151 protein-coding genes, 3 tRNA genes and 1 pseudogene (1 of these 155 only partly in view) are annotated in these 177542 nt (G+C 72.0%); 69 read left to right on the top strand and 86 right to left on the bottom strand.

Features of this window, described 5'->3' with window-relative positions; all coding sequences use genetic code 11:
* Positions 1 to 8: 8 nt before the first annotated feature.
* The 9 genes from era to ACFW48_RS01565 form a co-directional block, all read right to left on the bottom strand.
* Positions 9 to 962, bottom strand: coding sequence for a GTPase Era (gene era / locus ACFW48_RS01605; RefSeq protein ID WP_193776243.1), 954 nt, complete (start codon positions 960 to 962; stop codon positions 9 to 11).
* A gap of 70 nt (positions 963 to 1032) precedes the next feature.
* Positions 1033 to 1386: a cytidine deaminase gene (locus ACFW48_RS01600; protein WP_386309377.1), complete on the bottom strand. Its 354-nt coding sequence runs from the start codon at positions 1384 to 1386 to the stop codon at positions 1033 to 1035.
* 88 nt (positions 1387 to 1474) lie between these two features.
* Complete coding sequence (locus tag ACFW48_RS01595; protein WP_386309376.1) at positions 1475 to 1834, bottom strand: MmcQ/YjbR family DNA-binding protein; 360 nt, start codon at positions 1832 to 1834, stop codon at positions 1475 to 1477.
* Complete coding sequence (locus ACFW48_RS01590; RefSeq protein WP_386309373.1) at positions 1831 to 3135, bottom strand: hemolysin family protein; 1305 nt, start codon at positions 3133 to 3135, stop codon at positions 1831 to 1833. The genes ACFW48_RS01595 and ACFW48_RS01590 overlap by 4 nt, the downstream gene beginning before the upstream one ends.
* Positions 3132 to 3629, bottom strand: coding sequence for an rRNA maturation RNase YbeY (ybeY, locus tag ACFW48_RS01585; RefSeq protein WP_386309370.1), 498 nt, complete (start codon positions 3627 to 3629; stop codon positions 3132 to 3134). The genes ACFW48_RS01590 and ybeY overlap by 4 nt, the downstream gene beginning before the upstream one ends.
* 12 nt (positions 3630 to 3641) lie before the next feature.
* Positions 3642 to 4721, bottom strand: a complete 1080-nt coding sequence (locus ACFW48_RS01580) for a PhoH family protein (RefSeq protein WP_386309368.1) — start codon at positions 4719 to 4721, stop codon at positions 3642 to 3644.
* A 154-nt stretch (positions 4722 to 4875) separates the two neighbouring features.
* Positions 4876 to 6213, bottom strand: a complete 1338-nt coding sequence (locus ACFW48_RS01575; protein WP_386309366.1) for a GH1 family beta-glucosidase — start codon at positions 6211 to 6213, stop codon at positions 4876 to 4878.
* A gap of 57 nt (positions 6214 to 6270) precedes the next feature.
* Entirely contained in the window at positions 6271 to 6537 is a 267-nt protein-coding gene (locus ACFW48_RS01570) for a protealysin inhibitor emfourin (protein ID WP_310873461.1), read from the bottom strand.
* Between the two features lie 21 nt (positions 6538 to 6558).
* Positions 6559 to 7629 (bottom strand): M4 family metallopeptidase, encoded by a 1071-nt coding sequence (locus tag ACFW48_RS01565; protein ID WP_386309363.1) that lies wholly within the window; start codon positions 7627 to 7629, stop codon positions 6559 to 6561.
* A 351-nt stretch (positions 7630 to 7980) separates the two neighbouring features.
* Between ACFW48_RS01565 and leuA the strand changes: the two genes are divergently transcribed.
* Positions 7981 to 9702: a 2-isopropylmalate synthase gene (gene leuA, locus ACFW48_RS01560; RefSeq protein WP_386309361.1), complete on the top strand. Its 1722-nt coding sequence runs from the start codon at positions 7981 to 7983 to the stop codon at positions 9700 to 9702.
* Positions 9703 to 9886: 184 nt separating this feature from the next.
* Entirely contained in the window at positions 9887 to 10582 is a 696-nt protein-coding gene (locus tag ACFW48_RS01555; RefSeq protein ID WP_386309360.1) for a TerB family tellurite resistance protein, read from the top strand.
* Here ACFW48_RS01555 and ACFW48_RS01550 read toward each other — a convergent pair.
* On the bottom strand, positions 10579 to 11133 hold the full coding sequence (locus ACFW48_RS01550; RefSeq protein WP_386309358.1) for a GNAT family N-acetyltransferase: 555 nt from the start codon (positions 11131 to 11133) through the stop codon (positions 10579 to 10581). The two genes, ACFW48_RS01555 and ACFW48_RS01550, sit on opposite strands and share 4 nt — an antisense overlap.
* A gap of 255 nt (positions 11134 to 11388) precedes the next feature.
* On the opposite strand from ACFW48_RS01550, the gene ACFW48_RS01545 reads away from it, so the two are divergent.
* The 10 genes from ACFW48_RS01545 (at position 11389) to ACFW48_RS01500 (ending at position 23528) form a co-directional block, all read left to right on the top strand.
* On the top strand, positions 11389 to 12162 hold the full coding sequence (locus ACFW48_RS01545) for an SCO2525 family SAM-dependent methyltransferase (RefSeq protein WP_386309356.1): 774 nt from the start codon (positions 11389 to 11391) through the stop codon (positions 12160 to 12162).
* 54 nt (positions 12163 to 12216) lie between these two features.
* Positions 12217 to 14061 (top strand): SCO2524 family protein, encoded by a 1845-nt coding sequence (locus tag ACFW48_RS01540; RefSeq protein WP_386309354.1) that lies wholly within the window; start codon positions 12217 to 12219, stop codon positions 14059 to 14061.
* Between the two features lie 2 nt (positions 14062 to 14063).
* A complete protein-coding gene (locus ACFW48_RS01535; protein WP_386310229.1) occupies positions 14064 to 14981 on the top strand; it encodes an SCO2523 family variant P-loop protein in 918 nt (305 codons plus the stop codon).
* Positions 14978 to 15943: an SCO2522 family protein gene (locus tag ACFW48_RS01530; protein ID WP_386309353.1), complete on the top strand. Its 966-nt coding sequence runs from the start codon at positions 14978 to 14980 to the stop codon at positions 15941 to 15943. Before ACFW48_RS01535 ends, ACFW48_RS01530 begins: the two co-directional genes overlap by 4 nt.
* A gap of 1 nt (position 15944) precedes the next feature.
* Complete coding sequence (locus ACFW48_RS01525) at positions 15945 to 16925, top strand: SCO2521 family protein (RefSeq protein WP_386309351.1); 981 nt, start codon at positions 15945 to 15947, stop codon at positions 16923 to 16925.
* 73 nt (positions 16926 to 16998) lie between these two features.
* On the top strand, positions 16999 to 18117 hold the full coding sequence (locus tag ACFW48_RS01520) for a hypothetical protein (RefSeq protein ID WP_386309349.1): 1119 nt from the start codon (positions 16999 to 17001) through the stop codon (positions 18115 to 18117).
* A 153-nt stretch (positions 18118 to 18270) separates the two neighbouring features.
* Positions 18271 to 20349, top strand: coding sequence for an MMPL family transporter (locus ACFW48_RS01515; protein ID WP_386309347.1), 2079 nt, complete (start codon positions 18271 to 18273; stop codon positions 20347 to 20349).
* A gap of 118 nt (positions 20350 to 20467) precedes the next feature.
* Complete coding sequence (locus ACFW48_RS01510) at positions 20468 to 21697, top strand: sensor histidine kinase (RefSeq protein ID WP_386310227.1); 1230 nt, start codon at positions 20468 to 20470, stop codon at positions 21695 to 21697.
* A 3-nt stretch (positions 21698 to 21700) separates the two neighbouring features.
* Positions 21701 to 22369: a response regulator gene (locus ACFW48_RS01505; protein WP_386309346.1), complete on the top strand. Its 669-nt coding sequence runs from the start codon at positions 21701 to 21703 to the stop codon at positions 22367 to 22369.
* A 199-nt stretch (positions 22370 to 22568) separates the two neighbouring features.
* Positions 22569 to 23528: an SDR family oxidoreductase gene (locus ACFW48_RS01500; RefSeq protein WP_386309345.1), complete on the top strand. Its 960-nt coding sequence runs from the start codon at positions 22569 to 22571 to the stop codon at positions 23526 to 23528.
* A gap of 15 nt (positions 23529 to 23543) precedes the next feature.
* On the opposite strand, the gene ACFW48_RS01495 is transcribed toward ACFW48_RS01500, so the two are convergent.
* From ACFW48_RS01495 to ACFW48_RS01480, 4 genes are all read right to left on the bottom strand, one after another.
* The gene (locus tag ACFW48_RS01495) at positions 23544 to 25034 is read right to left on the bottom strand and encodes an alpha/beta hydrolase (RefSeq protein WP_386309343.1); all 1491 of its coding nucleotides are present in this window, start codon (positions 25032 to 25034) and stop codon (positions 23544 to 23546) included.
* Between the two features lie 102 nt (positions 25035 to 25136).
* Complete coding sequence (locus tag ACFW48_RS01490) at positions 25137 to 25616, bottom strand: cupin domain-containing protein (RefSeq protein WP_386309342.1); 480 nt, start codon at positions 25614 to 25616, stop codon at positions 25137 to 25139.
* Positions 25617 to 26375: 759 nt separating this feature from the next.
* Positions 26376 to 26687 carry a DUF397 domain-containing protein gene (locus ACFW48_RS01485; protein WP_386309340.1) on the bottom strand — a complete coding sequence of 104 codons (312 nt, stop codon included), beginning with the start codon at positions 26685 to 26687 and terminating at the stop codon, positions 26376 to 26378.
* Positions 26669 to 27502, bottom strand: coding sequence for a Scr1 family TA system antitoxin-like transcriptional regulator (locus ACFW48_RS01480; RefSeq protein ID WP_386309339.1), 834 nt, complete (start codon positions 27500 to 27502; stop codon positions 26669 to 26671). Before ACFW48_RS01480 ends, ACFW48_RS01485 begins: the two co-directional genes overlap by 19 nt.
* Positions 27503 to 27617: 115 nt before the next feature.
* On the opposite strand from ACFW48_RS01480, the gene ACFW48_RS01475 reads away from it, so the two are divergent.
* From ACFW48_RS01475 to ACFW48_RS01460, 4 genes are read left to right on the top strand one after another with little or no spacing between them, the layout of a single operon-like run.
* Positions 27618 to 27824 (top strand): hypothetical protein, encoded by a 207-nt coding sequence (locus ACFW48_RS01475; protein WP_307852187.1) that lies wholly within the window; start codon positions 27618 to 27620, stop codon positions 27822 to 27824.
* Positions 27821 to 28039: a hypothetical protein gene (locus tag ACFW48_RS01470; protein ID WP_386309337.1), complete on the top strand. Its 219-nt coding sequence runs from the start codon at positions 27821 to 27823 to the stop codon at positions 28037 to 28039. Before ACFW48_RS01475 ends, ACFW48_RS01470 begins: the two co-directional genes overlap by 4 nt.
* Before the next feature lie 22 nt (positions 28040 to 28061).
* Positions 28062 to 28811 (top strand): DNA repair protein RecO, encoded by a 750-nt coding sequence (gene recO, locus ACFW48_RS01465; RefSeq protein WP_386309335.1) that lies wholly within the window; start codon positions 28062 to 28064, stop codon positions 28809 to 28811.
* Positions 28812 to 28827: 16 nt separating this feature from the next.
* Positions 28828 to 29679, top strand: coding sequence for an isoprenyl transferase (locus ACFW48_RS01460; RefSeq protein WP_386309334.1), 852 nt, complete (start codon positions 28828 to 28830; stop codon positions 29677 to 29679).
* Between the two features lie 53 nt (positions 29680 to 29732).
* On the opposite strand, the gene ACFW48_RS01455 is transcribed toward ACFW48_RS01460, so the two are convergent.
* From ACFW48_RS01455 to ACFW48_RS01440, 4 genes are all read right to left on the bottom strand, one after another.
* Positions 29733 to 30152: a Fur family transcriptional regulator gene (locus tag ACFW48_RS01455; RefSeq protein ID WP_386309333.1), complete on the bottom strand. Its 420-nt coding sequence runs from the start codon at positions 30150 to 30152 to the stop codon at positions 29733 to 29735.
* A 67-nt stretch (positions 30153 to 30219) separates the two neighbouring features.
* Positions 30220 to 31122 carry a metal ABC transporter permease gene (locus ACFW48_RS01450; protein ID WP_386309331.1) on the bottom strand — a complete coding sequence of 301 codons (903 nt, stop codon included), beginning with the start codon at positions 31120 to 31122 and terminating at the stop codon, positions 30220 to 30222.
* On the bottom strand, positions 31122 to 31892 hold the full coding sequence (locus ACFW48_RS01445; protein WP_386309329.1) for a metal ABC transporter ATP-binding protein: 771 nt from the start codon (positions 31890 to 31892) through the stop codon (positions 31122 to 31124). The genes ACFW48_RS01450 and ACFW48_RS01445 overlap by 1 nt, the downstream gene beginning before the upstream one ends.
* A gap of 26 nt (positions 31893 to 31918) precedes the next feature.
* On the bottom strand, positions 31919 to 32902 hold the full coding sequence (locus tag ACFW48_RS01440; RefSeq protein ID WP_386309327.1) for a zinc ABC transporter substrate-binding protein: 984 nt from the start codon (positions 32900 to 32902) through the stop codon (positions 31919 to 31921).
* Between the two features lie 170 nt (positions 32903 to 33072).
* Here ACFW48_RS01440 and ACFW48_RS01435 point away from each other — a divergent pair, with 170 nt between their 5' ends.
* Positions 33073 to 34455: a glycine--tRNA ligase gene (locus tag ACFW48_RS01435; RefSeq protein WP_386309325.1), complete on the top strand. Its 1383-nt coding sequence runs from the start codon at positions 33073 to 33075 to the stop codon at positions 34453 to 34455.
* A gap of 187 nt (positions 34456 to 34642) precedes the next feature.
* Positions 34643 to 35257: a LysE family translocator gene (locus ACFW48_RS01430; protein ID WP_386309324.1), complete on the top strand. Its 615-nt coding sequence runs from the start codon at positions 34643 to 34645 to the stop codon at positions 35255 to 35257.
* A 7-nt stretch (positions 35258 to 35264) separates the two neighbouring features.
* On the opposite strand, the gene ACFW48_RS01425 is transcribed toward ACFW48_RS01430, so the two are convergent.
* A complete protein-coding gene (locus tag ACFW48_RS01425) occupies positions 35265 to 36320 on the bottom strand; it encodes a chitinase (protein ID WP_386309321.1) in 1056 nt (351 codons plus the stop codon).
* Positions 36321 to 36541: 221 nt separating this feature from the next.
* Here ACFW48_RS01425 and ACFW48_RS01420 point away from each other — a divergent pair, with 221 nt between their 5' ends.
* The 3 genes from ACFW48_RS01420 (at position 36542) to dusB (ending at position 42996) form a co-directional block, all read left to right on the top strand.
* On the top strand, positions 36542 to 37321 hold the full coding sequence (locus ACFW48_RS01420; protein WP_386309320.1) for a hypothetical protein: 780 nt from the start codon (positions 36542 to 36544) through the stop codon (positions 37319 to 37321).
* A 12-nt stretch (positions 37322 to 37333) separates the two neighbouring features.
* Positions 37334 to 41713, top strand: coding sequence for an HAD-IC family P-type ATPase (locus tag ACFW48_RS01415; protein ID WP_386309319.1), 4380 nt, complete (start codon positions 37334 to 37336; stop codon positions 41711 to 41713).
* A 116-nt stretch (positions 41714 to 41829) separates the two neighbouring features.
* A complete protein-coding gene (dusB, locus tag ACFW48_RS01410; RefSeq protein WP_386309316.1) occupies positions 41830 to 42996 on the top strand; it encodes a tRNA dihydrouridine synthase DusB in 1167 nt (388 codons plus the stop codon).
* Here dusB and ACFW48_RS01405 read toward each other — a convergent pair whose 3' ends face one another.
* A complete protein-coding gene (locus ACFW48_RS01405; protein ID WP_386309315.1) occupies positions 42997 to 44757 on the bottom strand; it encodes a CDP-alcohol phosphatidyltransferase in 1761 nt (586 codons plus the stop codon).
* A gap of 494 nt (positions 44758 to 45251) precedes the next feature.
* Between ACFW48_RS01405 and ppdK the strand changes: the two genes are divergently transcribed.
* On the top strand, positions 45252 to 47981 hold the full coding sequence (gene ppdK / locus ACFW48_RS01400; protein WP_386309312.1) for a pyruvate, phosphate dikinase: 2730 nt from the start codon (positions 45252 to 45254) through the stop codon (positions 47979 to 47981).
* A gap of 249 nt (positions 47982 to 48230) precedes the next feature.
* Positions 48231 to 49433 carry an acyltransferase family protein gene (locus ACFW48_RS01395; protein ID WP_386309309.1) on the top strand — a complete coding sequence of 401 codons (1203 nt, stop codon included), beginning with the start codon at positions 48231 to 48233 and terminating at the stop codon, positions 49431 to 49433.
* 31 nt (positions 49434 to 49464) lie between these two features.
* On the opposite strand, the gene ACFW48_RS01390 is transcribed toward ACFW48_RS01395, so the two are convergent.
* The gene (locus tag ACFW48_RS01390; RefSeq protein WP_386309306.1) at positions 49465 to 49929 is read right to left on the bottom strand and encodes an LAETG motif-containing sortase-dependent surface protein; all 465 of its coding nucleotides are present in this window, start codon (positions 49927 to 49929) and stop codon (positions 49465 to 49467) included.
* A gap of 182 nt (positions 49930 to 50111) precedes the next feature.
* Between ACFW48_RS01390 and ACFW48_RS01385 the strand changes: the two genes are divergently transcribed.
* Positions 50112 to 51044: an oxidoreductase gene (locus ACFW48_RS01385; protein WP_386309304.1), complete on the top strand. Its 933-nt coding sequence runs from the start codon at positions 50112 to 50114 to the stop codon at positions 51042 to 51044.
* Between the two features lie 15 nt (positions 51045 to 51059).
* Here the strand turns inward: ACFW48_RS01385 and ACFW48_RS01380 are convergent, their stop codons facing one another.
* From ACFW48_RS01380 to ACFW48_RS01350, 7 genes are all read right to left on the bottom strand, one after another.
* On the bottom strand, positions 51060 to 52214 hold the full coding sequence (locus ACFW48_RS01380; RefSeq protein WP_386309301.1) for an alkaline phosphatase PhoX: 1155 nt from the start codon (positions 52212 to 52214) through the stop codon (positions 51060 to 51062).
* Between the two features lie 125 nt (positions 52215 to 52339).
* Entirely contained in the window at positions 52340 to 53287 is a 948-nt protein-coding gene (locus ACFW48_RS01375) for an SMP-30/gluconolactonase/LRE family protein (protein ID WP_386309299.1), read from the bottom strand.
* Between the two features lie 123 nt (positions 53288 to 53410).
* Positions 53411 to 54178: an SDR family NAD(P)-dependent oxidoreductase gene (locus ACFW48_RS01370; RefSeq protein WP_386309297.1), complete on the bottom strand. Its 768-nt coding sequence runs from the start codon at positions 54176 to 54178 to the stop codon at positions 53411 to 53413.
* Between the two features lie 84 nt (positions 54179 to 54262).
* On the bottom strand, positions 54263 to 54847 hold the full coding sequence (locus tag ACFW48_RS01365) for a TetR/AcrR family transcriptional regulator (RefSeq protein WP_386309296.1): 585 nt from the start codon (positions 54845 to 54847) through the stop codon (positions 54263 to 54265).
* Positions 54848 to 54895: 48 nt separating this feature from the next.
* Positions 54896 to 55261 carry a nitrite reductase small subunit NirD gene (gene nirD / locus ACFW48_RS01360; RefSeq protein WP_386309294.1) on the bottom strand — a complete coding sequence of 122 codons (366 nt, stop codon included), beginning with the start codon at positions 55259 to 55261 and terminating at the stop codon, positions 54896 to 54898.
* Positions 55258 to 57882: a nitrite reductase large subunit NirB gene (nirB, locus tag ACFW48_RS01355; RefSeq protein ID WP_386309292.1), complete on the bottom strand. Its 2625-nt coding sequence runs from the start codon at positions 57880 to 57882 to the stop codon at positions 55258 to 55260. The genes nirD and nirB overlap by 4 nt, the downstream gene beginning before the upstream one ends.
* Positions 57882 to 59120: an NAD(P)/FAD-dependent oxidoreductase gene (locus tag ACFW48_RS01350; protein ID WP_386309290.1), complete on the bottom strand. Its 1239-nt coding sequence runs from the start codon at positions 59118 to 59120 to the stop codon at positions 57882 to 57884. The genes nirB and ACFW48_RS01350 overlap by 1 nt, the downstream gene beginning before the upstream one ends.
* Positions 59121 to 59330: 210 nt before the next feature.
* On the opposite strand from ACFW48_RS01350, the gene ACFW48_RS01345 reads away from it, so the two are divergent.
* On the top strand, positions 59331 to 60113 hold the full coding sequence (locus ACFW48_RS01345; RefSeq protein WP_386309289.1) for a sulfite exporter TauE/SafE family protein: 783 nt from the start codon (positions 59331 to 59333) through the stop codon (positions 60111 to 60113).
* On the opposite strand, the gene ACFW48_RS01340 is transcribed toward ACFW48_RS01345, so the two are convergent.
* Positions 60110 to 61945: a glycoside hydrolase family 3 protein gene (locus tag ACFW48_RS01340; protein WP_386309288.1), complete on the bottom strand. Its 1836-nt coding sequence runs from the start codon at positions 61943 to 61945 to the stop codon at positions 60110 to 60112. The genes ACFW48_RS01345 and ACFW48_RS01340 overlap by 4 nt on opposite strands.
* Before the next feature lie 118 nt (positions 61946 to 62063).
* Entirely contained in the window at positions 62064 to 62969 is a 906-nt protein-coding gene (locus ACFW48_RS01335) for an NAD(P)-dependent oxidoreductase (protein WP_386309286.1), read from the bottom strand.
* A 107-nt stretch (positions 62970 to 63076) separates the two neighbouring features.
* On the opposite strand from ACFW48_RS01335, the gene ACFW48_RS01330 reads away from it, so the two are divergent.
* Positions 63077 to 63466, top strand: coding sequence for a winged helix-turn-helix transcriptional regulator (locus ACFW48_RS01330; protein WP_386309285.1), 390 nt, complete (start codon positions 63077 to 63079; stop codon positions 63464 to 63466).
* On the opposite strand, the gene ACFW48_RS01325 is transcribed toward ACFW48_RS01330, so the two are convergent.
* Positions 63404 to 64024, bottom strand: coding sequence for a class F sortase (locus tag ACFW48_RS01325; protein ID WP_386309284.1), 621 nt, complete (start codon positions 64022 to 64024; stop codon positions 63404 to 63406). The two genes, ACFW48_RS01330 and ACFW48_RS01325, sit on opposite strands and share 63 nt — an antisense overlap.
* 120 nt (positions 64025 to 64144) lie before the next feature.
* Positions 64145 to 64678: a hypothetical protein gene (locus ACFW48_RS01320; protein ID WP_386309282.1), complete on the bottom strand. Its 534-nt coding sequence runs from the start codon at positions 64676 to 64678 to the stop codon at positions 64145 to 64147.
* A gap of 293 nt (positions 64679 to 64971) precedes the next feature.
* On the opposite strand from ACFW48_RS01320, the gene ACFW48_RS01315 reads away from it, so the two are divergent.
* Complete coding sequence (locus tag ACFW48_RS01315) at positions 64972 to 65556, top strand: NADPH-dependent FMN reductase (protein WP_386309279.1); 585 nt, start codon at positions 64972 to 64974, stop codon at positions 65554 to 65556.
* A 68-nt stretch (positions 65557 to 65624) separates the two neighbouring features.
* Here ACFW48_RS01315 and ACFW48_RS01310 read toward each other — a convergent pair whose 3' ends face one another.
* Positions 65625 to 67271: a M4 family metallopeptidase gene (locus ACFW48_RS01310; protein ID WP_386309278.1), complete on the bottom strand. Its 1647-nt coding sequence runs from the start codon at positions 67269 to 67271 to the stop codon at positions 65625 to 65627.
* Positions 67272 to 67423: 152 nt separating this feature from the next.
* On the opposite strand from ACFW48_RS01310, the gene ACFW48_RS01305 reads away from it, so the two are divergent.
* A complete protein-coding gene (locus ACFW48_RS01305) occupies positions 67424 to 67852 on the top strand; it encodes a gamma-glutamylcyclotransferase family protein (protein ID WP_386309276.1) in 429 nt (142 codons plus the stop codon).
* 3 nt (positions 67853 to 67855) lie between these two features.
* On the opposite strand, the gene ACFW48_RS01300 is transcribed toward ACFW48_RS01305, so the two are convergent.
* Positions 67856 to 69988, bottom strand: a complete 2133-nt coding sequence (locus ACFW48_RS01300; protein WP_386310226.1) for a molybdopterin oxidoreductase family protein — start codon at positions 69986 to 69988, stop codon at positions 67856 to 67858.
* Positions 69989 to 70106: 118 nt separating this feature from the next.
* Positions 70107 to 70799 carry a vancomycin high temperature exclusion protein gene (locus ACFW48_RS01295; RefSeq protein WP_386309275.1) on the bottom strand — a complete coding sequence of 231 codons (693 nt, stop codon included), beginning with the start codon at positions 70797 to 70799 and terminating at the stop codon, positions 70107 to 70109.
* A gap of 166 nt (positions 70800 to 70965) precedes the next feature.
* Here ACFW48_RS01295 and ACFW48_RS01290 point away from each other — a divergent pair, with 166 nt between their 5' ends.
* From ACFW48_RS01290 to ACFW48_RS01270, 5 genes and pseudogenes are all read left to right on the top strand, one after another.
* On the top strand, positions 70966 to 71826 hold the full coding sequence (locus tag ACFW48_RS01290; protein ID WP_386309274.1) for a sirohydrochlorin chelatase: 861 nt from the start codon (positions 70966 to 70968) through the stop codon (positions 71824 to 71826).
* Between the two features lie 39 nt (positions 71827 to 71865).
* Complete coding sequence (locus ACFW48_RS01285) at positions 71866 to 73140, top strand: deoxyguanosinetriphosphate triphosphohydrolase (RefSeq protein ID WP_386309272.1); 1275 nt, start codon at positions 71866 to 71868, stop codon at positions 73138 to 73140.
* A gap of 144 nt (positions 73141 to 73284) precedes the next feature.
* On the top strand, positions 73285 to 74550 hold the full coding sequence (locus tag ACFW48_RS01280) for an NAD(P)/FAD-dependent oxidoreductase (RefSeq protein WP_386309271.1): 1266 nt from the start codon (positions 73285 to 73287) through the stop codon (positions 74548 to 74550).
* Between the two features lie 70 nt (positions 74551 to 74620).
* Entirely contained in the window at positions 74621 to 76555 is a 1935-nt protein-coding gene (gene dnaG / locus ACFW48_RS01275) for a DNA primase (protein ID WP_386309269.1), read from the top strand.
* 295 nt (positions 76556 to 76850) lie between these two features.
* Positions 76851 to 78169: pseudogene (locus ACFW48_RS01270) on the top strand (RNA polymerase sigma factor).
* Between the two features lie 6 nt (positions 78170 to 78175).
* On the opposite strand, the gene ACFW48_RS01265 reads toward ACFW48_RS01270, so the two are convergent.
* From ACFW48_RS01265 to ACFW48_RS01250, 4 genes are all read right to left on the bottom strand, one after another.
* The gene (locus tag ACFW48_RS01265) at positions 78176 to 80104 is read right to left on the bottom strand and encodes an ABC transporter ATP-binding protein (RefSeq protein ID WP_386309267.1); all 1929 of its coding nucleotides are present in this window, start codon (positions 80102 to 80104) and stop codon (positions 78176 to 78178) included.
* Positions 80104 to 81837: an ABC transporter ATP-binding protein gene (locus ACFW48_RS01260; protein WP_386309266.1), complete on the bottom strand. Its 1734-nt coding sequence runs from the start codon at positions 81835 to 81837 to the stop codon at positions 80104 to 80106. Before ACFW48_RS01260 ends, ACFW48_RS01265 begins: the two co-directional genes overlap by 1 nt.
* Before the next feature lie 139 nt (positions 81838 to 81976).
* The gene (locus ACFW48_RS01255; protein WP_386309265.1) at positions 81977 to 83431 is read right to left on the bottom strand and encodes an FGGY-family carbohydrate kinase; all 1455 of its coding nucleotides are present in this window, start codon (positions 83429 to 83431) and stop codon (positions 81977 to 81979) included.
* Positions 83432 to 83504: 73 nt separating this feature from the next.
* Positions 83505 to 83810: a YtxH domain-containing protein gene (locus tag ACFW48_RS01250; RefSeq protein ID WP_121746894.1), complete on the bottom strand. Its 306-nt coding sequence runs from the start codon at positions 83808 to 83810 to the stop codon at positions 83505 to 83507.
* A 148-nt stretch (positions 83811 to 83958) separates the two neighbouring features.
* Between ACFW48_RS01250 and ACFW48_RS01245 the strand changes: the two genes are divergently transcribed.
* The 3 genes from ACFW48_RS01245 (at position 83959) to ACFW48_RS01235 (ending at position 84360) form a co-directional block, all read left to right on the top strand.
* Positions 83959 to 84031, top strand: a tRNA-Asn gene (locus ACFW48_RS01245).
* Positions 84032 to 84036: 5 nt separating this feature from the next.
* A tRNA-Asn gene (locus tag ACFW48_RS01240) sits at positions 84037 to 84109 on the top strand.
* 177 nt (positions 84110 to 84286) lie between these two features.
* A tRNA-Ile gene (locus tag ACFW48_RS01235) sits at positions 84287 to 84360 on the top strand.
* A gap of 96 nt (positions 84361 to 84456) precedes the next feature.
* On the opposite strand, the gene ACFW48_RS01230 is transcribed toward ACFW48_RS01235, so the two are convergent.
* Both ACFW48_RS01230 and ACFW48_RS01225 read right to left on the bottom strand, forming a co-directional pair.
* Positions 84457 to 84909 (bottom strand): hypothetical protein, encoded by a 453-nt coding sequence (locus ACFW48_RS01230; protein WP_386309264.1) that lies wholly within the window; start codon positions 84907 to 84909, stop codon positions 84457 to 84459.
* Between the two features lie 84 nt (positions 84910 to 84993).
* Positions 84994 to 85824: a hypothetical protein gene (locus ACFW48_RS01225; RefSeq protein ID WP_386309263.1), complete on the bottom strand. Its 831-nt coding sequence runs from the start codon at positions 85822 to 85824 to the stop codon at positions 84994 to 84996.
* Positions 85825 to 86097: 273 nt separating this feature from the next.
* Between ACFW48_RS01225 and ACFW48_RS01220 the strand changes: the two genes are divergently transcribed.
* Entirely contained in the window at positions 86098 to 87171 is a 1074-nt protein-coding gene (locus tag ACFW48_RS01220; protein WP_386309261.1) for a helix-turn-helix domain-containing protein, read from the top strand.
* Between the two features lie 54 nt (positions 87172 to 87225).
* Here ACFW48_RS01220 and ACFW48_RS01215 read toward each other — a convergent pair whose 3' ends face one another.
* The 8 genes from ACFW48_RS01215 to ACFW48_RS01180 all read right to left on the bottom strand — a co-directional run bounded on the left by ACFW48_RS01215 (position 87226) and on the right by ACFW48_RS01180 (position 99482).
* Complete coding sequence (locus ACFW48_RS01215) at positions 87226 to 87375, bottom strand: hypothetical protein (RefSeq protein ID WP_386309259.1); 150 nt, start codon at positions 87373 to 87375, stop codon at positions 87226 to 87228.
* A 65-nt stretch (positions 87376 to 87440) separates the two neighbouring features.
* On the bottom strand, positions 87441 to 88136 hold the full coding sequence (locus tag ACFW48_RS01210; protein WP_386309257.1) for an ANTAR domain-containing protein: 696 nt from the start codon (positions 88134 to 88136) through the stop codon (positions 87441 to 87443).
* Between the two features lie 235 nt (positions 88137 to 88371).
* On the bottom strand, positions 88372 to 89808 hold the full coding sequence (locus ACFW48_RS01205; RefSeq protein WP_386309256.1) for a GAF domain-containing sensor histidine kinase: 1437 nt from the start codon (positions 89806 to 89808) through the stop codon (positions 88372 to 88374).
* A gap of 197 nt (positions 89809 to 90005) precedes the next feature.
* Positions 90006 to 91055 carry a rod shape-determining protein gene (locus ACFW48_RS01200; RefSeq protein WP_386309254.1) on the bottom strand — a complete coding sequence of 350 codons (1050 nt, stop codon included), beginning with the start codon at positions 91053 to 91055 and terminating at the stop codon, positions 90006 to 90008.
* Between the two features lie 133 nt (positions 91056 to 91188).
* The gene (locus ACFW48_RS01195; RefSeq protein WP_386309252.1) at positions 91189 to 96213 is read right to left on the bottom strand and encodes an SAV_2336 N-terminal domain-related protein; all 5025 of its coding nucleotides are present in this window, start codon (positions 96211 to 96213) and stop codon (positions 91189 to 91191) included.
* Positions 96213 to 97238 (bottom strand): AAA family ATPase, encoded by a 1026-nt coding sequence (locus ACFW48_RS01190; protein ID WP_386309250.1) that lies wholly within the window; start codon positions 97236 to 97238, stop codon positions 96213 to 96215. Before ACFW48_RS01190 ends, ACFW48_RS01195 begins: the two co-directional genes overlap by 1 nt.
* Before the next feature lie 235 nt (positions 97239 to 97473).
* Positions 97474 to 99126 (bottom strand): trypsin-like peptidase domain-containing protein, encoded by a 1653-nt coding sequence (locus tag ACFW48_RS01185; RefSeq protein ID WP_386309248.1) that lies wholly within the window; start codon positions 99124 to 99126, stop codon positions 97474 to 97476.
* Positions 99123 to 99482 carry a CU044_2847 family protein gene (locus tag ACFW48_RS01180; protein WP_386309245.1) on the bottom strand — a complete coding sequence of 120 codons (360 nt, stop codon included), beginning with the start codon at positions 99480 to 99482 and terminating at the stop codon, positions 99123 to 99125. Before ACFW48_RS01180 ends, ACFW48_RS01185 begins: the two co-directional genes overlap by 4 nt.
* Before the next feature lie 222 nt (positions 99483 to 99704).
* Between ACFW48_RS01180 and ACFW48_RS01175 the strand changes: the two genes are divergently transcribed.
* Positions 99705 to 103364, top strand: coding sequence for a S8 family serine peptidase (locus tag ACFW48_RS01175; RefSeq protein ID WP_386309244.1), 3660 nt, complete (start codon positions 99705 to 99707; stop codon positions 103362 to 103364).
* A gap of 231 nt (positions 103365 to 103595) precedes the next feature.
* On the opposite strand, the gene ACFW48_RS01170 is transcribed toward ACFW48_RS01175, so the two are convergent.
* The 3 genes from ACFW48_RS01170 to ACFW48_RS01160 are packed head-to-tail and all read right to left on the bottom strand — an operon-like array spanning position 103596 to position 107871.
* On the bottom strand, positions 103596 to 104966 hold the full coding sequence (locus ACFW48_RS01170) for a carboxyl transferase domain-containing protein (protein ID WP_386309242.1): 1371 nt from the start codon (positions 104964 to 104966) through the stop codon (positions 103596 to 103598).
* Positions 104959 to 106452, bottom strand: coding sequence for an acyl-CoA synthetase (locus ACFW48_RS01165; RefSeq protein WP_386309239.1), 1494 nt, complete (start codon positions 106450 to 106452; stop codon positions 104959 to 104961). The genes ACFW48_RS01170 and ACFW48_RS01165 overlap by 8 nt, the downstream gene beginning before the upstream one ends.
* Before the next feature lie 51 nt (positions 106453 to 106503).
* Positions 106504 to 107871: an SLC13 family permease gene (locus ACFW48_RS01160; protein ID WP_386309237.1), complete on the bottom strand. Its 1368-nt coding sequence runs from the start codon at positions 107869 to 107871 to the stop codon at positions 106504 to 106506.
* Between the two features lie 174 nt (positions 107872 to 108045).
* Between ACFW48_RS01160 and ACFW48_RS01155 the strand changes: the two genes are divergently transcribed.
* A complete protein-coding gene (locus ACFW48_RS01155; RefSeq protein WP_376671165.1) occupies positions 108046 to 108753 on the top strand; it encodes a FadR/GntR family transcriptional regulator in 708 nt (235 codons plus the stop codon).
* Between the two features lie 21 nt (positions 108754 to 108774).
* Complete coding sequence (locus tag ACFW48_RS01150) at positions 108775 to 109644, top strand: RimK family alpha-L-glutamate ligase (RefSeq protein WP_386309235.1); 870 nt, start codon at positions 108775 to 108777, stop codon at positions 109642 to 109644.
* On the opposite strand, the gene ACFW48_RS01145 is transcribed toward ACFW48_RS01150, so the two are convergent.
* Complete coding sequence (locus tag ACFW48_RS01145) at positions 109641 to 110267, bottom strand: hypothetical protein (protein ID WP_386309233.1); 627 nt, start codon at positions 110265 to 110267, stop codon at positions 109641 to 109643. The genes ACFW48_RS01150 and ACFW48_RS01145 overlap by 4 nt on opposite strands.
* Before the next feature lie 141 nt (positions 110268 to 110408).
* On the opposite strand from ACFW48_RS01145, the gene ACFW48_RS01140 reads away from it, so the two are divergent.
* Positions 110409 to 111182 carry an IclR family transcriptional regulator gene (locus tag ACFW48_RS01140; RefSeq protein WP_386309231.1) on the top strand — a complete coding sequence of 258 codons (774 nt, stop codon included), beginning with the start codon at positions 110409 to 110411 and terminating at the stop codon, positions 111180 to 111182.
* The gene (locus ACFW48_RS01135; protein ID WP_386309229.1) at positions 111179 to 112066 is read left to right on the top strand and encodes an SMP-30/gluconolactonase/LRE family protein; all 888 of its coding nucleotides are present in this window, start codon (positions 111179 to 111181) and stop codon (positions 112064 to 112066) included. The genes ACFW48_RS01140 and ACFW48_RS01135 overlap by 4 nt, the downstream gene beginning before the upstream one ends.
* Positions 112067 to 112118: 52 nt before the next feature.
* On the opposite strand, the gene ACFW48_RS01130 is transcribed toward ACFW48_RS01135, so the two are convergent.
* The 5 genes from ACFW48_RS01130 to ACFW48_RS01110 all read right to left on the bottom strand — a co-directional run bounded on the left by ACFW48_RS01130 (position 112119) and on the right by ACFW48_RS01110 (position 117778).
* The gene (locus tag ACFW48_RS01130) at positions 112119 to 113522 is read right to left on the bottom strand and encodes an NAD(P)/FAD-dependent oxidoreductase (RefSeq protein WP_386309227.1); all 1404 of its coding nucleotides are present in this window, start codon (positions 113520 to 113522) and stop codon (positions 112119 to 112121) included.
* A complete protein-coding gene (locus ACFW48_RS01125; RefSeq protein ID WP_386309224.1) occupies positions 113512 to 114714 on the bottom strand; it encodes an MAB_1171c family putative transporter in 1203 nt (400 codons plus the stop codon). The genes ACFW48_RS01130 and ACFW48_RS01125 overlap by 11 nt, the downstream gene beginning before the upstream one ends.
* 31 nt (positions 114715 to 114745) lie before the next feature.
* Positions 114746 to 115933, bottom strand: coding sequence for an MAB_1171c family putative transporter (locus ACFW48_RS01120; protein ID WP_386309223.1), 1188 nt, complete (start codon positions 115931 to 115933; stop codon positions 114746 to 114748).
* On the bottom strand, positions 115930 to 116451 hold the full coding sequence (locus ACFW48_RS01115) for a toxin (RefSeq protein WP_386309220.1): 522 nt from the start codon (positions 116449 to 116451) through the stop codon (positions 115930 to 115932). The genes ACFW48_RS01120 and ACFW48_RS01115 overlap by 4 nt, the downstream gene beginning before the upstream one ends.
* Positions 116452 to 116542: 91 nt before the next feature.
* Positions 116543 to 117778 carry a DUF6545 domain-containing protein gene (locus tag ACFW48_RS01110; protein ID WP_386309218.1) on the bottom strand — a complete coding sequence of 412 codons (1236 nt, stop codon included), beginning with the start codon at positions 117776 to 117778 and terminating at the stop codon, positions 116543 to 116545.
* 241 nt (positions 117779 to 118019) lie between these two features.
* Here ACFW48_RS01110 and ACFW48_RS01105 point away from each other — a divergent pair, with 241 nt between their 5' ends.
* From ACFW48_RS01105 to ACFW48_RS01085, 5 genes are read left to right on the top strand one after another with little or no spacing between them, the layout of a single operon-like run.
* On the top strand, positions 118020 to 119378 hold the full coding sequence (locus tag ACFW48_RS01105) for an extracellular solute-binding protein (RefSeq protein ID WP_386309216.1): 1359 nt from the start codon (positions 118020 to 118022) through the stop codon (positions 119376 to 119378).
* The gene (locus tag ACFW48_RS01100; RefSeq protein ID WP_386309213.1) at positions 119375 to 120316 is read left to right on the top strand and encodes a carbohydrate ABC transporter permease; all 942 of its coding nucleotides are present in this window, start codon (positions 119375 to 119377) and stop codon (positions 120314 to 120316) included. The genes ACFW48_RS01105 and ACFW48_RS01100 overlap by 4 nt, the downstream gene beginning before the upstream one ends.
* Positions 120313 to 121176, top strand: a complete 864-nt coding sequence (locus ACFW48_RS01095; RefSeq protein ID WP_386309211.1) for a carbohydrate ABC transporter permease — start codon at positions 120313 to 120315, stop codon at positions 121174 to 121176. The genes ACFW48_RS01100 and ACFW48_RS01095 overlap by 4 nt, the downstream gene beginning before the upstream one ends.
* Entirely contained in the window at positions 121173 to 122144 is a 972-nt protein-coding gene (locus ACFW48_RS01090) for an arabinan endo-1,5-alpha-L-arabinosidase (RefSeq protein ID WP_386309210.1), read from the top strand. Before ACFW48_RS01095 ends, ACFW48_RS01090 begins: the two co-directional genes overlap by 4 nt.
* A gap of 56 nt (positions 122145 to 122200) precedes the next feature.
* The gene (locus ACFW48_RS01085) at positions 122201 to 123706 is read left to right on the top strand and encodes an alpha-N-arabinofuranosidase (RefSeq protein ID WP_386309208.1); all 1506 of its coding nucleotides are present in this window, start codon (positions 122201 to 122203) and stop codon (positions 123704 to 123706) included.
* Positions 123707 to 123719: 13 nt separating this feature from the next.
* Here ACFW48_RS01085 and ACFW48_RS01080 read toward each other — a convergent pair whose 3' ends face one another.
* Positions 123720 to 126497: a beta-galactosidase gene (locus tag ACFW48_RS01080; protein ID WP_386309205.1), complete on the bottom strand. Its 2778-nt coding sequence runs from the start codon at positions 126495 to 126497 to the stop codon at positions 123720 to 123722.
* A gap of 208 nt (positions 126498 to 126705) precedes the next feature.
* On the opposite strand from ACFW48_RS01080, the gene ACFW48_RS01075 reads away from it, so the two are divergent.
* Both ACFW48_RS01075 and ACFW48_RS01070 read left to right on the top strand, forming a co-directional pair.
* A complete protein-coding gene (locus ACFW48_RS01075) occupies positions 126706 to 127359 on the top strand; it encodes a DUF4360 domain-containing protein (RefSeq protein ID WP_386309203.1) in 654 nt (217 codons plus the stop codon).
* Positions 127360 to 127625: 266 nt separating this feature from the next.
* Positions 127626 to 128429 carry a hypothetical protein gene (locus tag ACFW48_RS01070; RefSeq protein ID WP_386309201.1) on the top strand — a complete coding sequence of 268 codons (804 nt, stop codon included), beginning with the start codon at positions 127626 to 127628 and terminating at the stop codon, positions 128427 to 128429.
* Here ACFW48_RS01070 and ACFW48_RS01065 read toward each other — a convergent pair.
* Positions 128356 to 129921 (bottom strand): substrate-binding domain-containing protein, encoded by a 1566-nt coding sequence (locus ACFW48_RS01065; protein WP_386309199.1) that lies wholly within the window; start codon positions 129919 to 129921, stop codon positions 128356 to 128358. The genes ACFW48_RS01070 and ACFW48_RS01065 overlap by 74 nt on opposite strands.
* A gap of 250 nt (positions 129922 to 130171) precedes the next feature.
* Between ACFW48_RS01065 and ACFW48_RS01060 the strand changes: the two genes are divergently transcribed.
* Both ACFW48_RS01060 and ACFW48_RS01055 read left to right on the top strand, forming a co-directional pair.
* Positions 130172 to 131143 (top strand): arabinan endo-1,5-alpha-L-arabinosidase, encoded by a 972-nt coding sequence (locus ACFW48_RS01060; RefSeq protein ID WP_386309197.1) that lies wholly within the window; start codon positions 130172 to 130174, stop codon positions 131141 to 131143.
* Complete coding sequence (locus ACFW48_RS01055; RefSeq protein ID WP_386309196.1) at positions 131125 to 132558, top strand: family 43 glycosylhydrolase; 1434 nt, start codon at positions 131125 to 131127, stop codon at positions 132556 to 132558. Before ACFW48_RS01060 ends, ACFW48_RS01055 begins: the two co-directional genes overlap by 19 nt.
* Before the next feature lie 16 nt (positions 132559 to 132574).
* On the opposite strand, the gene ACFW48_RS01050 is transcribed toward ACFW48_RS01055, so the two are convergent.
* From ACFW48_RS01050 to ACFW48_RS01015, 8 genes are all read right to left on the bottom strand, one after another.
* Positions 132575 to 134167 carry a pyridoxal phosphate-dependent aminotransferase gene (locus ACFW48_RS01050; protein ID WP_386309194.1) on the bottom strand — a complete coding sequence of 531 codons (1593 nt, stop codon included), beginning with the start codon at positions 134165 to 134167 and terminating at the stop codon, positions 132575 to 132577.
* 102 nt (positions 134168 to 134269) lie between these two features.
* Positions 134270 to 135418 (bottom strand): aldose epimerase family protein, encoded by a 1149-nt coding sequence (locus ACFW48_RS01045; RefSeq protein ID WP_386309192.1) that lies wholly within the window; start codon positions 135416 to 135418, stop codon positions 134270 to 134272.
* Positions 135419 to 135527: 109 nt separating this feature from the next.
* Positions 135528 to 136772, bottom strand: a complete 1245-nt coding sequence (gene mmsB / locus ACFW48_RS01040; protein WP_386309190.1) for a multiple monosaccharide ABC transporter permease — start codon at positions 136770 to 136772, stop codon at positions 135528 to 135530.
* On the bottom strand, positions 136769 to 138328 hold the full coding sequence (gene mmsA / locus ACFW48_RS01035) for a multiple monosaccharide ABC transporter ATP-binding protein (protein WP_386309188.1): 1560 nt from the start codon (positions 138326 to 138328) through the stop codon (positions 136769 to 136771). Before mmsA ends, mmsB begins: the two co-directional genes overlap by 4 nt.
* 32 nt (positions 138329 to 138360) lie before the next feature.
* Entirely contained in the window at positions 138361 to 139470 is a 1110-nt protein-coding gene (gene chvE / locus ACFW48_RS01030) for a multiple monosaccharide ABC transporter substrate-binding protein (RefSeq protein ID WP_386309186.1), read from the bottom strand.
* 139 nt (positions 139471 to 139609) lie between these two features.
* The gene (locus ACFW48_RS01025; RefSeq protein WP_386309183.1) at positions 139610 to 140581 is read right to left on the bottom strand and encodes a hypothetical protein; all 972 of its coding nucleotides are present in this window, start codon (positions 140579 to 140581) and stop codon (positions 139610 to 139612) included.
* A gap of 169 nt (positions 140582 to 140750) precedes the next feature.
* On the bottom strand, positions 140751 to 141755 hold the full coding sequence (locus tag ACFW48_RS01020) for a zinc-binding dehydrogenase (RefSeq protein WP_386309180.1): 1005 nt from the start codon (positions 141753 to 141755) through the stop codon (positions 140751 to 140753).
* The gene (locus tag ACFW48_RS01015; RefSeq protein ID WP_386309177.1) at positions 141752 to 142918 is read right to left on the bottom strand and encodes a mandelate racemase/muconate lactonizing enzyme family protein; all 1167 of its coding nucleotides are present in this window, start codon (positions 142916 to 142918) and stop codon (positions 141752 to 141754) included. The genes ACFW48_RS01020 and ACFW48_RS01015 overlap by 4 nt, the downstream gene beginning before the upstream one ends.
* Before the next feature lie 425 nt (positions 142919 to 143343).
* On the opposite strand from ACFW48_RS01015, the gene ACFW48_RS01010 reads away from it, so the two are divergent.
* The gene (locus tag ACFW48_RS01010) at positions 143344 to 143961 is read left to right on the top strand and encodes a hypothetical protein (RefSeq protein WP_386309174.1); all 618 of its coding nucleotides are present in this window, start codon (positions 143344 to 143346) and stop codon (positions 143959 to 143961) included.
* A gap of 102 nt (positions 143962 to 144063) precedes the next feature.
* Here the strand turns inward: ACFW48_RS01010 and ACFW48_RS01005 are convergent, their stop codons facing one another.
* The gene (locus ACFW48_RS01005; protein ID WP_386309171.1) at positions 144064 to 144504 is read right to left on the bottom strand and encodes a MarR family winged helix-turn-helix transcriptional regulator; all 441 of its coding nucleotides are present in this window, start codon (positions 144502 to 144504) and stop codon (positions 144064 to 144066) included.
* A gap of 100 nt (positions 144505 to 144604) precedes the next feature.
* On the opposite strand from ACFW48_RS01005, the gene ACFW48_RS01000 reads away from it, so the two are divergent.
* Both ACFW48_RS01000 and ACFW48_RS00995 read left to right on the top strand, forming a co-directional pair.
* The gene (locus tag ACFW48_RS01000) at positions 144605 to 145627 is read left to right on the top strand and encodes an NADP-dependent oxidoreductase (RefSeq protein ID WP_386309169.1); all 1023 of its coding nucleotides are present in this window, start codon (positions 144605 to 144607) and stop codon (positions 145625 to 145627) included.
* Between the two features lie 135 nt (positions 145628 to 145762).
* Positions 145763 to 146182: an organic hydroperoxide resistance protein gene (locus tag ACFW48_RS00995; RefSeq protein WP_310873565.1), complete on the top strand. Its 420-nt coding sequence runs from the start codon at positions 145763 to 145765 to the stop codon at positions 146180 to 146182.
* A 29-nt stretch (positions 146183 to 146211) separates the two neighbouring features.
* Here ACFW48_RS00995 and ACFW48_RS00990 read toward each other — a convergent pair whose 3' ends face one another.
* Positions 146212 to 146643 carry a hypothetical protein gene (locus ACFW48_RS00990; protein ID WP_386309167.1) on the bottom strand — a complete coding sequence of 144 codons (432 nt, stop codon included), beginning with the start codon at positions 146641 to 146643 and terminating at the stop codon, positions 146212 to 146214.
* 210 nt (positions 146644 to 146853) lie between these two features.
* On the opposite strand from ACFW48_RS00990, the gene ACFW48_RS00985 reads away from it, so the two are divergent.
* Positions 146854 to 147678 (top strand): EI24 domain-containing protein, encoded by an 825-nt coding sequence (locus ACFW48_RS00985; RefSeq protein ID WP_386309164.1) that lies wholly within the window; start codon positions 146854 to 146856, stop codon positions 147676 to 147678.
* Here ACFW48_RS00985 and ACFW48_RS00980 read toward each other — a convergent pair.
* The 3 genes from ACFW48_RS00980 to ACFW48_RS00970 form a co-directional block, all read right to left on the bottom strand.
* Positions 147650 to 148942 (bottom strand): pyroglutamyl peptidase, encoded by a 1293-nt coding sequence (locus tag ACFW48_RS00980; protein WP_386309162.1) that lies wholly within the window; start codon positions 148940 to 148942, stop codon positions 147650 to 147652. The two genes, ACFW48_RS00985 and ACFW48_RS00980, sit on opposite strands and share 29 nt — an antisense overlap.
* Before the next feature lie 288 nt (positions 148943 to 149230).
* Positions 149231 to 150217 carry an aldose epimerase family protein gene (locus ACFW48_RS00975; RefSeq protein WP_386309160.1) on the bottom strand — a complete coding sequence of 329 codons (987 nt, stop codon included), beginning with the start codon at positions 150215 to 150217 and terminating at the stop codon, positions 149231 to 149233.
* 35 nt (positions 150218 to 150252) lie between these two features.
* Positions 150253 to 151077: an SGNH/GDSL hydrolase family protein gene (locus tag ACFW48_RS00970; protein WP_386309157.1), complete on the bottom strand. Its 825-nt coding sequence runs from the start codon at positions 151075 to 151077 to the stop codon at positions 150253 to 150255.
* Positions 151078 to 151463: 386 nt separating this feature from the next.
* Here ACFW48_RS00970 and ACFW48_RS00965 point away from each other — a divergent pair, with 386 nt between their 5' ends.
* Entirely contained in the window at positions 151464 to 151958 is a 495-nt protein-coding gene (locus ACFW48_RS00965) for a DUF3145 domain-containing protein (protein ID WP_386309155.1), read from the top strand.
* Positions 151959 to 152051: 93 nt separating this feature from the next.
* Here the strand turns inward: ACFW48_RS00965 and ACFW48_RS00960 are convergent, their stop codons facing one another.
* From ACFW48_RS00960 to fasR, 5 genes are all read right to left on the bottom strand, one after another.
* Complete coding sequence (locus ACFW48_RS00960; RefSeq protein ID WP_386309153.1) at positions 152052 to 153332, bottom strand: beta-ketoacyl-[acyl-carrier-protein] synthase family protein; 1281 nt, start codon at positions 153330 to 153332, stop codon at positions 152052 to 152054.
* Positions 153333 to 153419: 87 nt separating this feature from the next.
* Positions 153420 to 153668, bottom strand: coding sequence for an acyl carrier protein (locus tag ACFW48_RS00955; protein WP_055416733.1), 249 nt, complete (start codon positions 153666 to 153668; stop codon positions 153420 to 153422).
* 102 nt (positions 153669 to 153770) lie between these two features.
* Positions 153771 to 154802: a ketoacyl-ACP synthase III gene (locus tag ACFW48_RS00950; protein ID WP_386309151.1), complete on the bottom strand. Its 1032-nt coding sequence runs from the start codon at positions 154800 to 154802 to the stop codon at positions 153771 to 153773.
* Positions 154803 to 154818: 16 nt separating this feature from the next.
* A complete protein-coding gene (locus ACFW48_RS00945) occupies positions 154819 to 155748 on the bottom strand; it encodes an ACP S-malonyltransferase (protein ID WP_386309148.1) in 930 nt (309 codons plus the stop codon).
* Positions 155749 to 155837: 89 nt separating this feature from the next.
* Positions 155838 to 157043 (bottom strand): fatty acid biosynthesis transcriptional regulator FasR, encoded by a 1206-nt coding sequence (gene fasR / locus ACFW48_RS00940; protein WP_386309146.1) that lies wholly within the window; start codon positions 157041 to 157043, stop codon positions 155838 to 155840.
* Positions 157044 to 157105: 62 nt separating this feature from the next.
* On the opposite strand from fasR, the gene ACFW48_RS00935 reads away from it, so the two are divergent.
* The gene (locus tag ACFW48_RS00935) at positions 157106 to 157756 is read left to right on the top strand and encodes a pirin family protein (RefSeq protein WP_386310224.1); all 651 of its coding nucleotides are present in this window, start codon (positions 157106 to 157108) and stop codon (positions 157754 to 157756) included.
* Here ACFW48_RS00935 and ACFW48_RS00930 read toward each other — a convergent pair.
* Together ACFW48_RS00930 and ACFW48_RS00925 are read right to left on the bottom strand one after the other, a co-directional pair.
* A complete protein-coding gene (locus ACFW48_RS00930) occupies positions 157753 to 158577 on the bottom strand; it encodes a serine hydrolase domain-containing protein (RefSeq protein WP_386309144.1) in 825 nt (274 codons plus the stop codon). The two genes, ACFW48_RS00935 and ACFW48_RS00930, sit on opposite strands and share 4 nt — an antisense overlap.
* Positions 158578 to 158594: 17 nt before the next feature.
* Positions 158595 to 159062 (bottom strand): GNAT family N-acetyltransferase, encoded by a 468-nt coding sequence (locus ACFW48_RS00925; protein ID WP_386309141.1) that lies wholly within the window; start codon positions 159060 to 159062, stop codon positions 158595 to 158597.
* Positions 159063 to 159188: 126 nt separating this feature from the next.
* Between ACFW48_RS00925 and ACFW48_RS00920 the strand changes: the two genes are divergently transcribed.
* The gene (locus ACFW48_RS00920) at positions 159189 to 159674 is read left to right on the top strand and encodes a MerR family transcriptional regulator (protein ID WP_386309139.1); all 486 of its coding nucleotides are present in this window, start codon (positions 159189 to 159191) and stop codon (positions 159672 to 159674) included.
* Positions 159671 to 160687: an aldo/keto reductase gene (locus tag ACFW48_RS00915; protein ID WP_386309137.1), complete on the top strand. Its 1017-nt coding sequence runs from the start codon at positions 159671 to 159673 to the stop codon at positions 160685 to 160687. The genes ACFW48_RS00920 and ACFW48_RS00915 overlap by 4 nt, the downstream gene beginning before the upstream one ends.
* Here ACFW48_RS00915 and ACFW48_RS00910 read toward each other — a convergent pair whose 3' ends face one another.
* The 3 genes from ACFW48_RS00910 to ACFW48_RS00900 form a co-directional block, all read right to left on the bottom strand.
* Positions 160688 to 161536, bottom strand: a complete 849-nt coding sequence (locus ACFW48_RS00910; RefSeq protein WP_386309136.1) for a DUF4429 domain-containing protein — start codon at positions 161534 to 161536, stop codon at positions 160688 to 160690.
* 65 nt (positions 161537 to 161601) lie between these two features.
* Positions 161602 to 162819 carry an alpha/beta hydrolase gene (locus tag ACFW48_RS00905; protein WP_386309134.1) on the bottom strand — a complete coding sequence of 406 codons (1218 nt, stop codon included), beginning with the start codon at positions 162817 to 162819 and terminating at the stop codon, positions 161602 to 161604.
* A 72-nt stretch (positions 162820 to 162891) separates the two neighbouring features.
* Positions 162892 to 163584, bottom strand: coding sequence for a TetR family transcriptional regulator (locus ACFW48_RS00900; protein ID WP_386309132.1), 693 nt, complete (start codon positions 163582 to 163584; stop codon positions 162892 to 162894).
* A 145-nt stretch (positions 163585 to 163729) separates the two neighbouring features.
* Here ACFW48_RS00900 and ACFW48_RS00895 point away from each other — a divergent pair, with 145 nt between their 5' ends.
* Both ACFW48_RS00895 and ACFW48_RS00890 read left to right on the top strand, forming a co-directional pair.
* Positions 163730 to 165352 (top strand): MFS transporter, encoded by a 1623-nt coding sequence (locus ACFW48_RS00895; protein ID WP_386309130.1) that lies wholly within the window; start codon positions 163730 to 163732, stop codon positions 165350 to 165352.
* A 274-nt stretch (positions 165353 to 165626) separates the two neighbouring features.
* A complete protein-coding gene (locus ACFW48_RS00890; RefSeq protein WP_386309128.1) occupies positions 165627 to 165932 on the top strand; it encodes a small hydrophobic protein in 306 nt (101 codons plus the stop codon).
* On the opposite strand, the gene ACFW48_RS00885 is transcribed toward ACFW48_RS00890, so the two are convergent.
* The gene (locus ACFW48_RS00885; RefSeq protein ID WP_386309126.1) at positions 165917 to 166777 is read right to left on the bottom strand and encodes a potassium channel family protein; all 861 of its coding nucleotides are present in this window, start codon (positions 166775 to 166777) and stop codon (positions 165917 to 165919) included. The genes ACFW48_RS00890 and ACFW48_RS00885 overlap by 16 nt on opposite strands.
* A gap of 84 nt (positions 166778 to 166861) precedes the next feature.
* Positions 166862 to 169618, bottom strand: coding sequence for a pyruvate dehydrogenase (acetyl-transferring), homodimeric type (gene aceE / locus ACFW48_RS00880; RefSeq protein ID WP_386309124.1), 2757 nt, complete (start codon positions 169616 to 169618; stop codon positions 166862 to 166864).
* A 386-nt stretch (positions 169619 to 170004) separates the two neighbouring features.
* Here aceE and ACFW48_RS00875 point away from each other — a divergent pair, with 386 nt between their 5' ends.
* From ACFW48_RS00875 to ACFW48_RS00850, 6 genes are all read left to right on the top strand, one after another.
* Positions 170005 to 170442, top strand: a complete 438-nt coding sequence (locus tag ACFW48_RS00875; protein ID WP_055416717.1) for a DUF3052 domain-containing protein — start codon at positions 170005 to 170007, stop codon at positions 170440 to 170442.
* Positions 170443 to 170568: 126 nt separating this feature from the next.
* On the top strand, positions 170569 to 171027 hold the full coding sequence (locus ACFW48_RS00870) for a peroxiredoxin (RefSeq protein ID WP_121746765.1): 459 nt from the start codon (positions 170569 to 170571) through the stop codon (positions 171025 to 171027).
* Between the two features lie 138 nt (positions 171028 to 171165).
* Entirely contained in the window at positions 171166 to 171741 is a 576-nt protein-coding gene (locus tag ACFW48_RS00865) for a calcium homeostasis/redox stress adaptation protein (protein WP_053130137.1), read from the top strand.
* Positions 171742 to 171850: 109 nt separating this feature from the next.
* The gene (locus ACFW48_RS00860) at positions 171851 to 172426 is read left to right on the top strand and encodes a TerD family protein (protein ID WP_386309121.1); all 576 of its coding nucleotides are present in this window, start codon (positions 171851 to 171853) and stop codon (positions 172424 to 172426) included.
* 49 nt (positions 172427 to 172475) lie between these two features.
* The gene (locus ACFW48_RS00855; protein ID WP_386309119.1) at positions 172476 to 173618 is read left to right on the top strand and encodes a DUF475 domain-containing protein; all 1143 of its coding nucleotides are present in this window, start codon (positions 172476 to 172478) and stop codon (positions 173616 to 173618) included.
* A gap of 167 nt (positions 173619 to 173785) precedes the next feature.
* Positions 173786 to 174523: a Tellurium resistance gene (locus ACFW48_RS00850; protein ID WP_386309117.1), complete on the top strand. Its 738-nt coding sequence runs from the start codon at positions 173786 to 173788 to the stop codon at positions 174521 to 174523.
* Between the two features lie 48 nt (positions 174524 to 174571).
* On the opposite strand, the gene ACFW48_RS00845 is transcribed toward ACFW48_RS00850, so the two are convergent.
* Positions 174572 to 175504: a TerD family protein gene (locus ACFW48_RS00845; protein ID WP_386309114.1), complete on the bottom strand. Its 933-nt coding sequence runs from the start codon at positions 175502 to 175504 to the stop codon at positions 174572 to 174574.
* A 208-nt stretch (positions 175505 to 175712) separates the two neighbouring features.
* Here ACFW48_RS00845 and ACFW48_RS00840 point away from each other — a divergent pair, with 208 nt between their 5' ends.
* On the top strand, positions 175713 to 176879 hold the full coding sequence (locus tag ACFW48_RS00840; protein ID WP_386309112.1) for an HpcH/HpaI aldolase/citrate lyase family protein: 1167 nt from the start codon (positions 175713 to 175715) through the stop codon (positions 176877 to 176879).
* Between the two features lie 81 nt (positions 176880 to 176960).
* On the top strand, positions 176961 to 177542 hold the 5' portion of the coding sequence (locus ACFW48_RS00835; protein WP_386310222.1) for a phosphoribosyltransferase. The gene runs 1929 nt beyond the window's last position; 582 of the gene's 2511 nt are visible here — the first part of the coding sequence; it begins with the start codon at positions 176961 to 176963; its stop codon lies off the right edge, out of view.

Genomic DNA, 177542 nt, shown 5'->3' with positions numbered 1-177542 from the left:
GAGCGCGCTCAGAACCCGAGCCGCCGCAGCTGCTTCGGGTCGCGCTGCCAGTCCTTCGCGACCTTCACGTGCAGGTCCAAGAAGACCGGCGTGCCGAGCAGTGCCTCGATCTGCTTGCGGGACTTGATGCCGACGTCCTTCAGGCGCTTGCCCTTGGGGCCGATGATGATGCCCTTCTGGCTGGGACGCTCGATGAAGACGTTGGCGTGGATGTCCAGGAGCGGCTTGTCGGCGGGGCGGTCCTCGCGCGGGAGCATCTCCTCCACGACCACCGCGATGGAGTGCGGCAGCTCGTCCCGTACGCCCTCCAGCGCGGCCTCCCGGATCAGCTCGGCGACCATGACCTGCTCGGGCTCGTCGGTCAGGTCGCCCTCGGGGTAGAGCGCGGGGCCCTCGGGCAGCAGCGGGGTCAGCAGGTCCGCGAGCAGGTCGACCTGCTGGTTCGCCGTGGCCGACACCGGGACGATCTCCGCCCAGGTGATCCCCAGCTCCTGGCCGAGCTGATCGATCGCGATCAGCTGCTCGGCCAGGGTCTTGGAGTCCACCAGGTCGGTCTTGGTGACGATCGCGACCTTCGGGGTCTTCTTGATCCCGGCCAGTTCCTTGGCGATGAAGCGGTCACCGGGGCCCAGCTTCTCGTTCGCGGGCAGGCAGAAACCGATGACGTCCACCTCGGCCCACGTCGTCCGCACGACGTCGTTGAGCCGCTCGCCCAGCAGCGTGCGCGGCTTGTGCAGCCCCGGGGTGTCCACCAGGATCAGCTGCGCCTCCGGGCGGTGCACGATGCCCCGCACGGTGTGCCGGGTCGTCTGCGGACGGTTCGAGGTGATCGCCACCTTCTGCCCGACCAGAGCGTTCGTGAGGGTGGACTTGCCCGCGTTGGGGCGGCCCACGAAGCAGGCGAAACCGGCCCTGTGGACAGCTTCGGCCGACTCTTCGGATGACTGGGTACGAACGCTCATGGCGCCCATTGTCCCTGATCCCCGGAGCCCCGCCGTACCACGGTCGTCCACCGGGCCCGCGACGGTCGGGTCAGCCCGCGCGCACCGTGTCGCGCACCGTGCCGTCCGGACCGGCGACGAGCACCGGCGTCTCGGGACCCCCCAGGTCCCGTACCGCCGCCCGGTCCTCCTCCGCCGCCGACTCCGCCTCCGTCACCACGGCCGCCGCCTCCAGCGACTTCGCGCCGGACGCCACCGCCATCGCCACCGCCGTGCGCAGGGCGCTGAGCCGCAGGGAGTCCAGGGCGACCGTGCCGGCGACGTACGTGCGGCCGGTCTCGTCGCGTACGGCCGCCCCCTCGGGCACACCGTTGCGGGCCCGCGCGGAACGGGCCAGGGTCACGATCTTGCGGTCCTCGGGATCGAGGGCGGGAGTCTCGGTCATGAGGCGAGCATACGTAGCACCGCCGGCCGCGGACCGGTCACCCCGCCACCGGGTACATCGCCCCGCGCCGGACCGCGGGGGCAGGCGCTCAGGGGCGGTCGAGGCGGAGCCTGTCCGCGCGCGGCAGGCCGGCGACCACCAGGTCGTACGAGTCCTCGACCAGCTCCCGGACGACACGGTCCGGGAGCCCGCCGTCCACGGTCACCGTGTTCCAGTGCCGCTTGTGCATGTGCCAGCCGGGGACGATCAGCCCCGGGTGGTCGGCGCGCAGCCGGATCGCGTCGTCCGGGTCGCACTTCAGGTTGACCGTGAGGGGGTGCCCGTCCAGGAAGGACAGCGCGAACATCTTGCCCAGCACCTTGAAGACCGAGATCTCGGGGCTGAAGGGGAAGTCCTCCACCGCGGCGTTGAAGGACAGACAGAAGTCGCGCAGTTCCCCGGGGGTCATTCCGACACGGCCTCCTCGGCGCGCTTCACCGCGCCCACCGGCTCCACCAGCACCGTCACGATCTTGTTCCGGCGGCCCGCCGCGGCCTCCGCCGTCAGCCGCAGCTCGCGGCCGTCGGGCAGCTCCACGATCGACGAGGCACCGGCGATCGGCACCCGGCCGAGTGCCTTCGCCAGCAGACCGCCCACCGTCTCGACGTCCTCGTCGTCGAACTCCTCCAGGCCGTACAGCTCGCCCAGGTCGCCGATGTCGAGGCGGGCGGTGACCCGGAAACGGTCCTCGCCCAGCTCCTCGACGGGAGGCAGCTCCCGGTCGTACTCGTCGGTGATCTCGCCGACGATCTCCTCCAGGATGTCCTCGATGGTGACGATGCCCGCCGTGCCGCCGTACTCGTCGATGACGACGGCGACGTGGTTGCGCTCCTTCTGCATCTCGCGCAGCAGGTCACCGGCGTTCTTGGTGTCGGGCACGAAGAACGCCGGGCGCATCGCCGTGGAGACGAGGTCGCTCTCCGCGTCCCGGCTGATGTGGGTCCTGCGGACCAGGTCCTTCAGGTAGACGATGCCGACGATGTCGTCCTCGCTGTCCCCGGTGACCGGTATCCGCGAGAAACCGGAGCGCAGGGCGAGGGTGAGCGCCTGCCGGATGGTCTTGTAGCGCTCGATGACGACGAGGTCGGTCCGCGGGACCATGACCTCCCGCACCAGCGTGTCGCCCAGCTCGAACACCGAGTGCACCATGCGGCGCTCCTCGGCCTCGATCAGGGACTCCTTCTCGGCGTAGTCGACCAGCGCGCGCAGCTCCGCCTCGGAGGCGAAGGGGCCGCGGCGGAAGCCCTTGCCGGGGGTGAGGGCGTTGCCGATGAGGATGAGCAGCGACGGGATCGGGCCCATGATCCGGGCCAGCGGCACCAGGACGTACGCCGCCGCGGTCGCCGTGTTCAGCGGGTGCTGGCGTCCGATGGTGCGCGGGGACACCCCGACGGCGACGTACGAGACGAGCACCATGACCGCGATGGCGATCACCAGCGCTTCGCCGGTTCCGTCGAACTGCTTCAGACAGGCGTACGTGACCAGTGCGGCGGCGGCCATCTCGCAGGCGACGCGGACCAGCAGCGCCACGTTGAGGTAGCGCGTCGGGTCGGCGGCGACCTTGGCGAGCTTCTCGCCGCCGCGCCGCCCGGACCGTACGGCCTCCTCGGCGCGGAAGCTGGAGACCCGCGCGAGCCCCGCCTCCGCGCACGCGGCGAGCCAGGCGATCACGACCAGGGCGACCGCGCCGGCGATTAGCGGGAGGCTCATGAGACGGTCGGGGCCGGGGACGGGCCGGTCAGGCCCTTCTCCGCACGCCAGCCGTCCACGATGGCTGCCTGCAGACCGAACATCTCGGCCTTCTCGTCCGGCTCCTCGTGGTCGTACCCGAGCAGGTGCAGCACTCCGTGGACGGTGAGCAACTGGAGCTCCTCGTCCATGGAGTGCTGCGTCGGTGCCTCGGTGCCCTGCCTGGTGGCGACCTCCGGGCAGAGCACGATGTCGCCGAGCAGCCCCTGCGGCGGCTCGTCCTCGTCCTTCGCCGGCGGACGCAGCTCGTCCATCGGGAAGGACATGACATCCGTCGGACCCGGCAGGTCCATCCACTGGATGTGGAGCTGCTCCATGGCGTCGGCGTCCACGACGATCACCGAGAGCTCGGAGAGCGGGTGGATGCGCATCCGCGCGAGGGCGTAGCGGGCGATGTCGAGGATCGCCTGCTCGTCGACCTCGGTTCCGGACTCGTTGTTGACGTCGATCGACATGGTCGTGCTGGTCTACTTCCCCTTGGCCTTGGCACCGTGCTTGGGTGCGCGACCGCCGTTGTGGCCGCCGTTCTCGGTGCCGTTCCTGCTGTCGTACTGCTCGTACGCGTCGACGATACGGCCCACCAGCTTGTGCCGGACGACGTCCTGGGACGACAGCCGGGAGAAGTGGACGTCCTCGACGCCCTCCAGGATGTCCTGCACCTGCCGCAGACCGGACTTCGTGCCGCCGGGCAGGTCGACCTGCGTCACGTCACCCGTGATCACGATCTTCGAGTCGAAGCCGAGGCGGGTCAGGAACATCTTCATCTGCTCGGGGCTCGTGTTCTGGGCCTCGTCCAGGATGATGAAGGCGTCGTTCAGCGTCCGGCCGCGCATGTACGCCAGCGGCGCGACCTCGATCGTCCCCGCCGCCATCAGCCGCGGGATCGAGTCGGGGTCGAGCATGTCGTGCAGCGCGTCGTACAGCGGGCGCAGGTACGGGTCGATCTTCTCGTAGAGCGTGCCCGGCAGGAAGCCGAGCCGCTCGCCGGCCTCGACCGCGGGGCGGGTCAGGATGATGCGGTTGACCTGCTTGGACTGCAGGGCCTGCACCGCCTTGGCCATCGCCAGGTAGGTCTTGCCGGTGCCCGCGGGGCCGATGCCGAAGACGATGGTGTGCTTGTCGATCGCGTCGACGTACCGCTTCTGGTTCAGCGTCTTGGGGCGGATCGTGCGGCCGCGAGAGGACAGGATGTTCTGCGTGAGCACCTCGGCCGGGGTCTCCTGGCCGTCGCTCTCCCCGTTCTCGCTCGCCTTGAGCATGGCGATCGAGCGTTCCACTGCGTCCTCCGTCATCGGCTGCCCCGTGCGGAGCACCAGCATCATCTCGTCGAACACGCGCTGGATGAGGGCGACGTCATGGGTGTCGCCGACCGCGCTGATCTCGTTTCCCCGGACGTGGATGTCGGCCGCCGGGAAGGCCTTCTCGATCACGCGCAGGAGGGAGTCGCCGGACCCCAGCACGGTCACCATGGGGTGCTGGGCGGGGACGGTGAACTGTGCTCTCGCCTGCCCCTGCGCGGGGGTGTGAGCTGTGGGTGTCTGAGTCATGGGCCGGCGCTCGAGGCCTGCAAGTCCTCCTCTGCGGCGTGCGCCGCGTGACTGGCGTGTCTGATGTCTCCAGCGTACGACTCCCCACCGACAGCGCCGAGGGCTTTTATCCGACCGGTGCCCGGCGTACCGCCCGCGTTCACTCCACGCCCGGTCACCCTCCGTGGCCGGGCGTCACCGAAGGCCGGTCCCGCTGCGCCCGCAGTACCTCACGGAACCAGCCGTACGACGCCTTGGGCGTGCGCTGCCGCGTGTCGAAGTCCACGTGCACCAGCCCGAACCGGCGCGCGTACCCCTCGGCCCACTCGAAGTTGTCCAGCAGCGACCACACGAAGTAGCCGCGCACGTCCACGCCCGCCTCCAGCGCCCGGTGCAGGGCGCGGACGTGCCCGTCGAGGTAGGTGATGCGGTCCTGGTCGTCGAGCCCCTCGTAGGAGCAGCCGTTCTCCGTGATGACGACGGGCGGGAGCCGGTCGCCGTAGCGGTCGCGGAAGCCGGTGAGCAGCTCGGTGAGCCCCTCGGGGACCACGGGCCAGCCGAAGTCGGTCAGCGGCCGGCCCTCGATCCCGCGCACCGAGAAGGGCAGTCCGGCGGGGAGCGTCAGGCCCCCGGACTCGCTCTCCGCGCCCTGCGGGGCGCCCACCCTCGTCGGCGCGTAGTAGTTCACGCCGTACCAGTCCAGCGGCTCGGCGATGATCTTCAGGTCCGCCCGCACGTCCCCCGGCATCAGCTCCCCGATGCCGTCCGGGTAGCGCCCGGTCAGCACGGGGTCGGCGAACAGCCGGTTCAGGAGGACGTCGTAGAACTCCGCCGCCTCCCGGTCGGCCGGGTCGTCCGACGCCGACCAGGTCGGACCGTGCGAGTTGGCGATCCCGATGTCCGTGGCGCCCGACGCGCGCAGGGCGCGTACCGCCAGGCCGTGCGCGAGCAGCTGGTGGTGGGCCACCGGGAGGGCGTCGAAGAGCAGCTCCCGGCCGGGGGCGTGCGCGCCGAGGGCGTGGCCCAGCAGGGTGTGCTCGGCGGGCTCGTTCAGGGTGATCCACTTGCCGACGCGGTCGCCGAGCCGGTCCGCGACCACCGACGCGTACTGAGCGAAACGCGACGCCGTGTCCCGTTCCAGCCAGTCCAGGCCCACCGGCAGGTCCCAGTGGAAGAGCGTCGGCACCGGCCGGACGCCCGCCGCGCACAGCTCGTCGACCAGCCGGTCGTAGAAGTCGAGTCCACCGGGGGAGTCCACCCGCGGCCAGGAGACCGAGAAGCGGTAGGCGTCCACGCCCAGGTCCGCCAGGAGGGCCACGTCCTCGCGGTAGCGGTGGTAGTGGTCGCAGGCCACCGCCGCCGTCGAGCCGTCCTTCACCCGCCCCGGCTCGGACGTGAAGACGTCCCACACCGAGGCTCCCCGCAGCTCGGCCGCGCCCTCGATCTGGTGCGCCGAGGTCGACACGCCCCACAGGAAGCCGTCCGGGAACCGGGGTACCGGGTTCGTCGCCATGCGCGGATCATCCGCAGGGCCGGTGAGGGAAGTCAACGCCCTTGCCCGGCAACGGCGTTACGCACCCTCCTTCAGTACCCGCGAGATCAGCCTCCGCTGCTCGTCCGTCAGCCGGGGATCGGCGGCGTACACCGTCTTCCCGTCCACGGTGATCTGGTAGCTGAACCCGTCCGGCACCCCGACGGGCGGCGTGCCCCGCCCGTCGGCGGCCGCCCGCTCCGCCAGGGCGTGCCACTCGGCCGCGTCGGGGCGTCCCGCGGTGTCGACCTCCGCGTGGCGTTCGATGCCCGCGAAGCCTCCTGTGCGCCTCACCTGAATCCGCATGGGTCCGTGTCTAGTACGGAACTAGAGCGTGCGCACCCCGACCTGCTCCCAGGCCTTGCGCACCGCCTCCAGCTCCTCGGCGTCGCCGTAGCGCTCCCGGGCGGCCTTCACCGTCAGTGTCGCGAAGTCCACGAACAGCGCGTCCTGCGCCAGCTCGCCGCCGGTCAGCACGTCGTACCAGACCAGTCCCGCCCGCTCCCAGGCATGCCCGCCGAGCGCGGTGGCGACCAGGTAGAAGGCGTGGTTGGGGATGCCGGAGTTGATGTGCACGCCGCCGTTGTCGCGGCCGGTGCGCACGAAGTCGTCCATCGTCGCGGGCTGCGGGTCCTTGCCGAGGACGTCGTCGTCGTACGCCGTGCCCGGTTCCTTCATGGAGCGCAGTGCCACCCCCGTCACGCGCGGGGCGAGCAGCCCGGCGCCGATCAGCCAGTCGGCCTCGGCGGCGGTCTGGCCGAGCGAGTACTGCTTGATGAGGGCGCCGAAGACGTCGGAGACCGACTCGTTGAGGGCGCCCGGCTGGCCGTAGTAGGTCAGGTTGGCGGTGTGCTGGGTGACGCCGTGGGTCAGCTCGTGGCCGATCACGTCGAGGGGGATGGTGAAGTCGAGGAAGATCTCCCCGTCCCCGTCGCCGAAGACCATCTGCTCGCCGTTCCAGAAGGCGTTGTTGTACTCGCGGTCGTAGTGCACGGTGGCGTCCAGCGGCAGCCCGCCGCCGTCGATGGAGTTGCGCCCGTACACCTTCAGGAAGTGCTCGAAAGTCGCGCCGAGGGCCGCGTAGGCGCGGTTCACGGTGGCGTCCTTGCCGGGCTCGTCGCCCTCCCCGCGCACCTTCTTGCCCGGCAGGTCGGTGCCGTGCCGGGCGTCGAAGATCGTGCGCTGCGGCCGCTCGGGCTCGGCGTCGGCGCGCGGGGCGACGGTGGGGGCGCCGATCACCGTGGTCAGCCGGCGGTGGGTGCGCTCGAAGGCGTCGCGCTGGAGGGTCCGGCGGGCGGGACCGGCGAGCACGGGGTCCTCGTGCTGGGCGAGCCTGTCGAGGACGTGGGGCGGCACGATGGTGCAGAAGACGGGCTCGAGGCCCCCGTATGTCGTCATGTCCGGCACCCTTGCACCGCGTGATGTGACTGTCACCACCCGCAACCATGATTGATGAAAAGCGGCACCAAGACGCCCCCCTGGCCGACGGTTAGTGGTATACGGCACTTTTTGTCCCGGTTCCCTCCATGGTCCCGCATACTGATACGGACCCGCGTGACCGGCGTGACTCGGCTATGGTGCTGGGCATCATGCGTTTCGGGCTGCTTCTCCTTAGCTGCCGCGGCGAGGGCCTGTAGAGGCCGACTCCCTCCCCGCGGAGCTTGGTGGTGCCGTCGGCCGTCCTTCCGGAACACGCGGACGTCGCGGACGTCGCGCACACCGCGGACATCACGAGGAGCCCACGCCATCATGGCCAACCGCCAGCAGCCCAGTTCCATGCCGACCGCCAAGTACCGCGGGTACGAGCAGGTCGACATCCCCGACCGCACCTGGCCGGACCGGCGCATCACCACCGCCCCCCGCTGGCTCTCCACCGACCTGCGCGACGGCAACCAGGCGCTGATCGACCCCATGTCGCCCGCCCGCAAGCGCGCGATGTTCGACCTGCTGGTCAAGATGGGTTACAAGGAGATCGAGGTCGGCTTCCCGGCCTCCGGCCAGACGGACTTCGACTTCGTACGGTCGATCATCGAGGACCCGGACGCCATCCCGGACGACGTGACGATCTCCGTACTGACCCAGGCCCGCGAGGACCTGATCGAGCGCACGGTGGAGTCCCTGAAGGGCGCCAGGCGGGCCACCGTCCACCTGTACAACGCCACCGCCCCCGTCTTCCGCCGCGTCGTCTTCCGCGCGTCCAGGGACGACATCAAGCAGATCGCCGTGGACGGCACCCGCCTGGTCATGGAGTACGCGGAGAAGCTGCTGGGCCCCGAGACGGAGTTCGGCTACCAGTACAGCCCCGAGATCTTCACCGACACCGAGCTGGACTTCGCCCTGGAGGTCTGCGAGGCGGTGATGGACACCTACCAGCCCGGCCCCGGCCGGGAGATCATCCTCAACCTGCCCGCCACCGTGGAGCGTTCCACCCCCTCCACCCACGCGGACCGCTTCGAGTGGATGCACCGCAACCTCTCCCGCCGCGAGCACGTGGTGCTGTCCGTCCACCCGCACAACGACCGCGGTACGGCGGTGGCCGCGGCCGAGCTGGCGGTCATGGCCGGCGCAGACCGCGTCGAGGGCTGCCTGTTCGGCCAGGGCGAGCGCACCGGCAACGTCGACCTGGTCACCCTGGGCATGAACCTGTTCTCCCAGGGCGTCGACCCGCAGATCGACTTCTCCGACATCGACGAGATCCGTCGCACGTGGGAGTACTGCAACCAGATGAAGGTCCACGCGCGCCATCCGTACGTGGGCGACCTGGTCTACACGTCCTTCTCCGGCTCCCACCAGGACGCCATCAAGAAGGGCTTCGACGCCATGGAGGCCGACGCGAAGGCCAAGGGCGTCACCGTCGACGACATCGAGTGGGCGGTCCCGTACCTGCCGATCGACCCCAAGGACGTCGGCCGCTCCTACGAGGCGGTCATCCGCGTCAACTCGCAGTCCGGCAAGGGCGGCATCGCCTACGTCCTGAAGAACGACCACAAGCTGGACCTGCCCCGCCGGATGCAGATCGAGTTCTCCAAGCTGATCCAGGCCAAGACGGACGCCGAGGGCGGCGAGATCACGCCGACGGCCATCTGGGACGTCTTCCAGGACGAGTACCTGCCCAACCCGGACAACCCCTGGGGACGCATCCAGGTCGCCAACGGCCAGACCACGACCGACGTCGACGGCATCGACACCCTCACCGTCGACGCCACGGTCGACGGCGCGGAGACCACCCTGGTCGGCACCGGCAACGGACCGATCTCGGCGTTCTTCCACGCGCTGCAGGGCGTCGGCATCGACGTACGCCTGCTGGACTACCAGGAGCACACGATGAGCGAGGGCGCCTCCGCGCAGGCCGCGTCCTACATCGAGTGCGCCATCGGCGACAAGGTGCTGTGGGGCATCGGAATCGACGCGAACACCACGCGCGCCTCGCTGAAGGCGGTCGTCTCCGCCGTCAACCGCGCAACTCGCTGACCAGCCGAATCGGCGGTTTGAGGCCCCGCTCGCCGGAAAACGGCGGGCGGGGCCCCGTCGTATACCGGCCAACTCCGTGTGCAGGTCACGGAAAGGTCTCTTCCCGGGTACTGACTCCACGTCCGTGATGTGGCTAACATCACGCCAGCGCGACGATGCTGTCGCGCGGTTACGGAGGTGCGACGTGCTGCCTGAACGGGGACGAAACGGCCGAGCTGCCCGGCTGCCGCGCATCCTGGGCACACGCACCGCGTGGACACCCGTCGGCGACGGCGAGTTCTTCTGCCCCGGCTGCGGAGGCGACCGCAACTACCAGCGGCTCACCGGCCGCCGCCGCTTCACCATGCTCGGCGTGCCCGTGCTGCCGCGCGGTGAATCGGCGCCGACCGTCGAGTGCGCGGCCTGCCGCCGCCACTACGGCACCGACGTCCTCGACCACCCGACCACCACCCGCTTCTCCGCGATGCTGCGCGACGCCGTCCACACCGTCGCCCTGGCGGTCCTGGCCGCGGGCGGCACCTGTTCCCGTACGTCGCTGGAGACGGCGGCCGTCGCGGTGCGCGCGGCCGGCTTCGAGGACTGCACCGAGGATCAGCTGAACGCGCTGGTCGAAGCGCTGGAGGCGGACACCGGCCGGGTCCACGGGGAGCCCTGCGTACCCGGCCTGGCCATAGAGCTGCACGAGGCGCTGGACCCGCTGGCCCCGCACCTCGCCGCCGTCGGCCGCGAATCGATCCTCCTCCAGGGCGCCCGCATCGCCCTGGCCGACGGCCCCTACACCCCCGCCGAACGCGACGCCCTGGCGACGGTCGGCGCGGCCCTGACCATCTGCTCCGACGACGTGACCCGCCTCCTGGAGTCGGCGGGCACGCCCTCCTAGCCCTCCTGGCCGCCCGGAAGGTCCAGGCGCAGGATCTGGCGGTCCATCCCCGGGCCGAAGTAGTCCCGGCGCAGGCCCGCGTCGGGTTCCTCCGGGTGGAAGCCCAGGGAGCGGTAGAGCAGGATGGCGGCGAGATTGGCCGGCTCCACGGTGAGGCGGACCACCTCTATGCCGTCCCGGCGCAGCCGGGTCAGGACCTCCGTCATCAGCTCCCGGCCCAGCCCGTGCCGGCGCCGGTCCTGGGTGACGCACAGGCCGAGTATCCAGCTGTCCCCGCCGAGCGCCCGGGTGGCGGCCAGTACGTAACCGCGCAACCGGCCCGTGCCGTCGTCGAGTACCAGGAAGTGTTCCTCGTACATGTCGAAGAGCTGCCGCAGGAGGAAGCCGGGATAGGCGACCTCCTGGAAGACCTCCTCGTCGAGCCGCCGCAGTTCGGGCAGGTCGGCCTCCCGCGCCGTCCGCAGGACCAGTGGCAGTGTCTCCGGGTACGGAACCGGCCTCGTGAGCTGTTCGTGGCGGCCCAAGGAGCGTTCCAGCGGTTCGGCGGTCATGCCACCCCCAGTCAGGACGTGCGGACGTCAACTCGACGACACCGGAACCGCTCACGAAGGAATGAGCCTTCATATGGCGGCCGGTGACCCCTTCTGGCTAGAGTGAGCTTCCAACTTCCCCCGTGCAAGGGCGAGTTCGGTTGTGCGACGATGCGCCGGACGTGCGCCCGGCGGAAGAGGACTGGCGTGTTCCCGGCTGTCTCGACATGTCCTGGCGGCTTACCGTGCACGACACTGGGGCTTGTCCGGAATCGAATGGAACGCGGCAGGGTGACTATGGATCGCAATGCCGACGCACCGTGGTCGAAGTTCGATCCAGAGGTGTACGTCGACAACAACTACCGGACACCACTCGAAGTCGATCTGCTGATCGTCCGGTTGATGCGTGACTATTTCAGCCGCTGCTTCTCCGGAGGCGTCCCGGATTCGGTGCGGGGTGTCGACGTGGGCGCCGGTGCGAATCTCTACCCCGCGCTCTCCATGCTGCCGTGGTGCGAGAAGGCGCTGCTGCTGGAATACGCGCGCCCGAACGTCGAATACCTGGAGAAGCAGGTCTCCCCGGACGGATACGACACCGCGTGGGACGCGTTCTGGGAGGTGCTGCGCGAGTCGCCCCCCTACGCCGCCGTCGAACCGCGAAGCCGCGTCAGCGAGATCGTCCGGGTGGAGCGCGGCAACCTGTTCGACCTGGAGCACGGACACCGGCGCTGGGACATCGGGACGATGTTCTTCGTCGCCGACTCGATGTCCGAGTGCCCCGACGAGTTCCACCGGGGAGTGCGGTGTTTCATGAACGCGCTCAGTGAAGGCGCGCCGTTCGCCGCCGCTTTCATGAAGGAGTCGGTCGGCTACCGCGTCGGCGAACACGACTACCCGGCCTACCGGGTGAACGAGAGCCGGGCCAGGGAGAGCCTGGAACCGTTCACCGGAGAGCTGGAGATCCACGATCTGCACCACATGGTGCGGCCGGGACACGAGGGAATTCTCCTCGCCCTGGGGCGGCGCAATTCGGAGGTTGCCGCCCCCTAGGAACGGGGACCATGCTGAACACAGGGCAACGAGATCTGTACGAGGGGTGCGGGGATGCAGATCAAGCCACGCCAGCACATGCTGGAGATCTGGCAGGCCATGGCCCGTCATTCGTTCGACGACGGGAAACTGCTGTGGGGCGACACCGACGGGCTGAGCAGCGTCGCGGACGCCGAACGCCTGCTGTGCCTGCTGTATCCCGCCACCGAGGTCCCCGCCTTCCGTCTCGACCAACCGGACACCACCGAACGTGACGTCCTGCGCGCACTCGACCGGATCGGCAGCCGGCTGGAGATCCCGCCCAACCTGATCACCGCGCTGACCCAGTTCATGCGCACCCACACCGGGACGGACGACAGCCCCACCTTCTCCGGCGGCCACTACTTCCGGCCCGCCGAGCCCGACGGGCAGGTCACGCACGAGCAGGGCCAGTTGGGCGTGGTCGACTCCTATTCCATGTCCGTCACGCTCTGCCTCGCCACCCTCGGATTCCTCAAGGTCTACGAGGGCACCACGACCCGCCCCGAGGTGCGCAAGTCGATCGGCGAGCTGCGCGAGGCCACGAACGCCCGGCTGACCGCCGCCATGGTCAGCCTGCTGCGCTCCTTCACCGTCAACGTCTTCGACGCCGAGTCCGAACAGGGCACGCGGCTGATCCAGGTCGTAGGGCAGGGCAGACAGTCCGACCGGGCCGTCCTCCAGCAGTTCTCCCGCAAGTTACGCCCCCTGCGCGCCACCATCATCGAGAGCCTCAGCCGCGGCATCGAGGTCGACGAGGGCATCCGCGACGAGAGCCAGCTCTTCGAGTGCGGCTGGGCCTGGGGTGTCGTCCAGGACGCCCCGGAGATCACCGACCTGAGCGTCCCGGTCCCCGGCCAGCCCGCCGGCATCGCCGACCGGCTGCCCTACGTGTACTTCACCGTCGTCGCCCTCGACGGCATCCAGGACCTGTTCTCCGACCGCACCCTCACCCTCGGCCTGCTCGACGCCGACCAGCAGAAGCTCGCCGAGGCACTGCGCCTGCGCTGGGAACTCAGCCAGCAGTACTGGTCCGCGATCGCCCGCTTCGGCACCGAGCGCTGGCCCCTGGAGGACCTGCCCTGGCAGACCACCGGCCTGCGCCTGGAGTCCGAGTACTTCTCCCTGACCGTCGCGGCCATCCTCGTCCACGACCTGGTCCGCCGGAAGGCGACCGACGACGACCTCACCCGCACCGTCGCCGTCATGGAGCGCCTCGCCGACCGGGGCCGGGTCACCAGCCGGATGACCAGGAAGGACCCCACCATCCGGTTGCACAACCCCGGCGTCACCATGCCGCTCGCCGGGTCCGAGCGCTCCGGTGGACTCCTCCTGTGGCGAATGACCGACTTCTCGGCCCAGCTCCTCAAACGCACCATCCAGCTCGCCGAGCTCTCCCGGAACATCGGCGCCCAGGACCGGCTGCTGCGCCTCGCCGAGCAGGCCTTCGAGCACCTGTGGAACCGGCGGATCGACGACGAGGACGGCGCCGGCCTCTGGGACAACGTCCGGGCCGTCTACCCCGAGGCGCACGACGTCGGCCTGCGCATGTCCTGGAGCATCACCGAGCGCGTCACCGAATGCCTCGTCGCCGCCCGCAACCTGTACGAGCAGCAGCCGATCCGCAGCCCCGAACTCGCCGAGCTGGCCCGGGAACTGCTCAGCGAGGCCACCCACCTGTTCGGCAAGGAGCAGCTGGAGGCCTCCGCGGCCGCCGACGGCAGCAGAGCCCGGGCCATGCGCAGCATCGAGAGCCGCCTCGACCACGCCCGCGGCCTCGTCGACGACCGGCCCGCCACCGCCTTCGCCCTGGCCCTGCCCGTGCTCCAGGAACTCGACACCCTGGCCCAGGCCAGGGGCGCCGCCGCGCAGGAGGTGTGAGCGTGCTCGTCTTCGCCGCCTCCGACAAAGGAGGCACGGGGCGCTCGGTGACCAGCGCCAACCTGGCGTACCAGCGCGCCCTCACCGGCGACCACGTGGCGTACGTGGACTTCGACTTCGGCTCGCCCACCGCCGCCGCCGTCTTCGACGTGCCCGGCGCGATGCGCGGCACCGAGGAACGCGGCCTCCACTCCTACCTGGAGGGCGAAGCCGCCGAGCCCGCCAGGATCGACGTGTGGCGGCAGACCGAGCACCCGCTGCTGCGCGCCCGCCCCAACCAGTCCGGCCGCCTCGTCCTGTTCCCCGGCGACGCCGGGGGCGGCGAGTTCGCCATCGGCGAGGAGTCCCTGGAGCGGTGCATCGACCTGCTGCTGCGGCTCAACGGCGAGTTCGACGTCACCGTCGTCGACCTCAGCGCCGGCCGCAGCTACGCCGTCGACATGGTCCTCGCGGCCACCGCCCACCCCCGGATGCGCAACGTCCCCTTCCGCTGGCTGGTCTTCCACCGCTGGACCCGGCAGCACGTCATCGCCGCCTCCGGGCTCGTCCACGCCGACCACGGAATCATCGGCGGCGGCGTCGAGCGCGGGCACGACGAGGAGGACCTGCGGGCCGCGATCCGCTTCGTGCGGGCCGCCGTGCCCGACCCCGAGTCGCCGCTGTGGTCCCAGGGCTCGCCCGCCCAGGCCGCCTGGATGCAGGCCTGCGACGAGGCGCTGCGCCGGCTCGCCGCCGAGCACCGCATCGGCGACAGCGTCGTCCTCGGCGTCGTACCGCTGGAACCCATACTCCAGTGGCGTGAGCAGCTCATCACCGAAGAAGACGTGCTCTCCACCCAGATCGCCAACAAGGAGACCCTGGAGGCGCTGGAGGAGATCGCCCGGCGCCTGACGGACGACTCGCACTGGGGGCGGCCATGACGGACGCGGTGTTCCGGGAGACCGCCGCCGAGCCGCGCACCCAGTCGGTGCCGCTGGCCCACCTCTCCCTGGAGCTGGGCCACCTCTACATGGAGGACTTCGAGGCCGGGCCCGAACGCCTGCGCCGGCACTTCACCGAAGTACGCCCCTGGGTGGACGCGGCCCGCACCGCCGCCACCGCCCGGGCCGGCGGCAGACGCGCCCGGATCAGCACCTGCTTCCTCATCGACGACTACTTCACCCGCTTCTCCACCCCCGCCGAAGTCGTCCCCATGCTGCTCGCGGAGGCCGAGCGGGCCGGGCTGAGCGTCGACTACCTGGCCCGCGAGTCCGGCTGCGCCACCGCCGGCAAGGTACCCGTCGCCGAGGCGGTGGCCGGCCGCATCGTCGAGTCGCCGCCGCCCGGCAGCTACGGCCTGCGCCCACCCGCCGCGCAGACCGGCTGGCTGGCCAACGGCGAACGCAGCCCCGCCGCCCGCGCCCCGCAGGCCATGAAGCGCGCCGCCGCCTGGCAGCCGCCCCGGGAGACCGCCGCCCGCCGCCACTCCGTCTTCCTCGACGTCGAGCTGTGGAGCGACGACGCCGACGGGCACCGCACCTGGTCCTGCCCCTTCCTCGCCGCCGTGTGGCAGCTCGCCCGCCTCGGACTGCTGCGCGACGAGGGCGAGGCCGTCCTCGTCCCCCAGCCGCACACCGCCACCGGGTTCCCCGACACCTGGGACGAACTGCCCCCCTTGCTCCGGCTCAACGCCCACGCGGACCCCTTCTCCGCCTACCGGACCTGCTCGGTCCTGCCCACCCGCTTCCTCCCCGTCGAGCACGCCGTCCGCGTGATCCTCGACCAGATCGAGGTGGACCCGGGCGCACTGGAGCAGGTCGCCGAACGCTCCGGACGGGAGCGCACGGCCGTCCCCGACTCGGTCGCCGACCGCGTCTCCTACGTCTACTACTCGGGGCCCTGACATGCTGCCGCGGGAGAGCACACCGCGCGCCGTACTCGCCTGCGGCGAGGTCCGCACCTGCCTGCTGCCCGCCCGGCAGGCCCTCGACATCCGGTCCGCCGCCCAGCTCCTCGCCCTGCGCGCCGACGAACGCGTCCTGCTCTCCGAGCGCCCGGGCCTCTACGCGCGTTCCCCCGACACCCTCACCGGCGTCGACTGCCCGCTGCCCAGCGCCAACGGCGCCCGGATCCGCGCGGTCGGTACCGTCGCCGCACACGCCGTGCTCACCGAGGGGCGCGTCCTGCAGACCTCCGCCCACTTCCGGCTCCCCGCCACCGGACCCGACCAGCGGCGGCCGTGGGGCGAGTACCTGGTACGCCCCGGCGTGGTCGAACCCCTCGGCAAGCTGCCCCACGAGGCGGTCGCGCAGGGCGTGCTCGGCGGCGGGCGGCACGGCGACCTCGACGTCGGGCTGATCGCCGACGGACTGCTCACCCGGCTGCTGCGCCACGCCCTGCTCGACCAGCGCCCGCCCTTCAGGTCCAGGCCCACCCGGCTGCGCTGGGTCGCCCTGCCCGCGGGCCCTAGCGACGGCCCGTCCATCGAACGGTTCACCCTCGCCGAGGACGAACTGCGCACCGTGCGCCTGCGCGTACCCGAGGGCACCACCGGCGCCGACCTCGCCGTACTCTGCGACGACCTCGCCCTGCACGACTGGCTGCTCACCACCGTGGTCCGCATGCTCGACGGCATCCGCCTCGGCGGCTCAGCCGCGCAGGACGCCACCGCCGTCGTCAGGGCGCTGCGTCCGGCTGTCGACCACCTGCTGCACCTGTGGATGCCCCGGGCCAGGGTGGCCAAGGAACTGGCCCCGCTGTGGGACCCGCTGGAGGAGCGGCCCGGCTTCAGCCGGCAGTGGCAGGCCCTGGTGCAGCGCATCCGCGACCAGCTCACCCTCCAGGCCATTCCCGCGCCCCACCGGGAGGTGGAACCGGTGCCCTGACCGGGCGCCGGCACCTCCCACGCACATCCCCGCACCCCGATCCGACGCGTATCCCAACGGGGGGAGAAGCGAGATGAGCACGGCACAGTCACCCCAGCCCGACGACACGGCCCGCGCACCGGGCCCGGCCGACCTGATGAGGGGGGACTCCCCATGGGCGCGCATGCTGCTGGTCGCCCTGGTCGTCGGTGCCCTCTTCTGGAGCGTCGTCGCGCTGCTGAGCCCCGAGGACGGCACGCTGCGGCAGTTCGCGGCCGCGGTGCTCTGCGCCGGCGCCGCGGTGCTGGTCCAGTACCTCCTCGGCCTGGCCCCGCGGCCGGGTCACATTCGTCTGGAGGAGCACACCCGCCGGGTGGAGAGCGCCCTCGCCGAGAACACCGCCGCCGTACGAGAAGGCCTGAACCGGTACGACGACGAGCTGAAGACCGGCCTGACCCGGCACACCGAGGACGTGAAGCAGCTGGTCGAGACCCACGTCACCCAGGTGGACCACCGGCCCTCCGAGCCCTACCCCCAGCTGGACCGCGCCCGCATCGACAGCGTGCCCGACCTGGCCAAGGGCTTCGCCGACGTACTGCTGCCGGAACCCTCGATCCTCCACACCTTCGTCCACCTGGAGATGGCGCGGGTGGTGGGCCACATGGCGGACCTCACCAACCAGAGCGCCGAGTGCCCCGGCGAGAACCACGACTGGATGCTCACCCTCACCCGCGCCGCCGAACACTCCATCTGCGCCACCAGCACGTCCGTCGACCGGGAGTTCTGGAACAGCGAGCCCGCCGGCCGCTACCTCGACGCCCAGCAGGCGGCGATCGACGAGCAGGGCGTGTCGGTGCGCCGGCTGTTCCTGCTGGAGAGCGCCCGCGAGCTGGACGACCGGCTGCTGCGGCTGTGCGAGGAGCAGGAACTGCGGCGCATCGACGTCCGCGCGGCGGTCCTGCCCGAACTGCCCCCGCACCTCCAGCGCGGCACCACCAACGACTTCATCCTCTACGACGAGGAGGTGTCGTTCGAGATCGAGCAGGACCTGCGCGACGTCAACGTCCGGACCCGGCTCACCGCGCGCCAGGACTACGTACGGGACCGGCTGAAGCGCTTCAGGGAACTCTGGGACGCGGGCATGGGCCTGCGGGAACTGGAGGTGCGGGTCGACGCGGAGGAGGACGGCAACTGGATGGTCGACCGAGCCTGACCGCCGGCCCCCGGGTACTCCCCTGGGAGTAACGACAGCCCCGCGCCACCCCGGGCAGTAGCCGCCAACTCGCCCTCGCGTCCGACGTATCGGCGTCCCACCACCGGAAGTCTGGAGACCTACCCAGACTTCCACCGGAGGGAGGCCCGCCAGATGGGGGCCGTAAGGACAAGTGCGGGGCGACGGCGGGCCGTGCCCTGGCTGGTGCTCGGGCTGTGGATCGCCGTACTGGCGCTCGCCTCACCGTTCGCGTCGAAACTGTCGGACGTGCAGCGCGACCGCGCCGTCGACTACCTGCCGGCGAGCGCCGACTCCACCCAGGTCGCGAAGATCCAGGACCGGCTGCCGGGCGGCGAGGCCACCGAGATGGTCGTCGTCTACCACCGCGACGCCGGACTGACCGCCGCCGACCAGGCCACCGCCACCGACCAGATCGCCGAGATCGCGGGCGCGCACCGGCTGACCGACCGCCCGGCCGGCATCCCGTCCAAGGACGGCACCACCCTCATGTACCCGGTCGCCAGCACCGAGCCCGGCCAGGACGAGGAGGCCCGCGACGAACTGGTCAACGCCGTACGGGACGTCGCGCAGGGCGGCGACGGGCTGAGCGTCGAGGTCGGCGGCGCGGGCGCGCTCGCCACCGACGCGGCCGAGGTCTACAACTCCCTGGACGGTCCCCTGCTCTACACCACCGCGGCGGTCGTAGCCCTCCTCCTGATCCTCATCTACCGCAGCCCCTTCCTGTGGCTCGTCCCGCTCGCCGTCGCCGGAATCGCCGACTACCTCTCCATGGGCGTCGCCTACGGCCTCAACCAGTGGTTCGGCACCTCGGTCTCCGGCCAGAGCACCGGCATCATGACCATCCTGGTCTTCGGCGTCGGCACCGACTACGCGCTGCTGCTGATCTCCCGCTACCGCGAGGAGCTGCGCCGTATCGAGCGCCCCCACGACGCCATGCTCGCCGCCCTGCGCGGCTGCGGCCCCGCCGTGCTCGCCTCCTCCGGCACCGTCGCCGCCGGACTGCTGTGCCTGCTCGCCGCCGACCTCAACTCCAGCCGGGGCATGGGCCCGCTCGGCACCGTCGGCGTGCTGTGCGCGCTGGCCGCCATGCTGACCCTGCTGCCCGCACTCCTGGTCCTGCTCGGCCGCCGCGTCTTCTGGCCGCTCATACCCCGCTACGGCAGCACGCCCAAGGCCCGCCGCTCGCTGTTCACCGCGATGGGCAGCTCCGCCGAGCGGCGCCCGCGAGCCGTCCTGGTCGGAGGCGCCCTCCTGCTGGGCGCGCTGGCCCTCGGCTCGTTCAATCTGCCCGGCAACCTCAAGCAGGAGGACTCCTTCACCACCAGGCCCGAGGCGATCGCCGCGATGGAGACCCTGGCCGCCGCCTACCCGGAGCGCGGCACCCAGCCCATCATCGTCATCGCCCCCACCGACCGCGCCGACGCCGCCCTCGCCGAGGCCCGCGACACCCGCGGCGTCACGAGCGCCGAGAAGGGGCGCAGCGGCGAGGGCTGGACCGAACTGACCGTACTGGCCTCCGCCCCGCCCCAGTCGGCGGCCGAGACCGCCACCATCGACACCCTGCGCGACACACTCGACGGCTCCTACGTCGGCGGCCCCAGCGCCCAGCAGATCGACCTGGAGGAAACCAGCGCCCGGGACACCGCCATCGTCGTACCGATCGTGCTGCTGTCGGTCCTGCTGATCCTCGTGGTCCTCCTGCGGTCGCTGGTCGCGCCGCTGATCCTGGTCGCCGCCGTCGTCGCCGTGTGGGGCGCGGCCCTGGGCATCGGCGGACTCGTCTTCGGGCCCCTCTTCGGCTTCGAGGGCACCGACCCGGGCCTGGGCCTGCTGTCCTTCGTCTTCCTGGTGGCACTGGGCGTCGACTACGGCATCTTCCTCATGCACCGCATGCGCGAGGAGTCCCTGCACGGCGCCGAACCCACGCAGGCCGCGCTCACCGCGCTGCGCACCACCGGCGGCGTCATCGCCTCCGCCGGCCTCGTCCTCGCGGCCACCTTCGCGGTGCTCACCAACATGCCGATGGTGCAACTCGTCGAGCTGGGCTTCGTCATCGCGGTCGGCGTCCTCCTCGACACCTTCCTCGTCCGCACCTACCTCGTCACCAGCGCGAGCGTCGCCCTGCGCCGCCGGGTGTGGTGGCCGGGCCGGCTGTCCCGGGCGCCCGAGGAGCCGGTGCCGGCCGGCGAGCGGGAGCCCGTCGGTGTCTGAGGTGCCCGACGACCGGAGTGCGCCCCTCCCCTCCCGGAGGGGCGCGTCCGTCGCGGAGGATGGGCGCGTGCAGGCAACCACTCCGACGTCGTCCTGGCCCCGCCTCGGTGAGCGGATCATGGCCGCCGTCAACCGCGATCCGCGCACCGCCCCGCACGGCACCCGCAACGACGCCGTGCTCGCCGCGGTCCTCCTCACCGGCGCGGTCTGCCTGGCGTTGTTCACCGACGAGGGCCGTCGCCCGGACGCCGTGGGCTGGACGCTGCTGGCCGCCGCGCACGTCCCGATCGTGTGGCGGCGCCGCCATCCGCTGCTGGTGCTCGCGGCGGTGGTGGCCCTCGTCGGGCCGTACCACGCGATGGACAACAACCACGCCGCCGCCGGCCCCGCCTCCTACGTGGCGCTCTACACGCTCGCCGTCACCGGGCGCCCCCTGCGCACGATCGTGACCGGCGTCGCGGTCCTCACGGTGTCCGTGAGCATCATGCTCACCGTCAACACCCACCAGGCCATCGAGCTGATCCGCATCTCCGGCTGGGTGATCGCCATCCTCTTCGCCGGCGTCGACGTCCGCTACTACCGCCAGTACGTCGCCTCCATCGTCGAACGCGCCGAGCGCGCCGAACGCACCCGTGAGGAGGAGGCCCGGCGCCGCGTCGCCGAGGAGCGCCTGCGCGTCGCCCGGGACCTGCACGACCTGCTCGCGCACAGCATCACCCTCATCGGCGTGCAGACCTCGGTCGCCGCCCACGTCCTGACCGCCGACCCCGAGCGCCTGGACCGGGCCGCCGTCGCCAAGGCCCTCGACGACATCGCCGAGACCTGCCGGAGCGCGCGCGGCGAACTGCGGACCACGCTGGAGGTACTCCGGGAACAGGACGCCTCCGACGCCCGCGGCCCCCTGCCCGGGCTGCACGGCCTGCCCGACCTGGCCGGGGCCGCCCGGCTCGCCGGAGCGCGGGTGGACCTGTCGGTACGCACCGGCGACGTGCCGCCCGCGATCGGCGCCGCCGCCTACCGCATCGTGCAGGAGGCGCTGACCAACGCCGTACGGCACGCGGGGCCGGAACCGTCCGTCCGCGTCGAGGTGCACGCCGAGCGGGGCGCCCTGCGCCTGGCCGTGACCGACGACGGCACCGGGCCCGACCCCGACGGCATCCCCGGCTTCGGACTCGTCGGCATGCGCGAGAGGGCCCGCAGCGTGGGTGGCACACTCGACGCCGGGCCGCGGGGCGGAGGCGCCGGCGGCTTCGAGGTGACGGCCGTGCTGCCGACCCCCGTGGCGCCGTCGACACCTTCGGCGCCGGCCGCGCCCCTGACGACCGCGACCCCGGAGAGAGACGGCTGACGGATGACCATACGAGTGCTGCTCGCGGACGACCAGAACCTCGTCCGTGCCGCGTTCGCCCTGCTCGTCGCGTCGGCCCCCGACATGGAGGTGGTCGGCGAGGCGGGCACCGGCCGCCAGGCCGTCGACCTGGCCCGCACGGAACGCGCCGACCTGGTCGTGATGGACATCCGCATGCCCGACCTGGACGGCATCGAGGCGACCCGGCTCATCGCGGCCGACGAGGACCTGGCCGGTGTGAAGGTGCTGGTCCTCACCACCTACGACACCGACGACAACATCGTGGAGGCACTGCGGGCGGGCGCCTCGGGCTTCCTGGTGAAGGACACCAGACCCGCCGATCTCCTCGACGCCATACGTACCGTGACGGCGGGCGACGCCCTCCTGTCGCCCGGCCCCACGGCACGGCTCATCGAACGCTTCCTGCGCAGCCCTTCGACACCGGTGGCGGACGGCGGCGGCCCCGACTGCCTCTCGGACCGCGAACGCCAGGTACTCAGCCTGGTCGCACGCGGCCTCAACAACACGGAGATCGCCGACTCCCTGGGACTGAGCCCCCTGACCGCCAAGACCCACGTCAGCCGCATCATGGGCAAGCTGGGGGCGCGGGACCGGGCGCAGCTGGTCATCGTGGGCTACGAGTCGGGGCTGGTGACGCCGGGGGTCGGCTGACCGCGACGGCCTGGCAGGGCCGGTCCGTGTCCGCCCGGCACGGCCGAAACCGAACGCCTCGGACGGCAACGCGTCCTGCTAGAATCCCGGCCTCGATCCGCAGCTGTGGCACTACGGCCGTGGGGCACGGCAGAGTCCGGCCGGTGCCCCGGGCCGGGCCTGGTGCAAGATCTCCGCTCACGCGTTGAAGGGTCTTGCCGTGGACAGGTTCGAGAAGAACGAGAAGACGCCGGTGTCCGAAGGAATCTGCCTGCTGACCGTCGTCAGCCCGCGCAGGGACGAAGGCAACAGCCCGACCGGGGTCGTCGGCCGGTTCCTGGCCCGGCAACTGCTCGCCACGGGTCGGCGGGTACGGGTGATGGCCGAGCCGGACCAGTGCGGGGGCTGGCCCGACGCGGTCGACGTCGTGGTGGGGTCCATCACCCGTCCGCTGGAGTGTGCCCGAGCCTTCGACGGTGCAGAGACCGTGTTCCTCACCGGGGCCCATCCGTCGACGGTCCAGGACGCCCTCACTCTGGCGCGAAACGCCTCCGCCCGTAAGGTCGTTCTGTTGTCGTCCCACGGCCCCGAATACGAGGAGGCCAATCCGCCGGAGACCTGGTTCTGGCTGGCGATCGAGAAGGCGGTGGAGCACTCGGGCATCGCCTGGACGCACATCCGGCCGTCGGCTGTGATGGGTTCCGTCATCGAGGGCACCTACCCGGCGACAGGGTCGGACTGGTCTGACACCATCCGCGCCGACGGGGTGATCCGGGAGGCGTTCCTCAACCGCGGCCATTACCCCTTTATCCATGAGGAGGACCTCGCCGCCGTCGTATTCGCGGCCTTGACCAGCGACGATTACAACGGGACGGTCGTCGAGGCCGTGGGCCCGCCGCTGAGCACACGTTCACGGGCGGGAAGCATCGCCACGGCTCTCGGCCGCGACATCGACACGGTCGACATGACGGCGGACGAGAGCCGGGCGAATTGGCGACGTCTTGGCTGGCCGGACGGGGCGATCGACGTGACGCTGTACGCACTCGAAGAGTACGGTGCCCGCTTCGCCGAACTCCTTCAGTGGACGTTCGACCAGCGGCCGTCAGTGCGGGACATCATCGGGCGCCCGCTGCGCACCTACGACGACTGGGTGAGCGAGAACATCGACTCGTTCCGCTGAGCCGAACCGGACATCTCAGCGGCAGTACAGGTCCGCGTCCGGCCGCTCTCCCGTCGCGAGGAAGTGGGAGACGGTGCGGTCGCCGCAGGCGTTGCCCTCGGCGAGGTAGGCGTCGTGGCCGGTGGAGTCCACGGTGACCATGACCGCGCGCCGGCCGAGTGCCTCCCGCATCTTCAGGGCGCCGCTGAGCGGGGTGTTGACATCGCGCTCGTTCTGGACGAGCAGGATGTTGGACGGCCCCCGGTCGGTGATCCGCACCGGCGCCTCGCGCGGCGGGTACGGCCAGGCGGCACACAGCATCGCGTTGCGGGGCATCCCGGCGGTGAGCGGGTACTCGGCGCGGCTCTCGGTGACGTCCTTCTGGTACCCGGCGGCCGACTTCGGCCAGGCGACGTCGTTGCACAGGACGCCGGCGCCGACCGCGGTGACGTTCTGCAGCACGGCCTCGGGCGGCCCCGCGGGCGCGGGCGGCACGGTGCCCCGCCGCGCGGCCACCATCAGCTTCGCGAGCGTGGGATAGCGGCTGGGGGAGGCGAAGCTGTCCAGCATCGTCTGGCGCAGCACGTTGCCGTTCAGTTCCTCCGGGTTGGCACCGGGCCACGGGATCGGCTCGCGGTCGAGCCGGGCGGCGAGCCGCAGGAACATCGGCCGCACGTCGGAGGCGCTGCGCGCCACGCGGTCGGGGTTGCCGGGCTCCGAGGCCCAGGCCGCGAAGTGCGGGAAGGTGTCCTCCACGCCCTGCTCGTGCCCGGCGAGCCAGGCGCGGTTGACGCGGGTGGGGTCGGGGTCGTCGAGGCTGTCCAGCACGACGCGGTCGGTGCGGTGCGGGAAGAGCCGCGAGTACACCGAGCCGACGTACGTCCCGTACGAGACGCCCCACGCGGAGATCTTCCGCTCGCCGAGCGCGGCCCGGATGCGGTCGATGTCGCGGGCCTCGTTGGCGGTGCTGAGGTGCCGCATCAGCTCGCCGCCGTTGCGGGCGCAGGCGTCGGCCGTGCGCCGGGCGGTGTCCATGTTCCCGTCCACCGAGCCGTCGGGGGCGGGCCAGGGGCGGAGCTTGGAGGTGGCGAGGTCGCCGTACTCCAGCCCACAACTGACGGAGGTGGACGGCGCGAGGCCGCGCGGCGCGAACCCGATGAGGTCGTGGGTGTCACGGACGTTCTGGGGCAGCTTCTGCCCCTTTCGCGACGGGTCGTTGAGACTGGAGCCGCCCGGTCCGCCGGCGATGAGCAGCAGGGCCCCGCGCCGGGCGTCCGGATTCTCGCTCGGGATGCGCGAGACGGCGATGTCGATGAGGGGGCCGTCCGGGTCGGCGTGGTCCATGGGGACCTGGACGGTGGCGCACTGCTGTCGGGGGTCGATGCCGGTGCCCTCGCAGGCGGTCCAGGCGAGGGGCTCGGAGGGGGCTGCCGTGGCGGAGGCGGTCACGGGTGCGGTGATGCCGAGGAGGGCCGTGGACACGCCGACGATGGCGGCGTTGCGGATGGTTCGCGTGCGCTGCGTCATGCGACGAGCCTCGCGGATGTCCAGGGCCCTCCCCATCCGGGGAACAACCCGAAATCCAGGGGGGATTACCCCAGTGCGGGCCTCGGGGTTCTCCCTGACCCGTCACACGAAGAAGCTGTCGTGCCTCACCTGGAACTCCCGCAGCTCCTCGCCGCCACGCTGCGCGAACTCGGCGACGCGCTCGAAGTACTCCTCGCGCGGGGCGCCCGGCGAGAACAGCATCAGCATCGACACCGGGTCGTCGCTGTCGTTCTTGAAGGCGTGCAGTCCGCCGACCGGCACGTACAGGAAGTCTCCCTGGCGTCCGGTGACCCAGCGCTCGCCGTTGTACAGCTCCACCTCGCCCGACAGGACGTAGAAGGACTCGGAGATGCTCCGGTGGAAGTGCGTCTTGGCGCCGGGCGCCTTGGGGCCCATGTCGACCTTGTACAGCCCGAACTCACCTCCGGTGGAGGCGTGGCTCGCGAGGTAGTGGGTGGTCGTGCCGCCGGGGGAGACGATGTCCGGCGGGGTGTCGGCCCCCCTGAACACGGCGTTGATCTCGCCCTTCTCGCCGAGGTAGCGCGGCTCCGGGTACGACATGGGGTGCCCCCTTTGGTCGTTGCGGTTCTGTGGGGCAAGTCTTGCGCATGGGGCCGTTGTCGGGACCGCGTGCTGGTGAGGTGGCCGTGGGGGCCGCCCGCTTCTTGGCCAGTGTCGTGTCTCCGCGACCCGAGTAAAGGGCGCTTCCTGCGGTCGCGTCGGCTGCGCCGATGACCCTCCGGGTCACCCTTGACTCGGCTCGCTCCAGCACGGGTGAGAAGCGTGCGGGCGGCCCGGGGAGAGTGGGTGGCCCGGGCCCGCCGGTCCCTTCCGTCGGCTGCGCAGGCGTCCGGCGTGCAGGGCGCGTCCGCGTCTCGCCAGCACGCCGCGTGGGCTCAGCGGCTTGCGGTGGTGGGTGGTGACTGGTCACTGGTGGGCGGTGAGGCGTGGATTGCGGGCGGGGTGCGGAGGGGGGTCTGGAAATGGAGGACACTTTGGGGTCAAGTGTCCTCCATTTTCAGGGGGTGGTCTGGGCCCAATTGCCTGTCCGGCGCGTTGGCCGCCGAGACGGCGTGGCGTGCCGACATCGGGGCGCCGCCGCACCACCCACCGGCCGCAAGCCGCTGAGCCGGCCCGGCGTGCTGGCGAGGCGCGAGCGCGCACCGCCGATGCCGGAGGCGTACGCAGCCGACGGTTGATCGTGAACCCGGCCCGGCCACCCGTCTTTCCGGGCCGTTCGCTCGCTTCTGACCCGTGCTGGAGCGAGCCGAGTCAAGGGTCGGCCGCAGGCCGATCGCCGAAGGCGACGCGCAGCGCCCTTTACTCGGGTCGCGGAGGCACGACACTGGCAAGGAAGCGGGCGGCCCCCACGGTACGTACGAACTCCGTCCAGGCGGCCGACCCCACGACGATCACCGGCCCGGCGGCCACCTTGCTGTCCCGGACGGGCACGACGCCGGGGACTCCGTCGGCGACCTCGACGCAGTCGCCGCCTTGGCCGTTGCTGTAGGTGCTCTTGCGCCAGCGGGCGGCGCCGGGGAAGTCGTGCGCGACTTCGACGCAGTTACCGCCTTCGCCGTTGCTGTAGCTGCTCTTCGTCCAGCGGGCGTTGCTCAGGTCGTACTCGCGCATCGTCTGAAGTCCTCCGCCGCCGACTCGACCAGGGCCAGGGACGCCTCCGGCGACAGCGCGGCGACCCTGAGCAGATCGTATGCGCGCTGCGCCCGCTTCACCACGGCTGGAACGTCGACCAGCGTTCCCGAAAACGAGGTCTCTGTATAGGCGACCGGAGGTGCGTCCTCGAAGTCCATGAGCCTGAGATCTCCGGTCATGGCCGCGTGCGCCCCCGCCTTGTACGGGAGCACCGTCACCACCGCCGTGCGCTCGCGCATCAGCCGCGCGACGTGGTCCAGTTGAGCTGTCATGGCCTGCGGGCCGCCCATGGCGATCCGCAGCACGTTCTCGTGCAAGACCACCCAATACTCGGGCCGTGTAGCGTCGTCGAGGATCAGCGACCGCTCCAGGCGGGCGCTGACGATCTCGTCGACGTAGGCGTCGGACTTGAACGGGTTGGCGGCGATGGTGACCGCGCGTGCGTACTCCTGCGTCTGGAGCAGGCCCGGAACAACCGTCGGCGCGAACTCGCAGATCCGTGTGGCCAGCCGCTCCAGCTCCACCACGTGGGCGAAGTAATCCGCATACCTCGGATCATCAATCAGCTTCCGGCACAGCCGCTCGAAAATACCGTCGGTTTGTAGTGTCTCGTCAATCCGCTGAGCCACATCCAGCTGCGGTTTCCGAATAGCTTGTTCGAACTGGCCGATGTATCCGCCGGACACGAAAACCCTTGCCCCCAGCTCGACTTGGGTGATTCCGGCGTCCTCCCGCCGGCGTTTGAGTTCCGTGCCGAAGAACTCCCACGCCGCTTGCCGTGAACCGTTGGCCATAACCAACCCCCATGCGCTGACCCGCACTTGTAGTGCAATGACTCCTGACGAGTGTAGGCACAGAGAGGCATTCTGGGGACACGAAGAGTGAAACCGTAAAGGGAAGGGGAACACGGTGGAGGCACGACACTCGGCGCTCTGCGTCGAAGAAGCGGAGGTAGCGGTGAAGGAATTGCGCGCAGCACTCGCGGAGGCAGGAATTACTCTTCCCTCCCTCGGGCTCGACCCGGTGAGTCTTGCGCGGGAGGCACCCTGTCCACTCATCGAATTGGGGCGGTGTTCCGTCGAGACCGCGCAGCGGCTCGCGGCGGCGCTGCGATGACGTACCCGCCCGTCGGCTCCTACGCCATCGACACCCGTACCGGACGCGTGGGCCTCGTCATGGGGCACGAGGGGCCGTACGTCCAGATGCGCCCGTACGGCGGGGGCCGGGAGTGGGATGCCGAACCGGGTGACGTACGTCACGCCACCCCGTCCGAGCGGCTCAGCGCGGCGACGGCTTACACCAACGCCCGAAGCCGTGGCGAGGTGCCTTGAAGCATGCGCGAGAATGGGCGCCATGAGTCTGTTCCGCGACGACGGCATCGTGCTGCGCACCCAGAAGCTGGGTGAGGCGGACCGGATCATCACCTTGCTCACGCGCGGTCACGGACGCGTACGCGCCGTGGCGCGCGGGGTGCGGCGGACGAAGTCGAAGTTCGGGGCGCGGCTGGAGCCGTTCTCGCACGTCGACGTGCAGTTCTTCTCGAAGGGGAGCGAGCTGGTCGGGCGCGGGCTGCCGCTGTGCACGCAGAGCGAGACCATCGCGCCGTACGGCGGCGGGATCGTCACCGACTACGCGCGGTACACGGCCGGGACGGCCATGCTGGAGACGGCCGAGCGGTTCACCGACCACGAGGGCGAGCCGGCGGTGCAGCAGTACCTGCTGCTGGTCGGCGCGCTGCGGACCCTCGCCCGGGGCGAGCACGCGCCGAACCTCGTGCTGGACGCGTTCCTGCTGCGCTCCCTCGCCGTGAACGGGTACGCCCCGACCTTCGGGGACTGCGCGAAGTGCGGGATGCCGGGGCCCAACCGGTTCTTCTCGGTCGGCTCGGGCGGCTCCGTCTGCGCCGACTGCCGGGTGCCCGGCAGCGTCGTACCCTCGCCGCAGGCCCTGGAACTGCTCGGGGCGCTGCTCACGGGGGACTGGGGGACCGCGGACGCGTGCGAGTCGCGGTACGTCCGGGAGGGCAGCGGGCTGGTGTCCGCGTACCTGCACTGGCACCTGGAGCGCGGCCTGCGCTCCCTGCGATACGTCGAAAAATCCTGAAGGAGACGAGAGACACATGGCCGTACGCGGGATCCTGGGGCGTCAGCGCCGGGACTACAGGACGCCGGAGCCGCACCCGTCCGGCGCGCGGCCCCCCGGGCTCGGCGAGCTGGTTCCGGAGCATGTGGCGATCGTCATGGACGGCAACGGACGCTGGGCCAAGGAGCGCGGGCTGCCGCGCACCGAGGGGCACAAGGTCGGTGCCGAGCGGGTGCTGGACGTGCTCCAGGGCGCGATCGAGATGGGCGTGAAGAACATCTCCCTGTACGCCTTCTCCACCGAGAACTGGAAGCGGTCGCCGGACGAGGTGCGCTTCCTGATGAACTTCAACCGGGACTTCATCCGCAAGACCCGCGACCAGCTCGACGAGCTGGGCATCCGCGTGCGCTGGGTGGGGCGGATGCCCAAGCTGTGGAAGTCGGTCGCCAAGGAGCTGCAGGTCGCGCAGGAGCAGACCAAGGAGAACGACCGGCTGACGCTGTACTTCTGCATGAACTACGGCGGGCGCGCCGAGATCGCCGACGCGGCGCAGGCCCTCGCCGAGGACGTGCGGGCCGGGCGGCTCGACCCGTCGAAGGTGAACGAGAAGACGCTCGCGAAGTACCTGTACTACCCGGACATGCCGGACGTGGACCTGTTCCTGCGGCCGAGCGGGGAGCAGCGGACGTCCAACTACCTGCTCTGGCAGAGCGCGTACGCCGAGATGGTCTTCCAGGACGTGCTGTGGCCCGACTTCGACCGCCGCGACCTGTGGCGGGCGTGCCTGGAGTTCGCCTCCCGGGACCGCCGCTTCGGCGGCGCGATCCCGAACGAGGAACTGCTCGCCATGGAAGGTCGGCCGGACTCTTCCAGCCCGTCCGGCGTTTGAGGACGAGGCCGCCAGGCCGAAAGGGGCCCGGGGCGAAGCCCCGGCCCCACGGCTCAGCCGCCGGAGGCACCCGCGCAGTCCGCGCACGTGCCGAAGATCTCGACCGTGTGCGCGACGTTGACGTAGCCGTGCTCGGCGGCGATGGCCTCCGCCCACTTCTCGACCGCGGGGCCCTCGACCTCGACCGCCTTGCCGCAGGAGCGGCAGACCAGGTGGTGGTGATGGTCGTCGGTGGAGCAGCGGCGGTAGACGGACTCGCCCTCGGCGGTGCGCAGGACGTCGACCTCGCCGGCGTCGGCGAGGGACTGCAGGGTGCGGTAGACCGTGGTGAGCCCGACCGAGTCGCCCTTGTGCTTGAGCATGTCGTGGAGCTCCTGTGCGCTGCGGAACTCCTCGACCTCCTGGAGGGCCGCCGACACGGCGGCCCGCTGCCGGGTGGCGCGGCCCTTCACGGGCGGTCCAGCGGTCGTCACCGGGTTCCTCCTCACGTCTGCCGTCTGCGGCTTGCCGGGCCATTGTGCCAGCCTGGCCGGCCGGCAGTCAGACGCCGACCTCGTCGGTGGCCCCCCGGCTGGCCGGAATCTTGCACTCCGCCGGATCCGCGGCGGCCTGCGCCGCGGTGACCGCCCGCGCGCGTCGCCGGGCCAGCGGCGCCGCCAGCACGGTGAGCAGGACGAACGCGCCGATGGTGAGGAGCACGATGGTCGCGCCGGGCGGCACGTCCTGGTAGTACGACGTGACCGTGCCGCCGATGGTCACGCTGACGCCGATGGCGACGGCGACCGCGAAGGTGGCGGCGAAGCTGCGGGTGAGCTGCTGGGCGGCGGCGACCGGGACCACCATCAGGGCGGACACCAGCAGCAGCCCGACGACGCGCATCGCGACGGTCACCGTCACCGCCGCCGTGACGGCCGTCAGCAGGTTCAGCGCGCGCACCGGCAGGCCGGTGACCCGGGCGAACTCCTCGTCCTGGCTGACCGCGAACAGCTGGCGGCGCAGGCCGAGGGTGACGACGACCACGAAGGCGGCCAGCAGGCAGATCGCGGTCACGTCGGAGTCGGAGACCGTCGACAGCGAGCCGAAGAGGTACGAGGTGAGGTTGGCGTTGGAGCCCGTCGGCGCGAGGTTGATGAACATCACGCCGCCGGCCATGCCGCCGTAGAAGAGCATGGCGAGGGCGATGTCGCCGCGGGTCTTGCCGTACCAGCGGATCAGCTCCATGAGGACCGCGCCGAGCACGGAGATCAGGGTGGCCATCCACACCGGGGACCAGGAGAGCAGGAAGCCGAGGCCGACGCCGGTCATCGCCACGTGGCCGATGCCGTCGCCCATGAGGGCCTGGCGGCGCTGGACCAGGTAGATGCCGACGGCGGGGGCGGTGATGCCGACCAGGACGGCCGCCAGCAGCGCCCGCTGCATGAAGGCGTAGTTCAGGATTTCCATCAGCTCAGCAGTCCCGTGCGGATCGGTTCGGCGCCCGCCGGTGCGTGCGGGTGTACGTGGTCGTGGCCGGGCAGCGCGTGCTGGCCGACCGCCTCGGGCGGCGGGCCGTCGTGCGTGACGCAGCCGTCGCGGAGTACCACCGCCCGGTCGATCAGGGGCTCCAGGGGGCCGAGTTCGTGCAGTACCAGCAGGACGGTGGTGCCGGCCGAGACCTGCTTCCTGAGCGTCTCGGCCAGCACCTCCTGGCTGGCCAGGTCGACGCCCGCCATCGGCTCGTCCATGATCAGCAGCTCCGGTTCGGCGGCGAGGGCGCGGGCGATCAGTACCCGCTGGTGCTGGCCGCCGGAGAGGGCGTTCACGGAGTCCTTGGCCCGGTCCGCCATGCCCACCAGGTCGAGGGCGCGGCGCACGGCCTCGTGGTCGGCCTTGCGCAGGACGCCGAAGCGGGCGCGGGAGAGGCGGCCGGAGGAGACGACCTCGGTCACCGTCGCGGGGACGCCGCCCGCGGCCGTGGTGCGCTGCGGGACGTAGCCCACGCGCGCCCAGTCGCGGAAGCGGCGCCGCGGGGTGCCGAACAGCTCGACCTCGCCGGCCGTCACCGGCACCTGGCCGATGACCGTGCGCACGGCCGTGGACTTGCCCGAGCCGTTGGCGCCGAGCAGGGCCACGACCTCGCCGCCGCGCACGGTGAGGTCGATGCCGCGCAGGACCGGGCGTGAGCCGAGTTCGGCGCGGACGCCGCGCAGGGATATGACGGTCTCGTCGCTCACGAGGCCCTCCGTAACGATCGGAACGCTCACTTGGCGCCGAGGGCGGCCTCGAGCGCCTTGAGGTTGGACTCCATGACCGCGAGGTAGTCGTCGCCCTTGGACTTGTCGGTGATGCCCTCCAGCGGGTCCAGGACATCGGTCTTCAGGCCCGCGTCCTTGGCGAGGGTCTTCGCGGTCTTGTCGGACACCAGTGTCTCGTAGAAGACGGTGGTCACGCCGTCGGCCTTGGCCTCTTCCTGGAGTTCCTTGATCCGGGCGGGGCTGGGCTCGCTCTCCGGGTCGAGGCCGTTGATGGCCTCCTGGGTGAGTCCGTAGCGCTCGGCGAGGTAGCCGAAGGCGGCGTGGTTGGTGAAGAAGACCTTGCTGTCGGTGTTCTTCAGGCCGTCCTCGTACGCCGTGTTCAGACCGGCCAGCTTCTTCGCCAGCGCCTCGGCGTTCTTGCGGTAGTCGGCGGCGTGGTCCGGGTCGGCCTTCTCGAAGGCCTTGGCGACGCCTTCGGCGATCTCGGCGTACTTCACCGGGTCCAGCCAGACGTGCGGGTCGAGGGCGTGCTCCTCCTCCTCGGAGTGCTCCTCCTCGGAGTGCTCCTCCGCGGCGTGCTCCCCGCCCCCGTGGTCGTGCTCGACGCTCCCGTGGTCCTCGAGCGTCGTCAGCGTGGCCGCGTCGATCTTGGTCTTCACGTCGGACTGGGTGATGGCCTCGTCCACGGCGGGCTGGAGTGACTTCAGGTAGAGCACCGCGTCCGCCTCGCCCATCTCGGCGGTCTGCTTGGCGCTCAGCTCCAGGTCGTGCGGCTCCTGGCCGGGCTCGGTGAGGGTGGTGACGTTCACGTGCTCCCCGCCGATCTGCTGGGCGAGGTACTGCATCGGGTAGAACGACGCGACGACGTCGAACTTGTCCGTGTTGCCCGCCGCCGCGCTGTCGCTGGAGCAGGCGGAGAGGGTCCCCAGGCCGAGTGCGGCGGCCGCGGTGACTGCTATGCCGGATATGTGGCGTCGTCGTACGTTCATGGCATTCATTTTCAACAAATATGGAAACCGTTGTCAACAATGCCCGGTCACGACCGGTCGCGAGGAGGGGAGCCCCCCGATTTGGCCGGGGGGCAGTCCACGCCGGTAACCTGAAGCATTCTCTGGAAGCATCTCGCTTCGTCGCCCGTCGTCGTAATGAAGAGAGCACCGTGGCCGCCGACAAGATCGACACCATCGTCAGCCTGAGCAAGCGCCGTGGCTTCGTATTCCCGTGCAGTGAGATCTACGGCGGTCAGCGCGCCGCCTGGGACTACGGTCCGCTGGGTGTCGAGCTCAAGGAGAACCTCAAGCGCCAGTGGTGGCGCTACATGGTCACCTCGCGCGAGGACGTCGTCGGTCTCGACTCGTCCGTGATCCTGGCCCCCGAGGTCTGGGTGGCCTCCGGCCACGTCGCCACCTTCACGGACCCGCTGACCGAGTGCACCTCCTGCCACAAGCGGTTCCGCGCGGACCACCTGGAAGAGGCCTACGAGGAGAAGAAGGGCCGCGCCCCGGAGAACGGGCTCGCCGACCTCAACTGCCCCAACTGCGGCAACAAGGGCACCTTCACCGAGCCCAAGCAGTTCTCGGGCCTGCTCTCCACCCACCTCGGCCCGACCCAGGACAGCGGCTCCGTCGCCTACCTGCGGCCCGAGACCGCGCAGGGCATCTTCACCAACTTCGCCCAGGTGCAGACCACGTCGCGCCGCAAGCCGCCGTTCGGTATCGCCCAGATGGGCAAGTCCTTCCGCAACGAGATCACGCCCGGCAACTTCATCTTCCGGACCCGCGAGTTCGAGCAGATGGAGATGGAGTTCTTCGTCAAGCCGGGCGAGGACGAGAAGTGGCAGGAATACTGGATGGAGCAGCGCTGGAACTGGTACACCGGCCTCGGCATGCGTGAAGAGAACATGCGCTGGTTCGAGCACCCGGCCGAGAAGCTCTCCCACTACTCCAAGCGCACCGCCGACATCGAGTACCGCTTCTCCTTCGGCGGCAGCGAGTGGGGCGAGCTGGAGGGTGTCGCCAACCGGACGGACTACGACCTCTCCTCGCACGCGAAGGCCTCCGGCCAGGATCTCTCCTACTTCGACCAGGAGGCCGGCGAGCGCTGGACGCCGTACGTCATCGAGCCGGCGGCCGGTGTCGGGCGCGCGATGCTCGCCTTCCTGCTCGACGCGTACGTCGAGGACGAGGCCCCCAACGCCAAGGGCAAGCTGGAGAAGCGGACCGTGCTGCGGCTCGACCCGCGGCTCGCACCGGTGAAGGTCGCCGTCCTGCCGCTGTCCCGCAACCCGGAGCTGTCGCCCAAGGCCAAGGGCCTCGCCCAGGCGCTGCGGCAGAACTGGAACATCGACTTCGACGACGCCGGTGCGATCGGGCGCCGCTACCGTCGCCAGGACGAGATCGGTACGCCGTACTGCGTGACGGTCGACTTCGACACGCTGGACGACAACGCGGTGACGGTGCGGGAGCGGGACACGATGAAGCAGGAGCGTGTGTCGCTGGACCAGATCGAGGGGTACCTCGCTTCTCGGCTCGTGGGCTGCTGAACGTCCGTTTGCGTTGCCGTACCAGGGGGCTCCGCCCCCTGGACCCCCGGCCTTTGCCCACCCACCACCCGACTCGGTCGGGTGAGGGGTGGGCGTTGTCGTTCAGTGGGCCGTTCGCGAGTGGTCCCCGACGCCGGTGGGGCATTGGACCTGTAGGGCTCGGTCGCCCCGCCCCAGGGTGGTGGCCATGAGTATCGCCTTTCTGCTGACCACCCTCGTGGTCGTCGCGACCCCCGGCACCGGGGTCGTCTACACCCTCGCCGCCGCCCTCTCCCGCGGGCGCCGCGCCAGCGTCGTCGCAGCCCTCGGGTGTGCGCTCGGCATCGTGCCGCACCTGCTGGCCACCGTCACCGGGGTCGCGGCGGTGCTGCACGCCAGTGCCACCGCCTTCCAGGTCCTCAAGTACGCCGGTGTCGCCTACCTGCTGTATATGGCGTTGGCCACCCTCCGGGACAAGGAGGCGCTCACGGTGGGGGCGGAGCGGGGCGGGCCCGTTCCGGCGGGGCGGGTGATCCTGCGGGGCGTGCTGATCAACATCCTGAACCCGAAGCTGACGTTGTTCTTCTTCGCCTTCCTGCCGCAGTTCGTGGACCCGGGACAGGCCGGCGCCCTGCCGCGCATGCTGGTGCTGGGCGGCGTGTTCATGCTGGTGACCTTCGTCGTGTTCGCCGGGTACGGCGTCCTGGCCGCGTCCGTGCGCAGCCACGTCATCTCCCGGCCGAGGGTGATGGCGTGGCTGCGGCGGAGCTTCGCGGGGTCGTTCGTGGCGCTGGGTGCGAAGCTGGCGTTCACGGCCCGGTGAGGGGGCGTCAGCGGCCCTGGAGGGCCTTGACGTTGTCGCCGAAGGTCCAGTTCTTCGAGCCGTCCCAGTTGATCGACCAGGTCATCAGGCCCTTGAGGGCGCCCTTGTAGTGGTTCCACGCCTGGGCGACCTGGGACGGGGGCATGTGGCCGCCGCCCGCGCCGGGCTGGGCGGGCAGGCCCGGGACCTGCTTGTCGTACGGCACCCGGATCGTCGTGCCCTGGATGACCAGGCCCTTGTCCAGGCAGTCGGTCTGGGCGGTGAAGCCCTGCACCGTGCCCGCCGGGTAGGAGTCGCCGGAGCAGCCGTACATGCTGCCGTTGTAGTACTGCATGTTGAGCCACCACAGGCGGCCGTTGTCGGCGTACTTCTTGATGACCGGCAGGTACGCGCCCCAGATGGAGCCGTAGACCACGCTGCCGCCGGTGACGTAGGCGGTCTCCGGGGCCATGGTGAGGCCGAAGCCGGACGGCATGCGGGCCAGGACGCCGTCGATGACGCGGATCAGGTTGGCCTGGGACGTGGACAGCTGGTTGATGTGGCCGCTGCCGACCAGGCCGGTCTCGATGTCTATGTCGATGCCGTCGAAGTTGTACTTCTTGAGGATCGGCACGATCGTGTCGACGAAGCGGTCGGCCACGGCGGCCGAGCTGAGGTCGATGCCGGCCGTCGCGCCGCCGATGGAGAGCAGGAGCGTCTGCCCGGACGCCTTGGCGGCGCACATCTCCGCGGGCGTCGCCACCTTCACGTCCCGGTCCATGCCGTCTTCCCAGAGGGCCGTTCCGTCGGAGCGGATGACCGGGAAGGCCGCGTTGATCACGTTGTAACCGTGGGCGGCGATGCGGGAGTCGGTGATGGGGGTCCAGCCGAACGGCGGGTGGACGCCGTTGGCGGCGCCGTCCCAGTTCTCCCAGTAACCCTGGAGCACCTTGCCGGTGGGCTTCGACTTCACGGCGCAGGTGTCGGCGGCGGCGGGAGCGGCGGACGCGGTGGCGACCGCCAGTGGGGTGAGGACGGTGGCCGCGAGCGCGGCGGCGAGCAGGCGGAGCTTGCGGCGGATCATGCCGGGCCTCCCCGTGGGGGTGCGGTGAGATGTCGTAGACATGACACTGCTGTTGGTCCAGACCTTTCGTCAAGGGGTCTGGACCAGAGTGCTGTGCCACCCGTCCGGCCGACTTCGTCGGGGTGAGCGCCCGAAGTGCGGGAACCCGGAGAAATGCGGAAGGTGATGTTCCCAGGGTTTCCACAGCTTGCACAAGCTTGCACAGGCGAGGACGAACAGTCATGGCTGAGCAGAAATCGGCGCAGACGAAATCGGCGCAGACGCTCCCGAGGCCGTTGCACGCGGCTGCGTCGGCGCTGCGGAAGGTGCCGGGCGCCGGGACGGTCGGCAGGGCCGCAGAGGGCACGCTGGACAGGATCGGGGCCGTGTCGCCGCGTGGGCGGCGCGTGCTCGTGTACACGGGGGCCGGGGTGCTGGGCATCGCCGGGTTGGTGGAGTGGCCGGTGGCGGCCACCGGGGCGGCGGTGGCGTGGCTGACGCGGCCACGGCCGCAGGAGTCGCCGGAGGCGGAGGCCGCGCGGGTGCTGCAGAACGGGGCGAAGACCTCGGGCGGCGGTGAGGACGGCGGTTCGGGGAAGGCCGGTACGGCTGGGACGAGTACGGCCGGAACGGGTACGGCCGGAACGGGTACGGCCGGGACGCGTACGGCGAAGAAGAGCCCCGGGCGGCGGAGCCCCGCCAAGAAGACCGCGACACAGGCCGCCACCAGGAAGAGCCCGGCGGCGAAGGGCACCGCGAAGACGGGCCCCGCCAAGAAGACCGCGGCGAAGAGCACAGCGGCGAAGAGCACAGCGGCGAAGAGCACCGCCGCGAAGAGCACCGCCGCGAAGAGCACCGCCGCGAAGAGCACCGCCAAGAAGAGCGCGGCCAGGAAGAGTCCCGCCAAGAAGAGCACCGCGAAGAAGAGCACCGCGAAGAAGGCCACGTCCGGTCCTTCCCGCGGTACGTCCTCCCGCAGCCGGAGCAAGAAGACGGCCGCATCCACACGAAAGGCGGGCTGAGAGACAACGATGATGGTCGGTGGACTTCTGACGCGTTCCCAGGGCGCCGTCACCGGGATCGTGCTGGCCGGACCCCGGCTGCTCGCGCGCGGCACCGCGCCCGCGGTGGGCGCCGCGGCCGGCGCGGTGGCGGGCACCGCACGGGCCGGTGTGCGCGGCGCCGACTTCGCGGCGCGCGCGGCACGGGTCGCCCGCGCCGCGCTGCCGGGCGGCACCCGGGACTGGCGGGCCGGAACCCGGGCGCACCTCGAACTCCGGCCGGCCGCGGCGGAGAAGGTGCGCCGGGCGGGCGGCACGGAACGCGTGGCGCGACGGGTGGCGGCGGCACTGGCCGAGCACCCGGACGTGGTGCTCGCCTACTGGGACACCGGTCTCGCGCGGCTGGTGGTGACCGCGACCGAGGAAGCACTCACCGACCGGGTGGTGGACCGGGCCACCGAACTGGCCGAACAGCACGGACTGGCCCGGGCTGACCAGCGAGGCCCGGGCGATCCGGTGGAGGAGCCGGGCCACCCCGGCGACCCGGCCTCGGTACGCGTCGCGGCCACGGCCCTCGGGGCCGACGTGCTGGGCATCGCCGCCGCCGTGACCGGCGCGCGCCTGCGCTTGCCGCCCTCGCCCCGCCTGGTGACGGCCGTGGCGACGCTGCTGCGCGAGAACCCGACCTTCCGCGCCTGGCTGCGCGAACGCCTCGGCGCCCACGGCATGGACGTGGCGATGGCCGCCGCCAACGCCGCCGTCCACGGCGCCGGCCAGAGCTACACCTCCTTGGTGCTCGACGGGGCGCTGCGCGTCTGCCAGCTGACGGAGGCGGTGACCCGGACGGCGACCTTCGAGGTCGTGCACGACCAGCTGTGCGCCCCGGACCGGGTCAGTCTGCCCGCCGACCCCGCCCTGCGTCCGCCGTTGCAGAGCACCCCGGCACAGGACTACGCCGCCCACGCCTCCACCGGCAGTGTGGCGGGCGCCGCGGCGACCCTGCTGGTCAAGCACGACGTGGCCGAGGCCGCCGAGGCGGTGCTGGCCGGCTCGCCCAAGGCCGCGCGCTACGGGCCCGCCGCCTTCCACGCCGTACTGAGCGCCGCGCTGTCGCGTACCGGCGTGCTCGTGCGCGACCCCGAACGGCTGCGGCAGCTGGAGATGGCGGCCACCGTCGTCCTGCATCCGAGCGCGTTGCGGGCGCCGGAGGCGGGCGCGGACCCGTGGACCGAGGACGTACTGGACGCGGCGCGGCGCGCGGGACTGCGCGTGGTGATGGTGGAGGACCCGGCGCTGGCCGACTTCACCGGTCTCGCGGACCAGGTCGTCAGCGCCGAGCGCCCGCTCAGGGACGTCGTGGACGAACTGCGCGCCGAGGGCGGCGTGATCACCGTCGTACGGCCCCGGCCCGGCGACGACGAGACGGTGCCGGCCGGGCTGCTCGGCGGGGACGTGGCCGTCGCGCTGGCCGACGCGGACGCCCCGGTGGCGTGGGGCGCGGACGTGATCGCTCCGCAAGGACTCGCCGACGTGTGGCGGCTGCTGCGTGCGGTGCCGGCGGCCCGCGCGATCGGGCGCCGGTCGCAGACGCTGGCCCGGTCCGGGGCCGCGCTGTCCGGGCTGCTGGTGGCGGTCGGCGAGGCGCGCGGCAAGGGCAAGGGCAAGAACGGTGGCAGGGGCGGCTTTCCGGCACTGTCCGGGCTGCGGCACGCGCCCGTCGACGTGAGCGCGGCGGCGGCCCTGCTGTCCGGGACGCGCGCCGCGCTCGGCGTGGCGACGGCCCGCGCCCCGCACCCCCGGGCCCGGGTGGCGTGGCACACGCTGGACCCCACGGGCGTACGGGAGCGCCTGGACCGGGAGAAGGAGCCGGAGCCGACCCTCACCGAGCAGCTGGCGGCCAGGACGCGCGCGGTGGCCGACCGGGCGGGCCGCGTCCCCGTTCTCGCCCCGGTGAAGTGGACGTGGCAACTGGGACAGGCCGTGCGGGGCGAGCTGGACGATCCGCTCACACCGGTGCTGGCGGTCGGCTCGGCGGCCGAGGCGATCCTCGGTTCCGTCATGGACGCGCTGCTGGTCGTCGGCGCGCTCGACCTGAACGCGCTGGTCGGCGGCTTCCAGCGGCTGCGGGCCGAGCGGGCGCTGTCCGGGCTGCTCGCGCAGCAGAAGCAGAAGGCGCGGGTCGCCAAGGAGGAGACGCACGACCCGACGGCCGAGCCGCTCGTCGTGGACGCCGCCAAGCTGCATCCGGGCCACATCGTCGAACTCAAGGCGGACGACGTCGTGCCCGCCGACGCCCGGCTGCTGTGGGAGGACGGCCTGGAGGTCGACGAGTCCGCGCTCACCGGCGAGTCGCTGCCGGTGGACAAGTGCGTGGACCCGGTGATGAACGCCCCCGTGGCCGAACGGCACTGCATGGTCTTCGAGGGCACGACGGTGGTGGCCGGCCGCGCCCAGGCGGTCGTCGTGGACACGGGGGAGCACACCGAGGCCGCGCGGGCGGTCTCACTGGCCGCCCGTACGCCCTCGGCGGCCGGAGTACAGGCCAGGCTCCAGGAGCTGACCCGCAAGGCGCTGCCGCTGACGCTGGCGGGCGGGGCCGCGGTGACCGGCCTCTCGCTGCTGCGCGGGACGCCGATCCGGCAGGCCGTCGCCGGCGGTGTGTCGGTGGCGGTGGCCGCCGTGCCCGAGGGGCTGCCGCTGGTGGCGACGGTGGCGCAGCTGGCGGCGGCCCGCCGGCTCAGCCGCCGCGGCGTCCTCGTGCGCACCCCGCGCACGCTGGAGGCACTGGGCCGCATGGACACCATCTGCTTCGACAAGACCGGCACGCTCACCGAGAACAAGCTGCGGCTGACGCGGGTCGCGGGCGCCGACGGCACGGTCCGCGGGGCGGGCGACCCGGTCGCCGCCGACGCCGTACGGATCGCCGCGCGCGCCTGCCCCCGCCTGAACGGCGACGGCGCCCGGCCCACCCACGCCACCGACGAGGCCGTACTCGACGCCGCGGGGCCGGACCCGGCGTGGACGCAGGAGGAGGGCCTGCCCTTCGAGACCTCGCGCGGCTACGCCGCCGCCGTCGGACGGGACGGGGACGGAGCGCCGGTGCTGGTGGTCAAGGGCGCCCCGGAGACCGTGCTGCCCGCCTGTGCCGACCTGCCGTCGCACGCCTCGGAGGTGGCGCAGACGCTGGCCCGCGACGGACTGCGCATCATCGCGGTGGCCAGCCGGCCCCTGCGCAGGGGGGAGAAGGCGGCCGACGTCCTCGAACAGGACCCGGAGAAACTGGAGTTCACGGGGATGCTCGGGCTGGCCGACGTGGCGCGCGAGACGTCCCCGGCGCTGGTGCGCGGGCTGCGCGAGGCGGGCGTACGGCCCGTGGTGCTGACCGGCGACCATCCGCAGACCGCCCACGCGATCGCCGTCGACCTGGGCTGGCCCGAGGACGCCGTCGTGGTCACCGGCGACGAACTCGCCGCCGCCGACCGCACGGCGCGCTCCCGCATGCTGCGCGACGCGGACGTCGTGGCCCGGGTGGCGCCCGAGCAGAAGCTCCAGGTCGTCGAGTCCCTGCGGGACGCCGGGCGGGTCGTCGGCATGGTCGGCGACGGCGCCAACGACGCCGCCGCCATCCGCGCCGCCGACATCGGCGTCGGCATCAGCGCCCGCGGCTCGGCCGCCGCCCGCAACGCCGCGGACCTGGTCGTCACGGGCGACGACCTGCTGGTCCTGGTGGAGGCGGTGCGGGAGGGCCGGGCGCTGTGGCACAGCGTCGCCGACGCCATCGCCATCCTGATCGGCGGCAACGCGGGCGAGGTCGGCTTCGGCATCCTCGGCACCGTCCTCGGCGGCGCCGCCCCGCTGTCCACCCGCCAGATGCTGCTGGTCAACCTGTTCACCGACCTGTTCCCCGCGATGGCGGTGGCGGTGACGGAGACGGGGGACCCCGAGCAGGAGGACGCCGACGCGGGCGCGCCGCTCGGTACGGCGGTGCTGGGCGAGCCCCTGATCCGCCAGATCCGGCACCGGGCCATGACGACGGCACTCGGCGCGACCGCGGCCTGGCTGTTCGGCCGCTTCACCCCGGGCACCGCGCGCCGCTCGACGACGATGGCGCTGTGCGCGGTGGTGGGCACACAGCTCGCCCAGACCCTGGCCGACCGCCGAGGCAGCCGCCTGGTCCAGGTCACGTCCCTCGGCTCCGCGGCCGCGCTGGTCGTCCTGGTCCAGACCCCGGGCGCCAGCCAGCTCTTCGGCTGCACCCCGCTGGGCCCGGTCGCCTGGGCGGGCGTGGCGGCGGCGATCGCCCTGGCGCTGGCGGGCCAGCGAGCGCTGCCGCAGGTGGAGGAGGCGGTCATGAAGTACTGGCCGAAGGTGGCGGAACGGATGCCGGCGGTCGCGCGCAGCGTCCTGGCGTGAGCGCGGGCCCGGGGCGGGGCGTGTGTCGGGGCCGGCGTATGGAGGTGCGGTTGCCCGCGCTCGCCTCCGGCCCCGGGGCACGGCGAGCACTGCCCCGCGTGCGTGACAATGGAGGAATGTCCACGCCCACCACACCCGCCCCCAGCACCACCGCCCGGCCGTTGCAGGTCGGCCCGCACACCGTCGCGCCGCCCGTCGTGCTGGCGCCGATGGCGGGGATCACCAATGCGCCCTTCCGCACCCTGTGCAGGGAGTTCAGCGGCGGTAAGGGCCTGTTCGTGAGCGAGATGATCACCACCCGGGCGCTGGTCGAGCGCAACGAGAAGACCATGCAGCTGATCCACTTCGACGCGACCGAGACGCCGCGCTCGATCCAGCTGTACGGCGTCGACCCCGCGACCGTCGGCAAGGCCGTCCGCATGATCGCGGAAGAGGGCCTCGCCGACCACATCGACCTGAACTTCGGCTGCCCCGTCCCCAAGGTGACCCGCAAGGGCGGCGGCTCGGCCCTCCCGTACAAGCGGCACCTGCTGCGGGCCATCGTCCGCGAGGCCGTGAGCGGCGCCGGTGACCTGCCCGTCACCATGAAGATGCGCAAGGGCATCGACGACGACCATCTCACCTATCTCGACGCCGGCCGCATCGCCGCGGAGGAGGGCGTCACCTCCATCGCCCTGCACGGCCGCACCACCGCCCAGCACTACGGCGGCACCGCCGACTGGGACGCCATCGCCCGCCTGAAGGAGCACGTCCCGGAGATCCCCGTGCTCGGCAACGGCGACATCTGGTCCGCCGAGGACGCGCTGCGGATGGTCCGCGAGACCGGCTGCGACGGCGTGGTCGTGGGGCGCGGCTGCCTGGGGCGGCCGTGGCTCTTCGCCGACCTGGTGGCCGCCTTCGAGGGGCGTACGGACGCCTACGTACGGCCCACGCTGCGCGAGGTCGCCGACGTGATGGTGCGGCACGCCACCCTGCTCGGCGAGTGGATCGGCGACGAGGCGCGCGGCGTCATCGACTTCCGCAAGCACGTCGCCTGGTACCTCAAGGGCTTCGCGGTCGGTTCCGAGATGCGCAAGCGGCTCGCGATCACCTCCTCGCTGGAGGCGCTGCGCGCCGGGCTGGACGAGCTGGACCTCGACCAGCCCTGGCCCACCGGCGCCGACGGCCCCCGCGGCCGTACCTCCGGCAACAACCGGGTGGTCCTGCCGGACGGCTGGCTGAAGGACCCGTACGACTGCGCGGGCGTCGGCGACGAGGCGGAGCTGGACACCTCCGGCGGCTGATCAGTCCTTGGTGGGGCGCGGGGTGGAGCCGTAGGCCGTCAGGAAGCGGTCGCGGAAGGAGCTCATCTTCCACACCGGGGCGTCCTGGGCGGGCTTGAGCCCCTCCGTCCAGTTCCAGTCGGCGATCGCGTCGAGCACCTTCGGGTCCTTGGCGACGATCGAGACGGGGACGTCCCGGCTCGCCCTGTCGCCGCTGACGCGGGTGATCGGCTGGTGGTCGCCGAGGAAGACCAGGACGGTGTCGTCGGTGCCGTAGCGCTCCAGCCACTGGGTGAGGCTGGTGACCGAGTACTCGACCGACTTGCCGTACTGCTCCTTGGACCGTGTGGAGTCGGCGATGACGTCCGCCGCCTTCTCGCCCGACTCCTCGATGCCGTCGAAGACCGACCCGTCGCCGATCTCCTCCCAGCCGACCATCTCCGGGATCGGCGCCCAGGGCTGGTGGCTGGAGGTCAGGATGATCTCCGCCATCAGCGGCCGGTCGCGCTCCCTGCCGTGCTCCAGGCGCTGGAAGGCCTCCAGCGCGTACTGGTCCGGCATGGTCGACCAGCTGAACTTCGGCCCCTGGTAGCCGACGTCGAACGCGTCGTAGACCTTGTCGAGCCCGTACCACTCCGCCTCCGGCCAGGCCTTCTGCACGCCCGGCATGACGCCGACCGTGTCCCAGTCGCCGGTCTTCTCGAACGCCTTGGTGAGGGTGAGGTGGTCGCCGGCGGTGACGGTGCGGTAGCGCTGCTGGTTGTCGACCCACAGGCCCGACATGAAGGTGGAGTGGCCGAGCCAGCTGCTGCCCCCGTACGTCGCCGACGTCAGCCAGCCGCTCCGCGCCCGGTAGCCCGCCTCGGCCAGCGCCTTCGTGCTGGTGTCGAGCGCCCGGCCGACACCCGGTGCCATGACCGGGTCCTCGATGGCGCTGCGGCCGTAGCTCTCGATGAACGTGAAGATCACGTCCTTGCCGCGCAGGTCCGGCACCAGTTGCGCGCCGGGCGTGGCGCCGAAGCGGTTGGCCTTCGCCTCCTTCGCGAACGCCGCCTCGTCCCGCAGCGTGTCCGCCACCCGGTGCGCCTGCGCCTCAAGTGCCCCGGAGGCGCTCCTGGTGGCGACCGGCACGCCGAAGGTCTGCACGCCCAGCGCCACACACGTCATCCACACGGTGGCCGCCAGCAGCGCGCCCCGGGCCGCCCGCTCCCGGTGTGCGGCGAGCAGCTCGCCGAGCCGGACCGCCGCCAGCGCCATGAGCACCAGCAGGAGCAGGACGCCCACGACCGCGCCCACCGCGGCCCCGGTCGCCGCCGCCCCGCCCATCGAGTCCGCCACGTACGACCGGGCGTCGTCGAGCAGGCCCCAGTCCAGGACGACGTCGAAGCCCCGCCCCAGGTACTCGGTGAAGCCCATGTCGAGCAGGTTCAGCACGGTCAGCGCGCCGAGGCCGACACCGAACAGCGCCGCCAGCACCAGGCGCGGCACCCGCGGCAGGCAGAGCAGCAGCACCGCCCCGATGACGGCCTCCGCCGGGATGCGCGCGAACCGGTTGGGCTCCAGCGCGGCCAGGGTGTTCGGCAGCAGCAGTGCCCCGAGTACGAGAGCGGCGGCGAGGACGGTCGTGGTCCGGCGGGCGGCGAGGGCGGCGCGCGGGTACCGGGTGCGCCAGGCGCGCCAGTGGGCCAGGCGGGCCTCGCGGGGCGGGCGCGCGGCGGGTTCGGGTGTGTCGGGGTCGTCGGCGGTCCGCGGTGGCCGGCAGAAATGCGTGGTGACAGGCACCCGAAGGTCCTTCCGTACGTGACCCGGTGGACGGCGGGCCCGGCGAGGGGGCCGAGCCCGCCGTCCTGTCGTACGTCCGCCGCCAGCGGTGCGTTCAACCTCGGGCGCGATCACGTCCGCATGGTGAAATCCGACGGCCTGTGGCAGCGTGATTCTCGCCACCTCTGATAGGGGCAGCGCTCAGATGAGCGGATCTTGGGCGATTCCACTTCTCCAAGGTGTGGCACTGAGTGCCATGGCTTGATCGTTCATCGATCGAACTCAAACGTAGAGAACGGCGCTCGGATGAGCGTGCGGCCGCGCTTTCAGGGAGGTATTCGTTCAAGAAGTGAAAACACAAGTGGTCGGTCGCTTGCCAAGCCTTGACTTTCGATCCGCTGGCGGACGAGTGGTTACAGGCGCATGACGCGCAAGTGGACGTACCCAGGTGCCTTTGATCTGGGTAGATTCCTCGCCGTCAGGGCAGCCACCGCGTCCTCGAGGAGTCGAGACCCGTGTCGGAAAACAAAGAACCCCAGGTAGCGAACGCGGCGAAGTTCGTTTACGACTTCACCGAGGGCAACAAGGACCTCAAGGACCTCCTCGGCGGCAAGGGTGCCAACCTCGCCGAGATGACCAACCTGGGTCTTCCGGTCCCTCCCGGCTTCACCATCACCACCGAGGCCTGCAAGACCTACCTCGACAGCGGCGAGGAGCCGGCGGCACTGCGTGACGAGGTGAGCGCGCACCTCGACGCCCTCGAAGAGAAGATGGGCAAGAAGCTCGGGCAGGCCGACAACCCCCTCCTCGTGTCGGTCCGCTCCGGAGCCAAGTTCTCCATGCCCGGCATGATGGACACGGTCCTCAACATCGGCCTCTCCGACAAGTCGGTGCAGGGCCTGGCCAAGCAGGCCGGCGACGACCGCTTCGCCTGGGACTCCTACCGGCGCCTGATCCAGATGTTCGGCAAGACCGTCCTCGGCGTCGACGGCGACCTCTTCGAGGAGGCGCTGGAGGCGGCGAAGTCGGCCAAGAAGGTCACGGTCGACACCGAGCTGGAGGCCGCCGACCTCAAGAAGCTCGTCACCAAGTTCAAGAAGATCGTCAAGACCGAGGCCGGCCGGGACTTCCCGCAGGACCCGCGCGAGCAGATGGACCTCGCCATCAAGGCCGTCTTCGACTCCTGGAACGGCGAGCGCGCCAAGCTCTACCGCCGCCAGGAGCGCATCCCGCACGACCTCGGCACCGCCGTCAACGTCTGCTCCATGGTCTTCGGCAACCTGGGCCCCGACTCCGGCACCGGCGTCGCCTTCACCCGCGACCCCGCCTCCGGCCACCAGGGCGTCTACGGCGACTACCTCCAGAACGCCCAGGGCGAGGACGTCGTCGCGGGCATCCGCAACACCGTCGCGCTGGCGGAGCTGGAGTCGATCGACAAGAAGTCGTACGACCAGCTGATGCAGATCATGGAGACGCTGGAGAACCACTACCTGGACCTCTGCGACATCGAGTTCACCATCGAGCGCGGTCAGCTGTGGATGCTCCAGACCCGCGTCGGCAAGCGCACCGCGGGCGCGGCCTTCCGCATCGCCACCCAGCTGGTCGACCAGGGCCTCATCGACGAGGCGGAGGCACTCCAACGGGTCAACGGCGCCCAGCTCGCCCAGCTGATGTTCCCGCGCTTCGACGACGACGCCAAGGTCGAGAAGGTCGGGCGGGGCATCGCCGCCTCGCCGGGCGCGGCGGTCGGCAAGGCGGTCTTCGACTCCTACACCGCCGTCAAGTGGTCCCGCTCCGGCGAGAAGGTCATCCTGGTGCGCCGCGAGACCAACCCCGACGACCTGGACGGCATGATCGCCGCCGAGGGCATCCTGACCTCGCGCGGCGGCAAGACCTCCCACGCGGCCGTGGTCGCGCGCGGCATGGGCAAGACCTGCGTCTGCGGCGCGGAGGAGCTGGAGGTCGACACCAAGCGCCGCCGGATGACCGTGCCCGGCGGGCACGTCGTCGAGGAGGGCGACGTCATCTCCATCGACGGCTCCTCCGGCAAGGTCTACCTGGGCGAGGTCCCGGTCGTGCCGTCGCCGGTCGTCGAGTACTTCGAGGGCCGCATGCACGCGGGCGCCGAGGACGCCGACGAGCTGGTCGAGGCCGTGCACCGCATCATGGCCTTCGCCGACCGCAAGCGCCGGCTGCGGGTGCGCGCCAACGCCGACAACGCCGAGGACGCGCTGCGCGCCCGCCGCTTCGGCGCCCAGGGCATCGGCCTGTGCCGCACCGAGCACATGTTCCTCGGCGACCGGCGCGAGCTGGTGGAGCGGCTGATCCTCGCGGACACGGAGGCCGAGCGCGAGGAGTCCCTGAAGGCGCTGCTCCCGCTCCAGAAGCGGGACTTCGTCGAGCTGTTCGAGGCGATGGACGGCCTGCCGGTCACCGTCCGCCTCCTCGACCCGCCGCTGCACGAGTTCCTGCCGGACATCACCGAGCTGTCGGTGCGCGTCGCGCTCGCCGAGTCCCGCCAGGAGCCGCACGAGAACGAGTTGCGCCTGCTCCAGGCCGTGCACCGCCTGCACGAGCAGAACCCGATGCTGGGCCTGCGCGGCGTCCGCCTCGGCCTGGTCATCCCCGGCCTGTTCACGATGCAGGTCCGCGCCATCGCGGAGGCGGCGGCCGAGCGCAAGGCGGCCAAGGGCGACCCGCGCGCCGAGATCATGATCCCGCTGGTCGGCACCGTCCAGGAGCTGGAGATCGTCCGCGACGAGGCCGACCAGGTCATCGCCGAGGTCGAGGCCGCCACCGGCGCGAAGCTCAAGCTGTCCATCGGCACGATGATCGAGCTGCCGCGCGCCGCGCTGACGGCCGGTCAGATCGCCGAGGCCGCGGAGTTCTTCTCCTTCGGCACCAACGACCTGACCCAGACCGTGTGGGGCTTCAGCCGCGACGACGTGGAGGCCAGCTTCTTCACGGCCTACCTGGAGAAGGGCATCTTCGGCGTCTCCCCGTTCGAGACGATCGACAAGGACGGCGTGGGCTCCCTGGTCGCCGCCGCCGCGAAGGCCGGCCGCGCCACCCGCCCCGACCTGAAGCTCGGCGTCTGCGGCGAGCACGGCGGCGACCCCGAGTCGGTCCACTTCTTCCACGAGGTCGGCCTGGACTACGTCTCCTGCTCCCCGTTCCGGATTCCGGTGGCCCGGCTGGAGGCCGGCCGGGCGGCGTCGCAGTCGAAGGGCAGCGACCACCGGTAAGCCCCTGAGAGGGGCCCAGAGCCCCGGAGCCGCCGTCTGTCACCCGACCACCCTCACCGATCGGCGGCGGCTCCGGTCCACGGGAAAGGGCGGCACCCTGTGCGGGGGTGCCGTCCTTTGTGCGGTCTGTGCCGTGCCTTTGTGACGTGTTCGGTGGTGTGAATTCCCGCGTGATGAGCAGCAGAACGCTGTCAGCGAAGTTTGAGAGCCCTGGCAGCGGACAGCGGCCCACACCGGAACGGTGGTTGGATGACCTCGACGGATCACAGGGAGACCGCCGGAACGACCGCCACGCGCGGCGGCGAACAGGCATCCGGAGTGCCGAGCCCCCGGGCCGCCGCCGAGGCGAAGGTGCCCGAGGCCGGGCCCCCGGTCCGCAGGGACCGGCTCGCGGCGCTCGACGGACTGCGGTTCCTGGCGGCCCTGGCCGTGGTCTTCTTCCACTTCGTCGGCCAGGTGCCCGCCACGATGCAGACCATCTGGGGCCGCCCCTTCGGGGACGTGTTCCCCGAGGCCCACGGCTACTTCGCGTTCGGCCGGCTCGGCGTCGAACTGTTCTTCCTGATCAGCGGTTTCGTCATCTGCATGAGCGCGTGGGGGCGCACCCCGCGCGACTTCTTCATCTCCCGGGTCACCCGGCTGTACCCGATGTACTGGGCGGCGATCGCGATCACGGCGTGCGTGGTCTACTTCGCGGACAACCCGTTCGGGCACCCGCACCCGCGCGTGCTGTTCGCCAACCTCACGATGCTGCAGACGCCGCTCGGTGTGGAGCACCTCGACTCCGTCTACTGGACGCTCTGGCCCGAGCTGTGCTTCTACCTCACCTTCGCGGTCGTGGTGTGGAAGGGCCTGACCTACCAGCGGGTGGTGATCTACTGCGGGCTGTGGACGGTCGCCGCGGTGCTGGCCCCCGGCGCCGACATCCGGCTGCTGACGCTGCTGGTCAACCCGCCCTCCGCCCCGTACTTCATCGCGGGCATGGCCTTCTACCTCATGTACCGCTACCGGCCGACGCCGCTGCTCTGGGGCATCGTCGCCATGTCGTGGCTGGTGGCGCTGCACTACCTGCTGACGCCCGACGGGGGCCGTCTCAACTGGGACTCCTGGGCGCCGGGGCGCGCCTGGCTGGTCCTGGTGATCACGTTCTTCTTCCTGCTGATCGCCGCCGTCGCCCTCGGCTGGACCAGCCGGATCCGCTGGCGCGGACTGACCGTCGCGGGCACGCTGACCTTCCCGCTGTACCTGCTGCACGACGCCATCGGCGTGAACGTCCTGCACCGCTTCGGCGACCGCGCCGACCCCTGGGTCGTGGTCGGGCTCACGGTGGCCGGCCTGGTCGCGCTGTCGTACGTCGTGCAGCGGTTCGTCGAGCGCCCCGTGGCACGGGCCGCACGGCGCTGGCTGAGCAGCGCCGCGTTCAGCCTGAAGCCGCCGGCGCCCCGCCGCTGAGTGGACTCGGCCCCGGCGGCCGTGGGCGGCGTCAGCCGGCGCCGTCGCTCCGGCGCCGCCGTGCGGCCAGCAGCAGCCCGCCGCCGGCGAGGACGACGGCCGCGCCGCCCGCCGCGATGTACGGCGTGGTGTCGTCACCGCCGGTCTCGGCCAGGTCGGTGCCCTGCTGCCCGGCGGCCTCCTCGGCCCCGGCGTCGCCGTTCCCGGAGTTCTCGTCCTTCCCGGAGTCCCCGGAGCCGGCCCCGTCGTCGGCGTCCTTGTCGCCGGCGGGCACGAAGTCGGCGGGCGGCCGGTCGCAGCCGACGCCGTCCTTGTCGCGGTCCAGGTGCTCGCCGTAGTGCTCGTCACCCTCCTTGATGTTGGAGTAGCCGGCGTCGTACGCCTCGGTGCAGTTCTCGAAGGGGTGGTTGCCGTCGTGCGCCTGGGCGGCGGTCGGCAGGGCGGCGAGGGCGAGCGCGGCGACGGCCACGGCGACGGGCTTGCGGAGCAGGTTCATCGAGAGTCCCGGGAATGGTGTGGATGGCTGGATATGAGGTGACGAACGTATTGAGGTGCAGTAGATGTGGTGGCGATATGAAGGACTCGTGATGCGAACGTGACGTGACCGGACGGTAGCTCTCCGCTCCGGGCCGCGGTGCGCGTACGGTGAGTGGGGCCCGACCAGGGAAGGAGCCGTGGATGACCGGCTGGAACGTGGGCGACATGCCCGGCCTGGACGGGCGCGTCGCCGTCGTCACCGGCGCCAACAGCGGCCTCGGCTACGTCGTGGCCCGGGAACTGGCGCGCAAGGGGGCGAGCGTGGTCCTCGCCTGCCGCAGCGAGCGGCGGGGGAGCGAGGCCGTGGAGCGCCTCGTCGGCGAGGTGCCGGACGCCGCCGTGGAACTGGCGCGGCTGGACCTCGGGGACCTGGCCTCCGTCCGGGGGTTCGCGTACGGGCTGCCGTACGACCGGGTCGATCTCCTCGTCAACAACGCCGGGGTGATGGCGCTGCCCTACGGGACGACGACGGACGGCTTCGAGACCCAGTTCGGCGTCAACCACCTGGGCCACTTCGCCCTCACCGGGCTGCTGTTGCCCACCCTGCTCGCCACGCCGGGCGCCCGGATCGTGACCGTCTCCAGCTTCCTGCACGCCCTGGCCAACATCGATCCGCGCGACCTCAACAACGTACGGCGGTACGGACGCTGGACCGCCTACGCCCGTTCCAAGTCCGCCAACCTGCTCTTCACCCACGAACTGGCGCGGCGGCTCGCGGCACGGGGCGGCGCTTCGGACGTGCGTGCGATCGCCGCCCATCCGGGATACGCGGAGACCAACCTCCTGACCGCCGGTACCCGCGCCGAGGGGCGCCGGCTCGCCGAGCGGCTGATGGTGCTCGCGGGCCGGGTCGTCGCCCAGCCCGCCGAGGCGGGCGCGCTGCCCGTCCTGTACGCGGCGACCGCGCCCGGCGTCCCCTCCGACTCCTTCACCGGTCCCTCCTTCGCGATGTGGCGGGGGGCGCCCGCCCCGTCCTGGCGGGCGCCCTGGACCACCGACGACGCGATGGGGGAGCGGCTGTGGGCCGCCTCCGAGCGGCTCACGGGTGTCACCTACGAGGCGCTGAGGGGCTGAGCGCCCCGGCGTGCCCTAGGCGCGGAACGGCCCGCGCACCTCGTACGTGATCCCGCCGGAGGAGCTTCCGCTCGTCCCGCGCTGGCTGGAGAAGTACAGCCGCGTGCCGTCGGGGGAGAACGCCGGGCCCGTGATCTCCGAGCCGGACTGGCCGTCGATGCGCAGGAAGGGGGCGATCACGTCGCTCGGCGTGATCACGCAGATCTCCATGTTGCCGCCGTCCTCCGCCACGAACAGGTCACCGGAGGAGCTGCCGGTGACGTTGTCCACGCCCTTCAGCGGGGCCGTGCCGGACGTCACCAGTGAGTCGTCGTAGGCCAGTTCGATGGTCTGCGCGGCCGCGTTGTACTGCCAGACGCGGTTGTCGCCCTTGGTCGTGAACCAGCAGGTGTGGTCCGCGTAGTAGCAGCCCTCGCCCCCGTTGAACCGCTTGGCACCGGAGACCTGGCTTCGGGTGGCCGTGGCGCCGGACGGGTCGGGGACCCTCGCCCAGGTCACCGGGCCGCTGGTGGCCGACCCCGCGACCAGCACCTCCAGCGTGCCGGACGACAGGTCGCCCCAGGTCGTCGGGCGGAAGCGGTAGAAGCAGCCGTCGCTCACGTCCTCCGTCAGGTACACGACCCCGCGGTCCGGGTCGGCCGCCGCCGCCTCGTGCTTGAAGCGGCCCATGGCGTCCCGCCGTACCGCGGCCTTCACGCCCCACGGGTCGGTCTCGTAGACGTAGCCGCGGTCCACCTCCTCGCAGGAGAGCCAGGTGTTCCACGGGGTACGGCCACCCGCGCAGTTCTGCCGGGTGCCGGAGAGCACGCGGTACGCCGACGTGACCGTCCCGGTCGACGAGAACCGCACCGCGCTCGCGCCGCCGGAGGGGTTGATCTCCGAGTTGGAGACGTAGATCCAGCCGGAGCCGTCCGCGTAACAGGCGCCGCCGTCCGGCGCGTTGTGCCAGGTGTACGAGGTGCCCGCGACCTTCTGGCCGGAGCGGGCGATCACCCTGCTGGTGAAGCCGGCGGGCAGCCTGATGCCGTTGGCGTCGGGTGAGCCGAGCGCCCCGTACGGGCCGCTGCCGGGCTGGGCGGGGGCGGCGTACGCGGCACCGCGCCACAGGGTTCCGCCGAGGACGGCCGAGCCGCCGACGATGGCCGTGCGCAGGAGGGTACGACGTTCCACTGCTGCCTCCGGGGGTCATGACCGGCCCCGCCGCCGGCCGGCGGCGGGAGCGTGCGGCTACGGACCCTAGGGCAGCTTGGTTGACAGTCCATGGACAATCCGTGACGGCTGGGCGGCGCGCGCTCTCAGCGGTCCACCGCCACCGCCGTGAACGTCGTCTCGGGCGTCTGCGGGCTGGTGAAGCGCGCGTTGACGAGGTAGAGGCGGTCGCCGAAGCGGGCGGCGGTGGCCGGCACGTCGAAGCCCGGGTCGGTGATCGTCCGGCGCAGGGTGGCCCGGCCGGCGCGCGCGTCCAGGTCCCAGACGCTGACCAGGTTGAGCCGGTTCTGCACGACGTACAGCGTGCGGCCGACACGGACCAGGCCGTCGCCGTGGACGACGTCGGCCGCGCCAACGAGGGCGATCCGGGTGGCCCGGCCGGTGGAGAGGTCGACGCGGTACAGCTCGCCCGGTGTGCTCCGGACGACGATCAGGCCCCGCCCGTCGGGGGTGGAGGCGACGCCGTTGGCGTTGATGACGTCCGGGGTCTGCTCCCAGTCGCCGGTCAGGGGCAGGGCCCGCACCGCGCCGTCCCGGCCGCGCGGGACGCCGTACAGGACGGGACCGCGGGAGTCGGTGAACCAGGCGCGGTCACCGAGCAGGACCGCGTCGTTGACGAAGTGGCCGCTCGCGTCCGTGAGTTGATGGGTGCGCAGCAGCCTGCCGGTGCGGGCGTCGACGATCCGCGCGGTTCCGCCGCCGCCCCCCGCGATGTACAGCAGACCGTCGCGGTCCAGTTTCAGGCCGATGGCCGCGAGGCCCGTGCCGCCCCCGTGGACGACCCGGCCCTCGCCGGTGCGCAGGTCGGCGCGGTAGACGGCGCCGTTGGCGCGCGAACCCATGTAGGCGTACGGCCCGCGCCCGATGGTGATGCCCTCGGGCAGCCAGCCGTCGGGCAGCGGGAACCGGGTCGGCCAGGTGGCCCTGGTGGCGGCGGCCTCGGCCGAGCCGGTACCGGCGGCCACCGCCAACGCGGCGCCGGCGGCACCGCCGAGCACCGCGCGCCGGGACGGCCGGGGGACGTTACGAGTCATGGCGGGCCTCCGTCGGAGAAGGGCGTGGGACTCGATGAAACCCGACGACCGCGGCGATTTCGAGGCGCCGACCGGGTTTGGCAGGAAACCGACAGCCGCCCCGGGAGAGGCCGACGGGGAACGTCAGGCCGTCTGCCCGCCGTCCACCACCAGGTCGGTGCCCACCACCGACGCCGCGTCGTCCGACGCCAGGTACAGCACCGCCGCCGCGACCTCCGCCACCGCCGAGACCCGGCCGAGCGGCGTCTCGCTCCGCATCCGCTCCGCCCGCCCCGCCTCCGTCTCGCCGGGCTGCAGGGACATGGAGGTCGCCGTGGCGCCCGGGCTGACGGCGTTGATGCGGACCCCCTCCCCGATGTGGTCCAGGGCGGCGCCCCGCGTGAGCGCCGAGACGGCCGCCTTGGTGGCCGCGTAGGCGGTGGCGCCCGGGCTGCGCTTGTGCGCGCCGAAGGTGGAGGCGATGTTCACGATCGCGCCGCCGCCCGGCTGGGTGCGCATCTGGCGGACCTGCGCCTGGAGGGCGAGGAAGACGCCGGTGACATTGATGTCGAGCTGCGTGTGCCAGTCCTCCTCGGGCAGATCGGCCACGGCGACTCCGCCGCGGAAGACGCCCGCGTTGTTGACGGCCACGTCGAGGGAGCCGAAGTGATCGACGGCGGCGTCCACGACGCCCCGTACGTCGGCGGCACGGGAGACGTCGGCGGTGACGGCAAGCGCCTTGCCGCCCGCCGCCTCGATCAGGGCCACCGTCTCGTCGAGCGGCTTCTGCCCGCGTCCGGCGACGACGATGTGCGCGCCCTCGGCGGCGAGCGCGAGGGCGACGGCCCGTCCGATGCCGGAGCCCGCGCCGGTGACGAGGGCGGTCCTGCCGGTGAAGCGCTGGGTGGTCATGAATCTCCCCTTTTTCTTGACCGATCGTTTCATTATGAGGTCGGCAAAACACCTCCCCGAAGACCGGAGAGGGGTCTCGGCGCCTCAGTCGAGCAGTGCGAGCGCCTGTTCCGCCGCGTCCCGCACCCGGGCCGGGTCCGGCGACGCCTTCCCGACCACCCGCAGCCCCTGGAGCAGTACCAGCAGCATGCGGGCGAGGGTCAGCGGGTCGCGGCCGGCGGGCAGTTCGCCCTGGGCGCGGGCCCGGACCAGCGTCGAGTGCAGCACGGTTTCGAGCTGGTCCCAGTTGCGCTCGACCCGCCGCGCGGCGACCGGGTCGTGCGGAGCCAGTTCGGCCGCGGTGTTGGTGACGAAGCAGCCGCGCTCCCGCAGTTCCTCGGCGGTCGCCTCGGCGGCGTAGCGGCGCACCAGGGACCGTACGCCCGGCAGGGCCGGGCCCGGCCGGGCGAGTTCGTCCAGCAGGTCCGGGAGCAGTCCCCGCTCGTAGCGCTCCAGCGCCTTCAGGTACAGCTCGTGCTTGTTGCCGAAGGTCGCGTAGATGCTGGCGCGCCCGATGCCGAGATGCCCGACGAGGTCGGACATCGACGTCGCCTCGTAGCCGCGCCGCCAGAACAGCTCAAGGGCTGCCCGCAGCGCGGCGTCCGGATCGAACTCCTTGGTCCTGGCCACGCGTCGCAGCCTAGACCTTTCTGAAACGATCGGTCAACAAAGGTGCGGTCAGGCGGCCTTCACCTCGTACGTCTCCACCCGCACCGCCTCGTCGTCCAGGCACTGACCGGTCGCCAGGTCGAAGCGCTGCTTGAGCAGCGGGGAGGCGACGAACGGGCGGCCCTGGTGGGTGCCGGTCAGGCCGCGGGAGAGGACCGCCGCGCCGGTGAACGGGTCCCGGTTGTCGATGGCGTACAGCTCGCCGCCCCGGTCGCGGAACAGGGCCACCTGGCCGCCGTCCGGCAGCAGCGCCGCCACGCCCCGGCCCGGGAGCAGGGCGCCGAGGTCGCAGGCCGTGAACCAGTCGTCCGTCAGGCGCAGGCGTACCTTCAGGTCGGTCGTCTCGGGTGCCAGGGACTCGGGTGCCAGGGTCATCGCCGGGTGCTTCCTTCCAGGAGGTCGTTGTCGAGGTCTTCCTCGGTGCGCCGCAGGCCGATGTTCAGCAGCGGCAGGTCGGGCTTCATCTGGTCGCGCTCGGGCACGAAGCCCACGACCGGGTCGGGGGTGTCGGGCGCGTTCACGAAGGACACGAACCGGGCCAGCTTCTCGGGGTCGTTGATGGTCTCGGCCCACTCGTCGCGGTAGTGCGAGACGTGGGCCCGCATCAGGGACTCCAGCTCGTCGCAGATGCCGAGCGAGTCGTGCACGACCACGTCCCGCACGTGGTCCAGGCCGCCCGGGATGCGCTCCAGCCAGGTGGAGGTGCGCTCCAGCTTGTCGGCGGTGCGGATGTAGAACATCAGGAACCGGTCGATGAGCCGGACCAGTTCGGCGTCGGACAGGTCCTGGGCGAGCAGGTCCGCGTGGCGCGGGGTGGCGCCGCCGTTGCCGCCGACGTAGAGGTTCCAGCCGTTGGACGTGGCGATCACGCCGAAGTCCTTGGACTGGGCCTCGGCACACTCGCGGGCGCACCCGGAGACCGCCGACTTCAGCTTGTGCGGGGAGCGCAGGCCCCGGTAGCGCAGCTCCAGGTCGATCGCCATCCGCACCGAGTCCTGGACGCCGTAGCGGCACCAGGTCTGGCCGACGCAGGACTTCACCGTGCGCAGGGACTTGCCGTACGCGTGCCCGGACTCGAAGCCGGCGTCCACCAGCCGGGCCCAGATCACCGGCAGCTGCTCGACGCGGGCGCCGAACATGTCGATGCGCTGACCGCCGGTGATCTTCGTGTAGAGCCCGAAGTCGCGGGCGATCTCGCCGATGACGATGAGCTTCTCCGGGGCGATCTCGCCGCCGGGGATGCGCGGGACGACCGAGTACGAGCCGTTCTTCTGGAGGTTGGCCAGGAAGTGGTCGTTGGTGTCCTGGAGGGCCGCCTGCTCGCCGTCCAGGACGTAGCCGCTCGCGCCGATCGCCGGGGCGAGGGAGGCGATGATCGAGCCGACGGCCGGCTTGCAGACCTCGCAGCCGTCGCCGCCCCGGGCGCCCTCCCGGCCGTGCCGGTCGAGGAGGTCCCGGTAGGAGGTGATCCGCAGGGCGCGGACGATCTCGTACAGCTCCTCGCGGGTCTGGGCGAAGCAGCCGCACAGGCCCTTGTCGACCTCGACGCCGCTCGCCTCCAGCTCGGCGGTGACCAGCTGGCCCAGCACCTTCACGCAGGAGCCGCAGCCGGTGCCGGCCTTGGTGCACTTCTTCACCTCGGGCACGGTCGTGCAGGAGTGCTCCGTCACCGCGCCCCGGATGGTGCCCTTGGTGACGTTGTGGCAGGAGCAGATCACCGCGTCGTCGGGGAGCGCGGACGGGCCCAGCTGGGCCGGGGCGCCGGCGCCGGCGGGCAGCACCAGGGACTCGGGGGAGACCGGCGGGACCGAGCCGGTGAAGGCGCGCAGGGTGCCGTACGCCTCCGCGTCGCCGACCAGGATGCCGCCGAGCAGCGTGCCGTCGCGGCCGACGACCAGCTTCTTGTACAGGCCCGCGCGGGAGTCGGAGTAGACGACGTCCAGGCAGTCCTCGGCGGTGCCGTGCGCGTCGCCGAAGGACGCCACGTCCACGCCGAGCAGCTTCAGCTTGGTGGACAGGTCGGCGCCGGTGAAGGAAGCCTCCTGGGCGGCGATCGTCGCGGCGGCCGTCTCGGCCTGCTCGTACCCGGGCGCCACCAGCCCGTACACCCGCCCGTCGGACGCCAGCGCGCACTCGCCGATCGCGAAGACGTGCGCGTCGGTGACCGTGCGGCACCGCTCGTCGACGCTGATGCCGCCGCGCTCGCCGACCGCCAGGCCGCAGTCGCGGGCCAGCTGGTCGCGAGGGCGGACACCGGCGCTGAACACCACCAGGTCGGTGGCGAGTTCGGAGCCGTCGGACAGCTTCATGCCGGTGACGGCGCCCGATGCGTCGTCGACCAGGATCTCCTGCGTGCCGACGCCCGTGTGGACGGACAGGCCCATGCCCTCGATGGTGCGCAGCAGCGCCGCGCCGCCGCCCTCGTCGACCTGGACCGGCATCAGGCGGGGCGCGAACTCCACGATGTGCGAGGTGAGTCCGAGGCCCTTGAGCGCACCGGCCGCCTCCAGGCCGAGGAGTCCGCCGCCGACCACCGCGCCGGTCGTCGCGCTCTTCGCGTACTCCTCGATGGCGAGCAGGTCCTCGATCGTCCGGTAGACGAAGCAGCCCTCGGCGTCCTTGCCGGGGACCGGCGGGACGAAGGGGTAGGAGCCGGTGGCGAGCACGAGGACGTCGTAGTCGACGACCAGCCCGGAGCGGGCGGTCACCTTGCGCGCGTCCCGGTCGACGGTCACCGCCGGGTCGCCGACGCGCAGCTCGATGCTGTGCTCGTCGATGAAGGCCAGGTCGGTCATCGACAGGTCGTCGGGGGTCTTGCCCGAGAAGTACGAGGTGAGCTGGACGCGGTCGTAGGCGGGGCGCGGCTCCTCGCACAGCACGACCACGCGGTGCGTGGCGGTCAGGCCGCGCTCGGCGAGCGCTTCGAGGAAGCGCTGGCCGACCATGCCGTGGCCGACGAGCACGATGGTGGGGGTGGGCCCCGGGGTGGCGGTCATCAGGAGCCTCCGTCATTGGTGAGCAGGTGGAGCAGGGGGCCGCCGTCGGACGGGAGCGGCTCTGCTCCCTCCCAGGCGCGCGCGAGCGCGCCGACGGTGCCGAGTTCGCCGACCAGGACCCCGCCGACCAGCCGGTCGTCGCGGACGACGACCTTGCGGTAGGTGCCCCGGGTGGCGTCGGCGAGCTGCACGACGTCGTCGCCGGGGCGGGGGTCGGTCTCGCCGAACGCGGCGAGGTCGAAGGGGCTGTCGGGCCCGAAGGGGCTGCCGGGCCCGGTGAGGGTGAGCCGGGTCAGGGACCGGGTGCCGGTGTAGCGGGCGGCCGTGTCGTCCCCGGCGAGCAGCTCGGCGAGCGCGCCCGCCTGTTCGAGGGCGGGCGCGGCCAGTCCGTACACGCGTCCCGCGTGCTGGGCGCAGTCGCCGACGGCGCGGATGTGCGGGTCGGAGGTGCGCAGCTCGTCGTCGACGACCACGCCCTTCGCGACCTCCAGCCCCGCCGCCTGTGCGAGGCCGACGCGCGGCCGTACCCCGCACGCGAGGACGACGAGGTCGGCGCCGAGGGCGTACCCGTCGGCCATCTCCACCGACCGCACCGCACCGCCGACCGAGCGCACGTCCCGTACCCGGCACTCGGTGTGCACCTCGACGCCCAGGTCCTCCAGATGCCGCCGCACGAGCGCGGAGGCCGCCGGGTCGAGCTGGCGCTCCATCAGCCGCTCGGACTGCTGGGCGAGGACGACCTGCGCGCCGCGCACGGCCAGCGCGCGGGCGGCGGAAACACCGAGCAGCCCGCCGCCGATGACGACCGCCCGCGCCCCCGGCCGTACCGCCTTGGACAGCCCCAGGCAGTCGTCCATCGTCCGGAACGCGTGCACGCCCTCGGGCAGTTCGCGGTCCGGGGTGAACAGGCCGCGCAGGGGCGGCAGTACGGCGTTGGAGCCGGTGGCCATGACCAGCGTGTCGTATGCGATCACCGAGCCGTCGGCGCACCGGACCGTCCGCCCGGCCTGGTCGATGCCGGTGACCCGGCCGCGCAGCAGCCCGGCGGGCGCCGGCAGGGCGATCACCTCGGGGCTGTACCGGCCGGCCAGCACCTCGGCGAGCAGCACCCGGTTGTACGGGCGGTGCTCCTCGTCGCCGACCAGCAGCGCGGGCGTGCCCAGCTCACCGAGCCGCCGGGCGAGCGTCACGCCCGCCAGTCCGGCGCCGATCACCACCACACGCGTATTCGAGGTCATGGCAACGAGCGTGCGGTGCGGGTGTTACCCGGTGACATCGCGTCTGTTTCCCGCGGGGAACGCTGCCCTCAGCGGGGGCGGGGGGTGGGTGTGAGGGGCGCGGGGGACGGCCCGCGAACTTCGGAAGACGCCCCCGGCGACCGGCCGGCAACCTCAGAAGACCCTCATCTCGATGGACGGCACATTCTTACCGTCCATAAGCTCGCGATCATGCCCGACATATCGCTGACCACCGTCATCCTGCTCTGCCTCGCCGCCCTCGCGGCCGGCTGGATCGACGCCGTGGTCGGCGGTGGCGGACTCCTGCTGCTCCCGGCGCTGCTGCTCGGGCTCCCCGCCGGCACGCCGGCCGCGCACGCGCTGGGCACCAACAAGGCGGTCGCCATCGTCGGCACCACCGGCGCGGCGGTGACCTACGCCCGCAAGGCGCCCGTGGACGTCCGCGTGGCCGTCCGCATCGGCCTCGCGGCGCTGGCCGGGTCGTCGGGCGGGGCCTTCTTGGCGGCCGGGATGAGCACCGAGGTGCTCAAGCCGGTGATCATGGTGGTGCTGCTCGCGGTCGCGGCCTTCGTGATCCTCCGCCCCGCCTTCGGCACCGCCCCCGCCACCGGCCCGGTCACCCGGCGCCGGATCTTCGCCGCGATCGGCCTCGCGGGTCTCGGCATCGGCTTCTACGACGGCCTCGTCGGCCCGGGCACGGGGACCTTCCTGGTCCTGGCCCTCACCGCCGTCCTCCACCTGGACCTGGTGACCGCCTCCGCCACCGCGAAGATCGTCAACTGCTGCACCAACGCGGGCGCCCTCGCCACCTTCGCCTGGCAGGGCGCCGTGCTGTGGCAGCTGGCCGCCCTGATGGCCGCCTTCAACCTCGCCGGCGGCATGTTCGGCGCGCACACGGCCCTCAAGAGGGGCAGCGGGTTCGTCCGCGTCGTCCTGCTGACGGTGGTCTTCGCGCTGGTGGCGAACCTGGCGTACGAGCAGTGGGTGGCCTAGGGCCTGTCGTCGTCGTAGGACAGGCCGTGCCCGGAGCGGAAGAGGACCTCGGACGGGTCGTCGGCCCGCTGGATGGGTACGGGCAGCTTGCCGCGCGGCTCGACCCGGCCGGCGATCACCCGGGCCGCGGCGCGCAGTTCGACCTCGGTCCAGCAGTAGGAGGCCAGTGAGGCCGGGACGTCGCCGAGGTGGGCGATGTCGTAGGGGTTGCGCACCGCGAGGTGGACGACGGGGACGCCCGTCGCGAGCAGCCGGGACACCAGGGTGCACTGGGCGCTGGTGGCGCCGACGTTGTCGGTGGTGACCACCACCGCGTCCCGTCCCCGCGCGGCGGCCACGGCCTCGTCGATCCTCGCCGCGTCGGGCGCCCGGCCGGTGGCGAGGTGGGTGGTCCGATAGCCCAGCTCGTCGAACGCCTTGGCCAGCTCGGGCACCGTGGTGCGGGTGTCGCCGGTCGGGAAGGCCGGGTCGGCGCCGACCACGAGCAGCTTCCGCTGCCCGCGGCGCAGCGGGAGCGCCTCGTCCTCGTTGACCAGCAGGGTGGTGGTGCGCTCGGCGATCCGGGCGGCGGCCAGCCGGTGCCCGCGGGCACCGACGACCCGGTCGACCACCTTCGCAGAGACGTAGGGGCTGCCGTCGAACAGGCCGGCCTTGTCCTTGATCCGCAGGATGCGCAGGACCGATTCGTCGAGCCGGTCCTCGGTGATCTCTCCGCTGCGGACGGCGGCCAGGACGCCGTTGTAGGCGACGTCGATGTCCGGCGGGAACAGCAGTTGGTCGGCGCCGGCCTTGAGGGCGAGGACGGGCACGCGGTCGTCGCCGTACTTGGTGCGGACACCCCGCATGTTGAGGGCGTCGGTGACGATCACGCCGTCGAAGCCGAGTTCGTCGCGCAGCACGCCCTGGAGGATCGTGGGCGACAGGGTGGCCGGTTCGTTGCTGGGGTCGAGCGCGGGGACCTGGAGGTGCGCGGTCATGATCGAGTCGACGCCGGCGGCGATCGCGGCCTTGAAGGGCGGGGCGTCGACGCGGTCCCACTCCTCGCGGGTGTGGGTGATCACGGGAAGCCCGGTGTGGCTGTCCTGCGCGGTGTCCCCGTGGCCCGGGAAGTGCTTGGCGCAGGCCACGACGCCGGCCTGCTGGTACCCGGTCACCTGGGCCGCCACCATGCGGCCGACCTCGCGGGCGTCGGCGCCGAAGGAGCGGACGTTGATGATGGGGTTGGCCGGATTGACGTTGACGTCGGCGACCGGGGCGAAGTTCTGGTGGATGCCCAGGGCGGCGAGTTCGGTGCCCGATATCCGTCCGGCGGTGCGCGCGTCGAGGAGCGAGCGGCCCGCGCCGAGCGCCATCGCGCCCGGCAGCTGGGTGGCGCCGCTGCCGATGCGCACGTTGGCCCCGTGCTCCTGGTCGATGGAGATCAGGGACGGGACGGGGGTGGGCAGGGCGAGGGAGGCCCGCTGCACACCGTTCGTCAGGTCTGCGATCTGGCGGGGGTCCTGGATGTTGTTCGCCCAGCCGGAGAAGTAGATGACACCGCCGATGTGGTACTTGGCGATCAGCTCGGCCACGGTGCGGACGCCGAGTTCCCTGAGATTGCGGTCCTGGTCGAACTGGCTGGGAGAAGTCGCCGACGTACCGTAGAAGTACGGTACGAACAGCTGGCCGACCTTCGCCTCGACGCTCATCCTGGAGATGATCTTCTTGAGGCGGTGGTCGCGCCTGTGCGCGACCGCGGGGGTGGCCGTCACACCCACGACGCCCGTCGCGCTCGCGGCGACCAGGGTCGCGGAGGCGAGAACGGTTCGTCTGGACAGACTCCGGTCCTGCATGCGGACATGCTCCTTCCAGCCTTGCCCATCAAGGGAATCGAAGGAAACGCGCACTACTCCGAACTGCGGGAAAGGTAGCCCGCGGAGCACGGCAGGGCAATAGGTCTAGACAAAAGGCCTAGGCCATCGCCGGGCCCCGCCGCAGATCCAGCAGCTCCACCATCCCGGTCGTGCCCTCCTCCCCGTGACCCTCGGCGAGCCACCGCTCCATGAGCGCCGTGTACGGCGTCAGCAGCTCCGCGCTCACCCCCTGCTCCTCGGCCGTGCGCAGCAGCGTCGCGCTGCCCGCCACCTGCATGGCGAGGTTGGAGACGACGTCCTTGCCGTAGTCGCCGCTCTCCAGCTCGTCGGCGGCCTGGTGGGCGGAGCCGGTCATCGCGCCGAGCCACGACACCAGCAGCGGCGCGAAGTCCTTGGGGGCGATGTCCTCGGGGCCGATCAGCGCGAAGGCGTGCGTGATGCCCGCGAACATGCCGCTCATCGCGCTCAGCAGCGCCACGTCGTGCAGCGCCGCGAACCCCGCGTCCTCGCCGACGTAACGCGTGCCGGCCGGGACGGCGAGGGTCTCCCGGTGCTCCTCGAACAACTCGGCGGACCCGCTGTAGAAGACGTACGCGCCCGAACCGGCGTCCCCGATCATCGGCGGTACGGCCATGATCCCGCCGTCCAGGAAGCGGGCCCCGCGCTCCTTCGCCCACGCGGCGCGGGCGCGGCCCTCGGCGGGGGTCCCGGTGGTGAGGTTCACCAGGTCCCGCCCGGTCAGGTCGGCTCCGTCCAGGGCCTCGCCGACCGAGGCGTCGTCGAGCAGGCAGGCGATCACCAGGCGGCTCGCGGCCACCGCCCCGGCCGCGCTCGCGGCGACCGTCGCGCCGTCGGCGGCGAGGGCCTCGGCGCGGGCCGGGGTGCGGTTCCAGACGGTCACGGGGTGTCCGGCGGCGAGCCAGGCGCGGACCAGGGCGGTGCCCATGGCGCCGGCGCCGAGGACGGTGAGCGGAATACGGGCGGTGGAAGTCTTGTCAGTCATGGAGACAAGGCTCCGCGGGAAGTGACGGCCCCTCAAGTACGTACTTCGAAGTGGGTGGTTACTCCGGTGGAAGCGAGCGGGCAGCGGGCGGGGACGGGGCGACGGGTATGGGTACGGTACGGCGGCCGGGGGCGCACGCCTGCGGGGTCGACGCGGCGATGGACGTGATCGGCGGCAAGTGGAAGGTGCTGATCCTGTGGGCGCTCGGCGAAGGGGCGCACCGGTTCGGCGCGCTGCGCCGCGCGCTGCCGGGCGTGACCGAGAAGGTGCTCGCCGCGCAGCTGCGGGAGATGGAGGCCGACGGCGTCGTGCACCGCGAGGAGTACTGCGAGGTGCCGCCGCGCGTCGAGTACTCGCTGACCGCCCGGGGCGTCGCCCTCAACGAGGCGCTGGCGCCGCTCGGCGCGTGGGGCAGGGCGAACGTGCTGAACGGCTCACCGGCCGCCGGTGAGGTGCGCGAAGACGACCACGTTCCCCTGGTACCCGGTACTGCGTGAGTAGTCGCCGCCGCAGGTGATGACGCGCAGCTCGGGCCGGTCCGCCGCGCCGTACACCTTCTGGTCGGGGAAGTCCTTCGCGGCGTACGCCTCCACCGCGTCGACCGTGAACACCGCGACGCCGCCGTCGCGCCGGTCGACCTCGATCGTGGCGCCCTTCTCCAAGGCGCCGAGGCGGTAGAAGACGGCGGGGCCCTCGGCGTTGTCGACGTGCCCGGCGACGATCGCGGTGCCCGTCTCGCCGGGCGTGGTGCCGGCCTCGTACCAGCCGGCCAGGTTCTCCTCCTCGGCGGGCGGCACGTCGAGGCTGCCGGACGGCGTCAGGCCGAGGCCCGTCATCGGGGCGTCCACGCCGATCGCCGGGATGCGGACGCGGTCCGGCGGCGAGGGCGGCAGCGCGGGCGCCGCGGCGGCGTCGCCGGTCTGCCCGGTGCGGGCCTGCGCGGCCGACGGCTGAGGCGGGGCCCCGGCCTGGGCGCCGCCGACGAGCAGCCACGCCCCGGAGCCCAGGGCGACCGCGGTGACGGCCGCTATCGCGGTGTTGCCGACCCTGCGCATGACGTCCCCTCTCCCTCGGGTCCCTCTGAAGGCCCCTGCCCCCTCCGGGCCGCGAGGGGCGTCGGACCCGGAGGGGGTGGGGAAGTGCGGTACCGGCGGACGGGCAGCGGAGGGTGCCCGTCAGATCCCGTCGCCTCTCGCCCGGCGATGCAGGAGCCAGGTACCGCCCGCGGCGGCGACGGCCAGAGCCGCCACACCGGCCGCGGTCTGCACGGGGTCGGGGCCAAGAGCACCGCCGACCCCCGTCTTCACGCTTCCCTTGGGGTGCACCTGCGCACGGGCCGGGGTCAGCGTGACCACCAGGTCGCCCGTCACCCGCAGGCCGCTCCCACCACAGGTCGCGACGATCTCGTACGTTCCCGGCTGCGCGCTCGGCGGTACCTCGAAGCGGCCCACCGCCTCGCCCTCGTCCGTGCCCGGCGCCAGCGGGAACGCGCCGGCGCCCACCGCGCTGGCGTCACCCGCCGCCGAACCGCCCTCGCCGCACGCCGCCGTGGTCACCATGGCCGGCTCGCCCGGCACGACCGAGGACGGGTACACCTCCAGACCACCGGTCGCTGCGGCCTCCCCGGCGTACACGGGCGCCGGGGAGGCGAGGCCGACGGCCGCGACGGCGAGCGCGGTACCGGTCAGCAGGCGGGCGGTACGTCGCATCGGTGCTCCTTTGAGCTCTTCGGTGGCCCCTGCCCTACCGAGGAAAGTCGCACCGGACGCGCCCCGCTCCCCGAGGATGCGCCGGGAATGGGATGAACGGGTGTCGGCCCCGGTCCCGGCGGGCCCGCGCGGGACGCCGTTTCGGCAGGTCACCGGCGTGTGGCGGGGGCGCGCCGGAAAAGATCCCGAAGGGCGCGCGGCGCGGGTGTGAACGGGTGACCGGTGCCTTGAGGACGGACCCGTCGATGCCACGACTTGACCTCAAGCAAAGTCGAGGTATCAGGCTGCCCCGCATGAACACAACGACCGCTCCGCTCCATGTGACCCTGCTCGTCGGCAGCAACCGCCACGGCCGCTTCGGCCCCGTCGTCGCCGACTGGCTCCTGGGCCACCTCCGGGCCCACGACGACCTGGTCCCGGAGGTGGTGGACGTCGCCGCGACCGACCTGCCCACGACCTTCGCCCCGACCCCGGAGGCGACCGCCGCGCTGGCAGAGATCACCCCCAAACTGGCGGGCGCAGACGCGTTCGTCGTCCTCACGCCCGAGTACAACCACTCGTTCCCGGCGGGCCTGAAGAACGTCATCGACTGGCACTTCGAGGAGTGGCGGGCCAAGCCCGTCGGCCTCGTCTCCTACGGCGGTCTGGCCGGCGGCCTGCGTGCGTCGGAGCACCTGCGCCAGGTCTTCGCCGAGCTGCACGCCGTCACCGTCCGCGACACCGTCTCCTTCCACAACGCGGGCGCGTCGTTCGACGACGAGGGCGGGCTCAGGGACCCGTCGGGACCGGACGCGGCGGCGAAGACGATGCTGGACCAACTGGTGTGGTGGGGGCGGGCCCTGCGGGAGGCGAAGGAGAAGCGCCCGTACGACGCCTGACACGACGCCGGCCGACACCCTCACGGCGAGGATGCCGGCCGGTGCCGGGGCGCACAGGGACCTGGTGGTCAGCCCACGTTCACCGCGTTCCACGCCGCGCCCACCGCGGCGTACTCCGTGCTGTCGGCGCCGTACAGGTCCTCGGCCGCGCTCAGGGTGGCCGTGCGGGCGCCCGCGTAGTCCGTGGACGAGGTCATGTAGACCGTCAGCGCCCGGTACCAGATGTCACCCAGCTTGTCCCGGCCGATCCCGGAGACCGTGGAGCCGTCGCAGGTGGGGGAGTCGTAGGTCACGCCGCCCACGGTCTTCGTGCCGCTGCCCTCGGCCAGCAGGTAGGCGAAGTGGTTGGCGATCCCCGACGAGTAGTGGACGTCGAGGTCGCCCGCCGAGGTGCTCCAGCAGTCGGCCGAACTGCCGTCCCTGCTCGGCCTGTCCATGTAGCGCAGCGCGTCGCGGCCGAAACCGGCCCGGACGACCTTCTCGCCGATCAGGTAGTCCCCGGCGTCGGCGGAGTTGCCCGCGTGCCACTCCACCAGCGTGCCGAAGATGTCGGAGGTCGCCTCGTTCAGGCCGCCGGACTCGCCCGAGTACGTCAGCGCCGCCGTCGACGACGTCACGCCGTGCGACATCTCGTGCCCGGCGACGTCCAGGGAGACCAGCGGGCCGAAGGTCGTCCCGTCACCGTCGCCGTACGTCATGCAGAAGCAACCGTCGTCCCAGAAGGCGTTGTTGTACCCGGTCCCGTAGTGCACGCGGTTGTACGAGCCCTTGCCGTCGCCCGCGATGCCGCTGCGCCCGTGGACGTCCTGGTAGTAGTCCCAGGTGACGTCCGTGCCGTACTGCGCGTCCACCGCGGTCGAGGCGCGGTCGGCCGCCGCCCCCGTGCCCCAGTGGTTGTCGGCGTCGGTGAACACCGTCGAGGGCGCCCGGACCAGGCAGACGGTGAGGAGGCACAGGTCGGTCCGGTTCCCCGCGTCACCGGTGTACGTGCCGCCGCGCGTCGGATCCTTGAGCTGGTACGACGTTCCGGACCGGGTCGTCTCCAACGGCACCGTGCCGCCGTACAGCGACTTGCCGTCGCCCGTCGCCGTCTCGATGGAGTCCCAGGCGTCGATCCGGGCGCCCGTACGCGCGTCGGTCAGCACCGTGCGGGCGACCGGGTTGCCGACGGAGTCCAGTGCCGCCGCGTTCGTGCGCCAGGCCAGCTTCGGGGCGCCGTGCAGCGCGTCGACCACCAGCTCCGGCTTGGCGGTGAGCTTCTTCAGCAGCTCGCCCGGGTTGGCGGCGCGCAGCGTGTTCGCGGCCAGGTCGGCGGCCTTGGGGGCCGACAGCTCCGGGGTGACGGTGGGGAGGGAGACCGGGGCGCTCGTCGCGCGGTTCGCGCCCCGGTAGTCGCCGTCGGGGTCGAGGTGGACGACGAAGTCACCGCCCAGAACGGGGAGTTCGCGGTAGGTGCGGTCGTAGCGGACGTGCTGGGTGCCGTCCTCGTCGATGACGACGTCGCGGACCTCAGTGTCCTGCGCCGGGGTCAGGCCCAGCCGCGTGGCGTGGTCCGCGAGGGCCGCCGCCGCGTTGTCGAGGGCGGCGGCGTGGGTCGGCCGGTCGTCCGCCTGGGCGGCGGGGACCAGGGTGGCCGTCAGGAGGGCCGCGCCGGCGGCGGCGATGCCGGCCGTGGCGGGGCGGGGACCTCGGACGTGCCGTATTCGGCGGCTCAATCGAACTCCTTGGGGGGAGGAGCGCTTCGGGGCGCGTGGGGAGCGCAGGGGGACGGCGCTGATGTCGACTCAGATTCAAGGAGCCCGGCATGTCATGTCCATAGCCCTCCCGTGAAGATCACGAGAGGCATGAGGGGAGAGAATGACCCCCTGTGGAAACCGCGCGACTCCCGTTCTTCGTCTACGGCACGCTCCGCCCCGGCGGCCCCAACCACGACCGCTTCCTGCGCGGACGCTCCCGCGCGGAGGAACCGGCCCGCCTGCACGGCGCCGTGCTCTACGCCGGCCCCGGCTACCCGTACGCCGTGGAGGAGCCGGTCAGACCCGGGGCGGTGGTCGCCGGGGAACTCGTCACCGCCCGGCCGGAGGCGTACGACGACCTGCTCACCGCCCTGGACCGGCTGGAGGAGTACGTGCCGGGCGACCCGCGCAACCTGTACGACCGCGTGGCCAGAACGGTCGTACGGGACACCGGCGGGGCGCCCGTCCGCGCCTGGGTGTACGTCGCCGCCCCGGCCGTCGCCGCACGGCTGCGGGCCCGGGGTACGCCGATCGAGGGCGGCACCTGGCCCGTGCGCTGACCGTTACGGCGTGCCCGCCGGCGACGCGGCCTCCGTCACCGCTTCCACCCGAACCGCGCACACCTTGAACTCCGGCATCCGCGAAGTCGGGTCGAGGGCCGGGTTGGTCAGGGTGTTGGCACGCCCCTCGCCCGGCCAGTGGAAGGGCATGAACACGGTGTCGGGGCGGATGCCGGTGGTGATGCGGGCCGGTGCCACCGCCCGCCCGCGCCGCGACACGACGGCCACCGGATCACCCTCGGCCGCGCCCAGCCGCGCCGCCAGCCGAGGGTGCAACTCCACGAAGGGGCCGGGCGCGGCGGCGTTCAGCTCGTCCACCCGCCGGGTCTGCGCGCCCGACTGGTACTGCGCCACGACCCGGCCGGTGGTCAGCAGCACCGGGTACTCGTCGTCCGGCTCCTCGGCGCTCGGACGGTGCGAGACGGGCACGAACCTGGCCCGCCCGTCGTCGGTGGCGAAGCGGTCGAGGAAGAGACGAGGGGTGCCCGGATGCCGGCCGGCGGCCTCGGTGGTCCCGTCCGTCTCCTCCGGCGCCGGGCACGGCCAGAACACCCCGTTCTCCTCCGCCAGCCGCCGGTAGTCGATGCCGGAGTAGTCCGCGGGACCGCCCGCGCTCGCCCGGCGCAGCTCCTCGAAGACCTCCTCGGGCTCGGTCGGGAAGCCCTTCTCCACGCCGAGCCGGCCGGCCAGTTCGTGCAGGACCTCCAGGTCGCTGCGGACCCCGTCCGGCGGACTGATCGCGCGCCGCCGCAGCAGCACCCGTCCCTCCAGACTGGTCGTGGTCCCCGTCTCCTCCGCCCACTGCGTCACCGGCAGCACCACGTCCGCCAGCGCCGCCGTCTCGGAGAGCACCACGTCGCACACGGCCAGGAAGTCCAGCGACCGCAGCCGCTCCTCGACATGGGCCGCGCGGGGCGCCGACACCACCGGGTTGGAGCCCATCAGCAGCAGCGACCTGATGTCCGTGCCCAGAGCGTCCAGCAGCTCGTAGGCGCTGCGCCCCGGCCCCGGCAGCGAGTCCGGTTCCACCCCCCACACCTCGGCGACGTGCCGCCGCGCCGCCGGGTCGGTCAGTTTGCGGTAGCCGGGCAACTGGTCGGCCTTCTGCCCGTGTTCCCGCCCGCCCTGCCCGTTGCCCTGCCCGGTCAGACAGCCGTACCCCGACAGGGGGCGTCCGGCCCGCCCGGTCGCCAGGCACAGGTTGATCCAGGCGCCCACCGTGTCCGTCCCCTTGGCCTGCTGCTCGGGCCCGCGCGCGGTGAGCACCATCGCCGCCTCCGGCGCACAGAACAGCCGCACCGCCTCCCGCAGTTCGGGAACGGAGACCCCCGTGATCCGCTCCACGTACTCCGGCCAGTGCCCCATCGCCGCCGCCCGCGCGTCCTCCCAGCCGGCCGTGCGCTCCTCGACGTAGCCCTCGTCGATCCGCCCCTCGGCGACGACCAGGTGCAGCATGCCCAGCGCGAGGGCCAGGTCGGTGCCCGGCCTCGGCGCCAGGTGCAGGTCGGCCTGCTCGGCGGTCTTCGTGCGGCGCGGGTCGACGACGATCAGCGTGCCGCCGTTCTCGCGCAGCTCGGTGAAGTACCGCAGGGACGGCGGCATCGTCTCCGCCGGGTTCGACCCGACGAGGATCACGCACCCGGTCCTCGGGACGTCCTCCAGCGGGAACGGCAGTCCCCGGTCGAGGCCGAACGCCCGCACGCCGGCCGCCGCCGCCGACGACATGCAGAACCGCCCGTTGTAGTCGATCTGCGAGGTGCCCAGCACCACCCGGGCGAACTTGCCCAGCGTGTACGCCTTCTCGTTGGTCAGCCCGCCCCCGCCGAACACCCCGAGCGCGTCCGCGCCGTGCTCCGCCCGCGTGCGGGCCAGGTTCCCGGCGATCCGGCCCAGCGCCTCCTCCCACGAGGCCGGCACCAGCGCCCCGTCGCCGGACCGCACCAGGGGGGAGGTCAGCCGCACCCGGGACGACAGCACCGCCGGCGCCGTACGCCCCTTGCCGCACAGCGCGCCCCGGTTCACCGGGAAGTCCGCGCGCTCGGTCACCTCGACGGTCCCGTCGGCGGCGGGCGTCAGATTCATCCCGCACTGCAGGGCGCAGTACGGGCAGTGCGTGGGCGTGGCGGTGATCTGCATGCCGGTGTTCTGCATGCCGTCCAGCGTGCGACGCCCGTGTTACGCGACCGGGCGGCGGTTTGTTACGCCGCCGGGACGGTGACCTCCCCGGAGCCCTCCGGCCGCGGTGAGGGGCGCGTCACCGCCCACCGGCCAGGTCCAGGGCTCGCGCCACCCCCGGCTCCCGCGGCCCGAGGAACGTGGGATCCGGCTCGAAGACCGCGTCCAGCGCCGCCTTCCCCGCCGCGAGGATCTCCCGCCCGCCCCCGTAGTACCAGGTCACGTCGTGCACGTCGTCGACCCCGACGCCGTACGAGGCCACCCCCGCCTCCTGGCACAGCGCCACCGCGCGCCGGATGTGGAAGCCCTGACTGATCAGGACCGCCCGGTCCACGCCGAAGACCTTCTTCGCGCGGACGCAGGAGTCCCAGGTGTCGAAACCGGCGTGGTCGCTGACGATCCGCCCGTCGGGCACCCCGTGCCGGACCAGGTACGCGCGCATGGCGTCCGGCTCGTCGTACTCCTCGCGGCTGTTGTCACCGGTGACGAGGACCACCTCGACCCGGCCCGCGCGGTACAGCTCGGCCGCCGCGTCCAGGCGGTGCGCGAGGTACGGCGACGGCTCGCCCTCCCACAGCCCGGCGCCGAAGACGACGGCGACCTCGGTGCGGGGCACGTCGGCCGTGGTGCGCAGCCGGTCGCCGGTCACCAGGTGCAGCCACGTCGCCGGCAGCAGCCCCAGCACGCACCCGGCCATCACCGCCTGGACCAGCCGCCGCCGCCCCTTGCGGGTGTGCGGCAGGCGCGGTCTGCGAGGTCTCCAGCGGCGCATCGGTGTCGGTCCCCTCCCCGATCGTCTCCTGACCCCAGGGACGTCCGGGCGCGCCGTCCGGTTCGCCGGCCGCTCACACGCGGTGCCCGGCGCCGTGTGAACCGCCGGAAAATCCCTGTGACCTCCGCGCAACGGGGAGGCAACGTCCGGCAGCCACCCTCGATGCATGACACTGATGGGCAGGATCAGGATGACGAGCACGGCGGCACCCGGCGGCACCCCCGCCCTGGTCGTCGTCGCCCACGGCAGCCGCGACCCGCGCGCGCTGAGCACCGTACGCGCCCTCCTCGGCCGGGTCCGCGCCCTGCGCCCCGGCCTGCCGGTGCACCTCGGGCACATCGAGCTGAACGAGCCCCTGCTCCCCGACACGCTCGCCGCCCTCGGTGACGGGGAAGCCGTCCTGGTCCCGCTCCTGCTCAGCCGCGGCTACCACGTCAAACGGGACATCCCCGAGATGGCCGCGGCGTCCCCGGCCCACACCCGCGTGTCCGCCCCCCTCGGTCCGCACCCGCTCCTCCTGGACGCCCTCCACGACCGCCTCCTGGAGGGCGGCTGGCCCGTCCACGCGGGGCCGGACCACGCGGTCGTCCTCGCCTCCGCGGGCTCCCGCGACCCGGACTCCAGGACCGACACGGCCCGCACGGCCACCCTCCTGTCCGCCCGCCTCGGCGTCCCGGTCCTCCCGGCGTACGCCTCGGCAGCGGCTCCCACGGTCCCGGAGGCGGTACGCGCGCTGGAGGCCCGGGGCTACCGCAACGTCGCCATCGCCTCATACTTCACGGCCCCGGGCCGCTTCGCGACGGAGTGCGCGGCGCAGGCACCATGGATCGCGTCGGCCCCACTGGGCACCCACCCGGCGATGGCCCGCCTGCTCCTGCACCGCTACGACCAGGCATGGGTGACCAACGGCGAGACCAACGCACCTGAAGGGGCGCGGGACGCATCGACCTGCGGCTCCGCCGCGTGGGCGCGACCAGCCACGCCGTACGCCGTACTCGCCCGACAACAGAACCCGGCACACGCATAGGCGACCCAACTGTCACACCTTCCGCTTAATGTTCATGGCATGGAAGGCACAGGCACCGCACCCCCCTACGACCCGACGTCAGTCGCCCGCTACGCCCCGGAACCGGACAAACGCCCCGGCCGCACCGCCTTCCAACGCGACCGCGCCCGCATCCTGCACTCCTCGGCCCTGCGCCGCCTCGCCGGCAAGACGCAGGTCGTCGCGCCGGGGGAGCGCAACCCCGTCTGGGACGCCAGCCCCCGCACCCGCCTCACGCACTCCCTGGAATGCGCCCAGGTCGGCCGCGAACTCGGCGCCGCCCTCGGCTGCGACCCGGACCTCGTCGAGGCCGCCTGCCTCTCCCACGACCTGGGCCACCCGCCCTTCGGTCACAACGGCGAAGAGGCACTGAACGCCTTCGCCGAGGACTGCGGCGGCTTCGAGGGCAACGCCCAGTCCCTCCGTCTCCTCACCCGCATCGAGCCCAAGCGCTTCACCGAGGACGGCTCCGTCGGCCTCAACCTCACCCGCGCCACCCTCGACGCCGCCACCAAGTACCCCTGGCCCCGAGGCGCCCACCCCACCGACCCCGCCTCGCCCAAGTTCGGCGTGTACGACGACGACCGGCCCGTCTTCGAGTGGCTCCGCAAGGACGCCCCCGGCGCCCGCACCTGCTTCGAGGCCCAGGTCATGGACTGGGCCGACGACGTGGCGTACTCCGTGCACGACGTCGAGGACGGCCTGCACGCCGGTCACATCGACCCGAACTGCCTGCTCGCCGACCCCGAGCGCGAGGCGGTCTTCGAGGTCGCCGTCGGCCGCTACGTCCCGGCCGGCACCGACCACGCCGAACTCGCCGCCGCCCTCGACCGCCTCCTCGCCCAGGACTGGTGGCCGCACGGCTACGACGGCTCGGCCGTCGCCCAGGCCAGGCTCAAGGACGCCGCCAGCCAGCTCATCGGCCGCTTCTGCCTCGCCGCGGAGGCCGCCACCCGGGCCGCGTACGGCGGCGGCCGGCTCACCCGGTACACGGCGGAACTGGTGGTCCCCCGGGAGACCCGCACGGAGTGCGCCGTCCTCAAGGCGGTCGCCGTCCGCTACGTCATGCAGCGCACCGAGCAGGAGCGGCTCCGCGCCGACCAGCGCGTCGTCGTCGCCGAACTGGCCGAGGCGCTCACCGCCCGCGCCCCCGACGGCCTCGACCCCCAGTTCCGCGCCCTGTTCGACCGGGCCGCCGACGACCGCGCCCGCAAACGGGTGATCGTCGACCAGATCGCCTCCCTCACCGATGCCTCGGCCCGCTCGCTTCACGCCCGCCTGACGGGGCATCCATGAGACTGACGGGACAGGTGTGACCCGACAGGCACTCAGGCCCCCGTGGTACGGGCCTCCTGGCCTGATCGGGTCACTCCCTCTTCCCGCACCACGCCACGTGCGGGACGCTCGCATGTGGCGGCACCCTGACGAGGAGGCAAACAAGTGGTCGACGCGGATCAGACATTCGTCATCGTCGGAGGCGGCCTGGCGGGCGCGAAGGCGGCCGAGACACTCCGCACGGAGGGTTTCACCGGCCGGGTGATCCTCGTCTGCGACGAGCGCGACCACCCCTACGAGCGCCCGCCGCTGTCCAAGGGCTACCTCCTCGGCAAGGAGGAGCGCGACAGCGTCTTCGTGCACGAGCCCGCCTGGTACGCGCAGCACGACATCGAGCTGCACCTCGGCCAGACCGTCGTCGCGATCGACCGCGCCGCCAAGACCGTCCACTACGGCGACGACGGCACCCACGTCAAGTACGACAAGCTGCTCATCGCGACCGGCGCCGAACCGCGCCGCCTCGACGTCCCCGGCACCGGCCTCGCCGGCGTCCACCACCTGCGCCGCCTCGCCCACGCCGAGCGCCTCAAGGGCGTCCTCGCCTCCCTCGGCCGGGACAACGGCCACCTCGTGATCGCCGGCGCCGGCTGGATCGGCCTGGAGGTCGCGGCGGCGGCCCGCGAGTACGGGGCGGAGGTCACCGTCGTCGAGCCGGGACCGACCCCGCTGCACGGTGTCCTCGGCCCCGAGCTGGGCGCCGTCTTCGCCGAGCTGCACGAGGCGCACGGCGTCCGCTTCCGATTCGGCGTGAAGCTGACCGAGATCATCGGCCAGGACGGCATGGTCCTCGCCGCCCGCACCGACGACGGCGAGGAGCACCCCGCGCACGACGTGCTCGCCGCGATCGGCGCCGCCCCGCGCACCGCGCTGGCCCAGGCCGCGGGCCTGGAGATCGCCGACCGCGCCCACGGCGGCGGCATCGTCGTCGACGCGGACCTGCGCACCTCCGACCCCGACATCCACGCGGCCGGGGACGTCGCCTCCTTCCACCACGCCCTCTTCGACACCCGCCTGCGCGTGGAGCACTGGGCCAACGCCCTCAACGGCGGCCCGGCGGCCGCCCGCGCGATGCTCGGCAGGGGCCTCGCCCACGACCGCGTGCCCTACTTCTTCACCGACCAGTACGACCTGGGCATGGAGTACTCCGGCTGGGCGCCCGCGGGGTCGTACGACCAGGTGGTGATCCGCGGGGACGCGGCGAAGCGCGAGTTCATCGCCTTCTGGGTGAAGGAGGGCGTCGTGCTGGCCGGGATGAACGTGAACGTGTGGGACGTCACGGAGCCGATCCAGCAGCTGATCCGCTCGAAGACCCGGGTGGACACGGAGGCGCTCGCGAACCCGCACGTATCGCTCGAAAGCCTCGTCGCATAGCCGTCAGCCCCCCGCCGGCCCCGGTTCCGCCGGGCCCGAGCATGTCGGTGCCGCCCCGTAGACTTCAGGCGTGGCTGGACGGATCAACGACGAGGACGTGAAGGCGGTACGGGACGCGGTCCCGATCGACGCCGTGGTGTCCGAGTACCTCCAGCTGAGGAACGCGGGCGGCGGCAACCTGAAGGGACTCTGCCCCTTCCACGACGAGAAGTCCCCGTCCTTCCAGGTCAGCCCGAGCAAGGGGTTCTTCCACTGCTTCGGCTGCCAGGAGGGCGGCGACACCATCACGTTCGTGATGAAGATCGACCACCTCACCTTCTCGGAGGCGGTCGAGCGCCTGGCCGGCCAGGCCGGCATCACCCTGCGCTACGAGGAGGGCGGGTACAACCCCACCCACCAGCGCGGCGAACGCATCCGCCTGGTCGAGGCCCACAAGATCGCGGCCCAGTGGTACGCGGAGCAGCTGGCAACCAGCCCCGAGGCCGACACGGGCCGCGCCTTCCTCGCGGACCGCGGCTTCGACCAGGCCGCCGCCCAGCACTTCTCCGTCGGCTACAGCCCCCAGGGCTGGGACCACCTCACCCGCTTCCTGCGCGGCAAGGGCTTCAGCGACAAGGAGCTGGTCCTCTCCGGCCTCTCCCAGGAGGGCCGCCGCGGCCCCATCGACCGCTTCCGCGGCCGCCTGATGTGGCCCATCCGCGACATCGGCGGCGACGTCGTCGGCTTCGGCGCCCGCAAGCTCTACGAGGCGGACAACGGCCCGAAGTACCTGAACACCCCGGACACCGCGATCTACCGGAAGTCCCAGGTCCTGTACGGCATCGACCTGGCGAAGAAGGACATCGCGAAGGCGTCCCGCGCCGTGGTCGTCGAGGGCTACACGGACGTCATGGCCTGCCACCTCGCCGGTGTCACCACCGCCATCGCGACCTGCGGCACGGCTTTCGGCGGTGACCACATCAAGATCCTCCGCCGCCTCCTGATGGACAACGGCTCCGCCCGCGTGATCTTCACCTTCGACGGCGACGCGGCCGGCCAGAAGGCGGCCCTGCGCGCCTTCGAGGACGACCAGAAGTTCGCCGCCGAGACGTACATCGCCATCGCCCCCGACGGCATGGACCCCTGCGACCTGCGTCTGGCCAAGGGCGACGACGCGGTCGCCGACCTGGTCGAGCCGCGCACCCCGCTCTTCGAGTTCGCGCTCCGCCAGATCGTGAGCCGTTACGACCTGGACACCCCGGCCGGCCGCGCGTCGGCCCTGGACGAGGCCGCCCCGGTCGTCGCCCGCATCAAGAACAGCGGCGCCCAGCACGAGGTCGCCGTGCAGCTAGCCGGCATGCTCGGCATCCTCGACACGCAGTTCGTGGTCAAGCGGATCGCCCAGCTGGCCCGCTGGGCCCGCGACCGCGGCGGCAAGGGCCCCGCCCCCGACCGGCAGCAGCGCGGCAGCGGCGGCGCCCCGCAGCAGTACGCCGGCCCCGCCGGCCCGGGCCCCCGCGGCGGCCCGGCGCTCAACCTCCGCAACCCCGTCTTCGCCACCGAACGCGAGCTGCTCAAGCTCGCCCTCCAGCGCCCGGAGCTGGTCTCCCCGGCCTTCGACGCGTACGGCGTCGACGAGTTCACCGCCCCGCCCTACGCCGCCGTACGCGAGGCGATCATGGAGGCGGGCGGCGCCGAGTTCGGCGTCCACGACCCGCAGGACTACCTGGTCCGCGTCCGCGAGGCCGCCCCCGACGACGCCGTCCGCGCCATGGTCACCGAACTCGCGGTCGAGGCGATCATGCTGCACCGCGGCGTGAAGGACGTCGACGAGGTCTACGCGGGTGCCCAGCTGGTCACCGTCCGCCGCCGGGCCGTCGAGCGCCGCATCCGCGACATCACGGGCCGCCTCACCCGCCTCACCGGCCACGGTGACCCCGCCGAACTGGCCGCCGTGCAGAACGAGCTGTGGGTCCTCCAGCAGTACGACCAGACCCTGCGCGTACAGGGCGCCGCCGCCCTCTAGGGCCTGTCTGACAATTCCCGCCTGCCTCGCGACGCCATGCACGCACTCTCGCCGCACCGGGCGCAGAGCCAAGTACATCCAGTACGAGGCTCTACGCCCGGCACTCCCCCAGCCTCCGGCCGGGGGGACCCCCAGAGCACGCACCTGACGCCGCGAGGCCGCCCTTCGGGCGACGACGCGAATTGTCAGACAGGCCCTAGGACCGACCGCGGGTAACCGCGCGGTCACGCCCGGACGCAAAAAGTCACCGCACGCCCCTCGTGGCGGCGATGTGTCGTACCCCACACTGGGGGCGGTGCCTGAGTCCTCGGAGCGCGGCCGATCCGTCCCGGCGGGTCGCTGATTCCCGCGGTCCCGTTCACGCGTACGGGGCGGACAGCGGCGAACGAGCCGGCTCCGCCCCCGAAGTACCGCCGCCGGCCCCCGTCGGCCGCGTCCATCCTGGAGGTCGCCCCCGTGCAGACCCAGACCCTCACCCAGACCGACACCAGTACCGACGGCGCGGAGCCGGACGCGGAGAGCGGCGTCCTCGTCGCGATGCCCCCGCGGCACCGCGCCGTGCACCACCCCGAGAACCGGCCGGAGGAGCCGCCCGCGGCGGACGACGCCCTCGAAGCGGCCGAGCACCCCGCCGGCCCCGCCGCCCCCGCCGACGCCCCCGAGCCGGCCGAACCGCCGCCGCCCACCCGCACGGAGACCGGCGGGCCCTCCTCCGACCTGTTCCGGCAGTACCTGCGGGAGATCGGCCGGATCCCGCTGCTCACCGCGGCCGAGGAGGTCGACCTCGCCCGGCGCGTGGAGGCCGGGCTGTTCGCCGAGGAGAAGCTGCGGCTCGCCGTCGACCTGGACAGCCGGCTCGCCCTGGACCTCGACCGGCTCGTCGTCATGGGCCGTCTGGCCAAGCGCCGCCTGATCGAGGCGAACCTGCGGCTCGTGGTGTCGGTGGCGAAGCGGTACGTCGGGCGCGGGCTGACCATGCTGGACCTGGTCCAGGAGGGGAACCTGGGGCTGATCCGGGCCGTGGAGAAGTTCGACTACGCACGCGGCTACAAGTTCTCCACCTACGCCACCTGGTGGATCCGCCAGGCCATGTCCCGCGCGCTGGCCGACCAGGCGCGCACCATCCGCGTCCCCGTCCACGTCGTGGAGCTGATCAACCGGGTCGTCCGCGTCCAGCGGCGCATGCTCCAGGAACGCGGCTACGAGCCGACCGCGCAGGAGGTCGCCGCCCACCTGGACCTGGCCCCCGAGCGGGTCGGGGAGGTGCTGCGCCTCGCCCAGGAGCCGGTCTCCCTGCACGCCCCCGTCGGCGAGGAGGACGACGTCGCCCTCGGCGACCTGATAGAGGACGGCGACGCCACCAGCCCCGTCGAGTCGGCCGCGTTCCTGCTGCTGCGCGAGCACCTGGAGGCGGTGCTCTCCACCCTCGGCGAACGCGAGCGCAAGGTCGTCCAGCTCCGCTACGGCCTGGACGACGGCCGCCCCCGCACGCTGGAGGAGATCGGCCGCATCTTCGGCGTGACCCGCGAGCGGATCCGCCAGATCGAGTCCAAGACCCTCAACAAGCTCCGCGACCACGCGTTCGCGGACCAGCTGAGGGGCTACCTGGACTGAGACCCCCTACTCCACCTCCGCCACCGCCTGCGCGAACTGCGCCTTGTACAAGCGCGCGTACGCCCCGTCCGCCGCGAGCAGCTCCGCGTGCGCGCCCTGCTCGACGATGGACCCGTTCTCCATCACGAGGATCGTGTCAGCGTCCCGGATCGTCGACAGCCGGTGCGCGATCACGAACGACGTCCGCCCGTGCGCCAGCTTGGCCATCGCCTTCTGGATGAGCACCTCGGTACGGGTGTCCACGGACGACGTGGCCTCGTCGAGGACCAGGATCACCGGGTCGGACAGGAACGCCCGCGCGATGGTGATGAGCTGCTTCTCACCGGCGCTCACCCCCGTGCCCTCGTCGTCGATCACGGTGTCGTAGCCGTCGGGCAGCGTCCGCACGAACCGGTCGGCGTGCGCGGCCCGCGCGGCCTCCTCGATCTCCCCGCGGGTGACCTTCCGCGACGCCCCGTACGCGATGTTCTCCGCGATGGTGCCGCCGAACAGCCAGGTGTCCTGGAGCACCATGCCGATGCCGGCCCGCAGCTCGTCCCTGGACATCTTCGCGATGTCCACGCCGTCCAGGGTGATCCGCCCGCCGGAGACCTCGTAGAACCGCATCAGCAGATTGACGAGGGTGGTCTTCCCGGCACCCGTCGGCCCGACGATGGCGACCGTGTGGCCCGGCTCCACCTTCAGCGACAGATCCTCGATCAGCGGCTTCTCCGGGTCGTAGCGGAACGACACGTGCTCCAGCTCCACCTGCCCGCGCAGGTCCTCGGACCGGGCGCCCGGGATCGGGTCCGCCGACTGCTCCTCGGCGTCCAGCAGCTCGAAGATCCGCTCCGCCGACGCGACACCCGACTGCACCAGGTTCGCCATCGACGCGACCTGCGTCAGCGGCATCGAGAACTGCCGGGAGTACTGGATGAAGGCCTGCACGTCACCGATGGAGAGCGAGCCCGAGGCGACCCGCAGGCCGCCCACCACCGCGACGAGCACGTAGTTCAGGTTGGACACGAACATCATCAGCGGCTGCATGATCCCGCTGTTGAACTGCGCCTTGAACCCGGCCTCGTACAGCGCGTCGTTCTCCTCGGCGAACTGCTTCGCCGACTCCTCCTGGCGCCCGAACACCTTCACGAGGGCGTGTCCGGTGTACATCTCCTCGATGTGCGCGTTCAGCCGTCCCGTCGAGCGCCACTGCTGCACGAACTGCGGCTGCGACCGCTTGCCCACGCGCGTGGCCACCACGTACGACAGCGGCACGGTCACCAGCGCGACCAGCGCCAGGATCCAGGAGACGTAGAACATCATCGCCAGCACGCCGATGATGGTCAGCAGCGAGTTGATCAGCTGGCCCATGGACTGCTGCAGCGTCTGCTGGATGTTGTCGATGTCGTTCGTCGCCCGGCTCAGCACCTCGCCGCGCTGCCGCTTGTCGAAGTACGACAGCGGCAGCCGCGACAGCTTCGTCTGCACGTCCTCCCGCATCCGGAACATGGTCCGGTTGACCGCGCGGTTCACCAGCCGCGTGGCCACCGCCATCAGCAACCCGGCGACGGCGAACACCGCCAGCGCGAGCAGCAGCACCTCACCCACGGCACCGAAGTCGATGCCCTGGCCCGGAGTGAAGTCCGTGCTGCGGAGCATGTCGGCGACATTGCCGTCGCCGCGCTCGCGCATGGAGTCCAGGACCTGTTCCTTCGTGGCCCCGGACGGCATGCCCCGCCCGACGATGCCCGCGAAGACCAGGTCGGTGGCCCTGCCGAGGATCTTCGGCCCGATCACGCTGAGGCCGACGCTGACGACCAGGCACGCCAGCAGCGTGCAGAGGACCACCCGCTCCGGCCGGAACCGGGCGACGAGCCGCTTGCCCGACCCCTTGAAGTCCATCGAACGCTGGTCGGGGCCGCCCCCGGCCATCATGCGCCCCGCGGGCCCGGCCATCAGGCGGCCTCCGCTTCCGTCAGCTGGGAGAGCACGATCTCCCGGTAGGTCTCGTTGTCCGCCATCAGCTCCTGGTGCCGGCCCACGCCGACCACCCGCCCCTCGTCCAGCACGATGATCCGGTCCGCGTCCCGGATGGTCGCCACCCGCTGCGCCACGATCACCACGGTCGCCTCGGCGGTCTCCCGGCCCAGCTCCGCACGGAGCGCGGCGTCGGTGGCGTAGTCGAGGGCGGAGAAGGAGTCGTCGAAGAGGTAGATCTCCGGGCGCTGGACCAGCGTCCGGGCGATGGCGAGACGCTGCCGCTGGCCACCCGACACGTTCGTGCCGCCCTGCGAGACCGGTGCGTCGAGCCCGCCCTCCAGCCGCTCCACGAACTCCCTGGCCTGCGCGACCCCCAGCGCGTGCCACAACTCCTCGTCCGTGGCCTCCGGATTGCCGTAGCGCAGGTTGGTGGCGACCGTGCCCGCGAAGAGGTACGGCTTCTGCGGCACCAGCCCCACGACCCTGGCCAGTACCTTCGGATCGACGGTCCGCACGTCCACCCCGTCGACCAGCACCTCGCCGTCCGTGGCGTCGAACAGCCGGGGGACCAGCCCGAGCAGCGTGGACTTGCCGCTGCCGGTGGAGCCGATGACGGCGGTCGTCTCGCCCGGCCGTGCCACCAGGTCGATGTGCCGGAGCACCGGCTCCTCGGCACCGGGGTAGCGGAAGCCGGCACCCCGGACCTCCAGATGCCCGTGCCGGCGCAGCTCGGTGACCGGCGCCACCGGCGGCACCACACTGCTCTCGGTCCCCAGGACCTCCTGGACGCGCTCGGCGCACACCTCCGCGCGCGGCACCATCATGAACATGAAGGTGGCCATCATCACGGACATGACGATCTGCATGAGGTAGGCGAGGAACGCGGTCAGATCGCCGATCTGCATCTCGCCGCTCGCGATCCGGTGGGCGCCGAACCACACCACCGCGACCGACGACACGTTCACCACCGTCATGACCACGGGGAACATCAGCGCGAGCAGGTTGCCGGAGCCCAGCGCCACCTCGGTCAGATCCGCGTTGGCCTTCCGGAAGCGCTGCTGCTCGTACTCGTCCCGCACGAAGGCGCGGATGACCCGGTTGCCGGTGATCTGCTCGCGCAGCACCCGGTTCACCGTGTCCAGCCGCTCCTGCATGGCCCGGAACAGCGGCCGCAGCCGCCGCACGATCAGGGTCACGCAGATCGCCAGCACCGGCACCACCGCGACGAGCACCCCGGACAGCGGCACGTCCAAACCGAGCGCCATCACGATGCCGCCGACGCACATGATGGGCGCCGACACCATCAGCGTGAACGTCATCAGGGCCAGCATCTGCACCTGCTGCACGTCGTTCGTCGTCCGGGTGATCAGCGAGGGAGCCCCGAAGTCGCCGACCTCGCGCGCCGAGAAGGACTGCACCCGGTCGAAGACCGCGCCCCGCACGTCCCGGCCGACCGCGGCCGCGGTCCGCGCGCCGTAGTAGACGGCACCGATGTTGCACACGACCTGGGCCAGCGAGATGCCGATCATCAGGGCGCCGTAGCTCAGGATGTAGCCGGAGTCCCCCTTCACGACACCGTTGTCGATGATGTCCGCGTTCAGGGTCGGCAGGTAGAGGGAGGCGCAGGTCTGCAGGAACTGCAGCGCCACCAGCAGGGCGATGGGTTTGTGATAGGGCCTGAGATAGGTCCGCAGGAGTCGTATGAGCACGCTGGGTCTCTCGGAGTCGGCGACAGGGGCGGTTGGTTGCCCCTGGCCCCTATCGTCGAACACTCCACCCGCGTTACCTCAACCGATTAACCCAACAGCGCGCTACTTCCGGCCTTACGGGCGGTACGGGGCCCGCTCGTCACGTGCGCAGCGCGCCCGGATGCGTCTGCTCCCGCACCGACACGAACTGCTGGCGCACCGCCTGCCCCACCGCCAGCTCCTCGCCCGGCTCCAGCACCTGCGCGACCGCGCCCTGCCAGACGGGGGGAGTGCGCGGGTCCAGCGTGCCCTGGGACACGCCCAGCGCCCAGGCCGCCTGCCGGGCGGAGCCGATCGCCGCGTAGTCCGCCGGCTGCGGCACGACGACCTGCGTGCCGAACAGCGCGGGCGCCGCCGCCTGCACGGCAGGCAGCTCGGCCGCCGCGCCCAGCAGGAAGACCCGCCGCACGTCCACGCCCCGGCCGCGCAGCACGTCGAGGGCGTCGGCGAGGCCGCACAGCATGCCCTCGAACGCGGCCCGAGCCAGATGCTCCGGCTTCATCGACTCGCGCCGCAGGCCGGCGAGCGTACCGGCGGTGTGCGGCAGGTTCGGGGTGCGCTCGCCCTCCAGGTAGGGCAGCAGCACCAGCCCGTGCGAGCCCGGCGTCGACTTCATCGCCAGCTCGGACAGGCTCTCCAGGTCCGGCACGCCGAGCAGCTCGGCGGCGCCCCGCAGGGTCCGTACGGCGTTCAGGGTGGTGACGACCGGCAGGTGCATGCCGGTGGCGTCCGCCAGGGCGGTGATCATGCCGGACTGGTCGACGAGCGGCTCGGTGTGCACGGCCATGACGGACCCGGAAGCGCCCAGCGACACCACCGCGTCGCCCAGCCCGATCCCCAGCCCGAAGGCGGCGGCCTGCGTCTCGCCGGTCCCGGCGGAGATCAGCAGGCCCTCCGGCGTCGTTCCGGCCGCGTCGGCCGGGCCGATCACCTCCGGCAGCATCACCTGGTGCCCGAGCGCCATCTCGACCAGATCGGGCCGGTAGCCGCTGCTCGCCGCCGACCAGTAACCGGTCCCGGACGCCCCGCCCCGGTCGGTGGTCCTCCGGGCCGGCCGTCCGAGCAACTGCCACACCAGCCAGTCGTGGGCCTGGAGCAGCACGGCGGTCCGTGCGGCGGCCTCGGGTTCGGTCCGGGCCAGCCAGCGCAGCTTGGTCACCGGCTGCGCGGCCTGCGGCACCGAGCCCACGGCATGCGCCCAGGCCTCACGTCCGCCGAGCGCGTCGATCAGGTCGGCCGCGGCCACCTGGGAGCGCTTGTCGCCGCCCACCATCGCCGGGCGCACGGTGTTGCCCTGCGAGTCCAGCGGCACGACCGAGTTCGCCTGCGCGGACACGCCGATGGCCTGCACGCCCTCCAGCAGGCCGCCGCCGGCGGCCTCCCCGAGGGACAGCAGCCAGGCCTGCGGATCGACGTCCGCGGGACGGCCCCCGCCTTCGGGGCTCTCCACCGGATGCGGCGCGTAGCCCTGCCGCAGCACGGCACCCGTGTCCGAATCGCAGACGACGATACGAGTGAAATCGGGCGAACTGTCCAACCCGGCGACTATCCCCATGCCCGAAATTCTGCCGCACCGCGAGCGGTGTCCGTACCCGGTGGGGGCACGGGACCCGGCGGAGGCACCCGTCTCAGGTGTTGCTGGTGCCCCAGTCGTCCGCGCCGCTGCCGTTCGTGTTGCGTTCGCGCAGGGAGCGGACCCGCTGGGCCACCGAGTCGGGCATCCGGTCCCCGACCTTGTCGCTCACCGCGGTGTACGCCTTGTCGGCGAAGTGCCTGCCCTGCTGGGCCGCCGACTCGGCGGTGTTGCGTACGGCGGGGTTCTGCGCGACCTGACGGGCGGACTTCCGCAACTGCTCGTACCGCTCCCGACCGGCCTTCGTGCCCAGCACGTATCCCACCGCGAGTCCGACGACGAACGTGAGCCGGTATCGCATGGCGGCCACCCTTCCCTTGCCCTAGGTCCCCGGTGCCGGGGAGTACCGATTGGCGGAGCACCCCCCTGCTTGCGCTAATGTATGTGTCGCAGCGAGCGCGCGCCCCCTGGCGGATACCCAGGAGGACGCGTTCGATGCAACGAGTCAATCCTCGGTAGCTCAATTGGCAGAGCAGCCGGCTGTTAACCGGCAGGTTACTGGTTCGAGTCCAGTCCGAGGAGCTCGGTCCTCCGTAGCTCAATTGGCAGAGCAGCCGGCTGTTAACCGGCAGGTTACTGGTTCGAGTCCAGTCGGGGGAGCACGGTGAACGAGGACCCCGCAGGGGGTCCTTTTTCATGTCCGGGAACCGCGCGGCACGCTGCGGAGTCCTCAAGGTCATGAAGGCGTCGCGGTAGCCGACCATCCGAGGCAGGAGATCGTATGAGCGGCTATGCTGCGGCAGACGGCGCGCACACTTGTACGCGACACGCCGCTATGGGGCGGTAGCTCAGCCGGTTAGAGCAGCGGACTCATAATCCGCCGGCCGTGGGTTCGAGTCCCACCCGCCCCACTCCAGCCTCTTGGCGCAGGAACGTTCAGGTAGACGCGTGCGGGGACGCCACCGGACCGGTGGCGTCCCCCCACGGGGTGGGTGTCGTCGCCGAGGTCAGACAGCCCACTTGCTGCAGGTGCCGGCGCTCACCCAGCGGTGCGAACTGATGGCGTTGCTGACCCGGTAGCCGCTGGTGAAGTAGTCGTTGGTGAGGTCGGAGGCGTAGCCCTCGTTGCGGGACAGGCAGATGTGGCCGCCGCTCCACTGCGTTCCGGTTCCGTTGAAGAACTGGACTTCGTAGTTGTTGCCCTTGTTGAGAATGGACGTCGCCTTGTTGGTGTCTCCGCCCTGGAAGCTCCCGCCGCTGTCACCCCAGTTGGAGTCGTTGCCCGCGGCCTTGCCGAGGTATCCGTCGCAGAAGGCGTAGTTGTAGGCGTACATGTAGCCGGAGTCCGCGCCCGAATAGTTGTCGGAGCAGGTCGCGGCTGCGTGCGCGGTGGAGATGGGGAGGGCGGTTCCCAGAGCGGCCATGGCCATGACGGTCAGGGCGGCGGGCAGTTTCCTCACGGATGAGACTCCTTGGCTGTCGGTCGATCGGTACATTCCGTGGCCGGCACGCCACGGAAATCTGGGGCGGGACATGTGTCGGGCTCAGAGCTTTCCGGCCCGTGCGAGGGCGGACACCCTCATCCGCTGGTAAGTGGTGAATTCTTTCGAGTAGTCGCGCAGGGTTCGTTCGAGATACTCCTTCTCAAGCGCACGCGCGATCTTTCCGAGGGATGTCTTCCGGGCGCATTCGGCCTCGGTCACGGCCAGCGCGGTTTCGGCTTTCCGGGCTTGTGCCTCGCTCATCCCCTTGACCAGGCCGGCCCGCTGCCGGCGGATCTCGTCGGGGCTTTCGAAGGGTCTGCCCGCATCCTTCATGCAGTGCGACCACGCCGTCACGGCGGTGACCAGGCGCTCGTCCCGAAGGATCCGCGGAACGTACAGGGGCGTCAGCGACGTCACGGTCTTCCTGGCGCGGAACCAGGTCGGATAGTCGCCGTAGAGCTGCCCCCTCGCTTCCGCGTAGCAGCCTGTGCGCGGGGTGCGGACCGAGCCGCCGGTCGGCAGTTCGACGGCGAGGGTGTCATCGAAGTCCCCGTCGAGCGCCCGGGAGTATCGGATGCGTTCCTTCTCGGGGAGCGCGTTGGCGTAGGTGATGTTGGGGTGGCTGCGGCGTGCCTTCTCGGCCGCGATGTCGAACGACCGGCCGTAGCCGTACCGGCGGGCCCAATCGACGTCGTCCACGACGTACCCGCCGGCTTTGCGTTCCGCGACGCCCGCCATCGGGCCCGGCCAATAGCGGAAGCCTTGGCGCTGCATGCACCGTCGGACGAGTTCCTCCTCCGCGCGGTCGATTTCGACTTCCTCCGCGGCGGTCAGATTCCTGACGGGAGAACCCGGCTCGGCGGCAGCCTTTTCCTGGTGCGGCCGCTCCATGTCCGTCGGCCTTCCGCTCTCGGTTTCGCAGCCCGCGGTCAGGCACAGGGCGAGAGCGACCGAAAGCAGAACGCTATTCTTCCCCCGCACCCGGTGCCTCCTCTTGAATGGCTCCGCTTCGTTTCAGGAGACTAGAGGGTGCCGAGGAGGCCGGACTTTGTTGTGCGCGCACGGATCTTTGTCAGTTGTGCGGTCGGCCACCGGTCACGGTCCGTGCCTTGTGCGGCGGGTGTCGCAAGCCGCATCCTGATATCCGTGAGGGAGGGGTGGCTTGTGGGGGGAACAGATCACCGCGTCGTCGCGTCAGCCCGGGGGCGGGCGAGGCCCGGAGCCGGCCAGGGTGCGACGCTCGACACTTCGGTTGTGGCACCGCGGGAACGTGAGGACACGATCCGGCACGCCCTGTGGAAGTCCTTCTCCCGGGTCGACATCGATCACCACGCCCCCCAGGAGGCCATCGGGGCCCGTATGGGACTCGGCACCGTAGGGCCCATGAAGGTCTGCTCCGCCCAGGGGACCCCGGTGTCCTTGCGCCGTACCGAGCGGCTGGCCCGGGAGGACGCCGAGCCGTCGGTGTTCCTCGGTCTTCAGGTGGCGGGGACCAACCTGGTGGGACAGTACGATCGCCAGTGCCTGGTCGGGCCGGGGAGCCTCGTGGTCTTCGAATCGACCGCTCCGTACACGCTGCGCTTCGAGAAGGCCTTCGACTACCTCTCCCTGCGCATCCCGCGCGAGGCGCTCGCGCTCCCGGAGCGGGTGCTGCGCGATGTCGCGGCCATCACCCTCGGCCCGGGCAATCCCACCGCGCGCCTCGCCTTCACGTACTTCTCCCACCTGGCCGTCAGCGAGGAGTTGCGCGGCGGGGCGTACGCCGAAGCGATCATCGGACCCAGTGTGGAACTTCTCCGGGCCGTCGTGACCTCCCAGTTCGGCGGTGCCGACCCCGGCCGGGCGGCGGTGTCGGAGGTGCCGCTGAGCCTGCGCATCACCCAGTACATCCGTGAGCACCTGGCTGACCCGGCCCTGTCGGCCCCGCGCATCGCCGCCGCGCACGGCATCTCGGTCCGCCATCTCTACACCGTGCTGTCACGGTCGGGCATCAGCCTCGGAGACTGGATCCGCACGCATCGCCTGGCCGAGTGCAGGCGGGAGCTGGCCGGCCCGAGCGGCCGGGTGCGGACCATCGCGGGTATCGGCCGTACCTGGGGTTTCGTGGACGCGACCCACTTCAGCAAGGCGTTCAAGCAGGCCTACGGCATCTCGCCGCGGGACTGGCGGGAGCAGCACCACCCCACCCCTTCGCGCGGGAGAGCCGCACGGACCGCCGCGCGGGCGGACGTGCCCTGAGCCGCCGAAGCGCCGTTAGGGCGGTCACCGCCTTCCGGCCGAGGCGTCTGCGGGTCACCGGCGCTCCGCGCCGTCCACCGGGTCCGCTTCGTCGTCGTCGCGCTCCCCCTCCGCCTGGGAGGGAGTGGTGTGCGGCGGGTCGGGGGCGTCGGTCCGCTCGTCGTCGCGTTCGCCTTCCGCCTGGGACGGGGTCTGTTCGCTCATCGTGGTGCCTCCTCCTGCCGGGCGGGCTCCTGGGCCGGGTACCCGTCCGTGGCCGGCGGCACCACTCAGCGTCCGAGTCGGCCCAGTGCCGTCCGCAGGGCCGTGCGCACCTCGGTCGGCGGGGGCGGGCCGTCGCTCTCCGCGCTGGCGGTGACCGCCGCGGCGACCGTGCGCAGCTTGGTGTTGGAGAGCTGGGAGGCCTCCCGCAGGATGTGCCACGCCTCTTCCGACGTGCAGGCGTGCAACGCCATGAGCACGCCCCGCGCCTGGTCGATGACCGGGCGGGAGGCGATCGCCTGGCGCAGCTGGTCCACCTCCTCCTGGAGGACGTGCAGCCGCTCGGCGGGGCCCGTGGGGGCGGTGGAGGGCCCGGGTTCCGGTTCCGGTTCCGGTTCCGGCTCCGGACGGTGGGCGGTGGCTCGCAGCGGGTCGGTGGTGTCCAGGCCGGCCAGCTCCAGGATCCGCAGCGGCTGGCCGTGCCAGTTCGTCGCCGTCACCGGCACCGCCTGCCGGTGGCTGTAGCCGCCCAGCAGGTCCAGGAACTGCAGCCCGGCCGTGTCCATGAACACCACGTCGCCCATGTCCAGGTCGACGCGGTCGACATCGGCCGGCAGCGCGGCCAGGGCCTCGGCCAGGATGTCCGCGCACCCGTGGACGAGTTCTCCGCGCGGGACCAGCAGTGCCCGGCCGGCGTCCACCTGGCCGTCGATGACCAGGGCGGCCGGGCTCCCCGCCAGACGTGGTGGTGCCGCTGGGGTCATGTCACCGCCTTGTCCGTCCTCGCTTCTTCCCTGACAGACGTTCGCCAACGTCACACAGCCCCCGTCGCCGTCGGACCGACCGGGAAACCGGTTCCCCGTCCGCAGCGGTCCGGCGGCGCTGTCGGTGCACCTGCCCGCCGGACGGCGGACTACACCCGGGCGCGGGGAATGACCGGTCCATGGATGGGTAAAGGTGCTGCCCGCCGACTCCGGCCCGGTTCCCTCTCCCGCACGCTCACACCGGCGACCGCCAGGTGACCGTCGTCCCCCCGCCGTCGCCCCCGCCGGTCTCCCCGTCGTCGCTGACCGTCAGCCTTACTCCGTCCCCGCCGCCCGGCGAAGCGGCGGTCGCGTCGACGGCGACCTCGACACGGGAGACGCCCGGCCGTCCGGCCGCGTCGGTCAGGGCGTCGCGCAGGGCGGTGAGCAGGCGGTCCGCGACCCGGTCCGGTACGCGGGTGTCGACGGCGCCCGTGAAGCGCGTGGACGGCGGGAAGCCGAGCAGGGCGGCGGCGGACGCCGTCTCGCGCAGCACCCGGCCGCGCAGTCCGGCCGGCGGGTCGGCCGGGGGCTGCTGCAGCGCGAAGATCGTCGTACGGACCTCCTGGACCGTGGACCGCAGTTCGTCCACCGCCCGGCCGAGGATGTCGCGGACGTCTTCGGCGCCGGGGCGGCGCTGCGTGGACTCCAGCATCAGACCGGTGGCGAAGAGCCGCTGCACCACCAGATCGTGCAGGTCCCGGGCGATGCGGTCGCGGTCCTCGTAGACCGCGAGGCGCTCCCGGCCGCGTCGGGCGTCGGCGAGGACGAGGGCGAGCGCGGCCTGCGAGGCGAACTGCGTGGCGAGCAGCCGTTCGACGGCCGTGTACGGGCGGTCGCCGCGGCGGCGGGGGAGGGCGAGGGTGCCGATCAGCCGGCCGCTCGCCTCCAGGGGCAGCATCATGCTCGGCCCGAACCGGTGCCGGACGTGCGTCGTCATGCGCGGATCGGTCGCCGAGTCCGCGACGAACACCGGTTCGCCGCTCAGGAGGTGCTCCAGGACGGGGCTGCCCGGCGCGATGGCCGCGCCGACGATGCCGTCCGGGTCGTCGGGCGTCGAGGCGGTCACGATCTCCATGCCGCCCTCGGCGGTCGGCTGCAGGATCACGCCCGCACTGGCGCCGGCGAGGAGCCGGGCCCGTTCGGCGACCGTCGTCAGCGCGTCGTCGGCGCTGTCCTCGGTGAGCAGCGCCGTGGTGACGGCCGCCGCGCCCTCGAGCCAGCGTTCGCGCTGCCGGGCCGTCTCGTACAGCCGGGCGTTGCCGATCGCGATGCCGGCCTGCGCGGCGAGGACCCGCAGCAGTTGCTCGTCGGCGGCGGTGAACGGGCCGCCGCCGGGCCGCCGGACGAGACACAGCTCGCCGAACTCCTCGTCGCGCTCACCGTCGCGCACGTGGATCGGCACCCGCAGCCGGGGCGCCGACTCCGGTACGCCGTCCCGGCCCGGGGTGCGGATCTCGGCGAGGCCGTCCCGGCCGGGGTCGGCGGTGGTCAGGGCCGCCGAGACGGCACCGGTCAGTTCGGCGGCGCCGTCCACGATGTGCCGCAGGGTGCTGCGGAGATCGAGGTCGGTGCCGACGCCCAGGACGGCTTCGAGGAGGCGGGTCAGTCGGGGCGCGGGCTGGGCGGTCATTCCGTCCGGCTTCCTCGGGTTCTTCGGTCTCCGCGGCTTCCGGGCTTCCCGGCTTCCGGGCTCCCGGGCTCCCGGGCTTCCGGGCTTCCGGGCTTCCGGGCTTCCGGGCTTCCGGGCTTCCGGGCTTCCGGGCTTCCGGGCTTCCGGGCTTCCCGGCTTCCCGGCTTCCGGGCTCCCCCGGTCCGCTCGCCGGTGGATCAGTCGGACGAGGCCGGGTTCAGGGCCAGCGGCTCGACCCGGCCCTCCAGCATGGTGCCGAGGCCCTGGACCGCGCACACGTCGGGCCGCTCCGCGATGTGCACCGGCATGCCCGTGGCGTGACGCAGCATCTGGTCGAAGCCGGGCAGCAGCGCGCTCCCGCCGACCATCATGATCCCGCGGTCGGCGAGGTCCGCGACCAGGTCCGGCGGGCAGTCCCGCAGCACCTTGCCGATCCCGTCGAGCACGGCCGTCAGCGGCGTCTGGATGGCGTTGCGCACGGTGGCGGTGTCGACCCGCACACTGCGCGCGAGCCCCGTCGCCACGTCCCGTCCGTGGATCTCGGTGGTCGTCGGTCCCTGCGGGGTGAGGCCGTTGCCGGACAGGGCGAGTTGCAGCGGGCGTACGGACTGGCTGGGCAGCACCAGTTCGTGCTGGTGGCGCAGGAGCTGCACGATCGCGTGGTCCACGGCCTCGCCGCCGACCGGGATGCGTTCGGCGGTCACGATCGAGCCGAGGGAGAGCACCGCGACCTGGGTGGCGTGCGCCCCGCACACCATGATCATGGTCGCCTCGGGCTGCTCCACGGGCAGTCCGCAGCCGACCGCCGCGGCGATCAGCGTGTCGACGAGTTCCACGCGGCGCGCGCCGAGCCCGACCAGCGTCTCGATCGCCGCCCGCTGGGCCAGCGGATCGGCGTCGTGCGGGGTGCAGGCGGCGGCGCGCAGCCGGGGCTTGCGGCGCAGAGCGCGACGGATCTTGTCGCCGAGCAGGTGCCGCAGCATGCGCTGGGCCATCTCGATGTCGACGACCGTACCGCCGGACACCGGCCGGACGACGCGGATGTAGGCGGGGGTGCGGCCGGTCATCTTCTCCGCGAAATCACCGACCGCGATGAGCGCACCCGTGCGGGTGTTGACCGCGGCGGCGGACGGCTGGTCGACGACGAGCCCGGCACCCTTGACGTACACGCGGGTCCGCGCCGCACCCAGATCGACGGCGAAGTGGCAGCGGCGCAGCTGCTCCAGACTGGCGGTACTGGCGGTCATGGCAGATCCTCCCGAGAGCGCGGACCGTGCGGGGCCGCCCGGTGGCCGGCCTCCTAGGCATCGTGCGCGGGTGCCGGGGCGGGCGCCTTCTGGAGAGGGCCGGGCGGGGGGCCGCTGAATGGGGGGTGTGCGATCAGCGGTTCTCGGCCGCCGTGAGCAGCGGACGGAGGTCCGGTACGAGGAGCGCGTCGGCGTCCGCCGCTCTCAGGTCCCGTCGGACCCGTTCGCCGCGCCAGTAGCCGACGAACGGCAGGCCGATGGCGCGGGCGGCGGACTGCTCGGCGGGGCAGGAACCGATCAGCACACACTCGCCGGGGGTGGCGTCGAGCCGCTCCAGGGCTCGCCGAAGGACGTCCGGGTCGGGCATGAGGCGGGTGAGGTCGGCGTCCCGGCCGTGGACGCCGCCCGGCAGGGCGTCCAGCAGGCTCCGGCGTCTCAGGTAGGCGGCGACCGGGGCAGGGGCCCGGTCGGTCACCACGGCGGTGGGCACCTCGCGGGTGTGCAGCGCCCGGATCAGCCGGTCGGCGAGCGGGGTCGGCTGCGCGGTGGGCGCCGCCCGGGCCTCGTGCCGGTCGAGCCGGAGACGCACGTCCTGGGCGAGCCGGTGTCCGGCGAGCGCCCGGAGGAAGTCGAGCGTGCCGGCGTACCCGTCCGACGCGACCCGGGGCAGCGGGGCCCCGGTGAGCGCGTCCCCGGGATCACGCTCCTCGACGAGGAGCGCCGCGATGTCCAGGAGCACCTCCCGCTCCGCGGCGGGCCGGTACAGCCGGGCCGTCACGTCGTCGAAGCCGAGGAGGACGCAGCGGGCGCGGGCGATCAGGTCTTCGGGAGTGTCCGCCGTGCGGCGGGGGCGGGCCCGGGCGGCGGCGGTGCCGCCGAGGGGAGACCACCGGACGCGGTAGCCGGAGACGTCCGCCCAGCCCGGGAGGGCCCCTCGGCCGTCCGGGGAGACCGTCAGACGTTCTCCGCTCAGCTCGGCGAACACCACGCGCAGGTCGGTCTCCCGGCCGGCCACGGCCTCGACCGGATCCACCACGGACCACGTGACCCGCAGCGCGGAGTGGTCCGTGGCGAGGTGATGCTCGGACAGGTCGACCTCGAAGTACTGCCATGCCGCGCGGGCGGCGAGGGGCACCGACCGGACCCGGTCGGAGTCCGGCAGGGCGAGATCGCCGTCGGGCAGCCGCAGCACCACGGCCCGGGACTCGTCCTGGGGCACGGGGGCCCATCCACCGGACGGTACGGGGAAGGGCCCCCGAACCGCCGCGCCGGCCGGTACCGCCACGCTCGGGCCACGGGCCCCGTCGACCGTGCTGTACCAGCCCCTGTCGGCGCCCAGCGACCGGAACGCGTCCAGGGCGAAGACGAGGCCGCCGTCCCCCTCCCCCTCCTCGTCCTCGTACACCTCGTCGTAGTACAGGGAGTCCGAAAGGGCGATGACCGCCTGTGCGCCGGAGGCGTCCAAGGCCGCGTCGACCGTCCCGGGGTCGGCGCGGAAGACCTGCTCCTCAATGCCGTCCATGCGGAACTCCTCCTGCCAGAACTCGACCCGCAACCGCAGGCCGCCGACGCGTGCCAGGTGCCCGGGCAGACCCGCCACGGTCGCCCGGAGCAGGCGGGAGGCCGCCACCCGCGGCGCCAGCAGCACGAGGAGGCCGCGGTCCTGATCGTCGAGGAGTTCGTACGCCTCGCCGTGGAGCCCGCTGTCCGTCAGCAGGTCCGTGACCACGCCGTGCAGGGCCGAACGGGCCTCGCCGCCCGAGGGGCCGTCGGCGAACGTGAAGCGGGCGCAGTCGCGGAATTCGGTGTCGTACTCCGCGGGATCCGCCGCCTCGTATGCCGCCACCTCCGCCATGATCTCCGCCCGCTCCAGGGCCTCCGCCGGGTCGAGGTCCGGGTCGTCGGGATCGTCCCCCCACGCCCCACGCGCGGCGAGCAACTCGGCCGCCTCCGCCTCCTCGGTCGTTTCCTCCGGCTCCTCCAGCAGGGGCCTCCAGAGGCCGTCCTCCGTGGGGAACGGGCCCTCCGGAAGCTCGTCCGGCGCGGACACGGCGCCGTTCGGTCCGTCCGGGACCGGCGGCTCCTCGTACGCCTGCCACGGGGCGTCGTCCGCGGGCTCGTCGTGCTCCTCGCGCAGTTCCCGGCCCAGCGCCGCCAGTGCCGGGCTCCGCCCCCCGGACAGTTCGTACTCCTCGTACACCGCCAGGGCCTCCTCGCCCCGGCCCTGGCGGCGCAGGGCGATCAGGTACAGGCGGCGGAAGTCCTCCCGGTGCGGGTGGGCGTGGAGCAGGCCGGCCAGGTCGGTGGACGCCCGGTCGTACTCACCGAGGGCAAGGTCGAGTTCGGCGCGCTTGGTGTACAGGGCGAGGCGGAGCCGGACGAGGCGGGTGCGGGCGGTGCGGGCGGCGGGGCCGGGCACGTCCGCCAGCGGTTCGGGGCCGTGCCAGAGCGCCAGCGCCGCGGTGACGAGGTCGCGGGCCTCGCTGTGCGCGCCTGCCAGCCGAGCCGCGTCGGCGTCCCGTACCAGCTCGTCGCACCGCACCACGTCCACTTCGTCGGCGCTGGTGTGCAGGGCGCAGCCGTGGGCGGGCGTCGCCAGTACGCCCGGGCCCAGAACGTCCGCAAGCCGCGCCACCAGCCGGGTCACCTCGGCGTGCGGGTCGCGCGGCTCGTCGCCCGGGTCCCACAGCCCCCACCGCAGCTCCTCGTGCGTCACCGTGCGGCCGTGCTTGAGCAGCAGCATGGCGAGCAGCGCGCGGATGTCCGGCGGCAGGTCGGGGGAGCCGTCCCGGAGCCGCACCCGCAGCGGTCCCAGGACGTGGTACCGGCGCAGCTCGTACGCCTCGCGCGCCTGCTCCGGCAGCCCAGGGTCCGCGAGCAGCCGCAGACCCTGGGTCTGCGTCGCCGACGAGGCGGACATCAGCTGGTCGAAGGCGTGCGCGTAGTGGATCCGCAGGTTGCCGGGCAGCCGGTCGAGGTGGCGGGAGTCGATCGGGACCGTCAGGCGCGAGGTGCCCGACGTCAGCAGCAGCAGCACGTCGCACAGGGCCCGCAGGTCCTCGGAGCGTCCGGCCGGGCCCGAGGTGCGCCCCGGTTCGAAGAGGCTCAGCCGGACCGTGCCGTCCGGCAGCAGGACCACCCGGGAGGCCTCCAGACCGCCGTGCGTGACGCCCGCCTCGTGCAGGGCGGTGAGCGCCGCCGCCAGCTGCGCCCCCACCGACACCGTCAGCGGCACCGGCAGCCGCCGGCCGCCCGACCGGGTGAGGGCGTTCAGGGCGATGCCGTCGAGGTGCTCCATGACGACGTACGGGATGTCGTCCTCGATGCCGCGGTCGAGGACGGTGACCACGTTCGGGTGGGTGATCTCCGTCAGGCGGCGCGCGTCGCGCAGGAACGCCTCGCGCGACGCGGGGTCGGTGTTCGCGTCGTGCAGCCGGACCGTCACCGTCCGGTTCGCCCCGGTGTCCTCGGCCAGCCACATCCGCCCGGTCGGCGCGAGCCGGCGCACCGGCCGGTAGCGCGCGCTCACCGCGCGCGGGAAGGGCGACGCGGCCGGTGGCCGCTCCCGCGCGGCCAGCTGCCGCGCGCTCTCCTGGCTGATCGCCGCGAACGACTCGTTCCGGTCGGCCCGCTCGGTGCCGTCCCGGTCGGGGATCAGCGCGCGGAACTCGCCCGGCGACCGCCCCGCCCGCTCGTCGATCAGGCCGCCGGTCCGCAGCAGCAGCTCGTGGGTGCGGTTGCGCGCGGTACGGGGCAGTCCGCGCAGCAGCAGGTCGCGCACGCCGGGACGGAACGCGTACGAGCCGGGCGGCCCGGCGACCGTGGTGAGCAGCCCGCTGAGGATGACCTCGGCCAGGTGCTGGGGGAGTGGGTGCGGCTCGACGGCTGCCTGCACCAGCCGCATCACCGGCAGGTCCGGACGCCCCAGCGCGAGGTGGCCGGCCAGCCGGAAGGCCTCCGGGGACGCGCTCGCGCGAAAACGCAGGACCAGTTCCTCGGCGGACAGCCGCGTCACGTCGGTGCGGTCGTCGGCGTCGGCCGGCAACGGGTGGTGCAGTGCGGCGGCGGCGCCCGGATACTCGGTGCCGCCCGGGCTCGCGACCAGTGCGGCCCAGTTCGCCAGCCACTCGGGTCCCGGTTCCAGCACGGGTACGTACACGGTCTTCCCGGGCGCCCGGGGCGCGGTGCCGTCGTACGGGGTGAAGGCGAGCGACGCGCTGGGCGCGGCCCGGTGCGGGGCCGACAGCCGGCCGGGGACCGGCGGCAGGGCGGTGTCCCGCCACAACTGCTCGGGCAGCGGCTGCAGAACGGCCAGGGGCGTACGGCGCGCCCAGCGGCGCAGTGTGCCGAACCACCGGGTGCCGGCCGGGCCCTCGCGCCACTGCGGCCCCATGCAGTCGCTGATCAGCAGGGTGACGGTACGGCCGTCGGCGGGCGCGTCGGCTCCGTCGCCGCGGACGGTGCCGTCGGGTTCCGCGCGGTGCAGGGTGACCGTGCGGAAGACGCCCGACTGGGCGAGCGTGGCGTGCAGTTCGCGCACCAGGGGCTGCCAGACGGGCATCGTGGGGCCCGCGTCGTGCACCAGGTTCAGCCGCAGCCAGCGCTCCCGCACGGGCCGCAGCACCGGCAGCCACCACTCGGGGCCGGCCCCCAGCCGCGCGATGCGGTCGGCGGTCGCGGCCTCGTCCACCTCGTGCCCCACCGGAGCGTCGGTACGGCGCTTCAGCGGGCGCAGGGAGCGCTGCAGCGCCAGCGTGTGCCGCAGCATCGGCGGGGCGGGCGCGAGCAGGGCGCTGTGCGGTTCGACCGCCGACGTGCCCGGTGCGGGGGCCGGGGACGGCAGGCGCAGGGGGGTGCGTGCCTCGGGTACGGGCGGCGGCTCCTGCGGCCGGTCGCGCCGGGGCGGCCCGCCCGGCCGGCGCTGCTCCGGCGTCACCCGGGGCGCGGGCGGGGCCGGCGCCCCGGGTTCCGCCTCGGCCGTCGGAGCCGTCGGAGCCGTCGGAGTCGGCCGGTGCGGCTCCCCGGGCTCCATCTGTCCTGCCAGCCACAGGAGTTCGGCCAGCTCCAGCGGGGTCGGGCGGACGCCCGAGGCCGCTCGGCCGAGGATGTCGGCCAGGCGGGGCAGGGGCTCCGGTGAGCCGGGGCGGTCGGCGGGCATCAGAAGGCGTCTGGCTGCGGGGACCGGCCCAGGTACGGCATCAGCTGCTCCGCCAGCTCGTCGAGCGAGTCGGTGCCCAGGCCGGAGGACCGGGCCAGGTAGATCGCGTTGAGGAGCTGGTCGGTGGCCAGTTCGCCGCTGCCCACCCGGGACAGGAACCGGTCGATCAGCTGCTGCGCGTACCCGTCGGGCTCTCCCAGGTGGGCGCGGACGATCTCGGTGAGGTGCTCGTCGTCCGGCTGCCGCAGGCGCAGCGAGACACAGCGGCGCAGGAACGCGGGCGGGAACTCGCGCTCGCCGTTGCTGGTGAGGACGACGAACGGGAAGGCCTTGCAGCGGACCCGGCCGCGCTCGACGGGCACCCGCTGGTCGGTGCCGTCGATCAGCACCTCGGCACGCCCGTCGGGGGTGTCCCGGGAGGCCCGGACCAGTTCGGGGATCTCGTACTGGCCCTCCTCCAGGACGTGCAGCAGGTCGTTCGGCAGGTCGAGGTCGCTCTTGTCGATCTCGTCGATGAGCAGGGCGCGCGGGCGGGCGTAGGGGAGGAGGGCGGTGCCGAGCGGGCCGAGGCGCAGGTGGTTCTCGATGCCCGCCCCGGCCGCCGGGTCCTCGGGACGTTCGGTGGCGTGGCGCGCCGCGTACAGCCGGGAGAGCGGGTCGTACGTGTAGAGGCCGTCGTGGAGGGTGCTGCGGCTGGTGATGTTCCACCGCAGGACCGGGCCGAGCCGCAGTTCGCGGGCGACCGCGTAGGCGAGGGACGACTTGCCGGTGCCGGGCGGTCCGGTGACCAGCAGGGGGCGCCGCAGGTACAGGGCGGCGTTGACCAACTGCACCGTGTGCCCGGAGGCCTGGTAGGTCGCGGCCCGGTGGACGCGGTCGGGCGAGGTGGCCGGGGCGTCGCCGTCCTCGTCCGGCGGGTCGAGCACGGGATGGCCGTCGAATGCCCGCCAGGGCGGCGGCGGGGGCAGCTTGGTGATGCCGTCGTGGGGGGCCGGCGCGCCGGTGTAGACGGGCCACAGGGGCATGGTTCTTCTCTCCGAGCGATCGGTGCGGCGGGCGGTTCGTTTCGGCGGCGGGCGTGCGGCGTGGGTGGTTCGGCGGTGGGTGGTCCGGCGTGGGTGGTTCGGTCGGCGGGCGGTTCGGCGGCGAGCGTTCCAGCTGGGTGGTTCGGTTGGCGGGCGGTCCGGCGGTGGGCGGCGCGGTCGGCGGGCGGTCCGGCGGTGGGCGGTGCGGTCGGTGGGCGGTTCGGTGGTGGGCGGTTCAGCCGACGGGCGAGTGGAGGAGGGCGGGGGGCTCGGCGAAGCAGCGGGGGTCGTCCCACAGGAGCTGGACGTCCCTCGCCCAGTGCTCGTCGGGGACGTCGGCCGCGTCCGCCGCCTCGCGCAGCTCCATGACCAGGCGGGGAAGTTCGGACGGCGGTACCCCGGCCACGGACACGGTGAGTTCGTCGAGGAACGCCGTACCGGAGCAGGGGCCGTCGTGCCCGTCGCCGGGGCACCCCCTGCGCGGCCACAGCAGCACCGGGACGGGGACGTGGAGACCGACCTCGAAATGCTCCCGGGCCACCGCGGGCGCGGTGGCGAAACCGGCCAGCTCCGCGTCGTCCCGCAGCCGCATGCGCAGGCCGGCCGGCCGCTCCCGGGTGCCGCAGTCGACGCGGTGCAGTGTGCCGCCCGTGCTGACCCCGAGCTTGCGCCACTTCTTGCGCAACTGGTGGCGGAGCCGCCCGCTGCGGTGGCGGTGGCGGTCGGTCACCACGAGCGGATAGGCGCAGCCGAGCGGCGTGGGGTCGTCCTCGCTGCACGCCCAGTGCGCCACCGGTTCGTTCAGCCACTCGCGCGGCAGCACGAAGGTGAGCAGTTCCTCGGCGCCGGGATCGAGCTGGGTGAACGCCTCGTCGATGCGCTCCTGCACGAACGACCGCACCGCGCTCCTGGCCAGCCGGCGCGCGCCCACCGGGCGGCGCTGCCCGTCCCGGTAGGCGGACACCTCCACGGTGACCTGGTCGGCGCCGACGCCGCTGTGATCGATCTCCACGACGATGGGCGACCACGTCGCGGGGCGCGGCGGCGGTGCGTGCAGCAGTTCCTCCAGCCGGTCGGCGAACCGGGCCACGGCGCCCGGCTCCGGCACCTCCCACTGCACGTACGCGGCGGCTTCCCGCAGCGAGGCGAAGCCCCCTTCCGGGGGCGGCGGGGCGAAGGGGTCCATGGCGGAGACGTACAGCCGGTTCGGGTCGCACACCAGGCCGGTGTCCTCGGCCCGGCGCACCAGCGCGTACAACCGCCTGCGCGCGTCCGCCCGGTGGCCCGGCGTGGGTACCAGTTCGCCCAGCTCCGGCCAGTAGCGCGCCATGATCTCGACGGGCAGCATTCTGCCGACGCGTACGTCCTTGGCGCCCGCGACCGCGGTGACCATGCCGACGACCGTGCCGTCGGCCAGCGCCAGCGCCGCGCCGCTGAACCCGGCCGCGAGCGGCTGCCCGTGCGCCGTGAGCGCCTCCAGCTGGACCCACTCGCCCGAGATGAGCGGGCCGGGCAGGGCACGGTAGGAGGCGAGCATGCCCTCGTCGTACCCCTTGGGGAAGCCGTAGGCGACCAACTGGGGTGCGGGTGCTCCCTGTTCCGAGCCGGGCGGGGCGAAGACGGCCGGGGCGAGCGGCACCTCACGGTCCAGTTCCAGTACGGCCAGGTCGCCGAGGTCGGCGGGGCCACCCTGCCAGCCGCCGTGCACGGCGACCGTGGCGGACAGCTCGCCCAGCTCCCGGCGGCCCGGGAAGGTCACCGTGACCGTCGCGCTGCCGCTCCACCTGACGACGTGGGCGCAGGTGAGCAACCGGCGCGGGGAGACGAGGAATCCGGCGCCGACCTCCTTGCCGCACTCGACGCGGGCGTGCCACGCGATCCCGCTCATGACGGGTCGGCGGCTTCCGGGTCCCGGGGCAGCGCCGGGGACGGCTCCGGCGACCAGCTCAGCTTCACGACCAGGTGGCCTTCCGCCGAGCCCTTCGCGATGATCGCGCCGGCCTCCGCGCTCAGCTTGACCCCGAACTCCAGCTCCACCGAGTCGGGTCCGAGCGTGCCGTCCCGGAACACCCGCAGCGCGGACTCGGCCGCCGCCCGCACGCCTTCCAGGGAGCCCTCGAACGTGCGTGCCGCCTGGGCCGGTCCGTCGCCGCGCGAGACCAGCCGCGCGCCGTCCTCGTCCTCGACGCCCTCGACGACCACCCGCGTGCCGTCCTCGGTCTTGAACTCGACCAACCCGTCCATGACGCCGCTCGCTCCCCGTCTGCCGTACCTGTGCGGAAGGTCATTCTGACGGACGGTACTCGGCCCTGTCCCGCCCACCGCCTCCGGTCCACCGCCGCCCTGGCGGAAACCCGCCAGGGCGCCAATCCGCCACCTCCGGTCAACTCCGCTGCCCCACAAGCCCCCTGAGACTTCTCCCAGCATTCGTCGCAGCACTCTACGACGATACGAAGAGAGGCGTGGATGAGCAGAGGACCAGTCAGACGCGGGGCGACCCTCCTGTCGGCGGGGCTCGTGATCGCGCTGCTGCCGGCCGGGACGGCGGCGGCGCAGGAGCCGCCCCCGGACACGGCGCGCACCCCGGCCGCCGCCGGCCCGTCCGCGGCCGCCGCCCGCACCGTCACCCTCGTCACCGGCGACCGGGTGACCGTCACCGACCTCGGCGGCGGCCGGAGGACCGTCACGGTCGAGCGGCCCGAGGGCGCCACCGGCGCGGTCCACACCCGCAGTTCGGGCGGCCGGACCACCGTCGTACCGGACGAGGCCCTGCCGTACCTGCGTGACGGCAGCCTCGACGAACGCCTCTTCGACGTCGGCGAGCTGCTCGACCAGGGGCTCGCCGACTCCGAGACCGGCGAACTGCCGCTGATCGTGACCTACGACAAGGGCGCGCGGACCGCCACCCCGAGGGGAGCCGAACGGACGCGGGCGCTGCCCAGCGTGCGCGGAGTCGCCGTCGAGGCCGACAAGGGGCGTGAATTCTGGCGGGAATTCACCCGCCGCGGCGCCGGTGTCGACGGCGTGTGGCTCGACGGGCGGGTCACCGCCGCGATGGCCGAGTCCAACGCGCAGATCGGCACCCCCGAGGCCTGGCAGGCCGGACTGACCGGCAAGGGCGTCACCGTGGCCGTGCTGGACAGCGGCGTGGACGCGGGCCATCCCGACCTCGCCGGACGGGTCGGGGAGAGCCGGAGCTTCATAGCCGGCGAGGAGGTCGCCGACCGCAACGGCCACGGCACGCACGTCGCCTCCACCGTCGGCGGCAGCGGCGCGGCCTCCGACGGCAAGGAGAAGGGCGTGGCGCCCGGCGCCGACCTCGCGGTCGGCAAGGTCCTGGACGACTCGGGCTCGGGCAGCGAGTCCGAGATCATCGCCGGCATGGAGTGGGCCGCCCGGGACGTGGACGCCGACATCGTGTCCATGAGCCTCGGCTCGACCGAGCCCAGCGACGGCACCGACCCGATGGCGCAGGCCGTCAACGCCCTGTCCCGCGAGACGGGCGCCCTGTTCGTCATCGCCGCCGGGAACACCGGCGCCCCGTCCTCGATCGGCTCGCCCGGCGCCGCCGACGCCGCCCTGACCGTCGGAGCCGTCGACCCGGCCGACGAGGCGGCCTACTTCACCAGCGCGGGACCACGCCACGGCGACAACGCGCTCAAGCCCGACCTGTCCGCCCCCGGCGTCGGCATCCTCGCCGCCCGCTCCCGGCTCAGCGAGGGCAGTGGCGACTACACCTCCATGAGCGGTACGTCGATGGCGACGCCGCACGTCGCCGGGGTCGCCGCCCTGCTCGCCGAGCAGCACCCCGACTGGACCGGCGCGCGGCTCAAGGACGCGCTGATGTCCACCTCGAAGGAACTGGACGCGTCCGCCTACCGACTGGGGGCGGGGCGGGTCAGCGTGCCGGACGCCGTCGCCGCCGACGTCACCGCCACCGGGAGCGTCGACCTGGGCTTCCAGTCCTGGCCGTACGACGGCAACGAGCCGGTCACCAAGGCCGTCACCTACACCAACGACTCCGGCACCGCCGTCGAGTTGAAGCTGTCCGTGCAGGGCGCCCCCGAGGGCGTCGCCACCCTCGCCGACACCACCCTCACCGTGCCCGCGCACGGCACCGCCTCCACCACCGTCACCGGCGACGGGTCCAAGGCGCCGGTCGGCACGACGAGCGGCCGGATCGTGGCGTCCGGCGCCGACGGCACGCCCGTCGCGCGCACCGCGTTCGGGATGGTCAAGGAGGACGAGCGGTACACGCTCACCGTGCGCGTCAAGGACCGGGCGGGTGCCGCGACCCCGGCCGACCTGGTCGTCCAGCGCCTCGCCGAGGGCGTCGACCCCGTCCCCGCGCACGTCGGTGACTCCGGCACCCTCAAGCTGCGGCTCGCGCCGGGGACGTACAGCCTGACCTCCTTCCTCGACGTGCGCGGCAGCCACGGCGCCGACTCGCTCGGGCTGGGCTTCCTCGCGGCGCCCGAGGTCGTCGTCGACCGGGACCGCGAGATCACCCTCGACGGCACGGAGCTGCGCGAGATCAGCGCCGACGTCGGCCGGCGCACCGAGACCCGGCAGCTGCTCATGGAGTACGACCGCGGCGCGAACGGCTCCGACCTGTTCGGCGCGGTCCAGGTGCCCCTGACGTACGACAGCGTCTTCGCCGCGCCCACCGGGAAGGTCACCGAGGGTGACTTCGAGTACCGGACCGTGTGGCGGCTCGGCAAGCCGCTGCTGGAGGTCGAGGGGATCGGTGAGGCCGTCGTCCAGTCGGGCGGCACCCTGATCGAGGGGCGCAGCCGGATGCCGCTGGTCGACGTCGGCGACGGCCCCTTCCCGGACGCGGTCCGGGGCAGGGCGGCCCTCGCCCGGCTCACCGAGGGCACCGAACCGGCGGACCTCGCCCGGGCCGCCCAGGACGCGGGCGTGCAGGCGCTGTTCGTGACCGACGACGCGGCCGGGCGGCTGACGGCCTGGTGGGGCACGGCGGACAACGCCGACCGGCCGTTGCAGATCGCCACGGTCGGTACGGCCGACGCGCGTCGGCTGCGGGCCGCCGGGCGGGTCGACATGACCGGGACGCGCAACACGCCCTACACGTACGACCTCTCCGAGGGGCATCGCGGCGGCGTGCCCGACCGGGACCTCACCTATGAGCCCGGGCGTCGCGATCTCGCCGCGCTGCGGACCAAGTACCACGCGGCCGAGCCGGCGAGCGGCGGCGAGTTCCGGTACTCGATCACCGACACGTTCCCGATCGGCATCGGCTTCCGGGAGCGGATCGACTACCCCGTCGAACGCACCGAGTACGTGTCCACCGGCCCGGGCCAGCTGTGGCACGAGTCCGTGACGGCCGCCGACGGCGCGCTGGAGCAGCGGTCCGGAACGGTCCGGTACGAGGGAGGGGCGCGTACGGAGCTGAACTGGTTCAAGCCCGTGTGGCACCCGTATCTCGGCACCGGACTCGGCTGGGGACAGCAGCGCGCGGGCAACCGGCTCCAGTTCAACGCCCCCGGCTGGGGCGACTCCGGCCCCGACCACACCGGCTTCGGCGACGTGTGGAGCGAGGGCAGCGGGATGTCGCAGACCACGTCGGTGTATCTGGACGGCGAACTGGTCGACCAGGGGACGGGTTCCGCCGCGTACGTGGACGACGCGCCGGCCGACGAGCGCACGTACCGGCTCGTCACCGACACCGCGCTCGACGCCGGCCGCTGGCGCCTCGGGACCGAGGGGCACGCGGAGTGGACCTTCCGCTCGGCCGCCACGCCGGAGGACCGCTGGACCTACCTGCCCCTGATCAACCTCTCCTTCGACGTCGGCACCGACCTCGCGGGCGAGGTGCGCGGCGGGAAGAAGCTGCGGGTCGGGATCGGTGCGGAGCACGTGGCGGGCGCCCCCGGCACCGGGACGATCGGCGGCGGGAAACTGGAGGTGTCGTACGACGACGGCGAGACCTGGCAGCAGGTCCGGCTGCGCGGCGGCGACGGGGAGGGCGATGGACAGGCGTCCTGGCACGGGACGCTGAGCGTGCCCCGCGACGCCGGGCACGTCTCGCTCAGGGCCTCGGCGCGCGACGACCGGGGCGGCTCGGTCACGCAGGAGATCGTGCGGGCCGTGGCCGTGCGCTGACACGCGGACGGCGCCGCCTCCCTGGGACGGGGAGGCGGCGCCGCCTGGGTTCTCGGACCGTCAGACCAGCCAGCCGACGAAGTGGACGATGCCGGCGAGGATGTCGGTGAGAAGGTTCATGATCGTGCAGCTCCTTGCGCTGTGCATGTGTGGGACCTACTTGGGACTTGTGCGTCGACTACGGTCTGCAGCCCGTTGCTCGCACAACGTAAGTATCGTTGGTCCCGGCAGTCACATACGCTTTTCAGAGCGACGATCACCTGTTCCAGGGAACAACTGCTCGCTTGTTCGGATCACGCCAAGCTCCGCCAAGTCCTGCGGGCGCAGCCGCAGTTGACCGGCCGTCGCCTCCACCTCCGCCGGGGGGCGCTTCAGGATCGCCGCCGCGAGCTCCGGCGCGATGACGGAGAAGTAGCTGTCCGGCGTGGCCCAGGTGCTGCCCGGCGCGGCCAGCGCGAGCGCCCCGCCCGAGCCGCCCTCGCCGATCACCAGTGTGGTGACCGGCGTGCGCGCCGACGCCACCGCCACGAACAGGTCGGCGATCGCCGCGCCCACGCCCTGCCGTTCCGCCTCCGCGTCGTTGGCGGCACCCGGGGTGTCGACCAGGGTCAGCACCGGGATGCCGAGCCGGTCCGCGAGACGGATCAGCCGGGTGGCGGTGCGGTATCCGGCGGGCCTGGTCGCCGTCCCGGTCTGGGCGGCGTACGCGACCGTCCGCCCCGCGTGCTCGCCGAAGCCGCAGAGCATGCCGTCCGGGTCGGTGCCCCCGCAGCGGTCGCCGGAGAGGGCGACGCGGTGGGCGAAGTAGGCGTCCAGGTACGCCCGGGCGCGCGGCCGTTCGGGGGCGCGGGCCCGCCGGACCGCGTCCCACCCGCCGACCGGCAGGTCCCGTGCGCCCAGCGGCTCGGGCACCAGCGCCGGGTCGCCGGACGGTGCCGTCAGCAGCCGCAGCCACCGCCCCAGCGTCCCGCGCAGCTCCCCGGCCGGTACGACGGCGTCCGCGCTGCCCGCCGCCACCTGCGCCTCGGCCGTGTACGCCGCCGGGTCGGCGTCCGGTGGCCGGACCCGGGAGCCGGCGAAACCCACCTGGGCGCCGGGCAGCGCGAGGACCACGTCGGCGCCCGCGCCCAGCGTCGCCCAGCCGCCGCCGGTGGCCGGGTCGCGCAGTACGGCGATCTGCGGCAGCCCGGCCTCCCGGGTGAGCGCCGACTGCCGCGCCACCCGCTGGAGCTGGGTCAGCGCGAGCATCCCCTCCTGCATCCGGCTGCCGCCGGTGGCGACCAACGGCACCACCGGCAAGCGGTGTGCACGGGCGTACGTGTACGCGGCCTCCAGCCGGTCGCCGGTGGCGCGGCCCAGCGAGCCGCCGAGGAAGCCGAACTCGAAGGCCAGGAGCACGGCCCGGGTGCCCTGGACGTGCCCGGCCCCGCAGACGACGGACTCCTCCTCGCCGGTGCGCTCGGCGGCGCGGGCGCGGGAGGCGTCGTAACCGTGCCAGCCGAGGGGGCCGTCGGGCCGCGACCGTCCGGCCGGGTGGGGGAGTTCGGTGAAGTCGTCGGTGAGCAGGGCGAGGAACTCGCGCGCGGAGGGCCGGTCAGTCATGGGACAGCGCCCGCTTCATGATCTTCCCCATGTCGTTGCGGGGGAGGGCGTCGAGGTGCCGCAGGACGCGGGGCCGCTTGTGCGGGGCCAGCCGGCCCGCGACATGGTCGGCGAGCGCGTCGAGGGTGGGCGGCGAGGCGGGGTCGGCGGGCACGATCCACGCCACGATGCGCTCGCCGAGGTCCGGGTCGGGCTCCCCGGTGACCGCCGCCTCCCGCACCCCCGGGTGTTCGAGAAGGGCGTTCTCGATCTCGCCGGCCCCGATCTTGTACCCGCCGCTCTTGATCAGGTCGGTGGCCTTGCGGCCGACGATGCGGACATAGCCGTCGGGGTCGCGCACCGCCATGTCGCCGGTGCGGAAGAAGCCGTCGTCGGTGAAGGCGGCGGCGGTGGCGTCGGGGCGGTTCAGGTACTCGGAGAACAGGTTCGGGCCGCGCACCTGGATCTCGCCGACGCTCTCCCCGTCCAGCTCCGCGATCGGCGTGCCGTCGTCCTCCACGAGCCGCAGCTCCACCCCGGGCAGCGGTACGCCCACCGTCCCGGCGCGCGGCTCGCCGTCCGCCCGCACACTGGGCCGGGGGTCCGGGGGTGTCCACCGGGACGAGCACAGCATCAGGGTCTCGGTCATGCCGTACCGCTCGATCACCCGCCGGCCGGTCGCGGCGGCGATCCGCTCGTGGTCGTGCACGGGCAGCGCGGCCGACCCGGACACCAGCAGCCGGGCCCCGGCGAGCGCCTTCGCCAGCTCCGGGTCCCCGGGCAGCGCCTCGGCGATCCGGTGGTACATCGTCGGCACCCCGAACAGCATGGTCGCGCCGTCGTTCAGTTCCCGCGCCGCGCCCTCGGCGGAGAACCTGCCCAGGTGCCGCACGGACCCGCCGCGCCGCAGCGGGCCGAGGATGCCGAGCACGAGGCCGTGCACGTGGAACAGCGGCAGCCCCTGCACCAGTACGTCGTCGGCGGTCCACCGCCACGCGTCGGCGAGCGCGTCCAGGGTCGTCGCGAGCGCACGCCGGGGGATGACGGCGCCCTTGGGCGGGCCGGTGGTGCCGGAGGTGTAGACGACGAGCGCGGGGTCGCCGTCGCCGGTGCGGCCGTCGTCGGGGACGGGTCCGGTGGCGTGCGCGTCGACGTCGACGCGCTCCAGGGCGGCCAGGGCGGGCGGGAGTTCGCTCCCCGGCGGCGCCAGGACGAGTGAGGGCTCGCTGTCGGAGAGGATGTGCGCGAGTTCCTTGTCACCGGACTTCGGGTTGAGCGGCACGGCGGGGACCCCGGCCAGCAGCGCCGCCACCACGGCGACGGCGGTCTCCATCTCCGGCGTCGCCCAGACGGCGACCCGCCCGGCGCCCCGGATCCGTCCGGCGGTGCCACCCGCGGCGGCGGCCAGTTCGGCGTACGTCAGGGAACGCCCGCCGAACCGCAGGGCGGGCCGGTCGGCCCCGGCGCCGGTCGCGGCCGGGGAGAGGGCGGGGAAGAGAGAGGACACGCGTCGTACTCCTTAGCTGTTGCTCACGATTACCGGTTGTCCGAGGTGGACCTACCCGAAGCCGGGCACGACCAGCACCAGCCACGCCAGCGCGGGTACGACCGCCACGACGATCCCTCCGTACACCATCAACTGCCGGAAGAAGCGCTCCCGGTCCGCCTCCGGCGCCGCGGCCAGCACCAGCGCGCCGTTCGTCGAGAACGGGCTGACGTCCACCACCGTCGCCGAGACCGCGAGCGCCGCCACCATGCCGACCGCACCGATATCGCCCTGCGCGAGGAACGGCACCGCCAGCGGGATCAGTGCGCCCATGATCCCCACCGAGGAGGCGAAGGCCGACACGATCGCGCCGATGTAGCAGAGCAGCACCGCGGCCAGCAGCGGGACGCCGATGCCGCCGACGCCCTCACCGGCCCAGGTGATGGTGCCCATCTCCTCCAGGACGCCGACGTACGTGAGGACACCGCAGATCAGCAGGACCGTGGACCAGGCGATCTCGCCGACCGCGCGACGGCTGTCGTCCGGCCAGGCGGTGCTCAGCACGACGGCCAGGGAGACCGCGGTCAGACCCGCGTCCAGGTCGAAGCCGAGGACGGCGACGACGAGGGCGACCAGGGCGACCAGGGTGGCGACCCGGGCCGGGGTGAGGCGCAGGCCGCCGCCGGTGCCGTCGGTGTCCTGGTCCGGGCGGACGGCCAGGGCGGTGGGGGCGGTGCCCGCGGCGCCGGTGCCGGTGCCGGTGCCGGTGCCCGTGTCGGTGGGCTCCGCGCCCTTGCCCACCGCGCCGCCGTCCTCCGGCGTCACCGAGCCCCGCGCCCACAGCTTCCGCCCGCCGAACAGCACGAACAGCACGCTCGCGATGACGAGGTTGGCGATGAGCGAGGCGAGGAAGAGGGTGACCTCGCTGCCCGGCAGGCCCTCGCGTTCGACGATGCCGTTGACGATCGAGCCGTAGATGCTGATCGGCGAGAAACCGCCGGCCTGCGCGCCGTGCACCACCATCGTGCCCATGAGCAGCGGGCTGATCGCGTACCGGGTGGCGAAGCTCAGCGCGATCGGCGCGACGATCGCCACCGCGGCCGGGCTGACCGCGCCGATCGCCGTGAGCGCGCCGGTGAGCGCGAACATCACCCACGGGATCAGCGCGACCCGCCCCCGCACGAGCCGGACGGCCGCGTGCACCAGCCAGTCGGTGGTGCCGTTGGCCCGGGCGATCGCGAAGAGGTAGGTGACGCCGACGAGGACGACGAACAGGTCACCGGGGAAGCCGGCGAAGATGCCGTCCGCGTCGAGGTCCGCGACGAGCGTGCCCACCCCGAAGGCGGCGGCGAAGGCGAGCGCGCCCATGTTGACGGAACGGGTGGTGGCGATGACGAACACCACGATGAGGACGAGGATCGAGATGAGTTCGGGGGACATGCGGGGGCTCCCGAGGGCTGACCTATTGGCTGAGTGGATGAGCCACTTGGATCGTGCGGTTGGCTGGTCAGCGTGGGCCCGCCCCGGGCCGCCGTCAAGGGGTCGCGCACGAATTGGCTCAGCCACTCGGCCACGCACCGCCCGGTGTTACGCTCCCGGCGAGAGGGGGATCCCGTGACCGACGCCCTGCGCCCCATGACCAAGCAGCGCCTGTACGAACAGGTGCTGGAGCGGCTGCGCCAGTACGTCACCGACGGCGGCCTGCGCGCCGGCGACCGGCTTCCGCCCGAACGGGACCTCGCCCAGCGTCTCGGTGTCAGCCGGGCCTCGGTGAAGCAGGCGATCGTGGTCCTGGAGGTCCAGGGCCTGGTGGAGGCACGGCACGGCGGCGGGACGTACCTGGTGCGGGACAGCCTCGACGTCGAGCCCGTCGAGGACATGGTCGAACGCCGGCGGCGGCTCCCGGACGTCCTGGAGGCCCGCGAGGCGCTGGAGACGAAGCTCGCCGAACTGGCCGCCGAGCGCCGCACGGAGGACGACCTGGCCGCGATGCGGTCCGCGCTGGCCGTGATGGCCGAGGAGATCGAGAGCGGCGGTCACGGCGTCGAGGGTGACCGCCTGTTCCACGCGGCGGTGACGGCTGCCGCGCACAGCAGCCTGCTCGCGGAGTTCATGCGCTCCATCGCCCACCAGATCGCCGAGAGCCGCACCGAGTCCCTGCGCCAGCCGGGGCGCCCCGGCCGCTCCCTGGCCCAGCACCAGGACATCCTGGACGCCGTCGCCGCTCGGCAGCCCCGGCAGGCCGCCACCGCGATGCGCCGCCACGTCCGCACGGTCGCCAAGGTCCGGCTGCTGGACTGGGACCCGGAAGAGGAACGGTAACCAATGCCCCATACATCTGTAATGCCCCGAATAGCGCTCGTCACCTGCCGTCCCGGGCCCCGCGTCAGCGAGGACCGCGATCTCCCGGTGCTCGTGCGGGCGTTGGAGGAGGCGGGGGCGCGGGCGTCCGCCGAGGTGTGGGACGACGACACCGTCGACTGGGGGGCCTTCGACCTCGCGGTGATCCGCTCCACCTGGGACTACAGCTGGCGCGCGGACGAGTTCACGGCGTGGGCCGAGAAGTGCGGCGAGGTCACGCGGCTCGCGAACCCGGCCGGTGTCGTGCGGTGGAACACCGACAAGCGCTACCTCGGCGACCTCGCGGCGGCCGGCGTGCCCACCGTCCCCACCCGCTACGTACCCCCCGGCGAGACGCCCGACCTGCCCGACGGCCACGAGTACGTCGTCAAGCCCACCTCGGGCGCCGGGGCCCGCTTCGCCGCCCGCTACACACCCGGCGAGCACGCCACCGCCGTACGGCAGGTCGAGCGGATGCACACCGAGGGCTTCACGGCGATGGTGCAGCCGTACGTGCGCAGCATCGACACCGCCGGTGAGCGGGCGCTTCAGTTCTTCGGCGGGCGCCTGCTGCACGCCAGCCGCAAGGGCGCCGTCCTCACGCCGGGGACGCCGTACGACGAGCGCAAGGTCGCGCACCCCGGCCTGGAGCCCTGGACCCCGGCCCCGGCCGAACTCGCCGTCGCCGAGAGCGCCCTGGCCGCCGTACCGGACGCCCCCGAGCTGCTGTACGCCCGCGTCGACCTGGTGGACGGGGAGGACGGACGGCCGCGGGTGATGGAGCTGGAGCTGGTCGAGCCGAACCTGTTCCTGTGGCTGCACGAGCGGTCGCTGCGACGGGTGGTGGAGGCGGTGCTCGCAGCGGCCCGTTAGCGGTCGCCGACCGCCGTCCGCTGGAGCAGTCCCCAGGTGAACTCCGCGACGACCTCGTGCCGTACGCCGTTCCCGTCCGGGGCGGTGAAGGCCAGCCCCCAGCGGGTGGGGGCCGAGCCCTGGAGCGGGCGGGCGGGTGCGAAGGCGCGGGCGGCCTCGTCGACCGTGCAGGACCAGGGGGTCAGGTCGTCCAGGGTGCGCAGCTCGGGTCCCTCGGCGCCTGGGGCGCGGACCAGCCACTCGTTCCAGACCACGCCCTTGTCGGCGACGAGCACCTCGAAGCGCAGGTCCGGCCAGAGGGGGACTCGCCACTGCCGGGCCTCGCACTCCAGGTCGCCGATCCGGCGCGGCGCCGCGGACTCGGGCTCGCCCAGGACCGAGCGGATGGGGGCACCTCCCATGCCCTTAAGGCTATGGGGGAGGGCGGCCGCCGAGCGGGAGCGCGGGGAGCGGAGCATCGCCTGCCAGCGCCTGTTCGCCTCCCGCATGTCCGCGAGCGAGGCGCCCAGTTCGCGACGGGCGTCCTCCACCGGGCCGGGGTTGTGGTCGGCCATGCGGCGCAGCAGCACCAGCTGGAAGTCGCGCGGGGTGAACGGGCCGGTGGGCTGCTTTCCGGTGGGCATGGGGACCATCGTGGCCCATGGGCGAAGGTGCCATCGCAGTGCCGCATGCCCATTGCCCCGGCAAACGCGATATGAGTAGCCTGTGTTCGCTATTCCGATCGCCTGTTGAAATCTCGAACACACTTAGGGAGGGGACGGGACATGGGACGCCTCGTACCAGCCGTGACCCGGGCTCTCGACATACTGGAGCTCTTCCTCGACGGGGACGGCACGCTCTCCGCCCCCGACATCGTGCGCCGGCTCCAGCTGCCGCGCACCACCGTGCACGAACTGGTCACCACGCTCGCCGCCCGCAAGTACATCGTCCCCGTGGCCGGGCAGCCCGGACGGTACCGCCTCGGCGTGCGTCCGTACCAGCTCGGCGCACGTTACGCCGAGCACCTCGACCTCGCCGCCGAGGGCCAGCAGGTCGCCCGGGCCGTCGCCGAGACCTGCGACGAGACCGTGCACGTGGCGATCCTGGAGGACACCGACGTCATCTACATCGCCAAGGTCGACTCCACGCACGCGGTGCGCATGGTGTCGGCGGCCGGCCGCCGGCTGCCCGCCCACTGCACCTCCGTCGGCAAGATGCTGCTGGCCTCCCTCCCCGAGCAGGAGGTCGCCGCCCGCTTCCCCGACGGCGCCGAGCTGACCGCGATGACCCCGAACAGCATCACCGGCCCGGCCGCCCTGCGCGAGGCCCTGGCCGGGATCCGCGAGCGGGGCATCGCGGTGGAGAGCCGCGAGTCCAACCCGGACGTCTCCTGCGTGGCCGCCCCGGTCCGCGACCGCACCGGCCGGGTCGTCGCCGCGCTGTCGATCTCCGTCCCCATGATCCGCTGGAGCGAGGAGCGGCTCGCCGAGCTGGAGCGGCTCGCCGTCAAGGGCGCCGCCGACCTCTCCGAGCGCCTCGGCCACCGGAGGCCGGAATGACCGAGCGCGGTACGACGGCGACCGGCACGGCGTACGAGGTGGCCGTCCACGCCGAGGCGGCGCTCGGCGAGGGGCCCACCTGGGACCCGGCGACGGGCCGCCTCCTGTGGATCGACATCCTGAACTCCCGCGTCCACACCTACGACCCGGCCACCGACCGGCGCACGGTCCGCCGCACCGACCAGCACGTGGGCGCCGTCAAGCCCCGCGCGGGCGGCGGACTCGTCCTCAATCTGCGGGACGGGATCGGACTGCTCGACCCCGACGACACCTTCCGCTGGCTGCACCGGGAGGTCGTCCCCGGCCGCCGCGCCAACGACGCCGCCGTCGCTCCCGACGGCACGCTGTGGGCCGGCACCATGCGCTACGACGAGGCACCCGGCGGCGGCTCGCTGTCCCGGGTCACCGGGGACGGCACGGTCGAGGTCCTCCTCGGCGACGTGGCGGTGAGCAACGGCACCGGCTGGAGCCCCGACGGGCGGCTGATGTACTACGTGGACTCGCCGACCCGCCGTATCGACGTCTTCGACGTCGCGGACTTTGGCACCGGGGACGGCCGGATCACGGGACGCCGTTCCCTGGCCACGATCGAGGACGGCGCCGGTTTCCCGGACGGCCTGTGTGTCGACGCCGAGGGCTGCGTGTGGGTCGCCCTGTGGGACGGCGGCGCGGTACGCCGGTACACCCCGTCCGGTGACCTGGACCGGGTGATCCCCCTCCCCGTCCCCCGGGTCACGGCCTGCGCCTTCGGCGGCCCCGGCCTGACCGACCTGTACATCACCACGGCCCGGGTGGGGCTGACGGCCCCGCATCCGCTGGCCGGCTCGGTCCTGGTGGTGCCGGGCGCGGGCCGGGGGGTGGCCCAGCCGGCGTTCGCGGGCTGAGCGCGGGGCCGCCGGAGCCGGGGCGGACGCCGGTGCGGGTCCGCCCGTCCCCTCACACCCCCGTGCGGTCCAGCCCGCGGAGCACTTCCCGCTCACCCGGGGTCAGCGGCGGCCCGGTCAGCGGGGCGAGCGGGGAGCCGGCGAGGGCGGCCAGGACCGCGCCGGGGCGGAACATACGGGTCGGGGGCGTGCGCATGCTGGTGACGTCCCAGATCGCCGAGGCCGCCGCGAAGGAGCCCGTGGCCGCCCTCGTCATGCGCCGCGTGTACGCCGTCACGACGCGGTCGGCGGCCCCCGGCCGTCCGCCGCGCACCCCCGGGTAGAGGACGTCCTGGCCGACGGCCATGGACCACGCCGGGTCCGCCGAGCGCGCCGCACCCCGCAGCACCCGCCGGGCGAGACCGGGCGCGCCGAGACCGCCGGCCCGCTCCAGCTCCCGGCCGAGGACCCGCGCGCCGAACGCGGCCACCGACATGCCGTGCCCGTACGCCGGGTTGAAGGTGGCCAGCGCGTCACCCAGGACGACGAAACCGTCGGGCCACCGGGCGGACTTCTCCAGGTACCGCCGCACATTGCTGGTCGACCGGCTCAGGTGCACGTCGGTGAGCGGCTCCGCGCCGGAGACCAGCCGCCCCACGATCGGGTCCGGCAGTTCGAGCGTGTACCGCAGGAAACCCTCCGGATCCGCCGGCGGCTCACCGCCTCGCGTACCGCCGCAGCTGACCATCCACCGGTCGTCCTCGATCGGCAGGACCATCGCGCTCCGCCCCGGCCGGGACACGTGCGGGTCGGACTGCACGATCGTCAGCGGGAACCGCTCCGCGCCCTCCGGTACCCGGTAGACGCGCGTCGCGTTGACCAGCCCGGAGTCCACGGTGCGCTCCCGGACACCGGAAAGTCCGAGCCCGTCGAGCCAGGTGACGACCCGGGTGCCGCGCCCGCTCGCGTCGACGACGAAGTCCGCGTCGAGATCCGTGTCCCCGCCGACGGCCGCGACGCGCACGCCCCGCACACGGCCGGCGGTCCCCGTCAGCCCCACCACCGCCGCCTTGCGGACCTCGACCGGGCAGTGCTCCAGCACCGCCGTCCGCACCGCCCAGTCCAGCAGCGCCCGGCTGCACGTGAGCATGACGGGCCCCTCGCGCCGCCACCGCCGCAGCCAGCCCTCGGGCGTGCGGGCCAGCATGCCCGAGCTGAGGGATATCTCGTGGGCCCCGGCGGCCAGCAGCCGTTTGCGCAGGCTCACGCCCGGCACCAGCTCCTCCATCGCGGCCAGCCCGCCGGCCATGAGCAGATGGGCGTGCCGCCCCTGCGGCAGCCCACGGCGGTGCTCCGGGCCTTCGGGCAACTCGTCACGGTCCAGCACGACCACCTCGTCCACGCCCGCGGTGGACAGCACGGACGCGGCCAGCATCCCGGCCAGGCCGGCACCGATGACGACAGCTCTACGCGACATGGGGCTCCTCGGGTTCAGCCATGGGTCCGGTCATGGAGGACGGCACCGCTCCGCCGGACGCGGCGGGCGGACGGTCGAGTGCCTGCGCCAGCTCCACCAGCCCGCTCGGGCCGGACACCTCGGTGGCGTGCAGACGGTAGGTACCGGCGGTCTCGGGCGGTTCCTCGCCGGTGACGGCCCGGCGCGCGGCGTCGGCGAGCATGGCCGCCTCCGCCGCCAGCCGGGCCTCGTGGGGGGAGTGTCCCGCGCCCAGGGCGGTGTCCCGCACCCGCACCCGGACCCGGTGGTCGAAGTACGGCGCGAGCGCGAGCAGGGCGTCGTGGATGGACACCTCACGCCACTGGAGCCGGGCCTGGGGGAGCTGCCACCAGGCGGTCGGCGGCTTGGGAGCGGTGGACACCGACTTGACCAGGGACCACAGCGGATCCAGCCGCCGGTAGTCGCCCAGCCCCCGCCAGTGGTCGACCACGGGCGGCAGCAGCCTGGGCAGCACGAACCCGGCCGAGCACAGCAGCGCGGCCAGCGACGCCATCGGCGGGGCCACGGTGGTGGACAGGAAGTCGAGGTCGTGACCCGACCAGCGCGCGACGACCGCCGTGTACTTGGTCAGCTGGAACCCCACCACGTCCAGCAGCGCCCCCAGCAGGATCAGCCGCAGGCCGGTCCGCAGCAGCCCGCCCACCTCGCGGCCCCACTTGACGCAGACGGCGCACATCACGAGCATCGCCGCGCTGTGCCCGAGCAGGTACAGCAGGATCATCTCCCGCATGAACGGGGTGCCGGCGTAGTACGTGTCGAGGTCGGTCAGCCGCTCGGTGTCCGCGTCGGCGAGCGTGAACAGCACGACGATGGCGACCACCAGGAGACCGTAGGCGGCCATGGTGCGCAGGACCATGCGCCGCACCCGCTCGCGGGAGCCGCCCCGCCAGTTGATCAGCAGCACGAGCACGGCGCAGCTGTACGCGGACAGCATCCCGTAGGTCAGCGGGGCCCCGAAGTTGGGGACGCCGGTGAGTTCGTTGACCGTGGCGAGGGTGGCCGGGGCGGCGCAGACGAAGACCAGGGCGCCGAGGACGACCGCCATGCTGGTGGACAGGGTCAGCGGGTTCCGCATGGCCGTGCGCGGGCGGCGGAACAGCAGGACGGAGGTCATCCCGAACACGACGGCCGCCAGATACACGACGAGACTCATACCGGCAGACTCCTCTCGCGCGGGGCCCGGTTCACGCGGTCCCCGCCGTGGTCCTGCCGCTCGGCACGGCGGCGGGGGCCGGCGGCAGTGGTGCCGTACCGGCCAGCACGTCGGAGATCCGGCCGAGGGCGGCCGGGCCCGGCACCCGGCCGGGGAGCGGACCGGCGCCGCCAGGAGGTGGGGCATCCCTCTCCGGTTCCGCCTCGTGCCGCACCGCGGCGATGATCACCGCCGCCCAGGCGTCGGTCTCGGCGCGTCCCGGATCACCCGTCGCCGCCAGCACACCGGCGCGGGTCCGGTCGTACAGGTCCCGGTCGAAGTACGCGTCCAGGTGGCCGAGCGCGTTGTGGATGCTGGTCTGGCGCCACATCAGCCGGGTGGCGGGGGAGGCGAACCGGGGCCGGGGCAGCCGCAGCGTCCGGCGGGTGAGCAGATCGTCCAGCGCCCGCTCCAGGGGTTCGAGCCGGGCGTACGTCCGCCGGGCCCGCCGCCACTCGGTCACCCGGGGCGTCACCAGCGGGACCAGCACCCCGACGACCATCAGCAGGGCACCGAGACCGGCGGCGGCCGGGGAGAAGGCGGTGTCGAGTGCCGACCAGTCCCGCCCGGACCAACTGGCGCCCACCGCGACCAGCTTGGCGACGCTGTAGCCGGCGCCGCACAGCGAACCGACGCCGAGCAGTGTCAGGCCCGCCCGCAGCCCGCCCCGCACCCGGCGCGCCCAGCGCAGCGACATCACCGTGGTGACGGTCACCGCGATGAGGTGCGCGACCAGGTACAGCACGATCATCTGGGCGATGAACGGGGTCGTCGCGTAGTACGTGTCCAGGTCGGTGCGGCGCTCCACGGGCGCGTCGCCGAGGGCGAAGGTCACCGCGATGCCGAGGACCACGGCGGCGTAGGCGAGCGTCCAGCGGCGCGCCGTGCGGTGCACCCGGGGCCCGCCGCGCCAGTGGACGACGAGGACCTGGGAGGCGGCGCAGTACCCGGTGATCGCCGCGTAGGTGAGCGGGGCCGCGAGGTTCGGCACACCGCTCAGCCGGTTGACGGCGCCGACCGTCGGAGGCGCCCCGAGCAGGAAGCAGAGCCCGGCCAGCCCCAGCACGGCGCAGATGGCGCGCAGATACGGATCGCGGCGGTGGCGCACCAGATCGGGGGCCTTCACCAGCAGGCCGAGCCACAGCACCCCGCAGCTGACGTAGTTGATCAGGCCGTTCACCGCGTCGTCCCGCGGTAGTTGAGCGCGGCCCCGATGCGTCCGGCGAGGTCCTGGGGATCGTCGGGGTCGCCGCCCTCCGCGGCGAACACCGAGTCGGTGGAGGCCTCCAGCCAGGTGCGCAGCCGACGGCCCATCAGCATGCCGAAGCGGTCCGCCTCCTGCTCCTCGGCCAGGGAGAAGTCGGTGCGCGCGGCGACCGGCCGGGGCTCCGCGCCGACGTCCGCCTCCGCCTGCCGGCGGCTCATGTGCCACACCTCGTGGCAGAGGATCACGATCTGGTGCCACACGGCGGCACGCTCGTCCACCACCACGTCGTCGTGGCTCTCGCGCTCCAACCACAGTCCGCTCGCGGTGTGCGGCGGGAACGCCGCACGGTGGACGACCACGTCGCGTCCCCGCCATGCGCTGACGGAGGCGACGAGCGCGTCGAACAGGACCTCGGGATCCGCCGGGACCGGCACCCGGATGGGGTCGATGAGGGCGTCAGCGAGACGACGCATCTCCTTCCTGGTACGCACCGCTGTCTCCCTGTTCCCCTGGTTGTTGCTCGGTCACCTGTGCAATATGCCAAGACGGGTGCCGTCCGGGCCAGTTCCGCGTGCGGCACGGTCACTCGGTGACCGCCACGGTGTCCTCGGGTGCCGCGGCGCGGGCGCGGATCTCCCGGATCACGTCGGGGCGGCACAGGGCGCGCGAGAGCGCCCCGATCTCGCGGAGCAGGTCCGTGGTGTCGGGGGCGCGGGTGCCGTCGCCGCCGTCCGCGCGGGGCCCGGCGTCGACCGCGTCGAGGATGACCACCGCCGAGGCGAGCGCCCTCGCCCGCGCCGGGGGGAAACCGAGGCCGAGGGCCGCGGCGTACGACCGCTCGCCCAGCCGTTCGTCGGTGCGCCGGGCCAGCGGCAGCAGGACGTCGCGGATGAAGGTCTCGCGGCGGGTCAGGCGCAGCTCGGGGCTGGCGCGCAGGACGAACGGCACCCCGGAGCCGTTTACGGTCCGCATCAGCCGGTACAGCGGACGCAGTCGGCGGTGGGCCAGGCGGATCCGCCACCGCTCGTGCAGGTACTGCCCGGCGTGCGGCAGGATGAAGCCGACCGCGATCGACACCGCGGACAGACAGGCCAGGGCCGGGGCCACGTCCAGGCTGAGCCAGTCCAGGTCGTTGCCGGTCCAGCGGGCGGTGACGGCGGTGAGTTTGGCGGCGTCGAAGGCCAGGTTCAGCGCGTAGCCGACGCCCAGGAACCTCAGTCCCCAGCGCAGCCAGGCATCGAATCCGCCAGTGCGGATCCAGTTCCAGATCAGCTTCGAGGTGATGAGCACGGCGGTGGTGTGCGCGACGAGGTACAGCAGGATCTCCTCGCGCATGAACGGCGTGTTGGCATAGTACGTGTCCAGGTCCCGGGTGCGCTCCACGGGCACGTCGGCGAGGGCGAAGAGCACCCAGAGCGCGACGATCACGCTCCCGTAGGCGAAGACGACCCAGCGCGTGGCCCGGCGCGTCGGGGCGGAGCGCTCGGACAGCCCGTCGCGCCAGGCGATGATCAGCACCAGACAGGAGCCGCAGAAAGCGGTGAGCAGCGAGTACACCCAGGGCGCCGAGATGTTGGGCACGCCGGTGACGCGGTTGACCCAGACGATGGTCGAGGGCGCGACGAAGACGAACACCGCGCAGGCGAGCAGCAGCAGGCCGCCGACCGCGCGCAGCAGCGGGTCCTTCCAGAGCCGGATGATCGTCGGCACTTTGATCGCCAGGGCGGCGGCCAGGACGGCGGCCGGAACCCACCAGAAGGACGTGTAGAACTCGCTGAGGAACGAGGCCGGACCCATGGCCGCGTCCGCGGACTCCATCGCGTCCCCCGCTCTCACTCACCGCCTACTCAAGGCGCACTCAAGGACGTTCGAGCCTACGCGGCCGCATGTGTCCGCGTCATGCGATGCCGGCGCACGGAAAGTCCCGCCCCGAGTTCTTGTCCGAACCATTGACGCGAAAGCATCGCCCACCTACGGTCCCGTTCGAAGTTACGAGCGCTATTCGATATCTCGAACAACACGGTCACAAGTAATCATTCATGAGCAGATAGGGCAGGGCATGGGACGACCTGGCCTGGATCGCAGGCACTTTCTGGCCGCGGCGGGCGGTCTGACGGTCGCGGGGAGCTTCGGCTTCGCGGCCCTGGGCACGGGCGCCGACGCGCTCGCCTCCGGAGCGGACACCCGCGTGAGCTACTGGAACCTCTTCAGCGGCGGCGACGGCTACAACATGATCGCGATGCTGGACTCCTTCCGTAAGGACAATCCGGGCATCGACGTGAAGGACTCCACCCTTCAGTGGGGCAGCCCCTTCTACACCAAGCTCGCCATGGCGGCCGCCGGCAACCGCGCGCCCGACCTCGGTGTCATGCACCTGGGCCGCGTCACCGGCTTCTCGCCCGGCCGCCTCCTGGACCCCTGGGACGTCGGCCTGCTCGCCAAGTACGGCGTGCGGGAGGCGGACTTCAACCCCGAGCTGTGGAAGCGCGCCGTCATCGACGGCAAGCTCTACGCCCTCCCTCTCGACATCCACGTGCAGCTCTGCTTCTACCGCAAGGACGTGCTGAAGAAGGCGGGCCTGCTCGGCGCCGACGGGCGGATGGTGTCCGTGACGTCGACCGAGGAGTGGTTCGACGTGCTCAAGGAGGCCAGGAAGGCCACCAAGAAGGGCCTGCAGACCATCGGCTTCTGGCACAACGACCAGAACTTCCAGTGGTGGGACTTCGTCACCTTCTACACCCAGCTCGGCGGCACCTGGTTCAACGACGACAAGACCGAGGTCACCTTCGACACCGACAAGGCCACCCAGGTCCTGGAGTTCCTGCGCCGGCACGTCGCCGACGGCTACGCCGACCCGAGCTACGGGGGTGGCGCGGGCGCCGAACAGTTCGTCAACGGCGCCCCCTTCGCCTGGGAGGGCAACTGGTCGGTACCGGTCTTCTCCGGCGCGGAACTCGACTACGGCGCGGCCCCGCTGCCGCCCGTCTTCGGCAAGCAGGCCACCCACGCCGAGTCGCACTCCTTCGTACTCCCGCACCAGGCCGGGCGCGGCGGCGCCACCAACGAGGCCGCGCACCAACTGGCCGCCTACGTCGTCAAGCACGCCCAGCAGTGGGCGGCCGGCGGACACATCCCCGCCTACACGCCGACCCTGTCCACGGCCGCCTACAAGGAGCTGAACCCGCAGAGCGAGTACGCCGGCGTGATGGACCACCAGGCCACCGAGCCCAAGGTGTGGTTCGCCGGATCCACCGGCATCCTCGCCCAGCGCGTCGGCCCGATCGTCGTCTCCTCGACGATGGGCTCGGCGAAGCCGGAAGCCGCCGCCCGCCGCATGAAGGGCGCGCTCACCGACCTGCTCGGCACGAAGAACCCCATGGACGGCAGGACCGCCGCGCAGGGAGGTGCGGCCGCATGACCACGACCAGCGCTGAAACGATCATCCGCCCGGCGCGCGCGAAGACCGCCGCCGGCAGCGCCACCGTCCGCCGCAGGCAGGGCTTCCAGCACGGCGGCTGGTTCGTCGCCCCGTTCCTCGCCCTGTTCGCGCTCTTCGTCGTCTGGCCCCTGCTGCGCGGCCTCTACCTCAGCTTCACGGACGCCAACATCTCCGGCGACAGCGCGAGCTTCATCGGCCTGGACAACTACAGCGAGGCGCTCCAGGACCCCCTGATGTGGGACGCGCTCGGCCACAGCGCGTACTTCACGCTGCTCGTCGTGCCCTGTATCACCGTCCTCGCCTTCGTCCTCGCGATGCTCGCCCACCACATCGAGCGCGGCAAGTGGCTGTGGCGGCTCTGCTTCTTCATGCCGTTCCTGCTGCCGTCCACCGTCGCCGCCAACCTGTGGCAGTGGCTGTTCAACCCCGGCACCGGCATGATCAACCACGTCTTCGGCATCGAGACGCCGTGGCTGACCGACAAGTCGTACGCGCTGCTCGCGGTCGTCATCACGACCCTGTGGTGGACGGTCGGCTTCAGCTTCCTGCTCTACCTCGCCGCACTCCAGGGCATCCCCCTGCACCTCTACGAGGCAGCCAAGCTGGACGGCGCCAACGCCTGGCACCGGATGCTCCACATCACGCTGCCGATGCTGCGCAACATCACCGGCCTCGTCGTCGCCCTGCAGATCCTCGCCTCGCTCCAGGTCTTCGACCAGGCCGTCGTGATGCAGGACTTCGGGCCGGGCCCCGAGGAATCGACCCGCACCTTCGTGCAGTACACCCTCGAACAGGGCTTCACCAGCTACCGCGTGGGCTACGCCTCCGCGATCTCCATCATCTTCTTCGTGCTCATCGCGGCCGTCGCCCTCGCCCGGATGTGGCTGCTGCGCAACCGTGAGGAGGGCGGCCGATGACCACCGCCACGGCGCCGACGCGCACCAAACCCCGCAGGGCCTGGTCGACCGGCCAGATCGTGCTCACCCTCCTCGGCACGGCCGTCTCCGTGCTGTTCCTGGCGCCCCTGGCCTGGGCCCTGTTCACCTCGCTCAAGTCGGAGACCGAGGCCGTCGAGGTGCCGACGCACTGGCTGCCCGAGGACTGGACGGGCCAGGCGTGGACGGCCCTCTTCGAGACCGGCAACATCACCAACTGGTTCGTCAACTCCCTGGTCGTGTCGGTCTGCGTGACGACGGTCGTGCTGCTGGTCGGCGCACTGGCCGGCTACGGCTTCGCCCGCACCGAGTTCCGGGGCAAGGGCCTCCTGATGGGCGTGGTCATGGCGGGCCTCATGGTCTCCCCGGCCGTGCTCGGCGTCCCCCTGTTCACCACGGTCCAGCAGATGGGGATGGTCGACACGTACTGGGGCATGATCCTGCCGCAGTGCGCGCCCGCCGCGATGGTCTACATCCTCTACAAGTTCTTCCAGGGCATCCCGCGCGAACTGGAGGAGGCCGCCTTCATCGACGGCGCGGGCCGCTGGCGCGTCTTCTTCACGATCATCGTGCCGCTCTCCCGCCCCTCGCTCGCGGCGGTCGGCATCTTCACCTTCATCAGCTCGTGGAACAACTTCCTGTGGCCCTACATGGTGACCAACAACCCCGACCTGATGACCATGCCGAACGGCATCGCGACCGTCATGAACTCCTACGGCATCCAGTGGGCCCAGCTCATGGCCGGCGGCCTCATGGCCGGCCTGCCGCTGATCATCGTGTTCGTCTTCTTCCAGCGACAGATCGTGGCGGGCGTCGCCCACACGGGATTGGCGGGACAGTGACCGCGCGCAGAACCCTCGCCGCCGTGGCGACGGCCGCCCTGATCGTCATGCTGCCCCACACGGCGCAGGCATCGCAGAGTTACCCCGACCCGCGCCCCATCACCGGCCAGCAGATCATCCACGACCCCACCGTCACGCGCCTGAAGGGCGGCGGCTACGTCGCCTACTCCACCGGCGGTGTCATCGGCGCCCGCCTCTCCGAGGACGGCAGGCACTGGGACGACGCGGGCAACGCCTTCGCCCAGCCCCCGGGCTGGTGGTACGAGTACAACGACACCGGCGACCCGTGGGCCCCCGACCTCTCCTACCGCGCCGGCCGCTACTGGCTCTACTACGCCGTCTCCTCCTGGGGCACCAACCACTCCGCGATCGGCGTCGCCACCTCCCGCACGGGCCTGCCCGGCACCTGGACCGACCACGGCAAGGTCTTCTCCTCCGAGACGACCGACACCTGGAACGCCATCGACCCGGCGGTCATCCAGGCCGACGGCCGCCTGTGGATGTCCTTCGGGTCGTACTGGAGCGGCATCCGCATGGTCGAGCTGGACCGGCGCACCGGCAAGGCCGCCCGGGACGCGGAGGTCCACCACCTCGCCACCCGCCCGGACGAGCCGTACGCCGTCGAAGGCCCGGAGATCGTCAAGCACGGCCGCCACTACTACCTGTTCGCGTCGTACGACGCGTGCTGCTCGGGCGTGAACAGCACGTACAAGATCAAGGTCGGCAGGGCCACGGACATCAAGGGTCCCTACGTCGACAGCACCGGCACCCCCATGCTCCAGGGTGGCGGCGACCTCCTCCTGGAAGGCCACGGGCGCCACATCGGCACGGGCGGCCAGTCCGTCTACCGCGACCGGGGCCGGGACTGGCTGGCGTACCACTACTACGACGCCGAGGACGAAGGCACGCCCAAGCTCGGGCTGAACGCCTTGACCTGGACCAAGGACGGCTGGCCGAAGGTCTCCTAGGGCACGGCCGGCCACAACGAACCCGCGGACACACGCGAACCTCTGGAAAGGCAGACATGCGAACCGCCCGCTTCACCCTCGACCCCGCCTTCACCGTCGGTGAGGTCAACCCGCGCCTCTTCGGCTCCTTCGTGGAACACCTCGGCCGCTGCGTGTACACCGGCATCTTCGAGCCCGGCCACCCCACCGCCGACGACGCCGGACTGCGCCAGGACGTGCTGGACCTGGTCCGGGAACTCGGCGTCACCGCCATCCGCTACCCCGGCGGCAACTTCGTCTCCGGCTACAAGTGGGAGGACTCGGTCGGCCCGGTGGAGGACCGCCCCCGCCGCCTCGACCTGGCCTGGCGCTCCACGGAGACCAACCGCTTCGGCCTCTCCGAGTACATCGCCTTCCTCAAGAAGATCGGTCCCGAGGCCGAGCCGATGATGGCGGTCAACCTCGGCACCCGCGGCGTCGCCGAGGCCCTCGAACTCCAGGAGTACGCCAACCACCCCTCCGGCACGGCGCTCTCGGACCTGCGCGCGGAGCACGGCGACAAGGATCCCTTCGGCATCCGGCTCTGGTGCCTCGGCAACGAGATGGACGGCCCCTGGCAGACCGGCCACAAGACCGCCGAGGAGTACGGCCGCGTCGCCGCCGAGACCGCCCGCGCCATGCGCCAGATCGACCCGGACCTCGAACTCGTCGCCTGCGGCTCCTCCGGCCAGTCCATGGAGACCTTCGCCGAGTGGGAGGCGACGGTCCTCAAGGAGACGTACGACCTGGTCGACCACATCTCCCTGCACGCCTACTACGAGCCGTTCGACGGCGACGTCGACTCCTTCCTCGCCTCCGCCGTGGACATGGAGTCGTTCATCGAGAACGTCGTCGCCACCTGCGACCACATCGGCGCCCGCCTCAAGTCCAAGAAGAGGATCAACCTCTCCTTCGACGAGTGGAACGTCTGGTACATGGCCAAGACCCAGGCCGAGGTCAGCGCCCTGGACTGGCCCGAGGCGCCCCGCCTGCTGGAGGACAACTACAGCGTCACCGACGCCGTCGTCTTCGGCTCGCTCCTCATCGCCCTGCTGCGGCACGCCGACCGTGTCACCGTCGCCTGCCTCGCCCAGCTCGTCAACGTCATCGCCCCGATCATGACCGAGCCGGGCGGCCCGGCCTGGCGCCAGACGACGTTCTTCCCGTTCGCGCAGGCCTCGAAGTACGGCCGCGGCGAGGTCCTCGACGTCCGGGTGGACTCACCGACGTACGGGACGAAGAAGTACGGCGAGGCCGACCTGCTGCACGCCACCGCCGTGCGCGCGGACGACGGCTCGGTCACCGTCTTCGCCGTCAACCGGTCCCGCACCGAGTCCCTGCCGCTCGACGTCGCCCTGAGCGGCCTGGACCTGACCGAGGTCGTCGAGCACAGCGCCCTCGCGGACGCCGACCCGGACGCCCGCAACACGCTCGCCGAGCCCGAGCGGGTCGTCCCGCACCCGGCCGAGGGCACGACCGTGGCGGACGGCAGGCTGACCGCCTCCCTGGAGCCGCTCTCCTGGAACGTGATCCGGCTGCGCTGAGGCGGGGCCGGGGTCAGCCGCGGCGCCGGCCGGGGGAGGCGACGGGTTTCACCGGCACCCCTCCGGCCGCGCTGCCCAGCAGTTCCAGCCTCGCCGCCCCCGGCCCCGACACCGCCTCGCCGTCGGTCAGGACGGCGAGGGCCAGGGTGTTGGCGGCGGCGCGGGTGCGCAGGATGCCGTTCGGCAGGACGAAGGTGTGCGGGGCGCCCGTGGGGTCGTTGCCGACGTACTCGCCCATGTTCCAGCCGTTCAGGAAGACCTGGACGCGGCAGTCGCGGTCCGGGTCGCCGTCGAGGACGAGCCCGATCGAGGCGTCGACGTCCGGCGGGACGTCCAGCCGGAAGGTGGTCCGGTACCAGGTCACGCCCTGGCGCCGGTCCTCGCGGGGGAAGGACGCCGAGGGCACGGACTCCCAGCCGCCGTCGTCGTACCCGGGCAGATGCCAGCCCCACCGCTCCCCGTACAGCCCGCCGGTGTTGAGCGGCCCGCGCACGGGGTCGGGCGCGGCCGCGCCCTGGATCCGCCACTCCACCTCCGGCGTCGCCCCTTCGAAGGCGACCGAGGTCAGTCCGCGGGCCGCCTTGTAGGCGTCCTGGCCGTGCTGGGTGCGCCGGACCAGGACGGACAGGACGGGGGAACCGCCGGCGTCGGGCTCCTGCCGCCGTCTCTCCCGTAGCGCCTCCCGCAGCTCCTTTGGCAGGCGGAACCCGGCCGTGGCGGTCCACGTGCCCTCGCCGCCGTCGTCCTCCCGGCCCATGCGGTGGGTGCCCAGCGGCACCCCGTCCAGCCAGGCCATCAGCATCCCGCGCGCGCCCGTGCTGTAGGCGAGGGACACCGACTCCAGGTCCGCGGCGCCGGTGAGCCGGCCCCGGTACCAGACGTCGCCGTAGTGGAAGCCGTAGTCGTCGGCGAAGAGCACGGGCTGCCCTTCGGGCACGGGGGTCGTGCTGTGCGACGTCCGCCGGTCGGCGACCGTCCACCCCGAGTCGTCGTAACCGGGCCCGGACTCCGGGTTCTCGGTGCGGCGCCGCCAGCCGTCGAGCGCGGGCAGCACCAGCTCGGGCGCACCGGGCAGCGGCCAGACGGCCATCAGGCTCTGGGCGCGGCCGACGGACGCCTCCACCGCCTCGCCGTTCCAGGTGACGTGGGTGATGCCGCGCGGCGCCCACACCTCGAGGCCGCTCTCCTCGACGGTGTCGCCGGTCAGCCGGATCGTGGCGCCGTCCAGGGCGACGTCGCGCAGCAGCGCCGGGCCGTGCACGAGGACCCGGCCCGACGGGGTCTCGTACGGCCACAGTCGCAGCGAGGCGGCGTCGTCGGCGACGAGCAGGATCAAGGTGCGGTCGGACTCGCCACTGCGCACCCGCAGCCGGGTCACCCGGTCCTCCCCGAGGGGCACCGTGATGTGCAGTCTCCCGTGGTCGTACGCCCAGGCGGCCTCCTCGTCCAGCCGGGTCGGCCACGGTTCGTCCGGGCAGTCCAGCACCAGGTGCGCCGACTCCCCCGCCCGGCCCACGAAGGCGGCGATGTCCAGCCTGCCGACGCTCAGGGACATCATCGGCTGCACGGTGGCGTAGGCCAGTTTCCGGCCCGCTCCCAGGTGGAGTCCGGTGGCGAACAGCTTGGCGTCCCGGGCGGGGACGGTGACCTCCACGTCGGTCCCGCCCATCGGCAGCGTCGACGTGACGTCGGTGGCGGAGTCGTTGCGCGCGACGTACGCGTGGGTGCCGGTGTCCGGGTTGGCCAGGTGCCGCACCCGGATGCGGGCGTCCGCGGCCCTGACCTCGGGCGCCTCGTCCAGCCGGGTGAAGTCGGGGACGTGGCGCAGCAGCTGCCCGAGCTGGTGGAGCGGGGCGAGTTTGTCCGTCGGCCGGCGGGCCTCGTCGATCGCCGCGGTGGGGTCGTACGTGGGCGTGGGCGCGGACGGCGCGGGCAGCCAGCCCCACGAGGTGCCGCCGAACGCCGTGTGGACGTTGTGCAGCGTGACGCCGTGCGCGAGGTGGTCGAGATGGACCCGCCGCGCCTCGGCGGCGTCCCGGGCCCGCTCCACCTCGCCCCAGGCGACCGGGGTGTCGGCGTGCAGGAGGGGTACGTCGATGCCGTCGGCGCGGAGCCTGTCGTGCAGGTGGGTCAGGTGGGCGCGCCGCGGGGCGTCGACGCGGTAGAGCAGGACGGTGCCGGTGCCGCGGGTGTACTGGTGCCGGGCGGCGACGGCGTGGACGCGGCTCAGCCACTCGTCGGCGTGGCGCAGGTACGCGGGGTCGGCGGTCCGGGCCCGGCCCTCGGTGGCCGTCAGCCAGCCGGGCAGGCCGCCCGCGTCCACGTCCGCGCCGATGTGGGGGCCGGGCTGGAGGACGACGTACATACGGGTCTCGGCGGCCGTGCGCAGGAACAGGTCCAGGTCGCGGACGCCGGTGAAGTCGTACTCGCCGGGGGCGGGGGAGTGCTGGTTCCAGGCGAGGCGGACGCTGACCGCGTTGTAGCCGTAGGCGCGCATCTTCTGCAGCACGTCCCGCCACAGGGACGGGCTCGGCAGCCGGAAGGGGTGCATCTCGCCGGACCACAGCGCCAGGCGTCTGCCGTCGATCAGCAGGGAGTACCGGTCCAGGGCGACCCGGTGGCGCACCCCGTCGGCGCCGGGCGGCCCGGGCGGCGGCCCGGTGGGCACGGGGCCGCGAGCGCCGGAGCGGGGCAGCGCCTGGCTGCTCACGCTGCCGCCGAGCGCGAGGCCGAGGACGGTGGTGCCCGCGAGGGCGCTGAACGCTCGTCTGCTGAGCCTGCTGAGCTCCAAGGGAGCCTCTCCTGTTGCTGTACTTCTGGTGCCGCGCTGCCGGGCCATTCTCCACACCCACCCGGCGATGCGTTAAATGGCCGGAGTTCGATCTGTTCGCGTCGCGCGGGCGTGCATACGATGCGACCGCCTCGTGAATGTCATGTGCACAACAGATGTGTCAGGCATTCAACTACATCCACCCCCCACTGACCGGGATGGGAGACCCATGGCCACCGGCCTGCTCCTGAGCGGCACGATCGCCGCGCTCCTCACCTCCGCGCTGCCCGCGCAGCACCAGCCCTCCGGCGGGTTCGAGGACCCGCCGCCGGACAAGATCATCATCGACGTCGCCACGGTCAACGGCTCCGGCTGTCCGCAGGGCACGGCGGCGGTCGCCGTCTCCGAGGACAACACCGCCTTCACCGTCACCTACAGCGACTACCTCGCCCAGGCGGGCGGCGACTCCGCGCCCACCGCCTTCCGCAAGAACTGCCAGCTCAACCTGCTCGTCCACGTCCCGCAGGGCTTCACCTACGCCGTGGCCAGTGCGGACTACCGCGGCTTCGCCGCCCTCCAGCCGGGCGCGCAGGGCACCCAGCGGGCCTCGTACTACTTCCAGGGCTCCCCGGACACGCAGTACCGCACCCACCCGTTCAGCGGCCCGCTCAACGACAACTGGCAGGCCACCGACACCACCGACTGGGCCCAGCTGGTCTGGGCGCCCTGCGGAGTGCAGCGCAACTTCAACATCAACACGGAGCTGCGGGTGAGCGCGGGGACGTCCGACCCCGAAAAGGTGAGCTTCATGACGATGGACTCCACCGACGGGGACATCAGCACGGTCTACCACCTGGCGTGGAAGGAGTGCCCCGAGTCCTGACCGGGGACCGGCGGAGGGCGTGACCGTGGTCGCCGGTGCCGGGCGATCCCGGCCACGCCCGTCCGCGGGTGAGGCCGGCGGCGCGGACTTGTTCGACGTGGTCCACGGCCTCCCCCCGGTTGACGACGCGCGTGCGCGGTAGAGTCCGCACGTGCGTTGATCCTCCGGGCGGCGGCCGAGCGCCGCCGCAGACGGTACGGGCGACCCCGCCGGCACGGGGCCGCCCGGTCGGCATACCCGTCGCCCGTCCTCACGGAGATCACGCGATGACCGCTCAGCAGCCCCTGACCTACGACGCCTTCGTCGAACTCGCCTCCGCCGACCCGGCCGTCGTCGGACTCGTCCTCAAGGGCTCCCGGGCCCACGAGGGCATGACCACCGAGCACTCGGACCACGACCTGTACGTCGTCCTCGCCGACGGCGCGACCACGGCCCTCACCGGTTTCGCGGGGCACCGCACCCCGGAACTCGACCTCGTCGTCCTCTCCCTCGACGAGTTCCGCGCCGCCGGAATGCCCGGCTTCGAGCGGTACGCTCTCGCCCGCGCCCGGATCGTGCTGGACCGGCTGGACGGAGGCATCGCCCGGACGCTGGCCGCCAAGGCGCGGCTCGACCCCGACGAGGCCTTCCGGGACGCGGGCGGATGGCTCGACGCCTACGCCAACTCCCTCTACCGCTCGGTCAAGAACGACCGCGACGGACACACGACCGCGGCCCGGCTCGACGCCGCCGACGGCGTCCGCTTCCTGCTGGAACTGCTCTTCGCGCTGGACCGCCGCCCCCGCCCCTACAACAAGTACCTGGCATGGGAACTCGCCCGGTTCCCGCTGCCGGGCTGGGACACGGGCCCGCTGCTCGACGCCGTGGACCGCGTCTCGGCGACGGGCGACGTGTCCGCACAGCGCCGTCTGTTCACGCGGGTCGAGGCGGTGGCCCGCGCGGCAGGGCACGGGGCGGTGCTGGACGCGTGGGGCGCGGACCTGGACCTGATGAGGGTCACGGCCCGGACGGCCGGCACAGCAGCGGCTTGTCCAGTTCCGAGCAGGGGCGGTGGCCCTGGGAGCGGATGATGTCCTTGCCGACCTCGTTGGCGAGGTAGCGCAGGAAGCCCGCGGCGATCGAGTCCGCCGGGGGTTCGCCGTAGGTGTAGGCGATCTCCGTCTGCCAGTACGGGTAGGCGCCCTCGTCGGCGCCCTCCAGGGTCGCCGGGTAGCCGTCGATGCGGACCAGGAGCACGTCGTCGCGGGCGGTGGCGGCGCCGACCTCGCTGTGGCCGAGGGCACCGGGGACCGAGGCCACGGTGTCCAGCAGGCCGGGGGTGCCGCCGACCTCGCAGCGGCCCGGCGCCTTCGTGTCCAGGCTCCTGCAGTCGTTGGCGGTGGTCGCGAGCAGGGGCCTGCCGTCCAGGACCTGCTCCTGGAGCGTGGTGCGGGTGCCGGAGCCGGGGTTGCGGCTGACGAGCTGGACGGGCAGGTCGTTGCCCCGCACCTGCTTCCAGTTGGTGATCTTCCCGGCGTAGATCTCCCGGACCTGCTTCAGCGACAGGTCCCGGACGCCGGTGTCCTTGTTGACCACCAGGGTGAACAAGGACAGGGCGACCGGTCTGGGCAGCAGTTGCGGGCGGCCGTCGGACTTGGGGCCGTCGCTGAACGCCAGCCGGTTTCCCAGCCCTCGGCCTTCCTCCGACCCGGCCTTCTCGCCTGCCGCGGCGAGTGCGTCCAGACCCGGGACGCTGCCCTTGAAGGAGTTGTCGGTGAGCGGGATGCGGGCGTCCGTACAGGTCTTCGTGTACTGCTCGGCGGCGCGCTCCAGGACCGGCTGGAACGCCGTCGACCCCGACAGGTGCAGCGTCCCACCCGCGCAGTCCAGCGGCGCGGCCACGGCGTCCTCGCCCCGGGCGAACGTGGACACGGACTGGGCGGCGCTCACCAGGACGAGCAGGGCGAGCAGCCAGCGGACCGGGCGGGAGGCGAAGGGGTAGTACTCGGTCCTCTTGATGGTCCCGCCGCGCACCCCGCCGACGACGCCCGCGGTGACCTCCGGGTCGGGGAAGTCGGTCTCGGTGAAGTCCGGTACGCGGTCCAGGACCGCCAGTACCTTGTAGTGCGCCCGCCGGTTGAGCTTCACCTTGGGCAGCCTGATGACACCGTTCGTGGCCCCGAGGCCCGGCGTTCCCGGTGTGAAGAAGTCACGCAGCACGGTGTGGCTGCACTCCGTCACGACCATGCCGACCACGTGGCGGCCCGGGAACGCCACGCGTATGCCCACCGAGTCGTTGGCGGGAGCCACGTAGTCGTCCTCGACTATCGGGGTCCAGCCGACGTTCTCTATGCGCAGCAGGACGACCGAGGGGTCGTGCAGGTCGGCGCCGTCCCACTGCATGCGCTGGAGCACCCCGGCCTCCGGTCCGGACGACGTGGCCGAGTCCCGGGCGCTGGTGTCCATCTGCACCCGGTAGCCGAGCCGTTTGCGGCCCGCGAGGAAGAACTCCCACAGGGCGGCGGTCACGGGCACGGCGAGGCCGAGCACGGCGATCACGAACTCCCACGGAACACCGTTCATTGACCGAGACTCCCGAGTCGGGGCGGAGGGACCTGGATGGGGAGGCCATGTTGTCCGGGGAGGAGGGCGGTCGACCGGGCCTGTGCTGACCAGCCGTCAGCAATTCATCCGTGTGTCACCTGTGAAACGTGGTGTTCTCCGGACGTTGGTTGCCATTGCCGCGCGAACCATTGACGCGCGAGGGGTTCGATTCTACGTTCCGTGCGAAGTGGCGATCGATGTTCGACATACAGAACAGGAGCGGTCCCCCATGAGCCGCAAGAAGCGAACCGCACTCCTCGCTCTCCCCACCGCCGCGCTGCTCGCCCTGATCCCCACCACGGCGTCGGCGTATCCCAACCCCGGCCGGGTCACCGGCTCCGTCGTCACGCACGACCCGACGATGATCCGCACCTCGTCCGGGCAGTACCAGCTCTACGCCACCGGCGGCGGCATCAGCAGCAAGACGTCCGCCGACCGCACGGCCTTCTCCGCGGGCGCCGACGCCTTCGGTTCCCGGCCCGCCTGGTGGTCGCGCTACTCCTCCGTCCCGGAGGCGTGGGCGCCCGACATCTCGTACCACGGCGGGAGATACCTGATGTACTACTCCGTCTCGAAGTTCGGCTCCAACACCTCCGCCATCGGCCTCGCCGGCTCCGCCACGGGGCAGCCGGGCAGCTGGAGCGACTACGGCATCGTCTACACCTCCAGCTCCTCCAGCGACTACAACGCCATCGACCCCAACCTCTTCGTCGACGACGACGGAAAGTGGTGGCTCTCCTTCGGCAGCTGGTGGACCGGCATCAAGATGATCCGGATCGACCCGGCCACCGGCAAGCAGCACGCCTCCGACACCGCCCGCCGTTCCCTCGCCTCCCGCCCGACCGGCACGAAGGCCGTCGAGGCCCCGTACATCGTCAAGCGGAACGGGTACTACTACCTCTTCGCCTCGTACGACACCTGCTGCGCCGGCACCAGTTCCACGTACAAGGTCAAGGTCGGCCGGGCGACCAGCGTCACCGGGCCCTACCGCGACAAGAACGGCGTCTCCATGATGAACAACGGCGGGACGCCCGTGCTCGAGTCGCACGGCAGGGTCATCGGCCCCGGCGGCCAGTCGATCATGAACGACGTCGACGGCGACCTGATCGTCTACCACTACTACGACGGCAACGACAACGGCACCCCCAAGCTCGGCATCAACCTCCTGAACTGGAGCAGCGGATGGCCCGTCGCCTACTGACCCTGCTGGCCGCCCTGCTGCTCGCCCTCTCGCTCGGACAGCCCTCCGCGAGCGCGGCCACCTTCGCCAACCCGGTCAAGGCGCAGAAGGGCGCCGACCCCTGGATCACCCACCACGACGGCAACTACTACATGGTGACGACGAGCTGGACCGACGTCATCACCGTCCGCAGGTCGCCCACCCTCGGCGGGCTCGCCACCGCTCCCGGCGTGCAGGTCTGGAAGGGCGACGCGGCCTCCCGGTGCTGCAACATCTGGGCGCCCGAACTGCACTACCTGAACGGCCGCTGGTACCTGTACTACGTCGCCGGGCAGAACGTCTCCGACTACAACCCGACCCAGCGCAGCCACGTCCTGGAGAGCGCCGGGTCCGACCCCATGGGCCCGTACACCTACCGGGGGCAGCTCAACTCCGCCTGGATGCTCGACCCCACGGTGGCGACGATCAACGGTCGGCTGTACCTCTTCGGCAGCACGCACAGCGGGACCCAGAACATCGTCGCCGCGCGGATGTCGAACCCGTACACGGTCTCCTCCTCCTTCACCACCGTCTCCACGCCGACGCACGACTGGGAACGCTCGGGTGCCCCGGTCAACGAGGGGCCGGAGATCCTCCAGCGGGGCGGCCGGACCTTCCTCGTCTACTCCGCCAGCGGCTGCTGGACCCCCGACTACAAGCTCGGGCAGCTGGAACTGACCGGGTCCGATCCGGTGTCCGCGTCCTCCTGGACGAAGAAGCCGACGCCGCTGTTCCAGCGCAGTGACGGCAACGGCGTCTACGGGCCGGGGCACAACGGCTTCTTCACCTCGCCCGACGGCTCCGAGAGCTGGATCGTCTACCACGCCAACGACGCCGCCTCGGAGGGCTGCGACAACGGGCGTACGGCGCGGGCGCAGAAGTTCGGCTGGAACTCCGACGGCACCCCGGACCTCGGCACACCCGTCCGGCTCGGGGCGAGCATGCCCGGACCCTCGGGCGAGCCGGCGTCCGTCTCGACCACGTACACGGTCACCAACCGCAACAGCGGCAAGTGCCTGGACGTCGCCGGGGGTTCGTCGGCGGACGGGGCGGACGTGGTGCAGTACTCCTGCAACGGCGGCGCCAACCAGCGCTGGCGCCTGGAGGACCGCGGGGACGACACCCACCGGCTGGTCAACGTGGCCACCGGGAAGGTGCTGGACACCGCCGACTGCTCGGCCGCCGACGGGGCAGACCTGCGGCAGTGGTCCTGGCTGGACAACACCTGCCAGCGGTTCCGGTTCCTCGCCACCGACGGCGGCCACGTCCGCATCGTCAACGAGGCCACCGGCAAGGTCGCCGACGTCGCGAACTGCTCGTCGGCGGACTCCGCCGACGTACGGCAGTGGACGTGGCTGAACAACGCCTGTCAGCAGTGGCGGCTGAACCCGGCGTGAAGCACTGTCCGCGCCCTCACCCCGTACGGCCCATGCCGGCCGGGTTCGGCAGGCTCTGCGGTCCCGGCCAGCCCGTCGCCGGGACCGACTCCAGGCCGTTGGTGCCCCTGACCTGGGCGGCCGTGAGACCGCCGTGGGCCGGGACGCCGGGCGGGGTGGGGCCGGTCGGGAGGGGACCGGCCGGGGCCGGGTAGGGGGCCGGTGCCGGGTGGGGGGCCGGCACCGGCCCGGGGTACGGCGCCGGCTGGGGGACCGGCGCCGGTCGCGGGGCCTGCCGCGGTGCCGTCGGCTCCGGCATCGAGCCGATGGCGGCCGCCGCCGGGGCGGCGGGCACCGCGGCGGGGAGCGGCATGCCGGTGCCGACGGCCGGAGCGGCGGCGATTCCCCGCAGGCCGGCCCCGTTGGTCTCGCTCATCAGGCGGTCCACCGCCGCCGTGCCCGAGCTGTAGCCGGCCCCTGTGGCGGGCTCGGGCACGGCGGCTCCCCTCCTGGACCCGTAGAGCACCTGTTCCAGGCCGGACACCAGGCGACGCACGTCGGCCTGGGGGCGCACCACGAGACGCAGGAAGCGGCTGGACGAACCGATCTTGTTGCCGCATTCACGGACCAGGACCCGGTGCTCGGTGAGCATCCGGTCCCGGACGACGGTGCCCTCGGCGCCCAGGGGGAGGCGTACGAAGAGGAAGTTGCCCTGGGAGGGATAGACGGTCAGGCCGGGCAGCGCGGACAACTGGCCGGCCATCTCCAGGCGGTCGCGGCGGACCTGGTGGAGGCTCCGCGCGTACTCGGGCCCGTGGTCGCGCAGCATGAACACCACGTGCTCCGCCAAGGAGTTGAGGTTCCACTTGGGGAGCATGGCGCGCACCCGGCCCGCGAGCGCCGGGTTCGCGACCAGGTAGCCGAAGCGGACGCCGTGCAGGCCGAAGTTCTTGCCGAGGCTGCGCAGGACGACGACGTTGGGGCGCATCATCGCCTCCTGGACCACGCTGGGCTCGGCCTCCGCGTCGGCGAACTCCAGGAAGGACTCGTCGACGACGACCAGGTCCCGTTCGGCCATCGCGTCCATGAACCGCACGAGGGCCTGCTTGTGCAGGTAGCCGCCGTCGGGGTTGTTGGGGTTGCAGACGACGGCGGCCCTGGTGCCGCGGGCCCGGATGAACTCGGCGTACCGCGCGAGGTCGAGGGCGAAGCCGCCGGACTCCTGGAGCGGGAACATGTCGACCCGCTTGCCGGTCTCCATGGGCTGGTCGGTCCAGCGGCCGAAGGTGGGGACGGGGACGGCGAGGGACTCCCGGACCAGCAGATGGTCGATCCAGGTGATCAGCTCCGTCGAGCCGTTGCCCATCGCCACGCACTGCGGCGGCAGTTGGAGCAGGCCGCACAGTTCGGCGGTGATGGTGTCGGCGCTGCTCGGGTAGTACGTGATGATGTCGCGCAGCCGGCCGGCCAGCTCGTCGAACATCGCCGGGGTGGGGAAGTACGGGTTGCAGGGGATGCAGAAGTCCACCGGGCCGGCGCCCGCCGCCTCGCCGCTCTCCCGCGTCAGCGCCGCCATCGACGGGCTGTGCGCCGCGGTGCCGCGGAACAACGAGGTGACGTTGCCGGACAAGAGAACCTCCGTCTGTGTGCGGCCCGCGCGGGGGAGCGCGGGCCGCACATACATACGGAGGGGACTGCGGGGATGTTCAACGCATGTGAAGGAAGTGTGCTCTCACGCGTCGAACGAGTGCACCGTCGTCGTCCGGTACGTCTGCCCCGGCCGCAGCACGGTCGAGGGGAACGACGGCTGGTTCGGCGAGTCCGGGAAGTGCTGCGTCTCCAGGCACAGGGCGTCGCCCTGCCGGTAGAGGGAGCCGCCGGTGCCGGTGAGGGTGCCGTCGAGGAAGTTGCCCGAGTAGAACTGCAGACCGGGCTGGTCGGTGGCGATGCGCAGGGCGCGGCCGGAGGAGCGGTCGCGCAGGGTGGCGATGTGCTCGGGGCGGTCGGTGATGCCCTTGTCGAGGACCCAGTTGTGGTCGAAGCCCTTGGCGGTGATCAGCTGCGGGTGGGCGTCCCGGATGTCCCGGCCGATCGGCTTGGCCCGGCGGAAGTCGAAGGGAGTACCGGACACCCTCGCAAGCTCGCCCGTCGGGATGAGACCCGCGTCGGTGGGCGTGTAGCGGGACGCGGCGATCGACAGCTCGTGGTCCTCGATCGTGCCGCTGCCCTCGCCGGCCAGGTTCCAGTAGACGTGGCTGGTGAGGTTGACGACGGTGGCCCTGTCGGTGGTCGCCTCGTAGTCGATGCGCCACTCGCCGCGCCGGGTGAGCGTGTACGTCACCTTCGCCTTGAGCGTGCCCGGGTAGCCCATCTCGCCGTCGACGCCGGTGTAGTGCAGGACCAGGCCGACGTCGGCGCCCTCGGTGAACGGCTCGACGTCCCACACCCGCTTGTCGAAGCCCTGAGCGCCGCCGTGCAGGGAGTTCTCGCCGTCGTTGACGGAGAGCTGGTACGCCTTGCCGTCCAGCGTGAAGCGGCCCTTGTCGATGCGGTTGCCGTAGCGGCCGATCAGGGCACCGAAGTAGGGGCTGGAGGCCACGTAGTCGTCGAGGTTGTCGAAGCCCAGCGAGACGTTCTCGTAGCGGCCCCGGCGGTCGGGTATCTCCAGGGACTGGACGACGCCGCCGTACGACAGCACCTTCATCCGCGTGCCGCCGTTCTCCAGGGACCAGCGGTACACCTTCGTGCCGTCGGCGAGCTTACCGAAGAGCTCCTTCACCGGCTTCCTGCCTCCCGTGGCGTGTGCGGTGCCGCCGGCCGTGGCGGCGGTGAGACCGGCGGCGGCTGCGCCGGCGATGACCGTGCGCCTGTTCAGTTCCATACGGCAACTCCTCAAGTGGGTAGATAGAAGCGCCATCAGGGGCGCGGGGAACTGCGCGACCAGCCACAACCGGCCCGCAGTCTCCGTACGGCCCAAATAGACCGCTTCTCTAAGAACCGACCCTGCGCTTGTTCCACACGTCGAACCCGACCGCCGCCAGCAGCACCGCGCCCTTGATGACCTGCTGCCAGTCGGTGCCGATGCCGACGAGGTTCATGCCGTTGTTCAGCACGCCCAGGACCAGGCCGCCGATGATGGCGCCGAGGACCGTGCCCACGCCGCCGCTCATCGACGCGCCGCCGATGAACGAGGCGGCGATGGCCTCCAGCTCGAAGTTGAGGCCGGCCTTGGGCGAGGCCGCGTTGAAGCGGGCGGCGAAGACCAGCCCCGCCAGGGCCGCGAGCATGCCCATGTTCAGGAAGACCAGGAAGGTGACCTTCTTGTCCTTCACGCCCGACAGCTTGGCCGCGGGCAGGTTGCCGCCGATGGCGTAGATGTGGCGGCCGATGATCGCATTGCGCATCAGGTAGCCGAACCCGACGACCAGCACGCCCAGGATGAGCAGCACGACCGGGGCGCCCTTGTAGCTGGCGAGCAGCAGCGTGACGACGAGGACGGCGGAGACCAGCGCGACCAGCTTGAGCAGGAACAGCTTGACCGGCGGCACCTCCAGGGCGAACTCCTGCTGCCGCTTGCGGTCGCGGACCTCCTGGAACACCACGAAGGCGATCAGCGCGAAGCCCAGCAGCAGGGTGAGGTTGTGGTAGTTGGTGTTCGGGCCGACTTCGGGCAGGAAGCCGTTGGCGATCTTCTGCAGGTCCTTCGGGAACGGGCCGAGGGTCTGGCCCTTCAGGAAGATCTCCGTCAGACCGCGGAAGAGCAGCATGCCCGCGAGGGTCACGATGAACGACGGTATGCCGAGATAGGCGATGAAGAACCCTTGCACGGAGCCCGCGAGGGCGCCGATGGCCAGGCACAGCACGACCGCGACCGGCCAGGGGAGATCGTTCCTGACCATCAGTACGGCGGCCATCGAGCCGATGAACGCCGTCAGTGAGCCGACCGACAGGTCGATGTGGCCCGCGATGATGACGAGCATCATGCCGATCGCGAGGATCAGGATGTAGCTGTTCTGCAGCACCAGGTTGGAGACGTTGCGCGGCAGCAGCAGGTCGCCGTCGGACCACACCGCGAACAGCGCCACGATCAGGCCGAGGGCCATCAGCATGCCGTACTGGCGCATGTTGCGGCGCATGCCGTCGAGCATCAGCCGCAGCAGGCCGCCGCCGGAGGCAGTCCCGTCCTTGCCGGGCGGCGCGGGGGCCGGGGTCTTGGCGGTCACGTCCGTGCTCATCGGGTTACCTCTTTGTCCTTCTTGTCCTTCGTCATCCGACGCATCAGCGCTTCCTGCGATGCTTCGGCCCGCGAGAACTCACCCGTCAGCCGCCCCGCGGCCATCGTGTAGATGCGGTCGCACATGCCGAGCAGCTCCGGCAGTTCGGAGGAGATGAAGACGACCGCCTTGCCCTGGGCGGCCAGCTGGTCGATGACCGTGTAGATCTCGTACTTGGCGCCCACGTCGATGCCGCGCGTGGGCTCGTCCAGGATCAGCACCTCGGGACCCGCGAAGATCCACTTGCTGAGGACGACCTTCTGCTGGTTGCCGCCGGACAGCTTGCCCACCGGCTCGAAGACGGTGGGAGCCTTGATGTTCATGGACTTGCGGAAGTCCTCGGCGACCTGCCGCTCCCCGTGCTCGTCGACCACACCGCGCTTGGAGACCTTGCCCAGCGCGGTCAGCGAGATGTTCCGGTTGATGGTGTCGATGAGGTTCAGGCCGTAGTGCTTGCGGTCCTCGGTGACGTACGCGATGCCGTGCTTGACCGCCTCCGGGACGGTCTTCGTACGGATCTCCGTGCCGTCCCGGAGGACCGTGCCGCCCGCGTACCGGCCGTAGGTGCGGCCGAAGACGCTCATCGCCAGTTCGGTGCGGCCGGCGCCCATGAGCCCGGCGATACCGACGATCTCGCCGCGCCGCACCTCGATCGACACGTCGTCGACGACCTTGCGCTGCTGGTCGATGGGGTGGTGCACGGTCCAGTCGCGGATCTCCAGTGCGGGCGCGGACCCCTCCTCCGGGTGGTGCGGGGTCCGCTCCGGGAAGCGGTTCTCCAGGTCGCGGCCGACCATCCCGCTGATGATCCGGTCCTCGGTCGTCTCCTCGGCCTTCACGTCGAGCGTCTCGATGGACTTCCCGTCGCGGATGATCGTGACCGAGTCGGCGACCCGGCGGATCTCGTTCAGCTTGTGCGAGATGATGATCGAGGTCATGCCCTGTTCCCTCAGCTGAAGGATCAGGTCGAGGAGTTTGCCGCTGTCCTCGTCGTTGAGCGCCGCCGTCGGCTCGTCGAGGATGAGCAGCTTCACCTTCTTCGACAGCGCCTTGGCGATCTCCACCAGCTGCTGCTTGCCCACGCCGATGTCGGCGACGCGGGTCTCGGGGTGCTCGTCGAGACCGACCCGGCGCAGCAGCTCGGTGGCGTGCTTCAGGGTGTCGTTCCAGTTGATGAGTCCGCGCTTGGCGTGCTCGTTGCCGAGGAAGATGTTCTCCGCGATGGACAGATACGGCACCAGCGCCAGCTCCTGGTGGATGATCACGATGCCGTGCTGTTCGCTCGCCCGGATGTCCTTGAACCGGCAGGACTCGCCCTCGAAGAGGACGTCCCCCTCGTAGCTGCCGTGCGGATGGACGCCGGAGAGCACCTTCATCAGGGTCGACTTGCCGGCGCCGTTCTCCCCGCAGATGGCGTGGACCTCGCCCTGGCGGACGGTCAGTGTGACGTCCGACAGCGCTTTGACACCGGGAAAGGTCTTGACGATCGAGCGCATTTCCAGGACGGGTCCCGCCATGGTCGTGCCTTCCAATCCTTGAGGGGGCCCGGTTACTTGAGGTCGTCCGCGGTGTAGTAGCCGCCGTCGACGAGGACCTTCTCGTAGTTGGACTTGTCGACGCTGACCGGCTGGAGCAGGTAGGCGGGCACGACCTTGGCACCGTTGTCGTAGGACTTGGTGTCGTTGGTCTCGGGCTTCTTGTCGTTCAGCACCGCGTCGACCATGTTCGAGGCGACCTTGGCGAGCTGGCGCAGGTCCTTGTAGACGGTCTGGGTCTGCTGGCCCGCGATGATCGACTTCACCGAGGCGATCTCGGCGTCCTGGCCCGTGACGACCGGCATGGGCTTGCTGCCCGAGCCATAGCCGTCCGACTTCAGGGAGGACAGGATGCCGATGGAGATGCCGTCGTAGGGCGAGAGCACCGCGTCGACCCGGGCGCTGCGGTAGCTGGAGGTGAGCAGGTCGTCCATGCGCTTCTGCGCGGTGCCGCCGTCCCAGCGCAGGGTGGTGACCTGGTTGAGGTCGGTCTGCTTGGACCTGACGACCAGCTCGCCCTTGTCGATGTACGGCTTCAGGACGCTCATCGCGCCGTTGAAGAAGTACTTGGTGTTGTTGTCGTCGTTGGAGCCGGCGAACAGCTCGATGTTGAAGGGGCCCTTCTTGCCGTCCTTCAGGCCGAGCTTGTCCACGATGTACGAGCCCTGCAGCTCGCCGACCTTCTCGTTGTCGAACGAGGCGTAGTAGTCGACGTTCTCCGTGCCGAGGATCAGCCGGTCGTAGGAGATGACCGGGATGTCGGCGTCCTTGGCCTGCTGGAGCACGTTGTTGAGCGACTTGTTGTCGATCGCGGCGACGATCAGGGCGTCCACGCCCTGCGTGATCATGTTCTCGAGCTGGGCGACCTGCTGGTCCGGGTCGTCCTCGCCGTAGACGAGCTTGGTCTCGTAGCCCTTGGCCTTCAGTTCCTTCTCGACGTTGGCTCCGTCGCTGATCCAGCGCTCGGAGGACTTGGTGGGCATCGCGATGCCGATGGTGGCGCCGTCGCTGCCGCCCTTGTCCTCCTCACTGCCGCCCTCACTGCTCTGGCCGCAGGCGGTCAGGGTGAGGGCGAGGGAGGCGGCGGAGGCTATGGCGGCGAGTGCGGCTCTGCGGTTGCGCATGGTCATCATCCTTGATGTGGGTGCAGGGCTCGGTCTGGTGTTGCCAGTACGCAAAAACGCTGAGGGTGGATCGACCGAGAGCAGGTGTGTGGGATTGTGCGCGGTCGTGTCTTCTTTTGTGAAGAGAGTTTCCGGAACGTTATGACGAGATCTCGAACCGGTTGAGCGAGCCCGGCTCGCGCGTGCCGAGCGGAGCCATGTCCCCGTCCGCCCCGTGCCGCGCGAGCAGGTCCAGTGCGAGCCGGCCGCGCCGCACCCGCTCCTTGGCGGTGGTCAGCGTCAGTTCGCGCAGGTGGTGGCCGTACGGGTAGATCCCGGGCGCCTTGGAGAGGCCGAACTTCAGATACAGCGGGGCGCCGCGCCGGACCAGCTCGGCGACCTCGTACATCCGCACGTAGCCGCCGAGGTCGTCGGGAGCCTCGATGTACATGTCCATGGGCGCGGCCGAAACCCGACGTATTTCGGTCAGGTGATCGGGGGTCAGGTCGCTGGGCACGTTGATGGAGTCGGCGCCGAGCCGCTCGTACACCGCGTACGAGGCCGGGTTGACCGGCCCCACGAGCGCCGAGAGCTTGAGCGTGGTGTCGGCGGGGATGATCCCGGCCGACCGCGCCCGGTGCAGCGTCCACAGCACGCCCTCGTCGGCGACGAGCAGGCACTTGACGCCCAACTCCGTGGCCCGCACGGCGTCTTCGACACAGCCGGCGACCGCGTCGTGGCCGCGTGCCCGCAGGCCCGCGCCGCCCGAGTCGGTCCGGGTGGAGCCGCCGATGTCCCAGGTGCCGCGCGGGCCGGTGAACAGGCAGAGCTCGATGTCGCGTTCGGCGGTGGCCTCGACCATCTCGGTGATCTCGGCGTCGGTCAGCATCCACACGCCGCTGCCCTGGCTGATCCGGTGGATCGGCACATCCAGCCGCGAGGACTCCTTCAGGACCACCCCCAGCGCCTCCGGCCCCTCGCAGGAGGGGATCTCGGTGCGCCAGCGGCCGCCGCCCGGGAAGGAGTGCGGCGAGGCGTCGGCGGGGTCGAGGGCGGGCGCGGCCAGGCCGAGGGCGGTGAGCGCCTGCTCACCGGGCCTGCGTGCGGCGGCCTTGGCGGAAGCGTCGGTCACAAGCTGTCCTTAGTGTTCGGTATTTCGGACGAAGTTCGCGGCTTTGGGGAGGAGGAACCGGAGGAGGAACCGGACGAGAAGCCGGAAGCAGAGCCCGTGCGGATGGATGTACGCCGGTACGGGGGCCGTCAGGTCGCCCCCGTACCGGCGTACGGATCAGGGGCGGGCGTCAGGGACGCAACAGCACCTTGCCGACCTTCGGATCGCCGGACCCCACCAGCTCGATGGCCTCGGCGAACTCCGCGAGCGGCAGCTCGTGCGTCACCAGCGGCCGCGGGTCGAGCAGGCCGGCCGCGAAGACCCGCACCGTGTGCGCCCAGGCGTCCGGCGGCGCCCCGAAGACGGTATGCACCTCCAGCTGCCGTACGACCAGGTCGGTCGGGTCGAGCCCGTCGGCGCCCGGCGCCGGGATACCGGTCAGCACCAGCCGCCCGCCCCTGCGGAGCAGTCCGGCGGCGGTGCGGGCGGCGTCGGCGGACCCGGCGGTCTCGATGACGACGTCGAAGTCGTCCGGGAGGAGCTGGTCCTTCGTCCGGAAGTCGGTCGCCCCGTACTGCCGGGAGAGCGCCTCCCGGTCCCCGCGCGTGCCGACGACCAGCAGTTCGCCCGGGGACGCCGCGCGCAGGAACTGCACGGCGAACATGCCGAGCGTCCCCGTGCCGACGACCGCGACCCGCTCGCCGGGGCGGGCGTTCGCCTTGAGCGCGGCGGCCGCGATGCAGGCGGCGGGCTCCAGCAGGGCGGCGGCGGTGAGGTCGGCGTCGTCGGGCAGGACGTGCAGGAGGCGGGCGGGCAGCGTCAGCGTGGGCGCCATGGCTCCCGGCTGGGTGAACCCCGTCTCCTCGTACCCCGCCGTGCACAGCGTCGTCTCGCCCGCGTGACAGCGGTCGCAGACCTGGCAGTTGCGGAACCCCTCGCCGACCACCCCGTGCCCGACGAGGGACGCGGGCACCCCGGCACCGACCCGCTCCACGGTCCCGGACCACTCGTGCCCGGGGGTGAGCGGGTAACGCACGTACCCCTCGGGCCGGTTGCCCTGGTAGACCTCGCGGTCGCTGCCGCAGATGCCGGCCGCGTGCACCCGCACCAGCGCCTCACCGGGGCCGGGCTCGCGCGGCTCGTGCGGCACCAGCCGGTGCTCGCCCGGCGCCTCGATGACGACCGCGCCGCTCATGCCCCGGTGCCCTTGGGCTTGCGCTGCTCCCAGCCCTCGGCCCACAGGTCGAACCGGGCCTGCTGCTGCGGGAACTCGGCCGCCGCGTCGGTGTCCAGCTCGACCCCGAGGCCGGGGGCGTCGGAGAGGTGGAAGCAGCCGTCCTCCGGGTTCACCTGCGGCGCGCCCTTCACCACCTTCTTGATCTCCGCGTCCGCGAAGTCGTTGAAGTGCTCCAGGATCTTGAAGTTCGGCGAGGTGAAGCCGACCTGGAGGCTCGCGGCGGTCAGTACCGGCCCGCCCACGTTGTGCGGAGCCACGAGCGTGTAGTGGGTCTCGGCGGTGGCGGCGAGCTTCCGGGTCTCCCAGATGCCGCCGATGTGGCCGACGTCGGGCTGGATGATGTCCACGGACTGGTCCTCGAACAGCTCCCGGAACTCGATCCGGTCGTGGATGCGCTCTCCGGTGGCGACCGGGATGTCGACCTTCTCGGCGACCTTCCGCAGCGCCTTGAGGTTCTCCGGCGGGACCGGCTCCTCCAGCCAGGCGGGCTTGAAGGGCGCGAGTTCGCGCGCGAGCCGGACGGCGGTGGCGGGGGAGAAGCGCCCGTGCATCTCCAGCATCAGCTCGGCGTCGGGCCCGATCGCGTCCCGCACCGCCTCGATCAGCGACACGGCGTACAGGCTCTCCGCGTGGTCGAGCTCGAAGTGCCCGGTGCCGAACGGGTCGATCTTCAGCGCCCGGTACCCGCGCTCCATGACCCCCTGCGCGGCCTTGTGGTACGCCTCCGGCGTCCGCTCGGTCGTGTACCACCCGTTGGCGTACGCCTTCACCTTGTCGGTGACCTTGCCGCCGAGCAGCTGCCAGACCGGGACGCCGAGGGCCTTGCCCTTGATGTCCCAGCAGGCCATCTCGACGACGGCGATACCGGACATCACGATCTCGCCGGCCCGGCCGTAGTCGCCGTACTTCATGCGGCGGACCAGGTCCTCGACAGCGAACGGGTCGGAACCGAGAATGTGGTTGGCCTCGGCCTCCTTCAGATAGCCGAGGAGAGCGTCGGTGTGCCCCAGCATCCGGGTCTCGCCGACTCCAGTGATTCCCTCGTCGGTGTGCACCTGGACGTATGTCAGGTTGCGCCACGGCGTCCCGACCACGTGTGTGCTGATTCCGGTGATGCGCACGGCGGTTGCCCTCCAGTGTGTTCGATATTTCGGCACTCGTTCGAAATGCTGGCGTGACAGTAAGGAGACGGCGGTCGGGGTGTCAATGGGTCGGACCCATAACGGTTTCGACAGCTTCGAAAGTGCGGAGCGGAGCGGTTCCGGCCGCTTCCCCACACAACCTTCACAGCCACGTCTAGGAACACGCCCGTTGCGGAACTTAACCTTCCCGCGTCATGGACTACTGCGACCCGTGCCGACGGCACCTCAACGGCGCCCTCGCCTGCCCGGGGTGCGGCACGCCGTCCGATCAACTCGCCTGGGCCGACACGCAACTGACGGAGGCTGAGAGGCAGCCACCGCGAATCGCCGGCGATTCCGGGGCCCCCGGTGATTCCGGCGCGCCTGATGTGCGCCACGTGCCTGACGTGCCCCACGTGCCTGACGTGCCCCACGCGCCTGACGGGTCGAACGTGCCCGCCGCGCCCGACGCGCCCCGCGCCCCGGACGGCCCCTCCGCCGACGGCGCCCGCGGCGGGCGGGGCAGCCGCCGCGACCGCAAGGCCGCCGCACACCGCCGGCGCCGCCGTCGGACCCTGCTGATCACCGCGGGCTTCGTCCTGGCGGCCGGCGGACTGAGCCTCGCGGAACTCGGCATGGACGCCCCCGGCTCCCCGGCGAAGCCGGCGGCAGCCGGGGGTGAGACGACGGACGGCGGGGCGACTCGCGAGGTGGGGGAGTCGTCGGCGGTCCCGGTCGACGAGACGTCGAGGACGGTCTCGGCCTCCGGCACGCCGTCCCCGGACGCGTCCGCCTCGGCGTCGGCGTCGGCGTCGGGGTCGGCGTCGGCATCGGAGTCCCCGGGCGCGGAGAAGACGAAGACGGCGGACGAGACCGAGGCCCCGTCGGTACCTTCCCCGCAGGCCCCGGAGGCCACCCCGACCGCCGACCCGCCTGCCACGCGGCCGGACGACCCGCCCCCGACCACCACTCCGACCCCGACGACCTCACCGGACCCGACCCCCACCGAAACGTGCGACCGCTTCCTGTGGTGGTGCACGTAAGCGCCCTCCGGTCCACATCCGCGCCGGGTCGGGTGACCCACCCCTCCAGGCCGACGCCGGATCACCGGCGAGCAGCGGCCCACCACGCCCGCCCTGCCGCGCTCACTCCCCCAGCATCGTCCGCAACGCGTCCCGCAGGGCCACCCGCTCGTCCTCCGACAGCCCGGCGAGCGGCTCCCGCGCGAACCGCAGCGACTCGCGCAGCCCCCGCGCCACCCGTCGCCCCTCCTCCGTCGCCGCCGCGACCTTCACCCGCCGGTCGCCGGGATCGGGCCGCCGCTCGACCAGCCCCCGCGCCTCCAGCCGGTCCACGATCCCGGTGACGTTCGACGGCTCGCACTTCAGCTTCTGGGCCAGCTTCCGCATCGGCAGCGGCTCCAGCGACAGCAGGCTGAGCAGCTTGGCCTGCGCTCCGGTCAGGGCGCGTTCCGCGGCCGCCTCCTCGTAGTCGGCGTGGAAGCGGGCCACGACCTCGCCGATCAGCTCGACGACTTCCAGGGTGAGCGCGTCGGGTCGGCGGGTCGTGTCGCGTGGTGTGGCCATGGAATCCAGGGTACCCATTTGTTTGACAACCTGAAATGTTCAGTCGCATGGTTGTTTCAGAGCCTGAAACATCTCGTCAAGCCCCCAGGAAAGGTTCCCCATGACCGACTCCCCCGCCCTCCCCACCGTCAACCGCGAATGGCACCTGGTCAGCCGCCCGGTCGGCTGGCCCAAGCCCGAGGACTTCGCCCTCGTCGAGGCGGAGGTCCCCAGCCCGGGTGCGGGCCAGGTGCTGGTGCGCAACCTGTTCGTCTCCGTCGACCCCTACATGCGCGGCCGCATGAGCGCCGCCAAGTCCTACGCCGCCCCCTACGAGCTGGGCAAGGTGATGCAGGGCGGCGCGGTCGGCGAGGTCGTCGCCTCCAACGCCGAGGGCCTCGCCGTGGGCGACCACGTCCTGCACTTCTTCGGCTGGCGCGAGTACGCCGCCATGGACGCGAAGAACGCCGTCAAGGTGGACCCGGAGGCGGCGCCGTTGTCGACGTACCTCGGCGTGCTCGGCATGACGGGGCTCACCGCCTACGCCGGTCTGCTGCGCACGGCCGCCTTCGAGGAGGGCGACTCCGTCTTCGTCTCGGGCGCGGCGGGTGCCGTCGGCAGCCAGGTCGGCCAGATCGCCAAGCTCAAGGGCGCCTCCCGCGTCATCGGCTCGGCCGGCTCGGACGAGAAGGTCAAGCTGCTCGTCGACGAGTACGGCTTCGACGCCGCCTTCAACTACAAGGACGGCCCGGTGAGCGAGCAGCTGCGCGCCGCCGCCCCGGACGGCGTCGACGTCTACTTCGACAACGTGGGCGGCGACCACCTGGAGGCCGCCGTCGGCTCCCTCAACCTGAATGGCCGCATCGCGATCTGCGGAGCGATCTCCGTCTACAACAACACCGAGCCCGCCCCCGGCCCGAAGAACCTCGCCCGTCTGATCCAGACCCGCGGCCGCATCGAGGGCTTCCTGGTCGGTGACCACTACGACCTCCAGCCGCAGTTCGTCCAGGAGGTCGGCCCCTGGGTCCGCTCCGGCGAGCTGAAGTACCGCGAGACGGTCGTCGAGGGCATCGAGAACAACCTGGAGGCCTTCCTCGGCGTCCTGCGCGGCGACAACACCGGCAAGATGATCGTCAAGCTCTGAGCCCCTGCTCCAGCCCCCTCGGGAAGGGCGGGAAGGGCGGGCCTTCCCGGAGTTTCCGGCATGCGGTAGCGTCTTTCCGAAATCCGTCGTGGTCGTGGGCGCGAGTCACGGCGGACCGAGGAGGAAGACAACCGCATGCCGATTCAGCAGTCCGAGGTCCTCTACACCGCCGTCGCCACCGCCGAGAACGGCCGCGACGGACGGGTGGCCACCGATGACGGCAAGCTCGACCTGGTCGTGAACCCGCCCAAGGAGATGGGCGGCAACGGCGCCGGCACCAACCCCGAGCAGCTGTTCGCCGCCGGGTACAGCGCCTGCTTCCAGGGCGCGCTCGGCGTGGTGGCCCGCCAGGAGGGCGCCGACATCACCGGTTCGACCGTCACCGCGAAGGTCGGGATCGGCAAGAACGACGACGGGTTCGGGATCATCGTCGAGATCTCCGCCGAGATCCCGTCGGTGGACGCGGCCACCGCGCGGTCGCTGGTGGAGAAGGCCCACCAGGTCTGCCCGTACTCGAAGGCGACCCGCGGCAACATCACCGTGACGCTCGTCTGACCGGCGCCCGGTCTCATGCGGTGCGGCGCTCACCCGCGAGCGTCGCACCGTGCACCCCCGCCACCAGCCGCCCGTTCTCCGGCGCCGCCCCGCCCGGGTAGGCGCAACGGCGCCTTGCCGTCCAGTTCGCCGACCGCCGCCGCGTACAGCCCGGCCAGCCCGCGCGCCGAGGCCACGCCACCCACGGAGGCCGGGCCCCGGGCGCGCACGACCGGCTCGTTGGGCAGGGCCTCCAGGTCGGTGGGGTGCGCCGCGTCGCGGTTGAAGGCGAGCGCGGCGAGGGTGTGCGGGCCGTCCGGGAGCGGGCCCGGCACCACCTGCCGCGCCGGGGTGCGGATCATCGCCTGCGCGGTGCGGAAGCGGTGGTCGAGCGAGGCCGGCAGACCCAGGTGGAAGTCCAGGTGGTGCGGGGCGACCGTGGACGTGGGCGCACAGCTGACCCTCGTACTCCGGCCGTTCACCGGCCACGACCGCCGCGAACTCCTCACGCACCGCCTCGAAGCCGTCGGCGACGGTGCCGTGGATCTTCTGCGCCATCCGCTTCTCCTCACCGACTCGGCGGACCTCTGCGAGGCCGTTCGCCGTTCGGTACGGCGCGATGAGCGCGTTCGACCCGATCGCGGCTCCGTCGGGGCGCGGTGGTGTCGGTGCCGACCGGTAGAGTTCCGCCCATGCGCGATCTTGGGACGGGATTCGGCCATCTCCTGAAGGGCCAGCGCTGGGTGGCCCGGCACGGCAGGAGCTACGGCTTCGGGCTCCTCCCGGGCCTGATCACACTGGTGCTGTACGCGGCGGCGCTGATCGGGCTGGCGATGTGGGGCACGGACTTCGTCGCCTGGGCGACCCCCTTCGCCGACGACTGGTCGAGCCCCTGGTCCGGCCTCTTCCGCGGCTTCCTCACCGCCGTCCTGTTCGCCCTCGCCCTGCTCCTGGCCGTCCTCACCTTCACCGCGGTGACGCTGCTGGTCGGCCAGCCCTTCTACGAGAGCCTCTCCGAGCGGGTCGACCGCGACGTCTCCCCGGACGGCACCACCCCCGAGTCGGACCTGCCGCTCTGGCGCGAGCTGTGGATCTCCGGCCGCGACAGCCTCCGGATCCTCCTCCGCGCCGCCGTCTGGGGCGTCCTGCTCTTCGCCCTCGGCTTCATCCCGGTCGTCGGGCAGACGGTGGTCCCGGTGGTCGGCTTCTTCGTCACCGGCTTCTTCCTCACCGAGGAGCTGGCCTCCGTCGCCCTCCAGCGCCGCGGGGTCGAACTGCGCGACCGCCTCGCCCTCCTGCGCTCCCGCAAGATGCTGGTCTGGGGCTTCGGCACCCCGCTGAGCGTGTCCTTCCTGGTGCCGTTCGTCGCGGTGTTCCTGATGCCGGGCGCGGTCGCCGGCGCCACGCTCCTCGCCCGTGAACTGCTGGGCGAGGAGACCCGTGACGGCGGCGACGAGCGCTCCGACGGCGGCTTTGCCGACCCGGCGGTCAGCTCCGGTCCGGCTCCGGCGCACTGACCGCCACGGCCACGATCGCCCGCACCTGCGCCACGATGTCCAGCCGGTTCCGCACGAACGCGGGATCGGTGACCGCCCCGGTCGCCGGATCGGTGTTCCCGGCCCCGAACCGCAGCACCGGCGTGTGGACGTGCCCGCCCGGCAGGGTGGCGCCCAGCCCGAGCCGGTCCCGCAGCAGGGTCGCCCGGTAGGCGATCTCGTTGGAGAGGTAGTCCCCGCCGCCCCCGGCGCGGGCCGTCGAACCGGGCGTGGGCCCGTCCGGCCGTACGACCGGCTCGGCGGCGCCGGCCGGGATCTCGGTCACGCTCGTGTTGTCGTACACGGGGAAGCGCCCGGTGTCCGCGGCCGTGATCGCCCCGTACGGCAGTGTGGTCGTCGTCCACTGCGGCTGCGAGGCCGGGTCGGCGACGGGCACCGTCTCGGTGCGGGAGACGTTCTCGTTGTCGGGGAAGCCGCCCCGCCAGGCCCCGTTGGTCCGCTCCACGTCGAACCGCCCGACCCGGCCCTGGCTCACGGTCGTGAACAGATCCACCTTCGGCAGGTGCGGCCGCAGGGCGCGCTCCACCGCCTCGTCCGTGAAGTCCCGCCAGCGCACCGGGAACACGGCCGTCTCCACCCGGGCGGGTCCGTCCGGTGTGTCGATCACCGTGCCGTCCAGGGCGAGCGCGGCGGCGCCGGACGGGTTGGAGATCCGGATGTCGCGGTCCAGGGTGAAGGGGTCGAAGCCGGTGAGCAGCACCCGCTTCATGCCCTTGCCGTCCTCGCCGTCCTTGCCGTGCCTGTCGTGCGGCAGGCGGATGTCGCTCTGGCCGCGCGAGGCGTGCTCCAGTTCCCCGAGCAGCGCGGCCCGCTGCCGCCCGGTCAGCCCGAACCCCGGCTCCCAGGTACGCAGTTCCCGCGTCATCCCGAGCCGCGCCCAGTACAGCGGCCGGTCGTCGTCCCGGCTGAGGTCCCCGCTGGCCGGGCCCCGGCCCTGCACCCGGTCCACGGCCCGCCGCCACAGCGCCGAGCCCTCGCGCGCGACGATGCGGCGGGCCTCGCGGTAGGAGTCCGCCCGTCCGAGCCCACGGGCGAACGCCGGTGCCGCCGAGGCGAATCCGGAGCGCCGCAGGATCTCCTGGGGCACGTCCCCGTCGAGCCGCCGCTCCTCCACGGTCGGTGCGGAGACGGTGGCCGGGGGCGCCGCCGTGGCCGTCGCCGGGGCCGCGAGCCCCGCCACCAGGGCCAGTCCGAGTACGCCGATCCGAACGCGTATGTGTGTCAAGGGAGTCCAGGTCCTTCCGTCGCCGTGGGGTGCGCTGTGGAACGGCGGCAGTATCCCGTGACGGAAGGGGCGTGCGCCATGGCGCGTGGCGACCGGCGCCTGGCGACCCGCTTGGTCGTTTGTGAAGGGTTCGTACGAACCGGGGACCGGACGCCCGATCGTGGGCCACCGGGTCACCGGGGCGATTACCGTCTGACTCGGGACCGCTCACGGCGTGCCCCCACGAACAGCCCCGGCCCGGGACCTGACATCCGGGCCGGGGCTCAGTACCGGGGGGCACCGCACGGGCTACCGCACCGAGAAGCCGTACACCGTCGCCGAGCGGAAGACCTCGCCCGGCCGCAGCACCGTGCTCGGGAACTCCGGCCGGTTCGGCGAGTCCGGGAAGTGCTGCGTCTCCAGCGCGATGCCGTCCCCGGGTGCGAACGGCTCGCCCAGGTGGTCGGCGGTGTACAGCTGGAGGCCGGGCTCGGTCGTCGCCACCGTCAGCACCCGCCCCGACGCCGCGTCGTACAGCTCGGCGACCTCCACGGCGGTGTCCGTCACGCCCTTGTCGAGGACGAAGTTGTGGTCGTAGCCGGAACCGACCTTGCGCGCCCGCCGGAAGTCGAAGCGCGTGTCCGCCACGTCCTCCGTGGCGCCCGTCGGGATCAGGTCGGCGTCGACCGGCGTGATCCGGGAGGCGGCGAGCCGCAGTTCATGGCCGCCCGCGTGCCCGGAGCCCGACCCGCCCAGGTTGAAGTAGCTGTGGTTCGTCGGGTTCAGCACGGTCGGCGCGTCCGTGACCGCCTCGTACGCGATCCGCAGCGCACCCGACTCGTCCAGCGTGTACGTCGCCGAGATCTCCAGCCGGCCCGGGAACCCCTCCTCGCCGTGCGGGCTGACGCGGCTGAGCCGGACACCGTGCGCACCGTCCCCGGCCGGCGCCGCGTCCCACACGCGCTTGTCGAAGCCGCGCTCGCCGCCGTGCAGCGAGTTCGGCCCGTTGTTGAGCGCCGACGCGTACGTCCGCCCGTCCAGCTGGAAACGGCCGCCCGCGATCCGGTTGGCGTACCGCCCCACGAGCGCGCCGAAGTAGGGCTCCGGGTGCGTCACATAGCCGTCCAGGTCCGCGAACCCCAGCACCACGTCGGCGGTGTTCCCGTCCCGGTCCGGGACCTCGGCCGACTGCACGATCCCGCCGTACGACAGGACCCGTACCCGTACGCCGGCCCGCTCCAGGGTCCAGCGGTGGACGGGAGTGCCGTCGGAAAGTGTGCCGAAGAGTTCGTTCATGTGCGGAACTCTAGGACACGCCAGGTCAGGACGGGTCAGGGCTTCTTCGCGGTGACCGCGCGGTACGCGATCTCGGCCAGCCGGGCCTGGCCGTCCACACTCGGGTGGAACCAGTCCCAGCGGCTCAACTGGCCGGTCCCGAAGCGGTACTCGTGCACCGCGCCGCCGTCGGTGCGGCACAGCCGGTCCTTCGCGCAGACCTCCCGCAGCACCTCGTTGTAGTCCTCCACCCGGTCCCGCACGGTGTTCCGCCGCAGCGTCGCCGCCGGCTCCAGGGAGTCCGCGTCGGCCAGCATCGACGGGCAGATGCCCAGCTTCCACACCTGCTTGCCCAGCGGGTTGGTACGCCCCTGCGACCAGAGCCGCTTCAGATCAGGGATGCTCGCCACGTACACCTGCGCCTTGGGCAGCTTCCTACGCAACGTGTCCATGGCCTCCTCGAACCGGTCCCGGAAGTCGGCCACCGACGTCATCGCCGAGGTCGTGGCCCGGCAGGCGTCGTTCGCCCCGACCATCACCGCGACCAGCTCCGGCTTTCGCGCCGCCGCCCGGGTCACCTGCCCGGTCAGGTCGGCCATCCGGGCTCCGGTGACCGCGTAGTTCCAGCTCCGCTCGGCCGCTTCCGCCTTCCCCAGCAGCCGTACGGCGAGACTGTCGACCTCGGCGCTGCCACCGGTCGCCCACGAGACCTCCGGGCAGTCCGACAGGACCGTACAGGCGTCGAAGCCGCGCGTGATGGAGTCGCCCACGGCGGCGACCGACTCGGGGCTGGTGTCCCAGGCAGGGGCGGCCTTCGGCCGCTTCGACGCGGAGCCGGACGGGCCCGGCGAGTCGCCGCCGACGGCGTCGCAGCCGGTCACGCCCAGGACGGCGGCGGTCAGAACGGCGAGTGCGGCACGCGAACGGCGACGACCGACCCGCGAACGGCTACGGCCGACCCGCGAACGTCGAACCTCGACAGGCGTCCGCCGGCCCGTCCGCTGACCCATACCGGTCCCACCCCTCGCCTCGTGCCTCCAACGTCCTCAACCCATGACACCGCGCCAGGGTTCCCGAGGGCGGAGATGCAACGGCTCACACCCGTACAAGCGTCCTGCCGGGTGAATGGCGGAGGTTTGTCGGCACCGGGACCGACGGTACGTCACACTCCTTGCTCCGTCGCACGGTAGCCTCGCCATCAACGTGGCCCGCCCGGCCGCGACCGTTCCGCCCGTTCCGAGATGTCCCGCTCAGCCCGGAGGTTCCGGTGACGACACGTGGAGTTCTGTACGTGCACTCCGCGCCGCGCGCGCTCTGCCCGCACGTCGAGTGGGCCATCGCCGGGGTGCTCGGCACGCGCGTCGGCCTGGACTGGATCCGGCAGCCCGCCGCGCCCGGCACCTGGCGCTCGGAGTTCTCCTGGCAGGGCCAGGCCGGCACCGCCTCCAAGCTCGCCTCCGCACTGCGCGGCTGGCAACTGCTGCGCTTCGAGGTCACCGCGGAGCCGTCCGCGAACGCCGAGGGCGAGCGCTACAGCTGCACCCCCGACCTCGGCATCTTCCACGCCGTCACCGGCATCCACGGCGACATCCTCATCCCCGAGGACCGGCTGCGCGCCGCCCTGGTCCGCTCCCGGCGCGGCGAGACCGACCTGGAGTCCGACATCGCGGGGCTCCTCGGCAAGCCCTGGGACGACGAACTCGAACCCTTCCGCTACGCGGGCGAGGGCGCCCCGGTCCGCTGGCTGCACCAGGTGGTCTGACCTCCCCCGACCTCCCCGCCGGCATCCGCCGCTCCGACGCGTGAAGGGCCCCCACCGTCCGGTGGGGGCCCTTCACGTACGTACGGCTGTGACTCAGACCGTCCGGAACGCCAGCACCACGTTGTGGCCGCCGAAACCGAACGAGTCGTTCAGCGCGGCGATCCGGCCCTCGACGGGCAGCTTCCGGGCCTCACCACGGACGATGTCCGCGGCGGCCTCGGCCTCGGGGTCGAGGTTCTCGACGTTGATGGTCGGCGGCGCCACCCGGTGGTACAGGGCGAGCACCGTCGCGACGGACTCCACGCCGCCCGCGCCACCGAGGAGGTGGCCGGTCATCGACTTGGTGCCGGAGACCGCCATGTGGTCGACGTCGTCCCCGAGGACCTTGCGCAGGGCCTTCAGCTCGGCGATGTCCCCGGCCGGCGTCGAGGTGGCGTGCGCGTTGACGTGCACGATCTCGGCCGGGTCGAGGTCGGTGTTGTCCAGCAGGTGCTGCAGGGCGTGCGAGATGCCGCGGCCCTCCGGCTCCGGCTGCACGATGTCGTGGCTGTCGGCGGAGATGCCCTGGCCGACCGCCTCCGCGTAGACGCGGGCACCGCGTGCCGCGGCGTGCTCGGCGGACTCCAGGACGAGGACGCCGGCGCCCTCACCGAGGACGAAGCCGTCGCGGCCCGTGTCGAAGGGGCGGGAGGCGCCCTGCGGGTCGTCGTTGTTCTTGGACATCGCCATCATGTTGCCGAACGCGGCGATGGGCAGCGGGTGGATCGCCGCCTCCGTGCCACCCGCGACGACGACGTCGGCGCGGCCGGTGCGGATCATCTCGATGGCGTAGCCGATGGCCTCGGCGCCCGACGCGCAGGCGGAGACCGGCGTGTGCACGCCCGCCCGGGCGCCCACGGCGAGGCCCACGTTGGCCGACGGGCCGTTCGGCATCAGCATGGGGACGGTGTGCGGGGAGACGCGGCGGACGCCCTTCTCCTTGAGCACGTCGTACTGGTCGAGCAGGGTCGTCACGCCGCCGATGCCGGAGGCGATGACCGCGCCGAGCCGGTCGGGGTCGACGCTGCCGCCCTCGGCAGCCTCGCCGGCCTTGCCGGTGAAACCGGCGTCCTTCCAGGCCTCCTGCGCGGCGATCAGCGCGAACTGGGCCGAACGGTCCAGACGGCGGGCCTGGGGCCGCGGGATGACCTCGGAGGGGTCCACGGCGACCGGTGCGGCGATGCGGACGGCCTGGTCGGCGGCCCACTCCTGCTCCAGGGGCTTGACGCCGGACTTGCCGGCGACCAGGCCTTCCCAGGTAGAGGCTGCGTCGCCACCCAGCGGTGTGGTTGCGCCGATACCGGTGACGACCACGGTGCGATTGGTCGAGCTCACGGGAATTCTTTCTCCAACGGGATACGGATTCGTACGGCGCCACCGCCGGGTGGCGGGGCAGTCAGCCCAGAGGCAGTGATCGGGTGATCAGCTCTGGTGCTTGAGGATGTACTCGGTCGCGTCGCCGACCGTCTTGAGGTTCTTGACGTCCTCGTCCGGGATCTTGACGTCGAAGCGCTCTTCGGCGGCGACGACGACCTCGACCATGGACAGCGAGTCGACGTCCAGGTCGTCGGTGAAGGACTTGTCCAGCTGGACGTCCTCAACCGGGATGCCGGCGATCTCGTTCACGATCTCGGCGAGACCGGCGACGATCTCTTCCTGAGTGGCGGCCATGATGGCGCTCCTTCGTTGTTTTCAGAGGGTGTGGCGGCCCGCCGCGTCAGCGGCAGGTGTTGCTGGTCTCCGTTCCGGACCACGTGATCCGGCACGGAGTGCCTAGGGGAGGGTAACGACCGTCGCGGCGTAGACGAGACCCGCCCCGAAGCCGATGACGAGCGCGGTGTCGCCGCTCTTGGCCTCGCCGGTCGCCAGGAGCCGCTCCATCGCGAGCGGAATCGAGGCGGCCGAGGTGTTGCCGGTGGTGCGGATGTCACGGGCGACCATGACGTGCTCCGGCAGCTTCAGTGTCTTCACCATCGAGTCGATGATCCGCACGTTGGCCTGGTGCGGGATGAAGACGTCCAGGTCGTCCGGGCTGATCCCGGCCGCGTCCAGCGCCTGCTGGGCGACCTTCGCCATCTCGAACACGGCCCAGCGGAACACCGCCTGGCCCTCCTGCGTGATCGCAGGAAACTTGACGTTGCCCTCGGAGTCGAGGGGCAGCTCGGAGACGTCGCCGATCCGGAAGCGGTCCCACGGCACCGTCTGCTTGATCGTCTCGGACTTGTCGCCCTCCGAGCCCCAGACGGTCGGGCCGATCGCCGGCTCCCGGGACGGGCCGACCACGACCGCGCCGGCGCCGTCGCCGAACAGGAAGGCCGTGGCCCGGTCCTCCAGGTCGGTCAGGTCGGAGAGCCGCTCCACGCCGATGACCAGGACGTACTCCGCCGAGCCCTCGACGATCATGCCCTTGGCCAGGGTCAGGCCGTATCCGAAGCCCGCGCAGCCCGCCGAGATGTCGAAGGCCGCGGCCTTGTTCGTGCCGAGCTTGTCGGCGATCTCGGTGGCGATGGCCGGGGTCTGGCTGAAGTGCGACACGGTCGAGACGACCACGGCGCCGATCTGCCCGGTGTCGATCCCGGCGTCCGCGATGGCCTTGCCGGAGGCCTCGATCGACATCGCCGCGACGGTCTCCTCGGGCGACGCCCAGTGCCGCGTCTCGATGCCGGAGCGCGAGCGGATCCACTCGTCGGACGAGTCGATCTTCTCGAGGATCACCTCGTTCGGCACGACCCGGGTCGGGCGGTAACCGCCGACGCCGAGGATGCGCGCGTACGGGGCGCCCTTGCTGGGCTTGATCTTCGACATGCTCTCGCGCTCCTTGTCAGGCCTGCTGGCCGTGCTCGGCGACGAGCTCGCGGGCCGCGTCGAGGTCGGCGGGGGTCTTCAGGGCCAGCGTCTTCACGCCCGGCAGCGCGCGTTTGGCCAGCCCGGTCAGCGTGCCGCCCGGGCACACCTCGATCAGCGCGGTGACGCCCAGCTCCTGGAACGTCTCCATGCACCGGTCCCAGCGGACCGGGTTGGCGACCTGGCCGACGAGGCGCTCCAGCACCTCGGCGCCGGTGGCGACGGCCCGCCCGTCCTTGTTGGAGACGTACGTCACCTTCGGGTCGGCCGGCGTGAGGGCCTTCGCGGCCTCGGCGAGCTTGTCCACCGCGGGCGCCATGTGGTGCGTGTGGAACGCGCCGGCCACCTTCAGCGGGACGACCTTGCGCACGCCCTCGGGCTTGTCGTCGTTCAGCGCGGCCAGCTGTTCCATGGTGCCGGCCGCCACGATCTGACCGGCGCCGTTCACGTTCGCCGGGGTCAGGCCGAGCTTCTCCAGATGCGCCACGCTCACCTCGGGGTCGCCGCCGAGCAGCGCCGACATCCCGGTCTCGGTGACCGCGGCGGCCTCGGCCATGGCCAGGCCCCGACGGCGTACGAGGGTCAGCGCGGCGGAGTCGTCGAGGACGCCCGCGAACGCGGCGGCGGTGATCTCGCCGACACTGTGGCCCGCGACCGCGCCCGGCGCGATCTCAGAGATGTCACCGAGTGCCGCGGCGGAGAGGAGCCCGGCGGCCACGAGCAGCGGCTGCGCCACGGAGGTGTCACGGATCTCGTCCGCGTCGGCCTTCGTGCCGAAGTGGGCGAGATCGAGTCCAATGGCGTCGGACCACGCGGCGACGCGGTCCGCGGCACCGGGAAGGGCGAGCCAGTCAGTCAGGAAGCCGGGCGTCTGGGCACCCTGGCCGGGAGCGACGAGTACGAGCACTCTCACACTCTCTCTTGAGGACGGCCACGGCCGCCCGTGGGGACAGGGACGAAGAACACGAGGGGGTTTTGTGGGCCCTCGACAAAAGCTTAGAGTTGCTGATCTCCATCGGCCAGACGCCCCAGGATGAGCGCGATCCGCAGTGTGAACGCAGACCGTACATCAGAGGGTGACCATCCGGTGACGTCAGTCACACGTCGGAGCCGGTAGCGCACGGTGTTCGGGTGAACGAAGAGCATCCGGGCGGCGCCCTCGAGACTGCTCGCCTGTTCGAGATAGACGCTGAGCGTCTCCAGCAGCGCGGCCCCGGCCTCCTCCAGTGGTCTGTAGATCTCCTCCACCAGCTGCACGCGGGCCGAGGGGTCGGAGGCGATCGCGCGCTCCGGCAGCAGATCGTCCGCCAGCACCGGGCGCGGCGCGTCCGGCCAGGCGGTGCACGCCTTGAGCCCGGCCGCGGCGGCCTGTGCGGACCGGGTCGCGGCCAGCAGGTCCGGCACCACCGGCCCGGCCACCACGGCGCCCTGCGCGAACGGCCCGATCAGCGACTTCGCGACCGCCAGCGGGTTGTCGCTGCCACCCGCGATCACCACCAGCCGGTTCCCGAGCACCCCGGTCAGCACCTGGAGCTTGGCGTGCCGGGCCGCGCGCCGGATGGCCTCCACGGTCAGCTCGGAGTCACCGTCGGGAGCGGTGCCCAGCACCACGCACACGTGCTCGGGCGAGTTCCAGCCCAGGGCGGCGGCGCGGGACACGGCCCCCTCGTCGGCCTCCCCGCTGAGCACGGCGTTCACGACCAGGGACTCCAGCCGCGCGTCCCAGGCACCGCGTGCCTCGGCGGCCTGCGCGTACACCTGGGCGGTGGCGAACGCGATCTCCCGGGCGTACACGAGCAGTGCCTCGCGCAGCACCGACTCGTCGCCGGGAGCGGCGACCTCGTCGATCGCGGACTCCATGACCTCGATCGTGGTCCGCACCATCTCGACGGTCTGCCGCAGCGTGATCGCCCGGGTCAGCTCGCGCGGCGCGGTGCCGAAGACGTCGGTGGAGATGGCCTGCGGGGCGTCCGGGCGCCGGAACCACTCGGTGAAGGCGGCGATGCCCGCCTGGGCCACCAGCCCGATCCAGGAGCGGTTCTCCGGTGGCATGGCCCGGTACCACGGCAGCGTCTCGTCCATCCGCGCGATGGCCTGCGCGGCAAGCGACCCGGAGGACTGCTCCAGCCGCTTCAGGGTCGCGGTGTGCGGGTGGACGGCGTGCGCCCCGGGCTCGGGCATGCTTGTTTCGGGTTCGGGCACGTGGACAAGACTGCCTCATCGGGACGGGTGAGCGTGTCGCCGGGTCTACGGTGGACGACGTGATGGACGTACGGCGCGCCGACGAGCGCTACCCCGGAGGCGACGCGGCGGCCGGCATCGAGTCGCGGCACGCCTTCTCCTTCGGACCCCACTACGACCCCGGCAACCTGCGCTTCGGGGCGCTGATCGCCTGCAACGAGGAGCGCCTCGCGCCCGGCGCCGGCTTCGACGAGCACCCGCACAGCCACACCGAGATCGTCACGTGGGTGGCCGAGGGCGAACTGACCCACCGCGACACCGCGGGCCACGAGACGACCGTCCGCGCCGGGGACGTGCAGCGCCTCAGCTCGGCGGGCGGCGTCCGCCACGTCGAGCGCAACGACGGCGCCGCGCCCCTGACCTTCGTCCAGATGTGGCTGGCCCCGCGCGAGCCCGGCGGCGACCCCGCCTACGAGATCGTCCGCGGCATCGCCGACTCCACCCCGTACGCCGTGCCCGAGGCGGGCGCGATGCTGCACGTGCGCCGCCTGGCGGCGGGGGAGCGGACGGCGGTGCCGGACGGGGCGTACGTCTACGTCCACGTCGTGCGCGGCGACGTACGCCTGGACGGCGAGGAGCTGGGCCCGGGCGACGCGGCCCGCGTCACGGACGCCGACGGCGTGGACGCGGTGGCGGTGACGCCGGCCGAGCTGCTCGTGTGGGAGATGTCCTAGACCTCGGCGACCTCGGCGAGCACCGCGTCCGTGAAGGCCGGCCACACCTCGGCCGCCCAGGGGCCGAACGCCCGGTCGGTGAGCGCCACGCAGGCGAGCCGGGCATCGGGGTCGATCCACAGGAACGTACCGGACTGTCCGAAGTGCCCGAAGGTGCGCGGAGAGGACGACGCGCCCGTCCAGTGCGGGGACTTGGAGTCGCGGATCTCGAAGCCCAGCCCCCAGTCGTTGGGGTTCTGGTGCCCGTAGCCCGGCAGCACGCCCTTCGTCCCCGGGTACTGCACCGTCATCGCCTCGGCGACCGTGCGCGGGTCCAGCAGCCGCGGCGCCTGCACCTCGGCGGCGAAGCGCAGCAGGTCCTCGACCGTGGACACCCCGTCCTTCGCCGGGGAGCCGTCGAGGGCGGTGGCCGTCATGCCCAGCGGCTCCAGCACGGCCTGCCGCGCGTACTCGGCGAACGGGATGTCCGCCGCCTTCGCGATGTGGTCGCCGAGCTGCTCGAAACCGGCGTTGGAGTACAGCCGACGCTCCCCGGGCGGGGCGGTCACCCGGTGCTCGTCGAAGGCCAGACCCGAGGTGTGCGCGAGCAGGTGACGGACCGTCGACCCGGCGGGACCGGCGGGCTCGTCCAGCTCGACGGCACCCTCTTCGTACGCGACGAGTGCCGCGTACGCCGCGAGCGGCTTGGTGACCGAGGCGAGGGGGAACCGCTGCCCGACCGGGCCGTGGGTTCCCAGGATCGTGCCGTCGGCTCGTACGGCACCCGCCGCGGCGGCGGGGACCGGCCAGTTCTCGATCAACGCGAGGCTCTTCAAGGACATGCCACCGAGCCTAAGGCTCACAGGTGGAGCCTCATGGAGGGGGTCGTGTCGCGTGTGAAGCCGAGGGACTCGTAGAGGGGCTCAGCGTCGGGGGACGCGGTGAGCATGACGTGCCCCGCGCCCCGCTCGCGGAACCACTCCAGCAGCTCGTCCATGCAGGCGCGGGCATACCCGCGCCGCCGGGCGTCCGGGTCGGTGGCGACGCTGAAGACGTACCCGAGCAACCCGCCGGGTCTGTTCGGCCCCCCGATCCGGTACTCCAGCGTGCCCACCACCAGCGCCGCCAGCGCCTCCGGCCGCTCGGGGTGGTCGACGACGAACGCCGCGAACTCCCCGTCCGGGTCGGCCAGCCGGACCCGCAGCGCGGGCAGGGACGCGGCCTGCCAGCCGGTGGGGGAGGCGGGACTCACCGAATCGATCATCACCTGACGCAGACGGAGCACTTCCTCCGCGTCCTCGGCCACGGCACGCCGTACGAGACTCATGCCGGCACGCTAATGACCGGCCGCAGCGCGTGTCCCGCGGATTTCCCGCGGCGGCCCGCTCACCGCGTCGCCTTCTCACCGTGGCCGCTTGCTTGGAGTGCACTCCAAGGCCATAGCGTGGAGCGCATGACGGTGATGCAGACCACTGCCGGGACCCTCGGGCCGAACGCCACCAGAACAGACATCTGCTCCGCCCCGCCCCGGCGCCACCCGCGCCCCGACGGGCAGGACCACTACACCATCAGCGAGGTCGTCGCCTTCACCGGACTGACGGCCCACACGCTGCGCTGGTACGAGCGGATCGGCCTGATGTCCCACATCGACCGCTCGCACACCGGGCAGCGCCGCTACAGCAACCGCGACCTGGACTGGCTCGACTTCGTCGGCAAACTGCGCCTGACCGGCATGCCGGTCGCCGACATGGTCCGGTACGCGGAGCTGGTGCGCGAGGGCGAGAGCACCTACCTCGACCGGCGGGAACTGCTGGAGTCCACGCGCCGCGACGTGCTGGCGCGGATGGCGGAGCTGCAGGACACCCTCGCCGTACTCGACCGGAAGATCAGCTTCTACGGGGACGCCGGACGCACCCGTGAAGGGGAGAGGACCCGATGACCGACAGCAGGATCCCGACGGTGCGGCTCGGTGACGACGGCCCGGAGGTGGGCGTCCAGGGCCTCGGCTGCATGGGCATGAGCTTCGGATACGGCCCGTCGGACGCCGACGCGTCGCGGGCGACCCTGGAGAGGGCGCTGGAACTGGGCGTCACGCTCTACGACACGGCCGACGCGTACGGGGCGGGCGAGAACGAGCGGTTCCTGTCGCCGTTCTTCAAGGCCCACCGCGACGAGGTCGTCATCGCGACCAAGTTCGCCCTGTCGATCCCGCCGGACGAGCCGACGAAGCGGATCATCCGCAACGACCCGCCGTACATCCGCCGGGCGGTCGAGGCGAGTCTGAGCCGCCTGGGCGTCGACGTGATCGACCTCTACTACATGCACCGGCGCGACGTGAACGTGCCGATCGAGGAGACCGTCGCCGTCATGGCGGACCTGGTCCGCGAGGGCAAGGTGAAGCACCTCGGGCTGAGCGAGGTGACGGGCGACGAGCTGAGGGCCGCACGGACGGTGCATCCGATCGCCGCCGTGCAGTCGGAGTGGTCGCTGTTCAGCCGGGACATCGAGGCGGGCGTGGTGCCGGCCGCCCGCGAACTCGGCGTGGCCCTCGTCCCGTACTCGCCGCTCGGCCGGGGCTTCCTCACGGGCGCCTTCGCCGACGCCGACCAGGACCTCACGGCCGGTGACTTCCGCCGGCAGCAGCCCCGCTTCACCGGCGGCAACGCGGCGGCCAACGCGGCCCTGCTCGACCCGGTCCGCACGGTCGCCGAGGCCCACGGCGCCACCCTCGGCCAGATCGCCCTGGCCTGGGCCCAGCAGCAGGCGCGGGTGCACGACCTGCCGGTGATCCCGATCCCGGGCACGCGGAAGCCGACGCGGGTGGCGGAGAACGCGGGCGCGACGCGGATCGTCCTCACCGAGCAGGAGCTGTCCCTGCTGGAGCCGATCGCGGACAAGGTGGCGGGAGACCGGTACGCGGACATGTCGTTCACGTCCGCCGGACGTGAGTAGTCACAGCTCCGCCAGCAACTCCGCCTTCTTCGAGGAGAACTCCTCGTCCGTCACCAGCCCCGCCTGATGCAACTCCCCGAGGTGCCGGATCCGCTCGGCGATGTCCGCGGGATCGCGCCGGGGAGCGGGCACCGGAACCGGCACCGCCGGGCCGCGGTCCCGCACCGCCGCCAGCACCGCCGCAGCGAACGGCAGTGACTCGTGCACCGGCCCGTACCCGAGCCCGAACACCACCGAAGCGGGGTCCTGGTCGGCCTGCGGAGCGACCGCCGAGGCGTCCCGCGGCAGCAGCCGCAGATACCCCTCGAACACCTCGGGGGACCGCCACTCCACCCCGCCCAGGCCGGCGACCGGGAAGGTCTGGTCGCCGGCCTTCCACTTCGCCGACGACGCGCCCGTCCACGACCACCGGAACGTCACCGACGTCCCGTCGAAGGACGCCTTGCCGTCGTACGCCTTGAAGTGCAGCGGCGCCTCGGGCGCCGGGACCAGGTACCGCTCGGTCTTGCCGGACTCGCTCAGCAGCCCCCGCAGCTCGTCGGCGTAGTACTCCGCGAGCGTCTCCCGCTCGGCGGGCAGCACCAGCCGGTACGGGTCGCTGCCCTCCTTCAGCTGTCCGGCCGCCGCCTCCATCAGCGGATCGGCGCCCGGGCGCGGCTCGACGCGCAGCACGACGGTGCCCCGCCTGCCGGGCGTGAGCGTCACCCCGGCGATCGCCTCCAGAGGGACACGGCGTTCCCCCAGCGCCTGGAACAGCTTGGGTGTTCGAATCCCCCGTTCGTAGCGGATGAGCACGGAGTCGGACTCGAACTCCCAGGCGGCATGAAATCCGGCCAGTACGTCACCCATACGGCTCATCGTATGCGGCACGAGCTCCTCCGTCCCTCCTCGTGCAAACCGGAGTTTCTGCGCCTCTACGCGCGTCCGGCCGTCGCTGTTGCGGACAGACCCGCCCGGCATGTGTCGTCTTCCGCGGCGCAGGCCAGTGTGCGGTATGCGCCAACGCCGATCTGCGCGAAGTTCCGCAGGCTCTCCGTGCCCGGTACGAAGTAGCCGCCGTGTCCCTCGGCGCCCCGCGCGGACAGCACCCGCGCCCCGAACGCCGCGGACACCGGATCGGCGCCGTGCCCGAGACCGCCGACCTCCAGGTAGGGCACGTCCTGGATCCAGTCGTCGGCGTCCCGCATCGCCCACACGCGGGCGGAGGTGCGCAGGCCGGTGACCTTCTCGACGCGCATGCCGGGGCTGCCGGCCACCGCTATGTCGGTCACCCGGCCGGGCAGCGTGTCGGCGGCGAGGCCGCACACCACCGAGCCGTAGCTGTGGCAGAACAGCGAGACGGGGGACCGGCCGGGCAGCGCGCGCAGCAGCGCGTTCAGCCGCACGGCCCCGTGCTCGGCGCGCGTCGCCGTCGCCGCCTCCAGGCCGAGGCCGCTGGGGGAGGTGTAGTCGGCCCAGGCGATCACGGCCGTACGCGTGTCCGGGCTCGCCGTGCGCTCGGCCGTGTACAGCGACTCGCCCATGCCGACGGGCGCCGAGTACTTGCGGTCGGTGCGCTGGAAGGTGAGCAGCTCGGTGGCCACGCCGGGCACGACGACGGACACGCGCTCGGCGCGGTTCAGGTTCCCGAACACCTCGGCGACCTTGCCCGAGCCCGCCGGGTCGAAGGCGAGGATGTGGCGGTCGGGGTTCAGCAGCGAGTCGTAGCCGTGCGCCCGCCGGCCCGCCTCGCGCTGCCCGGACAGGGACAGGCGCTTGTCGTGCATGCGCAGTCGCTCCACGGCCCGCGCCTTGCGGAGCGCCGCGCGGTTGGCGAGGTAGCGCAGCTCGACGGGGGCGCCGTTCATGTTGCCGACGGCGAGCGGGTAGCGCCGGGCCAGGCTCGTGCGCTGCCATTCGGTGAGCGAGGCGAAGAAGCGGGCCAGCCGGGAGGGGGCCGCCTGCGCGTCCGGCAGCCGGCGTCCGTCGATCCGGCCGTGCTCCCATGCCGAGACCGACGCCTCGAGGGCCGTGGGGTCCCGCTGGTTGCGCAGGGCGGTCCAGCCGGTGGTCGCCAGCATCACGAACACCACGGCCAGGGCGAGCAGCGCGCGCCAGACGTTCAGCTGCGGGGAGGTGTCGAAGGAAGTCACTGGGAGGACACACTAGGAGAACGGGACGGTCTCGCGTGAATCCAGTGACGCGGATCACGTTTCGGCCGGGTGCTACGGGGTTGGTTCCGCTCGTCCGGGCTGTTCGGCCCGTCCGTAACCGGGGTCGCCCCGCCAGTTCCCGGTGAGGGCGGGTTCCACCTGATCGAGGTAGGAGGAGGTCAGGTCGCGCAGCGCCGCGAGACTGGCGTCCTCCCGCGCCGACCAGATCCGCTCGGTCACCCGCATCACCGCTCCGAACACGGCCACGACCACGCGGGGCCGCGGGTCCGCGTCCACGTCCAGACCCTCGCGGTCGGCGATGACGCGCGCGATCTCCTCCTCCAGCTCCGTCGCGCGCCGCAGATGCGCGGCCAGCAGCGCGGGCGTCGACTCGATCACCCGGTAGAACCGCATGTGCAGTTCGAGCGGGACCAGCTGCTCGACGGACTCGCCGATGGTGTCCCAGCTCGTCACGAGGGCTTGGCGCATCGCGTCCAGCGGTGCCTCGACGGGCGGTCGGCCGCGTACGGCCTCGACGAAGTGCGACTCCGCGAGCCGCGACACGAAGAAGGCCGCCTCCTCCTTGCTGGCGAAGTAGCGGAAGAAGGTGCGCTGCGAGACATCGGCCGTCTCGGCGATGTCGTCGACGGTCGTCTCCTCGTAGCCGCGCTCGGTGAACAGTTCGAGAGCGGAACGCAGCAGCGTGTCCCGGGTGCGCTGCTTCTTGCGTTCGCGCAGGCCGGGTGGGGTGGCTGTGTCCGCCATGTTCAAAGGTTCGCTCCTCGGATCGGCGCGGGCGTGTTGCCTCGCCGTTCGTTTTCGCAGTTCAGGCTATCGGGAGATGTCGTGTCAGTTACCGACTAGTGAAATGGTTTGTCAACTGTCAGTGGCTGTCATTAGCCTCGAATGTATGACTAGTCAGACCACCATCGACAAGACGGGGGCGGAGGGCGGGGGAGCGTCGTCCGGCCCGTCGGGCCCGGCGCCGGCCAGCGGACTGCGCGGCCACCCGTGGCTCACCCTCATCACCGTTGCTGTAGGGGTCATGATGGTGGCCCTCGACGGCACCATCGTGGCCATCGCCAACCCGGCGATCCAGGTCGACCTGAAGGCCAGCTTCGCCGACGTCCAGTGGATCACCAACGCCTACTTCCTCGCCCTCGCGGTCTCCCTGATCACGGCGGGCAAGCTCGGTGACCGGTTCGGGCACCGGCAGACCTTCCTCATCGGAGTGGTCGGCTTCGCCGCCGCCTCCGGTGCCATCGGCCTGTCCGACACCATTCCGCTGGTCGTCGCCTTCCGTGTGCTCCAGGGCGTGTTCGGCGCCCTGCTGATGCCGGCCGCGCTCGGCCTGCTGCGGGCCACCTTCCCGGCCGAGAAGCTCAACATGGCCATCGGCATCTGGGGCATGGTCATCGGCGCCTCCACCGCGGGCGGCCCGATCCTCGGCGGTGTGCTGGTCGAGCACGTCAACTGGCAGTCCGTGTTCTTCATCAACGTGCCGGTGGGCGTCCTCGCCGTCGTCCTCGGCGTCATGATCCTGCTGGACCACCGCGCGGAGAACGCACCGCGCTCCTTCGACGTCCTGGGCATCGCACTGCTCTCCGCGGCGATGTTCTGCCTGGTCTGGGCGCTCATCAAGGCCCCCGAGTGGGGCTGGGGCGACGGCAGGACGTGGCTGTTCCTCGTCGCGTCCGTCGCGGGCTTCGGGCTGTTCGCCTTCTGGGAGACGAAGGTCAAGGAGCCGCTGATCCCGCTGGGGCTGTTCCGCTCCGTACCGCTGTCGGCGGGTGTCGTTCTCATGGTCATGATGGCGATCGCCTTCATGGGCGGCCTGTTCTTCGTGACGTTCTACCTCCAGAACGTGCACGGCATGAGCCCGATCGACGCCGGCCTGCACCTGCTGCCGCTCACCGGCATGATGATCGTCGGCTCGCCGCTCGCCGGAGCGATGATCACGAAGGTCGGCCCGCGCATCCCGCTCGCGGGCGGCATGGCGTTCACCGCGCTCGCCATGTACGGCATGTCCACGCTGGAGAAGGACACCGGCAGCGGCATCATGTCGCTCTGGTTCGCCCTGCTGGGCCTGGGCCTCGCGCCCGTCATGGTCGGCGCCACCGAGGTCATCGTCGGCAACGCGCCGATGGAGCTGTCCGGCGTCGCCGGCGGCCTCCAGCAGGCGGCGATGCAGATCGGCGGCAGCCTCGGTACGGCCGTGCTGGGTGCCGTGATGGCGTCCAAGGTCGACAGCGACCTGGCCGGCAACTGGGCGGACGCCGGCCTTCCGGAGCTGCCGCCGGAGCAGCTGGGCCAGGCCTCCGAGGCGGTCCAGGTCGGCGTGGCGCCGGTGGCCGAGGGCATGCCGGAACAGATGGCCGCGAAGGTCACGGAAGTCGCGCACGACACGTTCCTCTCCGGCATGAGCCTGGCCTCGCTCGTCGCCGCCGGTGTCGCGGCCGTCGCCGTGCTGGTCGCGTTCCTCACCAAGCGTGGTGAGAACGCGGAGGCCGGCGCGGGCGTGGGCCACATCTGACGGAACGCCGGGCGCGTCCGGGCCACTCCGTCCGTCTCCGGCCCGTCTCCGGCCCATCTCCGGCCCTGTTCGCCTATCCGGGTGACAGGGCCGGAGAACCCTCCCCTCCGACGGAGCCCACAGGTCACAGTGGGTCAAGTCCTCCGCAGGGCACGGAGGCGAGAAGCTGCGGCGCGCTGCTGGAGGGGGGCAGCGCGCAGGCAGCGCGTTCGCGGCAGGCATAAGGCGCCGCGCCGGGGTACCCGAACTCTACGAGGAGTTCAGGGAGTTGACGATGGCGAGCTTCGGACAGGGAACGCGCGGGCACCCCCGCTCACGTGGCCGGACGTGGTCACGGACCGGGCCGGATCGCGCGACGCTCGCGGTCGTCGGAGTCATCTGCGCGGTCGCCGGGTTCTTCGTGCTGGGGATCGTCCTCGGCCCCGTCGCGATCGCCTGCGGCTGGCTCGCCATGGGCCGAAGCCGGGCGGGTTCCCGCCCGGTACCGGCCGTGGTCGCCCTGGTCCTGGGCATCATCGACACGCTTGTGGCGGTCGTCTGGCTCGCCGGGGCGGCGTCGCCGGGCTACGGCATGTTCTGACCAGGCACGGCCAGCGGCTCCCGAGGCCGGTGGCTCGGGGGTGTCCCGTCGGCGCGGCCGCCGGACACGGCGTCGTCCCGGGACGAGTCCGGCACCGCGCCGCCGGACCTTCGCAACTCGGCCACCTCCGTCCGCAGCGCCCGGACCTCCTCCGTCAGCGCGTGAATGGCCTCCGTCCGCCGCCGCCCCTCCACATCGTCCCGCTCGAACCTGGCGATGAACCAGGCCGCGATGTTCGCGGTCACCACACCGAGCAGCGCGATCCCGGAAAGCATCAGGCCGACGGCCAGGACCCGCCCCATCGCGGTGGTCGGCGCGAGATCCCCGTACCCCACGGTCGTCATCGTCGTGAAGGACCACCACATGGCGTCACCCAGGGTCCGGATGTTCCCGTTCGGCGCGGTCCGCTCCACCGACAGCACGGCCAGCGACCCGAAGATCAGCAGCCCGACCACCGAGCCGGCGACGTAGGTCGTCAGCCGGATCTGCGAGGCCATCCGCGCCCGCCGTCCGACCAGGAGCAGCGTCGAGACAAGTCGCAGCAGTCTGAGCGGCTGCAGCAGCGGCAGAACCACCGCGCAGAGGTCCAGCCAGTGGGTGCGGACGAACCTCATGCGGTCCGGGGCGAGGCGCAGCCGCACCAGGTAGTCGAACGTGAACGCCCCCCACACCACCCACTCGGTGACCAGGCACGCCCGCGTCACGGCCGGGCCCGCCGAGCCGTCGACGATCGGTGTCGCGTAGGCGACGGCGAACAGCACGGCCAGCGCCAGCAGAGGCCGCTGGGTGTGCCGCTCCCAGCGTTCCTGCGCCGTTTGCCGTCCTGTGTCCGCGTCGGTGCTCATGACCGCATCGTAGGTCCCCCCACCCGGACGGCCGGGAGGCGGCGGACTCCGAAGCCCGCCGCCTCCCCGCACACCGCCGACGTGCTACGCGTCACCGCCCGCGACCCCCGGATCCGCCGCCGCCACATCGAGCAGCCGATACCGGTCGATCGCCTGCTTCAGCACCGACCGGTCCACCTTCCCCTCCCGCGCCAGCTCGCTCAGCACCCCCACCACGATCGACTGCGCGTCGATGTGGAAGAAGCGCCGTGCCGCACCGCGCGTGTCCGCGAAACCGAACCCGTCCGCGCCCAGTGACTGGTACGTCCCCGGCACCCATCGCGCGATCTGGTCCGGAACCGACCGCATCCAGTCGGACACGGCCACGAACGGCCCCTGCGCACCGGCCAGCTTCCGCGTCACGTACGGCACCTGCTGCTCCTCCTCGGGATGCAGCAGATTGTGCTCCTCGCACGCCACCGCCTCGCGCCGCAGCTCGTTCCAGGAGGTCGCCGACCAGACGTCGGCGCGCACGTTCCACTCCTCGGCGAGGATCCGCTGCGCCTCCACCGCCCACGGCACCGCGACCCCGGACGCCATGATCTGTGCCGGGATCGAACCGTCCGTGCCCTCGCTGAAGCGGTGGATGCCCTTGAGGATGCCCTCGACGTCCACGTTCGCAGGCTCGGCGGGGTGCCGGATCGGCTCGTTGTAGACGGTGAGGTAGTAGAAGACGTCCTCGCCGTGCGGGTGCTGCTCGTCCCCGCCGTACATCCGGCGCAGACCGTCCTTGACGATGTGCGCGATCTCGAAGCCGAAGGCCGGGTCGTACGCGACGCACGCCGGGTTCGTCGAGGCCAGCAACTGCGAGTGGCCGTCCGCGTGCTGGAGGCCCTCACCGGTCAGAGTCGTACGGCCCGCGGTCGCGCCCAGTACGAAACCGCGCGACAACTGGTCGCCCATCTGCCAGAACTGGTCGCCGGTGCGCTGGAAACCGAACATCGAGTAGAAGACGTAGACCGGGATGAGCGGCTCGCCGTGCGTGGCGTACGCCGACCCGGCCGCGATCAGCGAGGCCGTGCAGCCGGCCTCCGAGATGCCGTCGTGCAGCATCTGCCCGGTCGGCGCCTCCTTGTAGGCGAGCAGCAGGTCCCGGTCCACGGACTCGTACTGCTGCCCGAGCGGGTTGTAGATCTTCGCACTCGGGAAGAACGAGTCCATGCCGAACGTCCGGTACTCGTCCGGCGCGATCAGTACGAACCGTTTGCCGATCTCCTTGTCCCGCATGAGGTCCTTGAGCAGCCGCACAAAGGCCATCGTCGTCGCGATGGACTGCTGCCCCGACCCCTTCTTCACGGTCGCGTACGTCTTGTCATCGGGCAGCGGGAGCGGCTTCGACCGTACGACGCGGGTCGGCACGTAGCCGCCGAGACCCAGGCGGCGGTCGTGCATGTACTGCATCTCCTCCGTGTCCCGACCGGGGTGGTAGTACGGCGGCGGGCCGGACTCCAGCTCCTTGTCGGAGATGGGCAGGTGCAGCCGGTCGCGGAAGCGCTTGAGGTCGTCGACCGTCAGCTTCTTCATCTGGTGCGTGGCGTTGCGGCCCTCGAAGTTCGGGCCCAGCGTCCAGCCCTTGATCGTCTTGGCCAGGATGACCGTCGGCTGGCCCTTGTGCTCCAGGGCCGCCTTGTACGCCGCGTAGATCTTCCGGTGGTCGTGACCGCCGCGCCCCAGGTGCAGGATCTGGTCGTCGGTCATGTTCTCGACCATCGCGCGCAGCCGGTGGTCGTCGCCGAAGAAGTGGTCGCGGATGTAGGCGCCGGACTCGGTGGCGTACGTCTGGAACTGCCCGTCCGGCGTGGTGTTCATCCGGTTGACCAGCACACCGTCCCGGTCCTGGGCGAGCAGCGGGTCCCAGGTGCGGTCCCACACCAGCTTGATGACGTTCCAGCCGGCGCCCCGGAAGACCGACTCCAGCTCCTGGATGATCTTCCCGTTGCCGCGCACCGGGCCGTCGAGGCGCTGGAGGTTGCAGTTGACGACGAAGGTCAGGTTGTCCAGGCCCTCGCGGGCGGCGATGGACAGCTGGCCCAGCGACTCCGGCTCGTCCATCTCGCCGTCGCCGAGGTAGGCCCACACGTGGGACTTCGACGTGTCCGCGATCCCGCGCGCGTGCATGTAGCGGTTCATCCGCGCCTGGTAGATCGCGCCGATCGGGCCGAGGCCCATGGAGACCGTCGGGAACTCCCAGAAGTCCGGCATCGACCGCGGGTGCGGGTACGACGAGAGGGCGTTGGGCGCCGCGGACTTCTCCTGCCGGAAGCCGTCCAGGTGCTGCTCGCTGAGCCGGTCCAGCAGGTACGCGCGCGCGTAGATGCCCGGCGAGGCGTGTCCCTGGAAGAAGACCTGGTCACCGCCGTCGCCCTCGTCCTTGCCCCGGAAGAAGTGGTTGAAGCCCACGTCGTACAGGGACGCCGAGGAGGCGAAGGTGGCGATGTGGCCGCCGACGCCGATACCCGGCCGCTGCGCGCGCGAGACCATCACCGCGGCGTTCCAGCGGGTGGCGTTGAGGATCTTGCGCTCGATCTCCTCGTTGCCGGGGAAGAAGGGCTCGCTCTTGGTCGGGATGGTGTTGACGTAGTCCGTGCTGCGCATCTCGGGCACGGCCACGCGCTTCTCGCGGGCCCGCTCGATCAGCCGCAGCATCAGATAGCGCGCCCGTTCCCGGCCGCGCTCGTCGACGGCGGCGTCGAGGGAGTCGAGCCACTCCTGGGTCTCCTCGGGATCGAAGTCAGGGACCTGACTCGGAAGGCCGCCAATGATGATCGGATTGCGATCACTGCGATCGGATGCGGAAGCCACGCTGTTCCTTCGCTGTCAGAGGGCCACATTGCCGGGTGTCCACGCCGATTCCCCGCCGATTCCCCATCGTGTACCTCGCGGGGGCAAACGTCATCTGTACCGTGGGGTAACCGGTTCCCCCATGGGGATCGGGGGCACGTTCATTCGAGTCTCGTACCCACACATGGTTCCCAAATACGCAAACGGGGCAGATAGGTGTGGTGTACGTCACCTTTGGTCTGGACGGCATGGCTGGAGTTGCGGCGACACGGCCGGGATCGTCACCGTTTCGGCGGTCCCAGTCGCCGGGTACTTGCGCGATCCGTCCCGCCCGTGTGGACTACGGCCAATGCTTCGCGCACGCGCGTGGCTGAGATATTCACCAAGACATGATCAGGAGGCAACCCGTGAGCGCGACCGCGGACCACGCGGAGGAGCGGACGAACCCTGCCGTCAGGCTGGGGTTCCAGCCCGGGCAGGTGGTCCAGGAGATCGGCTACGACGACGACGTCGACCAGGAGCTCCGCGAGGCCATTGAGGGCGCCGTCGAGGGCGAGCTGGTGGACGAGGACTACGAGGACGTGGCCGATGCCGTCGTGCTGTGGTTCCGTGACGACGACGGCGACCTGACGGATGCGCTGGTGGATGCCACCACGTACATCGAAGAGGGCGGGGCGATCCTGCTCCTCACGCCGAAGACCGGCCGTTCGGGGTACGTCGAGGCCAGCGACATTTCGGAAGCCGCGACGACGGCCGGACTGACGGCGTCCAAGAGCGTCAGCGTCGGAAAGGACTGGAGCGGCAGCCGGCTGGCTACGCCCAAGGCCGCCAAGTCCAAGCGGTAGCCGCCCAGGCTCCGCACCACACCCGGACCCCGTACGGGCCGACCGCCGTCGGCCCGTCCGCGGACCCGCGATGATCCCTGCGTAGGGTGGTTCCAGCGAACCACCCTACGAAGGGACGAACAGGACATGGCGCTCCAGGTCGGCGACAAGGCCCCCGACTTCGAACTCAAGGACAACCACGGCGCGACCGTCCGGCTGTCCGACTTCCGCGGGCGGAAGAACGTCGTGCTGCTCTTCTACCCGTTCGCCTTCACCGGCGTGTGCACCGGCGAGCTGTGCGAGGTGCGCGACAACCTGCCGCAGTTCTCCGACCGTGACACCCAGGTGCTCGCCGTATCCAACGACTCCATCCACACCCTGCGCGTGTTCGCCGAGCAGGAGGGTCTGGAGTACCCGCTGCTGTCCGACTTCTGGCCGCACGGCAACGTCTCGCGCGCGTACGGCGTCTTCGACGAGGACAAGGGCTGCGCCGTCCGGGGCACCTTCATCATCGACCAGGAGGGTGTCGTCCGCTGGACCGTCGTCAACGGTCTGCCGGACGCCCGTGACCTGACCGAGTACGTGAAGGCGCTCGACACCCTGTGATCGAGACGTGATCGACACTGTGCGATTCGTCGGTTCCAGGGCCTGCGAGGGGCGGGAACCCGTCACTAGGATCGAATCGTTGATCCGATATCCACGCACTACGGGGCTCCCCGCCCCATGGACACCAATGGAGGACTCGTGGGAGTCAGCCTCAGCAAGGGCGGCAACGTATCGCTGACCAAGGAGGCCCCCGGCCTGACCGCGGTCATCGTCGGTCTGGGGTGGGACATCCGCACCACGACCGGTACCGACTTCGACCTCGACGCCAGCGCGCTGCTGCTGAACAGCGGCGGCAAGGTCGCCAGCGACGCGCACTTCATCTTCTTCAACAACCTGAAGAGCCCGGACGGATCCGTCGAGCACACCGGTGACAACCTCACCGGCGAGGGCGAGGGCGACGACGAGCAGATCAAGATCGACCTCGCCACCGTCCCCGCCGACGTCGAGAAGATCACCTTCCCGGTCTCGATCTACGACGCCGAGAACCGCCAGCAGTCCTTCGGCCAGGTGCGCAACGCGTTCATCCGCGTCGTCAACCAGGCCGGCGGCGCCGAGATCGCCCGGTACGACCTGAGCGAGGACGCGTCCACGGAGACCGCCATGGTCTTCGGCGAGCTGTACCGGCACGGTGCGGAGTGGAAGTTCCGCGCCATCGGCCAGGGCTACGCCTCCGGCCTGCGCGGCATCGCGCAGGACTTCGGCGTGAACGTCTGAGTCACCGATACGTCCGAGGCCACCGCCTCGACCGTCCGGCGCCGCACGGTTTACGTGCGGCGCCGGACGCGCAGGAAACCCGAGAACCATCACCCGGGGAGGGATCACCATGGGCGTCACGCTTGCCAAGGGAGGCAACGTCTCCCTGTCCAAGGCCGCACCGAACCTCACACAGGTACTGGTCGGACTGGGCTGGGACGCGCGTTCCACCACCGGAGCACCCTTCGACCTGGACGCCAGCGCACTGGTGTGCAGCAGCGGCCGGGTGCTCGGCGACGAGTGGTTCGTCTTCTACAACCAGCTCAAGAGCCCGGACGGGTCGGTCGAGCACACCGGTGACAACCTCACCGGCGAGGGTGACGGCGACGACGAGTCGGTGCTGGTCGACCTCTCCGCGGTGCCGGCGCAGTGCGACAAGATCGTCTTCCCGGTCTCGATCCACATGGCCGACGAGCGCGGCCAGACCTTCGGCCAGGTCAGCAACGCCTTCATCCGGGTCGTCAACCAGGCCGACGGCCAGGAGCTCGCCCGCTACGACCTGAGCGAGGACGCCTCCACGGAGACCGCGATGATCTTCGGTGAACTCTACCGTTACCAGGGCGAATGGAAGTTCCGGGCGGTGGGGCAGGGGTACGCGTCGGGGCTCCGGGGCATCGCTCTAGACTTCGGAGTCAACGTTTCGTAAAGCCGCGTACGGCGCGGGGGAGCCCCGTACACACACGATTGGGTAGCCAGTGGTTCTGAAAACCTTCGGGTGGTCGTTCGCGGTCACCGCGCTCGGCCTGGTGGCCGCGATCTTCTACGGGGGGTGGGCCGCCTTCGGTATCGTGGCGATCCTTTCCGTCCTGGAGATCTCGCTGTCCTTCGACAACGCGGTGGTCAACGCCGGGATCCTGAAGAAGATGAATGCCTTCTGGCAGAAGATCTTCCTCACCATCGGCATCCTGATCGCCGTCTTCGGCATGCGCCTGGTCTTCCCGGTCGTCATCGTCGCGGTCAGCGCGTCGCTCGGACCCATCGAGGCCGTCGACCTCGCCCTCACCGACCAGGACCGCTACCAGGAGCTGGTGACGGACGCCCATCCGTCGATCGCCGCCTTCGGTGGCATGTTCCTCCTGATGATCTTCCTCGACTTCATCTTCGAGGACCGGGACATCAAGTGGCTGGGCTGGCTGGAGCGCCCGCTGTCCAAGCTCGGCAAGGTCGACATGCTGTCGGCCTGCATCGCCCTGATCGTGCTGCTCGTTTCCGCGATCACCTTCGGCGCCCACGCCCACCAGCACGGCGGCACGCACGCCGACAAGGCGGAGACGGTCCTGCTCTCCGGTATCGCCGGCCTGATCACCTACCTGGTCGTCGGTGGCCTGTCCGGCTTCTTCGAGGACAAGCTCGAAGAGGAGGAGGAGCGGGAGCACGAGGCCGAGGAGCAGGCCGAGCGTGCCGGCAAGCCCAAGTCGGCCGTCAAGCTGGCCGGTAAGGCCGCGTTCTTCATGTTCCTCTACCTGGAGGTCCTGGACGCGTCCTTCTCCTTCGACGGCGTCATCGGCGCCTTCGCCATCACCAACGACATCGTCCTGATGGCCCTCGGCCTCGGCATCGGCGCCATGTACGTCCGGTCGCTGACCGTCTACCTGGTCCGCGAGGGCACCCTCGACGACTACGTCTACCTGGAGCACGGCGCCCACTACGCCATCGGCGCCCTCGCCGTCGTCCTCCTGGTGACCATCCAGTACGAGATCAACGAGTTCATCACCGGCATGATCGGCGTGGTCCTGATCGGCGCCTCCTTCTGGTCCTCCGTGCGCCGCAACAAGCGGCTCGCCGAGGCCGGGGGAGACGGCGGCAAGGAGAAGGCGGAGGTCTCCTCCGGGGTGTGAAACCCTTCTGTACCCGGGCCGGGTTCGCTCCCGGTGCGCCTGCTCCTTCGGTGTGAACACGGCCCGGGCGAGGAACGCTCTGTGCGGGGCGGCCGACGAGGACGACTCCTCGGGGCCGCCCCGTCGGCGGTCCGCGGTCGGTGGTTCGAGCGAAGGTGGGGGCGGGAATGGGCTTCTTGGACGGTCTGTGGCGCGGTCGCGAGGCCGAGTTCGACTCGGGCAGCGCGGCGACCAACTCCATCCAGCTGACCAAACGGCACAGCCAGGTCTCCCTGACCAAACAGGGCGCGGCGACCGGCAACCTCCGCATCAACCTCTCCTGGCGGATGCGGACCTCGGACATCATGGGCACGCAACGCGAGAGCCTGCTGCGTCACCCCTTCAAGGCGCTCAAGCCCCCCGAGGTCGTCGGCCACAGCCAGAGCATGGTCAACGTCGACCTCGACCTGGGCTGCCTCTACGAGCTCCAGGACGGCACCCGGGGGGTCGTCCAGCCGCTGGGCGGCTTCCTCGGCGACGTCAACGGTCCGCCGTACGTCAAGCTCAGCGGCGACGACCGGTTCGGCTCGGCCTCCGGCGAGACGATCTACGTCAACCTCGACCACAAGGACGCCATAAAGCGCCTCCTGCTCTTCGCCTACATCTACGACCAGACCCCGGCCTTCGACCGGACGCACGCCATCGTCACGCTCTACCCGAGCAACGGACCCCGCATCGAGATAGGCCTCGACGAGCGCCATCCGCAGGCCCGGTCCTGTGCCGTGGTGATGATCGAGAACATCAAGGGCGAGATCTTCGTCCGTCGCGAGGTGAAGTTCGTGTACGGCTTCCAGGGGGAGCTGGACCGGCTGTACGGGTGGGGCCTGCAATGGGGCCGGGGGCACAAGAGCAAGGCGGAGCGCTGAGGCTCCGCCCGTACGGCTGATGAGGCTCCGCCCGTCCCGCCCAGGCGCCTACCGCCCGACGAACTGCGGTCCCTGCGGCGGCAGCCGGAAGTCAGGGTCGGGTGCCCCGGTGACCGGCGGCGGATAGCCGTAGCCGGGCTGCGCACCTGTGACGCCCGCCGCGGCGGGCGCCTGCGGATATCCGTACCCGGGCCGTCCGGCCGGCTGCGGGTAGCCGTAGGCCGGCTGTGTCGTCGGCGGCTGCTGCGGATAGCCGTACGCGGGCTGTGCCGGCACTCCGGCGGGCTGCTCCGGGGGCAGCGGTCGCGAGACCTCCGGGAGGGGCTGGACGGTCGTCGGCTGGTCGGGGTCGACCGCCGGCGGGCCGGGCGTGGACTGGGCGGGTGTGAGCGGGACGGGTTCCGGCCGAGGGGCCGACACGGGGTCGTCCGCTCCCTCCGACTCGTCCACCGAGATGCCGAAGTCGGTCGCCAGGCCCTTGAGCCCGTTCGAGTAGCCCTCGCCCAGCGCCCGGAACTTCCAGCCCTCCCCGCGCCGGTACAGTTCGCCGCAGATCAGCGCCGTCTCCTGGCCCGTCTCCGGCTTGACGTCGAAGTAGGCCAGCGGCTCCGCGTCGGCGGCCGCGGCGTCGTGCAGCAGGATGCGCAGCGACCGGACCCGGTCGAAGGCGACGCCGTCCGCCGAAGCGACCAGCAGGATGCGCCCCACGGACGGCTCGACCCCGGAGAGATCTGTCTGGATCGTGTCGGTCAGACCCTCGTCGACCCGCTTCTTGCCGAGCCGCCAGACCTGACCCGAAGGATGCCGGGGCTGGTTGTAGAAGACGAAGTCCTCGTCGGAACGCACGCGGTCGTCGGGCCCCAGCAGCAGAGCGGAGGCGTCGATGTCGGGGCCCCCCTGCCCGGGTGTCCAGCGCAGCACGGCGCGTACCGTGGTGGCTTGCAGCGGGACGTTCGACCCCTTCAGCATCGCGTGCGTCATGCCGTCATCCTGCCCTCTCGGTCCTGGTCACGACAACGCGGGGGCGGGTACTCGGGTCGTGTCCGCTCACCTCGGGTCGCCGCCGTCGACACGGCCGGGTTACCTGGAATTCATGCCCGGTGGGAAACTCCGACATGGATACGTACGTACTATTACCGGCCACCTTTGGACAGTTCACAGGTCGCCCAGACACCGCGGGGGAGTTTTAATGCGTCATTTCGGACAGATTGCCCCTGATGTGCGGAAGCGTCTCTTCCACCAGGAGCCCTGCGCCTTCACGCCGGACTCCCCGGCCCGGCTGCTGTCCGCGGCTCTGGGCGCCACGCTCTACAGCCCTGCCACCCGCCCCAGACTCGCCGACGACATCCTCAAGCAGGGCGAGAGCGGTGTGGTGTCGATGGTGCTGTGCCTGGAGGACTCGATCGACGACGCCGACGTGCCGGTAGGCGAGGCCAACCTCGTCCGCCAGCTCATGGACCTGGCGTCCCGTCCCGTCGACGACGTCCCCCTGCTCTTCGTCCGGGTCCGCACACCCGAGCAGATACCCGACCTCGTACGGCGCCTCGGCCCCGCCGTGCGGCTGCTGTCCGGCTTCGTGCTGCCGAAGTTCACCGAGGAACGCGGCATGCCCTTCCTGGAGGCGCTCTCCGCCACCGAGGCGGCCGCCGGCCACAGGCTCTTCGCCATGCCTGTGCTGGAGTCGCCGGACCTGCTGTACCGGGAGTCCCGCGTGCAGACGCTGGAGGGCATCTTCCGCGCGGTCGACAAGTACCGCGACCGCGTGCTCGCCCTGCGGCTCGGCGTCACCGACTTCTGCTCCTCGTACGGGCTGCGCAGGGGCCCCGACATGACGGCGTACGACGTCCAGATCGTCGCTTCCGTGATCTCCGACGTGGTGAACATGCTCGCCCGGGCCGACGGCACCGGGTTCACGGTGACCGGGCCGGTATGGGAGTACTTCCGCGTCCAGGAGAGGATGTTCAAACCGCAACTGCGGCAGAGCCCCTTCCTGGAGGTGCAGGCCGTCGAACTGCGCCAGAAGCTGATCGCACACGCGATGGACGGCCTGCTGCGGGAGATCTCCCTGGACCGCGCCAACGGTCTGCTGGGCAAGACCTGCATCCACCCCTCCCACGTGCTGCCCGTGCACGCGCTGTCCGTGGTCAGCCACGAGGAGTTCAGTGACGCCCAGGACATCCTGCGGCCGGAACGCGGCGGCGGGGGTGTACTGAGGTCCGCCTACACGAACAAGATGAACGAGGTGAAACCCCACCGCGCCTGGGCCGAGCGCACGCTGCTGCGTGCCGAGGTCTTCGGGGTGGCGAACGAGGACATCGGCTTCGTGGAACTCCTCGCCGCCGGCCTGTCCGACTGAACGCCCGGTCCGACCGAACGCAAGGAATCCATGACCGACGCAAAGGCCCATGCCGCGGTGGACAACGGGAGGCACGAGTACATGACCGAGAGGGCGCGCGCCGAGGGGCGCGCCGGAGTCTGGTCCGGCACCTGGGTCGCCGAGCGGCTCGGCGTCGAGCTCGCCGGTGACGACACACTCACCGGCCTGCTGGGACTCGCCCTGCGCCGCAACCCCAAGCGGGCGCACCTGCTCGTCTCGAACGTGCTCGGCAAGCACGTCCCGCAGTCGCCCTCCGTGGTGTACGGCCACGGCGTCGCCCTCGGCAGGCGCGTCCGCGAACTGCTCGGTGCCGAAGCGGCCGAGCGCGCGGTCGTCCTCGGCTACGCGGAGACCGCCACCGGCCTCGGCCACTCGGTCGCCGACGGCCTGGGCCCCGCGCCGTACCTGCACTCCACCCGCCGTCCGGTCACCGGCGTCGCCAGGGCGGGCGGCTTCGAGGAGTCCCACTCGCACGCGACCTCCCACCTCCTGCTGCCCGAGGACCCGGCGCTGCTGGCCGGCGACGGGCCGCTGGTCCTCGTCGACGACGAGTTCTCCACCGGCAACACGGTGCTCAACACCGTCCGCGCTCTGCACGAGCGCTATCCCCGCAAGCGGTACGTCGTGGTGGCCCTCGTCGAC

It is taken from the genome of Streptomyces sp. NPDC058812 (assembly GCF_042744565.1).
GTDB lineage: Bacteria > Actinomycetota > Actinomycetes > Streptomycetales > Streptomycetaceae > Streptomyces > Streptomyces thinghirensis.
Note: the sequence above shows the minus strand (reverse complement) of the source record. Positions and strands in the feature narration are given on the sequence as shown.

What these genes read in the sequence shown, in the direction of transcription:
- era (WP_193776243.1), bottom strand. Translation starts at nt 962, where the DNA reads ATGAGCGTTCGTACCCAGTCATCCGAAGAGTCGGCCGAAGCTGTCCAC.
- ACFW48_RS01600 (WP_386309377.1), bottom strand. Translation starts at nt 1,386, where the DNA reads ATGACCGAGACTCCCGCCCTCGATCCCGAGGACCGCAAGATCGTGACC.
- ACFW48_RS01595 (WP_386309376.1), bottom strand. Translation starts at nt 1,834, where the DNA reads ATGACCCCCGGGGAACTGCGCGACTTCTGTCTGTCCTTCAACGCCGCG.
- ACFW48_RS01590 (WP_386309373.1), bottom strand. Translation starts at nt 3,135, where the DNA reads ATGAGCCTCCCGCTAATCGCCGGCGCGGTCGCCCTGGTCGTGATCGCC.
- ybeY (WP_386309370.1), bottom strand. Translation starts at nt 3,629, where the DNA reads ATGTCGATCGACGTCAACAACGAGTCCGGAACCGAGGTCGACGAGCAG.
- ACFW48_RS01580 (WP_386309368.1), bottom strand. Translation starts at nt 4,721, where the DNA reads ATGACTCAGACACCCACAGCTCACACCCCCGCGCAGGGGCAGGCGAGA.
- ACFW48_RS01575 (WP_386309366.1), bottom strand. Translation starts at nt 6,213, where the DNA reads ATGGCGACGAACCCGGTACCCCGGTTCCCGGACGGCTTCCTGTGGGGC.
- ACFW48_RS01570 (WP_310873461.1), bottom strand. Translation starts at nt 6,537, where the DNA reads ATGCGGATTCAGGTGAGGCGCACAGGAGGCTTCGCGGGCATCGAACGC.
- ACFW48_RS01565 (WP_386309363.1), bottom strand. Translation starts at nt 7,629, where the DNA reads ATGACGACATACGGGGGCCTCGAGCCCGTCTTCTGCACCATCGTGCCG.
- leuA (WP_386309361.1), top strand. Translation starts at nt 7,981, where the DNA reads ATGGCCAACCGCCAGCAGCCCAGTTCCATGCCGACCGCCAAGTACCGC.
- ACFW48_RS01550 (WP_386309358.1), bottom strand. Translation starts at nt 11,133, where the DNA reads ATGACCGCCGAACCGCTGGAACGCTCCTTGGGCCGCCACGAACAGCTC.
- ACFW48_RS01545 (WP_386309356.1), top strand. Translation starts at nt 11,389, where the DNA reads ATGGAACGCGGCAGGGTGACTATGGATCGCAATGCCGACGCACCGTGG.
- ACFW48_RS01540 (WP_386309354.1), top strand. Translation starts at nt 12,217, where the DNA reads ATGCAGATCAAGCCACGCCAGCACATGCTGGAGATCTGGCAGGCCATG.
- ACFW48_RS01530 (WP_386309353.1), top strand. Translation starts at nt 14,978, where the DNA reads ATGACGGACGCGGTGTTCCGGGAGACCGCCGCCGAGCCGCGCACCCAG.
- ACFW48_RS01525 (WP_386309351.1), top strand. Translation starts at nt 15,945, where the DNA reads ATGCTGCCGCGGGAGAGCACACCGCGCGCCGTACTCGCCTGCGGCGAG.
- ACFW48_RS01520 (WP_386309349.1), top strand. Translation starts at nt 16,999, where the DNA reads ATGAGCACGGCACAGTCACCCCAGCCCGACGACACGGCCCGCGCACCG.
- ACFW48_RS01515 (WP_386309347.1), top strand. Translation starts at nt 18,271, where the DNA reads ATGGGGGCCGTAAGGACAAGTGCGGGGCGACGGCGGGCCGTGCCCTGG.
- ACFW48_RS01510 (WP_386310227.1), top strand. Translation starts at nt 20,468, where the DNA reads ATGGCCGCCGTCAACCGCGATCCGCGCACCGCCCCGCACGGCACCCGC.
- ACFW48_RS01505 (WP_386309346.1), top strand. Translation starts at nt 21,701, where the DNA reads ATGACCATACGAGTGCTGCTCGCGGACGACCAGAACCTCGTCCGTGCC.
- ACFW48_RS01495 (WP_386309343.1), bottom strand. Translation starts at nt 25,034, where the DNA reads ATGACGCAGCGCACGCGAACCATCCGCAACGCCGCCATCGTCGGCGTG.
- ACFW48_RS01490 (WP_386309342.1), bottom strand. Translation starts at nt 25,616, where the DNA reads ATGTCGTACCCGGAGCCGCGCTACCTCGGCGAGAAGGGCGAGATCAAC.
- ACFW48_RS01485 (WP_386309340.1), bottom strand. Translation starts at nt 26,687, where the DNA reads ATGCGCGAGTACGACCTGAGCAACGCCCGCTGGACGAAGAGCAGCTAC.
- ACFW48_RS01480 (WP_386309339.1), bottom strand. Translation starts at nt 27,502, where the DNA reads ATGGCCAACGGTTCACGGCAAGCGGCGTGGGAGTTCTTCGGCACGGAA.
- ACFW48_RS01470 (WP_386309337.1), top strand. Translation starts at nt 27,821, where the DNA reads ATGACGTACCCGCCCGTCGGCTCCTACGCCATCGACACCCGTACCGGA.
- recO (WP_386309335.1), top strand. Translation starts at nt 28,062, where the DNA reads ATGAGTCTGTTCCGCGACGACGGCATCGTGCTGCGCACCCAGAAGCTG.
- ACFW48_RS01460 (WP_386309334.1), top strand. Translation starts at nt 28,828, where the DNA reads ATGGCCGTACGCGGGATCCTGGGGCGTCAGCGCCGGGACTACAGGACG.
- ACFW48_RS01450 (WP_386309331.1), bottom strand. Translation starts at nt 31,122, where the DNA reads ATGGAAATCCTGAACTACGCCTTCATGCAGCGGGCGCTGCTGGCGGCC.
- ACFW48_RS01440 (WP_386309327.1), bottom strand. Translation starts at nt 32,902, where the DNA reads ATGAACGTACGACGACGCCACATATCCGGCATAGCAGTCACCGCGGCC.
- ACFW48_RS01430 (WP_386309324.1), top strand. Translation starts at nt 34,643, where the DNA reads ATGAGTATCGCCTTTCTGCTGACCACCCTCGTGGTCGTCGCGACCCCC.
- ACFW48_RS01425 (WP_386309321.1), bottom strand. Translation starts at nt 36,320, where the DNA reads ATGATCCGCCGCAAGCTCCGCCTGCTCGCCGCCGCGCTCGCGGCCACC.
- ACFW48_RS01420 (WP_386309320.1), top strand. Translation starts at nt 36,542, where the DNA reads ATGGCTGAGCAGAAATCGGCGCAGACGAAATCGGCGCAGACGCTCCCG.
- ACFW48_RS01415 (WP_386309319.1), top strand. Translation starts at nt 37,334, where the DNA reads ATGGTCGGTGGACTTCTGACGCGTTCCCAGGGCGCCGTCACCGGGATC.
- dusB (WP_386309316.1), top strand. Translation starts at nt 41,830, where the DNA reads ATGTCCACGCCCACCACACCCGCCCCCAGCACCACCGCCCGGCCGTTG.
- ACFW48_RS01395 (WP_386309309.1), top strand. Translation starts at nt 48,231, where the DNA reads ATGACCTCGACGGATCACAGGGAGACCGCCGGAACGACCGCCACGCGC.
- ACFW48_RS01390 (WP_386309306.1), bottom strand. Translation starts at nt 49,929, where the DNA reads ATGAACCTGCTCCGCAAGCCCGTCGCCGTGGCCGTCGCCGCGCTCGCC.
- ACFW48_RS01385 (WP_386309304.1), top strand. Translation starts at nt 50,112, where the DNA reads ATGACCGGCTGGAACGTGGGCGACATGCCCGGCCTGGACGGGCGCGTC.
- ACFW48_RS01375 (WP_386309299.1), bottom strand. Translation starts at nt 53,287, where the DNA reads ATGACTCGTAACGTCCCCCGGCCGTCCCGGCGCGCGGTGCTCGGCGGT.
- ACFW48_RS01370 (WP_386309297.1), bottom strand. Translation starts at nt 54,178, where the DNA reads ATGACCACCCAGCGCTTCACCGGCAGGACCGCCCTCGTCACCGGCGCG.
- nirD (WP_386309294.1), bottom strand. Translation starts at nt 55,261, where the DNA reads ATGACCCTGGCACCCGAGTCCCTGGCACCCGAGACGACCGACCTGAAG.
- nirB (WP_386309292.1), bottom strand. Translation starts at nt 57,882, where the DNA reads ATGACCGCCACCCCGGGGCCCACCCCCACCATCGTGCTCGTCGGCCAC.
- ACFW48_RS01350 (WP_386309290.1), bottom strand. Translation starts at nt 59,120, where the DNA reads ATGACCTCGAATACGCGTGTGGTGGTGATCGGCGCCGGACTGGCGGGC.
- ACFW48_RS01345 (WP_386309289.1), top strand. Translation starts at nt 59,331, where the DNA reads ATGCCCGACATATCGCTGACCACCGTCATCCTGCTCTGCCTCGCCGCC.
- ACFW48_RS01340 (WP_386309288.1), bottom strand. Translation starts at nt 61,945, where the DNA reads ATGCAGGACCGGAGTCTGTCCAGACGAACCGTTCTCGCCTCCGCGACC.
- ACFW48_RS01335 (WP_386309286.1), bottom strand. Translation starts at nt 62,969, where the DNA reads ATGACTGACAAGACTTCCACCGCCCGTATTCCGCTCACCGTCCTCGGC.
- ACFW48_RS01330 (WP_386309285.1), top strand. Translation starts at nt 63,077, where the DNA reads ATGGGTACGGTACGGCGGCCGGGGGCGCACGCCTGCGGGGTCGACGCG.
- ACFW48_RS01325 (WP_386309284.1), bottom strand. Translation starts at nt 64,024, where the DNA reads ATGCGCAGGGTCGGCAACACCGCGATAGCGGCCGTCACCGCGGTCGCC.
- ACFW48_RS01320 (WP_386309282.1), bottom strand. Translation starts at nt 64,678, where the DNA reads ATGCGACGTACCGCCCGCCTGCTGACCGGTACCGCGCTCGCCGTCGCG.
- ACFW48_RS01315 (WP_386309279.1), top strand. Translation starts at nt 64,972, where the DNA reads ATGAACACAACGACCGCTCCGCTCCATGTGACCCTGCTCGTCGGCAGC.
- ACFW48_RS01300 (WP_386310226.1), bottom strand. Translation starts at nt 69,988, where the DNA reads ATGCAGATCACCGCCACGCCCACGCACTGCCCGTACTGCGCCCTGCAG.
- ACFW48_RS01295 (WP_386309275.1), bottom strand. Translation starts at nt 70,799, where the DNA reads ATGCGCCGCTGGAGACCTCGCAGACCGCGCCTGCCGCACACCCGCAAG.
- ACFW48_RS01290 (WP_386309274.1), top strand. Translation starts at nt 70,966, where the DNA reads ATGACACTGATGGGCAGGATCAGGATGACGAGCACGGCGGCACCCGGC.
- ACFW48_RS01285 (WP_386309272.1), top strand. Translation starts at nt 71,866, where the DNA reads ATGGAAGGCACAGGCACCGCACCCCCCTACGACCCGACGTCAGTCGCC.
- ACFW48_RS01265 (WP_386309267.1), bottom strand. Translation starts at nt 80,104, where the DNA reads ATGGCCGGGCCCGCGGGGCGCATGATGGCCGGGGGCGGCCCCGACCAG.
- ACFW48_RS01255 (WP_386309265.1), bottom strand. Translation starts at nt 83,431, where the DNA reads ATGGGGATAGTCGCCGGGTTGGACAGTTCGCCCGATTTCACTCGTATC.
- ACFW48_RS01250 (WP_121746894.1), bottom strand. Translation starts at nt 83,810, where the DNA reads ATGCGATACCGGCTCACGTTCGTCGTCGGACTCGCGGTGGGATACGTG.
- ACFW48_RS01225 (WP_386309263.1), bottom strand. Translation starts at nt 85,824, where the DNA reads ATGGAGCGGCCGCACCAGGAAAAGGCTGCCGCCGAGCCGGGTTCTCCC.
- ACFW48_RS01215 (WP_386309259.1), bottom strand. Translation starts at nt 87,375, where the DNA reads ATGAGCGAACAGACCCCGTCCCAGGCGGAAGGCGAACGCGACGACGAG.
- ACFW48_RS01210 (WP_386309257.1), bottom strand. Translation starts at nt 88,136, where the DNA reads ATGACCCCAGCGGCACCACCACGTCTGGCGGGGAGCCCGGCCGCCCTG.
- ACFW48_RS01205 (WP_386309256.1), bottom strand. Translation starts at nt 89,808, where the DNA reads ATGACCGCCCAGCCCGCGCCCCGACTGACCCGCCTCCTCGAAGCCGTC.
- ACFW48_RS01200 (WP_386309254.1), bottom strand. Translation starts at nt 91,055, where the DNA reads ATGACCGCCAGTACCGCCAGTCTGGAGCAGCTGCGCCGCTGCCACTTC.
- ACFW48_RS01195 (WP_386309252.1), bottom strand. Translation starts at nt 96,213, where the DNA reads ATGCCCGCCGACCGCCCCGGCTCACCGGAGCCCCTGCCCCGCCTGGCC.
- ACFW48_RS01190 (WP_386309250.1), bottom strand. Translation starts at nt 97,238, where the DNA reads ATGCCCCTGTGGCCCGTCTACACCGGCGCGCCGGCCCCCCACGACGGC.
- ACFW48_RS01185 (WP_386309248.1), bottom strand. Translation starts at nt 99,126, where the DNA reads ATGAGCGGGATCGCGTGGCACGCCCGCGTCGAGTGCGGCAAGGAGGTC.
- ACFW48_RS01180 (WP_386309245.1), bottom strand. Translation starts at nt 99,482, where the DNA reads ATGGACGGGTTGGTCGAGTTCAAGACCGAGGACGGCACGCGGGTGGTC.
- ACFW48_RS01175 (WP_386309244.1), top strand. Translation starts at nt 99,705, where the DNA reads ATGAGCAGAGGACCAGTCAGACGCGGGGCGACCCTCCTGTCGGCGGGG.
- ACFW48_RS01170 (WP_386309242.1), bottom strand. Translation starts at nt 104,966, where the DNA reads ATGACTGACCGGCCCTCCGCGCGCGAGTTCCTCGCCCTGCTCACCGAC.
- ACFW48_RS01160 (WP_386309237.1), bottom strand. Translation starts at nt 107,871, where the DNA reads ATGTCCCCCGAACTCATCTCGATCCTCGTCCTCATCGTGGTGTTCGTC.
- ACFW48_RS01150 (WP_386309235.1), top strand. Translation starts at nt 108,775, where the DNA reads ATGCCCCGAATAGCGCTCGTCACCTGCCGTCCCGGGCCCCGCGTCAGC.
- ACFW48_RS01145 (WP_386309233.1), bottom strand. Translation starts at nt 110,267, where the DNA reads ATGCCCACCGGAAAGCAGCCCACCGGCCCGTTCACCCCGCGCGACTTC.
- ACFW48_RS01140 (WP_386309231.1), top strand. Translation starts at nt 110,409, where the DNA reads ATGGGACGCCTCGTACCAGCCGTGACCCGGGCTCTCGACATACTGGAG.
- ACFW48_RS01135 (WP_386309229.1), top strand. Translation starts at nt 111,179, where the DNA reads ATGACCGAGCGCGGTACGACGGCGACCGGCACGGCGTACGAGGTGGCC.
- ACFW48_RS01130 (WP_386309227.1), bottom strand. Translation starts at nt 113,522, where the DNA reads ATGTCGCGTAGAGCTGTCGTCATCGGTGCCGGCCTGGCCGGGATGCTG.
- ACFW48_RS01125 (WP_386309224.1), bottom strand. Translation starts at nt 114,714, where the DNA reads ATGAGTCTCGTCGTGTATCTGGCGGCCGTCGTGTTCGGGATGACCTCC.
- ACFW48_RS01110 (WP_386309218.1), bottom strand. Translation starts at nt 117,778, where the DNA reads ATGGAGTCCGCGGACGCGGCCATGGGTCCGGCCTCGTTCCTCAGCGAG.
- ACFW48_RS01105 (WP_386309216.1), top strand. Translation starts at nt 118,020, where the DNA reads ATGGGACGACCTGGCCTGGATCGCAGGCACTTTCTGGCCGCGGCGGGC.
- ACFW48_RS01100 (WP_386309213.1), top strand. Translation starts at nt 119,375, where the DNA reads ATGACCACGACCAGCGCTGAAACGATCATCCGCCCGGCGCGCGCGAAG.
- ACFW48_RS01095 (WP_386309211.1), top strand. Translation starts at nt 120,313, where the DNA reads ATGACCACCGCCACGGCGCCGACGCGCACCAAACCCCGCAGGGCCTGG.
- ACFW48_RS01085 (WP_386309208.1), top strand. Translation starts at nt 122,201, where the DNA reads ATGCGAACCGCCCGCTTCACCCTCGACCCCGCCTTCACCGTCGGTGAG.
- ACFW48_RS01075 (WP_386309203.1), top strand. Translation starts at nt 126,706, where the DNA reads ATGGCCACCGGCCTGCTCCTGAGCGGCACGATCGCCGCGCTCCTCACC.
- ACFW48_RS01070 (WP_386309201.1), top strand. Translation starts at nt 127,626, where the DNA reads ATGACCGCTCAGCAGCCCCTGACCTACGACGCCTTCGTCGAACTCGCC.
- ACFW48_RS01065 (WP_386309199.1), bottom strand. Translation starts at nt 129,921, where the DNA reads ATGAACGGTGTTCCGTGGGAGTTCGTGATCGCCGTGCTCGGCCTCGCC.
- ACFW48_RS01060 (WP_386309197.1), top strand. Translation starts at nt 130,172, where the DNA reads ATGAGCCGCAAGAAGCGAACCGCACTCCTCGCTCTCCCCACCGCCGCG.
- ACFW48_RS01055 (WP_386309196.1), top strand. Translation starts at nt 131,125, where the DNA reads ATGGCCCGTCGCCTACTGACCCTGCTGGCCGCCCTGCTGCTCGCCCTC.
- ACFW48_RS01045 (WP_386309192.1), bottom strand. Translation starts at nt 135,418, where the DNA reads ATGGAACTGAACAGGCGCACGGTCATCGCCGGCGCAGCCGCCGCCGGT.
- mmsB (WP_386309190.1), bottom strand. Translation starts at nt 136,772, where the DNA reads ATGAGCACGGACGTGACCGCCAAGACCCCGGCCCCCGCGCCGCCCGGC.
- mmsA (WP_386309188.1), bottom strand. Translation starts at nt 138,328, where the DNA reads ATGGCGGGACCCGTCCTGGAAATGCGCTCGATCGTCAAGACCTTTCCC.
- chvE (WP_386309186.1), bottom strand. Translation starts at nt 139,470, where the DNA reads ATGCGCAACCGCAGAGCCGCACTCGCCGCCATAGCCTCCGCCGCCTCC.
- ACFW48_RS01020 (WP_386309180.1), bottom strand. Translation starts at nt 141,755, where the DNA reads ATGAGCGGCGCGGTCGTCATCGAGGCGCCGGGCGAGCACCGGCTGGTG.
- ACFW48_RS01005 (WP_386309171.1), bottom strand. Translation starts at nt 144,504, where the DNA reads ATGGCCACACCACGCGACACGACCCGCCGACCCGACGCGCTCACCCTG.
- ACFW48_RS01000 (WP_386309169.1), top strand. Translation starts at nt 144,605, where the DNA reads ATGACCGACTCCCCCGCCCTCCCCACCGTCAACCGCGAATGGCACCTG.
- ACFW48_RS00995 (WP_310873565.1), top strand. Translation starts at nt 145,763, where the DNA reads ATGCCGATTCAGCAGTCCGAGGTCCTCTACACCGCCGTCGCCACCGCC.
- ACFW48_RS00985 (WP_386309164.1), top strand. Translation starts at nt 146,854, where the DNA reads ATGCGCGATCTTGGGACGGGATTCGGCCATCTCCTGAAGGGCCAGCGC.
- ACFW48_RS00975 (WP_386309160.1), bottom strand. Translation starts at nt 150,217, where the DNA reads ATGAACGAACTCTTCGGCACACTTTCCGACGGCACTCCCGTCCACCGC.
- ACFW48_RS00955 (WP_055416733.1), bottom strand. Translation starts at nt 153,668, where the DNA reads ATGGCCGCCACTCAGGAAGAGATCGTCGCCGGTCTCGCCGAGATCGTG.
- ACFW48_RS00950 (WP_386309151.1), bottom strand. Translation starts at nt 154,802, where the DNA reads ATGTCGAAGATCAAGCCCAGCAAGGGCGCCCCGTACGCGCGCATCCTC.
- ACFW48_RS00935 (WP_386310224.1), top strand. Translation starts at nt 157,106, where the DNA reads ATGGACGTACGGCGCGCCGACGAGCGCTACCCCGGAGGCGACGCGGCG.
- ACFW48_RS00930 (WP_386309144.1), bottom strand. Translation starts at nt 158,577, where the DNA reads ATGTCCTTGAAGAGCCTCGCGTTGATCGAGAACTGGCCGGTCCCCGCC.
- ACFW48_RS00925 (WP_386309141.1), bottom strand. Translation starts at nt 159,062, where the DNA reads ATGAGTCTCGTACGGCGTGCCGTGGCCGAGGACGCGGAGGAAGTGCTC.
- ACFW48_RS00920 (WP_386309139.1), top strand. Translation starts at nt 159,189, where the DNA reads ATGACGGTGATGCAGACCACTGCCGGGACCCTCGGGCCGAACGCCACC.
- ACFW48_RS00915 (WP_386309137.1), top strand. Translation starts at nt 159,671, where the DNA reads ATGACCGACAGCAGGATCCCGACGGTGCGGCTCGGTGACGACGGCCCG.
- ACFW48_RS00910 (WP_386309136.1), bottom strand. Translation starts at nt 161,536, where the DNA reads ATGGGTGACGTACTGGCCGGATTTCATGCCGCCTGGGAGTTCGAGTCC.
- ACFW48_RS00900 (WP_386309132.1), bottom strand. Translation starts at nt 163,584, where the DNA reads ATGGCGGACACAGCCACCCCACCCGGCCTGCGCGAACGCAAGAAGCAG.
- ACFW48_RS00895 (WP_386309130.1), top strand. Translation starts at nt 163,730, where the DNA reads ATGACTAGTCAGACCACCATCGACAAGACGGGGGCGGAGGGCGGGGGA.
- ACFW48_RS00890 (WP_386309128.1), top strand. Translation starts at nt 165,627, where the DNA reads ATGGCGAGCTTCGGACAGGGAACGCGCGGGCACCCCCGCTCACGTGGC.
- ACFW48_RS00885 (WP_386309126.1), bottom strand. Translation starts at nt 166,777, where the DNA reads ATGAGCACCGACGCGGACACAGGACGGCAAACGGCGCAGGAACGCTGG.
- ACFW48_RS00870 (WP_121746765.1), top strand. Translation starts at nt 170,569, where the DNA reads ATGGCGCTCCAGGTCGGCGACAAGGCCCCCGACTTCGAACTCAAGGAC.
- ACFW48_RS00860 (WP_386309121.1), top strand. Translation starts at nt 171,851, where the DNA reads ATGGGCGTCACGCTTGCCAAGGGAGGCAACGTCTCCCTGTCCAAGGCC.
- ACFW48_RS00850 (WP_386309117.1), top strand. Translation starts at nt 173,786, where the DNA reads ATGGGCTTCTTGGACGGTCTGTGGCGCGGTCGCGAGGCCGAGTTCGAC.
- ACFW48_RS00845 (WP_386309114.1), bottom strand. Translation starts at nt 175,504, where the DNA reads ATGACGCACGCGATGCTGAAGGGGTCGAACGTCCCGCTGCAAGCCACC.
- ACFW48_RS00840 (WP_386309112.1), top strand. Translation starts at nt 175,713, where the DNA reads ATGCGTCATTTCGGACAGATTGCCCCTGATGTGCGGAAGCGTCTCTTC.